212 protein-coding genes (1 of these 212 running past the window's edge) are annotated in these 230,686 nt (G+C 60.1%); 81 read left to right on the top strand and 131 right to left on the bottom strand.

Features of this window, described 5'->3' with window-relative positions; translation table 11 throughout:
- The 9 genes from bamA to rpsB all read right to left on the bottom strand — a co-directional run.
- Positions 1-50, bottom strand: the 5' end (the start) of a protein-coding gene (gene bamA, locus BLV67_RS03610; RefSeq protein WP_065928979.1) for an outer membrane protein assembly factor BamA. The gene continues 2,341 nt to the left of window position 1, outside the view; the window shows 50 of its 2,391 coding nt (coding positions 1-50); its start codon is at positions 48-50; its stop codon lies off the left edge, out of view.
- A gap of 74 nt (positions 51-124) precedes the next feature.
- Positions 125-1,477: a sigma E protease regulator RseP gene (rseP, locus tag BLV67_RS03605; protein WP_065928978.1), complete on the bottom strand. Its 1,353-nt coding sequence runs from the start codon at positions 1,475-1,477 to the stop codon at positions 125-127.
- Positions 1,478-1,530: 53 nt separating this feature from the next.
- Positions 1,531-2,721, bottom strand: coding sequence for a 1-deoxy-D-xylulose-5-phosphate reductoisomerase (gene ispC, locus BLV67_RS03600; protein WP_069786238.1), 1,191 nt, complete (start codon positions 2,719-2,721; stop codon positions 1,531-1,533).
- Entirely contained in the window at positions 2,718-3,527 is an 810-nt protein-coding gene (locus BLV67_RS03595; RefSeq protein ID WP_065928976.1) for a phosphatidate cytidylyltransferase, read from the bottom strand. The genes ispC and BLV67_RS03595 overlap by 4 nt, the downstream gene beginning before the upstream one ends.
- Positions 3,528-4,283, bottom strand: coding sequence for a polyprenyl diphosphate synthase (gene uppS, locus BLV67_RS03590; RefSeq protein ID WP_056857537.1), 756 nt, complete (start codon positions 4,281-4,283; stop codon positions 3,528-3,530).
- A gap of 17 nt (positions 4,284-4,300) precedes the next feature.
- Positions 4,301-4,858: a ribosome recycling factor gene (gene frr / locus BLV67_RS03585; RefSeq protein WP_065928975.1), complete on the bottom strand. Its 558-nt coding sequence runs from the start codon at positions 4,856-4,858 to the stop codon at positions 4,301-4,303.
- Positions 4,855-5,598, bottom strand: coding sequence for a UMP kinase (gene pyrH, locus BLV67_RS03580; RefSeq protein ID WP_003172271.1), 744 nt, complete (start codon positions 5,596-5,598; stop codon positions 4,855-4,857). The genes frr and pyrH overlap by 4 nt, the downstream gene beginning before the upstream one ends.
- 210 nt (positions 5,599-5,808) lie before the next feature.
- Positions 5,809-6,672 (bottom strand): translation elongation factor Ts, encoded by an 864-nt coding sequence (gene tsf, locus BLV67_RS03575; protein WP_053254736.1) that lies wholly within the window; start codon positions 6,670-6,672, stop codon positions 5,809-5,811.
- Between the two features lie 191 nt (positions 6,673-6,863).
- The gene (gene rpsB / locus BLV67_RS03570; RefSeq protein WP_003219330.1) at positions 6,864-7,601 is read right to left on the bottom strand and encodes a 30S ribosomal protein S2; all 738 of its coding nucleotides are present in this window, start codon (positions 7,599-7,601) and stop codon (positions 6,864-6,866) included.
- A gap of 387 nt (positions 7,602-7,988) precedes the next feature.
- Between rpsB and map the strand changes: the two genes are divergently transcribed.
- From map to BLV67_RS03550, 4 genes are all read left to right on the top strand, one after another.
- The gene (gene map / locus BLV67_RS03565; RefSeq protein WP_032877377.1) at positions 7,989-8,771 is read left to right on the top strand and encodes a type I methionyl aminopeptidase; all 783 of its coding nucleotides are present in this window, start codon (positions 7,989-7,991) and stop codon (positions 8,769-8,771) included.
- A gap of 66 nt (positions 8,772-8,837) precedes the next feature.
- Entirely contained in the window at positions 8,838-11,540 is a 2,703-nt protein-coding gene (locus tag BLV67_RS03560; RefSeq protein ID WP_065928974.1) for a [protein-PII] uridylyltransferase, read from the top strand.
- Positions 11,541-11,680: 140 nt separating this feature from the next.
- On the top strand, positions 11,681-12,877 hold the full coding sequence (dapC, locus tag BLV67_RS03555) for a succinyldiaminopimelate transaminase (protein WP_065928973.1): 1,197 nt from the start codon (positions 11,681-11,683) through the stop codon (positions 12,875-12,877).
- Between the two features lie 167 nt (positions 12,878-13,044).
- Positions 13,045-13,755: a M12 family metallopeptidase gene (locus BLV67_RS03550; RefSeq protein ID WP_069786237.1), complete on the top strand. Its 711-nt coding sequence runs from the start codon at positions 13,045-13,047 to the stop codon at positions 13,753-13,755.
- Between the two features lie 19 nt (positions 13,756-13,774).
- Here the strand turns inward: BLV67_RS03550 and BLV67_RS03545 are convergent, their stop codons facing one another.
- Entirely contained in the window at positions 13,775-15,418 is a 1,644-nt protein-coding gene (locus BLV67_RS03545) for a Na+/H+ antiporter (protein WP_065928971.1), read from the bottom strand.
- Between the two features lie 278 nt (positions 15,419-15,696).
- On the opposite strand from BLV67_RS03545, the gene BLV67_RS03540 reads away from it, so the two are divergent.
- The 4 genes from BLV67_RS03540 (at position 15,697) to BLV67_RS03525 (ending at position 18,750) form a co-directional block, all read left to right on the top strand.
- Positions 15,697-16,005, top strand: coding sequence for an arsenate reductase (locus BLV67_RS03540; RefSeq protein ID WP_231982825.1), 309 nt, complete (start codon positions 15,697-15,699; stop codon positions 16,003-16,005).
- A 31-nt stretch (positions 16,006-16,036) separates the two neighbouring features.
- Positions 16,037-17,071 carry a 2,3,4,5-tetrahydropyridine-2,6-dicarboxylate N-succinyltransferase gene (gene dapD, locus BLV67_RS03535; protein WP_017137134.1) on the top strand — a complete coding sequence of 345 codons (1,035 nt, stop codon included), beginning with the start codon at positions 16,037-16,039 and terminating at the stop codon, positions 17,069-17,071.
- Positions 17,072-17,134: 63 nt separating this feature from the next.
- On the top strand, positions 17,135-18,340 hold the full coding sequence (locus BLV67_RS03530; RefSeq protein ID WP_065928970.1) for an aminotransferase class V-fold PLP-dependent enzyme: 1,206 nt from the start codon (positions 17,135-17,137) through the stop codon (positions 18,338-18,340).
- On the top strand, positions 18,337-18,750 hold the full coding sequence (locus tag BLV67_RS03525; RefSeq protein ID WP_065928969.1) for a SufE family protein: 414 nt from the start codon (positions 18,337-18,339) through the stop codon (positions 18,748-18,750). Before BLV67_RS03530 ends, BLV67_RS03525 begins: the two co-directional genes overlap by 4 nt.
- A gap of 116 nt (positions 18,751-18,866) precedes the next feature.
- Here the strand turns inward: BLV67_RS03525 and tcdA are convergent, their stop codons facing one another.
- A complete protein-coding gene (gene tcdA, locus BLV67_RS03520; RefSeq protein WP_065928968.1) occupies positions 18,867-19,682 on the bottom strand; it encodes a tRNA cyclic N6-threonylcarbamoyladenosine(37) synthase TcdA in 816 nt (271 codons plus the stop codon).
- A gap of 211 nt (positions 19,683-19,893) precedes the next feature.
- Here tcdA and BLV67_RS03515 point away from each other — a divergent pair, with 211 nt between their 5' ends.
- The 4 genes from BLV67_RS03515 (at position 19,894) to BLV67_RS03500 (ending at position 25,125) form a co-directional block, all read left to right on the top strand.
- On the top strand, positions 19,894-22,485 hold the full coding sequence (locus BLV67_RS03515; protein WP_065928967.1) for a glycosyltransferase: 2,592 nt from the start codon (positions 19,894-19,896) through the stop codon (positions 22,483-22,485).
- A 247-nt stretch (positions 22,486-22,732) separates the two neighbouring features.
- Positions 22,733-23,884, top strand: a complete 1,152-nt coding sequence (dapE, locus tag BLV67_RS03510) for a succinyl-diaminopimelate desuccinylase (protein ID WP_056857547.1) — start codon at positions 22,733-22,735, stop codon at positions 23,882-23,884.
- A complete protein-coding gene (locus tag BLV67_RS03505) occupies positions 23,884-24,693 on the top strand; it encodes a putative RNA methyltransferase (protein WP_065928966.1) in 810 nt (269 codons plus the stop codon). The genes dapE and BLV67_RS03505 overlap by 1 nt, the downstream gene beginning before the upstream one ends.
- A 54-nt stretch (positions 24,694-24,747) precedes the next feature.
- Entirely contained in the window at positions 24,748-25,125 is a 378-nt protein-coding gene (locus BLV67_RS03500) for a hypothetical protein (protein WP_069786236.1), read from the top strand.
- 137 nt (positions 25,126-25,262) lie between these two features.
- Here BLV67_RS03500 and BLV67_RS03495 read toward each other — a convergent pair whose 3' ends face one another.
- Positions 25,263-25,472 (bottom strand): cold-shock protein, encoded by a 210-nt coding sequence (locus BLV67_RS03495; protein WP_003219353.1) that lies wholly within the window; start codon positions 25,470-25,472, stop codon positions 25,263-25,265.
- A 182-nt stretch (positions 25,473-25,654) separates the two neighbouring features.
- Here BLV67_RS03495 and plsB point away from each other — a divergent pair, with 182 nt between their 5' ends.
- From plsB to BLV67_RS03480, 3 genes are read left to right on the top strand one after another with little or no spacing between them, the layout of a single operon-like run.
- Entirely contained in the window at positions 25,655-28,159 is a 2,505-nt protein-coding gene (plsB, locus tag BLV67_RS03490) for a glycerol-3-phosphate 1-O-acyltransferase PlsB (RefSeq protein ID WP_065928965.1), read from the top strand.
- A 51-nt stretch (positions 28,160-28,210) separates the two neighbouring features.
- Entirely contained in the window at positions 28,211-28,612 is a 402-nt protein-coding gene (locus tag BLV67_RS03485; RefSeq protein ID WP_069786235.1) for a YbaY family lipoprotein, read from the top strand.
- A gap of 39 nt (positions 28,613-28,651) precedes the next feature.
- Positions 28,652-29,341: a DUF4197 domain-containing protein gene (locus BLV67_RS03480; RefSeq protein WP_065928963.1), complete on the top strand. Its 690-nt coding sequence runs from the start codon at positions 28,652-28,654 to the stop codon at positions 29,339-29,341.
- A gap of 78 nt (positions 29,342-29,419) precedes the next feature.
- On the opposite strand, the gene BLV67_RS32250 is transcribed toward BLV67_RS03480, so the two are convergent.
- From BLV67_RS32250 to BLV67_RS03460, 5 genes are all read right to left on the bottom strand, one after another.
- On the bottom strand, positions 29,420-29,698 hold the full coding sequence (locus BLV67_RS32250) for a hypothetical protein (RefSeq protein ID WP_141722687.1): 279 nt from the start codon (positions 29,696-29,698) through the stop codon (positions 29,420-29,422).
- A 145-nt stretch (positions 29,699-29,843) separates the two neighbouring features.
- On the bottom strand, positions 29,844-30,437 hold the full coding sequence (locus BLV67_RS03475; RefSeq protein ID WP_069786234.1) for a LysE family translocator: 594 nt from the start codon (positions 30,435-30,437) through the stop codon (positions 29,844-29,846).
- A 48-nt stretch (positions 30,438-30,485) separates the two neighbouring features.
- Positions 30,486-31,103 carry a LysE family translocator gene (locus BLV67_RS03470; RefSeq protein WP_083221713.1) on the bottom strand — a complete coding sequence of 206 codons (618 nt, stop codon included), beginning with the start codon at positions 31,101-31,103 and terminating at the stop codon, positions 30,486-30,488.
- Positions 31,104-31,136: 33 nt separating this feature from the next.
- Positions 31,137-32,387, bottom strand: coding sequence for a serine hydroxymethyltransferase (locus BLV67_RS03465; RefSeq protein WP_244160691.1), 1,251 nt, complete (start codon positions 32,385-32,387; stop codon positions 31,137-31,139).
- A 110-nt stretch (positions 32,388-32,497) separates the two neighbouring features.
- Positions 32,498-33,262 (bottom strand): HalD/BesD family halogenase, encoded by a 765-nt coding sequence (locus BLV67_RS03460; RefSeq protein ID WP_069786233.1) that lies wholly within the window; start codon positions 33,260-33,262, stop codon positions 32,498-32,500.
- Positions 33,263-33,428: 166 nt separating this feature from the next.
- On the opposite strand from BLV67_RS03460, the gene BLV67_RS03455 reads away from it, so the two are divergent.
- On the top strand, positions 33,429-33,884 hold the full coding sequence (locus BLV67_RS03455) for an Lrp/AsnC family transcriptional regulator (protein ID WP_065928959.1): 456 nt from the start codon (positions 33,429-33,431) through the stop codon (positions 33,882-33,884).
- A gap of 103 nt (positions 33,885-33,987) precedes the next feature.
- Here the strand turns inward: BLV67_RS03455 and BLV67_RS03450 are convergent, their stop codons facing one another.
- Both BLV67_RS03450 and BLV67_RS03445 read right to left on the bottom strand, forming a co-directional pair.
- Positions 33,988-37,053, bottom strand: a complete 3,066-nt coding sequence (locus tag BLV67_RS03450; protein ID WP_069786232.1) for an efflux RND transporter permease subunit — start codon at positions 37,051-37,053, stop codon at positions 33,988-33,990.
- A gap of 6 nt (positions 37,054-37,059) precedes the next feature.
- Positions 37,060-38,160, bottom strand: a complete 1,101-nt coding sequence (locus BLV67_RS03445) for an efflux RND transporter periplasmic adaptor subunit (protein WP_065928957.1) — start codon at positions 38,158-38,160, stop codon at positions 37,060-37,062.
- 93 nt (positions 38,161-38,253) lie between these two features.
- Between BLV67_RS03445 and BLV67_RS03440 the strand changes: the two genes are divergently transcribed.
- Positions 38,254-38,889: a TetR/AcrR family transcriptional regulator gene (locus tag BLV67_RS03440; protein ID WP_017137119.1), complete on the top strand. Its 636-nt coding sequence runs from the start codon at positions 38,254-38,256 to the stop codon at positions 38,887-38,889.
- A gap of 43 nt (positions 38,890-38,932) precedes the next feature.
- On the opposite strand, the gene BLV67_RS03435 is transcribed toward BLV67_RS03440, so the two are convergent.
- Positions 38,933-39,715, bottom strand: coding sequence for a class I SAM-dependent methyltransferase (locus BLV67_RS03435; protein ID WP_065928956.1), 783 nt, complete (start codon positions 39,713-39,715; stop codon positions 38,933-38,935).
- 96 nt (positions 39,716-39,811) lie between these two features.
- Here BLV67_RS03435 and BLV67_RS03430 point away from each other — a divergent pair, with 96 nt between their 5' ends.
- Positions 39,812-40,432 carry an energy transducer TonB gene (locus tag BLV67_RS03430; RefSeq protein ID WP_069786231.1) on the top strand — a complete coding sequence of 207 codons (621 nt, stop codon included), beginning with the start codon at positions 39,812-39,814 and terminating at the stop codon, positions 40,430-40,432.
- 1 nt (position 40,433) lies between these two features.
- Here the strand turns inward: BLV67_RS03430 and BLV67_RS03425 are convergent, their stop codons facing one another.
- From BLV67_RS03425 to ppc, 6 genes are all read right to left on the bottom strand, one after another.
- Positions 40,434-41,261 carry an isocitrate lyase/PEP mutase family protein gene (locus tag BLV67_RS03425; RefSeq protein WP_069786230.1) on the bottom strand — a complete coding sequence of 276 codons (828 nt, stop codon included), beginning with the start codon at positions 41,259-41,261 and terminating at the stop codon, positions 40,434-40,436.
- A gap of 27 nt (positions 41,262-41,288) precedes the next feature.
- Complete coding sequence (locus tag BLV67_RS03420; protein WP_069786229.1) at positions 41,289-42,149, bottom strand: DUF72 domain-containing protein; 861 nt, start codon at positions 42,147-42,149, stop codon at positions 41,289-41,291.
- Complete coding sequence (locus BLV67_RS03415) at positions 42,149-42,451, bottom strand: hypothetical protein (protein ID WP_017137114.1); 303 nt, start codon at positions 42,449-42,451, stop codon at positions 42,149-42,151. The genes BLV67_RS03420 and BLV67_RS03415 overlap by 1 nt, the downstream gene beginning before the upstream one ends.
- Before the next feature lie 160 nt (positions 42,452-42,611).
- The gene (tsaB, locus tag BLV67_RS03410; protein ID WP_065928952.1) at positions 42,612-43,298 is read right to left on the bottom strand and encodes a tRNA (adenosine(37)-N6)-threonylcarbamoyltransferase complex dimerization subunit type 1 TsaB; all 687 of its coding nucleotides are present in this window, start codon (positions 43,296-43,298) and stop codon (positions 42,612-42,614) included.
- A gap of 89 nt (positions 43,299-43,387) precedes the next feature.
- Complete coding sequence (gene adk / locus BLV67_RS03405; protein ID WP_065928951.1) at positions 43,388-44,035, bottom strand: adenylate kinase; 648 nt, start codon at positions 44,033-44,035, stop codon at positions 43,388-43,390.
- Positions 44,036-44,315: 280 nt separating this feature from the next.
- Positions 44,316-46,943 carry a phosphoenolpyruvate carboxylase gene (ppc, locus tag BLV67_RS03400; RefSeq protein ID WP_069786228.1) on the bottom strand — a complete coding sequence of 876 codons (2,628 nt, stop codon included), beginning with the start codon at positions 46,941-46,943 and terminating at the stop codon, positions 44,316-44,318.
- A gap of 184 nt (positions 46,944-47,127) precedes the next feature.
- On the opposite strand from ppc, the gene BLV67_RS03395 reads away from it, so the two are divergent.
- The 3 genes from BLV67_RS03395 to lptF (BLV67_RS03385) all read left to right on the top strand — a co-directional run bounded on the left by BLV67_RS03395 (position 47,128) and on the right by lptF (BLV67_RS03385) (position 49,022).
- Positions 47,128-47,472 carry a pilin assembly protein gene (locus BLV67_RS03395; RefSeq protein WP_069786227.1) on the top strand — a complete coding sequence of 115 codons (345 nt, stop codon included), beginning with the start codon at positions 47,128-47,130 and terminating at the stop codon, positions 47,470-47,472.
- A 283-nt stretch (positions 47,473-47,755) separates the two neighbouring features.
- A complete protein-coding gene (locus BLV67_RS03390) occupies positions 47,756-48,181 on the top strand; it encodes a DUF4398 domain-containing protein (protein WP_017137109.1) in 426 nt (141 codons plus the stop codon).
- A gap of 55 nt (positions 48,182-48,236) precedes the next feature.
- A complete protein-coding gene (gene lptF, locus BLV67_RS03385; protein ID WP_056857564.1) occupies positions 48,237-49,022 on the top strand; it encodes a lipotoxin F family OmpA-related lipoprotein LptF in 786 nt (261 codons plus the stop codon).
- Between the two features lie 47 nt (positions 49,023-49,069).
- Here the strand turns inward: lptF (BLV67_RS03385) and BLV67_RS03380 are convergent, their stop codons facing one another.
- The 16 genes from BLV67_RS03380 to BLV67_RS03305 form a co-directional block, all read right to left on the bottom strand.
- A complete protein-coding gene (locus tag BLV67_RS03380) occupies positions 49,070-49,393 on the bottom strand; it encodes a hypothetical protein (RefSeq protein ID WP_083221712.1) in 324 nt (107 codons plus the stop codon).
- Positions 49,394-49,514: 121 nt separating this feature from the next.
- Positions 49,515-49,841, bottom strand: coding sequence for a PA3694 family proteiin (locus BLV67_RS03375; protein ID WP_069786226.1), 327 nt, complete (start codon positions 49,839-49,841; stop codon positions 49,515-49,517).
- Complete coding sequence (locus BLV67_RS03370) at positions 49,838-50,743, bottom strand: alpha/beta hydrolase (RefSeq protein ID WP_069786225.1); 906 nt, start codon at positions 50,741-50,743, stop codon at positions 49,838-49,840. The genes BLV67_RS03375 and BLV67_RS03370 overlap by 4 nt, the downstream gene beginning before the upstream one ends.
- Positions 50,744-50,918: 175 nt before the next feature.
- Positions 50,919-52,196: a flavohemoglobin expression-modulating QEGLA motif protein gene (locus tag BLV67_RS03365; protein ID WP_017137104.1), complete on the bottom strand. Its 1,278-nt coding sequence runs from the start codon at positions 52,194-52,196 to the stop codon at positions 50,919-50,921.
- Between the two features lie 21 nt (positions 52,197-52,217).
- Positions 52,218-52,778, bottom strand: a complete 561-nt coding sequence (locus BLV67_RS03360) for a hypothetical protein (RefSeq protein WP_065928947.1) — start codon at positions 52,776-52,778, stop codon at positions 52,218-52,220.
- A gap of 29 nt (positions 52,779-52,807) precedes the next feature.
- Positions 52,808-53,524, bottom strand: coding sequence for a TetR/AcrR family transcriptional regulator (locus BLV67_RS03355; RefSeq protein ID WP_074854403.1), 717 nt, complete (start codon positions 53,522-53,524; stop codon positions 52,808-52,810).
- A gap of 96 nt (positions 53,525-53,620) precedes the next feature.
- A complete protein-coding gene (gene lysS / locus BLV67_RS03350) occupies positions 53,621-55,123 on the bottom strand; it encodes a lysine--tRNA ligase (protein ID WP_069786224.1) in 1,503 nt (500 codons plus the stop codon).
- A 79-nt stretch (positions 55,124-55,202) separates the two neighbouring features.
- Positions 55,203-56,298 (bottom strand): peptide chain release factor 2 gene (gene prfB, locus BLV67_RS03345; RefSeq protein ID WP_096236834.1). Its coding sequence is split into 2 segments (ribosomal slippage): positions 55,203-56,225 and positions 56,227-56,298, totalling 1,095 coding nucleotides; the frame shifts between segments, so codons are not numbered across the junction.
- A 235-nt stretch (positions 56,299-56,533) separates the two neighbouring features.
- Positions 56,534-57,535, bottom strand: a complete 1,002-nt coding sequence (locus BLV67_RS03340) for a response regulator (protein ID WP_056857569.1) — start codon at positions 57,533-57,535, stop codon at positions 56,534-56,536.
- A gap of 52 nt (positions 57,536-57,587) precedes the next feature.
- On the bottom strand, positions 57,588-58,598 hold the full coding sequence (gene cheB, locus BLV67_RS03335) for a chemotaxis response regulator protein-glutamate methylesterase (protein WP_065928944.1): 1,011 nt from the start codon (positions 58,596-58,598) through the stop codon (positions 57,588-57,590).
- Entirely contained in the window at positions 58,595-60,874 is a 2,280-nt protein-coding gene (locus BLV67_RS03330; RefSeq protein ID WP_069786223.1) for a hybrid sensor histidine kinase/response regulator, read from the bottom strand. The genes cheB and BLV67_RS03330 overlap by 4 nt, the downstream gene beginning before the upstream one ends.
- On the bottom strand, positions 60,871-61,572 hold the full coding sequence (locus tag BLV67_RS03325; protein WP_065928942.1) for a chemotaxis protein CheW: 702 nt from the start codon (positions 61,570-61,572) through the stop codon (positions 60,871-60,873). The genes BLV67_RS03330 and BLV67_RS03325 overlap by 4 nt, the downstream gene beginning before the upstream one ends.
- Positions 61,569-62,822, bottom strand: coding sequence for a CheR family methyltransferase (locus BLV67_RS03320; RefSeq protein ID WP_069786222.1), 1,254 nt, complete (start codon positions 62,820-62,822; stop codon positions 61,569-61,571). Before BLV67_RS03320 ends, BLV67_RS03325 begins: the two co-directional genes overlap by 4 nt.
- Positions 62,819-63,331 carry a chemotaxis protein CheW gene (locus tag BLV67_RS03315; protein ID WP_058421643.1) on the bottom strand — a complete coding sequence of 171 codons (513 nt, stop codon included), beginning with the start codon at positions 63,329-63,331 and terminating at the stop codon, positions 62,819-62,821. Before BLV67_RS03315 ends, BLV67_RS03320 begins: the two co-directional genes overlap by 4 nt.
- Positions 63,331-64,893 (bottom strand): methyl-accepting chemotaxis protein, encoded by a 1,563-nt coding sequence (locus BLV67_RS03310; RefSeq protein WP_244972715.1) that lies wholly within the window; start codon positions 64,891-64,893, stop codon positions 63,331-63,333. Before BLV67_RS03310 ends, BLV67_RS03315 begins: the two co-directional genes overlap by 1 nt.
- 231 nt (positions 64,894-65,124) lie before the next feature.
- Positions 65,125-65,835, bottom strand: a complete 711-nt coding sequence (locus BLV67_RS03305; RefSeq protein ID WP_065928940.1) for a tellurite resistance TerB family protein — start codon at positions 65,833-65,835, stop codon at positions 65,125-65,127.
- Between the two features lie 304 nt (positions 65,836-66,139).
- On the opposite strand from BLV67_RS03305, the gene BLV67_RS03300 reads away from it, so the two are divergent.
- Positions 66,140-67,765 carry a glucan biosynthesis protein D gene (locus BLV67_RS03300; protein WP_065928939.1) on the top strand — a complete coding sequence of 542 codons (1,626 nt, stop codon included), beginning with the start codon at positions 66,140-66,142 and terminating at the stop codon, positions 67,763-67,765.
- Between the two features lie 51 nt (positions 67,766-67,816).
- On the opposite strand, the gene BLV67_RS03295 is transcribed toward BLV67_RS03300, so the two are convergent.
- The 3 genes from BLV67_RS03295 to BLV67_RS03285 form a co-directional block, all read right to left on the bottom strand.
- Positions 67,817-68,002: a hypothetical protein gene (locus tag BLV67_RS03295; RefSeq protein WP_065928938.1), complete on the bottom strand. Its 186-nt coding sequence runs from the start codon at positions 68,000-68,002 to the stop codon at positions 67,817-67,819.
- Positions 68,003-68,338: 336 nt separating this feature from the next.
- Positions 68,339-69,445, bottom strand: a complete 1,107-nt coding sequence (locus BLV67_RS03290) for an NADH:flavin oxidoreductase/NADH oxidase (protein WP_069786221.1) — start codon at positions 69,443-69,445, stop codon at positions 68,339-68,341.
- Between the two features lie 127 nt (positions 69,446-69,572).
- On the bottom strand, positions 69,573-71,474 hold the full coding sequence (locus BLV67_RS03285) for a potassium transporter Kup (RefSeq protein WP_056857580.1): 1,902 nt from the start codon (positions 71,472-71,474) through the stop codon (positions 69,573-69,575).
- A gap of 289 nt (positions 71,475-71,763) precedes the next feature.
- Here BLV67_RS03285 and rimO point away from each other — a divergent pair, with 289 nt between their 5' ends.
- From rimO to tsaA, 5 genes are all read left to right on the top strand, one after another.
- Positions 71,764-73,104, top strand: coding sequence for a 30S ribosomal protein S12 methylthiotransferase RimO (rimO, locus tag BLV67_RS03280; protein WP_058421640.1), 1,341 nt, complete (start codon positions 71,764-71,766; stop codon positions 73,102-73,104).
- 158 nt (positions 73,105-73,262) lie between these two features.
- Entirely contained in the window at positions 73,263-73,730 is a 468-nt protein-coding gene (locus BLV67_RS03275) for a GNAT family N-acetyltransferase (protein ID WP_065928936.1), read from the top strand.
- Positions 73,731-73,942: 212 nt separating this feature from the next.
- Positions 73,943-74,653, top strand: coding sequence for an rRNA pseudouridine synthase (locus BLV67_RS03265; protein ID WP_065928935.1), 711 nt, complete (start codon positions 73,943-73,945; stop codon positions 74,651-74,653).
- 69 nt (positions 74,654-74,722) lie between these two features.
- Positions 74,723-75,184 (top strand): YehS family protein, encoded by a 462-nt coding sequence (locus BLV67_RS03260; protein ID WP_056857589.1) that lies wholly within the window; start codon positions 74,723-74,725, stop codon positions 75,182-75,184.
- 3 nt (positions 75,185-75,187) lie between these two features.
- Complete coding sequence (gene tsaA, locus BLV67_RS03255; RefSeq protein ID WP_069786220.1) at positions 75,188-75,883, top strand: tRNA (N6-threonylcarbamoyladenosine(37)-N6)-methyltransferase TrmO; 696 nt, start codon at positions 75,188-75,190, stop codon at positions 75,881-75,883.
- A 66-nt stretch (positions 75,884-75,949) separates the two neighbouring features.
- On the opposite strand, the gene fpr is transcribed toward tsaA, so the two are convergent.
- Positions 75,950-76,729, bottom strand: coding sequence for a ferredoxin-NADP reductase (fpr, locus tag BLV67_RS03250; RefSeq protein ID WP_069786219.1), 780 nt, complete (start codon positions 76,727-76,729; stop codon positions 75,950-75,952).
- 124 nt (positions 76,730-76,853) lie between these two features.
- Here fpr and BLV67_RS03245 point away from each other — a divergent pair, with 124 nt between their 5' ends.
- A complete protein-coding gene (locus tag BLV67_RS03245; RefSeq protein WP_069786218.1) occupies positions 76,854-77,780 on the top strand; it encodes a LysR family transcriptional regulator in 927 nt (308 codons plus the stop codon).
- A gap of 3 nt (positions 77,781-77,783) precedes the next feature.
- Here the strand turns inward: BLV67_RS03245 and BLV67_RS03240 are convergent, their stop codons facing one another.
- From BLV67_RS03240 to BLV67_RS03230, 3 genes are all read right to left on the bottom strand, one after another.
- Positions 77,784-78,146, bottom strand: coding sequence for a diacylglycerol kinase (locus tag BLV67_RS03240; RefSeq protein ID WP_017137081.1), 363 nt, complete (start codon positions 78,144-78,146; stop codon positions 77,784-77,786).
- Positions 78,147-78,221: 75 nt separating this feature from the next.
- Positions 78,222-78,872: a response regulator transcription factor ErdR gene (erdR, locus tag BLV67_RS03235; protein WP_065928932.1), complete on the bottom strand. Its 651-nt coding sequence runs from the start codon at positions 78,870-78,872 to the stop codon at positions 78,222-78,224.
- Between the two features lie 252 nt (positions 78,873-79,124).
- The gene (locus BLV67_RS03230; protein ID WP_065928931.1) at positions 79,125-79,844 is read right to left on the bottom strand and encodes a tRNA-uridine aminocarboxypropyltransferase; all 720 of its coding nucleotides are present in this window, start codon (positions 79,842-79,844) and stop codon (positions 79,125-79,127) included.
- Between the two features lie 178 nt (positions 79,845-80,022).
- On the opposite strand from BLV67_RS03230, the gene BLV67_RS03225 reads away from it, so the two are divergent.
- Both BLV67_RS03225 and BLV67_RS03220 read left to right on the top strand, forming a co-directional pair.
- Positions 80,023-80,463, top strand: a complete 441-nt coding sequence (locus tag BLV67_RS03225; RefSeq protein ID WP_065928930.1) for a PA3611 family quorum-sensing-regulated virulence factor — start codon at positions 80,023-80,025, stop codon at positions 80,461-80,463.
- 379 nt (positions 80,464-80,842) lie between these two features.
- Positions 80,843-81,955 carry an LOG family protein gene (locus BLV67_RS03220; protein ID WP_065928929.1) on the top strand — a complete coding sequence of 371 codons (1,113 nt, stop codon included), beginning with the start codon at positions 80,843-80,845 and terminating at the stop codon, positions 81,953-81,955.
- A gap of 203 nt (positions 81,956-82,158) precedes the next feature.
- Here BLV67_RS03220 and recX read toward each other — a convergent pair whose 3' ends face one another.
- The 28 genes from recX to BLV67_RS03090 form a co-directional block, all read right to left on the bottom strand.
- The gene (gene recX / locus BLV67_RS03215; protein ID WP_069786217.1) at positions 82,159-82,626 is read right to left on the bottom strand and encodes a recombination regulator RecX; all 468 of its coding nucleotides are present in this window, start codon (positions 82,624-82,626) and stop codon (positions 82,159-82,161) included.
- An 8-nt stretch (positions 82,627-82,634) separates the two neighbouring features.
- The gene (gene recA, locus BLV67_RS03210; RefSeq protein WP_048720087.1) at positions 82,635-83,693 is read right to left on the bottom strand and encodes a recombinase RecA; all 1,059 of its coding nucleotides are present in this window, start codon (positions 83,691-83,693) and stop codon (positions 82,635-82,637) included.
- A gap of 83 nt (positions 83,694-83,776) precedes the next feature.
- Positions 83,777-84,277, bottom strand: coding sequence for a CinA family protein (locus BLV67_RS03205; protein WP_065928928.1), 501 nt, complete (start codon positions 84,275-84,277; stop codon positions 83,777-83,779).
- A gap of 108 nt (positions 84,278-84,385) precedes the next feature.
- Entirely contained in the window at positions 84,386-84,943 is a 558-nt protein-coding gene (locus tag BLV67_RS03200) for a glycoside hydrolase family 19 protein (protein WP_069786216.1), read from the bottom strand.
- A gap of 54 nt (positions 84,944-84,997) precedes the next feature.
- Positions 84,998-85,759 (bottom strand): N-acetylmuramoyl-L-alanine amidase, encoded by a 762-nt coding sequence (locus BLV67_RS03195; RefSeq protein ID WP_069786215.1) that lies wholly within the window; start codon positions 85,757-85,759, stop codon positions 84,998-85,000.
- A 132-nt stretch (positions 85,760-85,891) separates the two neighbouring features.
- The gene (locus BLV67_RS03190) at positions 85,892-86,083 is read right to left on the bottom strand and encodes a Com family DNA-binding transcriptional regulator (RefSeq protein ID WP_074854400.1); all 192 of its coding nucleotides are present in this window, start codon (positions 86,081-86,083) and stop codon (positions 85,892-85,894) included.
- Between the two features lie 77 nt (positions 86,084-86,160).
- The gene (locus BLV67_RS03185; protein WP_056857599.1) at positions 86,161-86,358 is read right to left on the bottom strand and encodes a hypothetical protein; all 198 of its coding nucleotides are present in this window, start codon (positions 86,356-86,358) and stop codon (positions 86,161-86,163) included.
- A 315-nt stretch (positions 86,359-86,673) separates the two neighbouring features.
- Complete coding sequence (locus BLV67_RS03180; protein WP_069786214.1) at positions 86,674-87,636, bottom strand: DUF6242 domain-containing protein; 963 nt, start codon at positions 87,634-87,636, stop codon at positions 86,674-86,676.
- A gap of 38 nt (positions 87,637-87,674) precedes the next feature.
- Complete coding sequence (locus BLV67_RS03175; protein WP_074854399.1) at positions 87,675-87,833, bottom strand: Com family DNA-binding transcriptional regulator; 159 nt, start codon at positions 87,831-87,833, stop codon at positions 87,675-87,677.
- Between the two features lie 47 nt (positions 87,834-87,880).
- Positions 87,881-88,891, bottom strand: coding sequence for a contractile injection system protein, VgrG/Pvc8 family (locus BLV67_RS03170; RefSeq protein WP_069786213.1), 1,011 nt, complete (start codon positions 88,889-88,891; stop codon positions 87,881-87,883).
- A gap of 9 nt (positions 88,892-88,900) precedes the next feature.
- The gene (locus BLV67_RS03165; RefSeq protein WP_065928923.1) at positions 88,901-89,113 is read right to left on the bottom strand and encodes a tail protein X; all 213 of its coding nucleotides are present in this window, start codon (positions 89,111-89,113) and stop codon (positions 88,901-88,903) included.
- A complete protein-coding gene (locus tag BLV67_RS03160; RefSeq protein WP_069786212.1) occupies positions 89,106-89,489 on the bottom strand; it encodes a phage tail protein in 384 nt (127 codons plus the stop codon). Before BLV67_RS03160 ends, BLV67_RS03165 begins: the two co-directional genes overlap by 8 nt.
- Positions 89,489-90,967, bottom strand: a complete 1,479-nt coding sequence (locus tag BLV67_RS03155; RefSeq protein ID WP_069786211.1) for a tail tape measure protein — start codon at positions 90,965-90,967, stop codon at positions 89,489-89,491. Before BLV67_RS03155 ends, BLV67_RS03160 begins: the two co-directional genes overlap by 1 nt.
- Positions 90,968-91,094: 127 nt before the next feature.
- Entirely contained in the window at positions 91,095-91,667 is a 573-nt protein-coding gene (locus BLV67_RS03150) for a phage tail assembly protein (protein WP_069786210.1), read from the bottom strand.
- A 168-nt stretch (positions 91,668-91,835) separates the two neighbouring features.
- Complete coding sequence (locus BLV67_RS03145; protein WP_058421630.1) at positions 91,836-92,342, bottom strand: phage major tail tube protein; 507 nt, start codon at positions 92,340-92,342, stop codon at positions 91,836-91,838.
- Complete coding sequence (locus tag BLV67_RS03140; protein ID WP_058421629.1) at positions 92,342-93,508, bottom strand: phage tail sheath protein; 1,167 nt, start codon at positions 93,506-93,508, stop codon at positions 92,342-92,344. Before BLV67_RS03140 ends, BLV67_RS03145 begins: the two co-directional genes overlap by 1 nt.
- 2 nt (positions 93,509-93,510) lie before the next feature.
- Positions 93,511-93,684 (bottom strand): hypothetical protein, encoded by a 174-nt coding sequence (locus BLV67_RS32875; protein ID WP_163005422.1) that lies wholly within the window; start codon positions 93,682-93,684, stop codon positions 93,511-93,513.
- An 84-nt stretch (positions 93,685-93,768) separates the two neighbouring features.
- A complete protein-coding gene (locus BLV67_RS03135) occupies positions 93,769-94,092 on the bottom strand; it encodes a tail fiber assembly protein (protein WP_244160690.1) in 324 nt (107 codons plus the stop codon).
- A gap of 11 nt (positions 94,093-94,103) precedes the next feature.
- Positions 94,104-94,946, bottom strand: coding sequence for a hypothetical protein (locus BLV67_RS03130; protein ID WP_069786209.1), 843 nt, complete (start codon positions 94,944-94,946; stop codon positions 94,104-94,106).
- 23 nt (positions 94,947-94,969) lie between these two features.
- Positions 94,970-95,500 (bottom strand): phage tail protein, encoded by a 531-nt coding sequence (locus BLV67_RS03125; RefSeq protein WP_069786208.1) that lies wholly within the window; start codon positions 95,498-95,500, stop codon positions 94,970-94,972.
- Positions 95,497-96,135 (bottom strand): phage tail protein I, encoded by a 639-nt coding sequence (locus BLV67_RS03120; RefSeq protein ID WP_069786207.1) that lies wholly within the window; start codon positions 96,133-96,135, stop codon positions 95,497-95,499. Before BLV67_RS03120 ends, BLV67_RS03125 begins: the two co-directional genes overlap by 4 nt.
- A complete protein-coding gene (locus BLV67_RS03115; protein ID WP_069786206.1) occupies positions 96,132-97,127 on the bottom strand; it encodes a baseplate J/gp47 family protein in 996 nt (331 codons plus the stop codon). The genes BLV67_RS03120 and BLV67_RS03115 overlap by 4 nt, the downstream gene beginning before the upstream one ends.
- On the bottom strand, positions 97,124-97,456 hold the full coding sequence (locus BLV67_RS03110; protein WP_069786205.1) for a phage baseplate protein: 333 nt from the start codon (positions 97,454-97,456) through the stop codon (positions 97,124-97,126). The genes BLV67_RS03115 and BLV67_RS03110 overlap by 4 nt, the downstream gene beginning before the upstream one ends.
- Positions 97,457-97,465: 9 nt before the next feature.
- On the bottom strand, positions 97,466-98,077 hold the full coding sequence (locus BLV67_RS03105; RefSeq protein WP_065928917.1) for a phage baseplate assembly protein V: 612 nt from the start codon (positions 98,075-98,077) through the stop codon (positions 97,466-97,468).
- Between the two features lie 3 nt (positions 98,078-98,080).
- A complete protein-coding gene (locus BLV67_RS03100; RefSeq protein WP_069786204.1) occupies positions 98,081-98,596 on the bottom strand; it encodes a hypothetical protein in 516 nt (171 codons plus the stop codon).
- A gap of 23 nt (positions 98,597-98,619) precedes the next feature.
- The gene (locus tag BLV67_RS03095; RefSeq protein WP_053254660.1) at positions 98,620-98,958 is read right to left on the bottom strand and encodes a phage holin family protein; all 339 of its coding nucleotides are present in this window, start codon (positions 98,956-98,958) and stop codon (positions 98,620-98,622) included.
- Positions 98,959-99,243: 285 nt separating this feature from the next.
- The gene (locus BLV67_RS32870) at positions 99,244-99,402 is read right to left on the bottom strand and encodes a hypothetical protein (RefSeq protein ID WP_167365863.1); all 159 of its coding nucleotides are present in this window, start codon (positions 99,400-99,402) and stop codon (positions 99,244-99,246) included.
- 149 nt (positions 99,403-99,551) lie between these two features.
- Positions 99,552-100,286, bottom strand: coding sequence for a LexA family transcriptional regulator (locus tag BLV67_RS03090; protein WP_074854398.1), 735 nt, complete (start codon positions 100,284-100,286; stop codon positions 99,552-99,554).
- A gap of 1,738 nt (positions 100,287-102,024) precedes the next feature.
- On the opposite strand from BLV67_RS03090, the gene BLV67_RS03080 reads away from it, so the two are divergent.
- The 3 genes from BLV67_RS03080 (at position 102,025) to fdxA (ending at position 105,638) form a co-directional block, all read left to right on the top strand.
- Positions 102,025-102,306: a DUF3077 domain-containing protein gene (locus BLV67_RS03080; protein WP_068931428.1), complete on the top strand. Its 282-nt coding sequence runs from the start codon at positions 102,025-102,027 to the stop codon at positions 102,304-102,306.
- Between the two features lie 274 nt (positions 102,307-102,580).
- Entirely contained in the window at positions 102,581-105,172 is a 2,592-nt protein-coding gene (mutS, locus tag BLV67_RS03075) for a DNA mismatch repair protein MutS (protein ID WP_069786202.1), read from the top strand.
- 142 nt (positions 105,173-105,314) lie between these two features.
- Positions 105,315-105,638 carry a ferredoxin FdxA gene (fdxA, locus tag BLV67_RS03070; protein ID WP_065928912.1) on the top strand — a complete coding sequence of 108 codons (324 nt, stop codon included), beginning with the start codon at positions 105,315-105,317 and terminating at the stop codon, positions 105,636-105,638.
- 494 nt (positions 105,639-106,132) lie between these two features.
- Here fdxA and apbC read toward each other — a convergent pair whose 3' ends face one another.
- Positions 106,133-107,227: an iron-sulfur cluster carrier protein ApbC gene (gene apbC / locus BLV67_RS03065; RefSeq protein ID WP_069786201.1), complete on the bottom strand. Its 1,095-nt coding sequence runs from the start codon at positions 107,225-107,227 to the stop codon at positions 106,133-106,135.
- Positions 107,228-107,399: 172 nt separating this feature from the next.
- Between apbC and metG the strand changes: the two genes are divergently transcribed.
- The 4 genes from metG to BLV67_RS03045 all read left to right on the top strand — a co-directional run bounded on the left by metG (position 107,400) and on the right by BLV67_RS03045 (position 111,531).
- A complete protein-coding gene (gene metG, locus BLV67_RS03060; protein WP_058421611.1) occupies positions 107,400-109,451 on the top strand; it encodes a methionine--tRNA ligase in 2,052 nt (683 codons plus the stop codon).
- Positions 109,452-109,564: 113 nt separating this feature from the next.
- Positions 109,565-110,533, top strand: a complete 969-nt coding sequence (gene rsxB / locus BLV67_RS03055) for an electron transport complex subunit RsxB (RefSeq protein WP_069786200.1) — start codon at positions 109,565-109,567, stop codon at positions 110,531-110,533.
- 69 nt (positions 110,534-110,602) lie between these two features.
- The gene (gene nth, locus BLV67_RS03050) at positions 110,603-111,241 is read left to right on the top strand and encodes an endonuclease III (RefSeq protein ID WP_056857621.1); all 639 of its coding nucleotides are present in this window, start codon (positions 110,603-110,605) and stop codon (positions 111,239-111,241) included.
- A gap of 107 nt (positions 111,242-111,348) precedes the next feature.
- Positions 111,349-111,531, top strand: coding sequence for a PA3496 family putative envelope integrity protein (locus BLV67_RS03045; RefSeq protein ID WP_056857622.1), 183 nt, complete (start codon positions 111,349-111,351; stop codon positions 111,529-111,531).
- 85 nt (positions 111,532-111,616) lie between these two features.
- Here the strand turns inward: BLV67_RS03045 and BLV67_RS03040 are convergent, their stop codons facing one another.
- The 3 genes from BLV67_RS03040 to BLV67_RS03030 all read right to left on the bottom strand — a co-directional run bounded on the left by BLV67_RS03040 (position 111,617) and on the right by BLV67_RS03030 (position 115,141).
- Positions 111,617-112,249: a response regulator transcription factor gene (locus BLV67_RS03040; protein ID WP_056857623.1), complete on the bottom strand. Its 633-nt coding sequence runs from the start codon at positions 112,247-112,249 to the stop codon at positions 111,617-111,619.
- A gap of 636 nt (positions 112,250-112,885) precedes the next feature.
- Positions 112,886-114,103: an argininosuccinate synthase gene (locus BLV67_RS03035; protein ID WP_003208700.1), complete on the bottom strand. Its 1,218-nt coding sequence runs from the start codon at positions 114,101-114,103 to the stop codon at positions 112,886-112,888.
- A gap of 129 nt (positions 114,104-114,232) precedes the next feature.
- On the bottom strand, positions 114,233-115,141 hold the full coding sequence (locus BLV67_RS03030; protein ID WP_065928909.1) for a flagellar protein MotY: 909 nt from the start codon (positions 115,139-115,141) through the stop codon (positions 114,233-114,235).
- A gap of 156 nt (positions 115,142-115,297) precedes the next feature.
- Between BLV67_RS03030 and pyrC the strand changes: the two genes are divergently transcribed.
- Both pyrC and rnt read left to right on the top strand, forming a co-directional pair.
- Positions 115,298-116,344 (top strand): dihydroorotase, encoded by a 1,047-nt coding sequence (gene pyrC / locus BLV67_RS03025; protein ID WP_017137042.1) that lies wholly within the window; start codon positions 115,298-115,300, stop codon positions 116,342-116,344.
- The gene (rnt, locus tag BLV67_RS03020; protein WP_017137041.1) at positions 116,341-117,012 is read left to right on the top strand and encodes a ribonuclease T; all 672 of its coding nucleotides are present in this window, start codon (positions 116,341-116,343) and stop codon (positions 117,010-117,012) included. The genes pyrC and rnt overlap by 4 nt, the downstream gene beginning before the upstream one ends.
- Positions 117,013-117,076: 64 nt before the next feature.
- On the opposite strand, the gene BLV67_RS03015 is transcribed toward rnt, so the two are convergent.
- The gene (locus BLV67_RS03015) at positions 117,077-117,679 is read right to left on the bottom strand and encodes a peroxiredoxin (RefSeq protein WP_003172097.1); all 603 of its coding nucleotides are present in this window, start codon (positions 117,677-117,679) and stop codon (positions 117,077-117,079) included.
- Between the two features lie 243 nt (positions 117,680-117,922).
- Between BLV67_RS03015 and BLV67_RS03010 the strand changes: the two genes are divergently transcribed.
- Positions 117,923-118,141 (top strand): bacterioferritin-associated ferredoxin, encoded by a 219-nt coding sequence (locus BLV67_RS03010; RefSeq protein WP_010564137.1) that lies wholly within the window; start codon positions 117,923-117,925, stop codon positions 118,139-118,141.
- A gap of 201 nt (positions 118,142-118,342) precedes the next feature.
- Positions 118,343-118,813 (top strand): bacterioferritin, encoded by a 471-nt coding sequence (gene bfr, locus BLV67_RS03005; protein ID WP_069786199.1) that lies wholly within the window; start codon positions 118,343-118,345, stop codon positions 118,811-118,813.
- A gap of 132 nt (positions 118,814-118,945) precedes the next feature.
- Here the strand turns inward: bfr and grxD are convergent, their stop codons facing one another.
- Both grxD and BLV67_RS02995 read right to left on the bottom strand, forming a co-directional pair.
- Positions 118,946-119,284 (bottom strand): Grx4 family monothiol glutaredoxin, encoded by a 339-nt coding sequence (gene grxD / locus BLV67_RS03000; RefSeq protein ID WP_010212745.1) that lies wholly within the window; start codon positions 119,282-119,284, stop codon positions 118,946-118,948.
- 84 nt (positions 119,285-119,368) lie between these two features.
- Positions 119,369-121,477 carry a molybdopterin oxidoreductase family protein gene (locus tag BLV67_RS02995; protein ID WP_069786198.1) on the bottom strand — a complete coding sequence of 703 codons (2,109 nt, stop codon included), beginning with the start codon at positions 121,475-121,477 and terminating at the stop codon, positions 119,369-119,371.
- 422 nt (positions 121,478-121,899) lie between these two features.
- Here BLV67_RS02995 and argF point away from each other — a divergent pair, with 422 nt between their 5' ends.
- Together argF and BLV67_RS02980 are read left to right on the top strand one after the other, a co-directional pair.
- A complete protein-coding gene (gene argF / locus BLV67_RS02985; RefSeq protein WP_069786197.1) occupies positions 121,900-122,820 on the top strand; it encodes an ornithine carbamoyltransferase in 921 nt (306 codons plus the stop codon).
- The gene (locus BLV67_RS02980) at positions 122,817-123,926 is read left to right on the top strand and encodes an ABC transporter ATP-binding protein (RefSeq protein WP_069786196.1); all 1,110 of its coding nucleotides are present in this window, start codon (positions 122,817-122,819) and stop codon (positions 123,924-123,926) included. The genes argF and BLV67_RS02980 overlap by 4 nt, the downstream gene beginning before the upstream one ends.
- 144 nt (positions 123,927-124,070) lie before the next feature.
- On the opposite strand, the gene ybaK is transcribed toward BLV67_RS02980, so the two are convergent.
- Positions 124,071-124,541 carry a Cys-tRNA(Pro) deacylase gene (gene ybaK / locus BLV67_RS02975; RefSeq protein ID WP_017137036.1) on the bottom strand — a complete coding sequence of 157 codons (471 nt, stop codon included), beginning with the start codon at positions 124,539-124,541 and terminating at the stop codon, positions 124,071-124,073.
- 325 nt (positions 124,542-124,866) lie between these two features.
- Between ybaK and BLV67_RS02970 the strand changes: the two genes are divergently transcribed.
- The 4 genes from BLV67_RS02970 to glpD all read left to right on the top strand — a co-directional run bounded on the left by BLV67_RS02970 (position 124,867) and on the right by glpD (position 129,983).
- Complete coding sequence (locus BLV67_RS02970; protein WP_056857650.1) at positions 124,867-125,724, top strand: MIP/aquaporin family protein; 858 nt, start codon at positions 124,867-124,869, stop codon at positions 125,722-125,724.
- A gap of 77 nt (positions 125,725-125,801) precedes the next feature.
- On the top strand, positions 125,802-127,307 hold the full coding sequence (gene glpK, locus BLV67_RS02965; RefSeq protein WP_017137034.1) for a glycerol kinase GlpK: 1,506 nt from the start codon (positions 125,802-125,804) through the stop codon (positions 127,305-127,307).
- 95 nt (positions 127,308-127,402) lie between these two features.
- A complete protein-coding gene (locus tag BLV67_RS02960) occupies positions 127,403-128,158 on the top strand; it encodes a DeoR/GlpR family transcriptional regulator (protein WP_010212755.1) in 756 nt (251 codons plus the stop codon).
- Between the two features lie 286 nt (positions 128,159-128,444).
- Positions 128,445-129,983, top strand: coding sequence for a glycerol-3-phosphate dehydrogenase (gene glpD, locus BLV67_RS02955; RefSeq protein ID WP_065928905.1), 1,539 nt, complete (start codon positions 128,445-128,447; stop codon positions 129,981-129,983).
- 49 nt (positions 129,984-130,032) lie between these two features.
- Here the strand turns inward: glpD and BLV67_RS02950 are convergent, their stop codons facing one another.
- On the bottom strand, positions 130,033-130,743 hold the full coding sequence (locus BLV67_RS02950) for a tetratricopeptide repeat protein (protein ID WP_069786195.1): 711 nt from the start codon (positions 130,741-130,743) through the stop codon (positions 130,033-130,035).
- Between the two features lie 223 nt (positions 130,744-130,966).
- Between BLV67_RS02950 and BLV67_RS02945 the strand changes: the two genes are divergently transcribed.
- The 8 genes from BLV67_RS02945 (at position 130,967) to BLV67_RS02910 (ending at position 140,599) form a co-directional block, all read left to right on the top strand.
- On the top strand, positions 130,967-133,192 hold the full coding sequence (locus BLV67_RS02945; RefSeq protein WP_244160689.1) for a TonB-dependent receptor: 2,226 nt from the start codon (positions 130,967-130,969) through the stop codon (positions 133,190-133,192).
- Between the two features lie 388 nt (positions 133,193-133,580).
- On the top strand, positions 133,581-134,507 hold the full coding sequence (locus BLV67_RS02940) for a glutamate/aspartate ABC transporter substrate-binding protein (protein ID WP_065928902.1): 927 nt from the start codon (positions 133,581-133,583) through the stop codon (positions 134,505-134,507).
- Positions 134,508-134,701: 194 nt separating this feature from the next.
- A complete protein-coding gene (locus BLV67_RS02935; protein ID WP_017137031.1) occupies positions 134,702-135,448 on the top strand; it encodes an amino acid ABC transporter permease in 747 nt (248 codons plus the stop codon).
- Entirely contained in the window at positions 135,448-136,119 is a 672-nt protein-coding gene (locus BLV67_RS02930; protein WP_017137030.1) for an amino acid ABC transporter permease, read from the top strand. Before BLV67_RS02935 ends, BLV67_RS02930 begins: the two co-directional genes overlap by 1 nt.
- Positions 136,116-136,850 carry an amino acid ABC transporter ATP-binding protein gene (locus BLV67_RS02925; RefSeq protein ID WP_017137029.1) on the top strand — a complete coding sequence of 245 codons (735 nt, stop codon included), beginning with the start codon at positions 136,116-136,118 and terminating at the stop codon, positions 136,848-136,850. Before BLV67_RS02930 ends, BLV67_RS02925 begins: the two co-directional genes overlap by 4 nt.
- Positions 136,851-137,022: 172 nt before the next feature.
- Positions 137,023-138,924: a two-component sensor histidine kinase AauS gene (gene aauS / locus BLV67_RS02920; RefSeq protein ID WP_069786193.1), complete on the top strand. Its 1,902-nt coding sequence runs from the start codon at positions 137,023-137,025 to the stop codon at positions 138,922-138,924.
- A complete protein-coding gene (aauR, locus tag BLV67_RS02915; protein ID WP_065928900.1) occupies positions 138,924-140,261 on the top strand; it encodes a two-component response regulator AauR in 1,338 nt (445 codons plus the stop codon). The genes aauS and aauR overlap by 1 nt, the downstream gene beginning before the upstream one ends.
- Complete coding sequence (locus tag BLV67_RS02910; RefSeq protein WP_069786192.1) at positions 140,261-140,599, top strand: GlpM family protein; 339 nt, start codon at positions 140,261-140,263, stop codon at positions 140,597-140,599. The genes aauR and BLV67_RS02910 overlap by 1 nt, the downstream gene beginning before the upstream one ends.
- A 134-nt stretch (positions 140,600-140,733) precedes the next feature.
- On the opposite strand, the gene BLV67_RS02905 is transcribed toward BLV67_RS02910, so the two are convergent.
- The 6 genes from BLV67_RS02905 to BLV67_RS02880 are packed head-to-tail and all read right to left on the bottom strand — an operon-like array spanning position 140,734 to position 148,017.
- A complete protein-coding gene (locus BLV67_RS02905; protein WP_069786191.1) occupies positions 140,734-142,131 on the bottom strand; it encodes a sigma-54-dependent transcriptional regulator in 1,398 nt (465 codons plus the stop codon).
- A complete protein-coding gene (locus tag BLV67_RS02900; RefSeq protein ID WP_069786190.1) occupies positions 142,121-143,899 on the bottom strand; it encodes a sensor histidine kinase in 1,779 nt (592 codons plus the stop codon). Before BLV67_RS02900 ends, BLV67_RS02905 begins: the two co-directional genes overlap by 11 nt.
- The gene (locus BLV67_RS02895) at positions 143,899-145,023 is read right to left on the bottom strand and encodes a GNAT family N-acetyltransferase (RefSeq protein ID WP_065928897.1); all 1,125 of its coding nucleotides are present in this window, start codon (positions 145,021-145,023) and stop codon (positions 143,899-143,901) included. The genes BLV67_RS02900 and BLV67_RS02895 overlap by 1 nt, the downstream gene beginning before the upstream one ends.
- A 9-nt stretch (positions 145,024-145,032) precedes the next feature.
- Positions 145,033-145,923 carry an alpha/beta hydrolase gene (locus BLV67_RS02890; RefSeq protein WP_065928896.1) on the bottom strand — a complete coding sequence of 297 codons (891 nt, stop codon included), beginning with the start codon at positions 145,921-145,923 and terminating at the stop codon, positions 145,033-145,035.
- Positions 145,920-147,314: an aspartate aminotransferase family protein gene (locus BLV67_RS02885; RefSeq protein WP_017137021.1), complete on the bottom strand. Its 1,395-nt coding sequence runs from the start codon at positions 147,312-147,314 to the stop codon at positions 145,920-145,922. The genes BLV67_RS02890 and BLV67_RS02885 overlap by 4 nt, the downstream gene beginning before the upstream one ends.
- Positions 147,307-148,017: an MtnX-like HAD-IB family phosphatase gene (locus BLV67_RS02880; RefSeq protein ID WP_065928895.1), complete on the bottom strand. Its 711-nt coding sequence runs from the start codon at positions 148,015-148,017 to the stop codon at positions 147,307-147,309. The genes BLV67_RS02885 and BLV67_RS02880 overlap by 8 nt, the downstream gene beginning before the upstream one ends.
- A gap of 225 nt (positions 148,018-148,242) precedes the next feature.
- Here BLV67_RS02880 and BLV67_RS02875 point away from each other — a divergent pair, with 225 nt between their 5' ends.
- Positions 148,243-149,013, top strand: coding sequence for a MipA/OmpV family protein (locus BLV67_RS02875; RefSeq protein ID WP_069786189.1), 771 nt, complete (start codon positions 148,243-148,245; stop codon positions 149,011-149,013).
- Between the two features lie 121 nt (positions 149,014-149,134).
- Here BLV67_RS02875 and BLV67_RS02870 read toward each other — a convergent pair whose 3' ends face one another.
- Together BLV67_RS02870 and BLV67_RS02865 are read right to left on the bottom strand one after the other, a co-directional pair.
- Positions 149,135-149,788, bottom strand: a complete 654-nt coding sequence (locus tag BLV67_RS02870; RefSeq protein WP_069786188.1) for a DsbA family oxidoreductase — start codon at positions 149,786-149,788, stop codon at positions 149,135-149,137.
- Between the two features lie 58 nt (positions 149,789-149,846).
- On the bottom strand, positions 149,847-150,866 hold the full coding sequence (locus tag BLV67_RS02865; protein ID WP_069786187.1) for an alpha/beta fold hydrolase: 1,020 nt from the start codon (positions 150,864-150,866) through the stop codon (positions 149,847-149,849).
- Between the two features lie 182 nt (positions 150,867-151,048).
- Here BLV67_RS02865 and metR point away from each other — a divergent pair, with 182 nt between their 5' ends.
- The gene (gene metR, locus BLV67_RS02860; RefSeq protein WP_056858838.1) at positions 151,049-151,966 is read left to right on the top strand and encodes a transcriptional regulator MetR; all 918 of its coding nucleotides are present in this window, start codon (positions 151,049-151,051) and stop codon (positions 151,964-151,966) included.
- Positions 151,967-152,101: 135 nt separating this feature from the next.
- On the opposite strand, the gene BLV67_RS02855 is transcribed toward metR, so the two are convergent.
- From BLV67_RS02855 to nosR, 3 genes are read right to left on the bottom strand one after another with little or no spacing between them, the layout of a single operon-like run.
- On the bottom strand, positions 152,102-152,608 hold the full coding sequence (locus tag BLV67_RS02855) for a GNAT family N-acetyltransferase (protein ID WP_069786186.1): 507 nt from the start codon (positions 152,606-152,608) through the stop codon (positions 152,102-152,104).
- The gene (locus BLV67_RS02850) at positions 152,602-153,015 is read right to left on the bottom strand and encodes an NUDIX hydrolase (protein WP_065928890.1); all 414 of its coding nucleotides are present in this window, start codon (positions 153,013-153,015) and stop codon (positions 152,602-152,604) included. Before BLV67_RS02850 ends, BLV67_RS02855 begins: the two co-directional genes overlap by 7 nt.
- Positions 153,012-154,325 (bottom strand): response regulator c-di-GMP phosphodiesterase, NosR family, encoded by a 1,314-nt coding sequence (nosR, locus tag BLV67_RS02845; RefSeq protein WP_065928889.1) that lies wholly within the window; start codon positions 154,323-154,325, stop codon positions 153,012-153,014. Before nosR ends, BLV67_RS02850 begins: the two co-directional genes overlap by 4 nt.
- A gap of 228 nt (positions 154,326-154,553) precedes the next feature.
- Here nosR and BLV67_RS02840 point away from each other — a divergent pair, with 228 nt between their 5' ends.
- From BLV67_RS02840 to BLV67_RS02825, 4 genes are read left to right on the top strand one after another with little or no spacing between them, the layout of a single operon-like run.
- Complete coding sequence (locus BLV67_RS02840) at positions 154,554-156,428, top strand: putative bifunctional diguanylate cyclase/phosphodiesterase (RefSeq protein WP_069786185.1); 1,875 nt, start codon at positions 154,554-154,556, stop codon at positions 156,426-156,428.
- Positions 156,429-156,449: 21 nt separating this feature from the next.
- A complete protein-coding gene (locus BLV67_RS02835; protein WP_069786184.1) occupies positions 156,450-157,412 on the top strand; it encodes a cytochrome-c peroxidase in 963 nt (320 codons plus the stop codon).
- On the top strand, positions 157,409-159,226 hold the full coding sequence (locus BLV67_RS02830) for a DAHL domain-containing protein (protein ID WP_069786280.1): 1,818 nt from the start codon (positions 157,409-157,411) through the stop codon (positions 159,224-159,226). Before BLV67_RS02835 ends, BLV67_RS02830 begins: the two co-directional genes overlap by 4 nt.
- Positions 159,223-160,602 carry an ATP-binding protein gene (locus tag BLV67_RS02825; RefSeq protein WP_069786183.1) on the top strand — a complete coding sequence of 460 codons (1,380 nt, stop codon included), beginning with the start codon at positions 159,223-159,225 and terminating at the stop codon, positions 160,600-160,602. The genes BLV67_RS02830 and BLV67_RS02825 overlap by 4 nt, the downstream gene beginning before the upstream one ends.
- A gap of 20 nt (positions 160,603-160,622) precedes the next feature.
- On the opposite strand, the gene BLV67_RS02820 is transcribed toward BLV67_RS02825, so the two are convergent.
- The 3 genes from BLV67_RS02820 to BLV67_RS02810 all read right to left on the bottom strand — a co-directional run bounded on the left by BLV67_RS02820 (position 160,623) and on the right by BLV67_RS02810 (position 163,331).
- The gene (locus BLV67_RS02820; RefSeq protein ID WP_017135901.1) at positions 160,623-160,895 is read right to left on the bottom strand and encodes a type B 50S ribosomal protein L31; all 273 of its coding nucleotides are present in this window, start codon (positions 160,893-160,895) and stop codon (positions 160,623-160,625) included.
- 100 nt (positions 160,896-160,995) lie between these two features.
- A complete protein-coding gene (locus BLV67_RS02815; protein ID WP_065928885.1) occupies positions 160,996-162,321 on the bottom strand; it encodes an APC family permease in 1,326 nt (441 codons plus the stop codon).
- A 188-nt stretch (positions 162,322-162,509) separates the two neighbouring features.
- The gene (locus BLV67_RS02810) at positions 162,510-163,331 is read right to left on the bottom strand and encodes a carbon-nitrogen hydrolase family protein (protein ID WP_069786182.1); all 822 of its coding nucleotides are present in this window, start codon (positions 163,329-163,331) and stop codon (positions 162,510-162,512) included.
- Positions 163,332-163,424: 93 nt separating this feature from the next.
- On the opposite strand from BLV67_RS02810, the gene BLV67_RS02805 reads away from it, so the two are divergent.
- The 3 genes from BLV67_RS02805 to BLV67_RS02795 all read left to right on the top strand — a co-directional run bounded on the left by BLV67_RS02805 (position 163,425) and on the right by BLV67_RS02795 (position 166,200).
- Positions 163,425-164,189 (top strand): helix-turn-helix transcriptional regulator, encoded by a 765-nt coding sequence (locus tag BLV67_RS02805; RefSeq protein ID WP_069786181.1) that lies wholly within the window; start codon positions 163,425-163,427, stop codon positions 164,187-164,189.
- A gap of 29 nt (positions 164,190-164,218) precedes the next feature.
- Complete coding sequence (locus BLV67_RS02800; protein WP_065928882.1) at positions 164,219-165,838, top strand: FMN-binding glutamate synthase family protein; 1,620 nt, start codon at positions 164,219-164,221, stop codon at positions 165,836-165,838.
- Between the two features lie 65 nt (positions 165,839-165,903).
- Entirely contained in the window at positions 165,904-166,200 is a 297-nt protein-coding gene (locus tag BLV67_RS02795) for a cupin domain-containing protein (RefSeq protein WP_069786180.1), read from the top strand.
- An 11-nt stretch (positions 166,201-166,211) separates the two neighbouring features.
- Here BLV67_RS02795 and BLV67_RS02790 read toward each other — a convergent pair whose 3' ends face one another.
- Genes BLV67_RS02790 through BLV67_RS02780 form a run of 3 tightly spaced genes read right to left on the bottom strand, consistent with a single transcriptional unit; the run spans position 166,212 to position 169,013 of the window.
- Positions 166,212-167,687, bottom strand: a complete 1,476-nt coding sequence (locus BLV67_RS02790; RefSeq protein ID WP_069786179.1) for a glucosyltransferase domain-containing protein — start codon at positions 167,685-167,687, stop codon at positions 166,212-166,214.
- The gene (locus BLV67_RS02785; protein WP_069786178.1) at positions 167,680-168,642 is read right to left on the bottom strand and encodes a glycosyltransferase family 2 protein; all 963 of its coding nucleotides are present in this window, start codon (positions 168,640-168,642) and stop codon (positions 167,680-167,682) included. The genes BLV67_RS02790 and BLV67_RS02785 overlap by 8 nt, the downstream gene beginning before the upstream one ends.
- Entirely contained in the window at positions 168,639-169,013 is a 375-nt protein-coding gene (locus tag BLV67_RS02780) for a GtrA family protein (protein ID WP_065928878.1), read from the bottom strand. Before BLV67_RS02780 ends, BLV67_RS02785 begins: the two co-directional genes overlap by 4 nt.
- A gap of 222 nt (positions 169,014-169,235) precedes the next feature.
- Here BLV67_RS02780 and BLV67_RS02775 point away from each other — a divergent pair, with 222 nt between their 5' ends.
- Positions 169,236-170,360: an OpgC domain-containing protein gene (locus tag BLV67_RS02775; protein WP_069786177.1), complete on the top strand. Its 1,125-nt coding sequence runs from the start codon at positions 169,236-169,238 to the stop codon at positions 170,358-170,360.
- 45 nt (positions 170,361-170,405) lie between these two features.
- Here BLV67_RS02775 and BLV67_RS02770 read toward each other — a convergent pair whose 3' ends face one another.
- Both BLV67_RS02770 and BLV67_RS02765 read right to left on the bottom strand, forming a co-directional pair.
- Positions 170,406-171,818 (bottom strand): amino acid permease, encoded by a 1,413-nt coding sequence (locus tag BLV67_RS02770; RefSeq protein WP_065928876.1) that lies wholly within the window; start codon positions 171,816-171,818, stop codon positions 170,406-170,408.
- Positions 171,819-172,163: 345 nt separating this feature from the next.
- Positions 172,164-176,747 carry a hypothetical protein gene (locus tag BLV67_RS02765; RefSeq protein ID WP_074854396.1) on the bottom strand — a complete coding sequence of 1,528 codons (4,584 nt, stop codon included), beginning with the start codon at positions 176,745-176,747 and terminating at the stop codon, positions 172,164-172,166.
- A gap of 181 nt (positions 176,748-176,928) precedes the next feature.
- Between BLV67_RS02765 and BLV67_RS02760 the strand changes: the two genes are divergently transcribed.
- Complete coding sequence (locus tag BLV67_RS02760) at positions 176,929-180,018, top strand: transglycosylase domain-containing protein (protein ID WP_069786167.1); 3,090 nt, start codon at positions 176,929-176,931, stop codon at positions 180,016-180,018.
- A 155-nt stretch (positions 180,019-180,173) separates the two neighbouring features.
- The gene (locus tag BLV67_RS02755; RefSeq protein ID WP_069786175.1) at positions 180,174-185,264 is read left to right on the top strand and encodes a dermonecrotic toxin domain-containing protein; all 5,091 of its coding nucleotides are present in this window, start codon (positions 180,174-180,176) and stop codon (positions 185,262-185,264) included.
- 160 nt (positions 185,265-185,424) lie between these two features.
- On the opposite strand, the gene BLV67_RS02750 is transcribed toward BLV67_RS02755, so the two are convergent.
- The 5 genes from BLV67_RS02750 to BLV67_RS02730 all read right to left on the bottom strand — a co-directional run bounded on the left by BLV67_RS02750 (position 185,425) and on the right by BLV67_RS02730 (position 191,128).
- Entirely contained in the window at positions 185,425-185,907 is a 483-nt protein-coding gene (locus BLV67_RS02750) for a CS1 type fimbrial major subunit (RefSeq protein ID WP_065928873.1), read from the bottom strand.
- 5 nt (positions 185,908-185,912) lie between these two features.
- Complete coding sequence (locus BLV67_RS02745) at positions 185,913-186,671, bottom strand: pilus assembly protein (protein ID WP_069786166.1); 759 nt, start codon at positions 186,669-186,671, stop codon at positions 185,913-185,915.
- 58 nt (positions 186,672-186,729) lie between these two features.
- Positions 186,730-187,974, bottom strand: a complete 1,245-nt coding sequence (locus BLV67_RS02740) for a hypothetical protein (protein ID WP_065928871.1) — start codon at positions 187,972-187,974, stop codon at positions 186,730-186,732.
- 18 nt (positions 187,975-187,992) lie between these two features.
- Positions 187,993-190,515, bottom strand: a complete 2,523-nt coding sequence (locus BLV67_RS02735; protein WP_065928870.1) for a TcfC E-set like domain-containing protein — start codon at positions 190,513-190,515, stop codon at positions 187,993-187,995.
- Positions 190,516-190,630: 115 nt separating this feature from the next.
- Complete coding sequence (locus tag BLV67_RS02730) at positions 190,631-191,128, bottom strand: CS1 type fimbrial major subunit (RefSeq protein WP_065912708.1); 498 nt, start codon at positions 191,126-191,128, stop codon at positions 190,631-190,633.
- A 498-nt stretch (positions 191,129-191,626) separates the two neighbouring features.
- Between BLV67_RS02730 and BLV67_RS02725 the strand changes: the two genes are divergently transcribed.
- Together BLV67_RS02725 and BLV67_RS02720 are read left to right on the top strand one after the other, a co-directional pair.
- Positions 191,627-192,136 carry a PadR family transcriptional regulator gene (locus BLV67_RS02725; protein WP_065912706.1) on the top strand — a complete coding sequence of 170 codons (510 nt, stop codon included), beginning with the start codon at positions 191,627-191,629 and terminating at the stop codon, positions 192,134-192,136.
- Positions 192,133-192,900 (top strand): siderophore-interacting protein, encoded by a 768-nt coding sequence (locus BLV67_RS02720; RefSeq protein ID WP_065912703.1) that lies wholly within the window; start codon positions 192,133-192,135, stop codon positions 192,898-192,900. The genes BLV67_RS02725 and BLV67_RS02720 overlap by 4 nt, the downstream gene beginning before the upstream one ends.
- A gap of 57 nt (positions 192,901-192,957) precedes the next feature.
- Here BLV67_RS02720 and BLV67_RS02715 read toward each other — a convergent pair whose 3' ends face one another.
- Positions 192,958-193,581, bottom strand: a complete 624-nt coding sequence (locus BLV67_RS02715; protein WP_069786165.1) for a Pr6Pr family membrane protein — start codon at positions 193,579-193,581, stop codon at positions 192,958-192,960.
- Between the two features lie 4 nt (positions 193,582-193,585).
- Positions 193,586-193,819 carry a VF530 family protein gene (locus BLV67_RS02710; RefSeq protein ID WP_010212838.1) on the bottom strand — a complete coding sequence of 78 codons (234 nt, stop codon included), beginning with the start codon at positions 193,817-193,819 and terminating at the stop codon, positions 193,586-193,588.
- Between the two features lie 203 nt (positions 193,820-194,022).
- Between BLV67_RS02710 and BLV67_RS02705 the strand changes: the two genes are divergently transcribed.
- Positions 194,023-196,041, top strand: coding sequence for a TonB-dependent receptor (locus BLV67_RS02705; protein WP_065912701.1), 2,019 nt, complete (start codon positions 194,023-194,025; stop codon positions 196,039-196,041).
- Positions 196,042-196,511: 470 nt separating this feature from the next.
- Positions 196,512-198,929: a glucose/quinate/shikimate family membrane-bound PQQ-dependent dehydrogenase gene (locus tag BLV67_RS02700; protein WP_069786164.1), complete on the top strand. Its 2,418-nt coding sequence runs from the start codon at positions 196,512-196,514 to the stop codon at positions 198,927-198,929.
- Between the two features lie 171 nt (positions 198,930-199,100).
- Here BLV67_RS02700 and BLV67_RS02695 read toward each other — a convergent pair whose 3' ends face one another.
- The 9 genes from BLV67_RS02695 to BLV67_RS02655 form a co-directional block, all read right to left on the bottom strand.
- Positions 199,101-201,437 carry a putative bifunctional diguanylate cyclase/phosphodiesterase gene (locus BLV67_RS02695; RefSeq protein WP_069786163.1) on the bottom strand — a complete coding sequence of 779 codons (2,337 nt, stop codon included), beginning with the start codon at positions 201,435-201,437 and terminating at the stop codon, positions 199,101-199,103.
- A gap of 263 nt (positions 201,438-201,700) precedes the next feature.
- Positions 201,701-202,876, bottom strand: a complete 1,176-nt coding sequence (locus tag BLV67_RS02690) for an ABC transporter substrate-binding protein (RefSeq protein ID WP_056858869.1) — start codon at positions 202,874-202,876, stop codon at positions 201,701-201,703.
- Positions 202,873-203,847, bottom strand: coding sequence for a CobW family GTP-binding protein (locus BLV67_RS02685; RefSeq protein ID WP_069786162.1), 975 nt, complete (start codon positions 203,845-203,847; stop codon positions 202,873-202,875). Before BLV67_RS02685 ends, BLV67_RS02690 begins: the two co-directional genes overlap by 4 nt.
- Entirely contained in the window at positions 203,844-204,140 is a 297-nt protein-coding gene (locus BLV67_RS02680; RefSeq protein WP_065912692.1) for a hypothetical protein, read from the bottom strand. The genes BLV67_RS02685 and BLV67_RS02680 overlap by 4 nt, the downstream gene beginning before the upstream one ends.
- A 13-nt stretch (positions 204,141-204,153) precedes the next feature.
- Positions 204,154-204,903, bottom strand: a complete 750-nt coding sequence (locus BLV67_RS02675; protein WP_065912691.1) for an SDR family NAD(P)-dependent oxidoreductase — start codon at positions 204,901-204,903, stop codon at positions 204,154-204,156.
- A 137-nt stretch (positions 204,904-205,040) separates the two neighbouring features.
- Positions 205,041-205,802, bottom strand: coding sequence for an SDR family NAD(P)-dependent oxidoreductase (locus BLV67_RS02670; protein ID WP_069786161.1), 762 nt, complete (start codon positions 205,800-205,802; stop codon positions 205,041-205,043).
- Between the two features lie 10 nt (positions 205,803-205,812).
- A complete protein-coding gene (locus BLV67_RS02665) occupies positions 205,813-207,153 on the bottom strand; it encodes an MFS transporter (RefSeq protein WP_069786160.1) in 1,341 nt (446 codons plus the stop codon).
- 30 nt (positions 207,154-207,183) lie between these two features.
- Entirely contained in the window at positions 207,184-208,062 is an 879-nt protein-coding gene (locus tag BLV67_RS02660) for a polysaccharide deacetylase family protein (RefSeq protein WP_003234086.1), read from the bottom strand.
- Positions 208,063-208,073: 11 nt separating this feature from the next.
- Entirely contained in the window at positions 208,074-209,405 is a 1,332-nt protein-coding gene (locus BLV67_RS02655; protein ID WP_069786159.1) for an amidase, read from the bottom strand.
- A 335-nt stretch (positions 209,406-209,740) separates the two neighbouring features.
- On the opposite strand from BLV67_RS02655, the gene BLV67_RS02650 reads away from it, so the two are divergent.
- The 6 genes from BLV67_RS02650 (at position 209,741) to cmoB (ending at position 216,241) form a co-directional block, all read left to right on the top strand.
- On the top strand, positions 209,741-210,730 hold the full coding sequence (locus tag BLV67_RS02650; RefSeq protein WP_069786158.1) for a GntR family transcriptional regulator: 990 nt from the start codon (positions 209,741-209,743) through the stop codon (positions 210,728-210,730).
- Between the two features lie 128 nt (positions 210,731-210,858).
- Positions 210,859-213,282: an endopeptidase La gene (gene lon, locus BLV67_RS02645; protein ID WP_065912685.1), complete on the top strand. Its 2,424-nt coding sequence runs from the start codon at positions 210,859-210,861 to the stop codon at positions 213,280-213,282.
- A gap of 179 nt (positions 213,283-213,461) precedes the next feature.
- A complete protein-coding gene (locus BLV67_RS02640) occupies positions 213,462-213,851 on the top strand; it encodes a protease inhibitor I42 family protein (RefSeq protein ID WP_069786157.1) in 390 nt (129 codons plus the stop codon).
- A 1-nt stretch (position 213,852) separates the two neighbouring features.
- The gene (locus BLV67_RS02635) at positions 213,853-214,509 is read left to right on the top strand and encodes a lysoplasmalogenase (RefSeq protein ID WP_069786156.1); all 657 of its coding nucleotides are present in this window, start codon (positions 213,853-213,855) and stop codon (positions 214,507-214,509) included.
- Positions 214,510-214,544: 35 nt separating this feature from the next.
- The gene (gene cmoA, locus BLV67_RS02630) at positions 214,545-215,288 is read left to right on the top strand and encodes a carboxy-S-adenosyl-L-methionine synthase CmoA (protein WP_056858881.1); all 744 of its coding nucleotides are present in this window, start codon (positions 214,545-214,547) and stop codon (positions 215,286-215,288) included.
- Positions 215,285-216,241 carry a tRNA 5-methoxyuridine(34)/uridine 5-oxyacetic acid(34) synthase CmoB gene (gene cmoB / locus BLV67_RS02625; protein ID WP_069786155.1) on the top strand — a complete coding sequence of 319 codons (957 nt, stop codon included), beginning with the start codon at positions 215,285-215,287 and terminating at the stop codon, positions 216,239-216,241. Before cmoA ends, cmoB begins: the two co-directional genes overlap by 4 nt.
- A gap of 117 nt (positions 216,242-216,358) precedes the next feature.
- On the opposite strand, the gene tadA is transcribed toward cmoB, so the two are convergent.
- From tadA to lptF (BLV67_RS02575), 10 genes are all read right to left on the bottom strand, one after another.
- Positions 216,359-216,847: a tRNA adenosine(34) deaminase TadA gene (gene tadA, locus BLV67_RS02620; protein WP_069786154.1), complete on the bottom strand. Its 489-nt coding sequence runs from the start codon at positions 216,845-216,847 to the stop codon at positions 216,359-216,361.
- Positions 216,847-218,223, bottom strand: coding sequence for a multicopper oxidase family protein (locus BLV67_RS02615; RefSeq protein WP_069786153.1), 1,377 nt, complete (start codon positions 218,221-218,223; stop codon positions 216,847-216,849). Before BLV67_RS02615 ends, tadA begins: the two co-directional genes overlap by 1 nt.
- A gap of 196 nt (positions 218,224-218,419) precedes the next feature.
- Entirely contained in the window at positions 218,420-219,163 is a 744-nt protein-coding gene (gene pdxJ / locus BLV67_RS02610) for a pyridoxine 5'-phosphate synthase (protein WP_069786152.1), read from the bottom strand.
- Between the two features lie 51 nt (positions 219,164-219,214).
- Complete coding sequence (gene recO, locus BLV67_RS02605) at positions 219,215-219,904, bottom strand: DNA repair protein RecO (RefSeq protein WP_069786151.1); 690 nt, start codon at positions 219,902-219,904, stop codon at positions 219,215-219,217.
- A 165-nt stretch (positions 219,905-220,069) separates the two neighbouring features.
- The gene (gene era, locus BLV67_RS02600) at positions 220,070-220,972 is read right to left on the bottom strand and encodes a GTPase Era (protein ID WP_056858887.1); all 903 of its coding nucleotides are present in this window, start codon (positions 220,970-220,972) and stop codon (positions 220,070-220,072) included.
- The gene (gene rnc, locus BLV67_RS02595; RefSeq protein ID WP_017136295.1) at positions 220,965-221,654 is read right to left on the bottom strand and encodes a ribonuclease III; all 690 of its coding nucleotides are present in this window, start codon (positions 221,652-221,654) and stop codon (positions 220,965-220,967) included. The genes era and rnc overlap by 8 nt, the downstream gene beginning before the upstream one ends.
- A 152-nt stretch (positions 221,655-221,806) precedes the next feature.
- On the bottom strand, positions 221,807-222,661 hold the full coding sequence (lepB, locus tag BLV67_RS02590) for a signal peptidase I (protein WP_017136294.1): 855 nt from the start codon (positions 222,659-222,661) through the stop codon (positions 221,807-221,809).
- A gap of 5 nt (positions 222,662-222,666) precedes the next feature.
- On the bottom strand, positions 222,667-224,466 hold the full coding sequence (gene lepA, locus BLV67_RS02585; protein ID WP_003210439.1) for a translation elongation factor 4: 1,800 nt from the start codon (positions 224,464-224,466) through the stop codon (positions 222,667-222,669).
- Positions 224,467-224,617: 151 nt separating this feature from the next.
- Complete coding sequence (gene lptG, locus BLV67_RS02580) at positions 224,618-225,697, bottom strand: LPS export ABC transporter permease LptG (protein ID WP_065912669.1); 1,080 nt, start codon at positions 225,695-225,697, stop codon at positions 224,618-224,620.
- Positions 225,690-226,808 (bottom strand): LPS export ABC transporter permease LptF, encoded by a 1,119-nt coding sequence (lptF, locus tag BLV67_RS02575; protein WP_065912667.1) that lies wholly within the window; start codon positions 226,806-226,808, stop codon positions 225,690-225,692. Before lptF (BLV67_RS02575) ends, lptG begins: the two co-directional genes overlap by 8 nt.
- Positions 226,809-227,092: 284 nt before the next feature.
- Here lptF (BLV67_RS02575) and BLV67_RS02570 point away from each other — a divergent pair, with 284 nt between their 5' ends.
- From BLV67_RS02570 to BLV67_RS32865, 4 genes are all read left to right on the top strand, one after another.
- A complete protein-coding gene (locus tag BLV67_RS02570) occupies positions 227,093-228,583 on the top strand; it encodes a leucyl aminopeptidase (RefSeq protein WP_065912666.1) in 1,491 nt (496 codons plus the stop codon).
- A gap of 51 nt (positions 228,584-228,634) precedes the next feature.
- Positions 228,635-229,063: a DNA polymerase III subunit chi gene (locus BLV67_RS02565; protein ID WP_065912665.1), complete on the top strand. Its 429-nt coding sequence runs from the start codon at positions 228,635-228,637 to the stop codon at positions 229,061-229,063.
- 7 nt (positions 229,064-229,070) lie between these two features.
- On the top strand, positions 229,071-229,466 hold the full coding sequence (locus BLV67_RS02560; RefSeq protein WP_069786150.1) for a DNA polymerase III subunit chi: 396 nt from the start codon (positions 229,071-229,073) through the stop codon (positions 229,464-229,466).
- 171 nt (positions 229,467-229,637) lie between these two features.
- The coding region (locus BLV67_RS32865) for a hypothetical protein (protein WP_167365868.1) at positions 229,638-230,686 on the top strand (1,049 nt) is incomplete at its 3' end.

Genomic DNA, 230,686 nt, shown 5'->3' with positions numbered 1-230,686 from the left:
TCGGCGATCATCAATACGGTGAGAACCGCAGTTAGCAGCAGACGTTTCATGAAGTCCTTTCTTATTCCAACTGGCAATAAACAAACTGCCGCAAAATGCGGCAGATTCGCAATTCAGCGAAGCGTTACAGTCGTCCCAGATCGTTGACCAGAGCTAACAACATCACTCCGACCACCAAACTGATACCGATCTGTATCCCCCAACCCTGCACCCGATCCGACAAGGGGCGACCACGCACCCACTCGACCAGATAAAACAACAGATGCCCCCCATCCAATACTGGAATGGGCAACAAATTCAGAACTCCAAGGCTAATACTCAGATAAGCCAGGAAATTCAGGAAATCCGCGACACCCGACTGGGCAGAAGCGCCCGCCACTTTAGCAATGGTTATCGGTCCACTCAAGTTTTTTACCGAGAGCTCGCCGAACAACATTTTCTTGAGCGATTCGAGGGTCAGCACACTCATGGTCCAAGTGCGTTTTGCACCCTCGCCAATTGCGGCCAACGGCCCGAAGCTGACCTCCCGTACCATCGATGGCGGCCAGTCGACACCTTTTACCCCGGCACCCAGATAACCCCCGGCTGCCTTGGCTTCCCCACGTACCGCCAGGGTCACAGGGACGTCGATTTGAGCACCATCGCGCTCAACTTTCAGCACAATTTTGGTATCAGGACGTACACGCACCAGGTCGACCACTTGCTGCCAGTCGCCCAGCGCCTGGCCATCGAGTGCCAGCAAGCGATCGCCGGTTTTCAGACCTGCGGCTTGCGCCGGGCCTTTCGGGTCCAGCTCGGCCAGCACCGGCGGCAAGGCCGGGCGCCAAGGCCGAATCCCCAACGATTTGATCGGATCAGGCTCATCCGCCCCCTTGAGCCAATGGTCCAGGGTTAGAGCGCGAGGCGTCTCGGCAGTGGAATCCGGTTCGCGCACCAGCACATTAATGGTGCCGCTTTCACCCATGCGGCGTACCAACTGCAAATTGACTGCGCCCCAACCCGTGGTCGGCTCGCCATCAATGGAAACAATTTCTTGCCCTGCGACCAGGCCGGCCCTGGCCGCCATGCTATCCGCTTCGACCGCGCCGATGACCGGGCGCACCTGTTGGCTGCCCATCATGGCCAGGACCCAGAAGAACACCATCGCCAACAGGAAGTTAGCGATCGGACCGGCAGCCACAATCGCGATACGCTGACGAACGGTCTTGCGATTGAAGGACTGGTCCACCTGGTCGGCGGGCACTTCGCCTTCACGCTCGTCGAGCATCTTGACGTAGCCACCCAGCGGAATGGCCGCAATCACGAATTCGGTGCCACGCCGATCATGCCAACGCAGCAACGGCATGCCGAAACCGACGGAAAAGCGCAGTACCTTGACGCCGCAACGACGCGCCACCCAAAAGTGGCCGAATTCGTGGAAGGTAACCAGCACACCCAGAGCAACCAGGGTGCCGACAATCATGTAGAGCGCACTCATCTAATTTCTCCGCATTCCAATCCAGTGCCTGAAGACTCAAACCTGCCCACAGACTAACGCGCGTTGCGGTTCAACCATTGCTCGGCCAGTGTGCGGGCCTTTGCATCGGCCTCGAACACTGCACCTAAATCATCCACTGCCACAACGGGCTCAAGGCTCAAAACTTCCTCGATGATACTCGGGATCTGCGGGAAGCGAATACGCCCGTCCAGAAACGCCGCCACAGCCACCTCGTTTGCCGCATTGAGCATCGCCGGCGCGCTGTTGCCCGCCTCTGCCGCTTGCCGCGCCAAACGCAGGCACGGGAAGCGTTGCTCGTCCGGCGCCTCGAAGTCCAGGCGCGCAACCGCGAACAGGTCCAACGGCGCGACACCCGAGTCAATCCGCTCCGGCCAGGCCAAAGCATTGGCGATCGGCGTGCGCATGTCCGGGTTACCCAACTGCGCCAACACCGAACCGTCCACGTAGTCGACCAGGGAATGAATCACACTTTGCGGGTGGATCACCACTTCAACCTGATCGGGCCGAGCGTCGAACAACCAGCACGCCTCGATCAACTCCAGGCCTTTGTTCATCATGCTCGCCGAGTCCACGGAAATCTTGCGCCCCATGGACCAATTCGGATGTGCACAGGCCTGATCAGGCGACACGTGCTCCAGATCAGCCAGCGGAGTTTGCCGGAACGGGCCACCGGATGCCGTAAGAAGAATCCGTCGTACACCCACCTGGCTCAAGCCGCGGGCAAAATCGCCGGGCATGCACTGAAAGATTGCGTTGTGCTCACTGTCGAGGGGCAGCAACACCGCGCCGCTCTTGCGTACCGCCTGCATAAAGAGCGTGCCGGACATCACCAGCGCTTCTTTATTGGCCAACAGGATCTTCTTGCCGGCATCCACCGCCGCCAGGGTCGGGCGCAAACCCGCCGCGCCGACAATGGCCGCCACCACGGTGTCCACCTCGGCATCCGCCGACACCTGGCACAAACCTTCCTCACCGACCAACACCTGCGTGACCAGCCCGGCAGCCTGCAGTTGTTGCTGCAAGCCACGCGCCGCCGTCACTTCAGGCACCACGGCAAAGCGCGGCGTGTGACGCACGCACAGGGCCAGCAGCTCGGCCAAACGGGTGAAGCCGGTCAAGGCAAACACCTGATAACGATCAGGGTGGCGAGCGATCACATCCAGGGTGCTCAACCCGACCGAGCCGGTTGCACCCAGCACGGTCACCTGTTGCAAGCGGCTCACGAAGCCGTCATCCACAGCAGTACGGCAAAGATTGGAATCGCAGCGGTAAGGCTGTCGATACGATCCAGCACGCCGCCATGACCCGGCAGCAGGTTGCTGCTGTCCTTGATTCCGGCCTGGCGCTTGAACATGCTTTCAGTCAGGTCGCCCACCACCGAGATGAACACCACGACGGCCGTACCCAGCAGGGCCAGGAGTATTTCCTTTACCGACCAGTCGCGCACAACACCCACCACCAGCGTGATCAGCAAGGTCAACGCCAAGCCGCCGTAGACGCCTTCCCAGCTTTTGCCGGGGCTGACCGCCGGGGCCAGCTTGCGCTTGCCGAAGGCGCGGCCGGAGAAGTAGGCGCCGATATCCGCGCCCCACACCAGCACCATCACCGCCATGATCAACCAGTTGCCCATGGGCGCATTCTTGATTTCCACCAGGCCTTGCCAGGCCGGCAGCAAAATCAGCAAGCCGATCACCAATTTACTGGCGACACTGGACCAATGGCCGCTGGTGCGCGGAAAGGTCAGCACCAGGAAGGTCGCGAGCGCCCACCACAGTACCGCAGCGCCCAATACCCAAGGCACCACGATACTCGACAGGGTATGCATCAGAAACAGCAACAGCGCCACGACAGCGGCGTAGACCACGCGCGGCAATTGCGCGTTGAAGCCCGCCAGACGCGCCCATTCCCAGGCACCCAGGGTCACGACCACGCCGATAAACAGCGCAAAGCCGGAACCGTCGAGCAGGAAAAACCCACACAAGGCAATCGGCAGCAGAATCAGTGCGGTGATGATTCGTTGTTTAAGCATTTAAACCCGGGCTCCAGCTTCGATCTGCTCGCTCGTTTTACCGAAGCGGCGCTGACGGGAAGCGAAATCGGCCAGCGCATTACGCATGGCATCGTGTTTGAAGTCCGGCCAGAACAGGTCGGAGAAGTACAGCTCGGTATAGGCTAGCTGCCACAACAGGAAATTGCTGATGCGGTGCTCGCCACCGGTGCGGATGCACAGGTCCGGCAACGGCAGGTCGCCGGTCACCAGGCAGGTTTGCAGCAGTTCGGGCGTGATGTCGTCGGGCCGCAGGTGCCCGGCTTGTACTTCGCGGGCCAGGCGCTGCGCGGCCTGGGCGATATCCCACTGGCCGCCATAGTTGGCCGCGATCTGCAGTACAAAGCGGTCGCTGCCGGCGGTGATGGCTTCAGCTTCGCGCATGGCCGCCTGCAACTCCGGATGAAACCGCGAGCGGTCACCGATGATACGCAGGCTGATGTTGTTGTCGTTGAGGCGCTTGGCCTCACGACGCAGAGCCTTGAAGAACAGGTCCATCAAGGCACTGACTTCTTCGGCCGGCCGTTGCCAGTTCTCACTGGAGAAGGCAAACAAGGTCAACACTTCGACCTTGGCCTCGGCACACACCTCAATCACGGCGCGCACTGCATCGACACCCGCTTTATGCCCGGCGACACCCGGCATAAAGCGTTTCTTCGCCCAGCGATTATTCCCATCCATGATGATCGCGACATGGCGCGGCACCACAGAGGGCACAGTCTGCTTGGTCTTTTCCATGAAGGCGTCCTGACCCCTTATACGGCCATCAGGTCCTTTTCTTTCTCTTCCGTGGCCTTGGTGATCTGGGCCTCGGAATCTTTGGTCAGCTTGTCGATGTCGGCGACGGCGCGACGCTCTTCGTCTTCGCTGATTTCCTTGTCCTTGACCAGCTTCTTCAGGTCACCCAGTGCATCACGGCGGATATTACGCACCGCAACCCGCGCGTCTTCAGCCGCGCTGCGCGCCTGCTTGGTGAAGCCCTTACGGGTTTCCTCGGTCAAGGCCGGCATGGAGATCAGCAGCAACTCGCCCAGGTTGGTCGGGTTGAGGTTCAAGCCGGCGCTCTGGATGGCTTTGTCGACAGCGCCGAGCATGTTGCGCTCAAAAGCCACGACTTGCAGGGTGCGCGAGTCTTTTACGGTGATGTTGGCTACCTGGGTGATGGAGGTATCAGTACCGTAGTACGGCACCATCACACTGCCCAGAATGCTTGGGTGCGCCTTGCCGGTACGAATCTGACCAAACGCGTGGTTCAGAGACTCCAGGGATTTGTGCATACGCTCTTGAGCGTCTTTCTTGATTTCGTTGATCATTGTTGGCCTTCCTCGATCAGAGTCCCTTCCGCGCCGCCGTGTACGATATTCAGCAGGGCACCGGGCTTGTTCATGTTAAATACGCGCAGCGGCATCTTGTGGTCGCGGCACAGGCAAATAGCCGTCAGGTCCATCACACCCAGCTTGCGATCCAGCACTTCATCGTAGGTCAGATGATCGAACTTCTCGGCATGCGGGTCTTTGAATGGGTCGGCAGTGTAGACGCCATCCACCTTGGTGGCCTTGAGCACCACGTCGGCATCGATTTCGATGGCGCGCAGGCAAGCAGCCGAGTCCGTGGTGAAGAACGGGTTGCCGGTACCGGCAGCAAAGATCACCACTTCCTTGGCGTTCAGGTGGCGCATGGCTTTGCGACGATCATAGTGATCGGTCACGCCAACCATGGAAATAGCCGACATCACGATGGCCGAAATATTGGCGCGCTCCAGGGCGTCGCGCATGGCCAGGGCGTTCATCACAGTGGCCAGCATGCCCATGTGGTCGCCAGTGACACGGTCCATACCGGCAGCGCTCAGTGCCGCGCCTCGGAACAGGTTACCGCCGCCAATCACCAGGCCGACTTGTACGCCGATGCCGACCAGTTGGCCGACTTCGAGTGCCATGCGGTCGAGCACCTTGGGATCGATCCCGAACTCTTCCGAGCCCATCAGGGCCTCGCCGCTGAGCTTGAGTAGAATGCGTTTATAGCGAGCCTGATAACCACTGCCCTGCTGAGCCATTGCGAATCTCTCCTGCGGCGTATTTTTTAAAAATTCTTGGCGAGCCGTTTACGGCTTGCGTTCACTCTAGCTGGACGCTATCACAGCGCCATCGGAACACGGCTTTGTAAGCCAGTTCCGACAGGAAACCAAATAAAATTGGCCTTCCCATTTGAAAAGAGGCTGCGCGCGTGAGCGGGCAGCCTCTTTCGGCGACAGTTGAAAACTGTCTTATTGCTTGGCGGCAGCCAGCTGGGCAGCAACTTCTTCAGCGAAGTTGTCGACCGGCTTCTCGATGCCCTCGCCTACTTTGTAGTAGGTGAAGGAAACGATTTCAGCACCGGCTTTCTTGGCCAGTTCGCCAACCTTGATTTCAGGGTTCTTGACGAACGCCTGCTCAACCAGGCTCGCTTCAGCCAGGAACTTGCTGATACGGCCTTTGATCATGTTTTCAACGATGTTTTCCGGCTTGCCGGCGATCTTGTCGGCGTTGAGGCTCAGGAACACGGCTTTTTCGCGTTCGATTGCGTCAGCGGAGACTTCCGATGGCAGCAGGAATTCAGGGTTGCTGGCCGCTACGTGCATAGCGATGTCTTTGGCCAGCTCAACGTCGCCGCCTTTAAGGGCAACCACAACACCGATTTTGTTGCCGTGCAGGTAACCACCAACCACATCACCTTCGATGCGAGCCAGGCGACGGATGTTGACGTTTTCGCCAACCTTGCCGACCAGTACCAGGCGATCAGCTTCTTGAGCTTCGATCAACGGCTCAACGGTAGTGAGCTTGTCGTCGAATGCTTTCTTGACGCTGGCAGCAACGAATGCCTTGAAGTCGTCCTGCAGAGCCAGGAAGTCGGTCTGGGAGTTCACTTCCAGCAGAACGGCAGCCTTGCCGTCTTCAACCAGAGCGATAGCGCCTTCAGCAGCAACGTTGCCTGCTTTCTTGGCAGCCTTGATGGCGCCGGAAGCACGCATGTCGTCGATGGCTTTTTCGATGTCGCCGCCAGCCTTGGTCAAGGCCTTTTTGCAATCCATCATGCCTTCGCCGGTACGCTCACGCAGTTCTTTAACCAACGCTGCAGTAATCTCTGCCATTTCAAAATCCTCTTGGATAGGTTTTCAACCATTCCACCCGATCAAACGGGCGATCAATTCTTCCCGAATCACCCTTGTAGGCCGCTGCACGTTACAGAAGTTGTAGCTGCGCTGCCGACAAATGGTTTTCGAGGTGGCAAAAAGGGGGCCAAGCCCCCTTTTTGCTTACTGAGTCAACGCCAGGGCGCTAATTACTCAGCGGCAGCTACCGGAGCTTCTTCAACGAACTGCTCGGTACCACCAGCAACGTGGTTGCGACCACGGATTACAGCGTCAGCCATCGAACCCATGTACAGCTGGATAGCGCGGATTGCGTCATCGTTGCCTGGGATGATGTAGTCAACGCCTTCCGGGCTGCTGTTGGTATCGACTACGCCGATAACCGGGATGCCCAGCTTGTTGGCTTCGGTGATCGCGATGCGCTCGTGATCAACGTCGATAACGAACAGTGCGTCAGGCAGACCGCCCATGTCCTTGATACCACCCAGGGAACGATCGAGCTTCTCAAGATCGCGAGTGCGCATCAGCGCTTCTTTCTTGGTCAGCTTGGCGAAAGTACCGTCTTCGGCTTGCACTTCAAGGTCACGCAGACGCTTGATGGAAGCACGGATGGTTTTGAAGTTGGTCAGCATGCCGCCCAACCAGCGGTGATCGACGTACGGCGAACCGCAACGTGCTGCTTCTTCAGCAACGATCTTGCCAGCGGAACGCTTGGTGCCGACGAACAGGATCTTGTTTTTGCCCTGGGCCAGACGTTCTACGAAAGTCAGAGCTTCGTTGAACATTGGCAGGGTTTTTTCAAGGTTGATAATGTGGATCTTGTTACGCGCGCCGAAAATGTATTTACCCATTTTCGGGTTCCAGTAACGGGTCTGGTGACCGAAGTGCACACCGGCCTTCAGCATATCGCGCATGTTGACTTGGGACATGATAGTTCCTTAATAAGTCGGGTTTGGCCTCCACGTATCCCAATGACCAACCAGCGGCATCAAGGCCTCCGGCACCCAGGTCATCGTGTCGACACGTGTGTGGATTTAAGCTTTGCGGGGTATCCCCGGAAAGCGGCGCATTTTATACCACACGAAGGACGAAAACGAAACCCGCAATCACATTTGCCGGCCACCGCGTTCGCGTAACCCCTTGAATAGAGCCAACATACCCCTACTCCATAGAAAGAAGCGATCATCAGAGGCTCATGATTTGACGCCAGCGTCTGTTAGAATCGCGTTTTTTGAGGCTTGTGCGAATTCCGTAACCATTTGTCGCACGCCCGTAAACCGTATTGATTTCAGCGCGTCGCGCTAGAGAGAGCCTGTATGACCGTTAGTTTGAAAACCGCCGAAGACATCGCCGGCATGCGCATTGCCGGCAAACTGGCTGCCGACGTGCTGGAAATGATTGCCGAGCATGTCAAGCCAGGCGTCACCACCGAAACCCTGAACCAGATCTGCCACGACTATATAGTCAACGTGCAGAAGGCCATCCCTGCCCCCCTGAACTACAAGGGCTTCCCCAAGTCGATCTGCACCTCGGTCAACCACGTGGTCTGCCACGGGATTCCAGGCGACAAGCCGTTGAAGGACGGCGACACCCTGAACATCGACGTTACCGTGATCAAGGACCGCTATTTCGGCGATACCAGCCGCATGTTCCACGTCGGCAATGTGCCGGTCTGGGCTGAGCGCCTGTCCCAGGTCACCCAGGAATGCATGTACAAGGCGATCGAGATCGTAAAACCTGGCTGCCGCCTGGGCGACATCGGTGAAGTGATCCAGAAGCACGCAGAAAAGAACGGCTTTTCGGTGGTGCGCGAATTCTGCGGCCACGGTATCGGCACCGTATTCCACGAAGAACCGCAGATTCTGCACTACGGCCGCGCCGGCACCGGCATGGAACTCAAGGCAGGCATGACCTTCACCATCGAGCCGATGATCAACCAGGGCAAGGCCGACACCAAGGTGCTGGGCGACGGCTGGACCGCCATCACCAAGGACCGCAAGCTCTCGGCCCAGTGGGAACACACCCTGCTCGTCACCGAAACCGGCTACGAGATCTTCACCCTGCGCGCAGACGACACGATCCCTCGCGTCTCGGCGTAATGGTTGCCTCGGTTTTCCAGCGACACCGTTGTGACTGACTCCATAGACAGATAGGAAAGCCGATCGATGCCCCAGGTGGATCCCGAACTCTTCGACCGTGGCCAGTTCCAGGCCGAACTGGCCCTGAAGGCAAGCCCCATCGCCGCCTTCAAGAAGGCTATCCGCCAGGCCCGCGAGGTGCTCGATGCGCGCTTTCGCAGCGGCCGCGACATCCGTCGGCTGATCGAGGATCGCGCCTGGTTCGTCGATAACATCCTGCAAAAGGCCTGGGAACAGTTCAGCTGGAGTGAAGACGCCGACATCGCTCTGGTGGCGGTCGGCGGCTACGGGCGCGGCGAGTTGCACCCCTACTCCGACATCGACCTGCTGATCCTGCTGGACAGTGCCGACCATGAGATCTTTCGCGATTCCATCGAGCGTTTTCTGACGTTGCTGTGGGATATCGGCCTGGAAGTCGGCCAGAGCGTGCGCTCGGTGGACGAATGCGCCGAAGAGGCGCGCGCCGACCTCACCGTGATCACCAACCTGATGGAAAGCCGCACCATCGCCGGCCCCGAGCGCCTGCGTCAGCGCATGCTGGAGGTCACCAGCACCGCACATATGTGGCCGAGCAAGGAGTTCTTCCTGGCCAAGCGGGCCGAGCAAAAAGCCCGGCACCACAAGTACAACGACACCGAATATAACCTGGAGCCCAACGTCAAAGGCTCACCGGGCGGGCTGCGCGACATCCAGACCATCCTGTGGGTGGCTCGTCGCCAGTATGGCACCCTCAACCTGCGTGCCCTGGCTGGCGAAGGCTTTCTGGTCGAGAGCGAAAATGCACTGCTGGCCTCGTCCCAGGAGTTCCTTTGGAAGGTGCGTTACGCCCTGCACATGCTCGCCGGGCGCTCCGAAGACCGCCTGCTGTTCGACCACCAGCGCTCCATCGCCACCCTGCTGGGCTTTGAAGGCGAAGACGCCAAAACCAGCATCGAAAGCTTCATGCAACAGTATTACCGCGTGGTCATGAGCATTGCCCAGCTCAGCGACCTGATCATCCAGCACTTTGAAGAAGTGATTCTGGCCCCGGAGGACGAAGCCCCGCCGCTGCCGATCAACTCGCGCTTTCAACTGCACGACGGCTATATCGAGGCGCGCAACGACAATGTGTTCCGCCGCACACCGTTCGCCATGCTGGAAATCTTCGTGCTGATGGCCCAGCAGCCGGAAATCAAAGGCGTGCGCGCCGATACCATCCGCCTGCTGCGGGAAAACCGTCACCTGATCGACGATGAGTTTCGCAACGATATCCGCAACACCAGCCTGTTTATCGAACTGTTCAAGTGCAAGATCGGCATCCACCGCAACCTGCGGCGCATGAACCGCTACGGCATCCTCGGCCGCTACCTGCCGGAGTTCGGCTTTATCGTCGGGCAGATGCAACATGACCTGTTCCACATCTATACCGTGGACGCCCACACGCTCAATTTGATCAAACACCTGCGCAAGTTGCAGTACACCCAGGTGTCGGAGAAATTCCCGCTGGCCAGCAAGCTCATGGCCAAGTTGCCCAAGCCCGAACTGATCTACCTGGCCGGCCTGTACCACGACATCGGCAAAGGCCGGCATGGCGACCACTCCGAAGTGGGCGCGGTCGATGCCGAAGCCTTCTGCCAGCGCCACCAACTGCCGCTGTGGGACAGCCGCCTGATCGTCTGGCTGGTGCAGAACCACTTGGTGATGTCGACCACCGCCCAGCGCAAAGACTTGTCCGACCCGCAGGTGATTCATGATTTTGCCGGGATCGTCGGCGATGAAACCCGCCTCGACTACCTCTACGTGCTGACCGTCTCCGACATCAACGCCACCAACCCGACACTGTGGAACTCCTGGCGCGCCAGCCTGTTGCGCCAGCTCTACACCGAGACCAAGCGCGCGCTGCGCCGTGGCCTGGAAAACCCGGTGGACCGCGAGGAGCAGATCCGCCGTACCCAAAGCGCGGCCCTGGATATCCTGGTGCGCGGCGGTAACGACCCGGATGACGTCGAGCAGCTATGGTCGCAACTGGGCGATGATTACTTCCTGCGCCACACTGCCGGCGACGTGGCCTGGCACAGTGACGCGATCCTACAGCAGCCGGCCGACGGCGGGCCACTGGTGCTGATCAAGGAAACCACCCAGCGCGAATTCGAGGGCGGCACGCAGATCTTCATCTACGCGCCGGACCAGCACGACTTCTTCGCTGTGACCGTGGCCGCCATGGACCAGCTCAACCTGAACATCCATGACGCGCGGGTTATCACGTCCAGCAGCCAGTTCACCCTCGACACCTATATCGTGCTCGACACCGACGGCGACTCGATCGGTGACAACCCCGCACGCGTGAAAAAGATCCGTGAAGGCCTTACCGAGGCTTTGCGCAACCCGGACGACTACCCGACCATCATCCAGCGTCGGGTACCGCGCCAGCTCAAGCACTTTGCGTTTGCGCCCCAGGTGACCATTTCCAACGACGCCCAGCGCCCGGTCACAGTGCTGGAACTCAGCGCACCCGACCGCCCAGGCTTGCTGGCGCGCATCGGCGGGATCTTCCTGGAGTTCGACCTGTCGTTGCAAAACGCCAAGATTGCGACCCTGGGGGAACGCGTGGAAGACGTGTTTTTCATTACCGACGCCGACAACCAACCGCTGTCCGACCCGCAGCTGTGCCTGCGTTTGCAGGAAGCCATCGTGCAGCAGTTGAGCGTGACCCAGGAACCGGGTGTCGAGCTGACCAGACTGACCATTTGATTTTTAACATTGTGGACACGATTCATGTGGGAGCTGGCTTGCCTGCGATGCAGACACCTTGGTCTATCAGGCAAACCACAGTGATGCCATCGCAGGCAAGCCAGCTCCCACAGAGTGCGTGCTGACCGTAAGAGGCTTACATGAACAACGCCCTGAACCAGCTCCAGCCCTACCCGTTCGAGAAACTGCGCGCCCTGCTCGGCAGCGTCACGCCCAACCCGGACAAACGCCCGATTGCGCTGTCGATCGGCGAGCCGAAGCACAAATCCCCAGCCTTCGTAGCCAAGGCCCTGGCGGATAATCTTGACCAGATGGCGGTGTACCCGACCACTCTGGGCATCCCGGCCCTGCGCGAGGCCATCGGCGCCTGGTGCGAGCGGCGCTTCGACGTGCCCACAGGTTGGCTGGACCCGGCGCGCAACATCCTGCCGGTCAACGGCACCCGCGAGGCGCTGTTTGCCTTCACCCAAACCGTGGTCAACCGCGCTGACGATGCACTGGTGGTCAGCCCCAACCCGTTCTATCAGATCTACGAAGGCGCTGCGTTCCTGGCCGGGGCCAAGCCGCATTACCTGGCGTGCCTGGACAGCAATGGTTTCAACCCGGACTTCGACGCCGTCTCGCCAGACATCTGGAAACGCTGCCAGATCCTGTTCCTGTGCTCACCCGGCAACCCGACCGGTGCGCTGATCCCCGTCGAGACCCTGAAAAAGCTCATCGCCCTGGCCGACGAATATGACTTCGTGATCGCCGCCGACGAGTGCTACAGCGAGCTGTACTTCGACGAACAAACTCCGCCGCCAGGCCTGCTCAGTGCCTGCGTGGAACTGGGCCGCCAGGATTTCAAGCGTTGCGTGGTGTTTCACAGCCTGTCCAAGCGCTCCAACCTGCCGGGCCTGCGCTCGGGTTTCGTGGCTGGCGATGCCGATATCCTCAAGGCCTTCCTGCTGTACCGCACCTATCACGGTTGCGCGATGCCGGTGCAAACCCAGCGGGCCAGCATTGCTGCCTGGCAGGATGAAGCTCACGTATTGGCCAACCGTGATTTGTATCGGGAGAAATTCGACGCCGTGCTGGCCATTCTCAAGCCAGTGCTGGATGTACAAGCCCCAGACGGCGGCTTCTATCTGTGGCCGAACGTGAAGGGCGACGATGCCGCGTTCTGTCGTGACTTGTTTGTAGAAGAACACGTGACCGTAGTGCCGGGTTCGTACCTGTCACGCGAAGTGGACGGTTTCAACCCGGGTGCCGGGCGCGTACGCCTGGCGCTGGTGGCGCCGTTGGCGGAGTGTGTGGAAGCGGCAGAACGGATTCGCGACTTCATAAGTCGTCGCTGAACATCCCTGCGCTGCCCGTACTGTGAATAAAGTGCGGGCAGCGCCATATCATCGACACTGCGCTGCATAAGCAGCTGTTTGCGTAAAAATGATAATCGGTGGAACCTTATCAGCCACAAGTACCACTCAATGTTCATTAACGTTTTGAACAATGTGGACATGGCACGATGACGAACCTGAGCACAGCAACTCTCGGTTTCACCTCCATACGCACTCACGACAGTGATAGATATCAAACGTCCCCGGATAAATCCCACTCAAGAAAAACCCGCGCAGTTTCAGCACCCGAAAAATACTGGCCGCAAAATTCCACGCTGAAGATCGCTGTCTATGATGCCGACGAAGAAGCACTGGAGCAGATAAAAAAAGCTGCGAATCTTTGGCTACCGCATATCAATCTGACCTTCGAATTTGTTTCAGGGGAAGAGGGAGATATACGCATCGCGCTGGACTATGGGGAGACTCAATCAGGCAGCTCTGCACTGGGCACCAACGCGCAAAAGGTGCCCTTCTACATGCCGACCATGGTGTTGCCAAACCCTTACGACAACCCAAGATTCGAAGCGATTACAGCCCATGAATTCGGGCATGCCCTAGGGCTGTACCATGAACATAAACACCCCGATAGAACGATCGATTTTAATACGCCGGTCATCTACAGACATTTCAAAGGCCATGGGTCGGATGAAGCCATCCATAAAGACATTCTCCAGCGCCTTGCTGGACAAGACGTCGCCGCCTCCGAATACGATCAAAACTCAATCATGCATTACGGCTTCAGCCGCGACGAGCTATGGAAGCAGCCGGCGATCCCCTGGCCCACCCGATTGACAGAACTGGATAAGTCTTTCATAGCCTCGCAATACCCCAAACCTTAAGGCACCGCGGTGCGCACAACTACTTCATCACCCCCAGATTCGCCTCACTCATATCCAGATCCGCCAATACTTCGCGCAACACGTCATCACCAATCTGGTGATGACGGCTCAGGCTGTACAACTCCAACCGCTGGGCGCGCAGGGCCTTGAGCCGCAACTTGCGCTCAAGCTGGTCCATCTGCAACGCCAGCGCCTGGGCTTCGGCCGAATCGTTGAACACGTCCAACTGGTGACGATACTCGGACATCAACCGTGCCTTAAGCTCAGCGGCCAACGCCGCCTGGGCGGCGTCAGGGGTTTCGCTTTCTGCCGGTTCTTCTGCTTCAAGGGCATGGATCGCCGCCACGGCAGTTTTTTTCCACGCTTCACGCACTTCGTTATGGCGTTTTTCGTCGGGGCTTTGCTCGATACCGCGCAACAGCAATGGCAACGCAATGCAGGCGGCCACCAGCGACAGCAGGATTACCCCGGCGGCGATGAAGATCAGCAGGTCACGCTGAGGAAAATCCTGGCCGGGCGCCAGCAGCAAAGGCACCGACATCACACCCGCCAACGTGACCGCACCGCGCACGCCACCCACGGTCAACAGCCAGCAGGAGCGCGCCGTGGGCACAAGTGTCAATTCGCTTTTCCCACGTAGCCGCCGCAACAGGCCCGACAGCCGCCAGATGCTTTGCACCCAGACAAACCGTAACACCACCAGCACCAGGAAAATCGCAACCACATCCAGGCAGCGGTACAGCAAGGTTGGCCACAGTGTCGGCTCATGGCTGACCACGGCCTTGATGATGTCGGGCAGTTGCAGGCCCAGCAGCAGGAAGATCAGGCCATTAAACGCAAACTCCAGCAGCGACCACACACTGCGGTTGAGCAAACGCGTGCTGGTCTGGCGTGGCAGCAAGTCGAGCCAGCTTTGCATCATGCCCGCCGCCACCGCCGAGAGAATCCCCGAGGCGCCCAGGCGCTCGGCCAGCACATAGGCTGCGAACGGCAGCAACAACATAAACACCACGTGGGTGGCCGGGTCGTCCCAGCCCCGCGCGATCATCCAGGCGCGTAAACGGCCGACCAGCCAACTCAGCGCCACGCCAACGGCCAGACCGCCCACCGCCACCAGCACAAAAGTGAGGCTGGCATCCGCCAGGGAAAACACGCCGGTCAACGCAGCCGCCAGGGCGAACTTGAAGGTCACCAGGCCGGAGGCATCATTCATCAATGCCTCGCCTTGCAGCATATGCATCAGAGGTTTTGGCAGGCGATTTTGGGAAATGGCCGACACCGCCACGGCGTCAGTCGGGGACAATACAGCCGCCAAGGCGAAGGCCACCGGCAACGGGATCGTAGGCAATATCCAATGGATGAAGTAACCGGCGCCCACCACGGTAAAGAGCACCAGCCCCACCGCCAGCGTAAGGATCGGGCCTCTGAGCCGCCACAATTCGCGCTTGGGCATGCGCCAGCCATCGGAGAACAGCAACGGCGGCAGGAACAGAAACAGGAACAGCTCCGGGTCCAGCGCTACGTGCAGCCCCAGCGTCGGCCAGGCCAGCAAGGCCCCGGCGGCGATCTGCACCAAAGGCAACGGCAGGGGAATAATGCGCCCGACAAGGCGTGAAACGCTGACCAGCATCAGCAGGATAAGAACAGTGTAGGCGGTTTGCATAACGCGGGGTTCCCGGACAATCGACTTGCTATGACACCGATCAGGCAACAACAGGCCGTTGAAGTGCCATATTAACCGGCTATGTTACCCCCATGGCTGCGCAACGGCTTTTGCACATAAGTCGCACTGAATCATCGGCGAGTATGACGAGCGGCACCCAAACCCGCTGGCCGTGGCATAATCCGTGACCTTTAACTTTCATACGTCCAAAGGGGGGCAATTCCTTGACCGCTTCAAGCAAAACCTTGCACCTTTTCGGCATCAAAGCCTGCGACACCATGAAAAAGGCGCGCACCTGGCTCGATGAGCACGCTGTGAGCTATGAGTTCCACGACTACAAAACGGCCGGTATCGACCGCGAACACTTGACCCAATGGTGCAATGAGCACGGTTGGCAGGTGGTTTTGAACCGTGCGGGCACCACCTTTCGCAAACTCGAAGACGAACGCAAAGCCGATCTCGATCAGTCGAAAGCCATTGAATTGATGCTCGCACAACCCTCGATGATCAAGCGCCCGGTGCTCGATCTCGGTGACAGAACCCTGATTGGCTTCAAGCCAGATAGTTATTCGGCGGCCCTCAAGTAGGCCAGCCTTCCATTTTTGTAGAGGTAACAGCATGTCCAATTCCCTGTTCAGCCTGGGCTTCGGCGTCGGCACTCAGAACCGCCAAGGTGCTTGGCTGGAAGTGTTTTACGCACAACCGCTGCTCAACCCGTCGGCCGAGATCGTGGCCGCCATTGCGCCGATCCTCGGTTACACCGAAGGCAACCAGGCTATTACCTTCACCGTGAGCCAGGCGCTGCAACTGGCTGACGCGCTCAAAGGCGTCGACACAGCCCAGGCCGCACTGCTCAGCCGTCTGGCCGAAAGCCACACCCCATTGGTCGCGACCCTGTTGGCCGAAGACGCCGCACTGACCTCCACGCCTGAGGCCTACCTCAAGCTGCACCTGCTGTCCCACCGTCTGGTCAAGCCCCACGGCCTGAGCCTGGCCGGTGTGTTCCCGCAGTTGCCGAACGTGGCGTGGACCAGCCAGGGCGCAATCGACATCAACGAACTGGCCGAACGCCAACTGGAAGCGCGCCTGCGTGGCGAGCTGCTGGAAGTGTTCTCGGTGGACAAGTTCCCGAAAATGACCGACTACGTAGTGCCGGCCGGTGTGCGCATCGCTGATGCCGCGCGCATCCGCCTGGGCGCCTACGTGGGCGAAGGCACCACCGTGATGCACGAAGGTTTCGTCAACTTCAACGGCGGCACCGAAGGCCCGGGCATGATCGAAGGCCGTGTATCGGCAGGCGTGTTCGTCGGCAAGGGTTCGGACCTGGGCGGCGGTTGCTCCACCATGGGCACCCTGTCGGGCGGCGGCAACATCGTGATCAAGGTAGGCGAAGGCTGCCTGATCGGCGCCAACGCCGGTATCGGTATCCCGTTGGGCGACCGCAATACCGTGGAATCGGGCCTGTACGTGACTGCCGGCACCAAGGTTGCCCTGCTCGACGAGCACAACCAACTGGTCAAAGTGGTCAAGGCGCGCGAACTGGCCGGCCAGCCGGACCTGCTGTTCCGTCGCAATTCCCAGACCGGTGCCGTGGAGTGCAAAACCCACAAATCGGCGATCGAACTGAACGAAGCGCTGCACGCTCACAACTAAGCAGCCACTCGATGCCACTAGCGGGCCCCACACCTGGGGCTCGCTTATACGAGTCTTAAGACCATGCTTGTGCCCTCCCCCTGGCGCGCCGATTTCCCGGCCATCGCCACCCTGCAACGGCAAGACCAGACCTACCTGGACAACGCCGCCACCACGCAAAAACCCCAAGCCCTGTTGGACGCCATCAGCCATTACTACGCCAATGGCGCAGCCAATGTGCACCGCGCCCAGCATTTGCCGGGGGCTCACGCGACCCAGGCGTTTGAAGACAGTCGCAGCAAGGTCGCGCAGTGGTTGAACGCAGGTGACAGCGGGCAGATCGTGTTTACCCACGGCGCGACGTCTGCGCTGAACCTCTTGGCCTATGGCCTTGAGCACTTATTCAATACGGGTGATGAAATTGTCATCAGCGCCCTGGAACACCACGCCAACCTGCTGCCCTGGCAGCAACTGGCCAAACGTCGCGCACTCACGCTGGTGGTCTTGCCCCTTGGCGATGATGGCGTGATTGACCTGCAAGCCGCCGCCGAATTGATCGGCCCGCGCACGCGCTTGCTGGCAGTGAGCCAGCTATCCAACGTGCTCGGCGCCTGGCAACCCCTGCAGGCCTTGCTGCCTATGGCCAAGGCCCACGGCGCCTTGACCGTGGTCGATGGTGCCCAAGGCATTGTTCATGGTCGCCACGACGTACAGGCGCTGGGTTGCGACTTCTATGTATTCTCCAGCCATAAGCTCTACGGCCCGGACGGCGTCGGCGTGCTGTATGGCCGTAATGAAGCCCTGCATCACCTGCGCCACTGGCAGTTCGGCGGCGAGATGGTGCAGCAGGCCGAGTATCAAAGTGCGAGCTTTCGCCCTGCGCCGCTGGGTTTCGAGGCGGGCACGCCGCCGATTGCGAGTGTGATCGGCCTGGGCGCCACGCTGGATTACCTGAATTCACTCGACCCGCCGGCCGTGGTCGCCCATGAAGCGGCCCTGCATGACTACCTGCTGCGCGGGCTGAAAGCGCGCAATGGCGTGCGCGTACTCGGCTCTCCCCAGGTGGCACTCGCCAGTTTCGTGGTGGAGGGCGTGCACAACGCCGACCTGGCGCACTTGCTCACCGAACAAGGCATTGCCGTGCGGGCCGGCCACCACTGCGCAATGCCGTTGCTCAAGGCCATGCACTTGTCCGGGGCGATCCGTGTGTCCCTGGCGCTGTACAACGACTCCGATGACCTGGAGCGCTTTTTTGAAGCGCTGGACCAGGCGCTGGATATGTTGCGATGAGCTTGCCGGTGGATGCCGTCAGCGCGCTTGAGTCGTTTCAGGCAGTAGCCAGTTGGGAGCAGCGCGCCCGCATGCTGATGCAATGGGGCGAGCGGCTGCCGGCGCTGGCGGATGACGAGAAGGTCGAGGCCAACCTCGTGCAGGGCTGTGAAAGCCTGGTGTGGTTGGTCGGCCGTTTGCAGGCTGGTCATTGGCAATTTGCCGCCAGCAGCGACGCGCGCATGATTCGTGGGTTGGTGGCGTTGCTGCTGGCACGGGTCAATGGGTTGTCGGCAAGTGAGTTGCAGGCCGTTGACCTGCCGGACTGGTTCGCTCAACTGGGGCTTTCCCGGCAACTGTCGCCGTCGCGCAGTAACGGCTTGAATGCGGTACTGCAGCGCATGCGCGAATTAAGCCGTACACAACACTAAATGTGGGAGCGGGCTTGCTCGCGAATGCGGTGGTTCAGTCAATGATGTATCGACTGACACTACGCTTTCGCGAGCAAGCCCGCTCCCACATTTGGATCTATGCTCGGCAGTGAGATTCAGGCGGATTTTACCCGCTCCGACGGCCTGCGCACCCCGGCCACAATCTTGTCCACCGCCTTGGTCGCCGCCACCATGCCGAACGTGGCCGTGACCATCATCACCGCGCCAAACCCACCGGCGCAGTCCAGCTTCACGCCGTCACCGACGAAACTCTTCTGCAAACAAATGCTGCCGTCCGGCTTGGGGTAGCGCAGTTGTTCGGTAGAAAACACACACGGCACGCTGTAATGGCGGGTCACGGTGCGCGAAAAACCGTAGTCGCGGCGTAGCGTGGAGCGCACTTTCGAGGCCAGCGGGTCGTTGAAGGTGCGGTTCAAGTCGCAGACCTGGATCAGCGTCGGGTCGATCTGCCCGCCGGCGCCGCCGGTGGTAATGATCTGGATCTTGCGGCGCTTGCACCAGGCGATCAGTGCGGCCTTGGCATTGACCGCGTCGATGCAGTCGATCACGCAATCGATATTCGGCGTGATGTACTCGGCCATGGTGTCGCGCGTGACGAAGTCCGGCACCGCGTGCACCGTGCAGTCCGGGTTGATGCCGCGCAGGCGTTCGGCCATCACGTCGACCTTGGGCTTGCCCACGGTGCTGTCCAGGGCGTGCAACTGGCGGTTGCTGTTGCTGACGCAGACATCGTCCAGGTCAAACAGCGAAATCTCGCCCACGCCGCAACGGGCCATGGCTTCCGCCGCCCAGGAGCCCACGCCGCCAACGCCGACGATCGCCACATGGGCCGCTTTCAAGCGGTCCAGGCCTTCAATGCCATACAAGCGGGCGACGCCTGCAAACCGCGGATCTTCTGTGCTCATGACCATTACCCCAAAAACCGGCGCGCATTATGGACTACGCAGCGACAAGTTCGAAGCTTCCAGCTACAAGTAAAGAACTTAGAGGGTCTTTCGCTGACTAACGTCCGGCTTTTCTCTGTCTGCTGTACGCTCAGTTGAAGGCCGGTGTAGGATGCGCGCCGTTCGGCGTAGGCCGACACCTCTTTTCGTTCCACACCCTTTGGAACCCGAAATAGCCATGTCATCGCGTAAATTTGGACTCAACCTGGTGGTAGTGCTGGCAATTGCCGCGCTGTTTACCGGCTTCTGGGCGCTGATCAACCGCCCGGTCACCACCCCTAACTGGCCTGAACAGATCTCCGGGTTCTCCTACTCGCCGTTCCAACAAGGCCAGTTCCCGCAGAAAGACCAGTACCCCACTGACGACCAGATGCGCCAGGACCTGGCGATTATGAGCAAGTTGACGGACAACATCCGTACTTACTCGGTGGACGGCACGTTGGGCGATATCCCCAAACTGGCCGAAGAGTTCGGCCTGCGCGTGACCCTGGGGATCTGGATCAGCCCGGACCTGGAACGCAACGAGCGTGAAATCCAGCGCGCCATCGAGATCGCCAACACCTCGCGCAGCGTTGTGCGCGTGGTGGTCGGTAACGAGGCATTGTTCCGCGAAGAAATCACCCCAGAGGCGCTGATCGTGCTGCTGGACCGGGTGCGCGCCGCCGTGAAAGTGCCGGTGACCACCTCCGAGCAATGGCACATCTGGGAAAAGAACCCGCAACTGGCCAAGCACGTCGATCTGATCGCCGCGCACATCCTGCCGTTCTGGGAGTTCATCCCCATGGACAAGGCCGGCCAGTACGTCCTCGACCGTGCCCGCGACCTGAAAAAGCTGTTCCCGAAAAAGCCGCTGCTGCTCTCGGAAGTGGGCTGGCCGAGCAACGGCCGTATGCGCGGTGGCAATGAAAGCTCGCCGGCCGACCAGGCGATTTACCTGCGTACGCTGGTCAACAAGCTCAACCGCCAGGGTTACAACTATTTCGTGATCGAGGCTTTCGACCAGCCTTGGAAAGTCAGTGACGAAGGTTCGGCCGGCGCTTATTGGGGTGTTTATAACGCCGCGCGCCAGCAGAAATTCAACTTTGAAGGCCCGGTCGTCGCCATTCCGCAATGGCGCGTGCTGGCCATCGGCTCGGTGGTGCTGGCACTGCTGTCGCTGACCCTGCTGATGATTGACGGCTCGGCCCTGCGCCAGCGTGGCCGCACCTTCCTGACCTTTATCGCGTTCCTCTGTGGTTCGGTATTGGTGTGGATCGGCTATGACTACAGCCAGCAATACAGCACCTGGTTCAGTGTGACGGTTGGCATCTTGCTGGCCCTCGGTGCGCTGGGCGTGTTTATCGTGTTGCTCACCGAAGCCCACGAACTCGCGGAAGCGGTGTGGACCCACAAGCGCCGGCGTGAATTCCTGCCGGTGGAAGGCGATTCGCATTACCGCCCGAAAGTCTCGATCCATGTGCCGTGCTACAACGAGCCGCCGGAGATGGTCAAACAGACCCTCGACGCCCTGGCCGCCCTCGATTACCCGGACTTCGAAGTCCTGATCATCGATAACAACACCAAGGACCCGGCCGTCTGGGAGCCGGTGCGCGACTACTGCGAAACCCTCGGCCCGCGCTTCAAGTTCTTCCACGTCTCGCCCCTGGCCGGTTTCAAGGGCGGCGCGCTGAACTACCTGATTCCGCACACCGCCAAGGATGCCGAAGTGATCGCGGTGATCGACTCGGACTACTGCGTGTCGCCCAACTGGCTCAAGCACATGGTGCCGCACTTCGCCGACCCGAAAATCGCTGTGGTGCAGTCGCCGCAGGACTACCGCGACCAGAACGAAAGCACCTTCAAGAAGCTCTGCTACGCCGAATACAAGGGCTTTTTCCATATCGGCATGGTCACCCGCAACGACCGTGACGCGATCATCCAGCACGGCACCATGACCATGACCCGTCGCTCGGTGCTCGAGGAACTCGGCTGGGCCGACTGGTGCATCTGTGAAGACGCCGAACTCGGCCTGCGGGTATTCGAAAAAGGCCTGTCGGCGGCGTATTACCACGACAGCTACGGCAAGGGCTTGATGCCGGATACCTTTATCGACTTCAAGAAGCAGCGTTTCCGCTGGGCCTACGGCGCGATCCAGATCATCAAGCGCCACACCGCCAGCCTGTTGCGCGGCAAAGGCACCGAGCTGACCCGTGGCCAGCGTTACCACTTCCTCGCGGGCTGGTTGCCGTGGGTGGCGGATGGCATGAACATCTTCTTCACCGTCGGCGCCCTGTTGTGGTCGGCGGCGATGATCATCGTGCCGACCCGTGTTGACCCGCCGCTGCTGATTTTCGCGATCCCGCCGTTGGCGTTGTTTGTGTTCAAGGTCGGCAAGATCATCTTCCTCTACCGCCGTGCGGTGGGTGTGAACTTGAAAGATGCGTTCTGCGCGGCACTGGCCGGGCTGGCGTTGTCGCACACCATCGCCAAGGCGGTGCTGTATGGCTTCTTCACCACCAGTATTCCGTTCTTTCGCACACCGAAAAACGCCGATAACCACGGCTTCTGGGTCGCAATTTCCGAAGCCCGCGAAGAGATGTTCATCATGTTGCTGTTGTGGGGCGCCGCACTGGGGATTTACCTGGTGCAGGGCCTGCCGAGCAATGACATGCGCTTCTGGGTGGTGATGCTGCTGGTGCAATCACTGCCGTATGTGGCGGCGCTGATCATGGCGTTCCTGTCGTCGCTGCCAAAACCTGCACCTAAGGTTGAGCCGGCAACCGCAGAGTAAAAACTTGCGCAATGCACTAAACGGCGGCCTCTGGCCGCCGTTTTGCTATAAGATAACGGCCGTTTTGTTGGATCAGGCAAGCACCGATTGCTTTATGTGGGAGCGGGCTTGCTCGCGAAAGCGCAGGGTCAGTTCCTGATGTATTGACTGACACACCGCATTCGCGAGCAAGCCCGCTCCCACATTGGATCTGCGCCGTTTCAGCACATTCGTCCTGCGCCCCTTACACGCTTCCCGGAGTTTCCCCATGACGGCCCATGCCGACCTTTCGCCGACCCTTCAACTTGCCATCGACTTGATCCGTCGCCCCTCGGTGACGCCGATCGATGCCGACTGCCAGAAGCTGATGATGCAGCGCCTGGGCGACGCCGGTTTTGCGCTTGAGCCGATGCGTATCGAAGACGTTGACAACTTCTGGGCCACCCATGGCAAACACGAAGGGCCGGTACTGTGCTTTGCCGGTCACACCGACGTGGTGCCAACCGGCCCGGTGCAGGCGTGGCAGAACGACCCGTTCGACGCGTTGATCGACGAACACGGCATGCTCTGCGGGCGTGGCGCGGCGGACATGAAAGGCAGCCTGGCGGCAATGCTGGTGGCCTCGGAGCGTTTTGTGACCGACTACCCGGACCACAAGGGTTCGGTGGCTTTTCTGATCACCAGCGATGAAGAAGGCCCGGCGCACCACGGCACCAAAGCGGTCATCGAGCGCCTGGCGGCCCGCAAGGAGCGTCTGGACTGGTGCATCGTCGGCGAACCGTCGAGCACTACGCTGGTGGGCGATGTGGTCAAAAATGGTCGTCGCGGTTCCCTCGGTGCCACCCTGACCGTGCGCGGCGTACAGGGCCACGTGGCGTACCCGCACCTGGCGAAAAACCCAATCCACCTGGCCGCGCCGGCGCTGGCGGAACTGGCGGCCGAGCACTGGGACGATGGCAACACCTTCTTCCCGCCAACCAGCTTCCAGATTTCCAACCTCAATTCCGGTACCGGCGCCACCAACGTGATTCCGGGCGACCTGACGGCAGTGTTCAACTTCCGGTTCTCCACCGAATCCACCGTCGAGGGCCTGCAACAGCGCGTTGCAGCGATTCTGGATAAACACGGCCTGGACTGGCACGTTGAATGGGCCTTGTCGGGCCTGCCATTCCTCACCGAGCCGGGCGCGTTACTGGATGCTGTTTCGGCCAGCATCAAGGCGATTACCGGCCGCGAGACCAAGGCGTCCACCAGCGGCGGCACGTCCGATGGGCGCTTCATTGCCACCCTCGGTACTCAGGTCGTGGAGTTGGGGCCGGTCAACGCGACGATCCATCAGGTCAACGAACGCATCCTGGCCAGCGACCTCGATGTGCTGACCGAAATCTACTACCAAACCCTGATCAAGTTGCTCGCCTGATGCTCGCCTGCCCCCTTTGCAGCGCACCGCTCAACGCGGTGGATAACGGCGTGGCGTGCCCGGCCGGGCACCGTTTCGACCGTGCGCGCCAGGGTTATCTGAACCTGTTGCCGGTGCAGCACAAGAACAGCCGCGACCCAGGTGACAACCTCGCCATGGTCGAGGCACGCCGCGACTTTCTCAATGCCGGGCACTATGCGCCAGTGGCCAAGCGCCTGGCCGAACTGGCCGCCGAGCGCGCGCCGCAGCGCTGGGTGGACATCGGATGTGGCGAGGGTTACTACACCGCGCAAATCGCCGACGCCCTGCCCCACGCTGACGGCTATGCGCTGGATATCTCCAAGGAAGCGGTGAAACGCGCGTGCAAACGCAACCCGGCGCTGACCTGGTTGATCGCCAGCATGGCCCGCGTGCCGCTGGCGTCGGGCAGTTGCCAATTTCTCGCCAGCGTGTTCAGCCCTTTGGACTGGGACGAAGCCAAGCGCCTGCTCAGCCCCGGCGGCGGTTTGATGAAGGTCGGCCCAACCGCCGGCCACCTGATGGAACTGCGCGAGCGCCTGTACGACGAAGTGCGTGAATACACCGACGACAAGCATTTGGCGTTGGTACCCGAAGGCATGAGCCTGGCGCACAGTGAAACGCTGGAGTTCACCCTGAGCCTGATCGAGCCCCGGGACCGCGCCAACCTGCTGGCGATGACGCCCCATGGCTGGCGTGCGAGTGCCGAGCGCCGTGCTGAAGTGATCGAGGCCGCCGAACCGCTGCTGGTCACCGTATCGATGCGCTACGATTATTTCGTGCTTCAATAACCGACTTTTAAGTATCCGCGAATGGATTTTCGAATCCCGCAACGAGGAACATCCATGCGCCAACCTGATATCGAGATTTACCTGAAAGACGCCGAGGTCGATTACAAGGCCATCGCCGCCTGGCTGGGCACTGCCCTCGGCCCGTGCACCGACTGGGTCCAGAAAGGCCAGACCTACAAGTGCAAGGCCGGCACTGTGCCGGTCACCTGGCTGCCAAAAGCCGTGGGCAAGTGGAACAGCCTGTACCTGGAAAGCGAACAGACGCCGTGGGACGACGACATCGCCTGCGCCCGCGCCGCCTTTGCCGCGCTGAACGTCGAAGTGCGCTGCGCGCCGGGTACCTGGGTTGAGGAGGAAGGTGAGGAAAGCGCTGATACCTGGATTCGCATCAGTGCCGACGGTGAAGAGCAGATCACCTGGAAAACTGCCTGATCCAAACCGGAAAACCCAATCAATGTGGGAGCTGGCTTGCCTGCGATAGCATCACGGCGGTCCGACTGATAGACCGAGGTGTCTGCATCGCAGGCAAGCCAGCTCCCACAGTTGATTGGGTTAGCCCGACAAGAGTGTTACAGGCCCACCACATCCTCAGCCTGCAAGCCCTTCTCGCCGGTTACCACGGCGTATTCCACCTGCTGCCCCTCCGCCAATGAGCGGTGGCCCTCACCGCGAATGGCGCGGTAGTGCACAAACACATCCTTGCCGTCTTCACGCTGGATAAAGCCATAGCCCTTTGCATCGTTGAACCACTTCACATTGCCGGTTTCACGCGTTGCCATCTGTCTTACTCCCACATGCATTTTTATTGTTGAGTCGCTCGCATTGAACTGCCGAGTATAAGACAGGCTCAAAAACGATCAACTCAAGTTTACATCGCTGCTTTTTTGCCGATTTTCGGCGAATACGGCACACTACCCGCCCGAGCACCTGCTCGGTTTTTTCCACTTCAAGCAGCACGCCTATGACCCGCTCCCCGTTCCGCCGTCTGGTGTTTGGCACCTTGCGCCGACTGTTGTACCTCTGGGTTCGCTCGGAGACGATCAATCAGTCGTCCCTAACCCTTAACCTGGACCGCAGCCGGCCGGTGTTTTACGTGCTGCAATCGCCTTCTCTCACCGAATTGGCGGTGGTCGACAAGGAATGCACCAAGGCCGGCCTGCCGCGCCCGGTGCTGCCGGTATCGGTGGGCCCGCTGATGGAACCGGCGGCGTTTTTCTACCTCACGCCGGAACCCGACTGGCTCGGCCGCCAGGACAAGCGCGGCGCGCCGCCGACCCTGACCCGCCTGGTCAACACCCTGACCGAGCACGCCGAAGAGAATGCACAAATCATTCCGGTCAGCGTGTTCTGGGGGCAGTCGCCCGAAAGCGAGTCCAGCCCATGGAAACTGCTGTTTGCCGACAGCTGGGCGGTCACCGGCCGCCTGCGCCGCTTGCTGAGCATCCTGATCCTGGGTCGCAAGACCCGTGTGCAATTCTCCGCGCCTATCAACCTGCGTGAATTGATCGAGCACAATAAAGGCCACGAACGCACCGTGCGCATGGCCCAGCGCATCTTGCGCGTGCACTTTCGTAACCTGAAGACTGCGGTCATCGGCCCCGACCTGTCACACCGCCGTAACCTGGTCAAAGGCCTGGTCAACATGCCGCTGGTGCGCCAGGCGATTGCGGATGAGGCCGAACGCGAAAAAATCACCCCGGAAAAAGCCAAGGCCCAGGCCCTGCGCTACGGCAACGAGATCGCGTCGGACTACACCTACACCGCCATTCGCTTTCTGGAAGTGGTATTGAGCTGGTTCTGGAACAAGATCTACGACGGCATCAAGGTCAACAATATCGAAGGTGTGCAAAAGGTTGCCCAGGGTTACGAGGTGATCTACGTGCCTTGCCACCGCAGCCATATCGACTACCTGCTGCTCTCATACCTGCTGTTCAAAAACGGCCTGACCCCGCCGCACATTGCCGCCGGCATCAACCTGAACATGCCGGTGATCGGCAGCCTGCTGCGCCGTGGCGGTGCGTTTTTCATGCGCCGCACCTTCAAGGGCAACCCGCTGTACACCTCGGTATTCAACGAATACCTGCACACCCTGTTCACCAAGGGCTTCCCGGTGGAGTACTTCGTCGAAGGCGGGCGCTCGCGCACCGGGCGCATGCTGCAACCGAAAACCGGGATGCTGGCGATCACACTGCGCAGCTTCTTGCGCTCCTCACGCATGCCAATCGTGTTCGTGCCGGTGTATATCGGCTATGAACGCGTGCTCGAAGGCCGTACTTACCTGGGCGAGTTGCGCGGGGCGAGCAAGAAGAAAGAATCGATCTTCGATATTTTCAAAGTGGTCGGCGCGCTCAAGCAGCGCTTTGGCCAGGTCGCGGTCAACTTCGGCGAGCCGATCAAGCTGGCTGAGTTCCTCGACGCCGAGCAGCCGGACTGGCGTGCCCAGGAGCTGGGCCCGAACTACAAACCGGCGTGGCTCAACGAAACCACCAACCGCCTCGGCGAGCAGGTGGCACGCCACCTCAACGAAGCCGCAGCCGTCAACCCGGTGAACCTGGTGGCCCTGGCCCTGCTTTCCACCACGCGCCTGGCCCTGGATGAACAGGCCATGGCCCGCCAGCTGGACCTGTACCTGGCACTGCTGCGCCGCGTGCCCTACTCACCGCACACCACGTTGCCTGAGGGTGATGGCCTGGCGCTGATCAAGCACGTCAAGGACATGAACCTGCTCTCTGAGCAGAGTGACGCCTTGGGCAAGATTGTGTATCTGGATGAGCAGAACGCCGTCCTGATGACTTATTACCGCAACAACGTGCTGCACATTTTCGCCCTGCCGGCGCTGCTGGCGAGCTTCTTCCAGAGCAGCTCACGCATGAGCCGCGAGCAGATCCTGCGCTTTACTCGCGCGCTTTACCCGTACCTGCAATCGGAGCTGTTTATTCGCTGGTCGCTGGAAGAGTTGGACGCGGTAGTCGACCAATGGCTGGAAGCCTTTGTCGAACAAGGCCTGCTGCGTTTTGAAAACAACGTGTACCTGCGCCCGGCCCCGAGTTCGCGGCACTTTGTGCTGCTGACGCTGTTGTCCAAGAGCATCGCCCAGACCCTGCAACGCTTCTACATGGCGATCTCGCTGCTGCTTAACAGCGGCCAGAACAGCATCAGCGCCGAAGAGCTGGAAGACCTGTGCACGATCATGGCCCAGCGCCTGTCGATCCTGCATGGCCTGAACGCGCCGGAGTTCTTCGACAAGAGTCTTTTCCGACATTTTATCCAGACATTGCTGGAACAAGATGTGCTGCGTCGCGACGAGGCCGGGAAATTGAGTTACCACGACCTGCTGGGTGAACTGGCGGAAGGCGCGGCCAAACGCGTGTTGCCTGCCGAGATTCGCCTGTCGATTCGCCAGGTGGCCTTGCATCGCGTCGACGGCGCCGCTGAAGTGCCTGTGGAACCGGCAGAAAGCCGCTAGATTGACTGAGGCGCCGGGCTGTTTCCGGCGCCGTTGAAAAGGAGCCGTACCATGAAAAAGATCATCCTCCTGGGCCTTACCGCCCTGCTCGGAGCCTGCCAATCCATGACTCCAGCCCCCAAGGCCAGCCTCGACGGCGAAGTGTTCTACCTGCAACGCATCGCCCTGCCGCCCACTGCCACTTTGAGCGTCAGCCTGCAGGACGTGTCGCTGATGGACGCGCCGGCGGTGACCTTGGCCGAACAGAAAGGCCCGGTCAAAGGCCAGGTTCCGCTGCCGTTTCACCTGAGCTACGACCCGGCGCAGGTCAAACCCGGCCACACTTACTCGGTGAGCGCTCGCATCGAGCTGGACGGCAAGCTACTGTTTATTACCACCGAACGCCACGCGGTGCAGCTCGACGGCAAGGACCAACACCCCCTGCGCCTGCGCGTTGATGCTGTCGCACACTGACCTTTTCCAGACCATAAGCCCGAACCTAAGGAAGCGCTCATGCTCCGTCACTCTCTTCGCCTCACTGCCCTGTGTGCCGGCTTGCTGCTCGGTGCCAACGCCATGGCCCTGGACCTTGGCAGCCTGTCCCAGGGCGACGCCTCCGGCGGTCTCAAGGACGCCTTGACCCAAGGCGCTCAGATCGCCGTGAAGCAACTGGGCACGCCCGGTGGTTTCAGCAACAACCCCGAAGTAAAGATCGGCTTGCCAGGCAAGCTGGGCAAAGTCGCCGACAAGCTGAAGATGTTCGGCATGGGTGACCAGGTCACGCAGTTGGAAACCAGCATGAACAAGGCCGCCGAAACGGCGGTGACCCAGGCGCAACCGATCCTGGTCAATGCGGTTAAAAACATGAGCGTGACCGACGCCAAGGGCATTCTCAGCGGCGGCCAGGACTCAGCGACGCAGTACCTGAATAAAAGCAGCCGCGAGCAGATCCGCGCCAAGTTCCTGCCGATCGTCAAGGCGGCTACCGACAAGGTAGGGGTTGCTCAGCAGTACAACGCTCTGGCCGGCAAGGCGGCAGCATTCGGTGCAGTGGATGCCAAAAGTGCCAACGTTGAAAACTACGTGACCGAACAGGCGCTGGACGGCTTGTTCAAGATGATCGCGCAGCAGGAAGAAACCATTCGCAAAAACCCGGCAGCCGCGGCCACCAGCCTGGCGAAGAAGGTGTTTGGCGCGCTGTAAGCCACTCAAACATGCTGGATCCACTGCGCCAAGGCCGCTTACCACGGGCCTTGGCGCAGTTGTTTCTGGCCGGGCCGCTTAACGACTCAAAGTATAAAGCGGATACGTAGGCCGGTAGGGTGAAGGCTGCTCGCAGATCCTGGGTTGCTGCGTATGCGGCTCGCCAGGATTCGTCTGGCAGGGATAGGTATTGCCCGCATGTGGCCGAACTGTTTGAGGACGATGGCGATGGTGGTGATCGTTTGTTGCGTGCCCTGACCGATACCCGTTTTCAAAATCATTGCGCGGTACGTTATTGCCCAGCAGGGCTCCGAGCAGCGCACCTTTGAGAGCAATTACAGCATCAAAAAAAGCCATGTATATCTCCATAAACTCATTGAATAGGCCGGACTGCCGCATCAGGGAAGTCCAAACCTGTGCCTGTCCATCAGGCAATTCTGAGTGGAGGGAAAAAACATAAACGTTCCACAGGCGCACACGCCTGTTTCAATCAGCATGTGAATCAGTGAATCACCGCCCCTGCCAATCGCCCCATCATGATCGTGGCAAAACAACCAATGGCCACGGAGGCGATGCGGTTGATCTTCAAGGGGGTTAACCAGGCTTTCTGAACGCCTTCAAAACGGCTGCCCAGTACGATCCAGGCAGCGCCTACCGGTATCACCACCAACGCCAGCAGGGTCATGAACCCGACATAGCCTGGCAGCGAAGTGAAGGTGCCGAGCGGCGCGATAAACGAAACAATCAGCAGGCCCTTGGGGTTCATCACCGTGAGCCAGAAAAAATGCACGCCGGATAACCGATCGTGCTGTGAGTCGACACTGCTGGTGTGGCGTTGCCACAGCGTGAATGACAATTTGAGCAGATAGCAGGCCGCCGCCATTTGAGTGGCTTTCACCGCCCACGGTGACCAGGCCGAGAGATAAAACAGCACCACGCCCCAGACAGAGACTTGCAGCAGATAAGCCAGGCATTCAATCAATGCCATACGCCACGAAGCGGCAAACCCAAACAGCACACCCGCGCGTAACAGCAGCGTGTTTGTCGGCCCAGGCACGACCAGTAACAACACCAGTGCAGAAACGGTCCCAAACATGAAGGTTTTCCTCGGTTGGAATGATCACGGGCCCTCCCACCGATAGCGCTACCACGTCAGCGTGAATGACCAGGCGACAGTCGCTACCATCAAAATCGCGAAGCTTACGTTAAGTCGTCGACTCCAAACGGGATGGATGAACAACTTGCGCATCCGGCTGCCTGCAAAAAGCCACAAAAAATCGAATACCACGCAAACCAATAAACAAATAAACGCTTTTGTACCCTGCTCCCAGCCCGGCGTCGTGCCCAAGGTGAAACTGCCCAGTAACGCTGCAAACGCGGCATACGCTTTGATATTCGCAACCCCCAGCACAAAACCGGCACCCCAGCCCGGCGTGACCACGGCTTGCTCATCCTGAATGGGCGGTGCCGTGCCAATGCGGTAAGCCAACCAAAAAATATAAACAATAGAGATGACCGTCAGTGCCACCGCCAACCCGGGAAAGCTGTGCAAGACGACGTATAAACCCGAAGCAACCAACGCCATGGCAATAACTAAACCCAGGGTGACCCCGACAAAAAACTCAAACGAGCGTTGCATGCCATACGCCGCGCCGCTGGCTGCCAGCGCCAGGGTGGCGGGGCCGGGGCTGGCAAGTAAGGCGATAGCTGCGAGGGTAAAGGTGAATATCGCCTGGTAAACGGAAATCAGGATGTCAGGCATGCACTTTTCCTCTGTGACTACGTTCAGGATGGCTCAACCGGGTAGCCCATTTTCGTGGCAGTAATAGATTGTCCTGTGGTTTTTCATGAAATCAATCACACCATTGGCAACGCCCATCGGGTCCTCTTTATGCAGGAGCACCCTGGCAATCTGCTCGGCGATCCAGGCCATTTCCGGCTCCTTCATGCCCAGGCGGGTAGCCTCGACAGTACCGAGCCGAATGCCTGTTTCTCGATAAGGGTCGGTGTCCCAAGGCAACGGCATTTCGTTGGTAATGATGTTGGCGGCCTCCAGGCGCTGTACTGCCTCACGGCCGCAGGCGAAGGGCTTTGAATCAATCACAATCTGATGGGTTCGGGTGTAACCCTGTTCTCGATAGAAGGCCGTCACCCCCCGAAGCTCCAGGTGCATGGCCAACGCCTGGGCGTTACTGACCACCTGTTTCATATAGGTTCGCCCGAACTCGAGCATTTCCGTAGCCGCCACCGCGAGCGCAGCCACACGGTTGATTTGATGGCTACCGGTCAGCGTAGGGAAAATCGCCTCATGCAGCGGCGCTGTCAGTGTTGCATCGTTCCAGACAATGACGCCGCCCTGAGGGCCACTGAACGTCTTCCCGGAAGACCCGGTCATGAGGTCGGCGCCCTCAGCCAATGGGTCCTGGAACAAGCCGGCACTGATCAAGCCCAATTGGTGGGCGGCGTCGAAATAGACCTTGCCCTCCCAGGATGAAACGATGCCTTTTATGTCCGCCAACGGTAACGGAAACAAGGTCAGTGTCATGCCCAACCCAATCACAGCAGGTTTGAGGGTCTGAGCGATTTCACTGAAGCGTGTGAGGTCGATGTCTGCAGTTTTGTGCACAAACGGAATGTCCCACACCTTGAGTCCGCGAACCCCAGGCGGCCCGTTGGTGCGGTTACTGGTATCTCCACCGCGGATCACCGGCACCGTCATCACGTTGTCTTCAAGACGAGCCAGCGCTGTGTACGCAGCCATTACACCCGCCAGACCACCCATCAAACGATGATCGGCGTACCGGGCATGCAGCGTGATTTTAAGCAATTCCACGCAGAGCGATTCCAGCTCGTCGATGTTCTTCATCCCGGAGAAAAACCGGTTGTCACGTCCGATATGCCCACCCGATGCGCGCGTCCCCACCTCACTGGCCAGTAACGCACGCACCGACGGGCTGGTGGGCGACTCAGCGGCCACGAGATTGATGCACTGCTGCCCACGCCATTGCTCATTGCGGCCCACCGCCGCCCGGACCAGATCGGCCATGGCCGAGTGTGATTGCGCCTGCTTGAGCAGGGCATTGGCGCGCTGTAGGCATTCAATATCATGCATGACCTTCATCCCATCTGTTCGCGTGACAACCAGCCACAGGCGTTTTACGTCAGGCTTTTGGCCGCCTCAACATGCTGGTCTTCCCACCAGCGATCATTGCCGTGCAGGTTTGCGCTGAGGTCTTTTTCAGCCGCCCACGTCATATTGAGGATGATCCGGGTGGCATCTTCATTGAGTGGGATAGTGCGATGCAGGGTGGTATCGGTGCGCAGGAAATAAATATCCCCGGTCTTGAAACCGTAAGTCGCAATCGAGTTACTGCACAGCAGCTCGTGAATCCTCGGGTTGGCCTTGTCCCACGAGGTATGGGGCACGCACTGCAACATCCCGCCCTTGGCGACAGGGGGCGTTTCGATAATCCAGATCAGTGCAAAGCTGTAATCCCCCCAGTGCCATCCATGGGTGTCGCCTTTGCGCTCCTGCTGGGTGATCAGGTATTCCTCGTCCTTGGAGACGGACGGGACAATGCGTGTTCCGGCTATCTGTGACAGGGTGCCAAGCAACACATCGGACTTCGACAGCGCATTAATGAGAGGACTGTTTTCAGCAATGAATTCGCTGCGCACAACACTCATATAACGCGGTGTATTATCGGTAGTTGCCAAGTGAAGGTCACGCCGTTCAAGCTGGCGCTCGATCAAATTTTTTACTTCAGCGGCAATCTCTTCACGCACCGTATCATCGACGATATCGCGCAACTTTATAAACCCATCTCGGGCAAATTCATGACGTTGCGAAAACAATCGCTGCTCAGAAAAATTATTATTATGGTGCTCTTGCAAGCGTGCCTCATCAAGTACGTGGTTCATTTCAATCCCTCGACGAATAGATCAAGTTGAAATAGCACTACAGTACTGCGTCTGACTGCAGACAAAACAATAGGTAGGAGTTTTCGAAAAATCCATCCTTTTTTTCAGGGATCTGTGGTATGTAAGATTTTCACGCTATTTCATCAATGTTCGTAAGGTCCATCTAATGAAAAGGCTTACAAAAAACGATCAGACACTCGATGCAATTGATCGCGCGCTGCTGATCGCCCTGCATCAGAATGCGCGGGCGTCTATCCGCGCACTTGGCCGGCAGGTGGGGTTATCTGCCCCAGGTTGCAGCGAGCGTCTCAAACGCCTGGAGGTGGCAGGGGTTATAAGCGGGTTCAGCGTAGAGTTGGACGCACACGCTCTCGGGTTTGCGCTTCAAGCTCTGGTGCGGGTAAAACCGCTGACGGGGAATTTTCAAACCGTGGAGCAGTTACTGTCAGAAATGCCTGAGTGTATTGTTTGTTACAAGATTACCGGCGAAGACAGTTTCGTCTGCCATCTGTACACACACTCCGTCAGCCACCTTGACCAGACATTACAAAAAATAACGCCGTTAGCCGACACCAACACCTCCATTATAAAAACCGTTGAGAAGAAACTGCCCCCACTCTAATCAAACAAGTGGGAGACATTCAGGCTTAAACAGCAGTTATCGGATTTCAGGCTTTTCCCACACCCGCCAACACTAACTACACGCCTTCGTCTCCCGTCATGAACTAGTGCGCCTCCTTCTTAATGCGAAACCACGCAGCATACAGTGCCGGCAAGAACAATAACGTCAACGCCGTCGCCACAATCAACCCGCCCATGATTGCCACCGCCATCGGCCCGAAGAACACGCTGCGTGACAGTGGAATCATCGCCAATACCGCCGCAAGCGCCGTCAGTACAATCGGGCGGAAGCGTCGGACGGTGGCTTCGATGATCGCTTGCCAGGGCGTGAGCCCGGCCTTGATGTCTTGTTCGATCTGGTCCACCAGGATCACCGAGTTACGCATGATCATGCCCGACAGCGCGATGGTGCCGAGCATGGCGACGAAGCCGAAGGGCTGGCGAAACACCAGCAGGAACAAGGTCACACCGATCAAGCCCAGCGGCGCGGTCAGAAACACCATCGCGGTGCGTGAGAAACTGCGCAGTTGCAGCATCAGCAAGGTCAGCACCACCACGATAAACAGCGGCACGCCGGCCTTGACCGAGTTCTGGCCACGGGCCGAATCCTCGACGGTGCCGCCCACTTCGAGCAGGTAACCGTCCGGCAGTTCGGCGCGCACACCTTCCAGGGTCGGCAGGATCTGCTGGACCAGGGTCGCCGGCTGTTCCTTGCCGTAGATGTCGGCACGCACGGTCACCGTCGGCAGGCGATTGCGGTGCCAGATGATGCCTTCTTCAAAGCCATACTCAAGGGTCGCAATCTGCGACAACGCTACGCTTTGGCCGTTGTCGGTCGGCACCGCCAGGCTCGGCAGCAGCGACAGTTCGGTACGCTCATGCACGGTGCCGCGCAGCAGAATCTCGATCAATTCGTTGTCCTCGCGGTACTGGCTGACGGTGGAGCCGGTCAAGGAGCTTTGCAGGAATTTCGACAGGTTGGCAGTGCTGACGCCCAGCGCACGGGCACGGTCCTGGTCGATATTCAGGTAGACGATCTTGCTCGGCTCCTCCCAGTCCAGGTGCACGTTGACCACGTGGGTATTTTCGCGAACCTTGGCCGCGACCTTGCGCGCCAGGGCACGGACTTCTTCGATGTGCTCGCCGGTCACGCGAAACTGCACCGGGTAGCCCACGGGCGGGCCGTTTTCGAGGCGCGTGACGCGTGAACGCAGGTCGGGGAATTGTTCGTTAAGGGTCTCGATCAGCCAGGTGCGCAGGCTCTCGCGTTCCTCGATGGTTTTGGCCAGTACCACAAACTGCGCAAAGCTGGCGGCCGGCAGTTGCTGGTCCAGCGGCAGGTAGAAGCGCGGCGAACCGGTGCCCACATAGGCCACATAGTTGTCGATACCGGCATGCTCCTTGAGCAAGGCTTCCAGGCGTTTGACCTGGTCGGCGGTGTTGCTCAGCGAGGCACCTTCAGCCAGTTTCAGGTCGACCATCAACTCCAGGCGACCGGAGGCCGGGAAGAACTGCTGAGGCACAAAACGGAACAGCGCCACCGAGCCGATAAACAACAGCAAGGTCAACACGATCACGGTTTTGCGCCGACGCACACACCATTCGACCAAGCGTCTTACACGCTGATAGAAAGGTGTGCCGTAGGGATCCGGCCCATCCGTGCCGTGTTTGGCCGCATGAATCTTCGCCAGGTCCGGCAGGAGTTTTTCCCCCAGGTACGGCACAAACACCACCGCCGCGACCCACGAGGCCAGCAGGGCAATGGTCACCACCTGGAAGATCGAACGGGTGTATTCGCCGGTGCTCGATTGCGCAGTGGCAATCGGCAGGAAACCTGCGGCGGTGATCAATGTGCCGGTGAGCATCGGGAACGCGGTGCTGGTCCAGGCAAAACTGGCGGCCTTGAGCCGGTCGTAGCCCTGCTCCATTTTGATCGCCATCATCTCCACGGCGATGATTGCATCGTCCACCAGCAAGCCCAGGGCCAACACCAAGGCACCGAGGGAGATTTTGTGCAGGCCGATGCCCAGGTAATACATGGTCGCAAAGGTCATCGCCAGCACCAGCGGAATCGCCAGGGCCACCACCATGCCGGTGCGTACGCCAAGGGAGAAGAAGCTCACCAGCAGCACGATGGCCAAGGCTTCAGCCAGTACCTGGACGAATTCGCCGACGCTGGTTTTCACCGCTGCCGGTTGGTCCGAGACCTTGCGCAGCTCCATGCCCGCCGGAAGGTTCTTCTGCAGGCGGGCAAATTCGCCTTCAAGGGCCTTACCCAATACCAGAATGTCGCCGCCGTCACGCATCGCCACGGCCAGGCCGATGGCGTCTGCGCCCATGTAGCGCATGCGCGGCGCCGGTGGATCGTTGAAACCGCGATGGATTTGCGCCACGTCACCGATGCGCAAGGTGCGGTCACCGACGCGAATCGGGAAGTTGCGGATCTCATCGACCGTTTTGAAGTTACCCGAGACCCGCAACTGCACGCGTTCCGTCGGCGTTTCAAAGAAACCGGCGGTGGAGACGGCGTTCTGTTCTTGCAGTGCCTGCTGCACCGCAGCCAATGGCAGGCCGAGGGTGGCGAGCTTGAGGTTGGACAGCTCGATCCAGATCTTCTCGTCCTGCAGGCCCAGTAACTCGACCTTGCCCACGTCCGGCACGCGTTGCAACTGAATCTGGATGCGGTCGGCGTAGTCCTTGAGCACCGCGTAATCAAAACCGTCACCGGTCAGGGCGTAGATATTGCCGAAGGTGGTGCCGAATTCATCGTTGAAAAACGGCCCCTGGATATCCGGCGGCAAGGTCTGGCGAATATCGCTGATCTTCTTGCGCACCTGGTACCACAGCTCCGGGATTTGCGCCGAGTGCATCGAATCGCGGGCTATGAAGGTAACCTGGGATTCACCGGGCCGCGAGAACGAGACAATGCGCTCGTACTCGCCCGTTTCCATCAGCTTTTTCTCGATGCGTTCGGTGACCTGCCGCGAGACTTCCTGGGCCGTGGCGCCCGGCCAGTTGGTCTTGATGACCATGGCCTTGAAGGTAAACGGCGGGTCTTCACTTTGCCCCAGCTTGGTGTAGGACAAGGTGCCGACCACGGCCAGCAGGATCATCAGGAACAGTACGATCTGGCGATTACGCAACGCCCATTCGGAAAGATTGAAACCCATCGGGGACTACTCCTTGGCCGCCAGATTCACAACGCGGTTGGCGCGATCCACCGGGCGCACTTGCTGGCCCTCATGCAGCACATGCACGCCCGCCGCGATCACCCAATCGGTGGGGGCCAAGCCTTCGAGCACCGGCACGGTTCTTTCACCAAAAGCGCCGATGCGCACCGGGGTTCGCTTGAGGGTGTTGTCCGGCTGTACCCGCCAGACGTAGGACGCACCGTTCTCCGCACTCAGGGCCGACAGCGGCACGGACAGTGGGACAACGCCATCGGCCTGGATAAAGACGCGGGCGCTCTGGCCCAGCTCGGCGGGGACTTTGCCGCCGGTGAAGGCGACGCGCGCAGCGAAAGTGCGGGATTTGGGGTCGGCGGCCGGTGAGAGTTCACGAATGCGCCCGGCGAAACGCTGGTCGGGCTGGCTCCACAATTCCACCGACACCGGCTGGCCGATCTTGAAGCGGCCAAAACCTTGCTCGGGCAGGCTGATCGACACTTCGCGCTCGCCATCGGTGGCCAGGGTAAACACCGTTTGGCCGGCGGACACCACTTGGCCGACTTCCACCGCTCGTTTGGCGACCACGCCATCCTGAGGTGCGCGCAACACGGCGTAGCCGGCCTGGTTACTCGATACGTCGAACTCGGCCTTGATCTGCTTAAGGCGTGCTTCACCTGCTCGGTAGAGGTTTTCGGAATTGTCGTACTGCGAGCGGCTGACCATCTGACGGTCCATCAGGGTCTTGTAGCGGTCGCGTTCGGCGCGCACCAGGCTCAGGTTGGCTTCGGCGGCGGTAACCTGGGCGCGGGTAGCTTCCAGTTGCAGACGCACGTCCTGGGGGTCGAGCTCTGCCAATGGCTGGTTGGCCTTGACCCGCTCGCCCTCCTCCACCAGGCGCTTACTGACCTTGCCGCCGATGCGAAAGGCCAGGTCCGGCTCATAACGGGCGCGTACTTCCCCCGGAAAACTGTCCATCGCCAGTGCCGAAGGCTGCGGTTGCACCACCATGGCCGGGCGGATGGTGGTTTGGGCCGCTTCTTCATGGCCGCAGGCGGCCAACAGGAAGACCAGGCTGACAGGCAACGCAAGGGGCAGGAAAGTGCTGCGCATGCTGAAGGACCTTTCGCAAATGAAGCTAGGAATAATTATACTGGCCGGTATGTTATTAATACCAAACTCACCAGTCCAGTATTAAAGGTGAAAATGTCCGACAATCCTGTAAACACCAATAGCCCCGGGCGTCCCAAGGACATGGCAAAACGCCAGGCAATCCTCGAAGCAGCCAAAATCCTGTTTTTGAGCAATGGCTACGCCAGCACCAGCATGGATGCCGTGGCCCTTGAGGCCGGCGTGTCAAAGCTGACGGTCTACAGCCACTTCACCGATAAAGAGACCTTGTTCACCGCCGCCGTCGTGGCCAAGTGCGAGGAACAGTTGCCGGTGATGTATTTCGAGTTGCCCGAGGGCATGCCGGTGCACACCGTGCTGCTGAACATCGCGCGCGGCTTTCATCGGCTGATCAACAGCGAAGAATCGGTGAACCTGCACCGCCTGATGATGACCACCGGCAACCAGGACGTGAAACTCTCGCAGATCTTCTTTGAGGCCGGGCCCATGCGCATGCTGCAAGGCATGGAGCGCCTGCTCAGCCGTATCGACCAGAGCGGCGCCTTGAGCATCGACAAACCGTTTACGGCGGCCGAGCACTTCTTTTGCCTGCTCAAGGGCACGGCGAATTTCTGCTTGTTGTATGGCTGCGGCGGGCAGTTGAGTGAAGAAGCCGCTGAAGCGCATGTGCAGGAGGTGGTGGGGTTGTTTATGCGGGCGTATCGGCCTTGAACGGTTGTGTTGCCTGCGATGAGGCCCAAAGAGCAACAATAATTCAGGACTTGAGCGCTTTCTTCGGATAGATGTCATACCGGCTGGACTTGCCATCCAACGCATGGCTCGGTTTCGGCCCGTCAATGCACGGCGCCTTGCGCGGGCGCTTGACCACCACGCGGTGGCTGGCCAGGGCCAAGGCCGCCGCGAGTAAGGCTGGAGCATCCGGATCATCGCCCACCAAAGGGCGGAACAGGCGCATCTCCTTCTTCACCAGCGCCGTTTTCTCACGGTGCGGGAACATCGGGTCCAGGTAGATCACCTGCGGCGGCTCACCCTCCCAATTGCGCATCACCTCGATCGAGTTGCCCTTGAGCAAGTGCATGCGCGCCACAATCGGCGCCACTTCAAAGTCATCCGCGCCGCGGGCCAGGCCGTCTTCGAGCAAGGCGCCGATCAACGGCTGCCGCTCGATCAGGCTCATCTCGCAGCCAAGGCTGGCCAGTACGAACGCGTCCTTGCCCAGGCCTGCCGTGGCGTCGAGCACCCGTGGGCGCACGCCCTGGGCCACGCCGACCGCCTTGGCGATCATCTGCCCGCTGCCACCGCCGTAGAGACGCCGATGCGCCGCGCCACCTTCGACAAAATCCACGCGCACCGGCCCCGGCGCGTCAGGCCCGAGCTGTTGCAATTGCAGGCCGTGTTCCCCGACCTGCAGGGAAAAGTCCGCCTCATCCAGTTGCAAAGGCAGGCCAAGCTGCGCGGCCCAATGCTCGGCGCGGGCCTTGAAACCGTCGGCCAAAGCCTCGACCCGAATGCGGCTGGCCGCTGGTTGTTCGCTCATCAATCGCTACGCTCAAAAATATTAAGGATCGGCAAACGACGGCCGATAAAAACAACAGTCAGGTATTTTGCCAGAGCTGAGCGTCGACCGAGAAAAATGTCAGACATTCTTCCCCTAACCATCGGTGTACTGCCGACCCACAACCACTACGGCCTGCGCAATACTCAAGCGCTGGCCGGGGTGAGCCATGTGTGGCAGGACTTCTTCGCCCGGGCGTTGGCCGAGCAGCTTGGCGATACGCCAGGCGCGCTGGCGGCCAAAGCCCCGGCGCCGAGGGACCCGGCGGTAGAACCCAGCGAAGGCGCCGACCTGTTGTCGCAGATCCTCACCCAGCGTGAGTGCGACGTGCACGACACCGAGATCGCCCCGCCGGAGCCGTTGTTCCTGCCCATTGCCGAATTTGAAACCGAGCTGCTGCCGCCGCCTGCCACGCCGTTCCCGGCAGAAGAAATCATCGCCCAGCAGCGCCAGCAAAACTTCGAAAGCGGCTGGGTCCGCCCGATTGTGCTCAATGCCGGCAACCCGCCGCCTGAGCCTGGCCCTGCGCCGCAGCTCCAGCCGCTGCACCTGCCGATTGCCGAATTCGAACTGGACCTGCTGCCACCGCCCGCCACGCCTTACCCGGTCGAGGAGCTGGTGGCGCAACAGAAGGCGCTGGACTTCGACTACCACTGGGCGCGCCCGCTGATCCTCAACAACCTGCGTTTGGCGGCCTGATTCAGTCTTTGAAAAAACCGTTGGCCTGGCTGAACGGCATCTTGCGTTCAGTGAAGGTAAAGGTGCCCAGTTCATACACCTCCTGCGCCGCCCGATAGAACTCGCCATACGCCGCCAGCGCCATGGCCGAGCCGACGCTGATACGGCGCACGCCCATCTCGCTCAACTGCGCCACGCTCAGGTTCAAGCCGCCGGACATCAGCACATTCACCGGTTTGGGCGCCACCGCCTTGACCACCGCGAGCACTTCCTCGGCACTGCGCAAGGCGGGAGCGTAGAGCACGTCGGCACCGGCTTCGGCGTAGGCTTGCAGGCGGCGAATGGTGTCAGGCAAATCCAGGCGGCCATGCAGAAGGTTTTCTGCACGGGCGGTGAGCGTAAAGGCAAATGGCAAGCTGCGGGCAGCGGCGACGGCGGCTTCCACGCGTTCCACCGACAGGTCAAACGGATAGATCGGGTCGACCGCGATGCCCGTGGCGTCTTCGATAGAGCCACCCACAATGCCGCTGGCCGCAGCGCGCAGGATGGTCTGGGCGCAGCCTTCGGGGCTGTCGCTGAAGCCGTTTTCCAGATCAGCCGCTACCGGCAGCGCAGTGGCCTGCACGATTGCCGAGGCATTGGCCAGGGTGTCTTCAAGGGATAATGCGCCTTCCGCATCCGGGCGCCCGAGGCTGAACGCAAAGCCCGCACTGGTGGTGGCCAACGCTTCGAAACCCAGGCTGGCGAGCATGATGGCGGAGCCGGCGTCCCACGGGTTGGGCATCACGAACGCGCGATCACGCTCATGCAAGGCCTTGAAGGTTTCGGCACGAAGGGTTTGGGCATCCATGGCTGACTCCTGTCGGAAAAAGGAGCCCTAGAGTAACCCCAGTTGCTCCGCTGCGGGTTCCCGATGCAAGGTCGGCAGCGCTGGCAAACCCGGCAAGCGCAGCATCAACTGTTGGTGAAAACGCAGCGCCAGTTGCGCGGCGAGGCGGTTATCCGAGGTGTGCAGGAACACATAAGGCGTGCGCCCCTCTTCGATCCAGCCAGCAATTTTTTCTACCCACGGAATCAGGAATGGGTCATTGGCCTCCAGTTCCGGATGACCGATAAAGCGCACCTGGGGAAACTGAGTCAACGCCGCCGGCCGTGTTGGCACCTTGGGCTTTTTCGATTGGGCGTGCAGCACGGCCGCAGAGGTTGAAGTGCAACTGAACAGCGCACGCGGATCGAGGCAAATACGCTCGACGCCACGGTCGCGCAACAGCCGGTTGAGCCTGCGCTCGGCGTCGCCCTTGGCGAAGAACTCCGGGTGGCGCACTTCCACGGCCAGCGGGCGCTCCAGGCCGTCAATAAAACCCGCCAGTTCGCCCAGGCGTTGCGGCGAAAAGCTCGCTGACAATTGCAGCCACAGCGGTGAAACCCGTTCACCCAAAGGGCTCATCAAGCCGACGAAGCTTTCTGCTGCCGGCAATTGCTCGCGCAAGTCGCCGCCGTGGCTGATGTCTCCCGGGAATTTGGCGGTGAAGCGAAAATCCTCAGGCATGATTTCAGCCCAGCGCTGCACCGTGGCGGCCGAGGGGCGGGCATAAAAGGTGGTATTGCCTTCGACGGCGTTGAAGACTTGGGAATACAAAGCGAGGTAGTCGCCGGGACGGGCATCGGCTGGGTACAGGTACTCACGCCAGGCGTTTTCACTCCAGGATGGGCAGCCGATGTAGTAAGGCAGGCGCATCAGATGTGGATGTCGAGACCCAGCACTTCCATATCCCATTCGACAAAGCCGGCAGTGGTCAGGTAGCTGGCCAGCGCGGTGGCGACGCTTTTGCTCATGGAACGGGGGAAGACCATGTCTTGCTGACGGGCAGGAAGACCACTGATGCGTGCAGCGCCAGAACCCTGGGCACTGGGCTGCGACTCGGACTGAACCTCGATGAAGTCCGGCGAATCTTCGACGGACTCGTCTACCGTGACGTTCGCCTTGCGCGGCTTACGCTTGAGTGGGTAGGACTGTGAGGAAAAGCCGTCTATACGCATACATGCAGACTCGGTATCAATGATGGCAATTTAGCGGCACTTTCCGTGGTGCGCAAATGCTCTGGTGATAACTAGAACACATAATTTGTAAAAGGTTTACAAACAGGGGCAAATTCTGACGATTGGGGATTTTTGCATCAAATTGCCAGCATTTTTGACGTCAAATAATCCCGCGTTCGGCCTTGGTTTGCGCAACTTTATCGCGCAGATAAACCGGTGCAGCCTGGTCGGCCACAATCGCTTCACCGCGCTCGAAAGCGAAACGTGCGAGGGTCAGCAAGTCTTCGGCGTGGGGCAACATGGCCGCGTCCTGCCCCGCCAATTGCACGGGGATGCGCTCGGCATAACCCCAGCCGGTGCCGGCACCGAACCAATCGCCGCTGGCATCAGCAGGCAACACCGATGATTGCGGAGCCTGTACGGCTTCCACGCCCACCAGACGCATTTCGCCAGCAGTTTCGCGGTAGCAGCCCCAATACACTTCATCCATGCGCGCATCAATCGCCGCCGCCACCTGCGTCGCGCCGTGTTCACGCAACGCCCGCTGAGCCAATACCGCAAGGTTGGACACCGGCAGTACCGGGCGCTCCAGCGCAAAGGCCAGGCCCTGCACTACACCAATGGCGATACGCACACCCGTAAAGGCGCCTGGGCCACGGCCAAAAGCAATCGCATCCACGGCCGACAGCGTGGTGCCCGCCTCTTCCAGCAGTTGCTTGATCATCGGCAACAGCTTCTGCGCATGCAGACGCGGGATCACCTCGTAGTGGCTCGTTACCTTGCCATCGTGCAGCAAGGCGACGGAGCAAGCTTCAGTCGCGGTGTCCAGGGCCAGCAGGGTGCTCATCGGTGTAGGTGTCCAAGTCGAAAAAAGTGCGCCAGTATAAACAACAACGGCCCGCAAGCGGGCCGTTGTACGCAAAGCCGATCGAAGGATCAGCTCAGGGCTTGCAACACCTTGGCGGTGATGGCTTCTACCGAACCCACGCCAGGGATGTGGCTGTACTTGGGCTTGCCTTGGGCAGCCGAAAGCTTCTGGTAGAAATCCACCAGCGGCTTGGTCTGTGAGTGATAGACCGACAGGCGATGACGCACGGTTTCTTCAGTGTCGTCCTTGCGCTGCACCAGGTCTTCCCCGGTCACGTCGTCTTTGCCTTCAACCTTTGGCGGGTTGTAGACGATGTGGTACACGCGGCCCGAGCCTTCGTGCACGCGACGGCCCGCAATACGCTGAACGATTTCTTCGTCTTCAACTGCGATTTCAACCACAGCGTCCAGTTCAACGCCGGCTTTCACCAAGGCTTGCGCCTGGGGAATGGTGCGTGGGAAACCGTCGAACAGAAAACCGTTCTTGCAATCTTCCTGGCTGATGCGTTCCTTGACCAGGTTGATGATCAGGTCATCGGAGACCAGGCCGCCGCTGTCCATTACGCTCTTGGCGATCAGGCCCAGTTCGGTGCCAGCCTTGACGGCAGCACGCAGCATGTCGCCGGTGGAGATTTGTGGAATGCCGAATTTTTCAGTGATGAACTTTGCCTGAGTACCTTTACCGGCCCCGGGAGCTCCCAGCAGAATGACGCGCATCGATGTGCTCCTCAATTTTTTATAGAGATGACGCTCGGATTCGCCGCGTGGGGCCAATCTCGTAAAAATGTGGGTCCTGGCCGATCAAACGGCCAAAGGCTGATCAAGATACACAGCGGGCTCTATCCATACAAGCCGCCAAAAGTCGCAAGAACCGCGCCCGGCATGCAGTCATAGGTAGGGTGTGCCTGAGTGCAACCCCGCCCCATAAACGCCGACCGCCCGTTTCCGGGCGGCCGTCGTTGTTTATCCGCAAGCCTTTGAGAACACGCACAAAACCTCAGCCAGTGTTGCGCAAACCGGCGGCAATACCGGCCACAGACACCAGCAGCGCCTGTTCCAGAGGGCTGTCCTGCGCCGCCTCTTGCTGGCGCGAGCGCGCGAGTAATTCGGCCTGCAACAGGTGCAGCGGGTCGAGGTAAGTGTTGCGCAGGCGAATGAACTCAAGCGTGTCGGGGCTATGGGCCAGCAGTTGCGACTGGCCAGTCAGGCCAAGCACCACGTTGCATGCCTGCGACAATAGGTCGCGTAAGTGCGCACCCAATGGCAGCAGGTCCGGCTGCACCAAACGCTCGTCATACAGCCGCGCGATGTCGGCATCGGCCTTGGCCAGCACCATCTCCAGCATATCGATACGGGTGCGGAAGAACGGCCATTGCTCGCGCATCTGCCCCAGCAACTCGCCTTCGCCACGCTCCAGCGCCTTGCTTAATGCCGCCTCCCAGCCTAGCCAGGCGGGCAGCATCAGGCGGGTTTGGGTCCAGCCGAAGATCCACGGAATCGCGCGCAGGCTCTCGATACCACCCGCACGACGCTTGGCCGGGCGACTGCCCAATGGCAAGCGGCCCAGCTCCTGCTCGGGTGTGGACTGGCGGAAGTATTCGACGAATTGCGGATTTTCCCGCACCACGGCGCGATAAGCACTGACACCGTCTGCCGCCAATTCATCCATTAAATGTCGCCAGGCCGGCTCAGGTGGCGGCGGTGGCAACAATGTGGCTTCCAGCACGGCAGCCAGGTAAAGGTTGAGGTTCTGCTCGGCAATGTCCGGCAGGCCGAACTTGAAGCGGATCATCTCGCCTTGTTCGGTGGTACGGAAACGCCCCGCCACCGAGCCTGGCGGCTGCGACAGGATCGCCGCATGCGCCGGGCCGCCGCCACGACCAACGGTGCCGCCACGACCGTGGAACAACAGCAACTCCACCTGTTGCTCGCGGCAGATATCCACCAGCCGTTCCTGGGCCCGGTACTGTGCCCAGGCTGCGGCGGTGGTGCCGGCGTCCTTGGCCGAGTCCGAATAGCCGATCATCACTTCCTGCGGGCCTTGCAAACGCGCGCGATAGCCCGGCAGTTGCAGCAGGCGCTCCATCACCGGCCCGGCGTTATCCAGGTCGGCCAGGGTTTCAAACAGTGGCACCACGCGCATCGGCCGTTGCACGCCCGACTCTTTAAGCAGCAGTTGCACGGCCAGCACGTCCGACGCGGCACCGGCCATGGAAATCACATAAGAACCGAGCGATGCAGCCGGTGCGGCGGCGATTTCCTTGCAGGTGTTCAACACTTCGGCGGTGTCTGCCGACGGCTTGAAATAACCCGGCAGCAGCGGCCGGCGATTGGTCAGCTCTTTGCTGAGGAAGCTGATGCGCGCCTCTTCGTCCCAGTCTTCATAACGGCCCAGGCCCAGGTAATCGGTAATTTCGGTCATGGCCGCCGAGTGGCGGCTGGAATCCTGACGCACGTCCAGGCGCACCAGGAACAAGCCGAAGGTCACGGCACGGCGCAGGCAATCGAGCAACGGGCCATCGGCGATCACGCCCATGCCGCACGCGTGCAGTGACTGATAGCACAGCTCCAGCGGGTCGAGCAGGTCGCGGTTGTTTTGCAGCACCTCGGCCGGCGCGTGCGTGCTGGCGGTTAGCGCGGTATGCGCCCATTGGCGCGTGGCGCGCAGGCGTTCGCGCAGTTGCTTGAGCACGGCACGGTAAGGTTCGACGCTATCCCCGACTTTGGCCTGCAACGCAGGGCTGGCCTGCTGCATCGACAGCTCGGAGGCCAAATGGTCGACATCGCGCAAATACAAGTCCGCCGCCATCCAGCGCGCCAGCAGCAACACTTCGCGGGTGACCGGCGCGGTGACATTCGGGTTGCCGTCCCGGTCGCCGCCCATCCACGAGGCAAAGCGAATCGGCGCCGCCTCAAGTGGCAGGCGCAGGCCGGTGGCGGCGTGCAATGCCTGGTCGGCCTTGCGCAAATAATTGGGAATGGCGTGCCACAGCGAATGCTCGATCACCGCAAAGCCCCACTTGGCTTCGTCCACCGGCGTGGGCCGGATGCGGCGGATCTCTTCGGTGTGCCAGGCTTCGGCGATCAGCCGCTGCAAGCGCTGGCGAATCTGCTCGCGCTCGGCGCCGGTGAGGTCGCGGTGATCCTGCAACGCCAGTTGTGCGGCAATCGCATCGTATTTCTGGATCAGGGTGCGACGCGCCACTTCGGTCGGGTGGGCGGTGAGCACCAGCTCGATGTCCAGGCGCGCCAGCTGGCGGGCCAGGGACTCATTGCTGTGCCCTTCGCTTTGCAGGCGGGCCAGCAACTCCGGTAACACGCGGGACTCGAAGGGCGCCGGCTGCGATTCATCGCGCCGATGGATCAGTTGGTATTGCTCGGCGATGTTGGCCAGGTTGAGGAACTGGTTGAACGCGCGTGCCACGGGCAGCAGCTCGTCTTCCTGCAACTGATTGAGGCGGGTACTCAACTCATCACCGGCACCGCGTCTGTCAGCCTTGGCGCCTTTACGGATCTGCTCGATCTTGTCGAGAAAAGCATCGCCGTACTGCTCTCGAATGGTGTTGCCCAGCAGCTCACCCAGCAGGTGAACATCCTCACGCAAGCGTGCATCGATATCACTCATCAACCAATCTCCAGCCAGAAATCCGGGACGCGCAGGCCTTCCAGAGTGCCGCCCGCGTCAGTTTCTGACAAGACACTTTAAACCTTGCGACTTGCAGCTAGTCTCAACAGTGAGTCGTCGCGTTACCCACGCAGGCGGCTGGACACCCATCACCGCCTGCCATCGCGGGCTTATTGAGGTTGCCATGAAAATTCGAGAACTGGCCCAGCATTGGGAAGAGAACGCCAAGGGTCGCCTGACCAAAACCGAGTACGCGATCCACTTGGACGTCGAGTCGGCTGCGCGCCTGGCCGCCATCGCCGAGATGTACCCCAAGCGCAGCACCGAAGAATTGCTCGGCGAGCTGATCGGCGCGGCCCTTGAAGAGCTGGAAGCGAGCTTCCCCTACATCAAGGGCCAGCACGTGATCGCCACCGATGAAGAGGGTGACCCTTTGTATGAAGACATCGGCCCTACTCCGCGCTTTCTGACCTTGTCACGCCGCTATCTGCATGATTTGTCTGACGCCGCCGACAAACAGCAACACTGATAAACAGTCGATAAACCCCCGTTTAACCCCGGTATTCCGGGCCTCACAGAGGCTCGGCGTACCGCTGCGCAACGTAAAAGTTCAAACTTTTAAACGCTGACCAAACAGTCAGATATTTTTTTAGGCAAATCGCCATCTCCGCTGAACTTTTGAAAAAAGGCTCCGGTCACAACCAGTAAGCCATCACTTGGAACGGCCGTTTGAAAAGGGCATTTGGTGCTTTACCGCCGGGCCTGCAACCGCCAACCAATGAAGTGGATTTTGATTTTTCAGGAGTTATCCAATGGAGTTGAAGACGATGAAGACCAGCACTGCCAAATCCTCGTTTAACCATCTGCGCGGGCTGAAATTGGCCGCGCTGGCGATCGGCACCAGCTTCGTTCTGGCGGGCTGCGCCGGCAACCCGCCGACCGAGCAATACGCCGTGACCCAGTCCGCCGTAAACAGCGCAGTCAGCGCCGGCGGCACCGAGTACGCAGCGGTAGAAATGAAGTCGGCCCAGGACAAGCTCAAAGCTGCTGAACTGGCGATGCACGACAAGAACTACGACAAAGCGCGTCAACTGGCGGAACAAGCCGAGTGGGATGCCCGTGTCGCAGAGCGCAAGGCCCAGGCTGCCAAGGCTGACCAGGCTGTGAAGGATTCCCAGAAAGCTGTGCAGGAACTGCGTCAGGAAGGCATGCGCCCGGCTGTGATCAAACAGCAATAAGCCGCCGCCACTGATTGCATTGCACCCGATATCGAATTGAAAGGACGACACGACTATGCGTAAACAATTGATGATCCCTGCCCTGCTGGCGATGAGCGTTGCTCTGGCGGCCTGCTCCACCCCGCCGAACCAGAACCTGGAAAACGCGCGGACCAACTTCTCGGCCCTGCAATCCAACCCGCAAGCCACCAAGGTAGCGGCGCTGGAAACCAAGGACGCGCAGGATTGGCTGGACAAGGCTGACAAAGCCTACCGCGACAAGGAAGACGAGAAGAAGGTCGACCAACTGGCCTACCTGACCAACCAGCGCGTTGAAGTGGCCAAAGACACCATCTCGCTGCGTGAATCCGAAGCCAAGCTGAAAAACGCGGGTGACGAACGTGCCAAGGCGCTGCTGCAAGCCCGTGATGCACAGATCAAGCAACTGCAAGACAGCTTGAACGCCAAGCAGACTGATCGCGGCACCCTGGTGACCTTCGGTGACGTGCTGTTCGCCACCAACAAGTCCGACCTGAAATCCAGCGGCCTGGTGAACATCACCAAACTGGCTCAGTTCCTGCGCGACAACCCGGACCGTAAAGTGATCGTCGAAGGCTACACCGACAGCACCGGTTCCGATTCGTACAACCAGAGCCTGTCCGAGCGCCGTGCCGCTTCGGTACAACGTGCACTGGCTCAACAAGGCGTGGATATTTCGCGCATCGTGACCCAGGGTTACGGCAAGGAATACCCGGTTGCCGACAACGGCAGCGTTTCGGGCCGTGCCATGAACCGCCGCGTTGAAGTGACCATCTCCAACGACAACCAGCCAGTCAAGCCACGCTCTTCCGTTGCTAACTGATTGATTGACGCTGTATAAAAAACCCACCTCACGGTGGGTTTTTTCTATCAGGCCTCGATTTTTCGGCCGGTATCCTCAGCCGGCATCATGGCCTCCATGCCTTGACGCCCGCCCATCAGCTTTTCAAGCATGTCTTGACCCATTTGGCCTTCACCACCTGAGCCTTCAGAACCGCCGCCACCGCCGCCCTGGGCGCCGCCGGCCGCCTTCGAGAGCATATCCATAAGCATCTTCATCGGGTCTGGTTTGTCTTTCCCACCTTTCTCAGCGCCCTTATCAGCGCATTGCTCGCCTTGAGCACCACCCTGCTCCAAACTTTCCTGGCCCCTGGCCATGCCCAACATTTTACCGATAGCACCAATGTCCATCATCACGCTCCAAAGTCCGTCATTCGTAAGTTAATCATCAGCAACACTGACGACTCATTCAGTGGCTTCTTACGCGATTCGGTTCCAGATATTTCCACGATGCGCAGTGGTGATAAAAAGCAGGCTACTCTTGCAGTTGCGGCGTTTCCTGGCCCATGCAACGCACGGCTTGTTTCTTATTGTTCACCAGCACACCGCTCAAGCCTTTCTGTTCGGTATCAAACATCACCAACACGCCATCGATGCATTGCGCCACCTGCGCAGCCGGGGTCAGCGAAACCTTATAATCCTCGCCCGGCACGGTCTTGAGCAGGGTGAAGTCACTGAGCAACAAGGCGTCCTCCGGTTTGGCGAAGTGCAGGTAGCCATAGAACCACAGGCAACCGACGGTACCGATAATGGTGCCGATGCCGGTGAGGATCAGCGGGATCATGTTGCGTTCTTCGCTCATTGCGGGCTCTCTGATGCATCAACTTTAGGAATAGGGTAATTCGGGATCTCGCCCAGGCGGCGCAGGCCGTTGAAGTGCTGCGGGTCATCTAGATAGCGCAGCATCACGGTTTGCCAGGTCTTGTCGGCAAAGGTCTGCACATGGCCGCCACGGGTCAACTGCAACACCCTCGGTGGCGGCGCGGCCTGGTACAGGCGAATGCCGTTGGCCACCGGCACAATCGGGTCATCCAGGCTGTGGAACAGCAGCTTGGGCACGCCGGTGAGCTGGGGCATGGCATTGATCGCACTGTCGGCGTCAGGCACCAGCCACGACAGCGGTACCTGAAACGGCCATGTTAACCAGGAGGTGCTGAGGGCGAATTGTCCTACGTCACGATAACTGGCGGGCACGCCATCCAGCACCAGCGCCTTGAGCTGAGTTTGACGCTGCGGGTGTGCCGCCAGGTAATGCACCGCCAGCGCACCGCCCAGGCTCTGGCCCAACACAATCAGCGGCTGGCCTTGGGTTTCAGGGGCCTTGTCGATCCAGGAGAACGCCGCATCGATATCCTGATACACCGCCGGCAAGGACGGCTTGCCTTCAGACAGGCCGTAGCCGCGATAGTCCAGCAACAGCACTTGATAGCCCTGCTCCGGCAACCACCAACTGCCACCCAGGTGCCAGGCCAGGTTGCCGCCGTTGCCGTGCAGGTGCAGCACCGTGCCTTTGAGCGGCACACCGGGTTTGGCCGGCAGCCACCAGGCATGGAGTTTTACTCCATCGGGGGTGGTCAGGGTGATATCACGGTATTGCAGGTGAGCTTTTTCCGGCGTAAACGGCAGGCCGGGTTCGGGGTAGAACAGCAGTGAGCTGCAGCCGTTTAAAGTGAGTAGCAGGCAAAGAATGCCGAGGATTCTCATCCGTTGAAGCCTCGCTGATAGGTTGTACTCAGTTCTCAAGAACCAATGAGATCAAATGTGGGAGCTGGCTTGCCTGCGATAGCGGTCTTTCAGTTGAAACGACGGTGACTGATACACCGCTATCGCAGGCAAGCCGGCTCCCACATGTTTTAACCGGTTTCGTCACGTGGATGGCCTAAAGGATATTCGAGTAATCCGCCTCGATCCGGTCCAGGCTCAGGTGGTTGAGGAAGTTGGAGAAGCACATCCACGCCGCCAGTGCGTTCATGTCGCGAAACTGTTCGGGCAAGTACTTGGGCGGCACGACCAGGCCTTCGTCGACCAGTTGGCGCAAGGTGCGCATGTCTTCCAGAGTGGTCTTGCCGCAGAACAACAGCGGCACTTGCTCCAGTTTGCCTTTGCGCACGGCCAGCTGGATGTAGTTGTAGACCATGATAAAGCCCTTGAGATAGGACAAATCCTTGGTAAACGGCAGGCCCGTCGGCGTCGAACCTCGGAACACGCGGCTGGCATTGCCGTAGCTTTCGGCCATTTCAAAGCCTTGCTCGCGGAAGAACTCAAACACCTGCAGGAAGTCGGCCCCCTCCTCGACCATATGGATGGCGCGGGTGCGGTTGGTCAGTTTGCGCAGGCGGCTGGGGTAGGAGGCAAAGGTGATGATCTCCATCAGAATCGCCAGGCCTTCCTGGGTCACCGTGGACGAGGGCGGCCCTTTGGACAGGAAGGTGCAGATCGGCTGGTTCTGGCCATTGAGTGTGGTGCCGACGTGCACCAGGCCTTCGTGCACTTCCAGCGCGCGCACATCACGCTCGTTGAACATCGCGTCGGCGCGGATCTTGATGTAGTCGGCGCCCGCCGCCGCATCGGCAACGATTCCGTCGGACTCGAACACGCGGATGGTCTCTTCGGCCTCACCGAACACCTTGTTCAAACGGGTTTGCAGCAAGGCCACCGCATGCTTGGCCGTGAGCGTCTTGGCTTCGTCCTTGAGGTCGCCCCGGCCGTCGATCTGGTTCAGGTAGTCGGACATCATCAGGCCCAGGTCGGCCAGCGTCGGGTCACCCGCGTGGAACGCGTCCGAGGCGGCGCCGTAGAGTTCCTGGGAAATCAGGCCGAAATCCTCGGTGCCCCGCGCTTCGAGCATGCGCACCACCATGCGGTACTCGCGGCACATGCGGCGCATGATCTGCCCCACCGGACTGAACTGGCCGAGACGGCGGGTAATGTCGCGCTCGATGTTCTGGAACTCCAGCTTCACCGCACTGGAGTCGAACGACAGCGGCCGGCCCAGGTAGTAATCGCGGTCCACGGCCGGCATGGCCTTGCCCTTGGCCTTGAGAAAGCCCTGGCGAATGTTCTCGTCCCACTTCACGGCGTCGAGGACGCGAATCGGTGTTTGTGCCAGCACAATGCGATCGGACAAGGTGCGTATCGTCTGCTGGTAATCGTCCACCCGGTGCTTCCTCTTTAAACGTTATTTGCCCGCGCGCCGGTAGCGCACGGCTTCAACGAACACATCGGCATTGGCCGGGTCATCCAGATAGGCAAATACCTGGTCCATCGGGCTGTCGACCCGCACGCCCTCACCTTCGACGGTTTGCACGGTACTGCCGTGCAAGGCGTTTTGGCCTATGGCTTGATGGATCTGCTCAAGGTCGAGGTTGTAGACCACCCATTCACGCGTTTTGTCGCCCTCACCTTCAAAGTCGAAGCCGGCGAGGAAGTAATTGCCACCGAAAGCGGCCGGCAACGGCGCCGACAGGTACCAGCGGTTGCCATGGCGCGACACCGTAAACGGGTATTCATCGCGCTGGCCCGGTTTGGCTTTAGGGTAGCTTACGGCCTTGTAATGATGCTGATCGACACGGGTGATCTGCAGATTCAGCGGTTCGCCCCAGGCGTTTGTACTCGACCAGCGGCCGAGCAAGGCGTCGGGCGCCGCTTCAGGGGCCGGCAGCGGGTCCTTGAAGGTGACCAGGCAACCGCTGAGCAGCAGGAACGATATAGCGATTGCAATGACACGCCAGGCTTTCATCGAATACCCCATCAAGTGTGGGAGCTGGGCTAGACCGAGGCCAACACCAAATGCATGTAACGCTTGAGAATCTCAAGCATCTCATCGCTGGTCAGAGGCTCAGGGCCGCCAAGCAGGCCTTGATATTCCATCCGACCGATTATCGCCGTCAACACTCTGGCATCCTGTTGCGGCTCGCGGGAGCCCAATACCTGAAAAAACTGCCCGGTGCCCTGCAACAGAATCTGCTGATGGGAACGCACCAGCTCAGCCAGGCGCGGGTTGAGCAAGGCTTCCTGGCGAAAGGCCTGTTCGGCCATCAAGTGTTCGCGGCGGTTGGTCAGTTGGCGCATCACGTAGTCGGCGGTCAGCCGCGCAATATCATCAGCAAGCTGTGAGCGTGACTGCGGGCTGCCATCGCCATAGGCGACCATCTCACGCAGCAGGCCTTCGTTGCGCACCCACAGCTTGCCCATGAACGCAGCGCTGCGCTCCACGTATTGGGCGAAAGTATCGGTGAGCAGGTCATCGATGTCCTTGAAGTAATAGGTGGTGGCCGACAACGGCACGCCGGCCTCTGCTGCCACCGCGCGATGGCGCACACCGCGTACACCATCGCGCACGACGATGCGCATGGCCGCATCGAGAATGTCTTGCCGGCGTTGCTCGCTGCCTCGACGGCTGGCCTTGCGGCCCTGGTACTGGACACTATCAGCCACGGCAGCAGCAATGCCGGCGGCGCCTTCTTGAGCCATTACGCGGTTCACGACAGATCTTCCTTTAAAGGGCGCCGTTCTGTTGACGGCTGAATTCGCCACACAAAAAAGCCGCCTTATAAAAGGCGGCTTCGGATCTCGCTACGGTTACGCTTGTGGCCGCATGTGCGGGAACAAGATCACGTCGCGGATCGACGGCGAGTTGGTCAACAACATCACCAACCGGTCGATGCCGATACCTTCACCGGCGGTTGGCGGCATGCCGTATTCCAGCGCACGCACGAAGTCGGCGTCGTAGTGCATCGCCTCGTCATCGCCGGCGTCCTTGTCGGCCACCTGGGCCATGAAGCGCTCGGCCTGGTCTTCTGCGTCGTTAAGCTCGGAGTAGGCGTTGGCAATTTCGCGGCCGCCGATGAACAGCTCGAAACGGTCGGTGACGTTCGGGTTGTCATCGTTGCGACGGGCCAGCGGCGACACTTCGAACGGGTACTGGGTAATGAAGTGCGGCTGTTCCAGCTTGTGCTCCACCAGTTCTTCGAAAATCATCACCTGCAATTTGCCCAGGCCTTCGAAGCCCAGCACCTTGGCGCCGGCTTTCCTGGCGATGGCGCGGGCCTTGTCGATGTCGGTCAGGTCGTCAGCGGTCAACTCAGGGTTGTACTTGAGGATCGAGTCGAACACCGACAGACGCACGAACGGCTCGCCGAAGTGGAACACCTTGTCGCCGTAAGGCACGTCGGTGCTGCCCAGCACCAACTGCGCCAGTTCGCGGAACAGTTCTTCGGTGAGGTCCATGTTGTCTTCGTAGTCGGCGTAGGCCTGGTAGAACTCCAGCATGGTGAATTCCGGGTTGTGACGGGTCGAGACACCTTCGTTACGGAAGTTGCGGTTGATCTCGAACACCTTCTCGAAGCCGCCAACCACCAGGCGCTTGAGGTACAGCTCCGGCGCGATACGCAGGAACATTTCCAGGTCCAGTGCGTTGTGGTGGGTTTCGAACGGCTTGGCTGCGGCACCACCAGGGATGGTTTGCAGCATCGGCGTTTCCACTTCGAGGAAGTCACGCTTCATCAGGAAGCTGCGGATGTGCGCAATCACTTGCGAACGCACGCGGAAGGTCTGGCGCACTTCTTCGTTGACGATCAGGTCAACGTAGCGCTGGCGGTAGCGCTGCTCGGTGTCGGTCAGGCCGTGGTGCTTGTCCGGCAGCGGGCGCAGCGACTTGGTCAGCAGGCGCACACTGGTCATTTCAACGTAAAGATCGCCCTTGCCGGAACGTGCCAGGGTGCCAACGGCTGCAATGATGTCGCCCATGTCCCAGGTTTTCACCGAGGCCAGGGTTTCTTCAGGCAGGGTTTTACGGTTGACGTACACCTGAATGCGACCGGTCATGTCCTGGATCACCATGAACGAGCCACGGTTGAGCATGATGCGACCCGCCACCTTGACCGGGATTGCAGCCTCTGCCAGCTCTTCCTTGGTCTTGTCCGCGTACTGTTTCTGCAAGGCATCGCAGTAGTTGTCACGGCGGAAGTCGTTCGGGAAGGCATTGCCCTTGGCGCGCTCGGCAGCAAGCTTTTCCTTGCGCAGGGCGATCAGGGAGTTTTCTTCCTGTTGCAGGGCTTGCGGGTCGAGTTGTTGGTCGCTCATGTCTTTAAATTTTCCATCAGGTTCGTTGTCCCCAGCCTTCGGCGGGGGATCGCGGGCAAGCCCGCTCCCACAGAGGGTGTTAGAGGCCGGATTTCAGGCTGGCTTCCAGGTATTCGTCGATATCACCGTCGAGCACCTTGTCGCAGTCGCTGCGTTCGATGTTCGTGCGCAGATCCTTGATCCGCGACGCATCAAGCACATACGAACGGATCTGGTGGCCCCAGCCGATATCCGACTTGGTGTCTTCCAGCGCCTGGGACGCCGCATTGCGCTTCTGCATTTCCTGCTCGTACAACTTGGCCCGCAGCATTTTCATGGCGGTGTCCTTGTTGGCGTGCTGGGAACGTTCGTTCTGGCAGCTGACCACGGTGTTGGTCGGTACGTGGGTGATACGTACGGCCGAGTCGGTGGTGTTTACGTGCTGGCCACCGGCACCGGAAGAGCGGTAGGTGTCGATGCGCAGGTCGGCCGGGTTGATCTCGATTTCCACCTTGTCGTCGATCTCTGGCGAGACGAAAACGGCGGAGAACGAGGTATGGCGACGATTGCCGGAGTCGAACGGGCTCTTGCGCACCAGGCGGTGTACGCCGATCTCGGTCCGCAGCCAGCCAAAGGCGTATTCGCCCTTGATGTGCACGGTAGCGCCCTTGATACCGGCGACTTCACCGGCGGACAGTTCCATGATGGTGGCGTCGAAACCGCGTTTATCCGCCCAACGCAGGTACATGCGCAGCAGGATGTTGGCCCAGTCCTGGGCCTCGGTGCCGCCGGAACCGGCCTGGATGTCCAGGTAGGCGTTGTTCGGGTCCATTTCGTGGCTGAACATGCGGCGGAATTCAAGCTTGGCGAGGTTTTCCTCGAGACGGGCCAGCTCGGCGACGACATCGCCCACTGCGCCTTCGTCGTTTTCTTCGACGGCCATGTCCAGCAGGTCGCGGCAATCGCCCAGACCGGTGTTCAACTCGTCGAGGGTGTCGACGATCTGCGCCAGCGCAGCGCGCTCGCGGCCCAGTTCCTGGGCGTATTCAGGTTTGTTCCAGACAGCCGGATCTTCAAGCTCGCGATTGACTTCGGTCAGACGCTCATGCTTTTGATCGTAGTCAAAGATACCCCCGAATAGTTTCGGAGCGCTCGGACAGGTCCTTGATGGTGTTAAGGATCGGGTTGATTTCCATGGCGGGCAGCACTCGTTGGCGAACTTTTGAAAGCCGACGAGTATAACGACAAACCGGGGCTAACGGCAGCCCGCTTGGCGAAAAGGCGGGGTTGTGCACGATCTCAAAGACAATGAAGAGTCAAATGTGGGAGCGGGCTTGCTCGCGAATGCGGTGTGTCAGGTGGTGAATCAGTCACTGACCCACCGCATTCGCGAGCAAGCCCGCTCCCACAGGGGGTCAGCGTCGTTGTCAATTACTCGATACCGACCTGATTGCGCCCATTATGCTTGGCCGTATACAACCCCTTGTCCGCCGCCATGATCAACTGCCGACAATCCGTGCCCTGCACCGGCGTCATGGTCGACAGGCCGATACTGATAGTCAGGCTCGCCCCTTCAGCCGGGGCAATGTGCGGGATTTTCAACCCGGCAACGGCCATGCGCAGTTTCTCGGCCACCAGACGTGCACCGCCCGGCGAGGTGTTCGGCAGCACCAGCGCAAACTCTTCACCGCCGTACCGCGCCGGCAAGTCCGAAGGCCGGCTACTGGCCTCACGGATGCTCGCGGCGACTTTGCGCAGGGCTTCATCACCTTCGACGTGGCCAAAGCTGTCGTTGTAGGTCTTGAAGAAGTCCACGTCGATCATCAATAACGACAGCTGGGTCTGGTCACGCATGGCACGGCGCCATTCCAGCTCCAGGTATTCGTCAAAATGGCGGCGGTTGGACAGCCCGGTGAGACCATCGGAGTTCATCAGCCGTTGCAACACCAGGTTGGTGTCCAGCAACTGCTGCTGGCTCACCCGCAGCGCGCGGTACGCCGCATCCCGTTGCAACAACGTCATGTACGAGCGTGAGTGATAGCGAATGCGCGCCACCAGCTCGATGTTATCCGGCAGCTTGACCAGGTAATCATTGGCCCCGGCCGAAAACGCAGCGCTCTTGATCAGCGGGTCTTCCTTGGTCGAAAGCACGATGATCGGGATATTCGCCGTGGCCGGGTGGTTGCGGTATTCGCGCACCAGTGTCAGGCCATCAAGACCCGGCATCACCAGGTCTTGCAGGATCACCGTCGGTTTAATGCGGATCGCCTGGGCGATCGCCTGATGCGGGTCGGCGCAAAAGTGAAAATCGATGTTTTCTTCGTGGGCCAGGCCACGCCGCACGGCTTCGCCGATCATGGCCTGGTCGTCGACCAGCAACACCATGGCAGCGTTTTCGTCGGTCTTGATGTCGTCGATCTGTAAATCATTCATGTGCAGTCACCTGAATTACTGTCCTGCAAGCCGGCACCGCGAGAGGTCTTGCTCATTTTGCAAATACCTCCAGCAATCGGGGCGCAATTCTGTCCAGTGGGCGAATTTCAACAGCAGCATCAATGGCCGCCGCCGCTTTGGGCATGCCATACACCGCACAGCTCTGCTGATCCTGAGCGATGGTCAAATAGCCTTGTTCACGCAATATCTTGAGGCCCTGGGCCCCGTCGCGCCCCATACCGGTCAGGAGTACGCCGACGGCGTCACCGTTCCAGTGGCTGGCGACGCTCTCGAAAAACACGTCGATGGACGGCCGGTAAATCTCGTTCACCGGCTCCGCGGTATAGGCTAGCGTGCCATTTTTCAACAGGCGAATGTGGTGGTTGGTACCGGCCAGCAGCACCACGCCGCTTTGTGGCGGCTCGCCCTCTCGCGCCAGGCGCACCGGCAGGCCGGAGGCGCTGCTCAACCATTCGGCCATGCCGGCGGCGAACACCTGGTCCACATGCTGCACCAGCACAATGGCGGCGGGAAAATCGCGGGGCAAGCCCTTGAGCAGGATTTCCAGGGCGGCCGGGCCGCCCGCCGACGACCCAATCGCCACCAGGCTTTGACGTTTGCCGGGCGCGCGTGCAGGCGCGGTGTCGGCGCGTACGCGGCTGCCTCGCTGGCCGATCAGCCAGCCAATATTGAGGATTTTGCGCAGCAACGGCGCCGCCGCATCCTTGGGGTTGCCCACGCCCAGCGCCGGGGTGTCCACCACATCCAGGGCGCCATGGCCCATGGCTTCGAATACGCGACTCATATTTGCCTGGCGGTCGACGGTCACCAGCAGAATAGCGCATGGGGTCTCGGCCATGATCTGTCGCGTGGCCTCCACGCCGTCCATCACCGGCATGATCAGGTCCATAAGGATCAAGTCCGGGGTCAATTCGGCGCAGCGCTGTACGGCCTCCAGGCCATTGTTGGCCACCCACACCACCTGGTGCGCCGGCTCGAAGCTCAAGGCACGGCGCAGCGCCTCTACCGCCAGGGGCATGTCATTGACGATCGCAATCCTCATGCCCGGGCGCCCCCGATCAGCTCCATCACGGCATCCAGCAAGGCGTCGTCGTGGAAACTGGCTTTAGCCAGATAATAGTCGGCGCCGGCGTCCAATCCACGGCGCCGGTCTTCTTCGCGATCCTTGTACGACACCACCATCACCGGCAACGATTGCAGGCGACTATCACGGCGCAAGAGTGTGACCAATTCGATCCCGTCCATACGAGGCATATCAATGTCAGTGATCAGCAGGTCGAAGTCTTCGGAACGCAGTGCGTTCCAGCCATCCATGCCATCGACGGCGACCGCCACTTCATAACCACGATTAAGTAACAATTTACGTTGCAGTTCACGCACGGTGAGCGAGTCATCCACCACCAGCACGCGCTTGCGCGGTGCTTCGGTGGCCTGCTGGCTGCGCCGGGCGATACGCTCCAGGCGGCCAGTGTTGAGCAATTTATCCACCGAACGCAGCATGTCTTCGACGTCGACGATCAACACCACCGAGCCGTCATCCAGCAAAGCACCGGCGGAAATATCCTGGACCTTGCCCAAGCGGTCATCCAGCGGCAACACCACCAGGGTGCGTTCGCCGATAAAACGTTCCACCGCAATGCCATACACCGCATCGCGCTCGCGGATCACCACCACCTTCAGGGTTTCGTCATTGCTCTGCCCCGGCGGGCGCTGCAATAACTGGCTGGCGGCCACCAGGCCGACATGCCGGCCTTCGTGCCAGAAATGCTGGCGGCCTTCCAATTGCACGATGTCCTCCGGCGCCAGGTCGCACATCCGTTCGATATGCGCCAGCGGGAAGGCATAGGCTTCCTCGCCGACTTCCACCACCAGGCTACGCACCACCGACAAGGTCAACGGCACTTCCAGGTGGAAACGGCTGCCCTGCCCCGCCGTCTGTTCCAGCACCACCGCGCCGCGCAGTTGGCGGACCATGTGCTGCACCGCATCCAGGCCGACGCCGCGCCCGGACACTTCGGTGACCTTGTCGCGCAGGCTGAAGCCCGGCAGGAACAGGAAGGTCAGCAGCTCTTCTTCACTCAAGCGCAGCGCGGTTTCCAGCGGTGACAGATGCCGGTCGACGATAGTGCCGCGCAGGCGTTCCAGGTCGACGCCATTACCGTCGTCGCTTAACTCCAGCACCAGCAAACCGGCCTGGTGGGAGGCGCGCAGGCGGATCAAGCCTTCGGCGGGTTTGCCCGCCAACACCCGCTGCTCGGGCATTTCAATGCCGTGGTCGACGGCATTGCGCAATAAGTGCGTAAGCGGCGCTTCGAGTTTTTCCAATACGTCGCGGTCGACCTGGGTCTTTTCCCCCTCGATCTCCAGGCGCACCTGCTTGCCGAGGCTGCGGCCAAGGTCGCGCACCATGCGCACCTGGCCGGCGAGCACATCGGCAAACGGCCGCATGCGGCAGGCCAGCGCGGTGTCATAAAGCACTTGGGCGCGCTGCCCGGCCTGCCAGCCGAACTCATCCAGCTCGGCGGTTTTATCCGCCAGCAACGCCTGGGCTTCACTCAACAGGCGGCGCGTGTCGGCCAGAGCTTCCTGGGCTTCCAGGCTCAAGTCCATGGCCTTGAGCTGGCCATCGAGCGTGTCCAGGGCGCGCGCACTGTTGCTTTGAATGCGCTTGAGGCGTTGCAGGCTCACCAGGTAAGGCTTGAGCCGCTGGGTCTCGACCAGGGACTTGCTCGACAAGTCGAGCAGGCTGTTCAAGCGCTCGGCGGTGACACGCAGCACGCGCTCGCCGCCTTCGGTCATGCGTTTGTTCGGGCGCGGCAGGTCAGTGCTGACAGGCGGCGCGGGCTCAGGCGGCAACGGGTCAATCACCGGCGCAGGCGCAGGTTGCGCAGTGGCGATGGCAACCGGTGCGGCCTGGACGATCGGCTGCGACGGATCCAGCAGGCGTTCCATCAGCGCCACGTACCCGTCGATATCCGCCGGGCCGACGTTATTGCCCGGCGTGGCGATGCGCATCAGCAGGTCGGTGCCCTGCAGCAAGGCGTCGATATGTTCGGGTTGCAGATACAGACGGCTTTCCTGGGCGCTGACCAGGCAGTCCTCCATCACGTGGGCCACGCTGACCCCGGCGTCCACGCCGACAATCCGCGCCGCGCCTTTAAGCGAGTGCGCGGCGCGCATGCACGCCTCGAGCTGGTCGGCCTGGGTGGGGTTGCGCTCCAGGGCCAGCAGGCCCGCGCTCAGTACCTGGGTTTGTGCATCGGCTTCCAGGCTGAACAGTTCCAGCAGCGAGGCATCGCGCATCTGGTCGGGGGTCATGTGAGGCTCCGGGTCACGGCAGACAACAATTGCGCCTCGTCCAGCCAACGCAGGCTGCGGCCTTTCCACTGCAACACGCCTTGGGTGAAGCGCGCACTGGCCTGGGTGCCGGAGGCCGACGCGGCCTTCAAGGTGCGCTCATCGATGGCATGGATGCCGTCGACTTCGTCCACCGGCACCACCACCGGGCCGTCCTGGGCAGCAATAATCAACATGCGCGGCATCACGCGTGCGCCGGTAGTGACTGTGCCGGCAAGGTCCAGCCCCAGCAGCTCCACCAGTGACAGGCACGCCACCAGCGCGCCGCGCACATTCGCAACGCCCAGTAATGCGCGGGAACGCTGGTGCGGCAACGAATGAATCGGCTGCAGTGGCGCCACCTCCACCAGGCATCGGGTGGCAATGCCCAGCCACTCTTCACCCAGACGGAACATCAGAATCGAACGGGTGACGATGTCTTCGTCAACTTCCGCGACGGCATACGCCTGCCGGTCGCCCTGCTGCAACGCGTAACGGTCAAGCAGGCGCGTGGCGGCGGCGGAATACACCGAGCAGTTGCGGCAGTGGATATGCTCGGCGAGCAACGGGCAGGACTTGTCACCATGGATGCCGATGCGGTTCCAGCAGTCGTCGATGGCTTGGGTGTCGGCCAGGGTCAGGTCCAGGCCTGCGGTGTCGAGCGCATCAAGGTTATTCATCGTTTGGACTCACTGTCTGCCCGCTCGCTGCGCGCGGCCCGCGCCTGCAAGCGGCGCGCGCCCGCGCTGTCACCCTGGGACTCGAGCAATGCGGCCAGGTGCATCAAGGCCTGCGGGTGCTGTGGTTCCAGGTACAAGGCTTTGCGGTAATAACCCTGGGCTTCCAGGGCGCTGCCGGCCACGTCGCTGAGCAGCCCCAGCCAGTAAAACACCTGGGCGGCCGGCGAGTGTTTACTCAAATACTGTTCACACGCGGCACGGGCCTCGGCACTTTTGCCTTCGTTGGCCAGCGTGGCGATGCGGCTGAGCAAGTCGCCCGCATCGCTGTGCGGCGCCTTGATCGGCACTACTTGGGCGCTCACTGTGCTGAACGGGCGCGGCTTGGCGGGAATCGGCGCTGCGCTGCGCTGGGGGATGGGCAGGGGCACAAACACCGGTTCAGGCTTGACCGGCTCGGCATGCCGGCTGAATGCAAAGGATTGCGGCACGCCAATCGAACGCATGCCATGGCGCCCCAACAGGCTGCCCTCGGCGGGGCCGATAAACAGCACACCGTCTTCGTGGGTCAGGCGCTTGAGCACATCGAACACTTGCTTCTGGGTGGGCTGGTCGAAGTAGATCAGCAGGTTGCGGCAAAATACAAAATCGTAGCTGGGCTCATTCGCCAGCAACGCCGGGTCGAGCAAGTTGCCGACTTGCAGGCGCACTTGTTCGCGCACCCGCTCGGCGATGTGGAAACCGTCGGGCTGTTCGCTGAAGTGACGCTCGCGAAACTCGATATCACCGCCGCGAAAGGAGTTCTTGCCGTACACACCACGCTTGGCGCGCTCCACCGACAGCGGGCTGACATCCAGCCCCAACACCTTGAACTGGTGCGGCGCCAGCCCGGCATCGAGCAAGGCCATGGCAATCGAATAAGGCTCTTCGCCCGTGGAGCATGGCAGGCTGAGAATACGCAGGGCGCGCATCTGCTTGATCGTCGCCAGGCGCTCCTTGGCCAAACGCGCCAGGGTGGCAAAGGACTCGGGGTAGCGGAAAAACCAGGTCTCGGGGACGATCACCGCTTCGATCAGCGCCTGCTGCTCATCATGGGAACTCTGCAAATGCTGCCAGTACTCTTGTGCGGTCTGCGCCTGCACGGTCTGGCTGCGCTGGCGTACGGCTCGCTCGATGATCGCCTCGCCTACCGAGGCGACGTCCAGGCCAATACGGTCCTTCAAGAAGGCAAAGAAGCGCGGGTCGTTACTCATAGGCTCAGCTCACTGGCAAACAGCAAGGCGCGCACGTCATCGGTGAGCAGGTCGGCGACGCCGATCCATTGCATCAAACCCAAGGCATCTTCACGCACCGGCCCCAGGTACGGCGCCTCGCGGTTAGCCAGGCCGTAAGGCTGGAATTCGGCCGGGTCGCAACGCAGGGTGTCGGTGGCCTGCTCCAGGATCAGCCCCAGCCAGCGCGCCTCGAGCCAGGGTTGCGGCTGGTAATTGACCAGCACCAGCCGGGTGCTGGTGCGCGCCTGGGCCGCTGTGCCGAAGGTCAACGCACACAGGTCGACGACGGGCACCAATGCGCCACGGTGAGCAAAGATCCCCGCCACCCACAATGGTGCATGGGCGATAGGTTTGAGCGGCAGGCGCGGCAACACCTCGGCCACTTCCGTGGCCTTGAGGGCGTAGCGTTCACCACCGATGCGGAACACCAGGAACAACGCCTTTTTCGCTGCCGGGACGGCGCCGCGTTTAGCCGCGAGGTCGCTCATCAGACTTTGAAACGCGATACGCCGCTGCGCAGACCGACCGCAACCTGGCTCAGTTCATCAATGGCAAAGCTGGCCTGGCGCAGGGATTCCACGGTCTGGCTGCTGGCATCGCCCAGTTGCACCAGCGCGTGGTTGATCTGCTCGGCGCCGGTGGCCTGGGCCTGCATGCCTTCGTTGACCATCAGCACCCGCGGCGCCAGGGCCTGTACCTGATGGATGATCTGCGACAGCTGCTCGCCCACTTGCTGCACTTCGAACATGCCGCGACGCACTTCTTCGGAGAACTTGTCCATGCCCATCACGCCCGCCGACACCGCCGACTGGATCTCGCGCACCATCTGCTCGATGTCGTAGGTGGCCACGGCGGTCTGGTCGGCCAGGCGGCGCACTTCGGTGGCCACCACGGCAAACCCGCGTCCGTACTCGCCGGCCTTCTCGGCTTCAATGGCGGCGTTGAGCGACAGCAGGTTGGTCTGGTCGGCCACCTTGACGATGGTCACCACCACTTGGTTGATGTTGCCGGCCTTCTCATTGAGGATCGCCAGCTTGGCGTTCACAAGGTCGGCGGCGCCCATCACCGAGTGCATGGTTTCTTCCATGCGCGCCAGGCCTTGCTGGCCGGAACCGGCGGCGACCGAGGCCTGGTCGGCGGCGGTGGACACTTCGGTCATGGTGCGCACCAGGTCTTTGGACGTGGCGGCAATTTCCCGTGAGGTCGCGCCGATCTCGGTGGTGGTGGCCGCTGTTTCGGTGGCCGTGGCCTGTTGTTGCTTGGAGGTGGCGGCGATCTCGGTCACCGAGGTGGTCACCTGCACCGACGAACGCTGGGCCTGGGAGACCAGGGCGGTCAGCTCGGTCATCATGTCATTGAAGCCGGTTTCGACAGCGCCGAATTCGTCCTTGCGCTCCAGGTTTAAACGCTTGCTCAGGTCGCCGGTGCGCATGGTTTCGAGAATTTCGACGATGCGGTTCATCGGCGCCATGATCGCGCGCATCAGCAGCAAACCGCACAGCCCGGCAGCGAGGATGGCCACGGCCAGCGACACGAACATACTGATTTTCGCGGCGGATACTGCGTCATCGATCGCGTTGGTTGCGCGGTCGGCGACATTCTTGTTATCGGTGATGATGTCGTTGAGCTTCATGCGACCTGCGGTCCAGGTCGGCGTCAACTGGGTGTCGAATTCCTTGCGCGCGCCGGCCAGATCACCCCGTTGCAGGCTGTCGAGCACGACGGCGAGGCTCTTGTTATAGGCCTGGTGCAGCGCCTCGAACCGGTCGAACTGACTGCGATCCTCATCACCGCGGATGGTTTGTGCGTAATTGGCCATCTGCTGCACGACGCGGGCTTCGAAGGATTTGAAGTCGGCCTTGTCGGCGTCCGTCAACCCTTTGTCGTCGCGCAGGCCGATCAATTGCAGGGTATCGAGGTAACTGTCGACCCAGGCGCTGCGAATCATCGAACTGAGGTACACCCCAGGCACCGCGTCATCCCGAACCGAATTCTCACCCTCCTCGATTTTCAGCAACCGTGAATAAGAGACCACAACCATTAACAGCATGATGGCGATAATGACCGCAAAGCTTGCCAAGATCCGTTGGCGCAAGGTCCAGTTCTTCACAGTAATTCCTCGAAGGGCCAATCAAATGCCGAGGAGTATAGCTGAGCGGGTGCCCGCATTTATCAACAGGTTTTGATGTAGCGCTCACAGAACGCAAAAACACTGCGCAAGTGACGCAATGGGTCACGGGCTACGCTCCCACTCAGAGCGTGGGAGCGATCATTCCTGCGGTCAGAGCGTGGCTTGGCGTACCTGTTTTTCCAGCTCGGCCTTTAGGCCAGGCTCAAGTTTGAGTTGGCGGGCCAGCTCGTCCAGGTAGGCTTTTTCCATGAAGTTTTCTTCGTCCACCAGCATCACGCTGGCGATGTACATCTCGGCGGCCATTTCCGGGGTGCTCGCTGCCCGCGCCACGTCGGCGGGATCCAGAGGCTTGTTCAGCTCGGCGTGCAGCCAGCTTTGCAGTTCACGGTCGTTATCGAGCTTGGTAAATTCGCCTTCGATCAGGGCACGCTCACGCTCATCTACATGCCCGTCGGCTTTGGCGGCAGCGACCAGCGCCTTGAGAATGCCCTGGCTGTGTTGTTCGACCTGGGCCGGCGGCAGGCGGTCGATGGTTTGCGGCTCGCCTTGGGGCGCACCGGCCTGCTGCGCCTGCCAGTTGCCGTAAGCCTTGTAGGCGATCACGCCAAGTGCCGCCAGCCCGCCATAGGTGAGCGCCTTGCCGCCGAATTTGCGCGCCTTTTTATTCCCCAGCAACAGCCCCATCGCACCCGCCGCCAGGGCGCCACCGCCCGCACCGCCGAGCAAACTGCCGAGCCCGCCGCCACCGAGCAAGCCGCCGAGGGCGCTTTTGTCGTCCGATTTGCGTTGCCCGCCGGCTTTGTTTTGCAACATGTCCTGGCCGGATTTGAGCAACTGATCGAGCAATCCACGGGTATTCATGCGTAGCCTCCAGACACTTGGGTTCGTAGGACCAATAGGCCCCCAGCGTAAAACTAAGTGCCAAAAAGCCGCGATCTAGAGTGCTTCCAGATGTAACGCCGACAGCACAAGCTGGAAACGTCTTGTTTCACATGCAACGCCTTCACCCCGCCATCAATCAATTTTCCTTCTGCATCGAACCGCTTAAGCTATCCGGCGTCTGTTTATTGTCCGTTGCGTTTGGTCGAAGGCATGTCCGAACCGTTATTTCTGATCCGTTACGTGCCAGGAACGGCGCGGGATTTGCTCACGACAGGTTGTCTCTATGCACCGCAGGAATTTGCTTAAAGCGTCCATGGCCATTGCGGCTTACACCGGTTTGTCGGCCAGTGGCCTGCTGGCCGCGCAGGCCTGGGCCGGGAACCGTGCCGCCGATGGCAAGGCCGTGGCGTTCGACTTCGAAACGCTCAAGGCCCAGGCCAAGCAGCTCGCCGCCACCGCGTATAAAGACACCAAACAGGTGCTGCCGCCGACGCTGGCAACCATGACCCCACAGAATTTCAATGCCATTGGCTACGACGGCAACCATTCGCTGTGGAAGGAGCTGAACGGCCAGCTTGACGTGCAATTCTTCCACGTCGGCATGGGCTTCAAGACGCCGGTGCGCATGCACAGCGTCGACCCCAAGACCCGCGAAGCCCGCGAGGTGCATTTCCGCCCTTCGCTGTTCAACTATGCCAAGACCACGGTGGACACCAAACAGCTGACCGGCGACCTGGGGTTCTCCGGCTTCAAGCTGTTCAAGGCGCCGGAACTGGATCGCCATGACGTGCTGTCGTTTCTCGGCGCCAGCTACTTCCGTGCGGTGGACGCAACCGGCCAGTACGGCCTCTCCGCACGCGGCCTGGCGATCGATACCTACGCGAAAAAACGCGAAGAATTCCCCGATTTCACACAGTTCTGGTTCGAAACCCCAAGCAAGGACGCCACGCGCTTTGTGGTTTACGCCCTGCTCGACTCGCCGAGCGCCACTGGCGCTTACCGCTTCGACATCGACTGCCAGGCCAGCCAGGTTGTGATGGGCATCGACGCGCACATCAATGCGCGCACCGCCATCGAACAACTGGGCATCGCACCCATGACCAGCATGTTCAGCTGCGGTACCCACGAACGGCGGATGTGCGACACCATCCACCCGCAAATCCACGACTCGGACCGCCTGGCCATGTGGCGTGGCAACGGCGAGTGGATCTGCCGCCCGCTGAACAACCCGGCCAAGCTGCAATTCAACGCCTTTGCCGACACCGACCCCAAAGGGTTCGGCCTGGTGCAGACCGACCATGAGTTCGCCAGCTACCAGGACACCGTGGACTGGTACAGCAAGCGCCCAAGCCTGTGGGTGGAACCGACCACCGCCTGGGGCGAAGGCTCGATCGACCTGCTGGAAATCCCCACCACCGGCGAAACCCTGGACAACATCGTGGCCTTCTGGACCCCGAAAAAGCCCGTGGCCGCCGGCGAATCACTCAACTATGGCTACAAGCTGTACTGGAGCGCGCTGCCGCCGGTAAGCACACCGCTGGCGCAAGTGGATGCCACCCGTTCCGGCATGGGCGGTTTTACCGAAGGCTGGGCACCGGGCGAACATTACCCCGACGTGTGGGCGCGCCGCTTTGCCGTGGATTTCAAGGGCGGCGGCCTGGATCGCCTGCCGGCCGGCACCGGGATCGAACCGGTGGTGACCTGCTCCCACGGCGAAGTCAAAGACTTCAGTGTGCTGGTGCTGGACAACATCAAGGGCTATCGCATTCTGTTCGACTGGTACCCGACCAGCGACAGCGTAGAGCCGGTGGAACTGCGGCTGTTTATCCGCACCCAGGACCGCACCTTGAGTGAAACCTGGCTGTATCAGTACTTCCCACCGGCACCGGACCAGCGCAAGTACAGCTGATACGCGCCAACAGAGCGTTCCCACGCGAGCGTGGGAACGCGCTTATGCCGATTAAAACCGCGATACGCTCTTCATTGCGCCTATCAAGTAGCGCATCGCCACCTGATCGTTTTCGGTCAGGGCGCGATACTGCGCCAGCAACTCCACCTCATCCGAACTCAACCTTCGCCCCCGCAAGGACATCCGGCGACCCAAAAAAGACGCCACCGCACCCGCTACGCCATAAGACTTGGTCATGGACCGTTACTCCTGATATCAGTCAATTACTCCTGGTGCCCATTCCCAACGCTCATGAAGCGCAGTGGCTTCAAGGGCAAACAGCCTGACTCCCTGGGCCAGAAATCACACTTACCTTAAGCGTAGAAACAATCTGGTGACGTGTGGGATTTTTTTAGAGTATTCACTTAAAAAATTACTTCGGTAACAAATACCTACAACCCTTTCTCACGCAGCGGCGGCTAAAGGTGGATATCGTGAGGCTCTTGCGCATACGGCTGCGGGTCAGGCTTGCGTTAAACGTGGGTAACAAAAAACCCACCGGATTGGGTGGGTTTGTGGAACGCAGGCGCGGGTTCAATCCCTCAGATCAGACTCATGAATCGGCTGATCACGGTGGGTCGCCCGCTGGTACTGCGCAGGCCAGATGGCTTTGCGCCCGCCCAGGTCATCGTCGGCATGCAGCGGCCAGTAAGGGTCACGCAACAGCTCACGGGCGAGGAAGATGATGTCGGCCTGGCAGGTGCGCAGGATATGTTCGGCCTGGGCCGGTTCAGTGATCATGCCCACCGTGCCGGTGGCGATACCCGACTCTTTGCGCACGCGCTCGGCAAACCGCGTCTGGTAGCCGGGGCCGGTGGGAATCTCGGCGTTCGCGGCGGTGCCACCGGAGGACACGTCGATCAGGTCCACGCCCAGGTCTTTGAGGCGGCGCGCCAGCTCCACGGTTTCATCGGGGTTCCAGCCGTCTTCGACCCAATCGGTGGCCGACACCCGCACAAACAGCGGCAGCTCCTGGGGCCAGACGGCGCGCACGGCTTTGGTCACTTCGAGCACCAGGCGGATACGGTTTTCAAACGAGCCGCCGTAGTGGTCCTGACGCTGGTTGCTGATCGGCGAAAGGAATTGATGCAACAGGTAACCGTGAGCGGCGTGGATTTCCACCACTTCGAAACCGGCGGTCAGCGCACGCTTGGCGGCGGCGACAAAATCGGCCATCACCTGCTGTATCTGCCCTTCATCGAGTGGCCTGGGTTGCGTGTGGTTCGGGTCAAAGGCAATCGGCGAGGGCCCCACCGGCACCCAGCCGCCGTCTTCCGGCTTGACGCTGCCGTGCTTGCCGATCCACGGCCGGTGGGTGCTGGCCTTACGCCCGGCATGCGCCAGTTGGATGCCCGCCACCGCGCCTTGGGCGGCAATAAAGCGGGTGATGCGTTGCAGCGGTTCGATCTGCGCGTCGTTCCACAGGCCCAGGTCCTGGGCGGTGATGCGGCCATCGGCGGTGACGGCGGTGGCTTCGGTAAAAATCAGCCCGGCGCCACCGACGGCGCGGCTGCCCAGGTGCACCAGGTGCCAGTCATTGGCCAGACCATCGTCGGACGAGTATTGGCACATCGGCGAGACGGCGATGCGGTTAAGCAGGGTCAATTGACGGAGGGTGTAGGGTTCGAGCAGCTGACTCATGGCGCACCTCTTCTGGGTTCTGTGGGCACTATTCAAACAGTGCTTAGAGCCTAGTCGACAACGCTGGATTGCACAGGGTTCAGAAAGGAAAGCGGGAGCCGAGGGCCGGCTCCCGTGTTGCAAGAGATTACATCTCGACCTGGGTGCCCAGCTCGATCACCCGGTTTACCGGGAGTTTGAAGAAGCGCAGGTTGCCGTTGGCGTTTTTCAACATGAACGCAAACAACGCTTCGCGCCAGCGCGCCATGCCTTTGATGCGCGAGGCGATCACGGTTTCGCGGCTGAGGAAGTAGGTGGTGCGCATCGGGCTGAAGTCCAGTTCGTCCAGATGGCACAGCTTCAGGGCTTCGGGCACGTCCGGCTCATCGGCAAACCCGAAATGCAGGATGACCCGGAAGAAGCCTTCGCCGTAGGCATCGACCTCGAAACGCCGTGTGACCGGCACGCGAGGAATGTCCTCGTAGACCACCGTCAACAGCACCACCTGCTCGTGCAACACCTGGTTATGCAGCAGGTTGTGCAACAGCGCGTGGGGCACGGCGTCCGGCCGCGCGGTGAGAAACACCGCCGTACCCTGCACGCGGTGAGGCGGCTGCACGCGGATGCTGCTGATAAAGATCGGCAACGGCAGGCCGCCTTCGTCGAGGCGCTCGACCAGCAACTGCTTGCCGCGCTTCCAGGTGGTCATCAGCACGAACAGCACAATCCCCGCCAGCACCGGGAAGGCGCCGCCCTGGATGATCTTCGGCACGTTGGCGGCAAAATACAGGCCGTCCACCAACAGGCAGCAGACCAGCACCGGCACCGCCAGGATCGGTGGCCACTTCCATAGCAGCAGCATGACTGCCGACACCAGGATAGTGGTCATCAGCATGGTCCCGGTCACCGCCACGCCGTAGGCCGAGGCCAGTGCGTTGGAGGACTCGAAGCCAAGCACCAGCAGGATCACACCAACCATCAGCGACCAGTTCACCGCACCGATGTAGATCTGGCCCTGCTCGGCGCTGGAGGTGTGCTGGATGTGCATGCGTGGGATGTAACCCAGCTGGATCGCCTGACGCGTCAACGAGAACGCGCCGGAAATCACCGCCTGGGAGGCAATCACCGTGGCCAGGGTGGACAACACCACCAGCGGGATCAGCGCCCAGCTTGGCGCCAGCAGGTAGAACGGGTTGCGCGCGGCTTCCGGGTCGCCGAGCAGCATGGCGCCCTGGCCGAAATAATTAAGCACCAGCGCCGGCAACACCAGGATAAACCAGGCGCGGGCAATGGGTTTGCGGCCGAAGTGGCCCATGTCGGCATACAGCGCCTCGGCGCCGGTCAGTGCCAGCACCACGGCGCCGAGGATCGCCACACCAATGCCTGGGTGGGCCTCGAAGAACCGCACGGCCCACATCGGGTTCATCGCGCTGAGCACTTCAGGGTGCAAGGTGATGCCATAGATCCCAAGGCCGCCCAGCACCAGGAACCAGGTGACCATCACCGGCCCGAACAGCTTGCCGATGCGGTCGGTGCCGTGTTTCTGGATCAGGAACAGCGCCACCAGCACCACCAGTGCAATCGGCACGACCCATTTTTCCAGGCCATCGAACGCCAATTCCAGGCCTTCAATGGCCGACAACACCGAAATCGCCGGGGTGATCATGCTGTCGCCATAGAACAGCGCCGCACCGCACAGCCCGCATACCACCAAAAAACTGCGCAGGCGCTTGCGCGTGCCTGCCGCCCGCCGTGCCAGTGCCGTCAGCGCCATGATGCCGCCCTCGCCCTGGTTGTCGGCGCGCAGCACGAACAGCATGTATTTGATCGATACGACCCAAATCAGCGACCAGAAGATCAGCGCCAGGATACCCAGCACGCCATCATGGTTGACCTGCACACCGTAACCACCGGTAAACACTTCTTTAAGGGTATAGAGCGGGCTGGTACCGATATCGCCGTAAACCACCCCGACCGCCGCCACCAGCATGCCAATCGGCTTTGCATTGGAATGCTCGGCACCTGCCGCCTGACTATTTGCCTGACCCATCAACCACTCCTGCCCTTTGACCTGAGGTCTTTTATAAACAACGCGCCTAAGCTGACCCTAGCATGCGCTGTTTTACTTCTCGTAACAGACGTTTTATTGACCCCGGGGTTTCACCCGTGCGCAACGGCGCGAAGCATAGCGCAGCACTCGTCGCATTTCCCCGTATAAAGCTGGTCAAGCGCGCTGCCCGTCGATAGAATTGCGCACTTTTTGATCAGAGGCGCACCAAGCGCCCGTCTACCGCCGTGTCGTGCCCGACTGGCGGCGTCATTCAATACCGAGGTTAGACATGTCCACCACCATCGCAAAAGCCAACCCCAAGGTCGGCTTTGTATCCCTGGGTTGCCCAAAGGCTCTGGTCGACTCCGAGCGCATCCTTACGCAACTGCGTATGGAAGGCTATGACGTTGTGTCCACCTACCAGGACGCCGACGTGGTGGTGGTCAACACCTGCGGCTTCATCGACTCGGCCAAGGCTGAGTCCCTGGAAGTGATCGGCGAAGCCATCAAGGAAAACGGCAAGGTCATCGTCACCGGCTGCATGGGCGTGGAAGAAGGCAATATCCGCAACGTGCACCCAAGCGTGCTGGCCGTGACCGGCCCGCAGCAGTACGAGCAGGTGGTCAATGCCGTTCACCAGGTGGTGCCGCCGCGTCAGGACCACAACCCGCTGATCGACCTGGTGCCGCCGCAAGGCATCAAGCTGACGCCGCGTCACTACGCGTATCTGAAGATTTCCGAAGGCTGCAACCACAGCTGCAGCTTCTGCATCATCCCGTCGATGCGCGGCAAGCTGGTCAGCCGCCCGGTGGGCGATGTACTCGACGAGGCCCAGCGCCTGGTCAAATCCGGCGTTAAAGAGCTGTTGGTGATCTCCCAGGACACCAGCGCCTATGGCGTCGACGTGAAATACCGCACCGGTTTCTGGAACGGCGCGCCGGTCAAAACCCGCATGACCGAACTGTGCGAAGCCTTGAGCAGCCTGGGCGTATGGGTGCGCCTGCACTATGTTTACCCGTACCCGCACGTCGACGAACTGATCCCGTTGATGGCCGCCGGCAAGATCCTGCCGTACCTGGACATCCCGTTCCAGCACGCCAGCCCGAAAGTCCTCAAGGCCATGAAACGCCCGGCCTTTGAAGACAAGACCCTGGCGCGCATCAAGAACTGGCGCGAGATCTGCCCGGAGCTGATCATCCGTTCGACCTTTATCGTCGGCTTCCCTGGCGAAACCGAAGAAGACTTCCAGTACCTGCTGGACTGGCTGACCGAAGCGCAGCTGGACCGCGTTGGTTGCTTCCAGTACTCGCCGGTCGAAGGCGCGCCGGCCAACCTGCTGGATGCGGCCATCGTGCCGGACGACGTCAAGCAGGAGCGTTGGGAGCGTTTCATGGCGCACCAGCAGGCCATCAGCTCGGCGCGCCTGCAACTGCGCATCGGCAAGGAAATCGAAGTGCTGATCGACGAAGTCGACGAGCAAGGCGCAGTGGGCCGTTGCTTCTTCGACGCGCCGGAAATCGACGGTAACGTGTTTATCGACGATGCCAGCGGCTTGAAGCCGGGTGACAAGGTCTGGTGTACCGTGACGGATGCCGACGAGTACGACCTGTGGGCTGAAAAGCGCGACTAGCTCTGCGAACGCAAAGCGTCCGGCGAGGCATTCCCACGCAGAGCGTGGGAACGATCGGCGTGAAAAATTCAAAAAGCCTCGTGTCTGAACAAGATGCGGGGCTTTTTTAGGTCTATCGTTTGCCCATCAGCACCGATCATCGGCAAGGGGCAGCGGGCATGCGTCAGCATTCGGTTATCCACACACCTAAAACCAGCGACTACGCGCAATTGGCGCAAATCTGGGAAGACTCCGTGCGGGCGACCCATGATTTTTTGCCGGACAGCTACATCGTAGTGCTCAAAGAGCTGGTGCTGACGCGCTACCTGGACGCGGTGATGCTGATCTGCACCAAGGACGCGCGCCAGCGCATCACCGGGTTTGCCGGGGTGGCGGCGGGCAAGGTCGAGATGCTGTTTATCGACCCGCAATACCGTGGCCAGGGCTTGGGTCGGCAACTGCTGGGTTATGCGATCGAGCACCTGAATGCCGATGCGCTGGACGTTAATGAGCAAAACCCGCAGGCCCTGGGGTTTTACTTCAAGCAGGGTTTCGAGGTGATCGGACGTGCCGAGCATGATGGCCTTGGCCAGCCGTACCCGCTGCTGCATATGCGCTTGCGCCAACAGCAACGGCGCAGTGGCTGACACAACACAGCGCCAATGTGGGAGCGGGCTTGCTCGCGAAGGCAGTAGCACATTCAACCTGTCTGTTGACTGACACACCGCTTTCGCGAGCAAGCCCGCTCCCACATTTTGAACCGTGTACCAACCAATAAAGCCACCGTGCTGAAATGGGTCCGGGATTAACCGCGCCCACACAGGTACAATAGCCGCCCCCTTTTGCTACGGCCCTTGTCATGACTGACCCCATACGCCTCTCCAAACGCCTTATCGAACTGGTCGGTTGCTCCCGTCGGGAGGCTGAGCTGTTTATCGAAGGCGGCTGGGTCTCGGTGGACGGTGAAGTGATCGACGAACCGCAATTCAAGGTCACCACCCAGAAGGTCGAGCTGGACCCAGAGGCTAAAGCCACTGTGCCGGAACCGGTGACCATCCTGCTGCACGCCCCGGTGGGCGTGGATGTAGAAACGGCGATGGCCTCGATCAGCGCCGAGTCGCTGTCCGAAGAGCACCGTTTCAGCAAGCGCCCGCTCAAGGGCCATTTCCTGCGCCTGACCGCCAGTGCCGACCTGCAGGCCAAGGCCAGCGGCCTGCTGGTGTTTACCCAGGACTGGAAGATTCTGCGCAAGTTGACCGCCGATGCCGCCAAGATCGAGCAGGAATACGTGGTGGAGGTCGAGGGCGACATGGTTGCCCATGGCCTCAACCGCCTGAACCACGGCCTGACCTACAAAGGCAAAGAGCTGCCGGCCGTCAAAGCCAGCTGGCAGAACGAAAACCGCCTGCGCTTTGCGCTGAAAAACCCGCAGCCGGGCGTAATCGCCCTGTTTTGCGAGGCGGTCGGCCTGAAAGTCATCGCCATCCGTCGCATCCGCATTGGCGGCGTGTCCATCGGCAAAGTGCCGGTCGGCCAATGGCGTTACCTGTCCGGCAAAGAAAAGTTCTAAGCCGCTCCCCTTTTCCCGGCACCGGCAACTTTGCGCGGTGCCCTCAGTTGAATACCAGGATTGCCCACCATGATTCACAACGACGTATTGCGCAGCGTGCGCTACATGCTCGACATCAGCGACAACAAGATGGTCGAGATCATCAAGCTCGGCGGCATGGACGTCACCAAGGAAGACCTGCTGACCTACCTCAAGAAAGACGAGGAAGAAGGTTTTGTGTTCTGCCCGGACGACGTCATGGCGCACTTCCTTGATGGCCTGGTGATCTTCAAGCGTGGCAAGGACGACAGCCGTCCGCCGCAGCCGATCGAAACTCCGGTGACCAACAACATCATCCTCAAGAAGCTGCGCGTGGCCTTCGAACTCAAGGAAGACGACATGCACGCCATCCTCAAGGCGGCTGAGTTCCCGGTGTCCAAGCCTGAGCTGAGCGCGCTGTTCCGCAAGTTCGGCCACACCAACTACCGCACCTGTGGCGACCAGTTGCTGCGCAATTTCCTCAAGGGCCTGACTCTGCGGGTTCGTGCGTAAGCCATGAGCTACTCGGTCTCGCCTGTCGGCTTCGTGCGCTCCTGCTTCAAGGAGAAGTTCGCCATCCCGCGCCAGCCGCAGTTGGCGCCGGCCGCCCGTGGCGTGCTGGAGCTGGTGGCGCCGTTCGACCAGGGCGAGGCGGTGCAGGGCCTGGAGCAGGTCAGCCACGTGTGGCTGCTGTTTTTGTTCCACCAGGCCCTGGAAGACAAGCCGCGCCTCAAAGTGCGGCCGCCGCGCCTGGGCGGCAACGCCTCAATGGGTGTGTTTGCCACTCGCGCTACACACCGGCCCAATGGTATTGGCCAGTCGGTGGTGAAGCTGGACAAGGTCGAGCCAGGCCGCTTGTGGGTGTCCGGGATCGATTTGCTCGATGGCACGCCGGTGTTGGATATCAAGCCGTATGTGCCCTATGCCGACATCATCGACACCGCTACCAACAGCATCGCCAGCAGTGCGCCGCAGCTGATTGCCGTGCAGTGGCTGAAGGCCGCCCTGTTGCAGGCGCAAGGCCATGCGCAGCGCCTTGAGGAGCCGCTGGTGGCGTTGATCGAGCAGTGTTTGGCCCAGGACCCACGGCCGGCGTATCAGACGCCAGGGACTGAGCGTGAATACGGCGCGCAGTTCTGGGATGTGGATGTGCGCTGGCACTATCCAGAGGCGGGCCTGATTTGTGTGCTTGAAGTGGTTCCAGCCAGGTAAACGCCGAAAACAACTGTGGGAGCCAGCTCTCACACAAGCCGGCTCCCACATTTTTTTGAGCAGTGTTTACTTCTCGACGAACGCACGCTCGATCAAATAATCACCCGGCTCGCGCATGCGTGGCGAAACTTTCAGGCCGAAGCTGTTCAGCACTTCGCTGGTCTCGTCCAACATGCTCGGGCTACCGCACAGCATGGCGCGGTCGTCCTCGGGGTTGATCGGCGGCAGGCCGATGTCGTTGAACAGCTTGCCGCTGCGCATCAGGTCAGTCAGGCGGCCTTCGTTTTCGAACGGCTCGCGGGTCACGGTCGGGTAGTAAATCAACTTTTCACGCAGCGCCTCACCGAAGAACTCGTTCTGCGGCAGGTGCTCGGTGATGAATTCGCGGTAGGCGACTTCGTTGACGTAGCGCACGCCGTGGCACAGGATCACTTTTTCGAAGCGCTCGTAGGTTTCCGGGTCCTGGATCACGCTCATGAACGGCGCCAGACCGGTACCGGTGCTGAGCAGGTACAGATGTTTGCCCGGCTTCAAATCGTCAAGCACCAGGGTGCCTGTCGGTTTTTTGCTGATGATGATCTCGTCGCCTTCCTTCAAGTGCTGCAATTGGGAAGTCAGCGGGCCATCGGGCACCTTGATGCTGAAGAACTCCAGATGCTCTTCCCAGTTCGGGCTGGCAATGGAGTACGCACGCATGAGTGGGCGGCCGTTGGGCTGTTGCAGGCCGATCATCACGAACTGACCGTTCTCGAAGCGCAGGCCCGGATCGCGGGTGCACTTGAAGCTGAACAGCGTGTCGTTCCAGTGATGAACACTGAGGACACGTTCGTGGTTCATGTTGCTCATGTACGGGGAACTCCTGGAAATGGGTCTGCGCCAACGATGAGATGCGCAATTGCACAGCATTCTAATGGCGGCGACAATATCTGTTAACTGGATTATTAAGATAAGGGTTATCGGTTATATCGATATGCGATTTACTCTACGTCAACTGCAAGTCTTCGTCGCCGTCGCCCAGCAGGAAAGCGTCTCACGCGCTGCTGGCCTTCTGGCCTTATCTCAATCCGCCGCCAGCACCTCGATCACCGAGCTGGAGCGTCAATCCAGCTGCCAATTATTCGACCGCGCGGGCAAACGCCTGAGCCTCAACGCCCTCGGCCATCAGCTATTGCCCCAGGCCGTGGCCCTGCTCGACCAGGCCAAGGAGATCGAAGACCTGCTCAACGGCAAGTCCGGCTTTGGCTCCCTGGCGGTCGGCGCCACCCTGACCATCGGCAACTACCTGGCGACCCTGCTGATCGGCAGCTTCATGCAGCAGCACCCTGAGAGCCAGGTGAAGCTGCATGTGCAGAATACTGCCAATATCGTGCACCAAGTGGCGCATTACGAAATTGACCTGGGTCTAATCGAAGGTGACTGCAGCCACCCGGACATCGAGGTACAAACCTGGGTCGAGGATGAGCTGGTGGTGTTCTGTGCGCCGCAGCATCCCTTGGCCAAGCGCGGAGTGGCGACCATGGAAGAGCTGACCCATGAAGCATGGATCCTGCGCGAACAGGGCTCGGGCACGCGCCTGACCTTTGACCAGGCCATGCGCCATCACCGCAGCGCGCTGAATATCCGCCTGGAGCTGGAACACACCGAGGCGATCAAGCGTGCAGTGGAGTCAGGGTTGGGAATTGGCTGTATTTCCCGGCTGGCGCTACGCGATGCGTTCCGGCGTGGCAGTTTGGTGCCGGTGGAAACCCCGGACCTGGACCTGGCCCGGCAGTTTTATTTCATCTGGCATAAACAGAAGTACCAGACCTCGGCGATGCGCGAGTTTCTGGAACTGTGCCGCGCCTTCACCGCCGGGGTTCAGCGCAGCGACGAGATCGTGCTGCCAACCATTGCCTGAGGCTTAGATCAGGATCACGGCCCACACCAGGGTGATCATGGTCAGCGCTACGAATTGCGCGGCGCTGCCCATGTCCTTGGCGTTTTTCGACAGCGGGTGGCGGTCGAGGGAAATCCGGTCGATGGCCGCTTCCACTGCCGAGTTGAGCAACTCAACGATCAAGGCCAGCAAGCAGACCGCGATGAGCAAGGCGCGCTCGACCCGACTGACGTGCAGGAAGAAGCTCAACGGGATCAGGATCACGTTAAGCAACACCAACTGACGGAATGCCGCCTCGCCGGTGAATGCTGCGCGCAGGCCATCCAGGGAATAGCCCCCTGCGTTGAAGATACGTTTGATACCGGTTTGACCCTTGAAAGGCGACATAGATGTAGGCAACTGAACCAAAGAAGTGGGGAAACTAGATCACGCAAAGTCAAAAAAGCGTGAATCGGGCACAGCTTAATGCTGCGAAATTGACTCAAGTTGTTGCAGGAGCAGCGCCGCCTGAGTGCGAGTGCGCACGCCGAGCTTGCGGAAGATCGCCGTCACGTGGGCCTTGATGGTCGCTTCCGACACACTCAACTCATAGGCAATCTGCTTGTTCAACAAGCCTTCGCAGACCATGGTCAACACCCGAAATTGCTGAGGCGTCAGGCTGGCAAGGCCATCACGGGCGGCTTTGGCTTCGTCGGACACGTTGATTTCTTCAAACGCTTGCGGCGGCCACGACACATCGCCGTCCAGCACCTTGCGCACGGCGTTCTGGATATCTTCCATGGCGCTCGACTTGGGAATGAACCCGCTGGCACCAAACTCCTTGGAGCGCACCACCACATCGGCGTCTTCCTGGGCCGAGACCATGACTACCGGGATCTGTGGGTACTGCCCGCGCAACAGCACCAGCCCCGAGAAACCGTAGGCACCCGGCATGTTCAGGTCGAGCAGCACCAGGTCCCAGTCGGACTTTTCGTTGAGGCGGGTTTCCAGTTCGGCAATGCTGGCCACTTCGACCAGGTTCACGTCAGGGCCAAGGCCCAAGGTAACGGCCTGATGCAGCGCACTGCGAAACAGCGGATGGTCATCGGCTATCAGGATTTCGTATGTGGCCATTGATTAAATGATCCTGTTTTTTATGGGAGCCCTGATGGGTTCAGGGTTCGCCAGTACACAAGGCAACAGCCAGGCAGCCATCGCCACAGGGCACACTCAGCATCAAAAACACCTGAAACGATACTGAAAAGTCACGGTTACGCCCCAATCGGCGCCCAGCATGCCCAGCGTAGCCTAGGGGGTCAAGCACTACGCCCGTGGGCATTTTAGCCGGTCGCGGGTTTGCGGTGCCATCATGCAAACGTCGTCTGGTTATACCGCGGGGATATAAGGCGCAAGCCGCGTGTGCACGCTGTCCGCAGGGTCGACCGGCAATTGGAATTTAGCGGCCAGGTAATGCGTGCTGAACACATCGAGGTAGGCATCCAGCACTTCACTGGCCGCTGCGTCGCCGGCCAGTTCCAGGCACAGCGCCGCCACTTCGGCGGTACAGAAATGATCATCGCGCTTGGACCGGCGCAGCTTGTAGCGTGACAGCTGCTCAGGCGCCAGGCTCAACACCGGCAAGTGTTCCAGGTATGGGCTTTTGCGGAACATCTTGCGCGCCTCGCTCCAGGTGCCATCCAGCAGAATGAACAGCGGGCGTTTGCCGTCTTGCACCCTCACCTCACTGCACACTCGCTCAGGCACCACGAATTCGCCCGGAAACACGATATACGGTTGCCATTGCGGGTCGGCTAACAAGCTCAGCAACTCAGGGGCCACTTCTGTGCGTGACCAGGCGAACGCGGTGGTGTCGTCGATCACATCGGCGATCAGCCAGCCGGTGTTGCTGGGTTTCATCGGTTCCACGTCATGCATCAACAGGCACATGGCCGAGCGGGCCTGCACTGTCGGGCGCCAGGCGCACAGGCAGTACTCGGGAATCACCCGGCAACCGGGGCAACGTTCGGCACGCGAACCCCGGTTGAGAAACGGCCGGACGGCGCGCGCCAGGCGCTGGGTACGCAAGCGGGAGACGGCGTGGCTCATCGGGCGCACCGCGAGCAGAGGTCAATCGACACAGAAAAAACTCGAACAAGACTAAGTGGCCGCAGTTTACCAGCGATACGCCTGGCTGTAGTGGCAAGCGGTCCCCTATAATTGCGCGCCACTGAACGCACAGCGCAGTGGCTGGTCTATGCACCAGTAACCGAATCAGGAGAGTTTCATGCTGCGTTCCATGCTGCGCCTTGTTGCCCCATCCGTCGCCCTTGCGCTGGTCCTGCCCCTGGGCGCCCACGCGGCGTCGTTGCTGGAGGCCCAAATGAACAGGAAGCTGCAAAGCGTCGCGGCCGAGAGCAACAAAGACCTGCCTCGGGAAATCGACGCAAAAACCCTGGAAGTGGCCTACACCGTTGAAGGCATGCAACTGATTGATCACCTCAGTGTGCTACCTGACCGTGCCGAACAGATGCGCGCCAACCCCAAGGCTGTGTATTTCCAGCTGGGTCAGAGCGTATGCCTGAACAAAGGCTATCGCGAGCTGATGGCCAAGGGCGCCGTGATGCGTTATGAAATCACCGAGAACAAGACCAATCGCCCGGTAGCATCGGTCAAGTTTGTGGAAGCCGATTGCCCGGCACCGGCGGCTGCCAAGAAGAAAAAGTAAACCGCTGCTCGATCTCTGTGCGCGACTGTCCGGTGGCGCACACCTCCCCCGCTGCATTTGCCCGGCAACGACTAAACTGCGTGATGAGTGACCAATAAGCGGTTGCCAGCCATGGGTTTTTCGGCTCATCATCAAGCCATCCCGGCAGCCCATCTACTGCGTTTTTCACGCCGTTCTGTAACATTCTCAGGGCAAAAGAGGGTTGCCCTCCTGCGACTTGCAGTGCAAAGGTTTCCAAATCACAAGGAACATACAGAGCCCGTTTTGCCGCCTGGCGAACACCGTGCAACGCCAAGGGCGTGCAGCGACACATGCAGTGTCGTGGCCGCGGACGAATCTCTCGCCGATGGCCCAGGTTCTGTGAAGAAGGAGAAGTTGAATGCCTTACGAACCGAATGACCGCCTGCTCCGTCATTTTGAAGCAAACGGCGCTGACCTCACCCAGCAGGTCGACGCACAACTCCAGCTGGTCGCTCCCAACAGCCCGAACATCCCCCTTTATCGCGACATGATCCTCACCGTGCTGCGCATGGCGCAGGACGACCGCAACCGCTGGAACGCCAAAATCACCTTGCAGGCGATCCGCGAGTTGGAGAATGCCTTCCGCGTACTGGAACAGTTCAAGGGCCGCCGTAAGGTGACCGTATTCGGCTCGGCACGCACGCCGCTCGAAAGCCCGTTATACGCCCTGGCCCGGGAAGTCGGGGCACTGCTGGCACAATCGGACCTGATGGTGATCACCGGCGGCGGCGGCGGCATCATGGCTGCCGCCCACGAAGGGGCTGGCCTGGAGCACAGCCTGGGTTTCAACATCACGCTGCCCTTTGAACAGCACGCCAACCCGACCATTGATGGCACTGACAACCTGCTGTCTTTCCACTTTTTCTTCACTCGCAAGCTGTTCTTCGTCAAGGAAGCCGACGCGCTGGTGCTGTGCCCAGGCGGTTTCGGCACCCTGGATGAAGCGCTGGAAGTCCTGACCCTGATCCAGACCGGCAAGAGCCCGCTGGTGCCGGTGGTGCTGCTGGATGCCCCCGGTGGCGGTTTCTGGCAAGGCGCGCTGGACTTTATCCGCAACCAGCTCGAGGCCAATCGCTATATCCTGCCCACCGACCTCAAGCTGGTTCGCCTGGTCTACAGCGCTGAAGAAGCGGTGGCGGAAATCAACCAGTTCTATGCCAACTTCCACTCCACCCGTTGGTTGAAGCGTGAGTTTGTGGTGCGCATGAACCACCGGCTCAGTGAACGGGCCTTGGCCCACTTGCAGACAGAGTTCGCCAGCCTGCGCCTGAGTGGTGAGTTTCAACAGCTTGCTTACACAGGCGAGGAACACGATGAGCCCAGGTTCAGCCATTTGACCCGCCTGGTGTTCAACTTCAATGGCCGTGATCAGGGCCGCCTGCGGGAATTGGTGGACTACATCAATTTGCCGGAGAACTGGGCCCAGGCTCAGGGGAAGACGCAGCAGCGGGTGGCGCCGGAGCCGGCGTGATTTTTTAGGCAAAAAAAAAGGCCCACTACTGTCGTAGTGGGCCTTTTGTTTTACCGAGATCTGGCATCTCAGCAGCCAACACAATCCGATGTGGGAGCTGGCTCGCCTGCGATAGCGGTTTGCAAGCTAGCTTATAGGTTGCTGACCCACTGCTATCGCAGGCAAGCCAGCTCCCACATTCAGATTTTTACCAGCCTGAAGACTTAATCGTCCATGTCTCGGCCGCTGAGCAACCGACTGATCATGTCCATCGAAAACCCGCGATAACTCAGGAAGCGACCTTGCTTTGCACGCTCCCTGGCATCAATCGGCAAATGGCCGGCAAACTTGCGCCGCCAGGTATCTTCCAACTGCGACTGCCAACTGATACCGCACTCACGCAGGGCAAGGTCGATATCGGCACGTTGCAGGCCACGCTGGCTCAGCTCTTCACGAATTCGCGCTGGGCCGTAGCCGGAGCGCGCGCGGTAGGAGACAAAGCTTTCAAGGTAACGGGCTTCGGAAAGCAGCCCCTCTTCCGTCAAACGGTCCAGGGCTGTTTCGATCATCTCGGGCTGTGCACCGCGCTGACGCAGTTTACGCGTCAGCTCGACTCGACCATGCTCGCGGCGAGCGAGCAGGTCCATCGCGGTGCGCCGAACGGCGACGAGTGTATCCAGTACCACAGTCATCGTTTGCTTCAGATATCGGTGTCAGCTTCTTCCACTTCTTCAACCGGCTCGCGGTTGGCAGCAGCTTTCACGTCCGGCGCTGGGGTCAGCAGCTTGTCGCGAATCTGCTTCTCAAGCGTGGCAGCGATATCCGGGTTGTCCGCCAGGAACTTGGCCGAGTTGGCCTTGCCCTGACCGATCTTGCTGCCGTTGTAGGCATACCAGGCACCGGACTTCTCGACGAAACCGTGCAGTACGCCCAGGTCGATCATCTCGCCGTTCAGGTAGATACCCTTGCCGTAGAGAATCTGGAACTCAGCCTGACGGAATGGCGGAGCCACCTTGTTCTTCACGACTTTAACGCGGGTTTCGCTACCCACCACCTCATCACCTTCCTTCACCGCGCCGGTACGGCGGATATCCAGACGGACCGAAGCATAGAACTTCAGCGCGTTACCACCGGTGGTGGTTTCCGGGCTGCCGAACATCACGCCGATCTTCATGCGGATCTGGTTGATGAAGATCACCAGGCAGTTGGCGTTCTTGATGTTACCGGTGATTTTACGCAGCGCCTGGGACATCAGACGGGCTTGCAGGCCCACGTGCATGTCGCCCATTTCGCCTTCGATTTCAGCTTTCGGTACCAGGGCAGCCACGGAGTCGACCACGATCACGTCGATGGCGTTGGAGCGCACCAGCATGTCGGTGATTTCCAGGGCTTGCTCACCGGTGTCCGGCTGGGAAACCAGCAGGTCGTCAACGTTGACGCCCAGCTTGCCGGCGTATTCAGGGTCCAGGGCGTGCTCGGCGTCGACGAACGCACAGGTGGCGCCCATTTTTTGCGCCTGAGCAATCACCGACAGGGTCAGGGTGGTTTTACCGGAAGATTCAGGGCCGTAGATTTCAACGATACGGCCTTTTGGCAGGCCGCCAATGCCGAGTGCGATGTCCAGACCCAGAGAGCCAGTGGAAATAGCCGGGATCGCCTGACGGTCGTGATCGCCCATACGCATTACGGCACCCTTGCCGAATTGACGTTCGATCTGACCCAGGGCCGCAGCCAAGGCTTTCTTCTTGTTGTCGTCCATTAAAGTCCTCACGTAATCAATAAGGCCTGACGGCCAACACCTGTATAAGTAGACAGTATTGTTCCACAAAGATCCGGGATCGCCTACCCCTGATTTTCGATTTCTGCTGCAGCTCGTCGCAACAAGCCCTCCAGTGCGGCCTTTACCGTTTGTCGGCGGACCTCGTCGCGGTTACCGGGGAAGTGCGCCAGCTCGGCCGTCACCTCGTCGCCCACGCCGAACGCCAGCCATACGGTGCCCACCGGTTTGTCCGGCGAACCGCCGTCTGGCCCCGCCACACCGCTGACCGCCACGGCAAAGCGCGACAGGCTTTTTTCCTGCGCACCGCGCACCATCGCTTCCACCACTTCCTGGCTGACGGCGCCGACCTTGGCGAACAACGCCTCCGGCACGCCCAGCTGGCGGGTCTTCTGCCGGTTGGAGTAAGTGACATACCCGGCCTCAAACCACGCCGAACTGCCCGGAATACGCGTGATGGCTTCGGCGATACCGCCACCGGTGCACGACTCGGCAGTGGTGACGTGGGCATTGAGCACCTGCAAACGGCGACCCAGATCAGCGGCCAGTTGAGTGATTTCCTTCACGGTCGTCTCCAGGAATGGGCGGGGGTTTGCCTACCCTACAGGAGCCTATCGGCCATGCAAGTTACAGAGTGCATCAAGACGCTAACGGCCGACGACGCGCACGCCACCTCAGGAAACGCCCAGCACCGCCTTCGCCCGTGCCCATAGTTGCAAACGCTCGTCCAGCCCGTTCAGCCCGCCATTGATGCGCCGGGTAATGGTGGTGAACTGGTCTTTGTCGGCGAGTTCATTCAAACCATTGCTCTGCCAGAACCAGGCAGCGGACTCACACGCCCATTGCGGCCGCTCCAGCAGTTGCGGTTGCTGCAACAGGCGGTCGTCGCCAAACAACGCTTGGCTGCAGGCGAGGTAATTGCGCAGCCCCGTGATCTGGATAAGCCCCCTGCCCCGATACTTCTGGCCATCGCCGTCGGCCTCGGGGGTGTTGCCCAAACGCGCCGCCAGGGTGCCGGTGTCGTATTTGCTCAGGTATTGATCGCTGCCCAGTTCTCGCACATAGAGCAACTGGCCGGATTCGTGGCCGATTTGGGCAAGAAATGCGGCCATGCGCTCAGGTGTGATGATTTGGTGGTGTGACATGGCGGCGTTTAACGCAGAAATGAAAACGCCGGCTTTAAGCCGTGAGCGTGGTAAGACTTTAACTAACTGTTGCTCGGACAGGACCATGTTGCCCTCCTCGGCGCTTCGAAATGAAGATCGAGCTTTGAGTGCCGCACGAACTCAGGCGTATTTTTCATTCAGTGCATACAAGATCGCGCAGGTTTCGCAATCCAGCACTCCATCATGGTTTTCAGGCCGAAAGTGCAGTTGAAAAGCCCGTACCAGCGTACTGAAAAAACCATCAGAAATGGGCGTTTCAATGCCATAGCCATAGCGGGAAAACGCCTGAACCACTTGGTCACGCTCAGGAATTTCGCCACTGAATTGCTGGAGGTATTTGTCTTTGACTGAATCCTCGTACCAGGCGCCGATACCTGCCTGCGCAAGGTCTTTCCAGGGAAGCTTGGGGCCGGGGTCTGATTTGCGACCGACCGCAATATCGGAATGGCCTACCACGTTTTTCGGCGACATGTCCGGGTAACGTTGCAGGATGTTCCTCGCCAATTGCTTGAGGGCTCTGATTTGCGAAGCCTGGTAGTCAGGGAACGTGAAAACGCCGTCGACATCCGTGGCCTGGTTAACAATCTCGATACCGATAGAGGTGTCGTTCAACCCTGAACGACCGGCCCACTGGCTGACACCTGCGTGCCACGCACGGTCCTCTTCCGCCACCAGACTGAAAATCTTCTGCCCTTTGAAGCCCGCCGCAATGTAGCTCGGATCGATTGGATCCGGGATCAGATAATGCGCACTTGCAGCCCCGGTGGTCAGCGATTTGACCGAGCCAGAAAAGTCCAACGCGGTGTAGTGCAACACCAGGAAACGTACACGTTTGCCGTAAGGTTTAAGCGTGCGATAAGTGTTGTAGTCAATCGTAAACATAGAGCCTCCCTTTTTCCTATCCATCCTTTAGCTATTACGCAGCACACGCGCCTTGAATTAACCGCACGCAAATGCTGCGACCTGCCGCTCTCAGAGACGATGAAGTTCAATATAGTGCTCATGTGTATTCACCTATGGAGTCGAATGACTTGTCGCGGAAGATTCCGCTTTCATGTCGCTCAAAGGCGATTGCTCGAGGCTCGCGGGTTTCACATGACTCAACGTCCCGCATCGGGAACATTTGATCTGGAGCTCTGTAAACCCACCCGTGCGGGCGAGAAGTCTTTTGCAGTTACCGCATCTGAATTCTTTCAACACCTGCAAATTCCTTTTGCTGAATTACCCTTTCCGTGGGCAATAAAAAACCCGACACAATCGCCGGGTTTGTTAGCTGATTTTACTCAGTTGTCCGGATGCTCGCTCGCTACTGAATCAGCGGCGTCCACATCCGACATATCCTCTTCGAGAGGTGCATCGTCGTCAGGCGGCAGCGGGATCTTGTCCTCATCACGCCTTGGGTCATGCCCTGTCTCGTTATCAGTGCCGCGTGTGACTTCCTGCTGAGAAATATTGCCTGGCGCATTCTTATCGATGTCCATGCTGACTCTCCGTTTTTATGCTCGGGATATCCGCGCTTGAACATGGGAGGCTGGCAGGTCATGGTCAGTGCCAATCAACGGACGAACGGCTTAAGGCAAACGTCCCCGTTCAATGGCGAGGCCTGGAATTAACGATTGATAGGTCCGAAGGTGAGCCCTTTCAGGAACCAGCGCTGCTCTGGTGTAATCGAGTCGGCCTGTTTTGCATTTTCGATTTCGGTAGCACCGATCTGCGCGTAGTAGGCGCATGGGGAAAATTAGGCAATAAAAAGCCCAGCGCGACGGCTGGGCTCTATTACGCAAGGAGATAGAAGATCATGGAGTCCAGTAAGCAATCTTGCCGCCTGCACCAACAGCGATAAAATTGCCGTTGCCGTAGGCGACGCTCCGGATATCGGTTCCTGCGAAAGTGTTGGCTTGCTGAACCCAGCCGATCCCATCCTCGGAAACGGCTGTCTTGCCGCCGTCGCCGACAGCTACATACTTGCCATTACCGTAAGCAATGTCGCGGATGAGGGTTCCACCGAAACTGGTATCTGCAACAGCAGTCCAGTTAAGCCCATCGGGTGAATATGCCATCTTGCCATCCGCACCAACGATAAACATTTTCCCGTTGCAAAGCTTCATGGAAAGGATGGTGCTAGTGCCGAAGGTGCTGGTTACGGTCGAGAATGATTGCGGATTACCCGTCGCCATCTTCACAGCGCTAAGCAGCTTCCCATTCGATCCCGCAACCAACACAAAAACGCCAATGACGTTGACGCAGTACACAGTCTCGTCAGAAGTGAAGGTCGTGGTGCGCTCCACCTGGCCTGACCAATCGCCATAACGGGAAAAGACTTTACCGTTAGACCCAACCAGTATCCAGGTCGCGTCGCTGCCGGAAATTGGCTGATAATACACAATGCCTTGCAAGTCTCCGGACGCGCGAACAGTTGCCGTAATGTTTGTCCAAGCCCTTTCAGGGCGTGCTGTGCTGCCGTAGGCCACATTGCCGGATTGAGAAACGGCTTGAAGCTGTGTCCCAAGACCGTTCCAGTACAGGTCATTGAGGACCTTTGCGCTATCAGAGGTGACGACGTCCTTAAGCTTGGTCCACGCTGTACCAGTTGCGTTTCCGCTGACAAGCTGAGTGGTTGTTGGAAGACCGTTGCCACCAGCCGCATAAAACTTGCCGTCCCCAAAAACCACGCGCCTAAGCATGCCGGTGTTATCCACCGGTTGCACCTGGGTCCAAAGACCTTGCAAGGTTTGAGACGCTGAGTTTGCGTTTTCCATTTTAAACTCCGTTACTGAGCTGATTTAAGTTCAGGCCTCTATATTGGGCGTATGGCGCTCATGGGCGATGGCTCGAGGCGCGTGGCCTTCACATGGTTCAACGTCCCGCAACGGGAACATTTGATCTGGAGTTCTGTAACCTCACCTATTCGAGCAAGGAGTTTTTTGCAGTTTCCGCATCGAAGCTCTCTCAACATAAGTTCCTCCAACATCAGTGAACTGCTGCTTCGAATGACTTACCTGTTCACGCCGACAACCCATTCGCTGTAATCGAACTGCGATACCCAGTCACCGGATCGCCAACATGCACCACCTGTTTCATCGACCACTGGCCCTGCATATACGAAGGCCAGGTTTCATCCAGCACCAGCAAGCCCTCAGCGGCCAGCAGCGGGTTGCCAGGGCAATCGATCACCAGCTTCAAGCCTTCGCGTCCCACACGACGCAGTTCGCCTTCAGCCACGGCACGCGCCTCGGCTTGGTTCTGGCAGCGCTGGCGCAAGGTTTTGAACGGGGCCACCCCCACCTCGACTACCTGCTGTTTGCCACCTGCGGCATCCCACCAGGTCACGCGGCTGCCCATGTATTTGGAGCGAGACGTTTCGTCGAGCTTGGCAGTGATGAAGGCCTGGTCACCGGGGCGGTTGTCCTGGGTCACGGACAGCTTCACCTGCGGTAATAGTTGCCCGGAAAGTGATTTAACCTGCCCCGCTTCGGCCAGCACATACAACTCGTTGATCGGTTTGGTAACCGCGCTGTAGCGTTTGGCAAGGCGGGTGATGAATGCCATGTCGCTTTCATTGGACTGGTCGATATGGGCAATCGCAATGCCTTCCAGCGCCGGGGCCACACGCGGTGAAAAACCGTGGCGACTGACCAGTTGGCGAAACAGTGCGCCCAGCGTGGTTGGCCCGTAACTGGCCGACCGTCGCTGGCGATAACCGCTGGCATCGAGCATGCTGAAAGGCGCGGCAGTCGCCACGATCATCAAGCGCATGGGAAACAGCACGGGCGTGCGCTGAGTGATCACAAACTCGCCTTTTTCCACCAGCGCTGACTCCTGAAAACCCACGCGCAAACCGATCTTGCCGCTCAGGCTGGGCAAACCTTCCAGCCCCTCGATATTGAGGGTCAACTCCAGCCGGTCAGACTCGATACCTGCGGCGTCGGTATGGCTCCAATGCATCAGGCGTTGATTAAGCAGCGCGGCATTAGCGCCATAAAACTCCACGATCGGCGTAAATCCCTGTGCCATGTCGCCTCCTTAATCCCACGCCAGAACAGGCCGCACAGCAGCCGGCCGCGCTTGCATTTCCGGCACGATGACCCACACGCCAGCCGGCAGCACCGGACCGTATTCGGCCAGTAAGGGGTTCAGACGCCAAAGGGTTTCTTCCGCCGCGTCATCGCAACGGCCCAATTCGCGGTAGAGCAACAGGTTGACCGAATCACCGGCAATACTTCGCACTCTACGCATTGACGAATTCCTCTAGTTCCAGGGTCCAGGTCATGAGCATGGCGGTGCCGTCGTCGATCACATTGCTCTGGGTTTCCACGATTGAATTGATCCGCCACAGACCCCAGTTGCGGCCAATGCCATCGACCAAAGGCAAAGGTGCCCGTGCGTTTTGCAGCGCGCGCAGTTCGTCCAATCGCTGCATGCCGATGGCGTACATCGCCGTGCCGCTGAACGTGAGTTTTTCCAGCTTTTGCCCGCTCTGCCGTGACAGGGGTTTGCTGGCAATAATCGCCAGGTCAGCCCAGCCACCGTCGGTACTGCGCAGCAACGAGGAATAGGCAAAGCCTCGGGACAAGCCAAAAATAAAGTCGCCCAGGACCATTTGTTGTCGCATCAATCACCTCCTGAAGGGTCAGCCAGTGCCACGTTGCGCCGAATGCCCAGAGCGTCGGTGACCATTGGCATGCACTGAAACTGCAGGGCCTGGATCACCTGATTGACGACTTGCTGGGCATCGGCCGGGTTGACGCCGGTGATCTGGATGCTCGGGGCAAGGGTGACTTGCACGTTGTCCGTGCGCGCAGCATTGAGCTCTTTGCTCACCGCACCAGGCGCGGGCAGGCGATCATTTGTGCTGAACAATTTCTCGCCAAGCCAGGTGCCCGCCTCACTGCCGAGCAGGCCGCCAATTGCGCCACCGACGGCGGTGCCGACACCGGGGAAAATCAGCGTGCCGATGGCGGCACCGGCGGAGGCGCCGGCCCAGGCGCCACCGGCCGCGGTGAGGCCTGCACCGACAGCTTTGGCGTCACCGTTACGTACGCCCTGCACCACGTCCATAGCGGTGTCGACGTACCTCAGTGGCCCGAGGCGGCGGGCGGCGGACGACTCCAGCTTTGCCAACGCTCCCGACAACCCGGCCGTCAGGCCTTTGGACGTGCCACGCGCCACGGTCCGGTTTGCCGCAGGCGCCGCATAGGCAGTAAACGAACTCACCGGAGACCGGGTAGAGGCTTGCGCCGCTCGCTTGCTGTCGAACGCAAGCAGTGGTTGACCCATGACATTGACCGGGAGCGAGACCTTGGCAACAGGGGCGGAACCTTGCGATTTGATATCGGCCGACGTTCTGACCAGACTGGTTTTAACCTCGCGCGAACTGGATTGTCGGGTCTTCTTGCGCGCGCCGCGCGGCTTGCTTGCAGTGCCCTTGGGCCGCGCTTTGTCTTTCTTTCTGGTGGTCTCGCCGACGCTTTCAGGCATCTGCGCGGCGGCTGTTTCAAATGGGCCACGAATATCCGCTGGCAGCGCTCCCGTGCAGCAGCACTCCTTGCCTTTGCCCGCATCCTTGTCTTTGCCTTTGTCTTCTTTAAGCCACTTGGCGGCGGTCGGGAAACGGTCGGCCACCGCATCCAGCGCGCGGCCGGAAATCCTGTCCTTGGCCTTGTCCCACAAACCGCTGAGCACTTCCTTACCGACGAACTTGGCGGCATCCGCGCCTAGGTCAAGGCCTTGGTCGGTCCAGGAGCGGGGAACAGGCTCAGGCTTCACCGGCTCGCCCGTGGCGGTTGCGGTGCTGGCATGGGTGGACTGGGTTGCCAGCGAACTTCCGGTAATAAACAGTGTGCTGGTGAGCGTCTCCAACGCCTCGCGCAAACGGACCTGCTCTTGTGTCAGCGTGTTGATGTCCACACTGACGGTAACCAACGCCGAGGTCAGCTCAGGCTGCGGCGCAGGCTGGGGCACCGAATCCAGGCTGACAGGCGCGGCAAGGTCTGCACTAAAAGGTGCCAGCACACTGCCGAGGTCCGCATCGCCAAGCAGCCACAGCTTGTCTTCCTGGGCGAGCCGCGTTCCAAATTGACTCTGTTGCATCCCGCTTACTCCTGTTTAACGCCAAGGCGAGTGATCGCAATGTCGTAGCGGCGCAATGCTTTGCCGGCGTCCCAGTCGAGGATCTCCGCCTCATTGACCGAGTAAATCAGCGGCACCACATCGAGGATTACTTCGATGTCGCGCTGCGAAAGAAGTCCGCCGGTTGATTTAAAAAATCGTCGATGCGCTCCTGCAGTTGCGTCCAGTCGGGCACGGTCAGGCCGGCGAGATCGGGGATCATCAAACCGGTGCAATGCGCGGTAATGAACTCGGCGCGCTCTTTGTGGGTGGCGAGTTTTTTCATCACTTTGGTGGCGCGCAGGGCCGGCATTTCCAGAGACAGTTCGGTCAGGCTGCGACCGGCCGCGTCGAGGGCCAGCAACAGCTGGACAGGCTGGTCGTGGGATGCTTCGTCAGGCTGATCCAGGAAGAACGACGCCGGGCGTGTCGACATGTCATGTACGTACTGAGCGATGCTCACGTAGTCCGGGCGCTTGAGCTGATCGAGTTCTTTTTCCGACAGGCCGGTGGCGAGTTTCGCCAGTTCAAAAAACTGGTCGTCCTCGTCATCACCGGCCCGGGCCAGCGCGGCTTTTTGCGCGGCGTAGAACAGCGGTTTGAGTTGAATCTGCCGGATCGTCGCGCCAGTGTCGGCGGTGATCGGAGACAGCAGAATGTGCAGCGGTGGCATCCAGGCCATGGGGCAATTCCTTGGTGAGAAAGTATCTGCAAGACAACACCGGTCCATGTGGGAGCGGGCTTGCTCGCGAATGCGGTCTATCAGTCACACATATATTGACTGACACTCCGTATTCGCGAGCAAGCCCGCTCCCACACTGACAGTGTCCACTTCAGGTGCAGTGAAGGCTTACGGCATCAGCACCGCACGGCGCGCATCGCCGAGAATATCGACGCCGTTGAGTACGAACTTCTGGGTGCGCACGTCGATGTCGATCACCGGAATGCCATTTTCCAGGCGGTTGTAGGTGCGGCAGGACAGCTCCAGGGTGGTGGTGACCTTGTCGCCCATCTTCAGCTTCGCCTCGGCCAGGGATTTCAATTTGCCGCCGACGGTGTGGTAGGTGAAGTAGGTTTTGCCGTCCTGGTCTTGTCCGGCTTCACGCACGTTGAGCAGGATGTCGTCACCCAGGCGCACGCCCAGGGCCAACATGATTTCCGGGCCGGCACCTTGCAGCACCAACGTGGCGCCGAGCACCTTGCCGCTCTTGGCCATTTCTTCGGCGATGAAGCGCCCGCCTGACATGGGCTCCATGTCGAACTCGATCTTTGGCGGGGTGAACTCCTCGACCGTCGCGGACAACGGCAGGCCTTGAAGGGTGGCGGCAATGGCCTGTCTTACACGGTTGGTAAACATTAGAGAACGTCCTCCAGGAACTGCTCGATGATTTCATCGCGGGCATTGAGTTGATAAATCATGTGTTCGTTCGGCGCGTAGCGGCCGTAGTCGATGACGATGAACCAGGTGCCGTTCTTGTACTTCTCGACACTGTTCAATTCCGGATGCAGGTACACGCTGCCGCCGGGAATGGTTTCATCGGCGACCAGGGTTTGCAGCCAGTCGTTGATGCGCTTGACCTCCTGGTCCATGAACGACTTGGTGAGGTTCTTGGCCATGGCTTTCTGGCCGGCCTTGACCAGCTTGCGGCTGATGGCATCTTCCAGGCCGACGTAGCTGATGAACTTGCCGGTGATGGAGCGGTTACCCAGCAGCGAAAAACCGCCGAGGATAGTGCGCGCGTAGTAGCTCACGCCGTAACGGTTGAGCAGGTCGCCTTCGGTGGAGGTGTCGAGGATGTTGTACTCGACCACGCGGGAAACGTCCTCGGCGAAGGTCACCTGGTTACCAGGGCTTTCCCATTGCTTGACCTTGGCCAACGCGGCGATGGCCAACGAGGATGGCGCCAGGAACACGTTTTTCTTCGCCGCCTTGGAATACACCGACGGCAGGTTGTGCACCAGCAGGCAACGGTCGAAGCCGAGGTCGGCACCGCCCAGTTCGCCGCTGTAGGTCACCTGGTCAGCGACCGAGACGTCCTTGCCGTCCAGCACCACACGGGCCTTGATGCGCTTGCCGAAAGCCGCGAACTCACCGGCCACGGCCTTGGTGCCGGTGAAGCCTGGCGCGCCGATGATGGTCAGGTCTTCCGGGACGCTGCTCAAAGCCGCCAGGCCCAGCTTGCGGCCGGTGGTTGGCTCGTTGCCACCGATCACATTGTTGATCGTGTCAGCCGGGGTTGCGCCCTCCTCCACGATCACCACATACACCGGCACTTTCACCACTTTGAGGATCTGGTACACCGCCTGAAACAGCGTGCCCGATTCGGCGCCGGTAGGGTCCAGCAGCGCCTGAGTAGTGAAGCTGTTGATGCGAAACGGCGCGTTTTTCGGAATCGACGCGTGGGCATTCGGCGCGGTGCCGACCAGGCCGATAACGTTGTCGCCCAGGCCACCCATGGCCTCGGGGGATTCGGTGGCATTCACAGTGATGCCGTTGTGCTCGAAGTTCAAAACCTCAGCCATGATCAGTCAGCCTTCTTGGGGGTGGAGTTGAGGACGCTGGTCAATTCCAGACGGCCGGCGGTGCGCAGGGCGGATGCTTCGACGTCAAGCAGTTCGAGTTCTTCGCCGGCGGTGGACCAATGGCCACCTCCGGTGGGGAATGGGATGAGGACGGTGTAGGTTTGGCGGTTGGCCATGGGTAAGTTTCTCCAGACGCAAAAATGCCTTCTGAATTGGAAAATTCAGTGGGCGAAAAAAAACCGCTTTCGCGGTCGTGTCAGTCACTGGATTGGCGCTATAGGCCAATCGATTGAGGATGGGAAACCTGCCTGCTTGTCGAGGCGGTTCAGTTCGACTCGATACAGCCTCCAAGCTTGCAGCCGTGCCAACTCGTCATCGGTTGCCTTCCCCAACTCTTGTGCATCCAACAGCGGTGCGATGCGTATCGCCGCGACTTGCAGTAGCTCGTCTCGACGTTGCAGCGTTTCACTGCTAACCAGCAGTGCCATAACCTCAGCCGCATCGTCAGACGACAAACCGATATGCTGAAGACTCTCTGCGTCTGGATTGACGTAGATCGAGCCCTTGTAAGTAACTGTTCTCACTTAAAAACTCCTTATGCCGAAATAGTTGTATAAACCTGCCTTGCGGTGTAGGAACCTGGCGCCAAAGTAAGCAGATTATCCAGCGTTGCCCCAGCGCCGAAACCAACAATAGACACGCTACTGATATCAACCATTTTAGGCACACCGACATTCACGATTGTGCTCTGTGCCCCACCTTTACTGATTGTCGTCTGCGCAAGGCTAAGTTGAATAAACCCGTAATACGTGCTGAACAGCGGCACGTCTTGAACAACGACTTCACACTTATGAAAGAAGAGTTTAAAACTCACACTTTCGCCAAAACCACCGTCGCGAGTAAACAAACCTCCGTAATCGGGGCCGTATTGCGTCACTCCATTAGCAAGCCCAGTTTCGATTCGGCAGTCCGTAAACTTGATAGACATCTCGGTGAAGGCAGAGAACCCACCACACACATAAGTATTGGAATCAGAAAAGCGCACCAATGCCCCGCGCACAATTGGCTTAGAGGCTTCCGTACCGTAGGGCACAAATAGAATCGACATATTATCAACGTTGGTGCCGCCCAGGCCCCGACCGACTTCATAAACCTTACCGCGTCGCAAAAAAATAGTCGCGGAGCCGCACAACATAACTCTGCTCACCGCCGCCGCAATAGTTTTAAGCGGCTTATCGGGAGTCAAACCACTATTAGTGTCCACACCGCTGGAAGAGTCGACATATAACGCCTTGTTAACCTCTGCTCGAACAGCAGCTGGAACCTGTTCAGTTGCCGCAGCGACGCGTTGATCTATCAATGAAATCTTTTTGTTGACCGTATCCGTCAACGCATTGCATGCCGACACCAAGCCGGAGATTACCGTTTCCAAACTCATCGTTTAAACTCCCTGTAAAATATCTATTTGGTTTCCATACTCATGACGCGAAACAAAATCCCCACATGCCTCGCCATGTTGTCAACGCTGGCTGCCGCCAGTTGAGCGAATTCTTCGGTCAATAAGACATTGAGGTTTTCACTGCCCACTACCACCGTCACACTGTCTGTTGGCAACGGCGAAATATCCAGCGTGAACTTTTGCAGCACCCGTGCCGCCGACGCTTTATAGGTCAGCAACTTCCCCGCCACGGAATACACCGCCAGCAAGGTCCCACTGGCGAGGTAAAAACCGAACTCGCCAATCTCATACTCGGCCTCGCCGTCAAACAGCGCGGCCATCCTGAGTTGCCGGCCGCCCAGGTCCTCGTAGTCCACAATGGCTACCCGCTGTCGTTCATCACGCAAGGCCACTTGCGCGCCGTCCGGGTTATAGCGGCCAGTACCGGCGCCGATGTGGGTGATCTCGCCTTTCAAGCCCTGGTTCTTTGCCTGCAGCACTTCATCCAAACCCTTGGAGGTGAAGCGCACCAGGCGCGTAATGTCATCTGTCATGGCTGCGCCCTGAGGTCGTAGTCGTTAATGGTGTAGTGCTGGGCAACCCCAGCGCTGTTAAGCCGGGCAACCAGCGCAACGTCCGGCAGCGCTCCGTCCAGGTACAACTCGCCGTCACTTAACGGCGCATGGAGGACTTGAGTGAGCGCAAGCCGCCCCTGGGTTTCGTGCACGATGGTGATGGTCGCCTGGTCCCGTTCGCTTTTGGCCGCGTTGATACGGCGAATCAAACGATTGTGATCACCGCTGGACCAACTGCGCCCGATGATCGCCTGCACGTCGAAGGTGTAGGGCATCTCCCTTGGTCGCTGCTGATACCAGGCGCTGATGTTGGGGGTGAACCCCAACGATTCCACTGCATAACTCAACGCCTTGGGCGTACCTGCCTGACGCTGGATCTGCCAGGACAAGGCCACGGTCAGGCGCTTTTCGGTTTCGCTGGCGTCGGCGTCCCATTCACTGACGCCGCGGTCGGCGGCCAGGTAAGGCAGGAATTCGCCCGGGGTTTGCAGTGGGTTCATCAACGCCGGAAACGGTGGCGTGACCCGATCTAGCAATTGCCCAAATCCCAGGTCCAGCGCCTTTTCCAGCGGTGAGCTGTTGGCTGGCAACAAACTCGCTTTGTGCTCACTCATAGCGTGCGCACCTCCACCTCGACACCTGTGCAATACGGGGCCTGGAAGGCGTTGCTGATAATGGGTTCGAGCGGCTCAACGATCTGTAACTGCGCGGCACCGGCGCTGTGAATCGCGTAGTCGATCCAACTGGGGTCTACCCGCCCTTCGAGGCGATGACAGGACTCTGCGTAATCTTGCAGCAGTTTCTGCGCCGCTACCTGAGTGAGCCCCGAGTCCGGACCGGCATTGATCTTCGCGACCACACGGATTTTGTAACGCAGGATTTGCGCACCTTGCACGCTGACCAGATCTGTCTCCGGCCTTACATCCGGCCGTGCGAAATGGCGGCGAACCCCGTCAAGCAAATCCGCAGAGGGCGTGCCGTCGCCTTCGCGAGAAAGCACCGTGACCATCACTTCGCCGGGCGCTGTTCGACGCGCGTTGCCGTCCTTGACCTGCGCGGCATAACCGTCGGGATCAAAGGTGTAGCTGACCGTCACCACACCGGGCGTCGCGCTTTGCACCTTCACCGACGGCCGTTCACCCAGGGTAAAAACCTCTCGGCGATACTGCATGCGCGAGCCCGCTGCCGGGGCATGCGGCGCCAGGTAATAACGCAAGCGAGCGTCGTCGTCACTCTCCAACGTCGGCGGCACCGGCGGAAACGCCGCCGGGTCGCCTGGATCGAGCACTTGGCGTTCCAGGCCCATGTCCGCCAGGCGTGCATCCAGGTTGCTGCCGGTGGCCCACCACGCCAGCATCTGCTTGATACGGGCATTGTATTTGCGTTCGTGGGTTTGCAGCCTTACACAGAAGGCTTCCAGGGCCAGGGTCAGCAACTCGCTTTCGTTGTCGAGGCTGACCTTGAGTTTGGCCGCGCTTTGCGGTGCTCGGGTGGCGACGTAATCGACCACAAACGCCTTGAATTCGGCCAGCAGCGGCTCGAACTCATCCACCGCAATGATGGCCGGTTCCGCCAGTTGGTTCTGGCCGGGGATCAGCATGCTCATGTCACGACCTCGAAGGTTTGTTGGCGGTTTTTCCAGGTGCCGGCGAAGCGCAACAGCAGGCCGGCGCCCTGGCGGGTGGCGACGATGACCTGGGGTTGAAAATCGCCGATGCCGTTGTGGCTGTTGTAGAACGCCTGCGCGGCGTGGCTTTGGGCGAGGATCAGCAGGTCGTCGCCGAGGTTCTGGCCAAGCAGTTGCGGGATCAGCGAGCCGTACAGCGGGCGTTTCTGCCGAGTGCCCATGGGGGTGGTCAGCGCTCGGGTGGCGCGCTGCACGAATTGCAGCCAGTCATCGACGGCTGCACCGGTGTTTCGATCGATGCCGAGCATGGGATGTCCTTATCGTGGGCTGATGACGCGCCCTTGGTGGTCCACCAGCGGGCCGCTGAAGTGCGCGCCGCCAGCGTCCAGTACCAGGCGAGTGCCGCCGATTTGCAGGGTGATGTTCTGGGCGCTCATGACCAGGCTGGCGGCGCCGACCTTGACGTCTACCTGTTCGCGCGAACCGCTGAACGTGGTGGGGCCGTTGACCCAATTGAACATGTGGCTGGCGTCGTCATAGTCGCTTTGGGTACCGTCCTGATGGCGCCGCCGGGTCAATGTGGCAACGCTGGAGACCGGCGGAAATTGACTACTGTTGAGGCCGAATAAGGCTACGGACTGCCCGCCGCCTTCTCCGCCGCCGTAGTTGAGCAACAGGCATTGTTCGCCCACGGACGGGATGCGCGTTTCGGTTTGCGAACCCGCGCTGGGGTTGAAAAAACGGATGGCCGGCGTGACTAAATCACCGTGGCTGACCTTGCAGGTATTGCTCGCGGCATCGACCGACTGACACGTGCCAATCCGACAAAAACTCTCGGCGCGTCGATACAGGTCTTCAAGTTGGGTTTCCATCTCCGCCAGGCGTTCGACAATCGGCCCCAGTTGCATGCGTAACAGCGCGTCGAACATGGGCTACTCCGCCAGTGGTTTGTATTGGTCGGGATCGTCGATGTTCGACACTTCCCAGGTGCGGGCAAACAGCGGCTGGCCGGTAGGATCTGTGAGTAACACCGGCCCGATGTAGAGGGTTTGGGTGAAGGAAACAGTCCAGGTGTCGTAGTCCGTTTCTGCTGTAGCTGCAGCAACCGGAGCGGCGACGATATTTATCGGCAAATCACACTGGGCCAAGGGCAGGCCCCAACGGTTATCCAGCACTTGGTCCATTAGCTGGCTGGCCAGGTCGCAGGCATCAAACGGCAGTGCACCCGGCGCCACCATGGCCCTGAGAGAAACGGTCAGGGCGTGCGCCTTGCGCCCTTCGCGAGAACGAATGCCCGGGCCATTGCCTTCGACCGTGATCAACACGCCGGTTTTATCCAAGGCGCCCTGAAAATCCTGGTGATTGCCGACCTTCAAGTCGGGGAAGGCCGCGTGCAGCGCCGCGCCGATGGCGAGGGGCAGTTGGGAGGGTTTTTCGATAAGGATCATAGTAAGTAGCGTCCTTGCAACGGTTACTGCGGGTCTTGGCCGGAGCCTTGGTTGACCCCGATGCGCTTGGCCGCCCAGCGTTCATAAAGGCCGATGGCGACGTCGGCACCGGCCATTGCGGTGAGGCAACCAATCGCGCCAGCGGTCCAGATCGACATGCCGGCGGCGTAGCACAGCATCAAGGCTGAAACCCCACAGACCATGCACGCCCCGGAGCGCAAAGCCAGGCGGCGAATCAGCGACCAGCCACGCGCGCCCTCCTTGTCGGCGCGCCACATTTCGCCGGACACCCCGCCGATCACTGCCAATACGATGACCAGCCAGATAGGCATTTCCGCTAACGCTTGTTGTTCATTTGTCATGTCACGCCTCCTGGCTGAGCACTCAATAGTCCATTTTTCATTTACACATGCTTCGATAGGTCGGCATTCCAAAAAGCCCGGTTGCCCGGGCTTTTCAGTAATGATGTCCTCGAACGTTCGGCGCTACTGGCGCGGTACGGTTCTTTCCTCAATGTTTTTCCGACCACGATCCCTGTCTGCCGGATAACTGCTTCTGGTGCTTTACGCTGCACACCCGGGTCAGTTGCCAACCCTCTGAACCGTTAAGGCCGGTTCATCGCTGCCTGTTTTTTTAAAGCGGTGTAACTAAAGAGCGTCGGCATCCTTGCCGGTGTTGCCTGGCATCCCTGCCATCGCTTCGATGGCGTCCTTGCCGATGTTGCGTGCCGTCCTTGTCACTTTCCTTGGCGGCATCCTTGCCGCCTCCACCACCTTGTTGGCTGGCTTGAGATGGAGAATATGCATATATGCATATACAGTCAATGCACAAATGCATTTATTTTTACCCAAGGAATGCATCAGTGCATTTTGAGCCAGATAGGCCAGGGGTCTGCCGGTTTTTTAAGGCCGAAAAAAAGCCCGCACAGGGGCGGGCTTTGTCTTACGCAAGGAGGTTAACGGGCGTACATGCCCCACCAGAACACATGGCCGAGGATACTGATTTGCTCATCCTGAATGTCCTGGAAGCTGTAGTCCTCGTCCGGGTGTTCATCGCGATTGAAACTGCGCAGGCGAATCCCGGAAGGCAGGCGATAGAGCTGTTTTACCCGCAATTGGCCGTTGTGATTGATGGCATACAAATCGCCATCGACGATGTCACCAATGCCGCTCTTGCCCGCATTCACCCCGACCGTCGCACCATCGCGCAGCACCGGCAACATACTGTTGCCGCGCACCGTCACGCATTTGGCCTGGTCAAACTGCACACCGTTATGGCGAAGGCTGCGCTTGCCGAACCGCAGGCTGGCCTTCTCGCTTTCCTCGATGACGAATCTTCCTGATCCAGCAGCCAATTCAACCTCGCGCAGAAAGGGGATCGACACCTCGTCATCATTAACGGGCGTGTCGTCGTCCCACAGGCTTATGTCCTTGAGTTCCGAATGCATCGGGTCGCGCCCGTCCTCGCGCAAAGCCCCCACCGCCACGCGCCCGCGCAGGTGGTCGGTGCTGACGCGGAAATACTCGGCGATGCGAGAGATGTGCTTGTCCGACGGGTCAACGATCTTGCCGCTGAGGATCCGGGAGAGTGTGGATTGAGGCACGCCGGTACGCCGGTGAAGCTCCGTGGGGGAGATCCGGTCGCGGTCGAGTAGCTCTCTTAAGACGGTTGAAACGTTGCGTTTTTGCATAACGGGGATGATGACGGGGGATTTTGGGGTTGGCAAATGCTAATTTGCATTTTTTATGCATTAAAAGCACATTTCTACACGCCTACTATTCGCGTGCCCTAAAATTCGCCGTGCAAAAGGGGAAAAACGCAAAAGACAGGCAAAAAAAAGGCTGCCATTTGGGCAGCCTTTTTCACTAAGAGTGTTGCGGTGCGTCCTGGATCCTCTTCAACGGATTGATAGCTATATCAATATATTGTCAATGACGATGTATTCCAAGCGCTTACGAGACGAATTCTAACTGATGAAGGGCTTACGTCAAGGACATTTTTCCTTGAAGCAAATTCCTGGTAGCCGCCAAGGGTGCAATGGATGCTTTAATTTAGGTTCACATCCCACCCGAAATATTTTGTAGAAAACTAAAGAAAGATTGCACACCGTATACCATTTCCGCAAAAATACAACACGTCGAATTGACATGGATATTCTTACTTGCGCCCTCTAGAAGTTAAATCTACGTTAGCAATGCTGTCAGCCCCTAGGCTCAGTAATTATGCGACTTACTTCAACACTAGCGATGAACATGACTTATATGCCTGCTACCAATGGAACAACGAAGTATCACGTTCCTTCCTACCCATCATCCACCTGATAGAAGTATCTCTTCGAAACGCTTACCACCGCGAACTAAGCCTTTACTTCTCCAAGCTACAGACTGGCAGGGCCACCTCAACGTTCGATTGGTATATACATGCGAAGCTGGATATTAAATCACGCGAAGCTGTAGATAAAATACTCGTTAAAACTACGAGACCGGACGACGTAATTTCAAGGTTGACGTTTGGCTTCTGGCATAACATAACAGAAACCAAAGATATCCCTTGGGCTCAGCTATTGCCAAAGGTATTCCCAGATATAAATCGCTCTTGGAGCACACGCCCCAAGAGAGATTGGCTCTACGTGCGCGTAAAAATGGTGAACGACTTCAGGAATAGAGTCTCACACTGGGAGCCCATCTGGAAACTCGGCGATCTTTTTGAAGAAAGACGTCACCGGTCCGGTGACGCGCCGCTGACTTTGATTAGCCCTTCCACAAAAAACCCCAGCGAGAGCGTTGTGAGGCTCCATACGCTTCACCAGCGGATGTCCGCACTCTTAGACGGGCTATGTAAAAAAACAGGAAAGACCTACAGAGATTCCTACTCACACGAACACTTACGCTGGGTGTGCAGCACCGCCGGAATTTCTTCTTTTAGATCTAGCGAAGAACACACAACCATAGAGGAGGCGGACACTGAAAAATCCATTTTGAGGATTATGAACGAGCGAAAGATTACGACAGTTAAGAATGGAAAAAAATCAGTTGCCCGAATATTCCCGCTCTGACAAACCGCCGCCTTAAAATCAAAGCCAGCCAACGAGCTTTCGAGAAGGTTGTACGTAGCAATTTGAAATCTGAACGGCGCCTACCACATTGAATCAGTCCACTTTTTCGCAGCACAGTTTGTGATCCAATTTAGCGGGGCAACATGATGTTACGTACTTATTCTCTAGGCCTCTCCTGTGTGCACTCGCCGCTTAAAGAGCAAGACATTCACTTCCCGAGTTGCACACAGCTCGGCCAACACGCTACGCTCCCTCGTCGCTGCCAATTCAGCGACCGGGCCTGATAACCCGTCTAGATGCAGGCGCCAAAAGCGCCACGCATTCGTTCAACAACGAACGTGGTAGCTCTCAACCGACTATGGGAGTTTTACCGATGACCGCTACAAATCCGTCTGCATTAACCACCCTCGGCGTCACCCCCTTCTCCTTCCATTCCGACCAACCGCTATTCCGCGTCAACAGCGGTGTCTCCCTGCCTGAAGCCCTGCACCACGCCTCCGACCTCCTCCACGTCGCCAAGCAACTCGCCGAAGATGCGGCGATGACCAAGGAGACGGACCGTTATGCCTGGGCGTCGCATTACTTGCAGGAGATGGTCAAGGCGGTGGTTGATGATGTGGTGAAGGTGTTGGATTCGCCCGGCAACCTTCAATAAGGGGCGAATGAAAAACCGGCGCGGCGTCTGATTCTGATCAGTTAAGAGGTAGCACAAGCACCGCTAACCTGTGGCGAGGGTGCTCGCCGCAGGTTCGGTGTTCATTCTTGAGAGTGTTGGCCATTGGGCGCTGCGCCTTTTTTGGGTTTTACCTGGCTGTTTGTGACCTGCGAACCCTCGACCTCGCGTGTTAACCTTGCCGCCATCGCAAAATTAGCAGGGCCAAGTGCCCCATCTTTGCCCCACTCCTTTTAATGAATTTGCTAACTATCTGATGAGTAAAAACACCTCCGATCTGTCTTCCCACACCCCGATGATGCAGCAGTACTGGCGCCTGAAAAACCAGCACCCTGATCAGTTGATGTTCTATCGCATGGGCGACTTCTACGAGATCTTCTACGAAGACGCGAAGAAGGCCGCCAAGCTGCTGGACATCACCCTGACCGCGCGCGGGCAGTCGGCGGGGCAGTCGATTCCGATGTGTGGGATTCCTTACCATTCGTTGGAAGGCTACTTGGTCAAGCTGGTGAAGCTGGGCGAGTCGGTGGTGATCTGTGAGCAGATCGGCGACCCGGCCACCAGCAAAGGGCCGGTGGAACGTCAGGTGGTGCGCATTATTACGCCGGGCACGGTGAGTGATGAGGCGTTGCTGGATGAGCGTCGTGACAACCTGATCGCGGCGGTGTTGGGCGATGAGCGTTTGTTCGGCCTGTCGGTGCTGGATATCACCAGCGGCAATTTCAGCGTGCTGGAGATCAAGGGTTGGGAGAACCTGCTGGCGGAGCTGGAGCGCATCAATCCGGTGGAGTTGTTGATTCCGGATGATTGGCCCAAGGATCTACCGGCGGAAAAACGCCGTGGGACCAAGCGTCGTGCGCCGTGGGATTTTGAGCGCGACACGGCGCTGAAAAGTCTGTGCCAGCAGTTCTCGGTGCAGGACCTTAAAGGCTTCGGCTGCGAAACCCTGACCCTGGCCATCGGCGCCGCCGGTTGCTTGCTCAGCTATGCCAAGGAAACCCAGCGCACCGCCCTGCCGCATTTGCGCAGCCTGCGCCATGAACGCCTGGATGACACTGTGGTGCTCGATGGCGCCAGCCGTCGCAACCTGGAGCTGGACACCAACCTGGCCGGTGGCCGTGACAACACGCTGCAGTCGGTGGTCGACCGTTGCCAGACCGCCATGGGCAGCCGCTTGTTGACCCGCTGGTTGAACCGTCCGCTGCGCGACCTGACCGTGCTGCAAGCGCGTCAGACGTCGATTACTTGCCTGCTGGATCGCTATCGTTTTGAGAACCTGCAGCCGCAGCTCAAGGAAATCGGCGATATCGAGCGCATCCTGGCGCGGATCGGCCTGCGCAATGCGCGGCCACGTGACCTGGCGCGCCTGCGCGATGCCTTGAGCGCGCTGCCGCAGCTGCAAATGGCGATGACCGAGCTGGACACGCCGCACCTGCAACAACTCGCCGTCACGGCCGGCACTTACCCGGACCTCGCGGCGCTGCTGGAAAAAGCCATTATCGACAACCCGCCGGCGATCATTCGTGACGGCGGCGTGCTTAAAACCGGTTACGACACTGAGCTGGACGAGCTGCAATCCCTGAGCGAAAACGCCGGGCAGTTCCTGATTGACCTGGAAGCCCGCGAAAAAGCCCGCACCGGCCTTGCCAACTTGAAGGTCGGCTACAACCGCGTGCACGGCTACTTTATTGAGTTGCCGAGCAAACAGGCCGAGTCGGCGCCGATTGATTATCAGCGCCGCCAAACCCTTAAAGGCGCCGAGCGTTTCATTACGCCGGAGCTCAAAGAGTTCGAAGACAAGGCACTGTCGGCCAAAAGCCGTGCCCTGGCGCGGGAAAAAATGCTGTATGAGGCCTTGCTTGAGGACTTGATCAGCCGCCTGGCGCCGCTGCAAGACACCGCCGCCGCCCTGGCGGAACTGGATGTGCTGAGCAACCTGGCCGAGCGGGCGCTGAACCTTGACCTGAACTGCCCGCGTTTTGTCAGTGAGCCGTGCATGCGCATCGTGCAGGGGCGCCACCCGGTGGTGGAGCAGGTGTTGACCACGCCGTTCGTGGCCAACGACCTGTCGCTGGATGACGACACGCGCATGCTGGTGATCACCGGTCCCAACATGGGTGGTAAATCCACCTACATGCGTCAGACTGCATTGATCGTGTTGCTGGCGCACATCGGCAGCTTTGTGCCGGCAGCCAGTTGCGAGTTGTCACTGGTGGACCGCATCTTCACCCGGATCGGTTCCAGTGATGACCTGGCTGGCGGCCGTTCGACCTTTATGGTGGAGATGAGCGAAACCGCCAACATCCTGCACAACGCCACCGAACGCAGTTTGGTGCTGATGGACGAAGTGGGACGCGGCACCAGTACCTTCGATGGCCTGTCGCTGGCGTGGGCGGCGGCCGAGCGTTTGGCGCATTTGCGCGCCTATACGCTGTTCGCCACGCACTATTTCGAGCTGACGGTATTGCCCGAAAGCGAGCCGCTGGTGGCCAACGTGCACCTCAATGCCACTGAGCACAACGAGCGCATCGTGTTCCTGCACCACGTGCTGCCGGGGCCGGCGAGCCAGAGTTACGGCTTGGCCGTCGCGCAGTTGGCGGGGGTGCCCGCGCAAGTCATCACCCGCGCCCGTGAACACTTGAGCCGTCTGGAAGAAACCGCCCTGCCCCACGAGATTCCCGTGGCGAGCCAGGCCAAAGCCAGCAGCAAACCCAGCGCGCCGCACCAGAGTGATATGTTCGCCAGCCTGCCCCATCCGGTGCTGGATGAGTTGGCAAAGCTTGACTTGGACGGCTTGACGCCGCGTAAAGCGCTCGAAATGTTATATGCACTGCAAGTTCGGATATAACGCACAGGCTTGCAAGCTGGTAGACTCTCGCGCGGTTTGGGATGCTGCGGGTTATTAGCCTGGCCTGCAGACTATCGCTCCCGAACCTCGCGAGCCCTGCCACACAGGGTTTCGCTGCCGCCGCCTGAGGAGAAAATTAGAAATGACCTTCGTCGTTACCGACAACTGCATCAAGTGCAAGTACACCGACTGCGTCGAAGTGTGTCCGGTGGACTGCTTCTACGAAGGCCCGAACTTCCTGGTTATCCACCCGGATGAGTGCATTGACTGCGCCCTGTGTGAACCAGAGTGCCCGGCCAATGCGATCTTCTCCGAAGATGAAATCCCGGCGGGTATGGAAAACTTTATCGAATTGAACCAGGAGTTGGCTGACATTTGGCCAAACATCACAGAGCGTAAAGATGCGCTGCCAGACGCTAAAGAGTGGGATGGCAAGCCAGGCAAGATCGCCGATCTGGAACGCTGATCAACTTGCTGCATCGAAAAGGCCCCTTGCGGGCCTTTTTGCGTTTGCGGGTGATCGGTTTCACTTTTCTGCAGGCAAAAAAAAGGGGCGGTATGACCCGCCCACATTTTTTCCCTAGTCCCTGTATTCCTTTTCATCATCCTGATGAATCGCTTCCTGCGACGTTCCTTCAACCATCGTTCCTTGATGGCTGTGCCAATCCGTGGACACAGGGCTGATCTTAGAGAGTTCCGAGGGAAGTTCAACGGGATCCAACTGATCGGCTGACAGACTTGAACGCTCATTCAAGTATAAATATTTGTTATTTTTCAAAAGGATAGAAAAGTCTTTCGCCGTTTCGAGATGGACATGCCTGGTAAAAAAACCAAACACTTACGAGAAAGTAAGCAAATGCTTACACGCGCAATTGCGTAAACGCATGATTCGCAACCGTTGACTGATCGGCAGGCATAAAAAAGCCCCGACAATGCCGAGGCCGTTTTCCTTCAGCAGGCTCAGTCGTCGCTGACGGTGATGGTCGGCATTGCCGGTGCCGCGGCTTCCTGCAGGACGATCCGCGCGCCCACATGACGGGCCAGTTCCTGATACACCATAGCAATTGGCCCATCAGGCTCGGCGGCCACGGTGGGCTTGCCGCCGTCGGCCTGCTCACGAATTTCCATCGCCAGCGGCAACGATGCCAGCAACTCAACCCCGTATTGGGTCGCCAACTTCTCGCCGCCGCCCTCGCCGAACAAATGCTCGGCGTGGCCGCAGTTGGAGCAGATGTGTACCGCCATGTTTTCAACAACGCCCAGCACCGGGATGTTGACCTTGCGGAACATCTCCACACCTTTTCTGGCATCCAGCAGCGCCAGGTCCTGAGGCGTGGTCACGATCACCGAACCGGCCACCGGCACCTTTTGCGCCAGGGTCAGCTGGATATCGCCGGTGCCTGGCGGCATGTCGATCACCAGGTAATCGAGGTCGCCCCAGGCGGTCTGGGTAACCAGTTGCAGCAAGGCGCCGGAAACCATCGGCCCGCGCCAGACCATCGGCGTGTTGTCGTCGGTGAGGAACGCCATGGACATGACTTCCACGCCCAGCGACTCAATTGGCACAAACCACTTCTGGTCCTTGACCTTGGGCCGCGTGCCTTCGGCGATGCCGAACATCACGCCCTGGCTTGGGCCGTAGATATCAGCGTCGAGGATGCCCACGCGTGCACCTTCTCGGGCCAGCGCCAGCGCCAGATTGGCGGCGGTGGTGGATTTACCCACGCCGCCCTTGCCGGAGGCCACCGCGATAACATTCTTGACGTTGGCCAGGCCCGGGATCTGCGCCTGGGCCTTGTGCGCGGCGATCACGCACTGGATGTCGACCTTGGCCGAACGCACGCCGTCCAGGCCTTCGATGGCCATTTTCAACATCTGCGCCCAGCCACTCTTGAACAAACCGGCGGCATAGCCCAGTTCCAACTGGACCGACACCTGGTCGCCCTGGACTTCAATGGCACGTACACAGCCGGCGCTGACCGGGTCCTGGTTCAAATAGGGGTCGGTGTACTGGCGAAGAACGGCTTCCACCGCTGCGCGATTGACGGCGCTCATGGGCTACTCCCGAAAAAAGACTGACTGAAACAGGCGGCTATCCTAACCGTTCCGGCCGCCCAGCGGCATGCTTTCGAGGCTTGGGAAGATTCAGAAACAGCACCACGGGGTGAAATATATTTCCCGGCGCTTTATAGTGGCCGACCTCCGTTTCATCAAGTAGCCGAGCCCCATGTCCGAGCCACGCAAGATCCTCGTCACCAGCGCCCTGCCCTATGCCAATGGTTCCATCCATCTTGGCCATATGCTTGAGTACATCCAGACCGATATGTGGGTGCGCTTCCAGAAGCATCGCGGCAACCAATGCATTTATGTCTGCGCGGACGACGCCCACGGTTCGGCCATCATGTTGCGCGCCGAGAAGGAAGGCATCACCCCGGAACAACTGATCGCCAATGTGCAGGCTGAACACAGCGCCGACTTTGCCGAGTTCCTGGTGGACTTCGACAACTTCCACTCGACCCACTCCGAAGAAAACCGCGAGCTGTCGAGCCAGATCTACCTGCGCTTGAAAGAAGCCGGGCACATCGACCAGCGTTCGGTGACCCAGTATTTCGACCCGGAAAAGAAAATGTTCCTGGCCGACCGCTTCATCAAGGGCACTTGCCCTAAATGCGGCACCGAAGACCAGTACGGCGACAACTGCGAAAAATGTGGTGCGACCTATGCACCGACTGACTTGAAGAACCCGAAGTCGGCAATCTCCGGCGCCACCCCGGTGCTCAAGGATTCCCAGCACTTCTTCTTCAAGCTCCCGGATTTCCAGCAGATGCTGCAAACCTGGACCCGCAGCGGCACCTTGCAGGACGCCGTGGCCAATAAACTCTCCGAATGGCTCGACAGCGGCCTGCAGCAGTGGGACATCTCCCGCGATGCGCCGTACTTCGGCTTCGAGATCCCGGGCGAGCCGGGCAAGTACTTCTATGTGTGGCTGGACGCGCCGATTGGCTACATGGCCAGCTTCAAGAACCTCTGCGACCGCACGCCGGAGCTGGACTTCGATGCGTACTGGGCCAAGGATTCCACCGCCGAGCTGTACCACTTCATCGGCAAGGACATCGTCAACTTCCACGCGCTGTTCTGGCCGGCCATGCTCGAAGGCTCGGGCTATCGCAAGCCGACCGGCATCGCCGTGCACGGCTACCTGACGGTCAATGGCCAGAAAATGTCCAAGTCCCGTGGCACCTTTATCAAGGCGCGCACCTACCTGGACCATCTGTCGCCGGAATACCTGCGCTACTACTACGCCGCCAAGCTTGGCCGTGGCGTCGACGACTTGGACCTGAACCTGGAAGACTTCGTACAGAAGGTCAACTCGGACCTGGTCGGTAAAGTGGTCAATATCGCCAGCCGTTGCGCCGGGTTTATCCACAAGGGCAATGCCGGTGTGCTCGTGGCTGAAAACGCCGCACCGGAGCTGACCGAAGCCTTCCTGGCCGCCGCGCCCAGCATTGCCGATGCCTATGAAGCCCGCGACTTCGCCCGCGCCATGCGCGAGATCATGGGCCTGGCCGACCGCGCCAACGCCTGGATCGCCGACAAGGCGCCGTGGTCGCTGAACAAGCAGGAAGGCAAGCAGGCGGAGGTCCAGGCGATCTGCGCCACGGGCGTCAACCTGTTCCGTCAGTTGGTGATTTTCCTCAAGCCGGTGCTGCCATTGCTGGCCGCTGATGCCGAGGCGTTCCTCAACGTCGCGCCGCTGACCTGGAACGACCACGCCACCCTGCTCAGCAACCATCAATTGAACGAGTTCAAGCCGTTGATGACGCGTATCGACCCGGTGAAAGTCCAGGCCATGACCGATGCATCGAAAGAAGACCTGGTCGCCAGCCAGACCGACACCGGTTCGGCTGCGCCCGCCGGTAACGGTGAGCTGGCCAAGGATCCGATTTCGGCGGAAATCGACTTCGACGCCTTCGCCGCTGTGGATTTGCGCGTTGCGCTGATCGTCAAGGCCGAGGCCGTGGAAGGTGCCGACAAGCTGCTGCGCCTGACCCTGGACCTGGGTGGCGAGCAACGTAACGTGTTCTCCGGCATCAAGAGCGCCTACCCGGACCCGTCCAAGCTCGACGGCCGCCTGACCATGATGATCGCCAACCTCAAGCCACGCAAAATGAAGTTCGGTATCTCCGAAGGCATGGTGATGGCAGCGGGCCCTGGCGGCGAAGAGATCTACCTGTTGAGCCCTGACAGCGGCGCCAAGCCGGGTCAGCGTATCAAGTAAGCCTGCAAAACAGCCCTGTCGTTTCGGCGACAGGGCTTTTCAGCTAGTCCCCTTTTCCAGCTTGCCGGATAATCAGCCTCTGTTTGTTTAACCGGCATGCCAATGATCACCCCATGACTCTGATTCAACGTATCGACGCGCTACTGCCGCAGACCCAATGCGGTAAATGCGGGCATCCGGGTTGCAAGCCTTACGCCGAGGGCATCGCCCAGGGCGAGGCGATCAACAAGTGCCCGCCCGGTGGGCAGGAAACCATTGCGGGCCTGGCCCACCTGTTGCGCGTGCCGGTGTTGGAACTGGACACCAGTCGCGGTGAAGCCCCGGCCCAGGTGGCCTACATTCGCGAAGCCGAGTGCATTGGCTGCACCAAGTGCATCCAGGCGTGCCCGGTGGATGCGATTGTCGGCGCGGCCAAGTTGATGCACACCGTGATCATGGATGAATGCACCGGCTGCGACCTGTGTGTTGCGCCCTGCCCTGTGGACTGCATCGAAATGCGCCCGGCGACCGCTGTGCTGGCGATTGTCGGCGGCCTGGCCAGCAATGATCGGCAATATCAGGCACGCGCCCTCAAGCGCGACCGCGCGCGGCGGCGCTTTGAACAACGCAATGCGCGGCTGCAACGCGAGGAGGCGCATAAGCTCGCCGAGCGCCTGGCGCGGGCTAACCGTTCGGCACCGCCGGCTGCCCCCGTTGCAGCCGATGACACCCAAGCGGCCCGGGATACAGCGGTCAAGAAAGCCAAAATCGCCGTTGCCATGAGCCGTGCCCAACTGCATAAATCCCTCAAGGCATTTGGACATCCACCGACCTTTGAGCAGCAATCGCAGTTGATCGTGCTGCAACAGCAGTTCAAAGCGGCGGAGCAGGCGCTGGCCGCACTGGAAGTACATGGAACGCCGGCGCCAGCAGTTGCGCCCAGTAACAGCGCCGACCTCAAGCGCGCTAAAATCCAGCTGGCCATGCGTCGCGCAGAATTGCACAAAGCCCAGAATCTAAACGCCGACCCGGAGCAATTGGCCGAGGCGCAAAGCAAACTCGATGACGCACAACGCCAAGTGGATGCTCATAACAGCGCTTAAACCGAAAATAAACCCTGCTGTGTGTATGGCTACAATCCCGCTGATCGCCTGCAAGGAACCACCCGCCCCATGAATGCCGCAAAACGTCTGGAAATTTTCCGCAGGTTTCACGAAGACAATCCGGAACCCAAGACCGAGCTGGCCTACTCGTCGCCGTTCGAGTTGCTGATCGCGGTGATCCTGTCGGCACAATCCACCGACGTTGGCGTCAATAAGGCTACGGCCAAGTTGTACCCGGTGGCCAATACGCCAGCCGCCATTTACGCCCTGGGTGTGGACGGTTTGTCGGAATACATCAAAACCATCGGCCTGTACAACAGCAAGGCCAAGAACGTCATTGAGACCTGCCGCCTGTTGGTTGAATTGCACGGCAGTGAAGTACCGCAAACCCGCGAAGCTCTGGAGGCACTTCCGGGCGTAGGCCGCAAAACCGCTAACGTGGTGCTCAATACCGCGTTCCGGCAACTGACCATGGCAGTGGACACGCATATTTTCCGCGTCAGCAACCGCACCGGCATCGCGCGTGGCAAGAACGTGGTCGAGGTCGAAAAGCAGTTGATGAAGTTTGTACCCAAGCCTTATCTGCTCGACTCCCACCACTGGCTGATCCTGCACGGGCGCTACGTATGCCAGGCCCGCAAGCCTCGCTGCGGAAGTTGCCGTATCGAAGACCTGTGCGAATACAAGGACAAAACCTCGGACGATTGAGGGTTCATTGGTTTTCTCGATCAGTCGATTGAAAAAATCTTTTTTACCCGTTCGTGGATTATCGTTATAAGGAGCGCCAACGGCAGTCTTAGCCTGGAGTTAACCTTATGAGCACTGGCAAAGAACAACTGGATGTAGAAGACGATCTCGTTGAAGTGGCGGATGACGAAGGGGACGCCCCTGTGGCAGAGGTGGCCAAGACCAATTTGAGCAAACGCCGCACTATCGACAACCTGCTGGAAGAGCGACGCTTGCAAAAACAACTGGCCGATTACGACTTCGACCTCTGATCGATGCGCTGACGGCCGGAAGCCTCCCTGACGGAGGCTTTTTTTTGCCGGTTATTCGGGTTTTAGGGCACAACCGCACCCGCGTCTACACAAGGCCGTTGCGCTGGGCCAACTCGATCAGGTCGACGAGGGAGCGTGCATTGAGCTTGAGTAACAGCCGGGTCTTGTAGGTGCTGACGGTTTTGTTGCTCAGGAACATGCCATCGGCGATTTCCTTGTTGGTTTTGCCTCGGGCCAGTTGCTGCAGCACCATCATCTCGCGACCCGACAGGCGTTCAACCATGTCCGCCTCGCTGGCATTGCCCATGGTCGAGCGTACCGAGTTGAGCGCCTGGTTGGGGAAATAGCTGTAGCCGGAGAGCACCGCCTTGATGGCGCTCAACAACTCGGTCAGGTCCTGTTGCTTGCACACGTAGCCCGCCGCACCCGCCTGCATGCAGCGCATGGAAAAATGGCCGGGCGCCTGGGACGTCAGCACCAGCACCTTGACGGGCGCGGACTGCTTGGTAGACGCCAGGCGACAGATAACTTCCAGGCCATCGAGCTTGGGTATCCCGATATCCAGTATGACAATGTCCGGCATATGTTCCCGTGCAAGTTGCAACGCATCAACGCCGTTATCAGTCTCGGCAACGACTTCATAACCATGACGTTCCATTAGCATGCGCACAGCAAGACGAATGACGGGATGATCATCCACGATCAGCACTTTATTCATGAGAAAGTCCAATTTCGCTGTTCGAATTATTTAGAGCAAGCACAATAGCCTAGTCGTTTCCTAGTTGGCATAGCGCTCCCCCCCAAGCAACAGCAAGCAGAGACCCAACCCACAACGATATAGGAATTAACCTACAAAAAAACACAAACTCAGGTGCATCCGGTTTTATGGAGCCCTTCAGAACTTTCCGGGGCCGTACATATTTTGAGTGAAATATGCACCGCAGAACGGGTGCAAGGTAAATGTACCGCACATGACTTTCAGGAAATACCCCTTGCTTGTGGTAGCAAGGCCAGTGAGCAGTGGCAAAAAAATCAACTGTTTTAGTTCCATTCAACATAGCTATTTACATCCTTATTTCCTACAGAATTTTCAGCGGCCTACATACTCGCCTTACTTAGGTAGTGAATTTTCCGTCAGATATAGTTCCTATGCAGGTGTAAAAAATTCATTCGACCGTACGGAAATAAACACACCGGCGCGGAAAAGATCCTGTTCAACTTCAATATTCAACAAACCTTAAACAGCCACGCACCGTTTAAACATCAGCGCGCATTTAAAGTCGTCTATCTTTATAGGCAGGCAAAAAAAATGGCCCCTTGAACAAGGGGCCATTTTTTACAACGAAGGCAGCACTCAGAACAGCTTGCGACCCTTGTTGGCGGCGATGCGCATACGCAACGCGTTCAGCTTGATGAAGCCTGCGGCGTCCGCCTGATTGTAAGCACCGCCGTCTTCTTCGAAGGTAGCGATGTTGGCGTCGAACAGCGACTCATCAGACTTGCGACCGGTGACGATCACGTTGCCCTTGTACAGCTTCAGGCGCACAACGCCGTTCACGTGGACCTGGGAGGCGTCGATCATCTGTTGCAGCATCAGACGCTCCGGGCTCCACCAGTAACCGGTGTAGATCAGGCTGGCGTATTTGGGCATCAGCTCGTCTTTGAGGTGAGCCACTTCGCGGTCCAGGGTGATGGACTCAATGGCGCGGTGGGCGCGCAGCATGATGGTGCCGCCTGGGGTTTCGTAGCAGCCACGGGACTTCATGCCCACGTAACGGTTCTCGACGATGTCGAGACGGCCGATACCGTGTTCGCCACCGATACGGTTCAGGGTCGCCAGCACGGTGGCCGGGGTCATTTCGACGCCGTCCAGTGCCACGATGTCGCCGTTGCGGTAGGTCAGTTCCAGGTACTGCGCCTTGTCTGGAGCGTTCTCCGGGGAGACGGTCCATTTCCACATGTCTTCTTCGTGCTCGGTCCAGGTGTCTTCCAGCACGCCGCCTTCATAGGAGATGTGCAGCAAGTTGGCGTCCATCGAGTACGGGGACTTCTTCTTGCCGTGACGCTCGATCGGGATTGCATGCTTTTCAGCGTAATCCATCAGCTTTTCACGGGACAGCAGGTCCCATTCACGCCACGGTGCAATCACTTTCACGCCTGGCTTGAGGGCGTAGGCACCCAGTTCGAAACGCACCTGGTCGTTGCCCTTGCCGGTAGCGCCATGGGAAATGGCGTCGGCGCCGGTTTCGTTGGCGATTTCGATCAGGCGTTTGGCGATCAGCGGGCGTGCGATGGAAGTACCCAGCAGGTACTCGCCTTCGTAGACAGTGTTGGCGCGAAACATCGGGAAGACGAAATCGCGGACGAATTCTTCGCGCAGGTCGTCAATGTAGATCTCTTTCACGCCCATGGCTTGCGCCTTGGCACGTGCAGGTTCGACCTCTTCGCCCTGACCCAGGTCAGCGGTGAAGGTCACCACTTCACAGTTATAAGTATCCTGCAGCCACTTGAGGATCACCGAAGTGTCCAGGCCGCCGGAATACGCGAGAACGACCTTGTTTACGTCGGCCATGCCATCACTCCACGGGGTTGTACGGAAAGCCGTCGATTCTACCGACCAAAACCGTGAATTTACAGGGGCGCGACAGCAAATGAAGATAAAGCGACAGATTATGTCGAGCGGGCGACCGATGGTCGCACCTTATGAGGTGTGTGCCGCGCTGCTCGGGCCAGTGGCCTGGGGCGCCGGTTTCGCGGGGGTAGCCACGCGTTCGAGCTGAATATTCACGCGACGATTGCGGGCGCGGTTGGCGGCATTGGTATTGGGCGCCAGTGGGTAACTTTCACCGTGAAAGCGCATCGTGATCTGCGATTCCTGGATGCCATTGGCCTTGAAGTAGTCCATCACCGCCAGGGCACGACGGCGCGAGACGTCACGGTTGGTCAGGCGGTTGCCGCTGTTGTCGGAATGCCCATTGAGCTCGACGTGATTGACCGTCGGGTCGGCTTTCATGAACGCGAGAATCACATCCAGCTTCTTTTTGGCAGCGGCGTCCAACTCGATACCGCCACCGGGGAAGCCGACTTCAGTCTGTTTGACCTGATCGTAATTCATCGGCAACAGCTTGGTGGTGCACAGTTGATAGTCGTTGAAGGCCTTGTTGAATTTCACCGGCAACAGGCGGACTTCCGAGTAGCCGCCCTCACGCCCGTAATGCCGCACGGTGGGGCTGCGCCCTTCGAGCAAGCCGGTGAACAAACGCCCGGCCTGGGCCTGGGAGCTGTTGAACAGCACATCACCACTGCCGACACGCACCGCACCGAGGTTGATATCGCCACGGCCCGGCTGCCAGGGAGCAGCCGCCGCCAACAAGGTCGCCGAGCCCGCCCCGAGCGCGCCGCTGTAGGCTTTGAGGCGAAATGTGGCCTGCTCGCCGGCCCGGCGCACGAACTCACCCGAGCCGAAATCGGTGATCGGCTGGGTCAGGCGGCACTCGAACTGGTCGCCTTCCACCTTCCACTCAATGTTCTCCAGACGTGTCTGGAATGTGAGTGCCATCGCAGGCAGGCTGGCGAACACACTGAGCAGGGCTAGATAATGCTGGCGCACGGGAGGCTCCACTGGTTTCTACAACACTTCAAAGCGTCATACGTCGTTAAGGCATACCCAGGGATATCGGACACGTGCGGCAAAACTTGATAGCGAGTGCCTGCAAGAGTCTTTTCCGGTAGCATTCCCACCAGATTGACCCGCCTGGAATCCCCAATGTCCGACCGCCTGACCCTGCTGCGTCCCGACGACTGGCATATTCATCTTCGCGATGGTGCTGCGTTACCCCAAACCGTGGCCGATGTAGCGCGCACGTTTGGCCGCGCGATTATCATGCCTAACCTGGTACCTCCGGTGCGTAATGCCGAGCAAGCCGATGCCTATCGCCAGCGTATCCTCGCTGCGCGCCCGGCCGGCAGCCGCTTCGAACCGTTGATGGTGCTCTACCTCACCGACCGCACCCAGCCTGCCGAGATTCGCGAGGCCAAGGCCAGCGGTTTTGTGTACGCCGCCAAGCTGTACCCGGCGGGCGCGACCACCAACTCCGACTCCGGCGTGACCAGTATCGACAAGATCCTGCCGGCGATCGAAGCCATGGCTGAAGTCGGCATGCCGCTGCTGATCCACGGTGAAGTCACCCGTGGCGATGTGGATGTGTTTGATCGTGAAAAGATCTTCATCGACGAGCATATGCGCCGTGTGGTCGAGCTGTTCCCGACCCTCAAGGTCGTGTTCGAACACATCACCACCGCCGACGCCGTGCAGTTCGTCAACGAGGCTTCGGCCAATGTGGGCGCGACCATCACCGCGCATCACCTGCTCTATAACCGCAACCACATGCTGGTGGGCGGGATTCGGCCGCACTTCTATTGCCTGCCGATCCTCAAACGCAACACCCACCAGGTGGCCCTGCTGGACGCCGCCACCAGCGGCAGCCCGAAGTTCTTCCTCGGCACCGACTCGGCGCCCCACGCCCAGCACGCCAAAGAAGCGGCATGCGGCTGTGCCGGTTGCTACACCGCGTATGCCGCCATCGAGCTGTATGCCGAAGCGTTTGAACAGCGCAACGCCCTGGACAAGCTCGAGGCGTTCGCCAGCCTCAACGGCCCGCGTTTCTACGGCCTGCCGGCGAATACCGACCGCATTACCCTGGTTCGTGAAGACTGGACCGCCCCTGCCAGCCTGCCGTTTGGCGAGCTGACTGTTATCCCGCTGCGCGCCGGTGAAACACTGCGCTGGCGCCTGCTGGAGGAAAGCAAGTGAGTGAAGACCATTACGACGACGAACACGAGCACAGTGGTGGCGGCTCCCGCCACCCGATGGCCGAGCGGTTTCGCGGCTATCTGCCGGTTGTCATCGACGTAGAAACCGGTGGTTTCAACTGCGCCACCGACGCGTTGCTGGAAATCGCCGCTACCACCATCGGCATGGACGAGCAGGGTTTTGTGTTCCCGGAACACACCCATTTCTTCCGCGTGGAACCGTTTGAAGGCGCGAATATCGAAGCTGCAGCCCTTGAATTCACCGGGATCAAGCTCGATCACCCGCTGCGCATGGCGGTGAGTGAAGAAGCGGCGCTGACCGATATCTTCCGTGGTGTGCGCAAAGCGTTGAAGGCCAATGGCTGCAAACGCGCGATCCTGGTGGGTCACAACAGCAGCTTCGACCTGGGCTTCCTGAATGCTGCCGTGACGCGCTTGGACATGAAGCGCAACCCGTTTCACCCATTTTCCAGCTTCGACACCGCCACGCTTGCGGGCCTGGCTTACGGCCAGACCGTGTTGGCGAAGGCCTGCCAGGCAGCCGGTATCGACTTTGACGGTCGTGAGGCCCACTCGGCCCGCTACGACACCGAAAAGACCGCCGAGCTGTTCTGCGGCATCGTCAACCGTTGGAAACAGATGGGCGGCTGGGAAGACTTCAACGACTGAAGTTGAACCCCGCGCATAAAAAAACCGGCCTTCTCAGGCCGGTTTTTTTTGCTTCGAACCTGGCTTACAGCTTGCCGGCGTTCTCGGTCAGGTAAGCCGCAACGCCTTCTGGCGAAGCGTTCATGCCTTTGTCGCCTTTTTTCCAGTTGGCAGGGCAGACTTCGCCGTGCTCTTCGTGGAATTGCAGGGCGTCGACCAGACGGATCAGCTCTTCCATGTTACGGCCCAGCGGCAGGTCGTTGATGATCTGCGAGCGTACAACGCCCTTGTCATCGATCAGGAACGCGCCACGGAACGCCACGCCGCCTTCGGACTCAACGTCGTAGGCCTTGGCAATGTCGTGCTTCATGTCGGCAGCCATGGTGTATTTGACTTTGCCGATGCCGCCATCATTGATGGCGGTGTTGCGCCAGGCGTTGTGGGTGAAATGGGAGTCGATGGAAACGGCGACCACTTCAACGTTGCGCGCCTTGAAATCGTCCATGCGGTGGTCCAGAGCGATCAGCTCCGACGGGCACACGAAGGTGAAGTCCAGCGGGTAGAAGAACACCAGGCCGTATTTGCCTTTGATGGCTTCAGACAGTTTAAAGCTGTCAACGATTTCGCCATTGCCGAGCACGGCAGGTACGTCGAAATCCGGGGCTTGTTTGCCGACGAGTACGCTCATTGGGTATCTCCTGATGTAAGGGTGACGATTGAAGTAAAAGGACCGACCCAAGTCTGGCGCAGTTAAGCGACAGGCCTGTGACGCGGTCACGCTTCGTGAAGACCGACCATCATACACTGAAAAAACCGTTCGTCAGCGCGCCGCAGGGACCTGGCAAAACCCTGCGAATCTACTTTGACAATCATTCTCGTTAACATTAAGATCCATCGCACTTAAGCCTTAAACCCGCGATGGTTCTCCCTTATGTATGTCTGCCTCTGCACTGGCGTCACCGACGGACAAATCCGCGAAGCAATCTATGAAGGTTGCTGCAGCTACAAGGAAGTACGTGAAACCACCGGCGTTGCCAGCCAGTGCGGCAAATGTGCTTGCCTCGCCAAGCAAGTGGTACGGGAAACCCTGACGCAGCTGCAAACAGCCCAGGCCGCGCTCCCCTACTCAGCAGAATTTACACACGCTTAAATAGGCGTGTTTTGAAGAACCGGACTTAGAGTCCGGTTTTTTTATGCCTGTAATTCAATTAGTTAGCGCCAAGACGCGGAACACAAACATTCTTATTCCGATTAATTTTCATTTATTATTCAATAACTTAGGTTTGACACTAGAGATTTCGCCGCTCAAACTCCGCTTTATACACAGCTATTACAGGGCAGGACCCCAGTCATGAAAGGCGACATCTCAGCCATCCAGCAACTCAACAAAATCCTTGCCAATGAACTGGTCGCGATCAATCAGTACTTTCTGCATGCGCGCATGTATGACGATTGGGGCCTGGAAAAGCTCGGCAAGCGTGAATACAAAGAATCGATCAAGGCCATGAAGGACGCAGACGCGCTGATCAAGCGCATCCTGTTCCTGGAAGGCCTGCCGAACGTACAGGACCTGGGCAAGCTGAACATCGGCGAGCACACCCAGGAGATGATCAGCAGCGACCTGAAGTTCGAGCAGAAGAGCCACAGCGACCTCAAGGCCGCCATCGCTCACTGCGAAACCAAAGGCGACTTCGGCAGCCGTGAGCTGCTGGAAGATATCCTGGAAGATCAGGAAGAACATATCGACTGGCTGGAAACCCAGCTGGGCTTGATCGTTAAAGTCAGCCTGGAAAACTACCTGCAATCGCAGATGGGTGAATAAGCGCTGAAGATCGTTCCCACTTGAGCATGGTGACGCAGAGCGTCACAGGATGCATTCCCACGCGGAGCGTGGGAACGATCACAAAAAAGCCCCGCTCTCTTTCGAGAAGCGGGGCTTTTTATTGCATTCGGATCAAGCGTCAGTCTTGGCCGCCGCATTTGCCGCTGCATCTTTGATCAGCGCTTGCAACGAACCATCAGCTGCCATTTCAGTGATGATATCGCTACCGCCGACCAGTTCACCGGCTACCCACAATTGCGGGAAAGTCGGCCAGTTGGCGTACTTCGGCAGGTTGGCGCGGATTTCCGGGTTTTGCAGGATATCCACGTAAGCGAATTTCTCGCCGCACGCCATGATGGCCTGGGAAGCCTTCGCGGAGAAACCGCACTGAGGAGCGTTAGGGGCGCCCTTCATGTAAAGCAGAATGGTGTTATTGGCAATCTGCTCTTTGATCGTTTCGATGATATCCATGGAACACCTCGGCTGGAACTTTGCGACTCACAGGTCGGCACGGTGGCGCATTGTAACGCAAAATTCCAGCGCGGTGCTCGGGCCTTATGCGGCGGCCACCTGCACCGGGACGCCATTGAGCGCGGCGTTCCCAGACAACTCGTCCAATTGCCGCTCGTCGGTCAGGTCATTGGCACTGGCCCCGGGCTGCTCACTGGCGATGGTCATGCGCACGCCTGGGCGACCGTGCCCCCAGCCGTGAGGCAGGCTGACCACGCCGGGCATCATGTCCAGGCTCGCCACCACTTCCACTTCAATCTCGCCAATACGTGAGCTGACGCGCACCCACTGCCCATCGCTCAATTGTCGGCTGGCCAGGTCGTCGGGGTGCATATGCAGTTGATGGCGCGGCTTGCCCTTCACCAGGCGGTGATAGTTATGCATCCAGGAATTGTTGCTGCGCACATGCCGACGGCCGATCAGTAACAATTCATTGACCATCGGCACCGGCTGCGCGGCAAACCGCGCCAGGTCCGCCAGGATCACCGCAGGCGCCGCCTGCACATGGCCGTCGGCGGTTTTCAAGCGTGCGGCCAGGTTAGGCTTGAGCGGCCCCAGGTCCACGCCATGGGGATGATCGGCGAGCATGGCCACCGACAGTTTGTGCTCGGAAGCATCGCCATAGACCCCGGCGCGCAAGCCAAAGTCGATCATCTGCGCCGGTGCCATGGTCGGCTTGAGCGCAACACCGGTGTGCGCAGCGAAGGCCTTGGCCAAACCGACAAAGATCTCCCAGTCATGCAACGCGCCAACAGGCTTGGGCAGGATCGCGCGATTGAAGCGGGTGACGTTACGCACCGCAAACATATTGAATGTGGTGTCGTAGTGATCGTTTTCCAGCGCCGAGGTGGACGGCAGGATCAGGTCGGCATAGCGCGTGGTTTCGTTGATATACAGGTCGACGCTGACCATGAACTCCAAACCGTCCAGGGCCTTCTCCAGTTGGCGGCCGTTAGGCGTGGACAGCACCGGGTTTCCGGCCACCGTCACCAGGGCGCGGATCTGCCCTTCGCCTTCAGTGAGCATCTCTTCGGCCAGGGCCGAAACGGGCAACTCACCACCGTACTCCGGCCGCCCGGACACCCGGCTTTGCCAGCGATTGAAGTGCCCACCGCCAGTGGAGGCCACCAGGTCTACTGCCGGCGTGGTGCAGAGGGCGCCGCCGACACGGTCGAGGTTGCCCGTGACCAGATTGATCAATTGCACCAGCCAATGGCACAGCGTGCCGAAGGCCTGGGTCGATACGCCCATGCGCCCGTAGCACACGGCCTTGTCCGCCGCCGCAAAGTCCCGCGCCAACTGGCGGATCTGCTCGGCAGGCACCGCACACTGGCGGCTCATGGCTTCAGCGGTAAACCCGGCAATCGCCTGGCGCACAGCCTCCAGGCCAGCAATCGGCAAATGGCTGTCGCGGGTCAGGTTTTCGCTGAACAAGGTGTTGAGCAGCCCGAACAACAGCGCGGCGTCGCCACCGGGGCGCACGAACACATGCTGATCGGCAATCGCTGCCGTCTCGCTGCGTCGGGGGTCAACCACCACCACTTTGCCGCCACGCGCCTGGATGGCCTTGAGGCGTTTTTCCACATCGGGCACGGTCATGATGCTGCCGTTGGACGCCAGCGGGTTGCCGCCCAGGATCAGCATGAAGTCGGTGTGGTCGATGTCCGGAATCGGCAGCAACAAGCCATGGCCGTACATCAGGTGGCTGGTGAGGTGATGGGGCAACTGGTCCACCGAGGTGGCGGAATACCGATTGCGCGTCTTCAGCAGGCCAAGGAAGTAGTTGCTGTGGGTCATCAACCCATAGTTATGCACGCTGGGGTTGCCCTGATACACCGCCACCGCGTTCTGCCCGTGCCGGGCCTGAATGCCTGCGAGGCGTTCGGCCACCAGCGCAAAGGCTTCGTCCCACGGGATCGGCTGCCAGTCGCTGCCCACGCGCAGCATGGGCTGGTGCAAACGGTCCGGGTCGTTCTGGATGTCCTGCAGCGCCACGGCTTTTGGGCAAATGTGTCCGCGGCTGAACGTATCCAGCGGGTCGCCCTTGATGGAAGTGATCGCCAGGCTGCCGTCGTCCGCCTGGGTGGTTTCCAGGGTCAGACCACAGATGGCTTCACACAGATGGCAGGCACGGTGGTGGAGAGTCTTGGTCATGGCCAGTCTCTTTATTGGGCTTTGGCCCAACTATGGCCCGACAACCGGACGCGCACCAGCAACGTTCGCCGCGTGAATCAAAGGGCATAGGCCAGACCGTGAGCAAATGTTTCAAAGCTTGCTACAGCAGCGCTGAAACCGACGCAGCCTGGCCCGAGCCCGCCCCCACACATTGCAAAAGGTCTCGGCGCCAGTGTACAAATGGGGCGCTGCTGTCAGGAATCAGTCTTCAAAAGCGCTCCGGCGCCCCTCTTGAACACCCTTAAAAACCGTAGCCCTATTGGTAAGACGCGACATTTAATTATAAGATCGCGCCTTCCCCTATTTCGTCGCCCCGTGCGGCTTTCGCCGCAGGTCTCGCCCGTTGTCACAATAAACAAGGCTTTGAGTATCTGCGGTCTGTTGCAAAAAGGTAGTTAATGATGAGCGCAAGGCACTTTCTCTCCCTGATGGATTGCACGCCCGAAGAGCTGGTCAGCGTGATCCGTCGAGGCATTGAGCTTAAAGACCTGCGTAACCGCGGCGTACTGTTCGAGCCTTTGAAAAACCGTGTGCTCGGGATGATTTTCGAGAAGTCGTCGACCCGCACCCGCGTGTCGTTCGAAGCCGGCATGATCCAGCTGGGTGGCCAAGCCATCTTCCTGTCCTCGCGTGACACCCAACTGGGCCGTGGCGAGCCGATTGCCGACGCCGCCCGCGTGATGTCGCGCATGCTCGATGCGGTGATGATCCGTACTTTTGCCCACAGCACCGTGACCGAGTTTTCCGCCAACTCGCGTGTACCGGTGATCAACGGCCTGTCCGATGACCTGCACCCGTGCCAGTTGCTGGCCGACATGCAAACCTTCCTTGAGCACCGTGGTTCGATTCAGGGCAAGACCGTGGCCTGGATCGGCGACGGCAACAACATGTGCAACAGCTATATAGAAGCGGCGATCCAGTTCGACTTCCAACTGCGCGTTGCCTGCCCCGAAGGCTACGAGCCGGATGCACGCTTCCTGGCCCAGGCCGGTGATCGCGTGACCGTGGTGCGCGACCCGCGTGACGCGGTCATCGGCGCACACCTGGTGAGCACCGACGTGTGGACCTCCATGGGCCAGGAAGAAGAAACCGCCAAGCGCCTGGCGCTGTTCGCGCCGTTCCAGGTGACCCGCGCCCTGCTCGACCTGGCCGCGCCGGACGTGCTGTTCATGCACTGCCTGCCCGCGCACCGTGGCGAAGAAATCAGCCTCGACCTGCTCGACGATGAGCGTTCGGTGGCGTGGGACCAGGCCGAGAACCGCCTGCACGCGCAAAAGGCGCTGCTCGAATTCCTCGTCCCGCCGTCGTACCACCACGCATGAGCCAGCCATTACTGCTGAACCTGCGCAATCTGGCATGCGGCTATCAAGATCAACGCGTGGTGCAGAACCTCAATCTGCACCTCAACGCCGGTGACATCGGCTGCCTGCTGGGCTCCTCAGGTTGCGGCAAAACCACGACCTTGCGGGCGATTGCCGGGTTTGAGCCGGTGCATGAAGGTGAGATCAGCCTGGCCGGTGACGTAATCTCCAGCGCCGGGTTCACCCTGGCGCCGGAGAAACGTCGCATTGGCATGGTGTTCCAGGACTACGCGCTGTTTCCGCATTTGAGCGTGGCCGACAACATCGCCTTCGGCATTCGCAAGCACCCGCAAAAAGACCGCGTGGTCGGCGAACTGCTGGAACTGGTCAACCTGAAAAACCTCGGCAAGCGCTTCCCACACGAGCTTTCCGGCGGCCAGCAACAACGCGTCGCCCTCGCCCGCGCGCTGGCGCCGGAGCCGCAACTGTTGCTGCTCGACGAACCCTTCTCCAACCTCGATGGCGAACTGCGGCGCAAGCTCAGCCATGAGGTGCGCGACATTCTCAAGGCGCGTGGCACCAGTGCGATTCTGGTCACCCATGATCAGGAAGAAGCCTTCGCCGTGAGTGATCAGGTGGGGGTATTCAAGGAAGGCCGCCTTGAGCAGTGGGACACGCCCTACAACCTCTACCACGAACCGCAGACGCCTTATGTCGCCAGCTTTATCGGCCAGGGTTACTTTATTCGCGGGCAACTGAGTTCGCCGGAATCGGTGAGTACCGAACTGGGTGACTTGCGTGGCAATCGTGCTTATACCTGGCCAACCGGTGGCGCGGTGGACGTTCTGCTACGCCCGGATGACATTGTTTATGCGCCGGACAGTGCGTTGAAAGCGCGAATTGTCGGTAAGACGTTCCTTGGCGCTTCGACCTTGTACCGCCTGCAACTGCCGACCGGCGCACAGCTGGAGTCGATTTTCCCCAGCCATGCAGACCATCAGGTCGGTGCGCAGGTGGGGATTCGGGTGGCGGCGGAGCATCTGGTGTTGTTTCAGGCATCGGGCAGCACGGCGGCGCAGATTCCTCAAGTTGAATCCGGCGTTCGCCGCTACAGCCCGGCTCACTGAGCAACTGACGAAACCGGGTAAAAAATGTGGGAGCGGGCTTGCTCGCGAATGCGGTGTGTCAGCTGACAGATTCATTACTGAACCACCGCATTCGCGAGCAAGCCCGCTCCCACATTGGATCTCAAAAGCTTCAAAATATGAGTTTCAGCCCCGCCCAATCGGCGCAAATTTGGCCTGGGTATGCTCGGCCAGCACCGCTGCAGCCAGTTCCACTTCCAACCCCCTTCTGCCGGCACTCACATGAATCGTCGCAAACTGTTGCGCGGTCTCATCGATAAAGGTGCGCAAACGCTTCTTCTGCCCCAACGGGCTGATGCCGCCCAACAGGTAGCCGGTAGAACGCTGCGCCGCGACCGGATCGGCCATCTCGGCTTTTTTAACCCCGGCCGCATGGGCCAGCGCCTTCAAGTCCAGACTTCCGACGACCGGCACCACCGCCACCAACAATTCACCTTTCTCACTGCTGGCCAGCAACGTCTTGAACACCTGCGCCGGGTCGAGCCCCAATTTTTCCGCGGCCTCCAGGCCATAAGATGCGGCCTTGGGGTCGTGCTCGTAACTGTGGATGCGATGTTCGGCGCGAACTTTTTTCAACAGGTCCAGTGCGGGGGTCATGTCTACTCCTGGCGCAGCAAAAAGATCGCCAATTCTAGGCCAAGCCCGCACAAAACGCTCTAGTGCGACCCTCCTGCTGTGAACACTTGCAGCCTCCCCCGTGATCATTCACCAGACCAATAGTTCGAAAATGACCAATGGTTCACTTTCGACCTTTGACAGCGGTCATTCTTGTCTATATTTTTTCGTTTCCGAATACTGTAGGAATAGTGCTCCAGTGTTCCAGCGGGAAGCCGCAGTCAGGATGGGGATCCTGATTACGGTGAAAATCGCGCAATCGCCCGTTGAGGCTATGCGCCAACAAGAACAACAATCGAGGTTTGCCATGACTACTGCTCTTCAACAGCCTTCACTTTCGAGCCAATGCATGGCCGAGTTCCTGGGGACTGCGCTTCTGATCTTCTTCGGTACAGGATGTGTCGCTGCGCTCAAGGTCGCGGGTGCCAGCTTCGGGCTGTGGGAAATCAGTATTATCTGGGGCATCGGCGTGAGCATGGCGATCTACCTCACGGCCGGTATTTCCGGGGCGCACCTCAACCCGGCCGTGAGTATCGCCCTGTGCATCTTTGCCGATTTTGAAAAACGCAAACTGCCTTTCTATATCCTCGCGCAAATCGCTGGCGCCTTCTGCTCGGCGGCGCTGGTTTACACGCTGTACAGCAACCTCTTTTTCGATTACGAACAAACTCACCATATGGTGCGCGGCTCCCAGGCCAGCCTGGAATTGGCGTCGGTGTTCTCCACCTACCCGCATGCCTTGCTGAGCACGGCCCAGGCATTCCTCGTGGAAATGGTCATCACCGCCATCCTGATGGGCGTGATCATGGCCCTGACCGACGATAACAACGGCCTGCCCCGCGGCCCGTTGGCCCCACTGCTGATCGGCCTGCTGATTGCGGTAATCGGCAGCGCCATGGGCCCGCTGACCGGCTTTGCGATGAACCCGGCGCGGGATTTCGGCCCCAAGCTGATGACCTTTTTCGCCGGCTGGGGTGAAATGGCCTTTACTGGCGGCCGCGATATTCCTTACTTCCTGGTACCGATTTTCGCGCCGATTGTCGGCGCCTGCCTCGGCGCAGCGGCGTACCGCGGGCTGATTGCCCGCCACCTGCCAAGCGCCGCACCTGCTATAGCTGAAGAAACACCTGACACGGCTGTCAACGGCAAGACTCGTATTTCCTGAAAGCGCCGGCCTGGTGCCCCTGCCCTTCACGGCCCAGGCTGATTTCCGACTTCCTTATTTCGTCCAAGGCAATTGACATGACCGACATTCAGAATAAGAACTACATCATTGCCCTCGATCAGGGCACTACCAGTTCGCGGGCGATCATCTTCGACCGGGACGCCAACGTGGTCTGCACCGCCCAGCGTGAATTCGCTCAGCATTACCCGCAAGCCGGCTGGGTCGAACATGACCCGATGGAAATTTTCGCCACCCAGAGCGCGGTAATGGTTGAAGCCCTGGCACAAGCCGGCCTGCACCATGACCAGGTCGCCGCCATCGGTATCACCAACCAGCGTGAAACCACCGTGGTCTGGGACAAGATCACCGGCCGCCCGATCTACAACGCGATCGTGTGGCAGTGCCGCCGCAGCACCGAGATCTGCCAGCAGCTCAAGCGCGACGGCCACGAGCAATACATCAGCGACACCACCGGCTTGGTCACCGACCCGTACTTCTCCGGCACCAAGCTCAAGTGGATCCTCGACAACGTCGAAGGCAGCCGCGAGCGTGCGCGCAACGGCGAACTGCTGTTCGGTACCGTCGACAGCTGGCTGATCTGGAAATTTACCGGCGGCAAAACCCACGTCACCGACTACACCAACGCCTCGCGCACCATGCTCTTCAACATCCACACCCTGGAGTGGGATGCGAAGATGCTGGAGATCCTCGACGTGCCGCGCGAAATGCTGCCGGAAGTGAAGTCCTCCTCGGAAATCTACGGCCGTACCAAAAGCGGCATCGCCATCGGCGGGATTGCCGGTGACCAGCAAGCTGCGCTGTTCGGCCAGATGTGCGTAGAAGCAGGCCAGGCCAAGAACACTTACGGTACCGGTTGCTTCCTGCTGATGAACACCGGCGACAAGGCTGTGAAATCCAAGCACGGCATGCTCACCACCATCGCTTGCGGCCCACGTGGCGAAGTGGCTTACGCCCTCGAAGGCGCGGTCTTCAACGGTGGCTCCACCGTGCAATGGCTGCGTGACGAGCTGAAAATCATCGCCGACGCCACCGACACCGAATACTTCGCCGGCAAGGTCAAGGACAGCAACGGCGTGTACCTGGTGCCCGCCTTCACCGGCCTGGGCGCCCCGTACTGGGACCCGTATGCCCGTGGCGCGCTGTTCGGCCTGACCCGTGGCGTGCGTGTGGATCACATTATTCGTGCCGCCCTGGAGTCGATTGCCTACCAGACCCGCGACGTGCTGGACGCCATGCAACAGGACTCGGGCGAACGCCTCAAAGCCCTGCGTGTGGACGGCGGCGCGGTGGCCAACAACTTCCTGATGCAGTTCCAGGCCGACATCCTCGGCACCCAGGTCGAGCGCCCGCAAATGCGCGAGACCACGGCACTTGGCGCCGCGTACCTGGCAGGCCTGGCCTGCGGTTTCTGGGGCAGCCTGGACGAACTGCGTGGCAAGGCCGTGATCGAGCGCGAATTCGAACCACAGCTTGATGAAGCCGCCAAAGAGAAGCTCTACGCCGGCTGGCAAAAAGCAGTCAGCCGCACCCGCGACTGGGAACCGCACGAAGGCGCTGAATAAGCCAACCGCCGGACCCATATCGGGTTGTAACTGGCGGGGAGTCGATTGCTGCGGCATCATGGGCCACTTTTGTATGGCAGCCCAAAGGACGCCCCATGAATCTGCCTCCCCGCCAACAACAAATCCTCGAACTGGTGCGCGAACGCGGCTACGTCAGTATCGAGGAGATGGCGCAGCTATTCGTTGTCACCCCGCAAACCATCCGCCGCGATATCAACCAGCTGGCGGACGCCAATCTGCTGCGCCGCTACCACGGCGGCGCGGCCTATGACTCCAGTGTCGAAAACACCGCGTACGCCATGCGGGCCGACCAGATGCGTGACGAAAAACAACGCATCGGCGAAGCCATTGCCGCGCAAATCCCTGATCACGCCTCGCTGTTTATCAATATCGGCACCACCACCGAGTCCATCGCCCGTGCGCTGCTCAATCACAACCACCTGAAAATCATCACCAACAACCTCAACGTCGCGACCATGCTCAGTGCCAAGGACGACTTCGATGTGCTGTTGACCGGCGGCAACGTGCGCCGTGACGGCGGTGTGGTGGGCCAGGCGAGTGTCGACTTTATCAACCAGTTCAAGGTCGATTTTGCCTTGGTGGGCATCAGCGGCATTGATGAAGACGGCAGCCTGCTGGACTTCGATTATCAGGAAGTCAGGGTTTCCCAGGCGATCATCGCCAATGCACGCCAGGTGATTCTCGCGGCGGACTCAAGCAAATTCGGGCGCAATGCCATGATTCGCTTGGGGCCGATCAGTCTGGTGGACTGTTTGGTGACTGATCAGCAGCCGGTGCCGGCACTTGTTCAGTTATTGAATCAGCATAAGGTTCGGCTGGAAGTGGTTTAGCGCCTGCACTGGCGCCTTCGCGAGCAAGCCCGCTCCCACAGTTAACCGCATTCTCATGCTGGAACTCGGTCAACTGTGGGAGCGGGCTTGCTCGCGAAGGCGATTTAACCAGCACCCCTTCTATTGAGCCTTCCCCCGGCTCATGTTCACAATTCTTCCTTTCCCCACCCTTCGATGAGTTTTTTCAATCGAAGTCAGGTGGCTGTGCGCGCGTTTATCAGCTACCATTTTCGCAAATGAACATTAATGTTCGAATTCCAAGACGAAAAGATCGCGAGGCCAGCCGATGAACCTTTCCACCTTGCCTGCTCCACCGCTTGCCGAAGTCTATGACGTCGCCGTAATTGGCGGCGGGATCAATGGCGTCGGCATTGCAGCAGACGCAGCCGGGCGCGGTTTGTCGGTATTCCTTTGCGAAAAGGACGACTTGGCCAGCCACACCTCTTCGGCCAGCAGCAAGCTGATCCACGGTGGCCTGCGCTACCTCGAACATTACGAATTCCGCCTGGTGCGCGAGGCGCTGGCAGAACGTGAAGTGCTGCTGGCCAAGGCCCCGCACATCGTCAAGCAGATGCGCTTTGTCTTGCCGCACCGTCCGCACCTGCGCCCGGCGTGGATGATTCGCGCGGGCCTGTTCCTGTACGACCACTTGGGCAAGCGCGAGAAACTCGCCGGGTCCAAGAGCCTCAAGTTCGGCCCCGACAGCCCGCTGAAAAGCGAAATCACCAAAGGCTTCGAATACTCCGACTGCTGGGTCGATGACGCACGTCTAGTCGTGCTCAACGCCATGGCCGCCCGCGAAAAAGGCGCGCATATCCACACCCAGACCCGTTGCGTCAGCGCACATCGCAGCAACGGCATGTGGGAAATGAACATGGAGCGCGCCGATGGCAGCCTGTTCTCGATCCGCGCCCGCGCCTTGGTGAATGCCGCCGGCCCGTGGGTCGCCAAGTTCATCAAGGAAGACCTGAAGCTGGACTCGCCTTACGGCATCCGCCTGATTCAGGGCAGCCACTTGATCGTGCCGAAACTCTACGAAGGTGCGCACGCGCACATTCTGCAGAACGAAGACCAGCGCATCGTCTTCACTATTCCGTACCTGAACCACCTGACCATCATCGGCACCACCGACCGTGAGTACACTGGCGATCCGGCGAAGGTTGCGATTACCGAAGGTGAAACCGACTACATGCTCAACGTGGTCAACGCGCACTTCAAGAAGCAGCTGAGTCGCGACGACATCGTGCACACCTACTCCGGCGTGCGCCCGCTGTGCAACGACGAATCGGACAACCCGTCGGCCATCACCCGCGACTACACCCTGTCACTGTCTGGCGGTAAGGGTGAAGCGCCGATCCTGTCGGTGTTCGGTGGCAAGTTGACCACCTACCGCAAGCTGGCCGAGTCGGCGATGGCGCAACTGGCACCGTTTTTCACGCAGATGCGCCCAAGCTGGACCGCCACCGCGAGCCTGCCGGGCGGCGAAGACATGACCACGCCAGAAGCCCTGGCCGAAGCGATTCGCGCCAAGTTCGACTGGGTACCCAGCGAGATCGCACGCCGTTGGTCCACCACGTACGGCAGCCGTACCTGGCGCTTGCTCGAAGGTGTGCAATCGTTGGCTGACTTGGGCGAGCACCTGGGTGGCGGCCTGTACACCCGCGAAGTCGATTACCTGTGCGCCGAAGAATGGGTGACGCAACCGCACGATGTGCTGTGGCGCCGCACCAAGCTGGGCTTGTTCACCACACCGCAAGAGCAGGACAACCTGCAGCGTTACCTGTCCAAGGTTGAGCAAAACCGCGCAAAGATTGAAGCGGCCTGATCGCAGGCCGTAACCAGAAGCCCCTGCACCGCAAGGTCCAGGGGCTTTTTTATGTCGCGAGTGCCAGGCGCTGATAACGCAGGCCCATGTCTCGAATCGCGCTGGACGCCGCGCTCAGCAGCACCGGATAAGCCGCCTGCAGAAACCCCGGCGTCGCCGTCGCCAGCGCACGCTCAAGCCATACGCAAGCCTGGGCTTCATCGCCCTCTGCCACCAACTCCGCAGCATGGTTGTACTGCCCGCGAAAATCTCCGGCCTCGGCCGAGCGCTGATACCACGCTTTGGCCAGGCGCAGATCCTTGGGCACCACCACACCCTCATGGTGGAAACGCCCCAGCAGGTTCATCGACTTGGCGTGGCCCTTATCCGCCGCCTGCGCAAACAGCGCATACGCCGCGCCCAGGTCACGTTCCACACCGCGCCCGCCGGTGAGCAATTGCGCGTAGTTGTACAACCCCCAATCCAGGCCCAGGTCGGCGGCGTGTCGGTAATGCTGCGCGGCATCCGCCAGATCGATGGCGCAGCCCCAGCCATTCTCCAGGCAGCGCCCGATCATGTTGATCGCCATGGGGTGGCGCTGGCGTGCGGCGATGCGAAACCAGGTCAACGCCAGCGCCTCATCCTTCTGCACGCCACGGCCGTCGAGCAACAGCTGCGCCAGTGCTGCCTGCGCGTCGGCATCGCCCAGTTGCGCGGTATGCATGACCCAACGTGCATAGGCGCGTGGGTTTTCACCGATATTCGACGGATCGCTCTGCATGGCAGCCCTGTATTGCGATCGAGGACCGCAAAAGTTTCATGAATTATTTCGTTACAAACTATTACATTTGAGATCATTTATCAATTACGATCGCCTCTCACTTTCACTCACGCGAGAATAATCAATGGCTACCGGGATCAGTTCTGCCCCCCTTTCATCGCGGCATTTGCTCGCGTCGGCAGTGGGTTTGGCAGTGGCTGCGCAGGGAGGATTCAGTTATGCGGTGGAGACTGCAGCAGATGACGGCACGGGCGTAATCCAGCTCGGCGCGACCAGTATCGAAGGTCAGGCGCCGAGCCAGAGCACTTACAACCCCGCCGCTCCCTCATCCCCCAAGTACACCGAGTTGCTGCGCGATACGCCGCAGACCATCACGGTGGTGCCCAAGGAAGTCATCCATGACCAGAACCTGCTGACCCTGCGCGATGTGCTCAGCACCGTGCCCGGCATCACCTTTGGTGCCGGCGAAGGCGGCAGCGGTTATGGCGACAGCATCAACCTGCGCGGCTTCTCGGCCAGCGGCGACATCTACGTCGACGGCGTGCGCGACAGCGCGCAATACAGCCGCACCGACCCGTTTAACCTGGAACAGGTCGAAGTGGTCAGCGGCGCAAGCTCGGTGTACTCGGGTTCCGGTGCAGTCGGCGGCACCATCAACCTGGTGACCAAGCAACCTGAGCTGCGCGATAAAACCACGATCAGCGCCGGTATCGGCACCGACAGCTACAAGCGCCTCACCCTGGACACCAACCAGCAACTCAACGACACCACCGCCTTCCGGTTGAACCTGATGGCCCATGGTAACGACGTGCCGGGCCGCGATTATGAAGATTACTCGCGCTGGGGCATCGCGCCCTCTATTGCCTTCGGCCTGGGCACGCCAACCCGCGTCACCGTCAGTTATGAGCATCAGAAAGACGACAACACGCCGCAATACGGCATTCCTATCTACAACGGCAAACCGATGCCGGGCGTGGGCTGGAGCGACTACTACGGCTACCACAACATCAATGACCAGCAAATCACCTCGGACGCGTTCAGCCTGAAGCTTGAGCACGACTTCAACGATGCCGTATCGGTGCGCAACTTCACCCGCGTCGAGCGCGTGCGCCAAGACCTGCGCGCCTCCGGCCCCGAAGGCGCCCAGGCCGGCTGCCTCGCCACCGGCACCCAGATCACCGGCGCCCCGTGCACGGGCGGGCTCAAACCCGGCTACTTCCAGCCAAGCGGCGGCTCGCTGGGTAACGAGCGCAACACCCAAAACAAGATGTTCACCAACCAGACTGACGTGACCAGCCACTTCAGCACCGGTTTCGTCGAGCACACATTGGTCACCGGCATCGCCATCAGCCGCGAGGAATACGAGGCGGACACCGGCAAATGGCTGACCAACGCCAACGGCAGCACCCTCGTGCCGCCACCGGTCAGCTTCAGCGACCCGAACTCGGAATGGAACGGCCCGGTCAACTTCACCCGTGCCGCGCATATCGACGGTGCGCTTAACAACCGCGCCGCCTATGCCTTCGACACGCTCAAGCTCAGCCCGCAATGGGAAATCAACGGCGGCCTGCGCTACGAGCACAACGCCGGCAGTTCGGTGACCAACGCCTACTCCAGCACCGGCGTGGAGACCCCTGGCGGGCGCTTCGGCCAAGCGGATGACCTGACGTCCTATCGCCTGGCGCTGGTGTACAAGCCGGCCGAAAACGGCAGCCTCTACATCGCCTACGGCAACAGCAAGACGCCGTCCCAGGCCAGCGTGAACGGCAGTTGCTACACCCCGGCCAAGAACAACACGGCGGCCATCAACAACTGCAACGTCTCCCCGGAAACCGCGGTCAGCTACGAAATCGGCACCAAGTGGGACTTCTTCGACAACGCCCTGTCGATCACTGGCGCAGTCTTTCGCAATGACCGCACCAACTACAAAGTCGCCAGCAATGACCCAACCAACCTGAGCGGAACGCAATCGCTCGACGGTAAGGCACGTGCGGACGGCGTTGCATTGGGTCTGAGCGGCGCGATCACGGACAAATGGAAGGTCTTCGCCAACTACACCTACCTCGACACCCGCGTACTGCGCAGCGCCAGCGACTTCACCCTGGCAAGTACCGGCTTCGACGCGCAGAAAGGTGAACCGCTACCGTTCACGCCAAAACACGCGGCCAGCCTGTGGACGGTGTACGACCTGCCGTATGACTTCCAAGTGGGCTACGGCATCACTGCGCAATCCAGGCAGTACCTGGTCAGCGCCGCCGGGGCACCGACTGCGCCTGGCTACGCGGTACAGCGTGCGATGCTCGGGTATAAGGTCAATAAACAGCTGAACCTGCAGTTGAACGTCAACAACCTGTTCGACAAGCAATACCTGACGCGCATCCGCAACAACGGTTGGGCCGTGCCGGGTGATGGGCGTGCGGCGGTGGTGTCAGCGGACTACACCTTCTAAGAGCGGATCTCGGTCAAAAATGTGGGAGCGGGCTTGCTCGCGAATGCGGTGGATCAGTTAAAGCTGTATTGACTGACACTGCGCATTCGCGAGCAATCCCGCTCCCACATTTGGATCTCCATCTATCCGTATCAAGCATTCGGTTTTCCGAACACCAAACCCCACCCTATTCGGTTTGCCGGACCGAAGCGTTACAAATCCCTCGTAACACAAAGTTAATCTCCTTATAAATCAACCAAATAACCTTTTATTTCCGGTATGGCACGACTCATGCTCTACACTCCCTGACGATTGCCTGAGGCGCCTTAGGAGCCGTCACGGGCAGTCGCAGTACAAAGAGAGCCGCTTAGCAGGCTTCATAAAAAAAACAAATGTCGAGGAAGTATTGATGCGCATCGTTCCCCATATCCTGGGCGCAGCTATCGCTGCTGCTCTGATCAGCACTCCAGTTTTCGCCGCCGAACTCACCGGCACACTGAAGAAAATCAACGACTCCGGCACCATCACCCTCGCTCACCGCGACAGCTCCATTCCGTTTTCCTACATCGCGGATGGCTCGGGCAAACCCGTGGGCTACTCCCACGATGTTCAGTTGGCTGTGGTAGAAGCCCTGAAAAAAGACCTGAACAAGCCCGACCTGAAGACCAAGTACAACCTGGTGACTTCGCAGACTCGTATCCCGCTGATCCAGAACGGCACTGCGGACCTTGAGTGCGGCTCCACCACCAACAACGCCGAACGCGCCCAGCAAGTTGATTTCACCGTCAACATCTTCGAAATCGGCACCCGTCTGCTGGTCAAGAAGGACAAGGATGGCAAGCCGTCCTACGCTGACTTTGCCGACCTGAAAGGCAAAAACGTCGTGACCACCGCCGGCACCACGTCCGAGCGCATCATCAAAGCGATGAACGCCGACAAGCAGATGGGCATGAACGTCATCTCCGCCAAAGACCACGGCGAATCCTTCCAGATGCTCGAAAGCGGCCGTGCCGTTGCGTTCATGATGGACGACGCCCTGCTGGCCGGCGAAGAAGCCAAGGCCAAGAAGCCGGACGACTGGGTCATCACCGGTACTCCGCAGTCCTTCGAAGCCTACGCGTGCATGGTGCGTAAAGACGACCCGGCCTTCAAGAAAGCCGTGGATGACGCCATCGTCGCCCTGTACAAATCCGGCGAGATCAACAAGATCTACAGCAAGTGGTTCGAGAGCCCGATCCCACCAAAAGGCCTGAACCTGAACTTCCCGATGAGCGAAAAGGTTAAGGAGCTGATCGCTAACCCAAGCGACAAGCCAGCCCCCGACGTAAAAATCTGATACCTGACTAAGCTTATGTCCTGAGGGAGCCAACCCTCCCTCAGGCGTCTGTTACTACCTGCTGGCTTTAATGTGGAACACTCGACCTGGCGGTTTTCGAGCCGATCGCGTGTGCCTGGCGTTCACCGTCAGGCGGGAAAGGATCTTCCCCAAGCAGGTGCTTGTACATCGATCGATCTCGAGGGGAGACCCTAATGAATTACAACTGGGACTGGGGCGTGTTCTTCAAGTCCACGGGCGTTGGCAGCGAGACTTATCTCGACTGGTACATCGCCGGTTTGGGCTGGACCATCGCCATCGCTGTCGTGGCATGGATCATCGCCTTGTTGCTTGGCTCCATTCTGGGCGTCATGCGCACCGTGCCAAACCGTCTCGTAGCGGGCATCGCGACCTGCTACGTGGAACTGTTTCGTAACGTGCCGCTGCTGGTGCAGTTGTTTATCTGGTACTTCCTGGTGCCCGATATGCTGCCGCAGAACCTGCAGGACTGGTACAAACAAGACCTCAACCCGACCACCTCGGCCTACCTGAGCGTTGTCGTGTGCCTGGGCCTGTTCACCGCCGCCCGTGTGTGCGAACAAGTGCGTACCGGCATCCAGGCGCTGCCACGTGGCCAGGAAGCTGCGGCGCGCGCCATGGGCTTCAAGCTGCCGCAGATCTACTGGAATGTGCTGCTGCCCCAGGCCTACCGCATCATCATTCCGCCGCTCACCTCGGAATTCCTCAACGTGTTCAAGAACTCCTCCGTGGCGTCCTTGATCGGCTTGATGGAACTGCTGGCGCAAACCAAACAGACCGCCGAGTTTTCGGCCAACCTGTTTGAAGCCTTCACCCTGGCCACGTTGATCTATTTCACCTTGAACATGAGCCTGATGTTGCTGATGCGCGTGATCGAGAAGAAAGTCGCGGTGCCCGGCCTGATCTCCGTGGGGGGTAAATAATGGACTTCGATTTCAGCGGTATCATCCCCGCCATCCCGGGCCTGTGGAACGGCATGGTCATGACCTTGCAGTTGATGGTCATGGGCGTGGTCGGCGGCATTGCGCTGGGTACGGTCCTGGCGCTGATGCGCCTGTCGTCCAGCAAACTGCTGTCACGCCTGGCCGGCGCCTACGTGAACTACTTCCGCTCGATCCCGCTGCTGCTGGTGATCACCTGGTTCTACCTGGCGGTGCCGTTCGTGTTGCGCTGGATCACCGGCGAAGACACCCCGATCGGTGCGTTCACCTCCTGCGTCGTGGCCTTCATGATGTTCGAAGCCGCGTACTTCTGTGAAATCGTGCGGGCCGGCGTGCAGTCGATTCCCAAGGGCCAGATGGGCGCAGCCCAGGCGATGGGCATGACGTATGGCCAGACCATGCGCCTGATCATCCTGCCCCAGGCGTTCCGCAAGATGACCCCGTTGCTGCTGCAACAGTCGATCATCCTGTTCCAGGACACCTCGCTGGTCTACACAGTGGGCCTGGTGGACTTCCTCAACTCCGCCCGCTCCAACGGCGACATCATCGGCCGCTCCAATGAGTTCCTGATCTTTGCCGGTGTCGTCTACTTCATCATCAGCTTTTCCGCCTCGCTGCTGGTCAAGCGTCTGCAAAAAAGGTTTGCCGTATGATCTCTATCAAGAACATCAACAAGTGGTATGGCGACTTCCAGGTGCTGACCGATTGCAGCACTGATGTCAAAAAAGGCGAAGTGATCGTGGTGTGCGGCCCATCGGGTTCGGGCAAATCCACCCTGATCAAGTGCGTCAACGCGCTGGAACCGTTCCAGAAGGGCGACATCGTGGTCGACGGCACCTCCATCGCCGACCCGAAGACCAACCTGCCCAAACTGCGCTCGCGCGTGGGCATGGTGTTCCAGCACTTCGAGCTGTTCCCGCACCTGACCATCACCGAAAACCTGACCATCGCGCAGATCAAGGTGCTGGGCCGCAGCAAGGAAGAAGCCACCAAAAAAGGTCTGCAACTGCTTGACCGTGTGGGCCTGTCGGCACACGCCCACAAGCATCCGGGCCAGCTCTCCGGCGGCCAGCAACAGCGTGTGGCCATTGCCCGCGCCCTGGCCATGGACCCGATCGTCATGCTGTTCGACGAACCGACCTCGGCACTCGACCCGGAAATGGTCAACGAAGTGCTCGACGTGATGGTGCAACTGGCCCACGAAGGCATGACCATGATGTGCGTGACCCACGAAATGGGCTTCGCGCGCAAAGTGGCCGACCGTGTGATCTTCATGGACGCCGGCAAGATCATCGAAGACTGCCCGAAAGAAGAGTTCTTCGGCGACATCAGCGCCCGCTCCGAACGCGCGCAGCACTTCCTTGAGAAAATCCTGCAGCACTAAGCCCTACATAGCTCCCACTGCTGAAACAAGGCCCATGTGGGAGCGGGCTTGCTCGCGAATAGGGTGGGTCAGTCGATGCATTCAGCGACTGACACACCGCCTTCGCGAGCAAGCCCGCTCCCACATTGGACCGAGCAGGCCGGCAAGCTCTGGTTGACCCAAGGCATCTGTGATGAAATGCGACCCCAACCAATTTCGCGCCGCACCGCCATCACTTGCCGTGAAACCTCGTCTGATTCGCCAACTGTTCCTGCCGCCGTTGATCATCGCCCTGATGATCGGCCTGGGTTACATCGGCTTCTGGGTCAGTGAGTACTATGGCATCCGCACCCTCAGCGACAACGGCGAGCGCCAGCTCGAACTGCATGCCCGCACCGTCGAAAGCGAGCTGAGCAAATACACCTACCTGCCCAGCCTGCTGGAGCTGGAATCCAGCGTCTCCAGGCTGCTGGCCGACCCGAGCCAGGAAACCCGGCAAACGGTCAACGGTTACCTCGAAGGCCTGAACCGACGCAGTCGCAGTCGGGCCATCTACGTGATGGACACCACCGGCCGCGTGCTGGCCACCAGTAACTGGCGCGATGCCGACAGTTACCAGGGTGAAGACCTGTCCTTCCGTGCCTATTTCCAAAATGCCGTGCGCGGCCAGCCCGGCCGTTTCTATGGCATTGGCAGCACCAACGGCGAACCCGGTTACTACCTGGCCCACGGCCTCGAAGAGCATGGCAAGATCATCGGCGTGGCCGTGGTCAAAGTGCGCCTTGAAGCCCTCGAAGAACGCTGGCAACGCGCGCGTCTTGAAGCCTTTGTGAGCGACGAAAACGGCATCATCATCCTTTCCAGCGACCCGGCCCGGCGCCTCAAGGCCGTGCGCCCGCTGAGCGATGACACCAAGGAACGCCTGGCCCACAGCCTGCAATATTACTGGGCAACGTTGAACGAGCTGGAGCCGTTGGCCCGCGAGCGTCTCAACGAAGGCTCCGAGAAACTCACCTTCCCGGCCAACAGCGAAGTGGTCAACGACGAGCGTGAAGTCAGCTACCTGGCCCAGACCCGCCCGCTCAGCGACACGCCGTGGAACTTCACCCTGCTGACCCCGCTTAACGACCTGCGCCGCGCCGCGATCAATCAGGGCATTCTGGTGGCGGTCGCCTTTGGCCTGGTCGCGTTCCTGCTGATCGCCTGGAACGAGCGGCGCAAAGTCATCGCCACCCGCCTCGCTGCGCGCGAAGCCTTGCAGGAAGCCAACAGCCAGCTGGAACGACGGATTGCCGAACGCACCGCCGACCTGCGCGCCAGCAACGAACGGCTCAAGGGCCAGATCCGTGAACGCCGCCAGGCCGAAGAAACCCTGCGTCGCGCCCAGGACGAACTGGTGCAGGCCGGCAAGCTGGCCGCCATCGGCCAGATGTCGACCAGCATTGCCCATGAATTGAACCAGCCGCTGGCGGCATTGCGCACGCTGTCGGGCAACACGGTACGCTTCCTCGAACGTGGCGCCCTCGACACCGCCAGCGCCAACCTCAAGACCATCAACGAGCTGATCGACCGCATGGGCCGCATCACCGCCAGCCTGCGCTCGTTTGCCCGGCGCGGTGATGACCAGGGCGAAGCCAACCTGGGCAAAGCCGTGGACGCCGCCTTCCAGGTGCTGGGCGCGCGCCTGGACGGCTTGCCATTGACCGTGCACCGCGACTTCGCCCCCGCCCGGCTGCAGATCGACCAGACCCGCCTGGAGCAGATCCTGGTCAACCTGATCGGCAACGCGCTCGATGCGATGCAAGCTCAGCCGACCCCCGAACTATGGTTGGACGGCCAGGGCGCCGACGGTAAATACCGTCTGCACGTGCGCGACAATGGCCACGGTATCGACCCCGAGGCGCGCAAACATTTATTCGAACCGTTCTTCACCACCAAACCCGGCGAACAAGGCCTGGGCCTGGGCCTGACCCTCTCCGCCAGCCTGGCGGCGGCCACCGGCGGCAACCTCGCCGTGGAACACCCGGCCAGTGGTGGTACTGCCTTTGTCTTGTGCCTGCCGTTGGTGGGCACCCAAAAAGCTGAGTCGACATGATGAGTACCGATCCTAAAGACCTCACCGTTCTGATCGTCGAAGACGACCCCCATGTGCTGCTCGGCTGCCAGCAAGCGCTGGCGCTGGAAGACATTCACAGCGTGGGCGTGGGCAGTGCCGAGGAAGCGCTCAAGCGCATCGGCGAGAACTTTGCCGGCATCGTCATCAGCGACATTCGCCTGCCAGGCATCGACGGCCTGGAGCTGCTGACCCGCCTCAAGGCCCTGGATAAAAGCCTGCCGGTGGTGCTGATCACCGGCCATGGCGATATCTCGATGGCAGTCGGCGCCATGCGTAACGGCGCCTACGACTTCATGGAAAAACCCTTCTCCCCCGAACGCCTGGTCGATGTGGCGCGCCGCGCCCTTGAGCAACGTGGGCTGGCACGGGAAGTCTGGTCGCTGCGCCGCCAACTGGCCGAGCGCGACTCGCTGGAAGGCCGCATCATCGGCCGCTCGCCCGCCATGCAGAACCTGCGCGAGCTGATCGCCAACGTCGCTGACACCTCGGCCAACGTGCTGATCGAAGGCGAAACCGGCACCGGCAAGGAACTGGTCGCGCGTTGCTTGCACGATTTCAGCCGGCGCCACGACCACCAGTTCGTTGCCCTGAACTGCGGCGGCCTGCCGGAGAACCTGTTCGAAAGCGAAATATTCGGTCACGAAGCCAACGCCTTTACCGGCGCGGGCAAGCGGCGTATCGGCAAGATCGAACACGCCCATGAGGGCACGCTGTTCCTCGACGAAGTGGAAAGCATGCCAATCAACCTGCAGATCAAGCTGCTGCGCGTGTTGCAGGAACGCACCCTGGAACGCCTGGGCTCCAACCAGAGCGTGGCGGTGGATTGCCGGGTGATTGCCGCGACCAAATCCGACCTTGACGAGCTGAGCCGCGCCAGCCAGTTCCGCAGCGACCTGTACTACCGCCTTAATGTGGTGACCCTGGAATTACCACCGCTGCGCGAGCGCCGCGAAGACATTCTGCAGTTGTTCGAACACTTCCTGCAGCAGTCCTCCTTGCGTTTTGACCGCAGTGTGCCGGAGCTGGACAACCAGACCGTATCGACCCTGATGAGCCACGACTGGCCAGGCAACGTGCGTGAACTGCGCAACGTCGCCGAGCGCTTTGCGCTGGGCTTGCCGGCCTTCAAGAAAAGCGGCGCCGGCAGCAGCAATCACGGCCTGGCCTTTACCGAAGCGGTGGAAGCCTTCGAGCGCAACCTGCTCAACGATGCCCTGCAACGCAGCGGCGGCAACCTCACCCAGGCGAGCCTGGAACTGGGAATGGCCAAGACCACGCTGTTCGACAAGGTCAAGAAATACGGGTTGAGCCACTGATGGACTTACTACTGAAAGCCGCCCTGGGCGCGGCGGTGGTGCTGATCCTGGCGGCGCTGGCGAAGACCAAAAACTACTACATCGCAGGGCTGGTGCCGCTGTTTCCGACCTTTGCGCTGATCGCGCATTACATCGTCGGCAAGGGCCGTTCGCTGGACGACCTGAAGACCACCATCCTGTTTGGGATGTGGTCGATCATTCCGTATTTTGTGTATTTGGCGACACTGTACGTGATGGTCGACCGCATGCGCCTGGAGGCGTCACTCGCCGTGGCGGCGGTGGCGTGGCTGATGGCGGCGACCGTGCTGGTGAGCGTGTGGGTACGCGTCCACGCCTGACACACCTCAAACTGATCGTTCCCACGCTCCGCGTGGGAATGCCGCTTGTGACGCTCTGCGTTACGCTTCGGGACGCGGAGCGTCCAGGGCTGCGTTCCCACGCAGAGCGTGGGAACGATCGGCATCAAACACTTTCAGCGAATGATCTTCTCGACCTGAATCCCCAGCTTCTTCAGCCGATACCAGAAGCTGCGCTCGGAAATCCCGATCTTCGCCGCCGCCGCAGCCTGCACGCCATTGCTCTCGTTCAGCGCCGCCATGATGTAGGTTTTCTCAACCTCAGCCAGCGCCGCATCCAGGTCGGCAGGCACGCCCGGTGTGTCGCCCAGCAGCGCCGTAACGCCGTCCTCGGCAGGCTTGGACGCAAACAGGTAAGCCGGCAGGTCGATGTCTTCGATCACCGGCGAAGCCGCCACGATGGTCGCCCGCTCTACACAGTTTTGCAGCTCACGGATATTGCCCGGCCAGTGGTAAGCCGCCATCGCCTGCAGTGCCTCGGGGCTGAAGCCGGTGATGCGTTTGCCCGCAGTAGCACTCAGGGTCTGGGCGAAGTGGCGAGCCAGGGGCACGATGTCTTCGGCGCGCTCGCGCAGGGCCGGCAACGGGATTGGGAATACATTGAGGCGGTAATACAGGTCTTCGCGAAACTCTTTATTGGCCACCGCATCCAGCAGGTTCTTGTTGGTGGCGGCGATCACGCGCACATCCACCTTGCGCTCGCGGGGGTCGCCCACCGGCTCGATCACGCGCTCCTGCAAGGCCCGCAGGATCTTGGCCTGCAACGCCAACGGCATGTCGCCCACTTCATCCAGAAACAAAGTGCCCTGGTCGGCCTGCATAAAGCGCCCTACCCGGTCGGCCACGGCGCCGGTAAAGGCGCCTTTGCGATGGCCGAACATCTCGCTTTCCAGCAAGCCTTCGGGAATGGCCGCGCAGTTGACCGCCACGAACGGTTTGTCGGCGCGGCTGCCATGTTTGTGAATCGCTCGCGCGACCATTTCCTTGCCGGTGCCGCTCTCGCCGGTCAGCAGGATGGTGGCGTTGCTGTCGCGTACCGAATCGATCGCGTGCAGCACCTGGCGAAACGCCGGGCTGTCGCCCACCAGGCTGTCGAACTGCGCATGGTGATCCAGCTCGGCGCGCAGGCGTGCGTTGTCGCGCATAATGTCGCGAAACTGCAAAGCCTTGGCCACAGTGATGTCCAGCTCGTCGATATCGAACGGCTTGGCAATGTAGTCATAGGCGCCGTTGCGCATCGACTGCACGGCGTTTTTTACCGTGCTGTAGGCGGTCATCACGATCACCGGCAACTCCGGGAAGCGCACTTTTATCTCGGCCAGCAGCGCCGGCCCGTCCATGCCCGGCATGCGCCAGTCGCTGATCACCAGGTCGATGTCTTCCTGCTCCAGCACCTTGAGCGCGTGCAGGCCGTTGCCGGCGGTAAACACCTGGATGCCATTCTGGCTCAAGGCCGATGACAGCAAGTCGCAGAGCTTGGGCTCGTCGTCGACTACCAATACGTTATGCGTCATGAACTTCCTCATCGTCGCCGTCGTCTTCGCCATGGGCCGGAATGTACAGGCTGAAGGTGGCGCCGGCATCTTTCTCACTGGCACATTCGATGCTGCCGTCGTGACTTTCCATGATCGAATAGACTTTAGCCAGCCCCAGGCCCGTGCCCGAGGCCTTGGTGGTGACGAATGGTGTGAAGATGCGCTCGATCATATCGGCCGGAATGCCTTGGCCGGTGTCGGCGATGCTGATCACCGTATTGCCGTCCACGCTGCGAATGCCCAAGGTCAGGCGCCCGCCTCCGGGCATCGCGTCGATGGCGTTGAGGATCAGGTTCAGGCACGCCTGCTTGAGTTGCTTGGCATCGGCATAGATCGTCGCGCCGGGCGACTGGTCATCGATGTACGAATCGATGTTATGGGTGGCCAGTTCCGGGCTGCAAAAGCCGAGGATTTCTTCCACCACCGGGCGCGCCGCCTGCAACACACGCAGGGGCGGATTGGGCTTGGCGAAATCCAGAAACTCGGTGATCAGGTCGTTGATGCGGCTGACTTCGCTGATCACGTATTCCAGGTGGCGCTTGTCGGTGTCCGGCAGGTCAACTCGGCGGTGCAACAATTGGGTGGCGGTCTTGATGATGCCCAACGGGTTGCGAATCTCGTGGGCCAGGCCCATGGCGACCTCGCCCAACGCATGCAGCCGGTCACGACGGCGCAGTTGAGCTTCAAGGTGATGCAACTCGCCCAGGCGCTCGGTCATGTGGTTGAAGGTGCTGCTCAGTTGCGCCAGCTCATCGCCGCCGGTGACCAACACGCGATGCTCGTAATTGCCCGAGATCACCGCGTCAACGCCCTGGGATAAATCGCGCAGCGGTTTGGTCAGGCGGCGTGACACCAGGACCCCTGCGCCCAGGGACAACGCCGAACTCAGCAGGAATATCAGCACGAACAGGTTGCTCTGGTTCACCAGCCCCACCAGGCTGGTGTGACGCAACAGGCCGCTGAAGATCACGCCTTGCAGTTCGCCGGAGTCATTGAAGATCGGCCAGTACAAACCGCTGTAGTTATTGGTGAACTGCTCGCTCGGCTGCTTGGTGGCGCGCATGGCGGTTTCGACATTCTTCGGGATGCGCGAAGGGTGGTTTTCAAAACGCTGGGTCGAGAATATCTCGGAAAACCCTTGGGGGTTGGCCAGGTACAGGCGCAGGTCGAGGGAATGCACATCGGCCACGCTGGTGAGGAAACTGCTGTCCAGGTACGTGGCCACCAGCAGCAGGTAATCGACGCCCTCCTGGGTGGTTTCGAATGTGGAGACCACCAGGCCTGTGGTCACGCCGGCCACTTGCACGGTCTGCAATACCGCGTTGCTGGTCAGGTTGATCTGCTTGACCACATCGTCGGCGGCGGTGCTGAACACCACTTTATGGTCACTCACGCGAATCAGCGCGACCACATCGATATCGGTGGCGTCGGCGATGTCGGCGGTCAGGCGGTCATGCTTGGCCGCTTGCTTGCTCGACGGCGGCGCGGTGTAGCGCAGGAACAGTTTGGCCATACGCGCGTTGTCATGCAGGATGTCGCCGATTTCGTCCTTGACGATCTTGGTCGACTCTTGCAGCCAGATGCGCACGTTGCTGTCGAAAATCTGCGACAAGGTGGTCGCCGCCAGTTCGGCCGCGATCATGGTCGGGATAACGCTGACCAGCCAGAACGCCAGCACCAGCTTGCGCTGGACGCTCCAACGCGAAATGGCAAAGGGGCGGGCTTTTTGGCGGGTCTTGGTGATCATCAGGTTTCGCTTATCGCAGCAGCCATGGCAGGGTCGGATCGATCCGGTCTTATATACATTTTCACGAGCTTGAGCACGCTGTTGACCAGCCGGTTACGGTGACGGAAGAACATGCTGTTGCCCCGGAACTCACAGCCCAGGCGCAGCTTACTGGCATAACCCTCCTGACCGCACTCGTACAGCGGGATCTTGTGTGCAATACAGTAGTCGACATTGGTCAACCAATAGCGAAAGTACAAACTGTATTCACGGGTGAATTCACGGTCATGCCCGAAAAACTTATCGACCAGGCGGTGCTCGTCCAACAGCACCAGGTTGAACGCTACCAGCCGCTCATCCACCCAGTAAAGAGCACAGACCGCACGCCCTTGCAGCCGTTCCAGGATGCCGGTGAAGTAACTCGCCGGCAGGCGTTCGAACTGCAAATCGGCGCGGCTGAGCGTGTCTTCGTACAGGCGCATCACCTCAGGCAACACATCATCAATCCTGTGCCGCCACTCGACCCGCGGGCCTGGCGCGCGCAACTTGCGGCGCAGGTCTTTGCGGGTCGCCTTGCACAGCGAGCCGAGGTAGGCGTCCACCGAGCCGTAAGGCACCGTCAGCCAGCCACTGGGCAAGCTTGGCATGCTCTGAAAGCCCGCCTGGCGGCAATTGTCTGCCCAGTCGAGGTCATTGGTCGGCACGTCTTTGACCGCCACCAGGCCAATCCCGAAGGTATCGGCGTCCTGGCGGGCCGCCTCCAGCAAGTGCTTGATCAGCAGCGGGCGCTGCTCCTGGTGCACGTGACTGGCGATACCCGCGTCGCAACGCTCGGCCACCGGCGAACCGATGGCGTACAACTGCAAGCGCAAAACACCCGGGCACAGTCGCTCCAGGCGCTCGGTAAAGCGCTTGCCGGCGCCCGACACCGTGGTGTCGAGGCGATAATAAGTGATGAACGCGGGGGCAACGGCCACCAGCGTTTCATCGTCGTAGACGGCCAGGTAACGCCACTTGAAATCATCGATCGCGGCGTTTTCCACGGCGACGTAAAAATCCCAATCCTCCAGGGCTGCGGGAAAGCAGTCATTCCAGGCGCAACGCGGGATGGCCCGGATAGTCGAGAAGGCTTGGGCGGTAATCACGTCTAGTCCTTAGGCTGATGCCCGCTGTCGATAATCCACGGGTGCCTGTACAGCCGGGGCGGCGTGTTGCTCGACAAATTCGGCGCTCAACTCGATCACCCGGCGGTATTGCAGGTCGACGGTGATCATGTGGTAGCAGTTATCCAGCAGAATCTTGGTCACCGGGCCACCGAGGTGGCGTTCCACGTAATCGGCGTTCCAGCGGCTGGTGATGTCGTCCTCGATGGAGTGCAACACCAGCGCCGGTACCTTGATCTCGGGCATGCGCTTTTTGACCACGGCGTTCATGCGGTGCAACTCGCGCACCGTGATGCCTTCCATGGTCAGCAAACCGGCCTCGCTGCTTTCGCCTTCCTTCATCTGACGCTCAACGATCGCCCGCAGGCGCTCGTTCTTGATGCCGTAAGGCGGCTTCTCTTCGAAGCGGCAGATGTGCACGCCGAACGGGATCTTCATCAGCAACGGCGTCAAAAACGCCAGCTTGTTAATGCTCCAGCCGTCGTACTTCAAGGTGGTCGAATACATCAACAGCCCGGCCACTTGCCCTGGGTGCTCGGCGGCCACATACATGGACATCACCGCGCCCATGGACAAGCCACCGACAAACACCTGCTCGTGGCGCTGCTTGACCTGCGCAAAGGTCTTGCGCACGCCTTCGTACCAGTCCAGCCAGCCGGTGGCCTGCAGGTCGCTGTTATCGCCGCAGTGCCCAGCCAGTGTGGGCACGTACACCGTGCAGTTACCGGCTTTGGCCAGGCCTTTGGCGACCTGGCGCAATTCCGTCGGGGTGCCGGTCAGGCCGTGGATCAACAGGATCCCGACCGGACCTTCACCGAGAACGAAGCCGGCATCACCTTCACCGAGGTCGATCCCGATGCTTTTTAACTCAGGAGCATTCACCGCTTGGTCGCTCGCACCAGCAACTGCTCAAGGAGTTTCAGGCCCAGGTCGATTTCCGGGTAGCTGATTTCCAGGGACGGTGCCAGGGTGATCACGTTTTTGTAGTAGCCGCCCACGTCGAGGATCAGGCCGAGTTTCTGACCATCCACGATCATGTCGCCCTTCATGCCTTCTTCGACCATGTAGTCCAGGGTCGCCTTGTCCGGCGTGAAGCCATCCGGGCCGCAGATTTCGCAGCGCAGGGCCAGGCCCAGGCCGTCGACGTCGCCGATGATCGGGAAACGTTTCTGCAGGTCTTGCAGGCCTTCCAGGAAGTATTTGCCCTTGGCCATAACCATCGCGCCGTAGTCGACTTCGCTGGTCATCTTGAACATTTCCAGGCCTACCGCCGTACCCAGTGGGTTGGAGGCGAAGGTGGAGTGGGTCGAACCTGGCGGGAACACCTTCGGGTTGATCAACTCTTCACGGGCCCAGATGCCGCCCAGCGGGTTGAGGCCGTTGGTCAGCGCCTTACCGAAGACGATCACGTCCGGCTGCACGTCGAAGTGCTCGATCGACCACAGTTTGCCGGTGCGGTAGAAGCCCATCTGGATTTCGTCGGACACCATCAGGATGCCGTGCTGATCCAGCACTTGCTTCAATTCGCGGTAGAAGTTCATCGGCGGGATCACGTAGCCGCCGGTGCCCTGGATCGGCTCGACGTAGAACGCTGCGTATTCGCACTGGTTGGTTTTCGGGTCCCAGACGCCGTTGTATTCGGTCTCGAACAGACGCGCGAATTGCTGCACGCAGTGGCTGCCGTATTCTTCTTTGGTCATGCCTTTAGGGCCGCGGAAGTGGTACGGGAACGGGATGAAGTTGGCGCGCTCGCCAAAGTGGCCGTAGCGGCGACGGTAGCGGAAGCTCGAGGTGATCGACGAAGCGCCGAGGGTACGGCCGTGGTAACCGCCTTCGAAGGCGAACATCAGGCTCTTGCCGTTGGAGGCGTTACGCACCACTTTCAACGAGTCTTCGATCGACTGCGAACCGCCGACGTTGAAGTGCACGCGACCGTCGAGGCCGAATTTGTTCTTGGCGTCGACTGCGATCATTTCCGACAGCTCGATTTTGCCTTTGTGCAGGTACTGGCTGGCGATTTGCGGCAGGGTATCGATCTGCTGTTTCAGCGCGTTGTTCAGGCGCGGGTTGGCGTAGCCGAAGTTAACGGCCGAGTACCACATTTGCAGGTCGAGGTAGGCCTGGTCTTCGGTGTCCCACACGTAGGAGCCTTCGCAACGGCTGAAAATACGCGGCGGCTCGATGTAGTGAACGGTGTCGCCGTAGGAGCAGTATTTGGCTTCTTTATCCAGAAGAATCTGGTCTTCGGCGGTAGCGATACGAATATCAGACATGGTGGAAGAGTTCCTGATTTTCAACAGAGAGGTCGGCGGCAAAGGCGCCGGAGTTAGCGGCGATGCCTTGTGGCAAAGCGGTCAGCAATGCGGGCAGTTCGGCAAAGGTGTCGAAGCGCGCATGGGGAATATTGTTGGCTTCGCAGTACTTGGCGAGACTGCCTTTGGCGAAGACGAAGTCGGCGGTTGAAGCCACGCACATGTCGGACTTGCCGTCGCCGATCACCAGCACGCGCTTGTTGCGCGGCGTGGATTTGCACTTGCAGTTGCCGGAGGCGGCGCGGCAGGCATCGCTGGAGTACGGGAAGTCGATGCGCCAGCTGTTCTGGTCGACCTGGCGCAGGCGGTTGGCGAGGATCGGCAGCAAGGTCACGTAGTTGCGCGACAGGATGCGCGCGATGCCTTGCTCGATGCCGTCGCTGACCACTTCGATGGTCGCGCCCAGGCCCATGACGTGATCGACGAAGTCCGGGAAGTCCGGGTCGATCTCAACGCTGTCGAAGTACGCCAGCAGTTCAGCCGGGGTGGCTTTGATCAGCGCCAGTTGACGGCTCAGGCATTCGCGGGAACCGATATGCCCATCCAGCCATTCCTGTTCGATGGTTTCCCACTCAGGGCCGGCGAAGCGCTGGAGGACGTTGTCGATGACGTCGGTGGGGGTGATGGTCCCGTCGAAGTCGCACACGATATGCCACTGGATCATTGCGTTTACCTGGAAGAGGAGCGCTCTGTGCGCTTGTGCCAGAGGTATTGCAGAGACTGTGCCAACTGGCCGAAGCCCAGCGGGGCTGGGGTTTTGGTCGCTATGCAGGGTGATTTGTGTCGCAGGAGCTACAATTTTTGTAGCTTGCTACAAACAAGATGAGTGCTTGCGTCAGGGAGGCGCTTCGCGCGTGAATGCGCGCAAGTTCAGATAAGGAAACGCTCCATGTTCAAGGTTACTTCTGCTGTATTCGCCGGCTTGCTGGGGCTGTGGGGCTTTTCCAGCTCGGTATTGGCCGAAGGCATCACCGGCGAAGTCGGCGCAGGCGTCAGCTACCAGCCCCACGACCCGACAGGCAGCCGCTACGAAACCCGGCCGATTCCCTACTTCGATCTGGACTGGGGCAATGTGAGCCTGGGCACCGACGATGGCCTGACCTGGAGCGCACTCAATACCCACGGTTTCACCGCCGGCCCGTATATCAATTACTTGCCGGGGCGCACGGCCGATCGCTCGCTGCGTGGCTTGCGGGATGTGCCGGACATGGCCGAAGTCGGGGGTTTCATCCAGTACGCACCGGCCGAGTTCTGGCGCGTGTACGCCCAGGTCAGCCAGGCCGTCGGCGGCCCGCGTGATCAGAGTGGTGTGTTGGGCAAGGTCGGTGGCGAACTGGGCTACCCGCTGGGCGGCGGCATTATCGGCAGCACCGGCCTGATGGCGCATTTTGCCGATGCGCGCCAGACCCAGGCGTTTTTTGGCGTTGACGATAAAGAGTCAGCGGCGTCCGGCATTCGCGCCTATAACGCCAGCGCGGGTTTTCAGAACCTGACGCTGACCCAGAGTTTCGAGTTCCCGCTGGCGACCCATTGGTCGCTGTTGACCAGCGCCAGTTGGACACACCTGGTGGGTTCAGCGGCCAACAGCAGCATCGTCAAGGAGACCGGCAACGTGAACCAGGGCCAGGTGCAGACGGCGATCAGCTACAAGTTTGACTGAGCCATTGATCGTTCCCACGCTCTGCGTGGGAAGGCATTCTGTGACGCTCTGCGTCACGACTTCAAGAGCAGGACGCGGAGCGTCCGGGGCGGCATTCCCACGCAGAGCGTGGGAACGATCATCAGGCCCTGGCTTCCTGGATGATCTGGCGAATCGCACCCACAAAGGCCTCCGCCGGCTGCCCACCGCTGACCGCATACTGGTCGTTGAACACGATGGTGGGGACTGAAGTCACACCGCGTGAAATCCACAATTCTTCCTGCTCCCGGACTTCAGCAGCGTATTCGTCAGACGCCAGAATCTGCGCCGCACGCTGGATATCCAGCCCGACACTCTCGGCGATGATCGCCAGCGTCGCGTGGTCGGACGGGTCTTTCCCATCACTGAAATACGCCTTGAACAGCGCTTCCTTGAGGTTGTACTGCAACCCTTCAAGCCCCGCCCAATGCAGCAGCCGGTGCGCATCAAAGGTGTTGTAGATGCGGCTCTGCCCGTCCGTGCGAAAGGCAAAGCCCAGCGCCGCGCCCATGTCGCGGATACGCTCACGGTTGGCCTGGGATTGCTCGGCGGTGGAGCCGTACTTTTCAGTGATGTGCTCGACGATGTTCTGCCCTTCGGCGGGCATCTTCGGGTTCAGCTCGAACGGCTGGAAATGAATCTCGGCCTGCACCTCGCTGCCCAGTTGGTCGAGGGCTTCGGTCAGGCCGCGCAGGCCGATGATGCACCAGGGGCAAGACACGTCGCTGACGAAATCGATTTTCAGGGGAGTACTCATGGCAGGCAACCTCGCTGGCAGTATTAATGCGCCGTAAAGGTTGCACGATACACCAACTTCACAGCAGCTTCGAAGGCTCGCCCAGGTCAATCTGCGCCCAATGCGCGGCATCCTCACGATGGGCTTTGAGGTACGGCAGCACTGCCGTCAGCAGCGGCGCCTTGAAGGCTTCCTGGAAGCGGTGGGCCATGCCCGGTATGAGCTTCAGCTGGCTGCCCTGGATATGCGCAGCCAGGTGTACACCGTGCATCACCGGCAACAACGGGTCGGCGGTGCCGTGCACCACCAGGGTCGGCACGCGCAACTGGTTAAGCAAAGGCACGCGGCTCGGCTCGGCCAGAATCGCCATGATCTGGCGCTTCACGCCGTCCGGGTTGAAGGCGCGGTCGTAGGACAGCGCAGCCTGATGCAGCAGCGCCTGGCGATCATCTTTCACGTTGGGGCTGCCCAGGGCGGCAAGTAAATCGGCTTGCTGTTCCAACGCCACTTCACGGTTCGGCGCACTGCGCCGCGACAGCAACTGCACCAACGCGGCGTTGGGCGCCGGCAGGCCTTCGGCGCCGGAGCTGGTCATCACCAGGGTCAGGCTTTCGACCCGCTGCGGCGCCATGGCTGCCAGATGCTGGGCGATCATGCCGCCCATGCTTGCGCCCAGCACGTGGAATTGCTGGACCTGCAGCGCGTCCATCAAGCCCAATGCATCGTCGGCCATGTCGGTCAGCGTGTACGGCGCCGCCACCGGCAAACCGAGCTTGTAGCGCAGCACTTCGAACGTCAGGTTGGCGCTGGCGGGTGCCTGGCGCCAGGTGGACAGGCCAACGTCACGGTTGTCGTAGCGGATCACCCGAAAACCCTGTTCACACAAGGCCACCACCACTTCATCCGGCCAGTGGATCAACTGCCCGCCCAGGCCCATGACCAGCAGCAACGCAGGGTCGGACGCTCGGCCGATACTCTGATAGGCGATGCTGACTTTTTCCAGGTCGACCGTTTGGGTCGGGACATTGACATCACATCGAGAAGCCGCAAAGGACGGCAGGCCGAACAATAGAGCGGCCAGTAAAAACCACACGCGCATGAAAAACACCGAAACGCAGAACCCCAGTAGAGCGCGAGTCTGATGAAGTTTGTTCAAGCGCGCTGCCACAGTTGCGTGACAGTTTGATGAAGTACGCCCAACGGTCATGGTCGACATAAATGGGAACATGAGACAAACTCACGCTATCTCTCTTCATCACAAATTATCTTCATGGAGCGCCCGTGCTCGAAATCCGCCACCTCAAGACCCTGCACGCGTTGCGCGAAGCCGACAGCCTGGTTGAAGCCGCCGAACGCCTGCACCTGACGCAATCGGCGCTGTCCCACCAGTTCAAGGAGCTGGAAGAGCGCCTGGGCATGCCGCTGTTCGTGCGCAAGACCAAGCCGCTGCGCTTCACCAGCGCCGGCCTGCGCCTGCTGCAACTGGCCGACGCCACCCTGCCCTTGCTGCGCGGCGCCGAACGCGACATCGCGCGCCTGGCCGGTGGTACCGCCGGTCGTTTGCACATGGCCATCGAGTGCCACAGCTGCTTCCAGTGGCTGATGCCGACCATCGACCAGTTCCGTGATGCCTGGCCAGAGGTTGAACTGGACCTGGCCTCAGGTTTTGCCTTCGCGCCGCTGCCGGCCCTGGCCCGTGGCGACCTGGACCTGGTGGTGACCTCCGACCCGCTGGAACTGCCGGGCATCACCTATGTGCCCTTGTTTACCTACGAAGCCATGTTGGCCGTGGCCAACCAGCATGCGCTGGCGAACAAGTCGTATATCGTGCCGCAAGACTTGCTCAGCGAAACCCTGATCACCTACCCGGTTGAGCGCGACCGCCTGGACATTTTCACGCGGTTCCTGGAACCCGCTGACGTGGAACCGGCCCAGGTGCGCACCTCGGAGCTCACGGTGATGATGATGCAGTTGGTCGCCAGCGGCCGCGGCGTGTGCGGCATGCCGCATTGGGCGCTGCATGAATACAGCTCGCGTGGGTATGTGAAGGCCAAGCGTTTGGGCGAGAAGGGCTTGTTTGCGACGTTATATGCGGGGATTCGTGCGGACATGCTGGACGCGCCGTATATGCGCGACTTCTTGCTGACCGCCAAGGACACCTCGTTTTCGACCCTGGATGGTGTCAGCGCCGTGCGGTAATCCCGCATAAATGACGACTCGAATGTGGGAGCTGGCTTGCCTGCGATGCGGATGACTCGGCCTGCCTGGTACACCGAGGTGATGCCATCGCAGGCAAGCCAGCTCCCACACAGAATTGGGTTTCTCTATAGAGTTTCAGTCGGCTTTGAGTTCGCGCCACATGTGGATCTTGTCGAAATACTCGATGCCCACCCGTACCGCCAACGGCTCCAGGCCGTACTGGATAAAGCCGCAGCGCTGGTACAACGCGAATGCGGCGTCGTTGCCCGCGGTGACGGTCAGTTGGATCAGTTTGACGCCGGGCTGGCGGCGCGCGCAATCGAGCGCCGCCTGCACCAACTGACGGCCCAGGCCCTTGCACTGATAAGCCTCGGTCACGTACATGCCGAACAGCGTGACTTTGTGCCGGGCCTTTTCCCGAGGTTCGAAGGCCAGGCCGACAATGCCGGCCAGCGTTTGCCCTTCGAAAGCGCCGAGCACCTGATCCAACGGGCTCTGTAGGCGCTTTTCCCACCAGTTCAACGGCATCCGTGCGCGCTCCGCCACGCTGGAGGTAAACGCCTGGGGATAGGCGCCATAGGCCTCCAGCATCAACGCCCGATAAGCTTCGGCGTCATTCGCCCCCAGTGTGCGGATCAGCATGCAGCGAGCGACGCGCGATAAAACGGCAGGATCCAATCGCGAGTCAACGGCGCCAGGTGCAAACCACCCTCACCGGCCGGGTCGATCCAGCGTACTTCTTCGATTTCAGCGGCGGGGCTCACCGGCGAATCGATATGCACCTGGAACAGCTCAGCCTCCACGGTGAAGCCCGGCTCGTTGGCTGCCGGGGCCGAAAAATGGCCCAGGTAGACAGCCTCAGCCGGGTCGATGCGCAGGTTCAGTTCCTCGTACAGCTCACGGGCCAGCGCCTCGGCGGGTTGCTCACCGGCATCGATCTTGCCGCCCGGTTGCATGAACGCCTGGGTGCCACGTTTGCGCACCAGCAGGGTTTGGCCGTCGCGGCCGATCAGCAGGGCGGCGGCGATTCGAATAGTGGAAATGCTCATGAAAGAATCGGTGTCTCTTCAGGTTGTTTGATAAACACGCTGTATTTCGCGCCTTCCATCGCCTCGAACGCGATCAGCTTGTCCACCAGCGGCAGGTTCAACACCTTGCCGGCGTTCAGCAACAGCATGCCGTTATCGGCATTGAGGTTGCGGGCCAGCACCATGCCGGCTTCCAGCTCTCGGGTGGAGAGGACCTTGACGTTGGGGTCGCCCAGGGTCACATCGCTGAGGAAGGCCGCGCAGGCCTGCACGAAGTCTTCCACCAGTTCCGGATCGTAAAGGCGCCCGGCGTACTTGCGGATATACAGCAACGCTTCGTCGCTGTTCAGATGCCGTTCAAGGATCAAGCCTTTTTGCAGTTCGATGAAGTCCACCGCCAGTTTAAGCAGGCGCGAGCCGGGCGGGATCGCATCGCCCTTGAGGTGATCGGGAAACCCCGTGCCGTCCCAACGCTCCTGGTGATGGCGAATGATCCGCGCCGCATCCTTCATGGGTTCGAGGGTCATCAGCAGCGATTCGCTCTGGGTCGGGTACTCGCGGTACAGGCCACGGTCGGTGCTGTGCAGCTTGTCCGACGGCGCAACCATCATGCTGTCGCTCCAGCTCAGCTTACCGATGTTGTACAGCGCAGCGGCCATGGTCAGGTCGCGGGTGCTGGCTTCGTCGATGGACTGGGCCGCGCAGTAGACCCGCACCAGTTCGATCAAGGCGCGGTTGGTCTGTTTGTCCTTGGGCAAGCGCAGGTTGGCCAACAGCGAAAACACTTCGGTACCGGTCACGTAGCTGCGCTTGAGCTCGTCGTAGGCCAGATCGAGCATGTCGGCGGTCTGTTGCAGCTCGCTGGTTCGGGCTGCCACGCGTTTTTCCAGGTTGGCGTTCAACACCTTGAGCTGATCGTTCTGCTCATGGGCCAGGCGCTCCAGGCGCTGATGCTCCAGGGCCTGGCGCAACACCAGCGGCAGTTCTTCGTCATTCCAGGGTTTACTGATGTAACGGTGAATCTGCCCTTCGTTGATCGCCTTGATGATCGTCGCGAGGTCAGCATAGCCGGTCAACAGGATGCGGCTGGTAGCCGGGTACAGCCGGTGCACTTCAGCCAGCAACTGCGCGCCGTCCATGCCGGGCATGCGGGCGTCGCTCATCACCAGGTCGATGGGCTGGGCCGCCATGATCTCCAGGGCCTGGGCGCCGCTGCCGGCGAGCACGACATTGAAAGGGTGGCCGCGCAACAGCCGGCGCAGGCTGTTGAGGATCGATTCTTCATCGTCAACCAGCAGAATCGTGGGTGGGGTCGCGAGTTGTTCATCCATGGTTACTGCGCCTTGAAAATAAACGAAATTGAGCGGAATTGAACCCTGATATCCCGTCGCGTTTCTGCGCTTGATGCACGCATCCACGCAGCTGATTTGACGCCAATTGGCCGTCGATATCAAGGGAACTCAACTATGCTGTCTCAACCGGTACGTACATCCTCCCGGACATCAAACCAAGGAAGGAAGCGTTATGCCATCGAACCTGTTGCCAGTACAGAGTGCGCCATGAACCCGGACTCAGGGCGGGCCAACCGGCGCATTCTGATCGTGGATGACACCGCCTCTATCCACGAAGATTTTCGCAAGATTCTGTGCGCCAACCCCCACGATGCCCCCTCACTGGACAGCCTGGAAGAAGCCCTGTTCGGCACTGAGGTGCCGGTGCGCCAGACGTTTTTGCTCGATTCGGCCTATCAGGGCCAGGAGGCCCTTGCCCTGGTGAACAAGGCCCTGGCGGACGGTGCGCCCTACGCCATGGCGTTTATCGACATGCGTATGCCACCCGGCTGGGATGGTCTGCACACCATCGAACAGTTGTGGAGCGTCGACCCCAACCTGCAGATTGCCCTGTGCACCGCCTATTCCGATTACTCCTTTGAGGCCATCGAAGCGCGGTTGAAGTACAACGACCAGTTACTGATCCTGAAAAAACCCTTTGACCACCTGGAAATCCGCCAGATGGCCAGCGCCCTGACCTGGAAATGGCAGCTCGCCCAAGACGTCGCCCTCAAGGTGCGGAGCCTGGAGCGCACCATTGAAGAACGCGTGCAGGAACTGCTCAAGGTTTCGCACCTGCTGCAATACGACGCGCTCACGCAGTTGCCCAACAGCGCCTTGCTGGGTGACCGCCTGACCCAGGCCATCGCCCTGGGCCGACGGCATGACACACAACTGGCGGTGATATTTATCGGGCTGGACCGCTTCAAGCGCATCAACAATGCCTTGGGGTATCCGGTGGGCGACGAGGTACTCCAGCAGGTCAGCCAGAGCCTGGTGGCGACGGTACGAGGCTCGGATTCAGTGTTTCGCTACGTGGCCGATGAGTTTGTGATTCTGCTCAACGATATCCAGCACCCGCAACAAACCCAGCATATTGCGCAAAAGTTGCTCACGGCCGTGCGCGCAACCCGCCACCTTGCCGGGCACGACCTGAGCGTCACCGCCAGCCTCGGCATCAGTATTTACCCCAATGACAGCCGCACCGCGGTGGAACTGATCAAACATGCCGAAACCGCCATGCACACCAGCAAGGAGCGCGGCCCGGGTGACTTCAGCTTTTACACCCAGACCATGAACCTGCGCGCGCAACACCAGCAGGGCCTGGAAAGTGCGATCCGCCAGGCCCTGGAGCATGACGAGTTTGTGCTGCACTACCAGCCGAAACTGGAATTGAAAACCGGCAAAATCGTCGGTGCTGAAGCTTTGATACGTTGGTTTGAGCCGCGCTCGGGATGGATCAGCCCGTCTGAGTTCATTCCGGTGGCCGAAGACAGTGGGCTGATAGTGCCCTTGACCCAGTGGGTGCTGCGCCAGGCCTGCGAGCAAGGGCAAGCGTGGCGCGCCATGGGCTTGAGCCCGGTGCGCATCTCGGTGAACGTCTCGGCCATCGACTTTCGCCAGCGGGACTTTACCGACAACCTGGCAGAGATACTGACACAGACCGGCCTGCCGCCTGCCCAGCTGGAGTTGGAAATCACCGAAAGCGTGTTAATGCAGAATGTCGACGACACCGTCGCCACCTTGAACACCATCAAGGCCATGGGCGTGCGTCTGGCCCTGGATGACTTCGGCACCGGTTACTCCAGCCTCAGCTACCTGCGGCGCTTTTCCATCGATGTGCTGAAAATCGACCAATCTTTCGTGCACGGCATGAGCGTAAATAGCCAGGACGCCCAACTGATCAGCGCTATCATCGCAATGGGCAAAAGTCTGAACCTGAGCATCGTTGCCGAAGGCGTGGAGACCCTCGAACAACTGAACTTCCTGCAAGCTCAGCGGTGCGAAGAAGGCCAGGGTTTTCTATTCAGCAAAGCCGTGCCCCCAAAGGATTTTGCGCAGTTGATGCAAGCCGGTCACCCTGCCCTGATGCCCGATCAATAGCCGATTGCAAGGAGTGCTCGCTTGAACGAAGTATCAACCCAAGGGCTCATCTTCACCTTATGGTTAAGCGCGAGTCTGCCACTGGCGGCCGCACCGCTGGACGAGGCACTCAAACCCTTGCCGGACGTGCCGATGCTGGACCCGGCCAAAGTCGAACTGGGCCGGCAACTGTTCAATGAGCCGCGCCTGTCAGCCAACAACACGCTGTCCTGCGCCAGTTGCCATCGCCTGGAGTCCGGCGGCGCCGACAACAAGGCGTTTTCGATCGGTTTTGACGGCAAACCGGTAGAGTTCAACACCCCATCGGTGTTCAACGCCAGCCTGAATTTCAAACAGTTCTGGAATGGCCGTGTCGACACGCTGGAGGCGCAAGTCGAACACGTGGTCATCAGCCCGACAGAAATGGGCAGCGACTGGAAAACCGTGGTGCAGAACCTCGCAGCCGTGCCCGCCTACCGGAACGCATTCCAGCGGACCTATCCCGATGGCGTCACTGCAGCCAATGTGCAAAACGCCCTGGCCACTTATGAGCGCACGCTGCTCACGCCCGACTCGCGATTTGACCAATACTTGAAGGGCAATACAGAGATCCTGACCCTCAAGGAAAAGTACGGCTACCAGCATTTCAAAGATTACGGCTGTATCGCCTGCCACCAGGGTGTGAACATCGGCGGCAACATGTTTCAAAAATTCGGCGTGATGGATGACTACTTCCAGGCCCGCGGCAACCCGGTCGAGTCGGATCTGGGGCGTTACCTGTTGACCAAGGATGAAGAGGACCGCTATGTGTTCAAGGTACCCAGCCTGCGCAATGTGGCGGTCACCGCGCCCTACTTTCACGACGCTTCGGCCAAAAGCCTGGAAGAGGCCGTGGACGTAATGTTCAAATATCAACTGGGGCGCACTCCGACCCAGGAAGACAAGGACCTGATCATCCTGTTTCTCAAGACCCTGACTGGCCAATGGGCGGGCAAGCCGTTATGAGCCGACTGTCCCGCCGCCGTACCAGCCAGCTGTTGCTGGGGTTGATGACCCTGCTGCTGGCCTCGACCCTGATCTTTTTGTACCTCATGTCCTCCCGCGACCAAACGGCCAGCTACACCCAGTCACGGGACCTGATCCGCCAGCTCCAGCAACTCAATGCGCAATGGGACAGCGAAGTACTCAAGGCCCGGGTCTCGATTACCCACAACTACGATCCGCTGGTGACACCGCTTACCGAAATGACGCGCATATGGGCCGAACTGGGCAGCCGCGACACCTACCACCACACCGCCGACCTGACCGGTTGGCACGCCACCCAGCAAGCGTATCAAGCCGCCATCCAGGAAAAGGCACGGCTGGTAGACCAGTTCAAATCCCACAATGCGGTGCTGCGCAACTCGCTGGCGTTTCTGCCGACTGCTGAAGACGATATCCAGGCCCAGTTCAGTCGTATTGACGATGGAGGTCGGCTGCAACTGCAAAGCGTGGCCACCGACACCTACGACCTGCTGCTCAGCAGCCTGGAGTTCGCCCAGGTCACCAGTGACGATCGCGCCGCCGATATTCTGGTGGGCCTGGGCAAGCTGAAAGTCAACAAGGAGCGCCTGCCCAGTGAATTCCAGGCCCCGGTCGTGATCCTCAGCAACCACATTTCGCTGATCCTGCGCGAGCAGCCGGTGGTCAACAGCCTCCTCGAACGAATTGCCACAGTGCCCGTGGCCGAGCGCCTGGATGACTTGACCACCCACCTCAATCAGGACCAGCAGGCGGCCGACCTCATTGATCATCAATACCACCGCTACCTGTTGATTTTCTCAACCCTGCTGGTGGTGTTGCTGCTGTACCTGGCGGTACGCCTGTTGCGCAGTTTCGCCGAGATCAACCGGATCAATCGTGCCTTGCAGGCCGCCAACGAAACCCTGGAACACAGGGTGGAGCGGCGCACGCAACAGCTCAAGGACGCCCAGAGCGAGCTGATGGACAGCGCCCGCCAGGCGGGCATGGCGGAAATCGCCACGAACGTGCTGCACAACGTTGGCAACGTGCTCAACAGCGTGAACATTTCCGCCGACCTGGTGGCGCGCCAATTGCGCAACAGCAAGGTCCAGGGCCTGGGCAAAGCCATGCAACTGATCAACGCGCATCAGGGCGACCTGGGCACCTTCCTCAACGAGGATGAAAAGGGCAAATTGCTGCCGGGCTACCTGAACCAGTTGGTCGAAGCGATTGCACTCGAACAGCAAGGCATGAGCGAGGAACTGACGCAACTGAGCAAAAGCGTTGACCACATCAAGGACATCGTCTCGACCCAGCAATCCTATGCCGGCGCCTCCACACTGCTCGAACCCGTCAACATCAGCGCGTTGATGGAAGACGCCCTGCGCATGAACGCTGGCGCTTTAAGCCGTCATCACGTCACGGTGGTCAAGGAGTACGCCCAAGTACCGGAGATTCTGGGCGACAAACACCGACTGCTGCTGATTATGGTCAACCTGATCAGCAACGCCAAGTACGCCATGTCCAACCTCAGTGACCGTCCACGGCAAATGACCCTGACCGTGCAACCGGCGGCTGACGAGACCCTGAAAATCAGTGTAAAGGACGATGGCGAAGGCATACCCGCCGAGAACATGACCCGGATATTCACCCACGGTTTCACCACCCGCAAAGAAGGCCATGGTTTCGGCCTGCACAGCTGTGCCCTGGCCGCCGTGGAAATGCACGGCCAACTCAGCGCCCACAGTGATGGGCCAGGCCTTGGCGCAGTGTTTACCCTGACGATTCCTCTCACCCTTGCCGGAACTGCCCCATGAACCAGCCTCCCAACCGGCGCATTCTGCTGATTGATGACACACCGTCAATTCATGAAGATTTTCGCAAGATTCTGATGCCGAGCGTGGCCTCCAACCCCGCACTGGATGACCTGGAGTCAGCGCTGTTCGGCGACACCGCCACGCCTCAGGCTCAGGCATTCGACCTGCATTCGGCGTACGGTGGCGAAGAAGGCCTGGGGTTGCTGACCACGGCCATGGCAGAACAACGGCCCTACGCGCTGGCTTTTGTGGACATGCGCATGCCCCAGGGCTGGGACGGCGCGAAGACCATCGAGGCATTGTGGAAGGTCGACCCCGACCTGCAAGTGGTGGTGTGCACCGCGTACTCGGATTACTCCTGGGAGGACCTGCTCTTTCGCCTGCACGCCCATGACCGTTTGCTGATCCTGAAAAAACCCTTCGACAACATTGAAGTCCAGCAAATGGCCAACACCCTGGCCAACAAGTGGGACATGGCCCGTCGCGCCGCCTTGCAAACCTTGCACCTGGAACAGCTGGTGGAACAACGTACCCAGGCGCTGCAACTGGAAATCGACGAGCGCAAGCACTTGGAAAGCCAGCTGGTGCAGTCGGAAAAGCTCGCTTCGCTGGGTCAGCTTGCCGCCGGTGTCGCCCATGAAATCAACAACCCGGTAGGCTTCATTTCGTCCAACCTCAACACCCTTGATGGCTACTTTAACCAGCTGCAACAGATGCTTGAAGCTTATCGAAACAGTGAGGAAATAATCGCATCGCAACCACAGCGCGACCAGCTAAAGGCCTTGCGCACTACGTTGGAGCTGGACTTTCTCAAGGAGGACATCCCGATCCTGATCCGCGAATCCAAGGATGGCATTGGCCGCGTGGTGCAAATCGTCAAAGACCTGAAAAATTTTTCGCGGGTGGACAACGACCAGACCTGGCAATTCTCCAACCTGCAACAAGGCATTGATTCGACGCTGAACATCGTTGCCAGCGAACTCAAGTACAAGGCTGATGTGGTCAAGCACTACATGCCGCTGCCGGACATCGAGTGCCTGGCGTCGCAGCTCAATCAAGTGGTGATGAATCTGGTGATCAACGCCGCGCAAGCCATGGGCCCGGAACGCGGCACCATTACCATCAGCAATGGTGTGGAAGGCGAGAACATCTGGCTGGAAGTGGCGGACGACGGCTGTGGGATTGCGCCGCAAACCGTGCAGAAAATTTTCGACCCCTTCTTCACCACCAAACCCGTCGGCGAAGGCACCGGCTTGGGGTTGTCACTGTCCTACGGCATCGTCAAGAAACACCGGGGCACAATCTCGGTCAGCAGTGAGTTGGGCAAGGGCACAACCTTTCGGGTGGTGCTGCCGATTCGGCAAACGGCGGCGTAGGGCACGCCGCCGAGTCAGGGTTATGCATCCGCCTTTTTCGGGCTGGACCCAAACGAAGCGAAACGCTTGTTGAACCCGGCAATCCGGCCTTCGACCTGGGTCTTGCGCTGCTGGCCGGTGTAGATCGGGTGCGAGGCGCTGGACACATCGAGCGGGATGTACGGGTAAGTGTTGCCGTCGCTGTGCGTATGGGTGCGGTCGCTGTCGGCGGTGGAGCCGATCAGAAAGAACACGTCGGCGGCGGTGTCGTGGAACAGCACGGTACGGTAGTCGGGATGGATACCAGCTTTCATAAGGCCTCCGGGGCGTCTGGGTGCAATTTAAGTGTTATACAGTAACACAAATCATGCGCCCAAACGAGAACCGATTGCAATAAGAATAGGCCGGCCGCTTCTATGCCGCTTCCTGAAAGTCCATTTCCGGCGGTTGCTTTGAGAAACCGCGTGTGAGGAAGCCCAGGTAAACCACGCCAATCGCCAACCACACCGCGCCCAGGTAAATCGCCAGTTGATCGAGGCTGATCATCAGCCACAGGTCCGCCAACAGGCCGATGGTCGGGAAGATCAGAAACAGGATCACCTCACGCACACCGCGCGCTTTGGCGCCGATCCAGTAGTGAAAGATCACCGACAGGTTCACCAGGCTGAACGCCAGGAACGCACCGAAGTTAATGAACGAAGTCGAGGTGGTCACGTCAAGCTTCAACGCCAGCAAGGCCACCAGCGCACACAACAGGATGCTGTTGACCGGCGTGCCGAAGCGCGCATGCAAGGTGCCGAAGAATGACTTGGGCAACACGCCGTCACGGCCCATGGCAAATAACAGGCGCGAACCGCTGGCCTGGGCCGACAGCCCCGAGGCGAACTGGCCGACGATCAGCCCGATCAGGAAGATCGACACAAACAGGTCACCGCCCAGGTTGCGGGCAATCTCATAGGCCGCCGAGTCCACATCGGCAAACTCAAACGACGGGTGGGCGATCTGCACGAAGTACGACACCCCCACGAAGATCAGCCCGCCGATCAAGGTGATCAGCATGATCGCCCGTGGGATGGTGCGGCGTGGGTCGCGGGTTTCTTCGGTGAGGGTACTGACCGCGTCAAAGCCCAGGAACGAATAACAGGCGATGGCCGCGCCGCTCATGATCAGCGGCATGTGCATCTGGCCGTTGAAAAAGGGTGCAAGCGTCCACAGTGGCTTGCTCGCGTCACCGCCGATGTAGTGGATGCACAGCGCGACGAATGCGATCAGCACCAGAAACTGCACCAGCATCAGCAGCGCGTTGATGCCGTTGGCGAGCTTCAAGCCGATGATATTGATTGCCGTGGTGATGCCGATAAACGCCAGCACCCACACCCACTGCGGCACCGTCGGGAACGCCGAATGCAGGTACGCAGCGCCGATCAGCCAGATGGCCATGGGCAGGAACAGGTAGTCGAGCAACACCGCCCAACCGGCGATAAAACCCAGCTTGGGGCTGATGGCCTTGCGCACATAGCTGTAGGCGGAACCGGCCACCGGGAAGGCCTGGGCCATGCGCCCGTAGCTCATGGCGGTAAAGAACATCGCCACCAGCGCCGCAAGATACGCGGCCGGCACCATGCCGCCGGTGGATTGCGCGAGGATGCCGAAGGTGCCAAGCACAATGATCGGCGTCATATAGGCGATGCCAAACAGCACCACCGACCCTAACGACAGGGTGCGTTGCAAACGAGCCATGAGCGATTCTCCGCTGAATTATTAGATTTATGGCAGAACTGAAGTCGGTGAAGCGCAAACTATTTTTATGATTGATCGTTCCCACGCTCCGCGTGGGAATACAGCCCAGGACGCTCTGCGTCGGCTCTTGAACGTCGTGACGCAGAGCGTCACCGCAGGCATTCCCACGCAGAGCGTGGGAACGATCATCAGTGCCGGGGGATCAGGAGTTCGCGCGTCCCATCGCTGTGCTCAATCACCTCGCCGGGCAATTTCAAGCGCTGGTCATCCAGGTAGCGGTAGTCCTTTCGAGCCGCCACCAATTGGTCGAGATCCAGCTCGACGGCGAATTGCCCTTCCTCACGCCCGGCTTCAAACAGCAAGGTGCCGATCGGGTCCACCAGCGCGCTGCCGCCGGCGAACAACAGGTCGCCGTCGCCGTCTTCGACCCGGTTGACCATCAGCGCAAACGCCTGGTTTTCCTGGGCGCGGGCCATGATTGCGGTGCGATGCGTGGGGCCATACGGGTCCATGTTGCCGTTGGTGACGATCAGCAGTTCGGCGCCCAACTGCGCCAGGGCGCGGGCGGTTTCCGGGAACTCGATGTCGTAGCAGATCAGCAGGCCGACGCGCACGCCGTTCCACAGGCAGGTGGCGTAACGATCTCCGGCGGTGAACACGCCACGATCCGAAGCCCACAGGTGGGTCTTGCGATAACGCAGGGCGATGCCTTCGGGGGTGATCAGCAAGGTGGTGTTATAGAACTGGCCATCGTCGTGCTCGGCCATGCCGATAACCACGGCAATATTGCGCGCACGGGCCGCCTGGATAACCGCGTGTACGGTGGGGCCGTCTACCGGTTCGGCGATCGCGGCGACGGTCTCGGCCGACGGGAAGCCCATTAAGTGGGTTTCCGGGAAGACGATCAGTTGCGTGTCGGCGGCGCACGCAGCAATGGCCGCCAAGGCGCGCTCAAGGTTGTAAGCTGTAGCGTTATCGCGGCCTGCCAATTGGGCAATTTCGACCTTCATGGGTATTCCTTGTTCTTTATCCGTGCCGCAGTATGCGCAGCCAACACCGGCCAGGGAATTACGCGGCCGGGGTAACCCGATAGGGGTAGATTGATGAGCATGACGCTGCAAGACATCGCCTGGCACCGTTCGGTGGGGCAAATGATAGACGCCCTGGACCAGCCCAACTTCTGGACCCAACTGGTGCGGCTGTTGGACCAGTACGTGCCGTCCGACAGTTGGGTCGCCTTGCTGTTCAGCAATGAGCACCGCCCGCTGGTGTTCGCCGAATGCCCAGGCGCCGACGGCGCGCCGGACCCTCTGTTCCAGGACTACCTCAACGGCCTGTACCTGCTTGACCCGTTCTACATCGCCAGCCGCGAACACCCGCGCACCGGCCTGTTGCGCCTGGCGGAAGTGGCACCGGAGCATTTCGAGCTGACCGAGTACTACCAGCGCTACTTTCGCCTGAACGTGGTGGCCGATGAAATCCAGTTCAATTGCCACCTGCCGGACGGGCGCACCCTGTGCCTGTCGCTGGGCTCAAAACAGCGTTTTGACCCACAGCAAATTGCCCTGCTGTCACTGATCCAGCCTTGGGTGTTGAGCCTGCTGCGCCAGCGCCTGCCCCATGAACTGAACCAGGTGAGCGCGCCGCAGCCGCCGATTCAAAAGGATGATTGGGGCGCTCAACTCACCGCCCGCGAGCTGGATGTGGGCCGCTTGATGCTCAGCGGTTGCTCCAGCAAGGAGATCGCCCGTAAGCTGGAAATCTCTGTTGAAACCGTGAAAGTCCATAAGAAACACATGTACAGCAAGCTGGGGATCAAATCCCAGTCGGAGCTGTTCTCGATCTTTCTTCAGGCGCAAAACGCCTAGCCGATGAGTCCGAACCCAAGGAAACCCGTATGAGCCTGTCGTTATTAAGCCGTTACGCCTTCTTTGCCGTGTGCGTCATTTTTACCCTCGCCAGCCTCCCTTTTATCGAACATGAGTGGCTGTGGCCCATCACCGTGGTCACCGGCGTCCTCAGCCTGATCGGCCTTTTCGACCTGCTGCAAAGCCCCCACGCGGTACGCCGCAACTACCCGATCCTGGGCAATATCCGTTACCTGGTGGAAGCCATCCGCCCGGAGATCCGCCAGTACCTGCTCGAATCCGACAGCGACGCCCTGCCCTTTTCCCGCGCTCAGCGCTCGCTGGTCTACTCGCGCGCCAAGAACGAAACCGCCGACAAACCCTTCGGCACCCTGATCGACGTGTACCAGTCGGGCTTTGAGTTTATCGGCCATTCCATGCGCCCGGCGCCGCTCAGCGACCCCAGCGCCTTTCGCGTGATGGTCGGCGGCCCGCAGTGCACCCAACCCTACTCGGCCTCGGTGTTCAACATCTCGGCCATGAGCTTCGGCTCGTTGAGCGCCAATGCGATTCGTGCCCTCAACCAAGGCGCCAGGCTCGGCAACTTTGCCCATGACACCGGCGAAGGCAGCATCAGCCCCTACCACCGCGAAAACGGCGGCGACCTGACCTGGGAACTGGGCAGCGGTTACTTCGGCTGCCGCACCAGCGACGGCCGTTTCGACCCGGAACGTTTTGCCGTGCAGGCACAGAACCCGCAAGTGCGCATGATCGAAATCAAGATGAGCCAGGGCGCCAAACCCGGCCATGGCGGCATCCTGCCCAAGCACAAAGTCACCCAGGAAATCGCCGAGACGCGCGGCATCATGATGGGCGAGGACTGCATCTCGCCGTCGCGCCACAGCGCGTTTTCCACACCGGTTGAGATGATGCAGTTCATCGCGCAACTGCGTGAACTGTCGGGCGGCAAACCGGTGGGCTTCAAGTTTTGCCTGGGCCACCCATGGGAATTCATGGGCATCGCCAAGGCCATGCTCGAAACCGGCATTCTCCCGGACTTTATCGTGGTCGACGGCAAGGAAGGTGGCACCGGCGCCGCGCCGGTGGAGTTCACCGACCATATCGGCGTGCCGCTGCGTGAAGGCCTGCTGTTTGTGCACAACACCCTGGTGGGCTTGAACCTGCGCGACAAGATCAAGCTGGGCGCCAGCGGCAAAATCGTCAGCGCCTTCGATATCGCCAGCGTGCTGGCCATCGGCGCGGACTGGGCCAACTCGGCGCGCGGCTTTATGTTCGCCATCGGCTGCATCCAGTCGCAAAGCTGCCACACCAACAAATGCCCGACGGGCGTGGCTACACAAGACCCGCTGCGCCAGCGTGCGCTGGTGGTGCCCGACAAAGCCCAGCGCGTGTTCAATTTCCACCGCAACACGCTGCACGCCCTGGCGGAAATGCTCGCCGCCGCCGGCCTGGATCATCCGTCGCAGTTGTCGGCCAAGCATTTGGTGCGGCGCATGTCGGCGACCGAAATCAAACTGTTCTCGCAGCTGCATGTGTTCCTCAAACCCGGCGAGTTGCTCACCGGCGAGGTGAACGGCGAGTTCTATTCGCGCATGTGGCAGATGGCGCGGGCGGACAGTTTTGAGCCGCATGAAGTCGCCGCTGCGTAAATATTCGAACACTCTTGACCGCTGAACCGGACCACCGACGGCATTGTTGAAACAAGGAGCTTCACATGCCGTTACTCGACTTCAGCGCCATTGCCGCACAACTGCCCGACAGCTGGAAATCCACGCGCCTGGGCCAGGTTGGCCCTGCGCGGATCAAGGTGTTGCGTATGGATGAGCAGGCTTATCAGGAGGAAACCCATGATTACAACGAAGGGTTGTTGGTGATCGACGGTCAATTGCGCTTGAACCTCGGCGGCCGGGAAGTTCGGGTAAATGCCGGCCAGATGTACCTTGTGGAAGCCGGCACTGCCCATGCCGTACTTGGCGGGAGCCATGGCACGTTGGTGGTGGTGGATGTGTAAAACGACTAAAGTCACCTGGGATTCATTAAGACATAACCATCATCCATCACGACATAAAGTTTATAATTTTGCGTTTCCAATAAAGGCTTATATATACCCAACTTAAGTTCTCTCTCAATGATTACATCTGCATCACTATCGACATTCCTCACACCCACCCGCGGCAGCATCTCGGGCAGAATGACATATGTAAAATCCACAACCCCCTTGAGGACGGGCATAGCCCTATAAAGGCCTTCACTCGCAGGTGACGCCCCGCCAATCCAGCTATTTATAATATGTATACTTTTCACCCTGGCCAACTCACTGTGTTGAATGTCATAGGCAAGACTGGTCAAAACAGCCGCTTCATACGTTTTTTGATAAGCTAAAATTCGCCCATATCCATATGAAACCGACAAACTATAATAAAGGGGCAACATCAATACAAAACCACACCACCACCTGAAATCAACCAATACCTTGTGACTTAAAAAAAACACCAACACCAGTGCGCCAGACACACCCAACAGCGTCCTATAGTCCTTATTATACACCTCAAAAACCAAGGCAATTCCCGAAAACGAAAAATACACAACCGGTAGTATTAGACAATAAACCCCAATCAGCACCCCCTTACTCAGCCGTGTGCCTTTGCAGTACAAAATCTCTTTGCCTACCCACAAATAACCCAACAATGCGACTGCAAAAAGCCCCCCCATCAGCACTTTGAACATCAACGGATAGGGCGTACTCACCTGATGTGCAACTTGCACCGAACGCAAGAATATCTCGATGATCGACTCCTTGCTTACCGACAGCATGCCCTGTCTATCTGAATGCATAAAAGGATAAACGCTTATAAGATAGATAAGGCTACCGACCGCCACCGTTCCCAACCGTATACCCATCATCGAAAAAATCTCAGCCGCGGACTTACGGTCACTCACGCACTTCACGAATTCAAAACAACAAAAAACGATAAAAAAATTGAGTGATATTTGATACAGCGCACACGCGATCGCTACCCACATTCCGGATATAATAATCGCCCTCCACTTTCTCACGCCGTTTGACGTCACGGCATAAATAATCGCTACCAGACTGAGTGCAACAGCAGAGCCATCATACTGATAAGAGAGATTTTGCAGAAAAAACGGATTATATAAGATCGGTAAAACCACCAGACAACTGCTCAACGTCGGCTTATCAAAACCCCAAAACACAAGACGTCTCAAAGCGAACGCCATCACCAATAAAGAAATGATTAACTGCAAAGGAAACAAGTTAGGGACCCAGCCACTAAAACTTAAAACATGATAATACACCTGAATCAACGGTCGTCCTTCACCTATCCAATTCGCATCAGCCTCATTTGAGCGAAGCGTATCATCATAGAAGCTGAAATCCGCTTTTACCAAAGGGTACGCATATAAAAAAACGCAAGCCAAAAACACACTTATTACTTGACGCGGCGTTAACTCACGCCAAAAAAATGAATTATTCATGTGCTTTTTCCTTTGTTCGCACCGCACTAACAGCCCCGACCACCTTATCTTTAACGACATACCTCGGCCGATGCTTGGCCTCCATATAAATCCGCCCCACATACTCCCCCAATATCCCAATCCCAATCAGTTGCACCCCGCCCAAAAACAAAATCGCGGTCATCAATGACGGATACCCCGGCACGTCATTGCCAAACAACACTTTGTCGACGATCAAAAACCCCGCATACACCAACGCCACCAGCGAAATACACCCGCCGATATAACTCCACAGCCGCAGCGGCAAGGTGCTGAATGAGGTGATGCCGTCCAGCGCCAGGTTCCAGAGTTTCCAGGCATTGAACTTGCTCTGGCCCATAGTGCGCGGGGCGCGGTCGTATTCGACGATGGCCACGGTAAAGCCGGCCCAGGACAACACGCCTTTCATGAACAGTTGCTGCTCGGGCAGGGCCTTGATCACGTCGACTACCTTGCGGTCCATCAGCCGGAAGTCGCCGACGTTTTCCTCGATGTGGGTGTAGGCAATGCGGTTGAGCAGGTGGTAGAACAGCGAAGCAGTGTGGCGCTTGAGGTAACCGTCACTGGCACGGTTGCGGCGTTTGGCCAACACCACATCGGCGCCGTTTTGCCATTCGGCAAGCAATCGCGGAACGACCTCGACCGGGTCTTGCAAGTCCACGTCCATGGGCACCACCGCGTCACCCGTGGCGTACTCCAACCCGGCGAACAAGGCGGCTTCCTTGCCGAAGTTGCGCGAGAAGTTGATCAACATCACGTCGCGGTCAGCCATGGCGAGCGCGTGGACCCGTTCGGCGGTACGGTCAGTGCTGCCGTCGTTGATAAACACAATCTCGACCGTATGGTTGCGCAACAAAGGCTCCTGCCGCGCCGCGCGGTAAAACCCATCCACGGCCTGCTCCTCGTTGTACAGCGGCACCACCAGCGAGATCCTCATTGGTCACGCTCGCGAAACACCACCCAGCGCGACAGTAGAAACCCGCACACCAGGCTGACCAGCGAAAACACCAGCACGGTGACCATGCCCGGCACGCCCCAGCGATCGGCCAGCCCGCCCACCACCAGGCTCAAGCCGCCCATGCACAGCATGAACAGCCCATAACGCGGCAATGAGGGCGGTATGGAAAAGGTGTAAAGCGCATTCATATAAAAGGACAGCGATGCCGCCGCCGCGAAGGCAAGAAAATTGCTCGCCGCCTGGCTCATCTCAAACGCGGTCCTGAACACAAAAAACAGTTGCCAATGGACCACCGTATTGGCGATACCAATGACCGTGTAGCTGGAGAATCCCTTCCATACTCGGCGCATAAAGTTGTCCTGTGGCGGGTGGCCCAGCAAGCCACGGCGCGCCCACAGCGTCTACTGTCAAAGTTGACAGGTAGCCCGCCCGCCACACTGAGACATTCCGTAATACCCAGCCTTTGCAATTGCTTACAAATACCGCCAACCTGCGCCCGCCCGACGTGCGGCGTGTGACAACACGCGCATTCGCCTGTCATGACTTAAACCCCAGCTCAAGAGCCCGCTGCCATGCTGAACGGACGCGACCCGCGCATCGATTTTTTTCGGGGCCTGGCGTTGATCTTCATTTTCTGGGATCACGTGCCCCACAACCCACTCGGCCAGATCACCCTGCGCAATTTCGGCTTCAGCGATGCCGCTGAAGTGTTTGTATTCCTTGCCGGTTATGCCTCAGTGCTGGCCTATGGCAAGGTCTTGCAACGCGAAGGCTACTGGATGGCCTGCCTGAAGATCCTGCGACGCACCTGGGTGCTTTACGTGGTGCATATCTTCTTGCTGGCGATGCTGATGGGCATCGTGTTCTTCGCCAACAGCCATGTGGAAACCCGCGACCTGGTGCAGGAGATGGGCCTGACGCACTTTGTCACCCAACCACAGCAAGCGTTGGTGGATGAATTGCTGCTGCGCTTCAAGCCCAACCTGATGGACCCGTTGCCCTTGTATATCGTGCTGCTGGCCGGCCTGCCGCTGGTGTTGCCGCTGCTCTTGCGCAAAACCTGGTGGGTGGTGGCGGGGTCGATGACGGTGTACCTGCTGGCGCCACACCTGGGTTGGAACCTGGCAGCGATTGCCGACGGGGTGTGGTACTTCAACCCGGTTACCTGGCAGTTCCTGTTCGTGCTGGGCGGCGCGGCGGCGATTCATGGGCAACAACCCCGAACGCAGGAGCATCGGCCACTGCTGCGGCAGCCGTTGTTCATCATGGCAGCGACCTACGCATTGATGGCCGGCGTGATCACGATCGGCTGGCGCTGGCCCGAGGTGCATGACGCGTTGATGCCGCACGCGCTCAGCGAACTGTTGTACCCGATCAGCAAGACCGACCTGTCGCCGGTGCGTCTGCTGCATTTTTTGGCCTTGGCCTATGTCACCGCCAAACTGTTGCCGGGGCGTGCCTGGACGCACAACTGGCTGGCACAGCAGACCTGCCGGATGGGCCGCTTTTCGCTGGAAGTGTTCTGCCTTGGCGTGTTGTTGGCGCCGTTGGCGGACATGGTCAACGCCATGGCCGGCGATGCCTTTGCCATGCAAATTTTTACCGCGCTCGTGGGCGCTGGCTTGATGGCGATATTGGGCGCCTGGCTGGAGTTCAACAAACGGCTGGACCAATCGACACGCATGGCCGCCGCCTGAAAACAAAAAGCCCCGATAAGGGGCTTTTTGTTGTGCGCCAGGCCGTCAGGCTACGGAGCGTGCCGCCGCATTGGTCGGCTGCAACTTGAACACGTAATACAGCACGGTCAGCAGCACCAGAAACGCAGGCCCCACATACAGCGCCACCCGCGTATCCGGGAAGTACGCCATCAGGCCCACCACCAGCACCAGGAACGCCAGCGCCAGGTAGGAACTGACCGGGTACAGCCACATGCGGTACTTGAGGCCCGCCGCTTCGGCCGGGCTCAGGCCTTTGCGGAACTTGAGCTGGGCCAGCAGGATCATCAGCCAGGTCCAGATCGCACCGAACGTGGCGATGGAGGTCACCCAGACAAATACCTGGTCAGGCACCAGGTAGTTGAGCAGCACGCCCAGCAGCAGGGCAAAGATCGACAGCAGCAGCGCCTTGCGCGGTACGCCATTGCTGGAGGTGGTACCGAAAGCCGCCGGCGCCTGGCCGTTCTGCGCCAGGCTGTAAAGCATGCGCCCGGTGCTGAAGATACCGCCGTTGCAGGACGACAGCGCGGCGGTGATCACCACGAAATTGATGATGCCTGCGGCGGTCTTGATGCCCAAACGTTCAAAGGTCATCACGAACGGGCTGCCCTGGGTGCCGATTTCATTCCACGGGTAGATCGACAGGATCACGAACAGTGCACCGACGTAGAACAGCAGAATGCGCCAGAACACCGAGCCGATGGCGCTGGGGATAGTCTTCTGTGGGTTGCGTGCTTCACCGGCGGTGAGGCCGATCATCTCGACGCCCAGGTAGGCGAACATCACCATCTGCAAGGACATCAACACGCCCTGTACGCCATTGGGCATGAAGCCGCCGTGAGCCCACAGGTTGGAGATACCCAAGGCTACGCCATCGTTACCGAAGCCGAAGGCAATGATGCCGACGCCGCCAATCACCATGGCAATGATCGTGACGATCTTGATCAGCGCGAACCAGAATTCAAATTCACCAAAGGCTTTGACGGCGATCAGGTTGATGGTGCCCATGCTGATCAGTGCCGCCAGGGCCCAGATCCAGCGCGGCGTGTCGGGGAACCAGACGCCCATGTACACGGCCACGGCGGTGATTTCCGCCACGCAGGTCACCAGCCACAGGAACCAGTAGTTCCACCCGGTGAGAAAGCCTGCCAACGGCCCAAGATAATCCTGGGCATAGCGGCTGAACGAACCGGCCACGGGGTTGTGTACCGCCATTTCACCGAGGGCACGCATGATCACCAGAATGGCCAGGCCACCGATGATGTAAGAGAGCATGATCGCGGGGCCGGCCATCTCGATGGCCTTGGCCGAGCCGAGGAACAGGCCCACACCGATGCAGGCGCCAAGCGCCATCAGGCGAATATGCCGTTCACCGAGTTCGCGTTTGAGCGGTCCGCCTTGAGCGGTCTCGCCAGGGGGCAGTGGTTTGCCGACAGGCATAGGGATACAACCTCATCTTGTTATTGGATTAAGCCACCGAGCCTGTGATGCAGCGGCGTGTGCGCCGTTACACCGGCTTGACCGGGCCTGCCTCGTGGGCAAACCCGCCTGGCGGACGTAAGCGGCCAGGTCAGCGGGGCGTCAGTATAAAAAGCTAGCGATAGGATATTTCACTCTATAAACACAGAAATTTGGCGATATGACCCGTAAAAAAGTCCTTGGGCGGGGGAAGTACCAAGCCTCTAGACCGGCCTTCCCAGGGTAAAACGGCGCGGAGTATTGCATAACCTGTTACGGGCTGGGGGCGCTCATCCACCGCAGGCGTGAGCGAACGCACACCAGCAATCAATCAACACTAAAGAACAAGCGCCTGGCCAACGGCCTCGAAATGCTCGTCCTTTCAATCTCCAGGGTGAGCTGTACACGGCCGGTCTGGCCGGTGCGAATCCGCGCGAATGCCTGGGCTTCGGCCTGGGCCTGGGCCTGCCGGCCAAGGCGTTGCTGTTCAGGGCTCTTGAGGTGCGCGGCGGTGTAGTGATCTGCCGGGCCCTGGCGGTTTTCATAGTGAAAATGCGCGTAGCACAGTGGCTGTCCAGTGAGTGTGTCCGTTACCACGTACACCTGCATAAAGTCCCGGGGCTTGTCGCTGGCAGGCACACGCCCGTCCTCGCGAATGATGCGGACCTCATTGAGCCCATACAGGAAGTCCACATCTTCGGCTCGATTCAACTTCAGTTTGCTCGCTCGCACGCGGGCCTCCACCCCAGCGGCGTCCAGGCGTGCCGCGGCGGCCCGCAGGTCGCTGGCGCGGACCCTGGCATTGTTCAACTGAGTGGCCGCCAGCCGTGACAGGTTCAGGCTGCGTAATTTCTTATCAATATCCGCGGCAACCATCCGTCGACTGTTGGCTTGTGCCGTCAGCAGCGCTTGCAGAGATGAAGGCTCGCATTGGCTGGACAACGCCTGCACCTTGAGAATCGCGATATCCACATCCGCCAGCAAACGCTGGCCCTTGTTCAGCAACGCGCCCAATTGTGGGTTGGCCGTGCGCCGGGGCGGTGGCTCAACCGGCTCCCACAAACCGTCTTCGGCCTCGGTGAAGGTGGCGAGCACATTGCCTTTGTCATCCACCAGTTCCGCCGTACCGGCCGGCGTTTTGACGCGAGCCACATAAACATCGCGATTACGGGTGCGGATAATCTTTTTGACCCGCGCACCTGCTGCGCCGGGCGGCCTGGGTTGCCGGGCGCCAGGCATGGGTGCCAGCAGATCAGCCAGTTGCCCATCGACTTGCTGGTGCAGGTCGGCCAGCAGTGCCTGCAGCTTTTCCAGGTTGGGCAAGTCAAAGGTGTCCGGTGCCATGGCCCGCCAGAACCGAATATGGTCGTCGGTTACCGCGTAGACATGACTGAGGCTTTTAAGCAGTTCGATACGTTCCTCAGTGGAGACGCTCAGGTATTCCAACTCGGCCAGGGAGCGGCTGGCCCAACGGGCACGATTGATCACCTGGTTCAAGCTGTCAAAAAATTCCGCTTCCAGAGGCGGGCCTTCAATGTCGATGGTAATGCCCCACAGGGTGGTGACTTGCAACGATTGCAAATCCAGAATCGAGGGGCGCAGCGGCAGCTGTGCCTCCAGCGCGCGGGCTTTGTCACGGCCCAGGCGCGGTACGCTGCGCAACTGCTCCATATAGCTGTTCTCCCGCCTGCGACTGTGGATCGCAGACGCTTCGGCGGCCACCTGGTCGCGCATGTTTTTTTCCAGGTCGGCATGCGCCTGACGGTTAAGGTCAGAGCCGGCTTCTTCGTCAGTTTCGTCTTGCAGCACATCCAATAAAGGTTTGATCCGCTGGTTGATCCGGATCATGTGCTCACGGGTGTCGGCGTCCATCAGTCGCAGGGTGAGAATCAGCGACTCGAGTATTTCACACAGATTTTCCTCGTAATGGGGACGGGGCTTGATCGCGCGCAGGCGCATCAGCAGTTGCAATTCCTTCTCGGAAAACTCGACTTTATTGCGCAGTTCCTGGCGGTAACGTGCCTGAAGTTTGGCAAGCTGTTCTGAGCTAATCTTGTCTTTCGATTCACTCATCAACTTGCGCGTCACTTGCATGGCGACGCCAGCTTTGGCGCGCGACCGGCCAGCTTCACGGTACTGCTCCTCAAGCTGGGGCAGTGAAAGCTCCAGTGCCTGCAACTGGGCTTGCATCGCCGCATCGGCATTGCCGCCGGCCAAGCGCAAGCGTCCATCAAAATCCCAGTGCCCATCCCCCAACGGCTTGAGCCACGGCCCTTTCTGAGTACCATCGGCGCTGATCACCCGCAGCGCGTCTGACTCATCCACCACCCGGTACCGATGGCCACGCACCAGGGCATGCCATTGCGGCGGCGAATACGCGGTATCACGCAGCAAGCCACGGCGCGGGCCGCTTTGTTCGGCGTTGTCCCAGCCACCTGAAAAAGCCCCCAGGCTCAAGGCGCGGGCGCGCGTATGTTGCGCGGCGGTCAGGGTGTCGCGGGCATTGCTCCAACGGGTTGGCGAGCTGAACGCTGCGGGCGGGGTACTGCGTGCAGGCACCGTGGCGACCGCCTTGGCGCTGGCCAGGGGGGCGAACACCGGATGCTCCAGCTGCAATGGCTGCAAAGGATCATGGGGCGTGGCTTGATGGGCGAGGACGACCATCAGATTGCTCAACACGTCCATGACTGCCTTGCTCCTGAGCTGGTCATCATTGCTGGCCAGGTCTTGAATATCCTGTTGCAGGCTGTCCATCACTTGCACCAGCCAACCGCCGAGTTGCAAGGGGCCGCCGGCATACGGCAACACCGTGCCAAACAGCAGCCACCCGATCTCTTTGAGCTTTACCCAGCGCTGTTCCGCATTCGACACCGATTGCCGGTCAGCCAGGGACACCAGCGCCTGGGCCGTGCCCTCGAAGATCAGGCTGCAGGCGTCTTCACTGCCCGGTTGTTTGCTGAGCTGGGCCGGAGCAGGCTTCTCGTACAGCGTAAATTCATCACCGGATAAAAAGCGGCGGATATGCGGTGCAAGGAAACCGCCGTTGGCGTACACCGCCTGGCGCGCCGGGGCGATCCACGTCAGCACGTCGTCCTGCAGCGGGCCGTTAGCCTTGATGGCGTCAAACAAAGCCTTGATCGACTCGAACCCTTGCAACATCGGATTGAGCAAGGGCCGGTAGAGCAGATGAACGCCAGTGTCCCCGGTACTGGGCCCGATGATGAAGTGATTGGTAACCACATCCTGCGTAGCCTCAGGCGAGGCCTTGAATGCCAGCGGCCACAACGTCATCGCCTGGCCCTGCACCTTGCGCTCGGCAAGGCCGGCTTGCAACGCAGCCTGTACGCGGTCGACCCCTTCCTGAGTCAGGCCGTGCTCACCTTTGAGTTTCAGTTCCAGCGCCAGCATCGGCAGTTGCACCCGTAACTGACGTGTGAACAACCCTGAGCGACGACTGCGTTCCAACGGGTCATCCAGCAGTTTTTTCTTCAACAGATCCGGGTAGGCCTGGCCCACATCGGCTTTTTCCACACAACCTTGAAGCAGGCTATAGGTCAACCACTCGGGGGCCTGGGCACCCTTGAGGGTGATCGCGGTGACGGTGTGCGGCAAGCCGGCCAGGTTTTCCAGGGCCAGCTCGGTCAGGCTCACTGTGGCCGGGTCGACTTCACCGGCGACAAAGCCCCCGGAAACCGGAATTGCCGCGGCGATCACGCGGTTGAAGGTCAACTGGACGTCGGCGGGCCGCACTGTTTTAGTGGCGGGTTCGGCTTGCAGGCAAGTGCGCAAGGCCCGGTCGGCAAACACCTGGATCGAATCGATCCCCTCCAAAAATTGTTGCCCGCCACTGTGCTCGCGGGCCAGCACCAACGCTTGGAACAGACGCGCATAGGCGATGCTGTCTTCACGGCTGGCATGGGCCAGCCATAAAGGCAGCACCTCACGCAGCTTCTGCTGGCCCGTACTCAGGTGCGCGACAAACCAGCGATGGGGGTTGGTAATATACCTGAGCAGCGTTTGGTGCTGCCCAGGCGCGAGCGGCAGGTTACGGTCGATGCTATCAATCTCTCGCAGTTGCAATGCCAGGTAACTGGCGGCCAGGGCATCGAACGGATCGCTTTCCACTTCCTGGGTAAACCACTGTTCAGTGCCTGCGTCTTCAGGCACATAGGCCGGTAACAGCGCCGCCACATCGTCGATGCTGCCCAACGGATGAACACCGCTGGCCGGGCTGAACAGCAACGTCCGTTGCCCGTGGCTGAGGATCAGCAACGGCAACATCAGCGGCGTCGCGCCGGCCAGGAACACCGCCTGTACACGCAACGACTCACCGTGGGCGCTCCACTCGCGGTCGGGCCGCGTCGGGTGCAGCAGCGTTTTGGGGAACAGCTGGGCAAAGCCTTCGTCGTTGAAACCGGGTGGTTTGCCGGCGTCGTAAAGCAACGTCAGCAGATCATCCGACAGGTAGCCCCAGCGCGTCATCTCCACCGGCAACGCCTCACGCCACCAGGCTTGCAAGCGCTGTGCATACGCCCCCAACAACCCGGCACCGCAACGATTGAGCAGCGGCTCCAGCTCGCTGAGGGTCGGGCCACCGGCCACAAACACCTCACGCGCGCGCTGGACGACAACGTGATAGTCCGCCACCAACAGCAGGGGTTTGCTGCCGGCCAAGCGTTGCAGCACCCACTCGGGCAAAGACCGGTAGGCCAGCGTGTCGTCCTCGTCCGTCGGGGTGCCGATGTAAATCAAGCCAACCTGCCATTTTCCCGCGCCCAAGTGCTCGTCCAAATAAGCCTGGGCACTGTCGTGCGCGACCGTGAGCAGGCTCGGCGGCTCGCTGAACAAGGTTTGGATTTGCTCAATGGTGGTTTGGCGCGGCGAGTCTGAAGCGGTGTCGGAAAGGGTCATGGCAGAGCTCAATGATGGCTTAAATCACGAAAGCTACCCGCTGCCATCCTGACGGCGCGGTAGTTATCTACCCTCCCGTCTGACGCGTCGAGCTTTAGCGCTCTACAAACTTCGTAGTGCTGTCAATCAGCGTCTACGCTTCAGACAAGTCCGATCAATCTGTAAGAATGGTCAATCGACTATGGGCGCACTGTGGCAAACCGATTCGCACCAGGCTCAAACTGACAGCCCGTCAGCCCCGCCGCAGGCAAAAAAACTCAAACCCGCCCAGTCGTGGCGCCGGCTGTACTGGTTGATTCTGTTGATGGCCCTGATTGCCCTGGGGTTTGCCGCCACCCGTGAAATGCACACTGCCCACTGGCAAGCCCGTACATTCAGCCAGTGGGCGGCCCAACTGACCTACACAATGGGGCCCGGCGCCAGCGATGCCATTGTGTACCCCGGCGACGGTCCGTTCGACCGGCGCCTGGGCTACAGCGCCCTGGGTGAGTTCCTGCCGCGCCTGTTCAAGCGCAACTACCTGATCGAATCCCAGGCGCGCTTTTCCGATGCGCTGATGGACTACAGCCGCCATGGTCTGTTCATTCCCTATGCCGAAAAGCTGCAAGCCGGCTTGACCATCACCGACTGCCGCGCCGCACCGCTGTATCAATTCAACTATCCGCCTCAGCTGTACAAACACTTCAACGAGGTGCCGGCGCTGATGGTCCACAGCCTGCTGTTCATTGAAAACCGCCAACTGCTCGACCCTGACCCGCCCCAGGCGAACCCCGCCGTGGACTGGCCGCGCCTTGCCAAGGCTGCCTGGTCGCAAGTCGCCCGACAGTTGCACCTGCCAGGGCAATCGGCGGGCGGCAGTACCCTGGCGACGCAACTGGAAAAATACCGTCACTCGCCGGACGGCCTGACCCTGTCAGGCAACGAAAAAATCCGCCAGATGCTCTCCGCCAGCTTACGCGCCTACCAACACGGGCCTGATACCCTCGCCGCACGGCAAAACGTGGTGCGCGACTACCTCAACAGCGTGCCCCTCTCGGCGGTCCCTGGGCACGGCGAAGTGCATGGCATCGCCGAGGGGTTGCGGGTGTGGTACGGCGCCGACTTTGCCCAGGTCAACCGGGCCCTGGACGACACCGCGCAAACCCCGGCCAGCCTCGCAGCGCGCGGCCTGGCGTTGCGCCAAGTGCTCTCGCTGATCATCGCCCAGCGCCGCCCCTCCTATTACTTGACCAAGGGCCGTGACGACCTGACGCAACTGACCGACAGTCACTTGCGGTTGCTGGCGCAGAACGCCGTGGTACCGCCCCAGCTGTTGACGGCGGCGCTGACAAGCAAGGTCAGCTACCGTGATTGGCAGCAGCAGCCAACCCTGCAGAAAGTCGAGACCAACAAAGGTATCAGCGCCGCACGCAGCCGCCTGGCCGCCCTGCTCGATCGTCCGTTGTACGACCTGGACCGGCTGGACCTGTCGGCCACCAGTACCTTGCACGGCGAGTTGCAAGAACAGGTCAGCGCCTACCTCAAACGCCTTGCCGCCCCTGACTATGCCGCCCAGGTCGGGTTGCTGGGCGAACGCTTGCTCACTGCGGCGAGCACGCCGCAGGTGCGCTACAGCTTCACCTTGTTCGAGCGCACCACCGACGGCGCACGCGTACGGGTGCAGACCGACAACACAGACCAACCCTTCGACATCAACAACGGCAGCAAACTGGAACTGGGCTCCACCGCCAAGCTGCGGGTGCTTGCCACTTACCTGCAAATCGTCGCCGAACTTCATGAGCGCTACGGCACCTCAACAGCCGCGGCATTGAAAAAAATCGAGGTCCCGGAGCAGGACCGCATCAGCCGTTGGGCCGTCGATTACCTGCTGAAAAATCCCGGCAAACCCCTGGCCGACATGCTCGACGCTGCGCTTAACCGCACCTATTCGGCAAACCCTGGCGAAAGCTTTTTCACCGGCGGTGGCCTGCACCGATTCCATAACTTTCGCAACGAAGACAACGGCCGCAACCCGACCCTGCGCGACGCCCTGCGCGAGTCGATTAACCTGCCATTTATCCGCCTGATGCGCGATCTGGTGCGCTACACCACCTACACCGGCGCCAGCAACAGTGCGCAATTGCTCAAGGACGACAACGAGCCACGTCGCCAGGAATACCTGGCGCAATTCGCCGACCGTGAAGGCACCACGTTCCTGCTCAAGTTCTGGAAGAAGTACCACAAGAAAGACACCCAGGCGCGCCTGGAAACCTTCCTCGACAGCCTGCACCCCACGGCGATTCGCCTGGCCGCGATCCACCGGTATTTGCTGCCCGAGGCCAGCCGCGACAGCTTCAACAGCTTCGTTCGCGCACGCCTGGCCGGCACCAAGGACCTGCAGAGGCTGACCGACAAGCGCCTCGATGCGCTCTATGACAGCTACGGCCCCGGCGCCTACGACCTGCCCGATCAGGGTTATATCGCCAAGGTTCACCCGCTGGACCTGTGGTTGCTGGGCTATCTGATCAACCACCCGGAGGCGACGTTCAGCGAAATCGTCAAGGCCAGCCAGTTCGAACGCCAGGAGGTCTATAGCTGGCTGTTCAAGAGCCGTCATCAGAGTGCGCGTGACAGCCGCATCCGCACCATGCTGGAGGTCGAGGCGTTCCTGGATATTCAGCAGCGCTGGCAGGCGGTGGGCTACCCGTTCGACCACCTGGTGCCGTCGCTGGCCACCGCGATTGGCAGCTCGGGCGATCGCCCCGCCGCCCTCGCCGAACTGATGGGCATCATCCTCAACGACGGCGTGCGCAGCAAAGTGCTGCGCATCGACAGCCTGCACTTTGGCGCCGATACACCTTACGAAACCCGCGTGGTCAACAGCCCCGATGCAGGTAAACGGGTGATGCCGTCCGAGGTCGCTACCGCGTTGCGCGGCGCGTTATCGCAAGTGGTGGACGCAGGCACGGCCAAGCGTGTTTCCGGCAGTTTCGTGCAGGCCGACGGCACGCCGATGGCCATGGGCGGCAAGACCGGCACCGGCGACAACCGCATCGAAGCGATGGGCGCCGGCGGCCGGGTGATCAGCTCCAAAGCGATCAACCGCACTGCCACGTTCGTGTTCTACATCGGCGAGCGCCACTTCGGCACCCTCACCGCCTTTGTGCCAGGCAGTTCGGCGCAAAACTTCAAGTTCACCTCGGCACTGCCGGTGCAGGTGCTCAAAGGCATGGCACCGATATTGACCCCTTACCTGCAAGACGGCAGTCAGAGCGCATGCCTGGCTCGATGACGTCACCAGGGTGGTATTGAGCTATTGCTTAGCCCTGATTTATTGACCTCGAATGCCCGTTTTCCCAGGCCTTTCGTTTGACTTTTCAACCTTATTTTCAAGCAGTCAGCTGAATAGAATCGATAGCCTTTAAAGGACTATTCAGGTTGAAAGAAATGCCCATTTTGCTCCCCCCTGCCACGACGGACAGTTATCAGGGCCGTCATATCGAACACCTCAAAAATGCCCTGCCCGACTGGCTCAAAGACACAACCCAGGTGCGCATTAACGCATTGAAAAGCGCAACCTTGCCCAGCGCCCCCCCTTATCCGCAGGCCCCCAGCGAAGCCCACCAACAGCTCAAGCAGGTCATTGCCGAGCATCGACGGGCACAAAACACCCTGGATAAACGCCTGGCGAATATCAATGATCTCTATGCCTTTGCCGAGCCGTTGCTAAAAGCCGCTTTGCTGACTGGCTACGGCGACATTGACGTCAAGAACACCTACCTGCGCCTCTATAGCGACGCCGCTCTGGCTTGGTGGACGATCAACGTCAAACAGGGCGTGCAAAGTAAAACCCTGTCGTTGCTGGACGCCGCCCTGGGTAACTTTTGCGCAGACGACCGCTTCGTGGACTTTGCCTTTCTCAGCGCGCAAGACTCGCGCGGTCAACAGGACATCCTGCATTTCCCCCATCGCCGCACGGGTGTGCGCCTCAACGCAGACACCTTCAAGAACATCTGCAGAAACCTGGACATCGGCGCTCGTTACCAGGCCAGCCTCCGATGGCACCTGGGGTTCGATAACCCACCCGTCGCGGCCGCCGTGCGCGATGAGGCTATCACCACCCACAAGGCCGCCCTCAAGGGCGCTGCCCACCTGGCGCAACTCAAAGGCGACCTGCGCGCCGATGCGCTGGAGACCCTGCGGGGCCTGATCGACGAAAACGCCGATGTGCGTCTCGATGGCCTGCCCATCAACAGCTACAACCTGAGCGTGCTGGATTGCCCACTGACCGGCATCCTGCTGTTCATGGCAAAACCCACCAATGGCCGGCTCATTGCGTATGTACCAGGCGACCCTGAACACCCCGTCAAGGAGTACCCCGACCCCATCGCTTTTGTACGAGAACTGACCCGCCAGTTGAAGGGCAGCCCCGCGCAGCCCACAGGGACCTACCAGCCGTTCTTCAGCCACTTTGTTCCCCATCAATTGCGTGGCCAATTTTTCGCACAACTCAATGCGCGACTAAGCCAGAAGGCCGAACAGCCCACGCTGCAATTTCGCCTGCAGGACATCACCGAGGATTATCAAAACCGTTCAGACGACCCGGCCGACAACACCCTGTGGCGTTACCTGTACCGCGTGCAACTGAACAAGTTCGTCAATGACGCCAGGGACATGGCAGTGTCCACCGCCTACGTCGATCACTTGGCCCGCTGGGCCTGGTGGGATAACTTGCAACAGGTGCTGTCGGACTTGCTGAATGTCGGCCTGCTGCTGATCACCCCCTTCGTGCCGTTGGTGGGAGAGCTGATGCTGGCCTACACAGCCTATCAAGTGCTCGATGACGTGTTTGAAGGCATTGTCGATTGGTCTGAGGGCCAGCGCACAGAGGCTGCGCAACATTTGCTGGACGTGGCGCAGAACCTGATCCAGGCCGGGCTCTTTGCCGGAGCGGGAACGTTGGGTGAAGTCATCCAACTCCAGCGCTCACCGTTCGTCGACGGCCTGCATCCGGTGCGGGTACTCAACGGCCAAGTCAAGTTATGGAACCCCGACCTGCGACCTTACGCGCGACAGGACCATGGCCTGCCTGTCGACTCGCAGCCCTCCCCGTCGGGTCTGCATCAGCATCATGGCAAGCATCTGCTGGCACTGGACGGCCAACACTATGAAGTGTTGCCTGACGCCGATACCGGCGAGCATCGGATCAACCACCCAACACGAGCGGATGCCTATCGCCCACAGGTATTTCTCAACGGCGACGGTGCGATATTGCACGAAGCGGAACAGCCGCAGACCTGGGACAGCACCACCCTGATGCGTCGCCTGGGCCATCGGGTCGAAGGTTTCACCGATCAGCAACTGGAGCACATGCGTCAGGCCAGCGGCACTGAAGAGGCCGTGCTGCGTGCCATGCACCTGTACCACGAACCCCTGCCGCCACTGTTGGCGGGCACCCTCAGGCGCTTCGAAGCTCAGGCTTACCCGGCAATCGCCAGCGAAAAAATCCGAACCGGCCGGCCGCTGGCATTGGCCCCTTCATCAGACTGGTTTATACAAACCGTTACCGAGTTGGACGGCTGGCCCTCTGATAAAGCCATTGAGGTGTTCCTCAACCCTGACCTGTCTGGGCACAGCATCAAAGTCGGCAACCCTGATGCAGCGCCGGGTAATACCTTGCCCCTCAGTTTTGACCAAATGATGTCAGGTCAATTGCCCGAGCATGTCCTGGGTTTTCTCGACGAAGCGGCAACCCGCCAGCTTCTGGGCGGCGACATCGCTCAATCGCAACGGGTGCAGCACCTGCGAAATCAACTGGCAGATCACGTGTTGCGCTGGCGCCGGGATTTCACCGACAACGTGTACCAGCAGGTGTGGGAGATGACGGACGATCCGCAGCACTTGCTGGTGCGCCAATCTTTCCCACACCTGGATATGGCCCTGCAGACGCGCCTGCTCAGTACCGCCAGCAGCACAGAGCACGCAACCATGGCAGAGCAACGCCTGCCGCTGCGCCTGCATAATCAGGCCCGGGAACTGGACGTGGCCGCGCAGTCGGTACAGGCTTTCGAAGGGTTTTACGCGGCGGCGCCCTTGCCGGTTGCCACCGAACGGATGGTCCTGAACACCCTTAAGGTGCATAGCGACAGCTTTGCCGACCTGCACCTTCAAATCCGCGCGCAGACGCCCACCGGGACCTTGCGCTGCGAGGCCGGACCTGTCGATGCGACGGCCCGACGAATTCTGGTACCGACCCTGCGTGGCTACGACCTGTTTGATCAAGCGGGTACGTGGCTGTCCTCCCACACGGACCTGTTTGAGGCGATCCTCTGCACGTTACCTGCCGATAAAGCCCAGGCACTGGGCTACCAACCCGGCCAAGGCGCTCCGTTCAAACAGTGGTTGATGAACCAACTCGCGTCATTGGCCGAGCGCCGCGTGGTGCTGGCCGAGCCACCGACCTACCGCCGGGCCGACCGGGAAACCGTGCAACTGCTGGGCGGCGCGGGAGTGAGTCGCTGCGCCGAGCCCCCCGTCGAGACCTCGGATCAAGATGTCCGGCAAACCTTGCAGCTGCTGTTTCCCACACTCAATGAACAGCGCATGGAGCTTTTTATCGACAGCGTCCCCTCTCAACAACTGCGCAGTCTGCTCCATGAACTGGTCGACGAAAAACAACGCCTGCATGTCGAGCTGCAAACCTGGAAAGACAGCCCGACGGGGCAGGCCAGAGGCAGTCAGGAGGACCGGGCGGAACGCTCCAGGAGAAGGCATCTAGCCACTGCCGTGGAGAGATGCTGGGGCGACCGATTTGCAGAACACACCGATGCCTACGGCCATATTCAGAGCGGTGCCCGACTGGACCTGCACGGCCGGCCTTTGCCATCGACACTGCCTCGACTGACGGCCAATTTTGAACATGTGACGGCGCTGAACCTGAGCAACACCGAATTCAGCCCAGCACACAGAGACTTTCTCAAACACTTCCCAACGTTGCGCAGCCTGGACCTGCACGCCAACAAACTCACGGATCTTCCCCCGGCACTGGTGCACATGCGCCGGCTCAAAGAGCTCGACTTGAGCGGCAATGACCTGACGTTCAGCGCCGACGATATACGCAGCCTGAAGAAGGCCCGCCGCCTGGAACGCCTTGAGCTGGGCAACAACCCGTTGGTACTCTCACCCGACATCAGCCTGATGCCTGCTCTGCGCCACCTGGGCTTGAGCCGCACGGCCATCACCGAGTGGCCACGTGGCCTGTTTGCCCACCACCGCGCTGACGACTTTGTGCTCAATCTGCGCGCAAACCCTATCGACACGCTACCGAACGCCACTGCAGGCACTCCCAACGCCCGTGTGATTGCGCGCACACGCATGGATCGAAACGCGCTTACGGTCGAGGCGCTTACCCGTTACGAACACTACCGAACCGCTGCCGGCCTGGACCCCAACCGCCTCTACGAACCCATGGGCAACAGCGACCCATGGCTGCTGGAGGCTGACGCTCAAACCCGTCCCATCGCAAAGCACGTGTGGAATGCGGTTGAACAGGAACATGGCTCCCAAGGCTTTTTCGAAGTGATTCGCCACCTCGAGCCCCCAGATTTTTTTGAACAGGGCGAGGACAGCCTGCGCTACGCCAACAACCGCAGGGCCATGACGCAAAGGGTGTGGCGACTGATACGCGCCGCCCATGAAGACAACCCGTTGCGCGAACGACTGTTCAAGATCTCCAGTTTTCCAGGCCTGTGCGCCGACGCCGGCGCGCAGATTTTCAATGAGATGGGAATTGAGGTCATGGCCAGCGAAGCCTTGCGTTATTCCCAAAACGCCGCCGAATGTGAAGAAAAACTCGTCACCTTGGCCAAAGGCAGTGCCCGTCTCAAGCTGCTGGGCAAGGTGGTGGGCGAAGACATCGCTCAACGCGTGCGACCGGCGGCCGAAGGCGGGCTGGGACAACGGTTCAGGTCGGATGTACGCAATGGCGAGCCTGGAGAGGTCGATGAAGTGGATGTGCACCTTGCCTACCAGACCGATCTTGCGGCCAGGCTGGATTTACCCTGGATTTCCAGCCACATGGTGTACCGCGCAACGGCCAACGTCAGCGAGGAGCAAATCAACCACGCGTACACCCAGGTGCTGGCGCTGAGCGAAGGCGACGGGCTCGTCAATCAAATGTTGCTTGAGCCCTACTGGGAACAGTACCTGCGCGACAGCCACGATCAGGCCTACCGCGACAACGAACAGCTGTATTCCACACGTTTTCTGCAGCTCGATGACCTGCAAACCGCGCAGGCACAGTGGGCGCGAGCAGACGAACTGACAGCGGAAAAAAAAGCCCTGCTGCGTGACACATTGCGCACGCTGGGCGAAGCGCTCCAAGCCCCGGACAGTGTGGTATTTGCCGACGAGCCCATGTCCGATGAGGTGTACAACGGGCTGCTCAACGATCTGGGATACAAAGAAAAGGAATGGATGCGCCAACTGACCCGCCAGGCCCTCGCCCGTGATACGGGGCGCAGCAACCGCGCTTCGTAAGTGAGCACACGGCATGGCGGCGGTTGAACCCAGCCTTGCACGCCCAAACCCAGCGACCCGGCGCCTTGCCGGCCGAGCTGTCGGCGCCGCAAACACTGAACACCGACCCCACCGCACGCTGGAACAATGACACCGCCTTCGAGCTGAAACAGGCGTTCGATCAAGGCGCCGGGAAATCAAACAGCAGGTGCACCGTGCCGTAATACTCGCCGCCCTTGTAGCCGTCCTCCGGTTCAATGGCGGTTATTTCCAGCTCGGCGCGCCGCCCGGCACGTGCCTCATCGGCACTGAGTACCAGGGTTGAATCCAGGGTCAAGGGCACCCGATTGAACTGCACCTGCAAATCGATGCGGTTGCGGCCACTCAACAGGTAGGGCGTGTCGCCCAGGCGCGCCGCCACGCCGCCATTGATGTTTTTCACATCGAAATTCTTGCGCAGGCGGCCCAGCCTGGCCGTCGCCAGGTCCCAGGCCAGCACTTGGTCGTGGCCCATCCAATCGGGTTCGGAGGGCAGCACATAGGCTTCATGGATCGGGATGGTGACCGACACATCAAAGCTTTGGCGTTCCTGGAACGCCTGCGCGCGATCGCCCACCAGCAAGGGCGCCATCAGTACCGCCAGTACCGTCAGTTGCTTGAACATAGTCATCACCCGTTACTGTTGACCGTCATCGGTTTTTTGCTACGGCCCTCGATCATCTGGAAGCTGAATTGGCGCTCGGGCTTTTTCTCGAACACCAGTTGGCGACCGGGCAGGATGTGGTGCTTGGTGGTGGCTTCACAGTCGGTTTTTTTCGCCACTGCACAGTCGCGGAACTCATCAAGCACCACCACGCTGTTGCCCGCATTGCGCAGGGTGTATTGGCTGGCGGTCTCGTTGATCTGCGTGTCGAAGCGGGTGTCTTGCGGGCGCACGAAAAACACCGTGCCGTAGCCGGCCATGACGTTGACCCCGGCCGCCAGGGCGTCTTTGTACTCGGCACGTTCTTGATTGGTAACGGCAAAGTCATCTTCCTTTTCCGGCACCACCGGAATGAAACGCACGCGGAAATAGCGCTCGCGGTCGCGCTGGCCCATATACAGCAAGCGCGTGCCCTGGCGCCCGCCGGCCGGCACGATCAGGCGTGCGGGGCTGGCCATCAGGCCGTCGCGGTTGGTGGTGCTGCCTTTGGCGTCGGTCATCGACGCAACGGGCACTTCCCTGGAGGTGCCGTCAGCGTTGTAGACGATCTCCAACACGTTGACCTTGATGAAGGCGGTGCTGGTGCCGCCGTTGTACACGCGCTTGAGGTAGGAACTGCGATCGCCTTCGAGGTAGTCGTAGACCACGCCGACATTGATTGCCGGCCCCGCATAAACCGCCAACGACACCAGCCACAGCCCCATCGATAACACTGCATGTTTCATGTTTGATTACGCCTTGATAATTGAACGTCGCCCACTGTTCATGAGCGGCGGATGCCACCTAGACTTCCGAATCCCAGATCACCGTGACCAGGCCCGAATAAGTGCTGCCCGGCTGCTCGAGCATGCTTTTCACATCCTCTCGCTCGACCTCAAAATGCAGGGTGCCGGGGCGGTTGTTCACGTAGTGCTGGGCCTGGAACAGCTCGGTACCCGAGCCGTCCAGCCGCAGAGGCAACTTGTTTACCGCCTGGCCGTATTGGTCGTTCAAACCAAAGGGCAGGCTGACGGCCACCTGCAACGGCACTTCATCCCCCGCGCCATTGCGCAAGCCGCAGGTGTTGCCAATCGCCAAACCACATTCGAGCTTCATCTTGAAACGCCCGCTGGCGAAGATATTGAAGGTCTGGTCGCGGAACAAACGTGAAGGCTGGCGCCCACGATTGAGCCAGGCCTGCCAGCCGCCTTCGGGCAATAGCTCAACACGGTTGCCGCCGGGTGGAAGGGTCACCGTGAGGATGTGTTCGACTTGCAAGGTGAAGTTGAAGGTGGCGATGTTGTCATCGGGGATCATGATGTCGCCGAAATCGAAGTCAGCCCCCGGCCCCATGGTGTAACTCAGGGTGCCTCGGTACTCGCCGGCCGTCATGGTCAGCGGGTTGGGGGTTTTGAGCTCGTAGCCATATTCCAGGTGGTGGTATTTCATGAAGGGTATGTGCATACCCGCCGTCACACTGCACGCCCCGGCGTTTTCGGGCACGATCCAGAAAAACAGGGCAAACGTGTTCCCCGCCGCGAGGTAGTTGATCGGCTGACACGGTGGTGCTCCGTTCCTCCAGGGTGTTGCCCAGTCCTGCCCCGGCTTGCCCCAGGCCGAAACGCCCGGTGGGTAGGCCACCTGCCAATTGGCGCCGATACCCGCGATACGCATCTGGACTGTCGCCTGTTCCCCGGTTTCTGTGTGGGTCACGGGCACATCTCGCCAGCTCGAAGGCATCTTGAAATAAGCGCCCTGGCGCGGGTTATCGGGGTTCGCCGGGACCGGCCCGTTCGACGCGGCCTGGAAGTTGTTGTTACGAATACTGAAGATATTCAGCGCTTCGCACTTGGCCGGCACATGCCACGGGCACAAGCCACTTTGCGGCGTAGTGTTCTTGAACTTGTTGCTCATCGGGTTTGTAGGGTCGGGGCGAAACACTGCCGTGATCTCCTCGACGAAGGCGTGCGCCGACAGGCTCATGCCGCCCAGCGCCAGTGCCAATGCACACAGCCCCAAGCCTTTTACAGTTGCGTTAATCAAGGTCATACAATCCTGTCCATGCCATCAACCAGCGGTTTGGGGGGTGTGGGCCGCTTCTGCGAGCGTGTCCTTGGTGCAGCGCAAATCGCCGATCATCAGCACATCGCTTTCGCTTGGCGCATTGGCCGGGTCCAGACGGAACTGGCAGAGCAACTGGTTCTGGTAGCGCACTTGCAACGTCGGTGAGCTGGCGCTCATTTCCATCGAGAAGAACCCGTCCACTTCGCTGACCCCGCGGCTGGCGTGGTTGATCACGTGATGGCCCCTAAGCGGCGCGCCGTGTTCGTCCAGCAAGCGGCCGAGCACACTGACGGTTTTCATCACGGTGATTTTTTGGTAGTCGACGCCGCCCTTGTTCAGGTGATAACTGGCGCGGGCCGGTTGAATACTCGCCGCAGGCGGGTGATTGCCTTCGAAGTCGAAGCTCACGCTGCTGCTCTTGTAAGCAGAGACCGGCACGTAGTTGCGCCCCGGCCGCAGGAGCGCTCCGCCGCCGCCGAGGTCATCGGCGCGCAGGGCGATTTCGTCGAGGTCGGTTTCCACGTCGATGATCATGCCCGCACCGTTGCCCTGATATTGGCTGCTCAGCAGCATCTGGCCGGCGCCGGCAACGAAGGTGCTGTTGAGGTTCAAGCCGCCGCTCAGGTCGCCATTGAACGAGCTGCGTTGCACGAAGCCGTCACCGCTGACTGCGTCCGTGTTGAAGTTGGCCATGCCCGACAGGCCGACGCCATAGGTGTCAGTGATCGCCGTGGCCGAGACGCTTTGCAGCAAATGATCGGTGAGGTCCTGACGCAAAGTCACCGAAGCGTTGTTGTCGCGCCCGCCATCCCGGGCAGTACGGGTGCCGATGCTGCCGGAGATCTGTCGGCCTTCGGTGCCCAGGTTGACGCTGACGCTCACGTCTACGCCGCGGTTGCGGGCGTCGTTGGTACCGGCGCTGCCAGGCCGGTCGAACACCGAGAAGCGCCAGTTGGCGTCACTGCCGAACAGGTTGTCGTGACGGCTCCAACCCAGGTCGATGCCGGTACCCTCCACATTGCCTTCACTGTGGGACAAGCGCATGTTCAGGGTGTTTTTCGCATCCAGCCGGTGGTTGACCGACAACGCCGTGTTGCTGGCCTCGCCGACGAAGGTGTTACGCCGCAGGCGTGTGCCGTCAGGCAGGGTCTCGTAGGTGTCGCGGGTATCCAGCCAGCTGCGGTTATGGCTGAACACCAGGTTGGTCGCCCCCAAGGTATACAGCCCTTGCAGGTCCATGCCGGTCCCGTGTTCCTGGGTCTGGTAGAGGTTGGCGTACACGCTGGTGTTGTTGGCCACCGTCCAGTCCGCCGAGCCGCCATATTGGAGTTGTTCGCGGACCTGACGGGCCGACAGGCCGAGAATCACCCGAGGGTGCACCAGGTAGTTGAGCGACGCACCGGCGGTCATCGCGCCGGAGGCTTGTTCGTCCCAGTTACTGAACAACCGGGTTTCGCGCCCGGCGAACACGTTATAGCGCCAGCGGTCTTCGGCGTTGCGCCAGTTGCTGGGTTTGTAGACCAGCTCCTGGGTGGTGCTGGTGGTGAGGCCGTCTTCCACCAGGCGCACTTCTACTTCATAAATACCGCCGGGCAAGGGCCGGGTGTCGAGGGTTTGCAGGCCGGCGGAAACCGCCTGGGTATTGATCAACAGGCCGTTGCGGTAAATCTCCACCGCTGCCTGGCGGTTGGCGGTGACATAGATCGGGTACACGCTGGGCTTGGCGTTATTGATGGCCAGGCTGTCGGAGCTGCCATACATCAGGCCCAACGCGGTGTCGGGGCTGGCGCCGAAGCTGCGCAACTGGCGGGTCAGGCCATCGGAATTGGGGGTGAAGTGGCCCAGGCGGAAAAACTGCCCTTCGAGTTCACGCTGGGTGTACAGCTCGTGGATCGCATGGCGCATGGGCTCGTCATCGCCGCTCTGGCGCGCCAGCTGCAGGTTGAACACCTGGCTCCAATTGCCCAGGCTGGAGCTGGCTTGCAAGCCATAACGTCCGCCGAGGCTGTCCGCCTGGCCGCCGTTGAGGTTGAGCTGGTTGTTGATGATCAACCCAAGGCTGCCACCTTCAGGCTGCTCATAAAAACGCGGGATGCCACTGCTCAGTTCAACGTCTTGCGTGAGGATCGACAGCTGGGAGCTTTCCAGGTTGTAGTGGGCCGAGAGCATTTTTTCGGGGCAGGACTGGGTGCAAGCGCCCAACGCCACGCCTTTTTCCAGCAGCGCTTGCCAGGTGTCTCGGGTGGCGGCAGGGACTTTACTGTCAGCGGTGTCGGTAAATTCAAGCAAGGTGACACGATCATCGCGAGACAAAACAATCAGCGCCTCGCCCAGCAATTGCTGGTCAAGGTCCACGCGCACCGCCAACGGCACGTCGAAAAAGTGATCGGTAAACCCAGCAGGCAGCCCTTGCGCCTGGGTAATCAGGCTGCCGGGGGTGGAAGCGCCGGAAAAGGCAGGCGCAGCCAGGGCACTCGTACACATCGACAGCGCAAGCGCAGCCGCGATAGGCGTCATCGGGAACATGAACGGAACACTCTGAATGCCAAAAAACGGGGAAGGAAAACCAGGCCGGCAGACCGAGGAGGGAAATCAGCCGACCTGAAAACAAACGCCCGGGGTTATCGGGTATTTTTTGGCATCAAAGCGTTGGCAATACTGCGTCGAATACCACCGGCATTACGGCGGTGTAGGAACCACGCTGGGTCGCCGAAGGCTTGGCCGCGCTGATGCGCATCACGGCGCCGATACCTGGGGTGGAGTCGGCCTCGTTGACCACTTCCTGCGGTGCGCCGGTGAGCGTCACGCCATTGAGGGTGGTGGTCAGCGGGATGTTCTGCGCAGCATCACCGTTGAACAGTACGGCCGGGCCGCCTTCGATGTAGGCGTGGACCGAGCCGTTGGTGTTCTTGATGTCGTAGATGGCACTCAGGGGCGCCAGCTCACCGCTGACCAGGTTGTAGCTCATGGTTTCGTCACGGCCCCAGTTCGGGTCACGCGGCTGGGCGTGGAACACGGTGGTCGGGATGTTTGCCTTGAGGTTGACGGTATGGCTGGCTTCCCCGGCAGCAAAAGCTGCAACCGAGGAAGACAGCGCCAGAACAGCCAGGGGAACGGCAACAGCAAACTTCTTGAACATGGCATTTACCTGTAGTTAGCAACATTGATTGATTCATTGCCGAGCAAATACTCGACAACGAATAGAGCGCAGTAAGCGGGTTGAGCCAACAACGCCAAACAATGATCAACTTAACTAAACAACCGGTATGCAGGCTTCTTCGCCTAGCTTCGTAGCCACAGGAAACAGGGGTCGCGGGAAAAAGATGGCATTTTGCCAAAACTTTAAAAGTTACCGTAGGAGAAGGACTACGTGATTAAAAATCCAACTATGGAATGGGCCGTAAGAATCAGGCTACACGAAGTTATACTGCCGGAAAATTAAGGCGTACACGGCAAAACCGAGTAGTTAACCTAATTAAAGTTATAACTCTAAACTTATGAATCGTCTATACAACCTATCCGATTTTGGGCAGCCACCTCTTCACACACGGACCAGGGGCGACCGTTGGTCGCCGCGTGCTTTCGCCGCCATAAGATATATCTTAAGTTATATCTAAATGTGAAAGAGGATAGAAAAATGCGACACGAGCATCGCAGCGAATTTGAAAAACGCGGTGGCCGCGGCCCTCGGGTATTTGCCCCTGGCGACCTGAAGCTGCTGCTACCGGCCTTGATCGCCGAACAGCCCTGCCATGGCTATGACCTGATCCGCCAGATCGAAAGCCTGTTCGACGGCGCCTACAGCCCCAGCCCCGGTGTGATCTACCCCACGCTGACCTTTCTGGAAGAAAGCGAGTTGATCAGCGGCGACGCCGAGAGTGGAAAAAAACGCTACACAATCACCGACGCCGGTCGTCTCTTCTTAAGCGAGCAAGCCGTTGCCCTGGAAGGCGTGCGCATGCGCATTGATGTCAGCAAGCGCTCGCTGCGTGGCCATGACCGCCCACCGGAAATCCACGAAGCGGTGCATAACCTGCGCCACGCCTTGCATTCGCACCACGGGCGCTGGAGCCCGGAAGAAATCGTTCGTGTCGCGGCGCTGCTCAACGGCACCGCCCAAGCCATCGCCGACGGGAAAGACCAATGAATACTCAAGCTATCCATCGCGTTACCCACGAAATCAAACGCCGCCGCCTCGAAGTACTGCGGGTGGTCGACATCACCCCACGCATGCGTCGCGTCACCTTGGGCGGGCCGGAACTGGCAGGTTTTATCAGCCTGGGCAGTGACGACCACATCAAGCTGCTGTTCCCGCAAAACGCCGCCGAGCAGGCCGCGCTGGAAAGCCCGACGTTCAACATCAAGGGCGACGGCCCGCAACCGGCCATGCGCGACTACACGCCACGGCGCTACGACCTGAGCATTGGCGAACTGGATATCGACTTCGTGCTGCACGGTGATGGCCCTGCCTCGACCTGGGCCGATCAGGTGCAGGTCGGCCAGCACCTGTACATCGGTGGGCCGCGTGGCTCGATGATCGTGCCGGACATCTTCGACAGCTACTTGCTGATCGGTGATGAAACCGCGATCCCGGCCATCGCCCGTCGCCTGGAAGAATTACCGGCCGGGCGCAAGGTGTTGGCGGTGATTGAAATCGCCAATAGCGCCGAACAGCAGCCACTGAACAGCGCCGCCGATGTAGAGGTGATTTGGGTGGTGCGCGGCCAGGACGACCTGCTTGAGACTGTGCGCAGCCTGAGCCTGCCGGGCGGTTCACTGTTCAGCTTTGTCGCGACGGAAACCAAGCTGTCGCGCCAGGTGCGCCGCGTGTTGCTGGACACGCACCAGGTCAATGAGGAGTTCCTCAAGGCCGTGGGTTACTGGCGTGCCGAGGGCAGCGAAGAAGAGTAATGCCCTCAAGCCCACTGAAGATCCAATGTGGGAGCTGGCAAGCCAGCTCCCACATTTTTACGCTGCCCGTTTAAGAACTTTGTCCAACCCCACCACCGCCAACGCAATCCCAACAAACCCCGCCAAAATCCCCCCGGCATTCACAAACACCTGTGGATAACCGAGGCTGTCCACATCGATGAACGGGTACTGATACTGCCCCAGCAAATGCCCGCGCAGCAGCACATAGCCGAAGTACACCAGTGGGTAAATCACCCAACCGCCAATGTGTTTCAAGCGCAACGTGCCCTTGGGCACACAGCGCCACCAATAGATCACAAACAGCACCGGCATCACGTCGTGCAGCAATTCGTCGGCGATAAATTGAAAGCCGGTGGGGCTCCACAAATGCCGCAGCAACAGGTTGTAGGCCAGGCTCACGACCACGATGCTCGCGGCAATACCGCCAGTGACAGCGGGTGCCAGGAAGAAGCGCTGTGCCGCCGACTCGCGATTGACCAGCGCATAGCTCAGCACCACGACCACCAGGGTGTTGGTCAGCACCGTGAAGAAACTGAAAAAGTTGATCAGCCCGCCCAACAGGCTCGCGCCGGCCTCCCAGCGTGAATAGAAAATCAGGTATTGCTGAATCGCCAGCCCTGTCCAGCCGGCCAGCGCCGCCGTGGCCACGTACCGCTTCATGGCCTCAATCCAGCGGACGTTTGGTACGCATCAGCTTGACGTACAAGCCTTCGACCTTCTCCCGCGCCCACGGTGTTTTGCGCAGGAAGGTCAGGCTCGACTTGATGCTGGGGTCGCTCTTGAAACAGCGCACATCGATGCGTTCGGCCAGACCGCTCCATTCGTAGTGCTCCACCAACGTGGTGAGCACGTGCTGCAGGGTCACGCCGTGAAGTGGGTCGTTGCTTGTCGCGGTCATGCCAGGCCTTTTGCAAAATGAGGAAACACAGCCGCGCACCTTAGCCGACAGGGCGTAGCGGTGGAAGCACTGCATTGAATATAGCCCCTGGGAAAAAGTTCCCCTTTTCAGGCAAAAAAGAGATGTTATATTGTAACGATACTTATCAAAGCCGATACCGTTTTAAGCCTTCTCTTTTCTGTGCCTTTACCAAGGAATGTTTGATGTCCCTCTCCTCTCTGTGGCGCTTGACCCCGCTTGCCGCCGCCCTGTTGATCGGCTCCGAAGCCCACGCCCTGGAACTGCAACCCCAAGTCATTACCGGCAACCCCCTGGGCGGCGCACAACTCGCCTCGCCCACCACGGTGCTCGAGGGCGACGACCTGACCCTGCAACAAAAAGGCAGCCTCGGCGAAACCCTGAACAAGCAGCCTGGCGTGTCGTCGTCGTACTTCGGCCCAGGCGCCAGCCGCCCGATCATTCGTGGCCAGGATGGCGACCGTATTCGCGTGCTGCGCAACGGCGTGGGCGCGCTGGATGCCTCGTCGCTGTCCTATGACCACGCCGTGCCACTGGACCCGATCAACGTCGACCGCATCGAAATCGTACGTGGCCCGGCGGCGCTGTTGTACGGCGGCAGCGCCATCGGCGGCGTGGTCAACACCTTCGACAACCGCATTCCCACCGAAGCCATCGAAGGCATCCACGGCGCCGGTGAACTGCGTTACGGCGGCGCCGACACCACCCGCAGCAGCGCGGGCAAACTGGAAGCCGGCAACGGCACCTTCGCCTTGCACCTGGACGCAAATGCGCGGGAATTCAACGACCTCAAAATCCCCGGCCAGGCCCGCAGCCGCCATGCCCCCGAGACCGAAGACGGCCCCGGCAAAAATGGCCGGCTGGGCAACAGCGACGGGCGCCAGGATGGCGGCGCGGTCGGCGGTTCCTACACCTGGGACGACGGTTATGCCGGGCTGTCTTACAGCAACTACGACAGCAACTACGGCTCACCCGCTGAACAAGACGTACGCATCCGCATGAAGCAGGATCACTACGCCTTTGCGTCCGAGATCCGCAACCTGCAAGGCCCGTTTACCTCGGTGAAACTCGACGCGGGCTACACCGATTACGAGCACCGTGAAATCGAAGGCGGCGAAACCGGCACGACCTTCAAGAACAAGGGCTATGAAGCCCGCGTCGAAGCGCGCCACCAGCCGCTCGGCCCGTTCGATGGCGTGGTCGGCGCCCAAGTGACCCGCAACGAGTTCTCGGCCCTGGGCGAAGAAGCCTTTGTGCCGCAGACCGACACCAACGCCGGCGCGCTGTTTATCCTCGAAGAGATGCAGGCCACCGAACGCCTCAAGCTCAGCCTGGGCGGGCGCGTGGAACACACTAATGTCGACCCGAACGCCAAGGGCAATGCGCGCTTTGCCGGTGCCGATAAATCCACTGACTTTACCGCCGGCAGCCTGTCGTCCGGCGCGGTGTACAGCCTCACGCCGGTGTGGTCGCTGGCCGCGACACTGGGCTACACCGAGCGCGCGCCAACCTTCTACGAGCTGTATGCCAACGGTGCCCATGTCGCCACCGGCACTTACGAGTTGGGTGATGCCAACCTCAAGAAAGAAAAAGCCGTGTCCAGCGACCTGGCACTGCGCTTTGACAATGGCACGCACAAGGGCAGTTTCGGCGTGTTCTATAGCCGCTTCTCCAACTACATCGGCTTGCTGGGCACAGGCCGCACGCTGAACGATGAAGGTGAAGAAGACGCGGGCGGTATCCCGCAATACAAATACTCCGGCGTGCGTGCACGTTTCGCCGGCTTTGAAGCCCAGGATCACTGGAAACTCGGCGAAGGCGCCTACGGCAAGTTCGCCCTGGAGCTGTCGGGCGATTACACCCGCGCCACCAACCTGGACACTGGCGAAGCCTTGCCGCGTATTGCGCCGCTGCGCTTGAACAGCGGCTTGCTGTGGGAGCTGGACCGCTGGCAGGCGCGGATCGACGTGGAACACGCGGCGGGCCAAGGGCGTGTGCCGGATAACGAAAGCGGCACCGACGGCTACACCACCTTGGGCGCCAGCGCCGGTTACCACTTCAATGTGGGCGGCAGCCAGTGGCTGGCATTCGTCAATGGCGAAAACCTCACCAACCAGACCGTGCGTTATGCCAGTTCGATCCTGCGCGATATCGCCCCGGCACCGGGCAGAAGCGTGCAATTCGGCGTGCGCACCACCTTCTAAACAGCAGCGCAAATCCCCTGTGGCAACCGGCTCCTGTGGGAGCCGGGCTTGCCCGCGATAGCAGCACCGCGGTTTTCCAGTGGTACTGCGGTGATGCTATCGCAGGCAAGCCAGCTCCCACACAAGCTTGGCTTTACAGGCATTCCTGCAGCGACGTTCTGTCACTGTTACCAGATCTGAAATGATGCATCTCTCTAATTACGCTTTCTCAAAACGAGAAGGCGCTTTATCCTTGCCGCAACAAACTGAAACGTTTCACGCCTGCGGTCGATCCCATCTTGTCGAATTTCCCCCGCCTTAAAGACAGCGCTGTCTTAAACCGACCCGCGCGTGGGATTCAATCGCCCGCCTGTGGATAACCGACTTATCCCCAGAAAAACTCAAATTAACGCTGAACCAAGCCCGCGCCGAATCGTCATCTACAGTGAAGCACGGGGTTACATAATTCCAACGTAACGGAGAAACACACTATGAGCACTGATGGTGCCTCAAGCCCAAGCCGCCTGCTGCCCAGGCTGCTAGGCGTCTTGCTGCTGATCATGGGGCTGGCCTTGCTGGCTGGCGGCGTCAAGCTGAGCATGCTCGGCGGGTCGCTGTACTACCTGCTGGCCGGTATCGGCATCGCGCTGACCGGCCTTCTGCTGCTGGCTACCCGCCGCGCAGCACTGGGCCTGTACGCGCTGGTGCTGTTTGCCAGTACCGTGTGGGCACTGTGGGAAGTCGGCCTGGATTGGTGGCAATTGGTGCCGCGCCTGGCCCTGCTGTTCGCCTTGGGCATCGTCATGCTGCTGCCGTGGTTTCGCCGTCCGTTGCTGCGTGGTCAACCCGCGCCGCTGGGCACGGGCGCGCTGAGCGTAGCCGTGGTGCTGGCGGGCGCTGCCGCCCTGGCCAGCCAGTTCACCAACCCCGGTGAGATGGTCAAGACCGGCCAACTGGAGCGCGACGCCGCGCCAGGCATGGCCAGCGCTGCACCGACACAGGCCGATGGCGACTGGAATTCCTATGGCCGCTCGGCCTTCGGTGATCGTTACTCGCCACTGGCGCAGATCACCCCGGAAAACGCCCACAAGCTGGTGCCGGCGTGGACCTTCCGTACCGGTGACATCCCAGGCCCAGGCGATCCCGGTGAAACCACCGCAGAAAACACCCCGCTGAAAGTCAACGGCATGCTCTATGTGTGCACGCCGCACAGCCAGGTGATTGCCCTGGACCCGGACACCGGCAAGGAAATCTGGCGTTTCGACCCGAAGATCAGCAGCCAGGGTGCCGCGAACTTCAAAGGTTGGGCGCACATGACCTGCCGTGGCGTGTCGTATCACGATGACGCCGTCTACGCTTCCGAACAAAGCCCAACCGGCAGCGCCAGCACTGCCCCTGTCAGCGCCGTCTGCCCGAAACGCATTTTCGTACCGACTGCCGACACCCGTCTGATCGCCCTGAACGCCGACACCGGCAAGATGTGCGAAGACTTCGGTGACAAAGGCCAGGTCGACCTGCGTGCCAACATCGGCAGCTTCGCCCCCGGCGGTTACTACTCCACTTCGCCACCGGCCGTGACCAAGAACCTGGTCGTGATCGGCGGTCACGTGACCGACAACGTCTCCACCGACGAGCCTAGCGGCGTGATCCGTGCGTTCGACGTGCACACCGGCAAACTGGTGTGGAACTGGGACAGCGGCAACCCGGACGACACCACCCCGTTGGCCGAGGGCAAGACTTACACCCGCAACTCGCCGAACATGTGGTCCATGTTCAGCGTCGATGAAAAACTCGGCATGCTCTACCTGCCGATGGGCAACCAGATGCCTGACCAATACGGCGGCGACCGTACCGAAGATTCGGAAAAATACAGCGCCGGCCTGACCGCTCTGGACATCGACACCGGCCACGTGAAGTGGACCTTCCAGTTCACTCACCATGACCTGTGGGACATGGACGTGGGCGGCCAGCCTTCGCTGATCGACATCAAGACCGCTGACGGCGTCAAGCAAGCAGTCATGGCCTCGACCAAGCAAGGCAGCATCTACGTGCTGGACCGCAGCAACGGCAAGCCGGTGGTGCCGATCAACGAAATCCCTGTACCGCAAGGCGCAGTGGCCGGTGATCACACCTCGCCGACCCAGCCGAAGTCCGACCTCAACTTCATGCCGCCGCCGTTGAAAGAACGCGACATGTGGGGCGTAACGCCGTTTGACCAGATGCTGTGCCGTATCGATTTCAAATCCATGCGCTACGACGGCCCATTCACCCCGCCATCGCTGCAAGGCTCGATCGTTTACCCGGGCAACTTCGGCGTGTTCGACTGGGGCGGTATCTCGGTTGATCCGGTGCGTCAGATTGCTTTCGTGAACCCGAGCTACATGGCGTTCAAATCGAAACTGATCCCGGCCGCCGAGATTGCCAAGCAAGGCCCGCGCGTCAGCGAAACCGAAGGCGTGCAGCCGAACAAAGGCGCGCCGTACGGCGTAATCCTCGAAGCACTGCTGTCGCCTTTGGGCCTGCCGTGCCAGGCACCGGCATGGGGTTATGTGGCGGCGGTCGATCTGACCAATCATCAGACCCTCTGGATGCACAAGAACGGCACCGTGCGCGACAGCTCGCCGGTTCCGATCCCGCTGACCATGGGCGTGCCTAGCCTGGGCGGTACGTTCACCACCGCCGGTGGCGTCGCGTTCCTCAGCGGCACCCTCGACCAGTACCTGCGTGCCTATGACGTTAAAAACGGCAAGCAACTGTGGGAAGGCCGCCTGCCAGCAGGCGCGCAGACCACACCGATGACCTACACCGGCAAGGACGGCAAGCAGTACGTGCTGGTCATGGCCGGCGGTCACGGCTCGCTGGGCACCAAGCAGGGTGACTATGTGATGGCGTTCAAACTGCCGGATTAAGCTGAACCGGCGGTAAAACAAAGGCGGCTACCTTCACGGGTAGCCGCTTTTTTTGTGCCCTGTAAGGCTCCAATGTGGGAGCTGGCTTGCCTGCGAATGCGGTCTTTGAGTTAGTGCATCAGGTGACTGATACACCGCTATCGCAGGCAAGCCAGCTCCCACAGGAATGCCTCATAGCACCACCCGCTCGCGGCGCATCCACCTCTCAAACGCCATGGCATTCAACGGCCGACTGATCAGGTACCCCTGCGCCGTGTCGCACTTCCACTGCCTGAGCAACTTCAGACTGGGCTCGAATTCCACCCCTTCAGCCACCACCCTGAGCCCCAGGTTGTGGCTCATTTCGATGGTCGAACGCACGATCACGCCGTCGCCACTGGCGCTGTCGAGGTTGCGGATAAACGACTGGTCGATCTTCAATTCCTGCACCGGCAAACGCTGCAATTGCGCCAGCGATGAATAGCCGGTGCCGAAGTCATCCACCGACAGGCTGATGCCGCAGCCACGCAGTTGTTCCAGCACACTGAGGGCCTGTTGCGGGTTATGCATGATCGCGCTTTCGGTGATCTCGAAGATCAACTGCTCAGCCGCCACGTCGTATTGCATCAACAAGGCCGTGACGCGAACGGCCAAGTCATCATCGGCCAGGTCGTCCACCGAAATATTCACCGACAGCTGAATGGGCAAACCGCGCTGCGACCACTCGGCCATTTGCCGGATGGCTTCCTCGATTGCCCACAAGGTCAGGCTGCCCATGCTGCCGGTGCGCTCGGCCAGTGGGATAAATTCGGTGGGCGACACCTGCCCCAGGGTCGGGTGCTGCCAGCGCAACAAGGCTTCAGCCTGGCGCACATGGCCGTGTTTGAGGTCGAGCTTGGGCTGGTAACACAGGAACAATTCGCCCTCGACCACCGCCCGGCGCAGGTCGCGGATCAGGGTGATCTGGCGCTGGTGTGCAAGGTCGCGGTCTTGCTGGTAGATCTGCAAATGCCCCGGCAGGCTCGCCGCATCATGCCGGGCAATGGCCGCACGGCTGATCAACTCTTCGACCTGCTGGCCGTCGGCGGGGTACGCGGCAATGCCGATGCTGACTTCATGGCGCACCTCGTCATTGCCGATGCGCTGTGGCTCAGTGAGCAGCCCGTAAAGCCGATCGGCTCGGGCGACGGCGCGGTCGATTTCGGTGTTTTCCAGCAACAGCAAAAACTCACTGCCGGCGATGCGCGCCGCGGTGTCGCTGGCCAACAGGCTCATGGACAGGCAGCGGCTGGCCTCACGCAGCATCGCTTCGACGCCCTGAGGGCCGAACCCTTCGTTGATCACCCGGTAGTTTTCGATCCCCAGGTACAGCAACACCACCGGCCGCCGCGCACTGATCGCACTGCCCAGGCGCTCCATGGCCAGGGCGCGGTTGGGCAAGCCGGTGAGCGGATCATGCAGGGCGTTATGCGCCAATTGCCGTTCGCGCACAGCGATGCCGCTTTGCATGGCGTTGAAGGCGCGGGCCAGCAAGCCGAATTCATCGTGGCTGCGCACCCGCACCGGCGTGCGGTAGTCACCGGCACCAATGCGTTCAGCGGCTTCCACCAGGGCAGTGAGCGGGCGCGACACACGTCGCGCCAAAATCAATGCGGCCACCAGCGACACCAGCAGCACCGCCAGGGCGATGCCGAGGAACTGCCGGTCCAGCGGCGCAAAGGATTCCAGCGCATGGTCCAGCGGGCTTTGCAGCAACACGCGCACTTGATCGCCATCGCCGGTGTTGGCCAGCGGCAGCACCTGGCTCAGTACACGCTGCCCGTGGAACTCATTGATCTGCGCTTCAGGGTTGGGGTGGCTGTCGCGCATCAGGCTGATGACCGTGTCTTGATAGGCCTCAGGCTGAGTGCTGAACAACTGGCCGACGCGGCCGTCCTGCTCACTGAGGAACGACACTTCAAGGTTGCTCATGGAGCGCAGTTCATTGGCGAACAGCTTGTCCATGGGCAAGCCCATGACCACACGGGCGATAGGCTGCGGGTCGAGCACTTCGTCCTGCACCAGTAAATAGGGCTGGCCGTCCATGGCGACGATGAGCATTTGCTGGCCACTGCGCCGCGCATGACGCAGGGCCTGTGCATAAGGAAACACCGCGCCCTGCACCAACACCGGCAAGGTGCTGACCATCACCTTGCCATCCAGGCCAAGCACAAACACCTCGGTGGAGTGGATCCCGGTGCCATGCCGGCGCAACGCCGCCAGAATCGAATCGGCCTTGGCGTCGATCACCGCTTGTTTGAAAGGACCGTCCACGGTCAGCCAGTCCAACCCGTATTGCAGGCGGCGCCCGCGCAGGTCCAACAGGCGTTCAAAGACTTGGATGCCCGTGCTGAGCTGAACCTGGGCCTGGTTTTCCACGGCGTGGGTGGTGGCAACCTTGACCGCAAAGTAAGTGGCCGCCACCACCACCAGCAACAACAGCGCCAGCACCCCGGCGATACGGGTCTGGAACGTGTGTCGCCACCGCATGGCCGACCCCTGCGGCTGCGTTCGCCTCTCTGTGCCGCTGGGTCCCTTGGTCATACGCATCCCTGGCGAAGCTGATCTGACGTCAAAAAAACATCCATTTAAATTGAATAGTTGTTTTAAGCAGATTAGCTGGGACTTGGGATAAGTACACCCAATTGGGACGGGGACTTTAACGCCATTTTATTGGCGGAACAGGCGCGTCAAGCGTGGGACGCGGAGCGTCCGAGGCTGCATTCCCACGCGGAGCGTGGGAACGATCCGGCTTAAACGCTGCGGGCGCGCATAAAGTCGCCCCAGCGGCGCACCAGGTAGTTGTGCTCATCCATCACCGAGTTCCACACCGCGATATGCCCCATGCGTTGCTCGTAGGAGCCGCCATCACGCACCTCACCGATGTCGATCAACGGCAACCCGTCACTGCCAAGCAACTCCTCGCGGGCCGGCAGGCCGGCGTACCAGTAATCCCACTCGGCACTGCTCAAATGGTCGCGGGTGCGCGCCGGGTTGCCGATGTAGTAACCCTGGCGGGCCATCATCGCGCCCGGCCAGCCGGACAACCACCAATTGAGATAGGCATACGCCGCATCCAGCACCGGGCCCTGGGCATGACGCGACAACGACAAGCCGCCAAACCAGGCGCGATAGCCTTCACGCGGCACCGCCAAGCGGTACTTCACACCCGCACGGTGCAGGCGCATCAAGGTCGGCGACCACAGGCTCTGGATATCGATGCTCGGGCTGAGCATCAACTGCGCGGCTTCTTCATCATCGGACCAGAACGCGGCGAAGTGCCCTTCCTTCTGCTTGCGCACCAGGATGTCGGCCAGCACATCGATCTCTTCGATGCTCATGTTGCCGATGTCCTTGAACCGCGCCAGCCCCGCGCCCTGCACGGCCAGCGCCGCATCCAGCGCGCCAATCGCCGCGTCACTTTGCAACGCGGTACGCGCGCGCCAGGCCGGGTCGAGCAGCCAGCCCCAGCTTTCATTGCCGTGGCTGAAGCCGTCGGGCAAACGCTCGGGACGGTAGGCAAAACTGTCGGCATTGTGGGTCAGCGGCAGCATGCTGATGCGCTCGGTCACTGTGCTGCCGAGGCTGCCGTCGTGCTGCACGAACAGGCGCTCACTGGGCACGCTGCCGCTGCCCAGGCGGTCGCTGGCCGACAGCCGGCCGCGCTTGGGCAGGTCGTTGATCTCATGCCACAACGCAATACGCCGTGTGTCGATGGGCTGGATCGCCCGCGCCGGCCACACGAAGTCGACGTTGTGGAACCACTGGTCGTACAGGTCGTAACTCTCGGGTTGCATCACCGCAATGCGCTGGGCCTGCGCTACATCGTGTACCTGGTACACCAGGCGGATACCCAGCTCCTGTTCGGCGCGCACGCGCAGGCATTCCAGCAAGGTCACGGACGTACCAAGGACACGCAATGTGATCATGCCGCAAACCGCCGTGAGAACACCTCAAACGAGCGTCGCAACAGCGCCGGGTCGAGGCCACGCAGGATAAACACCAGGCGTGACTGGCGATCGGTGCCAGGCCATGCAGGCAAATGCACCGGAGCATGCAGGCAATGCTGCACGCCATGAATGACGATAGGGGCCGAGCTGGCGTTCACGTTGAGCAGTCCTTTGACGCGAAGAATTCGTTCGCCGTGGCATCTTAACAGCATCGACAACCACACCCCGAAGCCCACCCAATCCAGCGGCTGCTCGAACGTCAGGCAGCATACCTGGGCAGCACCGTGGCTCGCCGTGGGGGTGCGATGCAGCTGCCAGCGGCTGACTTCAGCCGCGGGTTCGGCGCTGCGCAAACCTTCGCCGAGCAACAGTTGGTCGCCGCTGTGAACCGCCTGGGTGTCGAGGATCGGCGTACCGGCATTCAGCGCCTGCAAATGCGCACGGAGCGCGGTGCAATCACCGGCCAGGTCGGTTTTGCTCAGCAGCAAACGATCCGCCGCCGCCACCTGGGCCAACCACTCAGGGTGCAGGCGCTCCTGCAGTTCGGCGTGACTGGCATCGACCAAGGTGATCACCAGGCCAATGTGAAAACGCCCACGCAGTTGCACGTCGTTGTTTAATGTCGCGAGGATCGGCGCCGGGTCGGCCAGCCCGGTGGTTTCCAGGATCACGCGTTTGAACGCCGGGATCTCGCCGCGCTCACGGCGTTGCAACAGGCCGAGCAGCGCGTCTTTCAACTCGCCGCGAATCGAGCAGCACACGCAGCCGCTGGGCAGCAGCACGGTGTCTGGCGCGACCTCTTCCACCAACAGATGGTCGATGCCGATATCGCCGAATTCATTGATCAACAGCGCGGTATCACCGAGGCTTTCGCCTTGCAGCAAACGCTTGAGCAGCGTGGTTTTGCCACTGCCGAGGAAGCCGGTGATGACATTAAGGGCAATGCTCATGACGACTCCAGATGATCGAGTACACGCGGGTCAAGCGGGTCCAACGGGCGCCCGAGCATCCTCTCCGCCGCCTGCCAGAGTTGATCCAGGCCACTCGCCAAAGCCTGCTTGCCGGTAGCGCCCAACAACAAATAGGACGCGCCCTGGAAGTCTTCGACCTTGAGCCGGAACACCGCCAGCACCTGATTGATCGCCGCAATGCGGCGCAGGCGCTCGCGGCGTCTGGGCAATTCATCGCCCAAGGGGTCGCTCCAGTGCAGGTCTTCACCGAGCAAGCCGCAGAGTCCGCACATGCTTACACCTCACTCATGGCATGACATCGCCGGAGTTCGGGCCAAGGGTCTGGCCGACAAACAGGTTGCCGCCCGGCTCACTGGCCAGCAGCACGGCGGTCGGCGCCACCTCATCGGCCAGGCCGAAGCGGCCCAGGGGCAACTCGGCGGCTTTGGCGCGCTTCCAGTCTTGGCTGATGCCGCCCACCAACGGCGTCTCGATCGGGCCGGGTGCGATGGCGTTGACCAGCACGTTGTCCTTGGCCACTTCCAGCGCCAGGGATTTGGTGAAACCGATCACTCCGGCCTTGGCCGCGGCATAGTGGGTCAACTCGGCGCCGCCCTTGATGCCCAGTTGCGAGGCCACATTAATGATGCGGCCCCAGCGCTGCGCGACCATGTGCGGCAGGGCGCGCTGACTGGCGACAAACACACTGGTGAGGTCGACGCGCAGCATGTCGTTCCACATTTCGATGGAGAGGTCGACGCAGCGTGCCTGGGTGAGCATGCCGGCATTGTTGACCAGAATGTCGATACCGCCGAAGTGCTCGACGCAGCGGTCGACACTGGCCTGGGCGCCTTCGACGCTGCCCACATCGGCCAGGCACTCGACCACCTCGGCGCCAAGGTTACGGCAGGTGATCGCGGTTTCGGCGAGGCTGGCGGCGTTACGGTCAGCCAGCAGCAAGCGTGCGCCCTCGGCGGCGTAGGCACGGGCGATGGCGGCACCGATGCCGCTGCCGGCGCCAGTGATTACGGCGCGACGGTTAATGAGTTGGGACATACAAGTCTCCTTGGACAAACACAGTTCCAATGTGGGAGCGGGCTTGCTCGCGAATACGGTGGGTCAGTAACAAATGCATCGACTGACACGGCGCATTCGCGAGCAAGCCCGCTCCCACATTTTTAAATCGTATCCAGTCAGTCGGGCCAGCGCACGGTTAAACCACCGTCGATAACGATGCTTTGGCCAGTCAAATAACTCGACGCCTCACTGGTCAAAAACTGCACCAGCGACGCCACCTCATCCGCCCGCCCTACCCGCCCCAACGGAATCGCCCGCGCGGCCTTGGCCAGGCCTTCAGGCCCCAAAGAGTTCTTCGCATCCAACGACTGCGGCGTCTCGATCAACCCCGGAATCACCGCATTGCAACGAATCCCCAGCGCCGCCAACTCCACCGCCAGCGAACGGCACAACCCCGGCACGCCGGCTTTTGCCGCCGCGTAATGGCTGTGCTCCTGCCAGCCATACACACCGCCGGCAATCGATGAAATCGCCACCAGCGCGCCGCCCTCTTTCATGTGCCGGCTTGCCGCGCGAAAGGTGCGCATCACCCCCGTCAGGTCGACATTGAGCATCTCGTCCCACAGTTCATCGGTCATCTCCAGCAATGGCGCACGGCGCAGCAAGCCGGCGTTGGCCACGGCGTAATCGAGACGGCCGAAGTGCTGCACGGCGGCCTCGGCCAGGGCGTCTACCGAGGCGCTATTGCCCACGTCCAGCGGCAACATCAGGCATTCACCGCGGGCTTCTTTTACCAGGGCCACGGTGGTATTCGGGTCATGGGGATCGGCCGGGAAATACCCGCCGACCACCGCCACGCCGCTGCGCGCATACGCCACGGCGAGGGCTTGGCCGATGCCGCTGGCGGCACCGGTAATCAAGGCAACTTTACGGCTCATCTGACACTCCTTACTGAACGGTTTCCGGGCGCACATGGCGTGCGGCAAACATCAGCGCACCGGACAAGAAGCACGGCAGCGCGCCGAACCACAGCGCGGCGGTCTGCCAATCACTGCCGGCGGACAACACCTGGGTGGCGCCAAACCCTGCGACCACTGCACCAATCGGGCCCATGGCATGGATGATCGCGCCGCCGGTGGCACGGATGCTGGTCGGGAAACTCTCGCTGATAAAGAACAACGCCGCCGAGTACGGCCCGATCAGGAAGAACAGGCCCAGGCTGTACAGCCCCACCACCATCGGCATATTGCTTGGGCCAAACAGCATCCCGGCAAATGCCAGGCCGCCGAGCATCCAGCCCAGGCCGATAACATTGCGGCGGCCGATCTTGTCGCCCATCCAGCCGTGGGTCAGGTAGCCGCAGTAACCCACCAGGTTCGACAGCACGAGGATGATCAGCGAGTTCTCGAACGAAATATGGTGCACGCTGACGATCACCGAGGTGCCGAGCACGCTGAACACCTGGATCGCTGCCCAGTTCAGCAACAGCGCGGCGCCGATCACCAGCGTGGCGCGCCGGGCCGGGCCACGGAAGGCGGCTTTAAGGCCAGCCTTGCTGTGTTCGTCGTAGTCGACGCCGTAGGTCACGGCGACGTTTTGCGCTTCTTTTACCGCGCCGCTTTTACGCAGCTCGCTGATGCGCTGGTGGATCTGGAACTGGGGGCTCTCCTTGAGTTTGCGCGCCATGATCGCGATCACGATGGCCGGGATCGCTGCAAAGATGAAGCAACCCTGCCAGCCGATAATCGGCAGCAACAGCGCGGTCAACCCGGCCGCGATCAACGCACCCACCGGCCAGCCGCCCTGCACCAGGCTGTAGATAAACCCACGGCGCTTGGTCAGTCGCGGGTCTTCGGAAGCGCCGTACAACTCGCTCAGGTAGGTGGCGTTGACGGTTTCCTCGGCATAGCCCAGGCCGCCCAGCGAACGAATCAGAATCAGCGGCGACTTGCCCCACGCACCGCCAATCGCGGTGAGCGCCGAGCACAGTGCGGAACCGGCCACGGTAAAAATAATGCCTTTGCGCCGGCCCAACTTGTCCACAACCGGGCCAATCGCAAAGGCGACCACCGCCGTGCCCACCGCCACCCACGTTGCAATTTCAGCTTGCTCCACTTCACCCCAGCCAAAGTGCCGGCCGATCTCCGGCAGCAAGGTGCCGAACAGGATGAAGTCATACACCGCAAACACCCAGGCGAAAAACGCGATCCAGGTGGCAAAACGCACCTCCTGGGACGTCAGTTGCCGGGGTTTCCAGCCAGTCAGGTCAAGCTTGTTATAGATGGACATAATCGCGCCTCGGGGGGATGGGCAAAGGGGTCAGGTACGCGGTTGGCGGCGGATAAAGTCGTCGGCGATTTCGTCGAAGGTGACGAAGCGCACACCCGCATGGCTCTGGATGTGTTCGATCAGGCGCTCGAGCATCAACAGCACTTGCGGGCGACCGGACACGTCGGGGTGGATGGTCATGGTGAACACCGCGTGTTCGTGTTCGCGGTAGACCCAGTCGAACTGGTCGCGCCACATTTCTTCCAGGTGACGCGGGTTGACGAAGCCGTGGCTGTTGGGGGCTTTTTTGATGAACATCATTGGCGGCAGGTCGTCGAGGTACCAGTTGGCCGGGATTTCCACCAGGTCGGTTTCTTCGCCGCGCACCAAAGGTTTCATCCAGGTATCCGGGTGCTGGCTGTAATCGATCTTGGTCCAGCTGTCGCCCTTGCGCACGTAGTACGGGTGGAAGTCGTTGTGCATCAGGCTGTGGTCGTACTTGATGCCTTTTTTCAGCAGCAGCTCGTTGGTGACCTTGCTGAATTCCCACCAGGGCGCGACATAACCGGTCGGGCGTTTGCCGGTGACTTGAGTGATCAGCTCGATGGATTTATCCAGCACGATCTCTTCCTGCTCGGCGGTCATCGCAATCGGGTTTTCGTGGCTGTAGCCGTGCACGCCGATTTCGTGGCCGGCGTCGGCCACCGCCTTCATCTGCTCGGGGAAGGTTTCCATCGAGTGGCCGGGGATAAACCAGGTGGTGCGCAGGCCGTAGCGCTCGAACAGTTTGAGCAGGCGCGGCGCGCCGATTTCACCCGCGAACAGGCCGCGGGAGATGTCGTCCGGCGAGTCTTCACCGCCGTAGGAACCGAGCCAGCCGGCGACGGCGTCTACGTCGACGCCAAATGCACAGAGAATGTCTTTAGCCATGGTATGTCTCCTTAAAAGTTCAGGGTGGTTTCGACCGACAGCGCGGCCCTGAGCAGGCGCGCGTCTTCGCCACTCGGAGTGCTGAGCAGCAGACCGGTGGGCAAGCCCAGGGCGTCACGGCCGCTGGGCAGGCTGACGCCAGGCATGTCGAGCAAACTGCCGGGCATGGTCAGGCGCAGGGTGGCGAGGTTGGTTTTGACGAACAGCTCGTCGTCGGCTTGCAGCGGTGCCAGCGCCGGGGCGACATGGGCGACCGTCGGGGTGATGAGCACGGCGCCGTCGAGCTCATCGACCAGTTGGAGCTGCAAGCGGCGGCGCGCGTCGATCAGGTGCAGCAATTGGCTGGCGGGCAATTCACGTGCGGCCTCCAGGCGCCGGCGCACACGCGGGTCGAGTTGCTCGGCATCACTGCTGTCCAACAGGTTTTCGTGCAGGGCGAAGGCTTCGAATGAGCCGAGCCAGCCGTCCTGCTTGATCAGGTTGAGGGTGGCCTGGAAGGTGGCTGATGCGCGCACCTCGATCAGCGCACCGGCGGCCTTAAGCTGGTCCACCGCGCGCAGCAGGTTATTGCGCACGGCAGGCTCGATGTCTTCCAGCGCGCCCTGCTCAAGCACAAAACGCTGGCCCTTGAGGCTACGGGCGACGTGCTGTTGCGTGCGGCCGTTGAGCAGGTCGTCGATGGCCAGCGCATCGCGTACGCTGCGGGTCAGCGGGCCGAGGCTGTCGAGGGTGTGCGCCAACGGGAATACGCCGTCGCGGCTGTAGCGTCGACAGCTGCTGCGATAGCCCACCACACCATTGAGCGCTGCGGGAATGCGGATCGAGCCGGCCGTGTCGGTGCCCATGGCGATGGGCACGATCCCCGCCGCCACCGCGACCGCCGAGCCCGACGAAGAGCCGCCGGGGATACGCGGTTGATCGCTGCCACTGGGGTTATGGGGCGTGCCGAAATGCGGGTTCAGGCCCAGCCCGGAATACGCCAGTTCGCTGAGGTTGGTCTTGCCGAGGCTGACCATTCCGGCGCGGCACAACAGCCCGACACTGGGCGCATCGATCAAGGCCGGCGCAGCGTTGCGGCGATAGGCGGCGCCTGCAGTGGTGATGCTGCCGGCCACGTCGAACAAATCCTTCCAGGCCAGTGGCACGCCGTCGAATAAGCTTAAGGGCTGGCCGGCACGCCAGCGCGCGGTTGCCGCCTCGGCCTCACGGCGTGCGCGCTGGGCGGTCAGGGAAATAAACACACTGGGCGCCATGCTCGCGTGGACGAGTGCCTGTTCCAGCGCCTGCACCGGGTCGTTGCGACCGCTGGCAAAGTCCTGGGCCATTGAGGTGGCGTCTGACATCGAGATGACCCTCACAAAACGTACATATTAATAAAATGTACATTTTACAAAGGCAGATTTCGTGCCAGTCTCTTTGGACCTGTTGTCGTGCCCGTAAGGTTTATCGCCAACAACTGCGGGATAGATGGATTTGCGGTCTGTAAAAAAAAGTGACGTGAGTGATGAGGCTAGCCCCAATTGAAATAATGTATCTTTTATTAATAAATACATTTTGGTGCGAAAAGTAACGTTTTTCTCTTTCCGGCCCCAAAAAAGTGCCACCCCTGTGGCGCGGAGTGACAGGCTCATCTATGAGAGAATCCCCGGCCACTTTCCTACACGCCCAAGAGAACACGATGAAAGCAGTGTCCGCCTCGGCCTCCCGTTACGCGATGATTCACCAAGTGTTGCGTAATGCGATCGTCAACGGCACCGCGCGCCATGGGCTGGTGCTGCTGGAAGCGCCCCTGGCCGAACTCTTCGGCACCAGCCGCGTGCCGGTACGCAAGGCTCTGGACCTGCTGCATGACGAGGGCCTGATCTGCCGCTTCAATGGCCGGGGTTACCTGATCAACCCCAAAGGCCTGGCCATGGAGCCGCTGCGCTTGCCCCTGAGCCAGGCGCATCTGGGCCTTGATGGCGAGGCTGAGTGGGTGGATACGCGGCCGCTGGGTGAGCGGATCGTCGAGGAAATCGGCGCGGCGCTGTCCACCTGCATCGCTTTTGGCCATTACCGCCTGGACGAGCAAGCCGCCGCCGACCACTACGGCGTCAGCCGTGCCGTGGTGCGTGAAGCGCTGATGCGCCTGCGCGACCGTGGCCTGGTGGAAAAAGAACCCTACTCCCAGTGGTTGGCCGGGCCATTGACCGCGCGGGAAGTCACCGAAGACTACGAATTGCGCGCTTGCCTGGAACCCGAGGCGCTGCGCCAGAGCGCGCCAAACCTGGACCGCGAGCTGCTCGAAGCGATGTTGCAGCGCGTGCTGGAGGCCCAGCAAAACCCGCACTGCAGCCTGGAAACCATCGAGCAGATCGAAGAAGACTTGCACCAACGCTGCCTGGCGGGCTTGCAAAACCGCAAGATCGCCGCGCTGATCCGCCAGGGCCAGAGCCCGATGATCATCAGTCGTATTTTTTACCGTTTACTGGGGATCGGCGCAGATCCTGCCATGCTCGCCGAACATCGCCTGATTCTGGAGTTGTTGCTGCATGGGGCATTTGATGCGGCGGCGCTGAACTTGCGCGAGCATTTGCAGCGGGCGCGGCAGCGGATGTTGCAGCGGCTTAAGGTGCTGTCGGTATTACCGGAGCAGCCGCTGCCGGCCTACCTGCACAAAATCAGCTGACTTCACTCCCACATGGACTCAGCGTCGTTTTAGAAATTTCATGCAATATGTTGCTATCTCACGCCCACCATTGAAACCACCGCAACCCCGCCCCATCTAACCTGCATACTTCCTTATGCAGGTGCCCCATGAGCGACCAGCAAGAATTCCCGGACATCGACCTGAACGATTACGCCGACCCCGAAAACGCTGAACACGAAACCTCGTCCAACACTGGCCTGGCCCTGCCTGGGCAAAACCTGCCGGACAAGGTCTATATCATCCCGATCCACAACCGGCCGTTTTTCCCGGCGCAGGTATTGCCGGTCATCGTCAACGAAGAGCCGTGGGCCGAAACCCTGGAGCTGGTGAGCAAATCCGACCACCACTCGCTCGCGCTGTTTTTCATGGACACGCCCCCCGAAGACCCGCGCCACTTCGACACCTCCAGCCTGCCGCTGTACGGCACGCTGGTGAAGGTGCACCACGCCAGCCGCGAAAACGGCAAGCTGCAATTTGTCGCCCAGGGCCTGACCCGCGTGCGTATCAAGACCTGGCTCAAGCACCATCGCCCGCCGTACCTGGTGGAAGTCGAATACCCGCACCAGCCCACCGAGCCGACCGATGAGGTCAAGGCCTACGGCATGGCGCTGATCAACGCGATCAAAGAGCTGTTGCCGCTCAACCCGCTGTACAGCGAAGAGCTGAAGAACTACCTCAACCGCTTCAGCCCCAACGACCCGTCACCGCTCACCGACTTCGCCGCCGCGCTCACCTCGGCCACCGGTAACGAGTTGCAGGAAGTGCTGGACTGCGTGCCCATGCTCAAGCGCATGGAAAAAGTGCTGCCGATGCTGCGCAAGGAAGTTGAAGTTGCGCGCCTGCAAAAAGAGATTTCCGCCGAGGTGAACCGCAAGATCGGTGAGCATCAGCGCGAGTTCTTCCTCAAGGAACAACTCAAGGTCATCCAGCAAGAGCTGGGCTTGACCAAGGATGACCGCAGCGCCGACGTCGAACAGTTCGAGCAACGCCTGGTGGGCAAAGTGTTGCCGACCCAGGCGCAGAAACGCATCAGCGAAGAAATGAACAAACTGTCGATCCTGGAAACCGGATCGCCGGAATACGCGGTTACGCGCAACTACCTGGACTGGGCCACTTCCGTGCCGTGGGGCGTGTATGGCGAGGACAAACTCGACCTCAAACACGCACGCAAGGTGCTGGATAAGCACCATGCGGGCCTTGACGATATCAAGAGCCGTATCCTCGAGTTCCTGGCGGTGGGTGCCTATAAGGGCGAAGTCGCCGGGTCCATCGTGCTGCTGGTGGGGCCGCCGGGTGTGGGCAAGACCAGTGTGGGTAAATCCATCGCCGAATCCCTGGGCCGGCCGTTCTACCGCTTCAGCGTCGGCGGCATGCGCGACGAGGCCGAGATCAAGGGCCATCGCCGCACCTACATCGGCGCCCTGCCGGGCAAACTGGTGCAGGCGCTTAAAGATGTGGAAGTGATGAACCCGGTGATCATGCTCGACGAGATCGACAAGATGGGCCAGAGCTTCCAGGGCGACCCGGCGTCGGCGCTGCTGGAAACCCTGGACCCGGAGCAGAACGTCGAATTCCTCGACCACTACCTGGACCTGCGCCTGGACCTGTCCAAAGTGCTGTTCGTGTGCACCGCCAACACCCTGGACTCGATCCCCGGCCCGTTGCTGGACCGGATGGAAGTGATTCGCCTGTCGGGCTATATCACCGAAGAAAAAGTCGCCATTGCCAAACGCCACCTGTGGCCCAAGCAGCTGGAAAAAGCCGGCGTGGCGAAAACCAGCCTGAGCATCAGCGACGGCGCCCTGCGCGCCTTGATCGACGGTTATGCGCGGGAAGCCGGGGTGCGCCAGCTGGAGAAACAGCTGGGCAAACTGGTGCGCAAGGCGGTGGTCAAGTTGCTGGATGAGCCGGCCTCGGTGATCAAGATCGGCAACAAGGACCTGGAAAGCTCATTGGGCATGCCGGTGTTCCGCAACGAGCAAGTGCTGTCCGGCACCGGTGTGATCACCGGCCTGGCCTGGACCAGCATGGGCGGCGCGACCTTGCCGATTGAGGCGACGCGCATTCATACGCTCAACCGCGGCTTCAAACTCACCGGGCAGTTGGGTGAAGTGATGAAAGAGTCCGCCGAGATTGCCTACAGCTACATCAGCTCGAACCTGAAGTCGTTTGGTGGGGATCCGAAGTTCTTCGATGAAGCCTTCGTGCACCTGCACGTGCCGGAAGGCGCCACACCCAAAGACGGCCCGAGCGCGGGTGTGACCATGGCCAGTGCGTTGCTGTCGCTGGCACGCAACCAGCCGCCGAAAAAAGGCGTGGCCATGACCGGCGAGCTGACCTTGACCGGGCATGTACTGCCAATTGGCGGGGTACGCGAGAAGGTGATTGCGGCGCGGCGTCAGAAGATTCATGAGCTGATTTTGCCGGAGCCGAACCGTGGCAGCTTTGAGGAATTGCCGGAGTACCTGAAGGAAGGCATGACGGTGCACTTTGCCAAGCGTTTTGCTGACGTGGCGAAGGTCTTGTTCTGATCAGATCGTTCCCACGCTCTGCGTGGGAATGCCTCGCTGGACGCTCTGCGTCGGCTGTTGGGACGCAGAGCGTCCCTTGCTGCATTCCCACGCGGAGCGTGGGAACGATCTCCCCGCTTGTCACACCCTGTCTCATCTTCGGTTATGCTCGCCCTTCGTCGTGAATGAACGGAGCCCCCATGACCGCTGCCCGCCTGTTTCTCCCCTTGAGCCTTGCCCTGCTGGCCGGATGCGCCAGTGCCCCCAAGCAAAACGTCAGCGTGGATAACCAGAGCGCCTGCCCGCTCCAGCTTAAAACCGGACAAAACCTGATCCTTACCTTGCCGAGCAACCCCACCACCGGCTACCGCTGGGCCATCCAGGATTCTGCCGGCGGCGCGTTGCGCGCTTTGAGCCCGGAGGTCTACAGCAGCAGCGAATCCGGTGTGATCGGGGGCGGCGGCCAGTCGACCTGGCGCTTCCAGGCCTTCGCAGCCGGCCAAGGCCGTTTGCGCCTGACCTCCCAGCAACCCTGGGAGCCAGAAGCCGAACCTGCCGAAACCTTCGACTGCGCCATTACGGTGAACTGATATGCCATGGCTGATCCTCGCGCTGATGGGCGCCGGCACCTTTATCTATGGCCTGACCACCCACGCCACCTTGTTGTGCCTGCTGGTCAAACCGTTGCCGGTGCTGGCACTGCTGGGCTGGCTGCATGATGCGCCGCCCACCGACTATCGACGCTGGATCAGCCTGGGGCTGATTTTTTCCCTGGTCGGCGATGTGCTGCTCGCCTGGCCGGGCGACCTGTTTATCTTTGGCCTTGGCGCGTTCCTGTTTGCGCACCTGGCGTATTTGAAAGCTTATTTCAGCGATTGCCGCCGGCTGGCGGTGTTGCCCTTGGTATTGGCGCTGGCGGTCGGCGCGATTTTGTTGAGCATCCTGATTTCCCACGGCCTGGGCAACTTGTTGGTGCCGGTGGTGGTTTATGCGCTGGTGATCAGTGCCATGCTCTGGCGCGCACTGGCGCGGCTGGGCAGTGAGGTGCCGAAACGCTCGGCCGGGCTTGCGGCAGCGGGAGCGGTGTCGTTTGTGTTTTCCGACACGCTGATCGGCATCAATCGTTTTGTGCTGGCTTTCGATGCGGCGCCGTATTTGCTGATCATCACCTACTGGCTCGGCCAGTGGGGCATCACGGCCTCGGCTTTCCATCAGACAACCCGCGCACACGAGGGCCAACTTGGCTAAAATGCCGGCCTTTCCCCCTCGTCGCCGGAACAACCGTGAGCAAAGAACCCGATCGCCTATTCGCCCAGCCCCTGCCCCAGGTGCCGGACTTCGCCTTTAACGAGGACGTGGTGCGGGTGTTCCCGGACATGATCAAGCGCTCGGTGCCGGGTTACCCGACCATCGTCGAGAACCTCGGCGTGCTCGCGGCGCAATTTGCCCAACCGGGCAGCGTGCTCTACGACCTCGGTTCGTCCCTGGGCGCAGTGACCCAAGCGTTGCGTCGCCACGTGCGCACCGACGGCTGCCGAGTGATTGCGGTGGATAACTCCGCAGCGATGGTCGAGCGTTGCCGCGAATACCTCAACGGGCAAGACTCGATGTTCCAGGAGTTGCTGCCGGTTGAGGTGATCGAGGGCGACATTCTCGCGCTGCAATTCCAGCCCGCTTCAGTGGTGGCGTTGAACTTCACCCTGCAATTTATCGCGCCCGACCAACGCCTGGCGTTGCTCGGGCGTATCCGCCAGTCGCTGCTGCCAGGCGGGGCGTTGATCCTCTCGGAAAAGCTGCGTTTCAACGATCCCGAAGAACACGCGCTGCTCACCGATCTGCATATCGCCTTCAAACGCGCCAACGGCTACAGCGAACTGGAAATTGCCCAGAAGCGCAGCGCCATCGAAAACGTCATGAAGCCCGACAGCCTCGAAGAACACCGCGAACGCCTGCTGGCGGCCGGGTTCTCGAAAGTCGTGCCGTGGTTCCAGTGTCTTAACTTTGCCTCGTTGATTGCCTTGCCATGATTGATTTGTCCCCCCTCGCCCGCCATTTGGTCGGCACTCCTCTGGCCGTGTGGGCCCAGGGCCTGCAAGCGCAGCTCGACAGCAAGATGGAAAAGGGCCACGGCGACCTGGAGCGCTGGCAAAGTGCGCTGGATGCACTGCCGCAGATCCAGCCCAGCGAAGTCGATTTGCTCAATGGCCTGACGCTTGATACCGCTTGCGACGACGCTACCCGCGCGCAAATGCACACCGCGCTGATGGGCCTGAGCCCGTGGCGCAAAGGCCCGTTCAACCTGTTCGGCGTGCACGTGGACACCGAATGGCGTTCGGACTGGAAGTGGTCGCGGGTGGCGCCGCACCTGGATTTGAACGGCAAACGCATCCTCGATGTGGGCTGCGGCAACGGCTATTACATGTGGCGCATGCTCGGCGCGGGCGCCGACAGCGTGATTGGCGTGGACCCGAACTGGCTGTTTTTCTGCCAGTTCCAGGCGGTGCAGCGCTACTTGTCCGAACCGAAGGCCTGGCACTTGCCGTTCCCGTTTGAAGACCTGCCGTCGAACCTGGAAGGCTTCGATACGGTGTTTTCCATGGGCGTGTTTTATCACCGCCGCTCGCCGATCGAGCATCTGCTGGCGCTCAAGGACACCCTGGTCAAAGGTGGCGAGCTGGTGCTGGAAACCCTGGTCGTGGACGGCGACCAGCAGCAAGTACTGGTGCCGGAAGACCGCTACGCGCAGATGCGCAACGTGTGGTTCCTGCCGTCGGTGCCGGCGCTGATGCTGTGGCTGCGCCGCGCGGGTTTCAGTGAAGTGCGGTGTGTGGATGTGAGTGTGACCACGGTTGAGGAACAGCGTGGCACGGAGTGGATGAAGTATCAGTCGCTGAGTGATTTTTTGGACCCGGAGGATCACAGCAAGACCATCGAAGGGCTGCCGGCGCCAATGCGGGCGGTGATCATCGCCAAAAAGTAGCCCCAAACAGATCGTTCCCACGCTCCGCGTGGGAATGCAGTCAGGGACGCTCTGCGTCCCAAAGCGTGACGCAGAGCGTCACAAGAGGCATTCCCACGCGGAGCGTGGGAACGATCATTAACGAGCTCTGCGGGCCTTGAAGAACTCACTCAGCACCGTGCCGCATTCCTCAGCCAGCACCCCACCTTCATACAGCACCCGGTGGTTCAAAAAAACCTGGGTAAAAAACTGCCCCTGGCTTTGCACAATCCCGGCCTTGGGCTCCAGCGCGCCGTACACCACCCGTGCAATGCGCGAATGCACAATCAAACCAGCGCACATGCTGCACGGTTCCAGCGTCACATACAGCGTGCTGCCCACCAGCCGATAGTTACTGATCGCCTGTGCGGCGGCGCGGATGGCGACCATTTCGGCATGGGCGCTGGGGTCGTTGCCGCTGATGGGGCAGTTGAAGCCACGGCCGATGATTTCACCGTCCTGCACCAGCACCGCGCCCACGGGCACTTCGCCCAGTTCGGCACCTTGGGCGGCAAGGGCCAGGGCTTCACGCATGAAGTGCTGGTCACGGCTGCGGTCGATAATCGCCGCGGGGCGAATCTGGCGCATCACGCCACCTCGATGGCGGCCATCAGGCCGGTTTCCATATGGTCGATCACGTGGCAGTGAAACATCCACACGCCCGGGTTATCGGCCACCAACGCCACGCGAGCACGCTCGTTTTTGCCCAGCAGGTAGGTGTCGGTGAAATACGGAATCACCTTGTGGCGGTTCGAGGCGATCACCTTGAAACTCATGCCGTGCAGGTGAATCGGGTGCTGGTACTGGGTCATGTTTTTCAATTCAAAAATGTAGCTTTTGCCCTTCTCCAGCTTGGCAATCGGGCGGTCGGCGCAGGTCTTGTCGGTGATGTCCCAGGCCTTGCCGTTGATCTGCCACAGGCTCGGCGGTTTGCCGTCATCCACCGACACGCTCCCGACCCACTCGAAATTGAAGTTGAGTTTCTCGGCATTCGCCAGGTCCGGCTCGGCAATCGGGTTGGCAGGCAACGCCGGTGGCCATTCGGTGGGTGCGTCGGTATTGGCCACTGAACGGAAAGTGCCGAGGCGCACCGGGCCGTTACGGATCGACAGTTCTTCACCCGCCGGCGGGGCCTTGATCGCCAGGCAAATGCGCATGCCTGGGCCGAGCCAGTATTCCTTGCCCAGTGGGCGCGGCTCGATGGGGTTGCCATCCAGTGCGTAGATCTGCGCTTCAACGTCGGGGATATTGAGGCGATACGTCAGGGTGTTGTCGAGGTTGAGCAAGCGCACACGGGTGATCTGCCCGGCAGGCAGGTCAATCACCGCCTGGGGCACGCCATTGATGGTCGACAACCGCCCGGCCGTGCCACCACGCGCCGCTTCACGGGGCACGCTGAAGGCGACAAATGCGCCCTCTTCGTCCACGTGCCAGCTTTTCAGGCTCAAGGTGCATTCGTGTTTGAAGCCGGTGGGCTCGCGCTCTTCGACAATCAGCGGGCCGACCAGGCCACGGCCGAGTTCTTCGCTGCTGTTCACGTGCGGGTGATACCAGTAGCTGCCGGCATCGGGCACGCGGAATTTGTAGTCGAAATATTCACCGGGCAGTACCGGCAGTTGCGAGACGTAGGGCACACCGTCCATTTCCAGCGGCAAACGGATGCCGTGCCAGTGAATGGTGGTGGCGACCGGCAGGTGGTTGATAAAACGCACCCGCAGCCACTCGCCCTGGCGCACACGCAACTCGGTACCCGGCGCCGAGGGGCCGAACGCCCAGGCTTCGGTCTTGTGGCCGGGCACCAGCTCCACGTCCAACGGTGCGGCGATCAGCTCGTAATCGTGGCCCGCCTGCGCCTCGGCGACTTTCCCCAGCCAGTAGCGATAGGCGCCCCCGGCACCGACGCCCACGACGGCCAGGCCTGCCAGGCCACCCAGGATTTGTCGACGGGAAAAGGATCGGGACACAACAACCTCACGTATCGGCCGCAGGCCAGGGGCCCGCAAAGGGCAGATACGATACACCTGCATCGGCTAAACAGTAAGGCTTCGCATTGCCGCATGGCGAAAACGCTGGGAATCTAAAGATGAGAATGGGCCAATGTGGGAGCGGGCTTGCTCGCTCCCACACAAGCCCGCTCCACAGGAGATTTCCAGTGTCTGATCAGTGCTTGGCAGCCGCCAGAATCAGGGCTTTCATCTCGGCAACCGCGCCTTTGAAACCGACGAACAGCGCATGCGCCACCAGCGCGTGGCCGATGTTCAGCTCGTTGATGCCCTTGATCGCGGCCACGGCTTCCACGTTGTGGTAGTGCAGGCCATGGCCGGCGTTGACGATCAGGCCTTCACTGAGGCCGCACTTGACGCCGTCGATGATGCGCTGCAGCTCCTCGGCCACTTCGGTGGGCGTGGTGGCATCGGCGTAACGGCCGGTGTGCAGTTCGATCGCCGGCGCGCCAACGCGACGCGAGGCTTCGATCTGGCGCTCGTCGGCATCGATGAACAGCGACACTTCGCTGCCGATCTTCGACAGGCGCTCTACCGCCGCCTTGATCCGCGCTTCCTGGCCGGCCACGTCGAGGCCGCCTTCGGTGGTGAGTTCCTGGCGGGTTTCCGGCACCAGGCAGATGTGCGCCGGGCGGATGCGCTCGGCGAACGCCATCATTTCTTCGGTGACGCCCATCTCGAAGTTCATGCGGGTTTGCAGCACGTCCTTGAGCAGCAGTACATCGCGCTCCTGGATGTGACGGCGGTCTTCGCGCAGGTGCACGGTGATGCCGTCGGCGCCCGCTTCTTCGGCGTCCAGCGCGGCCTTGACCGGGTCGGGGTAACGGGTGCCCCGGGCCTGGCGCAGGGTGGCGACGTGGTCGATGTTGACGCCAAGAAGAATGCGATTGCTGGTGGTCACGGAAGCGCTCCTGAAAAGGGAAAGAAACGCTGCACAGCATACACGGGGTTGTCAGGGCTTTCGAAACAACTCGCGACTGACCAGCGGGCGCCCGCCCAGATGCACGGCCAACGCCTGGCGCATCAAGCGTTTGGCAGCGGACAAGGCGCCAGGGGCGCTCCAGTCGGCTTCGCTCATGGCCAACAGCTCGGTGCCCTGGAACAGGCCCGGTTGCAGCAGGTACACGCGCTCAAGCCCGGCGTCGACTTGCAGGCGGTACATGCCGTCGGCGGCGATGGGATCGCCGTGCAGGTCATTGCTCAGTTCGAAGCCGTAGCCCAGGTCGTCGAGCAGCCGCCATTCGAAGGCGCGCAGCAGCGGCTCCAGCGGGCGACCTTCGGCCAGGGCTACCAGCGTGGCGGCATAGTGATCGAAGACGGCGGGGTGCGGGTCTTCGGCGGGCAGCAGGCGGATCAGCAGCTCATTAAGGTAAAGCCCGCTGAACAGCGCTTCGCCATTGAGCCAGGCCGAGGTGCCGACGCTTTCCAGGCGGCCAACGTTTTTCAGCTCGCCCTTGCCACGAAACTCCACGTCCAGCGCCACAAACGGCCGTGCCAGCGTGCCCGCCTTGCCCCGCGCACTGCGCAACACCGCGCGCAAGCGGCCTTGGGGCGTGAGGAAATCCACCAAAGCGCTGGTCTCGCGGTAGGCGCGGCTGTGCAGCACGTAGGCGAGTTGGCTGGGGGGTGGGGTTTGGGACATGAGTTCTCTCAGCTGGAATGCAATATTGAAAACGATACAAACCTAATGTGGGAGCGGGCTTGCTCACGAATGCGGTGGGTCAGCCAATATATGTACTGACTGATCCACCGCATTCGCGAGCAAGCCCGCTCCCACATTTTGTCTTGCGGCGCTAGCGAAGACCGATTACAGGTCGCCGTAGCCCAGGGAACGCAGCGCGCGCTCATCATCGGACCAACCACCTTTAACCTTCACCCACAGGTTAAGCATGATCTTGGAATCAAACAGCAATTCCATGTCCTTGCGCGCTTCGGTGCCGATGCGCTTGATGCGCTCGCCCTTGTCGCCAATGATGATTTTCTTCTGGCCGTCACGTTCAACGAGAATCAACGCATGGATATGCAGGGTTTTGCCCTGCTGCTTGAACTCTTCGATTTCGACGGTGATCTGGTACGGCAGCTCGGCGCCCATCTGGCGCATGATTTTCTCGCGTACCAGTTCGGCAGCCAGGAAGCGGCTGCTGCGGTCGGTGATCTGGTCTTCCGGGAAGAAGTGCTCGTTCTCCGGCAGGTGCTGGGCGATCACGCGCTCCAGGGCGTCCAGGTTGTGGCCGTGCTGGGCCGAAATCGGCATGATCTGGGCGTTCGGCAGTTGTTCCTGCAGCCAGCTCAGGTGCGGCATCAGCTCGGCCTTGTCTTCGATGCGGTCGGTCTTGTTCAGCGCGACAATCAACGGGCCGGTGACGTACTGCACACGTTCCAGAACCATCTGGTCTTCGTCGGTCCACTTGGTGCGGTCGACCACGAAAATAACCACGTCGACGTCTTTCAACGCCGCCGAAGCGGTTTTGTTCATGTAGCGGTTCAGCGCCTTCTCGCCACCTTTGTGCATGCCAGGGGTGTCGACGTAGACCGCTTGCACGGTGCCTTCGGTCTTGATGCCCAGCATGTTGTGGCGGGTGGTCTGCGGCTTGCGCGAGGTGATCGCCAGCTTCTGGCCGAGGATGTGGTTCAGCAGCGTGGACTTGCCCACGTTCGGGCGGCCGACGATGGCAACATAGCCACAGCGTGTTGCGGTTGAATCAGTCATGGCCATTCTCCACGCCCAGGGCAATCAGTGCTGCAGCGGCCGCTACCTGTTCGGCAATACGACGGCTCACACCCTGACCTCGGCTTTTTTCATTCAATAAGGTGATTTCACATTCCACGAAAAACACGCGGCAATGCGGCTCACCCTGGATATCCACCACTTCGTAGCGTGGCAGTTCACAACCACGCGACTGCAAGTATTCCTGCAGGCGGGTCTTGGGATCTTTGTTAGTGTCGACCAGCGTCAGGCTCTCGATCTCCGACGCCAGCCAGGCGACTACGCGCTCTTTGGCGGTCTCCATGCCTGCATCCAGGTAGATCGCACCGATCAACGCTTCGAGGGCATCGGCCAGGATCGACTCGCGGCGGAAACCGCCGCTTTTCAGTTCACCGGAACCCAGACGCAGGTACTCGCCCAAGCCGAAACCACGGGCCAGCACGGCCAGTGTCTCGCCTTTGACCAGGCGTGCACGCAAGCGTGACAGCTGGCCTTCGCGCGCTTGCGGGAAACGCTCGAACAGCGCCTCACCGGCGGCAAAGTTGAGGATGGCATCACCGAGGAATTCCAGGCGCTCGTTATTGCGCCCTGCAAAGCTGCGGTGTGTGAGGGCAAGGACCATCAATTCCTGGTCCTTGAAGGTGTAGCCGAGCTGGCGCTCGAGACGGCTTAGAGAAACGCTCACGGTTTACCCATATCTGTTTGGTGGCACCGGCGGCCATCGACGATTGACGCAGTGTTCAAATTCAAATCCTGATTGGTACAGCAAGGGGTCAGGCCAATGATTGTCCCAACCCCAGAAAAGCATTCGGCGCTGTGTTCACAGCGCCGCCTGTATTACTTGATCAGCCCGACCCGCGAGAAGTTCGGCAGGTGGCTGAGCTTGGGTTCGGGCCAGCTCATCCAGACCGCAAAGGCCTTGCCGACAATGTTCTCGTCGGGAACCATGCCCAGCAGGTCCTTGGGAATATTAGGGTCATCCCAATACCGGCTGTCGTTGGAGTTGTCGCGGTTGTCGCCCATCATGAAGTAGTGCCCGGCCGGCACTTTCCATTCGGTGTCGGGCGGCGAGCGGTAGCGGCTCATTTCCTTGCGGATCTGGTGCTCGACCGCGCCGAGTTTTTCCTGATACAGCTCAGCGCTGCCCAGGGTGTTCGGCTCGGTGCCGATCAACTTCTCGGCTACCGACTCACCGTTGACGAACAGGCGCTTGTCGCTGGTGTAGCGAATCACATCGCCCGGCAGGCCGACGACACGCTTGATGTAGTTGACGTTGGGGTCGCTTGGGTAGCGGAACACCATCACATCGCCGCGCTGCGGATCACCGACCGGGATGACCTTCTTGTCGAGCACCGGCAGGCGGATCCCGTAGGAAAACTTGTTCACCAGGATGAAGTCGCCCACGTCCAGGGTGGGTTTCATCGAGCCCGAAGGGATCTGAAACGGCTCCACCAGGAACGAACGCAGCACCAGCACGATGAACAACACCGGGAAGAACGACTTGCCGTATTCAACCAGCAAAGGCTCTTTGTTCAGTTTCTCGATCGCCACCGCATCGGGCTGGCTGACGCTGCCCTGATACGAGGCGATCGCCGCCCGCCGACGCGGGGCGAAGAACACCAGATCGAGCAACGCCAGGAGTCCGCAAACGGCAACGGCGATGACCAGCAACAGCGGGAAATTTAGTGACATAGGACCTAACTATCCAACCTGAGCACTGCAAGGAAGGCTTCTTGTGGAATTTCCACGTTACCCACTTGCTTCATGCGTTTTTTACCGGCCTTTTGCTTCTCAAGCAGCTTGCGCTTACGGCTTACGTCACCGCCGTAGCATTTGGCCAGTACGTTCTTTCTGAGTGCCTTGACGGAGGTCCGTGCAATGATCTGCCCGCCAATGGCGGCCTGGATCGCAACATCGAACATCTGGCGCGGAATCAGTTCTTTCATCTTTTCGGTCAACTGGCGACCTTTGTAGTGCGCGTTGTCCTTGTGCACGATCAGTGCCAGTGCATCCACCTTGTCGCCGTTGATCAACACATCCAGTTTCACCAGATTAGCCGATTGGTAACGGTCGAAATGGTAATCCAGCGAAGCATAGCCGCGACTGGTGGATTTGAGACGGTCGAAGAAGTCCAGAACCACTTCGTTCATCGGCAAATCGTAGGTCACCTGCACCTGGGTACCAAGGAACAACATGTCGTGCTGCACGCCACGTTTTTCGATACACAGGGTAATAACGTTGCCCAAGTGCTCTTGCGGAACCAGGATATTGGCCCGCACGATCGGCTCGCGCATGTCTTCGATGGAGGACAGATCCGGAAGCTTGGACGGGTTGTCGACGTAAATCGTTTCACCGGTTTTCAGCGCCAGCTCAAAAATAACCGTTGGCGCCGTGGTGATCAGGTCCAGGTCGTATTCGCGCTCAAGGCGCTCCTGGATGATCTCCATGTGCAGCATGCCCAGGAACCCGCAACGGAAGCCGAAGCCCAGGGCGTCGGAGCTTTCCGGGGTGTACTGCAACGACGAGTCGTTGAGGGTGAGCTTCTGCAGCGCTTCGCGGAAATCTTCGAAGTCGTCGGAGCTGACCGGGAACAGGCCGGCGTAAACCTGCGGCTGGATGCGTTTGAAGCCCGGTAGCACGTCGACGTCAGGGGTGGAACTCAAGGTCAGGGTGTCACCCACCGGCGCACCGTGAATGTCCTTGATACCGGCGATGATGAAGCCCACTTCACCGGCCTTGAGGTCGGTGGTAGCCGTGTGTTTCGGGTTGAATACACCGACGCTGTCCACCAGGTGGATCTTGCCGGTGGATTTGACCAGGATCTTGTCGCCCTTCTTCACACGGCCGTGGCGCACGCGCACCAGGGAAACAACGCCCAGGTAGTTGTCGAACCAGGAGTCGATGATCAACGCTTGCAGCGGATCTTCGTAGTTGCCGGTAGGCGCAGGAATGGTCTTGACCAGGCGTTCGAGCACTTCGTCAACGCCCAGGCCGGTCTTGGCGCTGCACTCGACGGCGTCGGTGGCGTCAATGCCGATGATTTTTTCGATTTCTTCTTTAACGCGGTCAGGATCGGCCTGGGGCAGGTCGATCTTGTTCAGTACCGGCATGACCTCAAGGCCCTGCTCGATCGCGGTGTAGCAGTTGGCCACGGACTGGGCTTCAACGCCCTGGCCGGCATCGACCACCAGCAAGGCACCTTCACATGCCGCCAGCGAACGGCTGACTTCGTAGGTGAAGTCAACGTGGCCCGGGGTGTCAATGAAGTTCAGCTGGTACTTGATACCGTCTTTTGCGGTGTAGTACAGGGTAACGCTGTGGGCCTTGATGGTGATGCCGCGCTCGCGCTCGAGGTCCATGGAGTCCAGTACCTGGGCTTCCATTTCACGCTCGGCAAGGCCGCCGCACATCTGGATGAATCGATCGGCCAGCGTCGACTTACCATGGTCAATGTGGGCGATGATGGAGAAATTGCGGATATGACTCAAATCACTCACGGATCAACACTCAAAAAGGCTGCAGGCAGATTGCCCGCTGAAAAATAGCCGGGAATTGTACCTGATGCTCGGGCCGGGCGTCATCTTTGCTGACCAGAACAAAAATGCCCCGCTCATGGGAGCGGGGCATTTTTTGTGCATAAGCGCGGTATCAACCGGCCCGGCGCAACAGCCAGAACCCGGCCACGGCACAAATAGCCGTCGGCACCAGCACCGCAAACAGCGGCGAGAAACCGAATACCAGGCTCGACGGCCCAAGCAGGTCCTGGGCGATGCGGAAGGTAAAGCCCACCAGCACGCCGGTAAATACCCGCTGGCCGAGCGTTACCGAACGCAGCGGGCCGAAGATGAACGAAATGGCCATCAACACCAGTGCGGCGGTGACCAGCGGCTGCAACACCTTGACCCAAAATGCCAGCCAGTAACGGCCGTTGTTCAGGCCCTGATCCTTGAGGTAGTGGATATAACTCCACAAACCGGAGATCGGCAGGCTTTCCGGGATCATCACCACGGTATTGAGCAGTTCCGGCTTCAGGGCAATGTCCCACTGCTCGGACGGCACATTGATCACTTCGGTGTAGGCCTTGGTGCCCTGCCCCACATTACGGAAGTACGTCGTGGTGACATCGTACAGCTCCCATTTCCCCTCGTCGTACTGCGCACGCCTGGAGAAACTGGAGGTCAGCATATGCCGCTCTTTGTCGAACGTATAACGCGTCACACCCACCAACAAACCGCCCGGCTGCACGGCGTTGATGTGGATAAACTCATCACCCTGGCGGTGCCACAGGCCGTGCCTGGCGCTCTGCGCATCCCCCGAACCCTGGGCCAGCGCACGATTGGCCTGGGCCGTGGCTTCGGTCGGTGGCGCTACGTACTCACCGATCAACACACTGCACGCCATCAGCAACAGCATGGGTTTCATGACCGCCCAGACGATGCGGCCGATGGAAACGCCCGCCGCCCGCATGATGGTCAGTTCGCTGCTGCTGGCCAGGCTGCCCAGGCCGATCAGGCAACCGATCAGCGCCGCCATCGGCATCATGTCGTAGAGACGACGCGGCGCGGTCAGCGCCACGTAGCTCAGTACGTTGGTGACCGTATAGGTGTCGGTGACGTTGCTCACTTCATCAATAAAGGCAAACAGGCAAGCCAGGCCAAGGATGATGCCCAATACCGCCAGGATGGCGATCAGTACGCTGCTACCAATGTAGCGGTCGAGCTTAGCCACGAGCCAACTCCTTCAGGCCACGACGGCTCTTCATTTTCAAACGGATAGGTTCCCAGTAGAGCAGCCCCAGGCCGATCGCCAGGAAGATCCCGTGCACCCACCACAGGCCCAGGGCTGGCGACAGCTTGCCCTTCTCCAGGGAGCCACGGGCAGAAATCAGGATGGTCAGGTAAGCCATGTACAGCAGGATCGCCGGCAACAGCTTGAGGAAGCGGCCCTGGCGCGGGTTGACCCGCGACAGCGGTACGGCCATCAACGTCACGATAAACACCAGCAGCGGCAGCGAGAGTCGCCATTGCAACTCGGCAACGGAGCGCAGGTCGGGGTTACCGATCAGCGATAGCGTCGGCAGTGCATCGCGGTCGGTGACCTCTTCACTGATGTCCGGTTTGGCCAGCATTACGCCATAAGTGTCGTATTTGACCGCCCGATAGTCCGCCATCCCAGGGCTGCCGTCGTAGCGATAGCCATTTTCCAGGATCAGGTAGCGGTTGCCGTCAGCGCGTATTTCCTGACGGCCGCTGTTGGCTACCAGAATCGAAATACCCCGGTCTTTCTGGTTCAGGCCGAGGTTTTTCTGCGAGATGAACACACCGCCCAGGTTAGAGCGATCTTCCGTCATGGTTTCGGTATAGGTGACCCGCGTGCCGTCGTTGAGCGCCTGGAAGCGCCCGGGCTCCAGGGTATCGAACTCGGTCATCGCGTCCTGCTTGTTCAGCAGCAGTTGGAACTGCATGGCCCCCTGGGGCGCCAGACTCATGCTCAACCAGGCCACCACCAGCGCAACGCCGGTGGCCGGCACCATGGTCATGGCCAGCAGACGCTGCTGGCTCATACCGGTGGCCGAGAGCACGGTCATTTCACTTTCAAGGTAAAGCCGGCCATAGGCCAGCAGGATGCCGAGAAACAGGCCAAGCGGCAGGATCAACTGCAGGAAACCCGGCAGACGAAAGCCCATGATCAGGAACAACGAGCCCGGATCCAGGGCGCCCGAAGCCGCCTGGGCGAGGAATTTGACGAAACGACCACTCATGGTGATGACCAGCAAGACCGCACTCACGGCACTCAGGGTCAACAGGACTTCGCGGGACAGATAACGGAAGACGATCAAACCAGACACTCCAGGGTTGTCAGGCTAAGGCGGCCAAACAAGCAAGCATACCGAGTCGACCCGCATGCACGGACCGGCTAAAAAGATTGCGCATTATCCTGTGATTATCCGCGCCTGTCACGGTGCTTGCTCATGCGCGTGCACAAAGCGCGCTGCAAGGGTTGTCAGGCTGCTCTGGCGAGGTTCAAACTGCGGCCTTTGTCGCGGGCGGTTTACAAAGCTGCCAAGCATCAAAGCCTGCGTACAGACGCCAGGCTCACAGACCTTAAATAAGGGACCCGAAAATGGAATTGGTTGTAAAAAGCGTTAGCCCCGAAACGTTGAAAACCGCCACCCTCGTGGTCGCCGTCGGCGAAGGGCGCAAGCTCGGCGTCGCCGCCAAGCAACTGGACGAACTGAGCGGCGGCGCCATCAGCGCGGTCCTCAAGCGCGGCGACCTGGCCGGCAAAGTCGGTCAAAGCCTGCTGCTGCAAAGCCTGCCCAACCTTAAAGCCGACCGCGTATTGCTGGTGGGCGTGGGCAAGGACACCGAACTGGGCGACCGCCCGTTCCGCAAGATCATCAGCGGTATCCTCGCCACCCTTAAAGGCCTGGGCGGTACCGATGCGGCACTGGCCCTCGACGAAATCGTTGTAAAAGGCCGCGACAGCTATGGCAAGACCCGCCTGCTGGCCGAAAGCCTGGTGGACGGCGGTTACGTCTTCGACCAGTTCAAGAGCCAGAAGGCCGAACCGCGCGCCATCAAAAAAATCACCCTGCTGACTATCAAGGCCGCCCAGGCTGAAGTCGAGCGCGCCGTTACTCACGCCACCGCCATCGCCAACGGCATGTCGTTTACCCGCGACCTGGGCAACCTGCCGCCGAACATCTGCCACCCTACCTACCTGGGCGAACAAGCCAAGGCGCTGGGCAAGGAGTTCAAGGGCCTGAAGGTTGAAGTGCTGGACGAGAAGAAGATCAAGGAACTGGGCATGGGCTCGTTCTATGCCGTGGGCCAGGGCAGCGACCAGCCGCCACGCCTGATCGTGATGCAATACAACGGCGGCAAGAAGTCCGAGAAGCCTTACGCGCTGGTCGGCAAAGGCATCACCTTCGACACCGGCGGCATCAGCCTCAAGCCGGGCGCCGGCATGGACGAAATGAAGTACGACATGGGCGGCGCCGCCAGCGTTTTCGGCACCCTGCGTGCCGTGCTGGAGCTCAAGCTGCCAATCAACCTGGTGTGCATCCTGGCCTGCGCCGAGAACATGCCGAGCGGTGGTGCTGCACGCCCGGGTGACATCGTCACCACCATGAGCGGCCAGACCGTCGAGATCCTCAACACCGACGCCGAAGGCCGTCTGGTGCTGTGCGATGCCCTCACCTACGCCGAACGCTTCAAGCCACAGGCCGTGATCGACATCGCCACCCTGACCGGTGCCTGCGTCGTCGCCCTGGGCGCTCACACTTCGGGCCTGCTGGGTAACAACGACGAGCTGATCGAGCAACTGCTCAGCGCCGGCAAGGCTGCCGACGACCGCGCCTGGCAACTGCCGCTGTTCGATGAGTACCAGGAACAACTGGACAGCCCGTTCGCCGACATCGCCAACATCGGCGGCCCTAAAGCCGGCACCATCACCGCAGCCTGCTTCCTGTCGCGCTTCGCCAAGAACTTCAACTGGGCGCACCTGGACATCGCCGGTACGGCCTGGACCAGTGGCGGCAAGGACAAGGGCGCCAGTGGCCGTCCGGTTCCTCTGTTGACCCAGTACCTGCTGGATCGCGCCAAAGCCTGAAACTGAAAATTCCGGGGTGGCCTGCATGGCGCCCCGGTCTCAGGAACCGCAATGACCCAAGTCGACTTCTATATATTGCCCAGCGCCGATCCCTCTGCGCGCCTGGACTTTGCCTGCAAACTCACCGAAAAAGCCTGGCGCATGGGCCATCGCATCTACCTGCATTGCAGCGATGCCGCCCAGCGTGAAGACCTCAACGCCCGCCTGTGGCGCTTCAAGGGCGAAAGCTTTGTGCCACACGGCCCTGCCGAGTCCGAACCCGAAGGCCTGATTGCGCTGGGTTTGGGCGACAGCTGCGGCGATCATCATGACTTGCTGGTTAACCTCGACCTGAAAGTACCGGCCTTTGCCAAGGCGTTTGCCCGTGTGGCGGAAGTGGTGGTCGAAGACCCGGCTATTCGTCAGGCCGCGCGGGAGAGTTTCCGTTTCTACCGCGAACAGGGCTATCCTCTGCAAGATCACCGGCTACAACGACTTTGAGCACACGATGGACACTCCAAACCCGCTGAAAAAAGACGACCACTTGCTGGACGACCTGAAGTCGATCCGTCAATTGCTCGGTGATGATGAGTTGCAACCGCCGCTGCTGACCGAATCGGTCGAGAGCGAAGTACAGATTCCGCTGTTGTTCGACATGGTCGGTGGCAAACCCGCCGCGCCGGCGCCGGTTGCAGCAGCCCCGGTTGTTGAACCCGTGCCTGCCGCGCCGACCGTCGAAAAGGCGCCTGACGCCTTGCTGCTGCACCTGGACAACGAACTGCGCGCCGCCGCGCAACTGATCATGCAGGATGTGATCGACGACTTTGCACCGCATATTGAAGCCGAGATCAAACGGCGGATGGATGCGCGTATGGAGCGGTTGCTCAATCAGTATCAGTCTTGATCCAGGATGCCTGTCCAGAATGCCTATGTCGCGACGCGGTCGGTGCCAAGGAGGGCATGCATCCACTCACATCATGACATGACCACCTGTCGTAACTGGTATTTCTAACAGTAGATGCACCAGCGATTTGGGCCAAAGCTCATCTGAAATTATTCCTTGTCGGAGATTTAGATGATGGGCGTTCCTACTCAGTTTTATCCAATTACCGAATGGACAGCTGCGCAATTCCCGATTTTCTTCGGCGAAGGAATTCCAGGCCAACCTGTCACCATATGCCAATCAAATACCGATCTAGTCGTTGCACAAACAACCGTCGATGCAAACGGCAATTGGCTGACCCAATCCAAAATAGCACTGCCTTTTGGCCCCTATTCAGTTACCGCCTATTACGACCTGAGCCAAGGGTATGCACCCAATCTTCCTTTTCACGTTGGCTCTCTTCCTCAAATAGCCGGAAACGGACCCTCTGAGTCAGATAACTCCCCCGTTCTCACCAGCCTGACTATCGTTGACTCCCTTCGCCCGCAGCTTACAGGGACGGCACCACCGAATGCGACTGTCGTGATTGCCCATTCGGGTGGCAGCGTTTACTACGCTTCAGTGGGTGCGGACAGTAATGGCTATTGGGAAGCCACACCCACTACTGACCTTGTCGTTGATGCCAATAACTGGGTAGACCTTGCTCTAATCGCGAAAGATGCCGAGGGCAACGCCATATCGTCTTGGGTGGGTGTGCAGTTGACGGTTTTATTGACGAGCACTGGGGGCGACACCATGGCCGATGGCACCCCACCTGTCATCACCAGCCCGGCCAACAACAGCTCCGCCCAGACACTCCGACCAACATTCACCGGCAAAGCCGCGCCCAACGCCAGGATTGGTGTGCACAATGATGCCGTCAACGTCTACTACGGCGATTGTTATGCCGACGCCAACGGCAACTGGACCTACCCATTTCCTCAAGATCTTGCTCCTGGCCAGGTCACGTTGAAGTTCGGCCAGTTCAGTCAATTCGCTAGGCTATCGGCCGATACGGCCCATACGCTTAACATCGCACTATCTGGTTCTGGCAACGCCCTGCCTCCTGGCAGCCCACCCAGACTCACCAGCCCCACCACCGTCAATTCACTGCGCCCCTTGCTGACCGGCAAAGCGGCGCCCAATGCCATCGTCTATGTTTTTCTTGAAGGCGGCAGCGTTTTGTTCGGCAAACCTCAAGC

It is taken from the genome of Pseudomonas salomonii, assembly GCF_900107155.1.
In the GTDB taxonomy this organism is placed as follows: domain Bacteria; phylum Pseudomonadota; class Gammaproteobacteria; order Pseudomonadales; family Pseudomonadaceae; genus Aquipseudomonas; species Aquipseudomonas salomonii.
The sequence above is the reverse complement of the archived record's forward strand: the minus strand, read 5'-3'. Positions and strand labels throughout refer to the sequence as shown.

Bases quoted from the DNA above. Each gene is read 5' to 3' on its own strand.
- rseP (WP_065928978.1), bottom strand. From the start codon at position 1,477: ATGAGTGCGCTCTACATGATTGTCGGCACCCTGGTTGCTCTGGGTGTG.
- BLV67_RS03595 (WP_065928976.1), bottom strand. From the start codon at position 3,527: ATGCTTAAACAACGAATCATCACCGCACTGATTCTGCTGCCGATTGCC.
- uppS (WP_056857537.1), bottom strand. From the start codon at position 4,283: ATGGAAAAGACCAAGCAGACTGTGCCCTCTGTGGTGCCGCGCCATGTC.
- frr (WP_065928975.1), bottom strand. From the start codon at position 4,858: ATGATCAACGAAATCAAGAAAGACGCTCAAGAGCGTATGCACAAATCC.
- pyrH (WP_003172271.1), bottom strand. From the start codon at position 5,598: ATGGCTCAGCAGGGCAGTGGTTATCAGGCTCGCTATAAACGCATTCTA.
- tsf (WP_053254736.1), bottom strand. From the start codon at position 6,672: ATGGCAGAGATTACTGCAGCGTTGGTTAAAGAACTGCGTGAGCGTACC.
- rpsB (WP_003219330.1), bottom strand. From the start codon at position 7,601: ATGTCCCAAGTCAACATGCGCGATATGCTGAAGGCCGGTGTGCACTTC.
- map (WP_032877377.1), top strand. From the start codon at position 7,989: ATGACCGTTAGTTTGAAAACCGCCGAAGACATCGCCGGCATGCGCATT.
- BLV67_RS03560 (WP_065928974.1), top strand. From the start codon at position 8,838: ATGCCCCAGGTGGATCCCGAACTCTTCGACCGTGGCCAGTTCCAGGCC.
- dapC (WP_065928973.1), top strand. From the start codon at position 11,681: ATGAACAACGCCCTGAACCAGCTCCAGCCCTACCCGTTCGAGAAACTG.
- BLV67_RS03550 (WP_069786237.1), top strand. From the start codon at position 13,045: ATGACGAACCTGAGCACAGCAACTCTCGGTTTCACCTCCATACGCACT.
- BLV67_RS03545 (WP_065928971.1), bottom strand. From the start codon at position 15,418: ATGCAAACCGCCTACACTGTTCTTATCCTGCTGATGCTGGTCAGCGTT.
- BLV67_RS03540 (WP_231982825.1), top strand. From the start codon at position 15,697: ATGAAAAAGGCGCGCACCTGGCTCGATGAGCACGCTGTGAGCTATGAG.
- dapD (WP_017137134.1), top strand. From the start codon at position 16,037: ATGTCCAATTCCCTGTTCAGCCTGGGCTTCGGCGTCGGCACTCAGAAC.
- BLV67_RS03530 (WP_065928970.1), top strand. From the start codon at position 17,135: ATGCTTGTGCCCTCCCCCTGGCGCGCCGATTTCCCGGCCATCGCCACC.
- BLV67_RS03525 (WP_065928969.1), top strand. From the start codon at position 18,337: ATGAGCTTGCCGGTGGATGCCGTCAGCGCGCTTGAGTCGTTTCAGGCA.
- tcdA (WP_065928968.1), bottom strand. From the start codon at position 19,682: ATGGTCATGAGCACAGAAGATCCGCGGTTTGCAGGCGTCGCCCGCTTG.
- BLV67_RS03515 (WP_065928967.1), top strand. From the start codon at position 19,894: ATGTCATCGCGTAAATTTGGACTCAACCTGGTGGTAGTGCTGGCAATT.
- dapE (WP_056857547.1), top strand. From the start codon at position 22,733: ATGACGGCCCATGCCGACCTTTCGCCGACCCTTCAACTTGCCATCGAC.
- BLV67_RS03505 (WP_065928966.1), top strand. From the start codon at position 23,884: ATGCTCGCCTGCCCCCTTTGCAGCGCACCGCTCAACGCGGTGGATAAC.
- BLV67_RS03500 (WP_069786236.1), top strand. From the start codon at position 24,748: ATGCGCCAACCTGATATCGAGATTTACCTGAAAGACGCCGAGGTCGAT.
- BLV67_RS03495 (WP_003219353.1), bottom strand. From the start codon at position 25,472: ATGGCAACGCGTGAAACCGGCAATGTGAAGTGGTTCAACGATGCAAAG.
- plsB (WP_065928965.1), top strand. From the start codon at position 25,655: ATGACCCGCTCCCCGTTCCGCCGTCTGGTGTTTGGCACCTTGCGCCGA.
- BLV67_RS03485 (WP_069786235.1), top strand. From the start codon at position 28,211: ATGAAAAAGATCATCCTCCTGGGCCTTACCGCCCTGCTCGGAGCCTGC.
- BLV67_RS03480 (WP_065928963.1), top strand. From the start codon at position 28,652: ATGCTCCGTCACTCTCTTCGCCTCACTGCCCTGTGTGCCGGCTTGCTG.
- BLV67_RS32250 (WP_141722687.1), bottom strand. From the start codon at position 29,698: ATGGCTTTTTTTGATGCTGTAATTGCTCTCAAAGGTGCGCTGCTCGGA.
- BLV67_RS03475 (WP_069786234.1), bottom strand. From the start codon at position 30,437: ATGTTTGGGACCGTTTCTGCACTGGTGTTGTTACTGGTCGTGCCTGGG.
- BLV67_RS03470 (WP_083221713.1), bottom strand. From the start codon at position 31,103: ATGCCTGACATCCTGATTTCCGTTTACCAGGCGATATTCACCTTTACC.
- BLV67_RS03465 (WP_244160691.1), bottom strand. From the start codon at position 32,387: ATGGCCGATCTGGTCCGGGCGGCGGTGGGCCGCAATGAGCAATGGCGT.
- BLV67_RS03460 (WP_069786233.1), bottom strand. From the start codon at position 33,262: ATGAACCACGTACTTGATGAGGCACGCTTGCAAGAGCACCATAATAAT.
- BLV67_RS03455 (WP_065928959.1), top strand. From the start codon at position 33,429: ATGAAAAGGCTTACAAAAAACGATCAGACACTCGATGCAATTGATCGC.
- BLV67_RS03450 (WP_069786232.1), bottom strand. From the start codon at position 37,053: ATGGGTTTCAATCTTTCCGAATGGGCGTTGCGTAATCGCCAGATCGTA.
- BLV67_RS03445 (WP_065928957.1), bottom strand. From the start codon at position 38,160: ATGCGCAGCACTTTCCTGCCCCTTGCGTTGCCTGTCAGCCTGGTCTTC.
- BLV67_RS03440 (WP_017137119.1), top strand. From the start codon at position 38,254: ATGTCCGACAATCCTGTAAACACCAATAGCCCCGGGCGTCCCAAGGAC.
- BLV67_RS03435 (WP_065928956.1), bottom strand. From the start codon at position 39,715: ATGAGCGAACAACCAGCGGCCAGCCGCATTCGGGTCGAGGCTTTGGCC.
- BLV67_RS03430 (WP_069786231.1), top strand. From the start codon at position 39,812: ATGTCAGACATTCTTCCCCTAACCATCGGTGTACTGCCGACCCACAAC.
- BLV67_RS03425 (WP_069786230.1), bottom strand. From the start codon at position 41,261: ATGGATGCCCAAACCCTTCGTGCCGAAACCTTCAAGGCCTTGCATGAG.
- BLV67_RS03420 (WP_069786229.1), bottom strand. From the start codon at position 42,149: ATGCGCCTGCCTTACTACATCGGCTGCCCATCCTGGAGTGAAAACGCC.
- BLV67_RS03415 (WP_017137114.1), bottom strand. From the start codon at position 42,451: ATGCGTATAGACGGCTTTTCCTCACAGTCCTACCCACTCAAGCGTAAG.
- tsaB (WP_065928952.1), bottom strand. From the start codon at position 43,298: ATGAGCACCCTGCTGGCCCTGGACACCGCGACTGAAGCTTGCTCCGTC.
- adk (WP_065928951.1), bottom strand. From the start codon at position 44,035: ATGCGCGTCATTCTGCTGGGAGCTCCCGGGGCCGGTAAAGGTACTCAG.
- ppc (WP_069786228.1), bottom strand. From the start codon at position 46,943: ATGAGTGATATCGATGCACGCTTGCGTGAGGATGTTCACCTGCTGGGT.
- BLV67_RS03395 (WP_069786227.1), top strand. From the start codon at position 47,128: ATGAAAATTCGAGAACTGGCCCAGCATTGGGAAGAGAACGCCAAGGGT.
- BLV67_RS03390 (WP_017137109.1), top strand. From the start codon at position 47,756: ATGGAGTTGAAGACGATGAAGACCAGCACTGCCAAATCCTCGTTTAAC.
- lptF (WP_056857564.1), top strand. From the start codon at position 48,237: ATGCGTAAACAATTGATGATCCCTGCCCTGCTGGCGATGAGCGTTGCT.
- BLV67_RS03380 (WP_083221712.1), bottom strand. From the start codon at position 49,393: ATGATGGACATTGGTGCTATCGGTAAAATGTTGGGCATGGCCAGGGGC.
- BLV67_RS03375 (WP_069786226.1), bottom strand. From the start codon at position 49,841: ATGAGCGAAGAACGCAACATGATCCCGCTGATCCTCACCGGCATCGGC.
- BLV67_RS03370 (WP_069786225.1), bottom strand. From the start codon at position 50,743: ATGAGAATCCTCGGCATTCTTTGCCTGCTACTCACTTTAAACGGCTGC.
- BLV67_RS03360 (WP_065928947.1), bottom strand. From the start codon at position 52,778: ATGAAAGCCTGGCGTGTCATTGCAATCGCTATATCGTTCCTGCTGCTC.
- lysS (WP_069786224.1), bottom strand. From the start codon at position 55,123: ATGAGCGACCAACAACTCGACCCGCAAGCCCTGCAACAGGAAGAAAAC.
- BLV67_RS03340 (WP_056857569.1), bottom strand. From the start codon at position 57,535: ATGAATGATTTACAGATCGACGACATCAAGACCGACGAAAACGCTGCC.
- cheB (WP_065928944.1), bottom strand. From the start codon at position 58,598: ATGAGGATTGCGATCGTCAATGACATGCCCCTGGCGGTAGAGGCGCTG.
- BLV67_RS03330 (WP_069786223.1), bottom strand. From the start codon at position 60,874: ATGACCCCCGACCAGATGCGCGATGCCTCGCTGCTGGAACTGTTCAGC.
- BLV67_RS03325 (WP_065928942.1), bottom strand. From the start codon at position 61,572: ATGAATAACCTTGATGCGCTCGACACCGCAGGCCTGGACCTGACCCTG.
- BLV67_RS03320 (WP_069786222.1), bottom strand. From the start codon at position 62,822: ATGAGTAACGACCCGCGCTTCTTTGCCTTCTTGAAGGACCGTATTGGC.
- BLV67_RS03315 (WP_058421643.1), bottom strand. From the start codon at position 63,331: ATGAGCGACCTCGCGGCTAAACGCGGCGCCGTCCCGGCAGCGAAAAAG.
- BLV67_RS03310 (WP_244972715.1), bottom strand. From the start codon at position 64,893: ATGCTGTTAATGGTTGTGGTCTCTTATTCACGGTTGCTGAAAATCGAG.
- BLV67_RS03305 (WP_065928940.1), bottom strand. From the start codon at position 65,835: ATGAATACCCGTGGATTGCTCGATCAGTTGCTCAAATCCGGCCAGGAC.
- BLV67_RS03300 (WP_065928939.1), top strand. From the start codon at position 66,140: ATGCACCGCAGGAATTTGCTTAAAGCGTCCATGGCCATTGCGGCTTAC.
- BLV67_RS03295 (WP_065928938.1), bottom strand. From the start codon at position 68,002: ATGACCAAGTCTTATGGCGTAGCGGGTGCGGTGGCGTCTTTTTTGGGT.
- BLV67_RS03290 (WP_069786221.1), bottom strand. From the start codon at position 69,445: ATGAGTCAGCTGCTCGAACCCTACACCCTCCGTCAATTGACCCTGCTT.
- BLV67_RS03285 (WP_056857580.1), bottom strand. From the start codon at position 71,474: ATGGGTCAGGCAAATAGTCAGGCGGCAGGTGCCGAGCATTCCAATGCA.
- rimO (WP_058421640.1), top strand. From the start codon at position 71,764: ATGTCCACCACCATCGCAAAAGCCAACCCCAAGGTCGGCTTTGTATCC.
- BLV67_RS03275 (WP_065928936.1), top strand. From the start codon at position 73,263: ATGCGTCAGCATTCGGTTATCCACACACCTAAAACCAGCGACTACGCG.
- BLV67_RS03265 (WP_065928935.1), top strand. From the start codon at position 73,943: ATGACTGACCCCATACGCCTCTCCAAACGCCTTATCGAACTGGTCGGT.
- BLV67_RS03260 (WP_056857589.1), top strand. From the start codon at position 74,723: ATGATTCACAACGACGTATTGCGCAGCGTGCGCTACATGCTCGACATC.
- tsaA (WP_069786220.1), top strand. From the start codon at position 75,188: ATGAGCTACTCGGTCTCGCCTGTCGGCTTCGTGCGCTCCTGCTTCAAG.
- fpr (WP_069786219.1), bottom strand. From the start codon at position 76,729: ATGAGCAACATGAACCACGAACGTGTCCTCAGTGTTCATCACTGGAAC.
- BLV67_RS03245 (WP_069786218.1), top strand. From the start codon at position 76,854: ATGCGATTTACTCTACGTCAACTGCAAGTCTTCGTCGCCGTCGCCCAG.
- BLV67_RS03240 (WP_017137081.1), bottom strand. From the start codon at position 78,146: ATGTCGCCTTTCAAGGGTCAAACCGGTATCAAACGTATCTTCAACGCA.
- erdR (WP_065928932.1), bottom strand. From the start codon at position 78,872: ATGGCCACATACGAAATCCTGATAGCCGATGACCATCCGCTGTTTCGC.
- BLV67_RS03230 (WP_065928931.1), bottom strand. From the start codon at position 79,844: ATGAGCCACGCCGTCTCCCGCTTGCGTACCCAGCGCCTGGCGCGCGCC.
- BLV67_RS03225 (WP_065928930.1), top strand. From the start codon at position 80,023: ATGCTGCGTTCCATGCTGCGCCTTGTTGCCCCATCCGTCGCCCTTGCG.
- BLV67_RS03220 (WP_065928929.1), top strand. From the start codon at position 80,843: ATGCCTTACGAACCGAATGACCGCCTGCTCCGTCATTTTGAAGCAAAC.
- recX (WP_069786217.1), bottom strand. From the start codon at position 82,626: ATGACTGTGGTACTGGATACACTCGTCGCCGTTCGGCGCACCGCGATG.
- recA (WP_048720087.1), bottom strand. From the start codon at position 83,693: ATGGACGACAACAAGAAGAAAGCCTTGGCTGCGGCCCTGGGTCAGATC.
- BLV67_RS03200 (WP_069786216.1), bottom strand. From the start codon at position 84,943: ATGGTCCTGTCCGAGCAACAGTTAGTTAAAGTCTTACCACGCTCACGG.
- BLV67_RS03195 (WP_069786215.1), bottom strand. From the start codon at position 85,759: ATGTTTACGATTGACTACAACACTTATCGCACGCTTAAACCTTACGGC.
- BLV67_RS03185 (WP_056857599.1), bottom strand. From the start codon at position 86,358: ATGGACATCGATAAGAATGCGCCAGGCAATATTTCTCAGCAGGAAGTC.
- BLV67_RS03180 (WP_069786214.1), bottom strand. From the start codon at position 87,636: ATGGAAAACGCAAACTCAGCGTCTCAAACCTTGCAAGGTCTTTGGACC.
- BLV67_RS03175 (WP_074854399.1), bottom strand. From the start codon at position 87,833: ATGTTGAGAGAGCTTCGATGCGGAAACTGCAAAAAACTCCTTGCTCGA.
- BLV67_RS03170 (WP_069786213.1), bottom strand. From the start codon at position 88,891: ATGGCACAGGGATTTACGCCGATCGTGGAGTTTTATGGCGCTAATGCC.
- BLV67_RS03165 (WP_065928923.1), bottom strand. From the start codon at position 89,113: ATGCGTAGAGTGCGAAGTATTGCCGGTGATTCGGTCAACCTGTTGCTC.
- BLV67_RS03160 (WP_069786212.1), bottom strand. From the start codon at position 89,489: ATGCGACAACAAATGGTCCTGGGCGACTTTATTTTTGGCTTGTCCCGA.
- BLV67_RS03155 (WP_069786211.1), bottom strand. From the start codon at position 90,967: ATGCAACAGAGTCAATTTGGAACGCGGCTCGCCCAGGAAGACAAGCTG.
- BLV67_RS03150 (WP_069786210.1), bottom strand. From the start codon at position 91,667: ATGGCCTGGATGCCACCGCTGCACATTCTGCTGTCTCCGATCACCGCC.
- BLV67_RS03145 (WP_058421630.1), bottom strand. From the start codon at position 92,342: ATGTTTACCAACCGTGTAAGACAGGCCATTGCCGCCACCCTTCAAGGC.
- BLV67_RS03140 (WP_058421629.1), bottom strand. From the start codon at position 93,508: ATGGCTGAGGTTTTGAACTTCGAGCACAACGGCATCACTGTGAATGCC.
- BLV67_RS32875 (WP_163005422.1), bottom strand. From the start codon at position 93,684: ATGGCCAACCGCCAAACCTACACCGTCCTCATCCCATTCCCCACCGGA.
- BLV67_RS03130 (WP_069786209.1), bottom strand. From the start codon at position 94,946: ATGAGTTTGGAAACGGTAATCTCCGGCTTGGTGTCGGCATGCAATGCG.
- BLV67_RS03125 (WP_069786208.1), bottom strand. From the start codon at position 95,500: ATGACAGATGACATTACGCGCCTGGTGCGCTTCACCTCCAAGGGTTTG.
- BLV67_RS03120 (WP_069786207.1), bottom strand. From the start codon at position 96,135: ATGAGTGAGCACAAAGCGAGTTTGTTGCCAGCCAACAGCTCACCGCTG.
- BLV67_RS03115 (WP_069786206.1), bottom strand. From the start codon at position 97,127: ATGAGCATGCTGATCCCCGGCCAGAACCAACTGGCGGAACCGGCCATC.
- BLV67_RS03110 (WP_069786205.1), bottom strand. From the start codon at position 97,456: ATGCTCGGCATCGATCGAAACACCGGTGCAGCCGTCGATGACTGGCTG.
- BLV67_RS03105 (WP_065928917.1), bottom strand. From the start codon at position 98,077: ATGTTCGACGCGCTGTTACGCATGCAACTGGGGCCGATTGTCGAACGC.
- BLV67_RS03100 (WP_069786204.1), bottom strand. From the start codon at position 98,596: ATGATCCTTATCGAAAAACCCTCCCAACTGCCCCTCGCCATCGGCGCG.
- BLV67_RS03095 (WP_053254660.1), bottom strand. From the start codon at position 98,958: ATGACAAATGAACAACAAGCGTTAGCGGAAATGCCTATCTGGCTGGTC.
- BLV67_RS32870 (WP_167365863.1), bottom strand. From the start codon at position 99,402: ATGCATATTCTCCATCTCAAGCCAGCCAACAAGGTGGTGGAGGCGGCA.
- BLV67_RS03090 (WP_074854398.1), bottom strand. From the start codon at position 100,286: ATGCAAAAACGCAACGTTTCAACCGTCTTAAGAGAGCTACTCGACCGC.
- BLV67_RS03080 (WP_068931428.1), top strand. From the start codon at position 102,025: ATGACCGCTACAAATCCGTCTGCATTAACCACCCTCGGCGTCACCCCC.
- mutS (WP_069786202.1), top strand. From the start codon at position 102,581: ATGAGTAAAAACACCTCCGATCTGTCTTCCCACACCCCGATGATGCAG.
- fdxA (WP_065928912.1), top strand. From the start codon at position 105,315: ATGACCTTCGTCGTTACCGACAACTGCATCAAGTGCAAGTACACCGAC.
- apbC (WP_069786201.1), bottom strand. From the start codon at position 107,227: ATGAGCGCCGTCAATCGCGCAGCGGTGGAAGCCGTTCTTCGCCAGTAC.
- metG (WP_058421611.1), top strand. From the start codon at position 107,400: ATGTCCGAGCCACGCAAGATCCTCGTCACCAGCGCCCTGCCCTATGCC.
- rsxB (WP_069786200.1), top strand. From the start codon at position 109,565: ATGACTCTGATTCAACGTATCGACGCGCTACTGCCGCAGACCCAATGC.
- nth (WP_056857621.1), top strand. From the start codon at position 110,603: ATGAATGCCGCAAAACGTCTGGAAATTTTCCGCAGGTTTCACGAAGAC.
- BLV67_RS03045 (WP_056857622.1), top strand. From the start codon at position 111,349: ATGAGCACTGGCAAAGAACAACTGGATGTAGAAGACGATCTCGTTGAA.
- BLV67_RS03040 (WP_056857623.1), bottom strand. From the start codon at position 112,249: ATGAATAAAGTGCTGATCGTGGATGATCATCCCGTCATTCGTCTTGCT.
- BLV67_RS03035 (WP_003208700.1), bottom strand. From the start codon at position 114,103: ATGGCCGACGTAAACAAGGTCGTTCTCGCGTATTCCGGCGGCCTGGAC.
- pyrC (WP_017137042.1), top strand. From the start codon at position 115,298: ATGTCCGACCGCCTGACCCTGCTGCGTCCCGACGACTGGCATATTCAT.
- BLV67_RS03015 (WP_003172097.1), bottom strand. From the start codon at position 117,679: ATGAGCGTACTCGTCGGCAAACAAGCCCCGGATTTCGACGTACCTGCC.
- BLV67_RS03010 (WP_010564137.1), top strand. From the start codon at position 117,923: ATGTATGTCTGCCTCTGCACTGGCGTCACCGACGGACAAATCCGCGAA.
- bfr (WP_069786199.1), top strand. From the start codon at position 118,343: ATGAAAGGCGACATCTCAGCCATCCAGCAACTCAACAAAATCCTTGCC.
- grxD (WP_010212745.1), bottom strand. From the start codon at position 119,284: ATGGATATCATCGAAACGATCAAAGAGCAGATTGCCAATAACACCATT.
- BLV67_RS02995 (WP_069786198.1), bottom strand. From the start codon at position 121,477: ATGACCAAGACTCTCCACCACCGTGCCTGCCATCTGTGTGAAGCCATC.
- argF (WP_069786197.1), top strand. From the start codon at position 121,900: ATGAGCGCAAGGCACTTTCTCTCCCTGATGGATTGCACGCCCGAAGAG.
- BLV67_RS02980 (WP_069786196.1), top strand. From the start codon at position 122,817: ATGAGCCAGCCATTACTGCTGAACCTGCGCAATCTGGCATGCGGCTAT.
- ybaK (WP_017137036.1), bottom strand. From the start codon at position 124,541: ATGACCCCCGCACTGGACCTGTTGAAAAAAGTTCGCGCCGAACATCGC.
- BLV67_RS02970 (WP_056857650.1), top strand. From the start codon at position 124,867: ATGACTACTGCTCTTCAACAGCCTTCACTTTCGAGCCAATGCATGGCC.
- glpK (WP_017137034.1), top strand. From the start codon at position 125,802: ATGACCGACATTCAGAATAAGAACTACATCATTGCCCTCGATCAGGGC.
- BLV67_RS02960 (WP_010212755.1), top strand. From the start codon at position 127,403: ATGAATCTGCCTCCCCGCCAACAACAAATCCTCGAACTGGTGCGCGAA.
- glpD (WP_065928905.1), top strand. From the start codon at position 128,445: ATGAACCTTTCCACCTTGCCTGCTCCACCGCTTGCCGAAGTCTATGAC.
- BLV67_RS02950 (WP_069786195.1), bottom strand. From the start codon at position 130,743: ATGCAGAGCGATCCGTCGAATATCGGTGAAAACCCACGCGCCTATGCA.
- BLV67_RS02940 (WP_065928902.1), top strand. From the start codon at position 133,581: ATGCGCATCGTTCCCCATATCCTGGGCGCAGCTATCGCTGCTGCTCTG.
- BLV67_RS02935 (WP_017137031.1), top strand. From the start codon at position 134,702: ATGAATTACAACTGGGACTGGGGCGTGTTCTTCAAGTCCACGGGCGTT.
- BLV67_RS02930 (WP_017137030.1), top strand. From the start codon at position 135,448: ATGGACTTCGATTTCAGCGGTATCATCCCCGCCATCCCGGGCCTGTGG.
- BLV67_RS02925 (WP_017137029.1), top strand. From the start codon at position 136,116: ATGATCTCTATCAAGAACATCAACAAGTGGTATGGCGACTTCCAGGTG.
- aauS (WP_069786193.1), top strand. From the start codon at position 137,023: ATGAAATGCGACCCCAACCAATTTCGCGCCGCACCGCCATCACTTGCC.
- aauR (WP_065928900.1), top strand. From the start codon at position 138,924: ATGAGTACCGATCCTAAAGACCTCACCGTTCTGATCGTCGAAGACGAC.
- BLV67_RS02910 (WP_069786192.1), top strand. From the start codon at position 140,261: ATGGACTTACTACTGAAAGCCGCCCTGGGCGCGGCGGTGGTGCTGATC.
- BLV67_RS02905 (WP_069786191.1), bottom strand. From the start codon at position 142,131: ATGACGCATAACGTATTGGTAGTCGACGACGAGCCCAAGCTCTGCGAC.
- BLV67_RS02900 (WP_069786190.1), bottom strand. From the start codon at position 143,899: ATGATCACCAAGACCCGCCAAAAAGCCCGCCCCTTTGCCATTTCGCGT.
- BLV67_RS02885 (WP_017137021.1), bottom strand. From the start codon at position 147,314: ATGTCTGATATTCGTATCGCTACCGCCGAAGACCAGATTCTTCTGGAT.
- BLV67_RS02880 (WP_065928895.1), bottom strand. From the start codon at position 148,017: ATGATCCAGTGGCATATCGTGTGCGACTTCGACGGGACCATCACCCCC.
- BLV67_RS02875 (WP_069786189.1), top strand. From the start codon at position 148,243: ATGTTCAAGGTTACTTCTGCTGTATTCGCCGGCTTGCTGGGGCTGTGG.
- BLV67_RS02870 (WP_069786188.1), bottom strand. From the start codon at position 149,788: ATGAGTACTCCCCTGAAAATCGATTTCGTCAGCGACGTGTCTTGCCCC.
- BLV67_RS02865 (WP_069786187.1), bottom strand. From the start codon at position 150,866: ATGCGCGTGTGGTTTTTACTGGCCGCTCTATTGTTCGGCCTGCCGTCC.
- BLV67_RS02855 (WP_069786186.1), bottom strand. From the start codon at position 152,608: ATGCTGATCCGCACACTGGGGGCGAATGACGCCGAAGCTTATCGGGCG.
- BLV67_RS02850 (WP_065928890.1), bottom strand. From the start codon at position 153,015: ATGAGCATTTCCACTATTCGAATCGCCGCCGCCCTGCTGATCGGCCGC.
- nosR (WP_065928889.1), bottom strand. From the start codon at position 154,325: ATGGATGAACAACTCGCGACCCCACCCACGATTCTGCTGGTTGACGAT.
- BLV67_RS02840 (WP_069786185.1), top strand. From the start codon at position 154,554: ATGAACCCGGACTCAGGGCGGGCCAACCGGCGCATTCTGATCGTGGAT.
- BLV67_RS02830 (WP_069786280.1), top strand. From the start codon at position 157,409: ATGAGCCGACTGTCCCGCCGCCGTACCAGCCAGCTGTTGCTGGGGTTG.
- BLV67_RS02825 (WP_069786183.1), top strand. From the start codon at position 159,223: ATGAACCAGCCTCCCAACCGGCGCATTCTGCTGATTGATGACACACCG.
- BLV67_RS02820 (WP_017135901.1), bottom strand. From the start codon at position 160,895: ATGAAAGCTGGTATCCATCCCGACTACCGTACCGTGCTGTTCCACGAC.
- BLV67_RS02815 (WP_065928885.1), bottom strand. From the start codon at position 162,321: ATGGCTCGTTTGCAACGCACCCTGTCGTTAGGGTCGGTGGTGCTGTTT.
- BLV67_RS02810 (WP_069786182.1), bottom strand. From the start codon at position 163,331: ATGAAGGTCGAAATTGCCCAATTGGCAGGCCGCGATAACGCTACAGCT.
- BLV67_RS02805 (WP_069786181.1), top strand. From the start codon at position 163,425: ATGAGCATGACGCTGCAAGACATCGCCTGGCACCGTTCGGTGGGGCAA.
- BLV67_RS02800 (WP_065928882.1), top strand. From the start codon at position 164,219: ATGAGCCTGTCGTTATTAAGCCGTTACGCCTTCTTTGCCGTGTGCGTC.
- BLV67_RS02795 (WP_069786180.1), top strand. From the start codon at position 165,904: ATGCCGTTACTCGACTTCAGCGCCATTGCCGCACAACTGCCCGACAGC.
- BLV67_RS02790 (WP_069786179.1), bottom strand. From the start codon at position 167,687: ATGAATAATTCATTTTTTTGGCGTGAGTTAACGCCGCGTCAAGTAATA.
- BLV67_RS02785 (WP_069786178.1), bottom strand. From the start codon at position 168,642: ATGAGGATCTCGCTGGTGGTGCCGCTGTACAACGAGGAGCAGGCCGTG.
- BLV67_RS02780 (WP_065928878.1), bottom strand. From the start codon at position 169,013: ATGCGCCGAGTATGGAAGGGATTCTCCAGCTACACGGTCATTGGTATC.
- BLV67_RS02775 (WP_069786177.1), top strand. From the start codon at position 169,236: ATGCTGAACGGACGCGACCCGCGCATCGATTTTTTTCGGGGCCTGGCG.
- BLV67_RS02770 (WP_065928876.1), bottom strand. From the start codon at position 171,818: ATGCCTGTCGGCAAACCACTGCCCCCTGGCGAGACCGCTCAAGGCGGA.
- BLV67_RS02765 (WP_074854396.1), bottom strand. From the start codon at position 176,747: ATGACCCTTTCCGACACCGCTTCAGACTCGCCGCGCCAAACCACCATT.
- BLV67_RS02760 (WP_069786167.1), top strand. From the start codon at position 176,929: ATGGGCGCACTGTGGCAAACCGATTCGCACCAGGCTCAAACTGACAGC.
- BLV67_RS02755 (WP_069786175.1), top strand. From the start codon at position 180,174: ATGCCCATTTTGCTCCCCCCTGCCACGACGGACAGTTATCAGGGCCGT.
- BLV67_RS02750 (WP_065928873.1), bottom strand. From the start codon at position 185,907: ATGTTCAAGCAACTGACGGTACTGGCGGTACTGATGGCGCCCTTGCTG.
- BLV67_RS02745 (WP_069786166.1), bottom strand. From the start codon at position 186,671: ATGAAACATGCAGTGTTATCGATGGGGCTGTGGCTGGTGTCGTTGGCG.
- BLV67_RS02740 (WP_065928871.1), bottom strand. From the start codon at position 187,974: ATGACCTTGATTAACGCAACTGTAAAAGGCTTGGGGCTGTGTGCATTG.
- BLV67_RS02735 (WP_065928870.1), bottom strand. From the start codon at position 190,515: ATGTTCCCGATGACGCCTATCGCGGCTGCGCTTGCGCTGTCGATGTGT.
- BLV67_RS02730 (WP_065912708.1), bottom strand. From the start codon at position 191,128: ATGTTCAAGAAGTTTGCTGTTGCCGTTCCCCTGGCTGTTCTGGCGCTG.
- BLV67_RS02725 (WP_065912706.1), top strand. From the start codon at position 191,627: ATGCGACACGAGCATCGCAGCGAATTTGAAAAACGCGGTGGCCGCGGC.
- BLV67_RS02720 (WP_065912703.1), top strand. From the start codon at position 192,133: ATGAATACTCAAGCTATCCATCGCGTTACCCACGAAATCAAACGCCGC.
- BLV67_RS02715 (WP_069786165.1), bottom strand. From the start codon at position 193,581: ATGAAGCGGTACGTGGCCACGGCGGCGCTGGCCGGCTGGACAGGGCTG.
- BLV67_RS02710 (WP_010212838.1), bottom strand. From the start codon at position 193,819: ATGACCGCGACAAGCAACGACCCACTTCACGGCGTGACCCTGCAGCAC.
- BLV67_RS02705 (WP_065912701.1), top strand. From the start codon at position 194,023: ATGTCCCTCTCCTCTCTGTGGCGCTTGACCCCGCTTGCCGCCGCCCTG.
- BLV67_RS02700 (WP_069786164.1), top strand. From the start codon at position 196,512: ATGAGCACTGATGGTGCCTCAAGCCCAAGCCGCCTGCTGCCCAGGCTG.
- BLV67_RS02695 (WP_069786163.1), bottom strand. From the start codon at position 201,437: ATGCGGTGGCGACACACGTTCCAGACCCGTATCGCCGGGGTGCTGGCG.
- BLV67_RS02690 (WP_056858869.1), bottom strand. From the start codon at position 202,876: ATGATCACATTGCGTGTCCTTGGTACGTCCGTGACCTTGCTGGAATGC.
- BLV67_RS02685 (WP_069786162.1), bottom strand. From the start codon at position 203,847: ATGAGCATTGCCCTTAATGTCATCACCGGCTTCCTCGGCAGTGGCAAA.
- BLV67_RS02680 (WP_065912692.1), bottom strand. From the start codon at position 204,140: ATGTGCGGACTCTGCGGCTTGCTCGGTGAAGACCTGCACTGGAGCGAC.
- BLV67_RS02675 (WP_065912691.1), bottom strand. From the start codon at position 204,903: ATGTCCCAACTCATTAACCGTCGCGCCGTAATCACTGGCGCCGGCAGC.
- BLV67_RS02670 (WP_069786161.1), bottom strand. From the start codon at position 205,802: ATGAGCCGTAAAGTTGCCTTGATTACCGGTGCCGCCAGCGGCATCGGC.
- BLV67_RS02665 (WP_069786160.1), bottom strand. From the start codon at position 207,153: ATGTCCATCTATAACAAGCTTGACCTGACTGGCTGGAAACCCCGGCAA.
- BLV67_RS02660 (WP_003234086.1), bottom strand. From the start codon at position 208,062: ATGGCTAAAGACATTCTCTGTGCATTTGGCGTCGACGTAGACGCCGTC.
- BLV67_RS02655 (WP_069786159.1), bottom strand. From the start codon at position 209,405: ATGTCAGACGCCACCTCAATGGCCCAGGACTTTGCCAGCGGTCGCAAC.
- BLV67_RS02650 (WP_069786158.1), top strand. From the start codon at position 209,741: ATGAAAGCAGTGTCCGCCTCGGCCTCCCGTTACGCGATGATTCACCAA.
- lon (WP_065912685.1), top strand. From the start codon at position 210,859: ATGAGCGACCAGCAAGAATTCCCGGACATCGACCTGAACGATTACGCC.
- BLV67_RS02640 (WP_069786157.1), top strand. From the start codon at position 213,462: ATGACCGCTGCCCGCCTGTTTCTCCCCTTGAGCCTTGCCCTGCTGGCC.
- BLV67_RS02635 (WP_069786156.1), top strand. From the start codon at position 213,853: ATGCCATGGCTGATCCTCGCGCTGATGGGCGCCGGCACCTTTATCTAT.
- cmoB (WP_069786155.1), top strand. From the start codon at position 215,285: ATGATTGATTTGTCCCCCCTCGCCCGCCATTTGGTCGGCACTCCTCTG.
- tadA (WP_069786154.1), bottom strand. From the start codon at position 216,847: ATGCGCCAGATTCGCCCCGCGGCGATTATCGACCGCAGCCGTGACCAG.
- recO (WP_069786151.1), bottom strand. From the start codon at position 219,904: ATGTCCCAAACCCCACCCCCCAGCCAACTCGCCTACGTGCTGCACAGC.
- era (WP_056858887.1), bottom strand. From the start codon at position 220,972: ATGACTGATTCAACCGCAACACGCTGTGGCTATGTTGCCATCGTCGGC.
- lepB (WP_017136294.1), bottom strand. From the start codon at position 222,661: ATGTCACTAAATTTCCCGCTGTTGCTGGTCATCGCCGTTGCCGTTTGC.
- BLV67_RS02570 (WP_065912666.1), top strand. From the start codon at position 227,093: ATGGAATTGGTTGTAAAAAGCGTTAGCCCCGAAACGTTGAAAACCGCC.
- BLV67_RS02565 (WP_065912665.1), top strand. From the start codon at position 228,635: ATGACCCAAGTCGACTTCTATATATTGCCCAGCGCCGATCCCTCTGCG.
- BLV67_RS02560 (WP_069786150.1), top strand. From the start codon at position 229,071: ATGGACACTCCAAACCCGCTGAAAAAAGACGACCACTTGCTGGACGAC.